The following is a 209,045-nucleotide window of genomic DNA, read 5'->3' as shown; positions in this document are numbered from 1 at the left end:
TAAAAAAGCCTCCCAAGGGAGGCTTTCAAAGAAAGTTCGAAGTATTAAATGCTAATACCACGGTTTTTCGCTTTTTCCTTAATGTAAGGTTCCCATGCTGACGCATTGCGACGCATAGAGCGATCTTTCTTAGCTTCAACTACGTGTTTGTAGGCTGCTTTGAAGTTACCTGCATAGAAGTTAGCTTCCATTAATGAGAAGTGGACCTTAGCAGGGTTATCAATACCGCGCTCTAACGCACTCTCAAGAGCCTTTATAGCGCCTCTGTAATCTTCAGCAACCATTAACAGCGTACCTTGCTTGCGATAATGCTCAGGGTCTGAACTCTTCGCTGCTGCTTGCGCATAGAGGCCTGCCGCAGTTTTAAAGTTCTTAGCCTGATGATAGGCGTTCGCAATATTCGCTAGCATATCCGCATCGTTTTTAAGCAAACCACTCTTCATGTGCTTTTCTAGCAGACGAGCTGCACGATAAGGCATACCGTTTGTTTGGTATAGCTGAGCAAGCGTTTTAATTTCGTTCTCTTTTTCCAAATAGCCTTGGTTATACGCTAATTCGAAAGTTGAAAGGCCTTTCTTGTAGTCTTCAACTAAAAGATAAAAGAAACCTAAACGAGACCACCACGTTTTTTCTTGAGGGAAAACACGTACTAGTTCTTCAGCTACTGCAACCGTTTCTGGGTACATCTTACGCTCGTAGTAAGAAGTCAGCTTTAATACATACGGGTTTTTGTTCGGCTCTTCGTACAGTGCAATTGCTCTGTCTGCTGGCTCTACCATCTTGTCTAATTGCTTAGACTCAAATAGCGCCTGTGCCAAACGCGTATAGGTGTCAGCGTCTTCTTTACACGTAAAGTCCATCCACGCGTTGTACCACTTGATGGCGCCCGTGTATTTCTCTTCTTGCATGCTCAAGTCACCAAGAAGTTTCAACGTTTGAGCGTGCTCAAGGTCATTCAGTACTTTTGGCTCTACTGCATCAACAAGATAGCCCAGCGCTTTACCGCCTTGACCTTCTTGTGCTGCTAGCAAGTTACCAATAAAACGTTGCACGTAAGCCTTATCAAAGTCGTCAGAAGGGTCAAGTTCGTATAAAACATTTAACGCTTCGTTAACCTGGTCAAGATTGTAGAATTCGAAAGCTTTTTGCACTTTCTTACCCGTACGCTCACCTACTAGCGTTGTTTTTCCCTTTGTATATCCAGGACAAACAACAGGTGCCGACTGCGCTAGAGCAGCCGGTGCTGAAAGCACCGCACCTGCACCAAGCACTAAAGCAAATGCTGACATTTTGAATGTTTGTTTCATCATGATCATTGCTCCAGTTTAAAGTCTAGCTGTACGAACATGCCTGTTTGTCTAACCGGCTTGCCGTCTACAATCTTAGGCTTGTATTTCCACTTGCGTAGCGCACGACGCGCTTCACGGTCGAACACACGCTTAGGTTCAGCTTCGATAACTTCGATATCTTCTACACCACCAACTTCGTTGATTGTGAAAGATAGTCTTACCCAACCTTCACGGCCGTCACGGGCTGCATCAGGTGGATATTTTGGGTCGATACGAACGATAGGTGTAGCATCACCATCGCGCTGCATAGCACCAACACCACCAATGTTTACACCAACACCGCCAGTATCTACAGCAGGAATAGCTAAGCTAAAACCGTCTGCATCTGGTTCCGCTGTTTCCGGCTCAACTTGCTCCATTTTTGGAGGCTGAGGCGGCGGAGGCGGAGGTGGTGGTGGAACACGAGTACGCGTTTGCGTCTGGTCGTCTGGTTCCTGCATTACAATATCAATTACCGGTGCAGGCGGTACTTCGTCTGCTGGTCTAGATGAGTTTTCAATCAACTTAGCCATTAGAACGAACAGGGCAAATGCAACACCAGCACCTAATAGTATAGATACAATTATACGTAACATCTTATCCCCTTGCCGCTACCGAGACTCGGTTAACGCCAGCGGCTTTAACCTGATCCATAATCTCAACTACCAAACCATGCTTCGCCTTAACATCGGCTTGAATGATAACGTAGTCAGTAGGCTGCTCGGTAAGCAGTCTTTCAATATTCGCTCTTACGCTGTCCGGCGCAACTTCACGTTTATCTAACCAAACATTTCCATCTTCCGTTACGGCGATAAAGATGTTCGCATTTTTGTGAAGAATTGCCTGGCTCGCATCTGGCTTGTTAACTTCAATCCCTGCTTCTTTAACGAAAACAGTGGTAACGATAAAGAAGATAAGCATGATAAACACGATGTCCAACATGGGCGTCATGTCGATCTGTGCATCTTCTTCCTCGGTTCTGACTTTTCGAGCCATAATCTCTCTCTCTAATGATGTGGCAGGCTATCAACTAGCCCTTCTCTTGCCAGCTTCACTTTCGCTTCAAGACGTGAACTGATGAACAGTCCAGATAGCGCTGCAACCATTCCCGCCATAGTAGGGATTGTTGCCATAGAGATACCAGCGGCCATAAGACGAGCGTTGCTGGTGCCCTGCGTTGCCATTGTCTCGAAAACGCCGATCATTCCGGTCACTGTTCCAAGTAGACCGATTAGTGGACACATTGCAATAATGGTTCTAATAATCAGCATTCTAGCGTTTAGGTCATCTGACGCTTGAGAAATCCACGCGTCACGGATTCTATGCGCATACCATGATGTGGTATCAGCTCGGGCATCCCAATTGGCGATGATTGTTTTCTTCACCTTTGGAAAGACCGAGGTTAAATACCAGTAACGCTCAATCATTAATACCCACATGAGAAAGAGCGCGGCAGCAACGAAATATAGTACGTCACCGCCGGTAGCGATAAAGTCCCTGACCGATTCGAATAATCCAATCAGGTAATTCATATTACGCCTTCTCCGACTCTGTGTGAGCAGCTACGATACCCGCAGTTTGCTCATCAAGAATGTGGATGATTGACTTGCTACGAGAAGCTACGATGCTGTGAGTAAGGATTAGAGGCAGAGCCGCGATAATACCTTGAGCAGTAGTTACAAGAGCCATTGAGATACTTCCAGCCATCATACGTGGGTCACCAGTACCGAATAGTGTGATAGTTTGGAATGTCTCGATCATACCAAGTACAGTACCTAGTAGACCTAGTAGAGGTGCGATAGCTGCGAAAATCTTAATTACGTTGATGCCGCTTTCGATACGTGGAAGTTCACGTAAGATTGCTTCATCAAGTTTAAGTTCAAGGTTTTCAGCGTCAGCTGTCTTGTTCTCTTGGTATACCTTAAGAATGCGACCTAGAGGGTTGCTATCTGAAGGGTTGCCAACGTTCTTAAGCTGTGAGCGCATTTTGCCGCCAACCAGCGTAAGCGTGATCATTTTGTAAAGACCGATTAGTAGACCAACACCAAGCATAAGCGTGATTGTATAACCTACTGGACCACCAGCGTGGTAACGCTCAGACATTGTCGCTTTTTGCTTCAATAGACCAAGGATAGCGCCTTGTGATGGGTCAGCGTAGAAAGGCGTGAAACCTGAAGTTGCGTCGATTAGGTCAGCTGTAGAAGCTACAAAGTGACCATCTGGCTGACGACCTAGAGGCTGTACGATTTCGCCTTCAGCGTCGTAAGCTAGGTAACCAGCTTCACCAACAAGGTTAAATGTACCAACACGTAGTACTTCTTGTTGAGATGAACCGCCATCTAGATTTACAACTTCTGTAGTGAACTTAACTACTTCACCACCTTCAGTCATTTCTTTTTGTAGTGCGAACCAAAGATCTTCAAGTTCTTTGATGTTTGGTAGGCCTTTAGAGTCTTCTGACATTGCAGCAAGGAACTCACCACGACCTGGGAATTGTGCACTTACGATTGACGTTGAGATACGACCAAACGCTTCAGAAGACGCTTGACGTACAACACCGAACATTTCACCAAGAGTACCAGTTGCTTGGTCTAGCTCAGCTGCTTTTTCGTTTAGTGTTACTTCGTTGTCAGCAAATTGCTTCTGAAGACGGTCACCACGGCTTTGCTCAGCTTTAAGGTCAGCTTGAGCTTTACGTAGAAGCGCCTGCTTGTCAGCACGTGCAGACTGGAACTCAGCTTCACGTTGCTTGTCTAGGCGTGCTTCAGATACACGGTTTTGCTGTACTTGATCAAGTAGATCTTTAAGGCTCTTTGCTTCCTGAGCTTGTGCTCCGGTTGCCGTAACCGCTACTGCAACAGCGGCTAAAAGAGTTTTGAATACTGGTTTCATTAACTATTACTCCGCTGCGCTAACTGGAATTTTAATTAGGTCCGCTGGGATTGAACCGTTAGCCATTTTCACTGCTTCAATTACAGAAGACAGGTACTCGTCGCCTAGTTTTTCCCAAGTGCGAGTTTCATTATTCCAAACCCAAGCATGAGTTTGGTCTAGTGAAAGTGCAGTAAGAGCAGCACGACCAAGGTTGAAGAAGTCTACAGTTACTTCTGTGCCCGCGTCGTTGATAGTACCTTGGTAAGAGTTGATCTTAGTACCGTACTCAACTTCTACTAGGTATGCTTCCAACACCTGACGGAACTGTTCAGAAACAGTCACGTTAGAGTTAGCCATAAGGTCACGAAGACGCTCTACACGACCAAGACGCTCTTCCAAGTGAATTGGACGGTCTAGTTTGATGAACTGCTCAAGGCTGTCGATCATGCGGAACATAAGAGGAACGATGCCCTGCTTAGTTTCTTCGATGCTATCGATTTGACGCTGTAGTGAGTCGATACCGCGTTGCTGATCAGCAACAAGACTAGCGATGTAATCGTTGTAAACTTTAAGGTTTTCTGTCTCATCTACTGTTTGACGATACTCAACAAGTAGTTCTTGAGATTGTTCAAACAACGTATTGATTTTTTCTTGAGATTTCGCTGCAGCCGCGTGGATTTTCGCTTCTTCTTTATGAAGATCTTCAAGCGTATCTGCAGAGACTGCGCTACCTGTTAGTGCGAATGCACCCATAACAGTAGAAGCAATAAGAGTTCTCTTGCTCATTTTGGACATAGTTCCCAACCAAATTTCTTATTTGAATCCTCGCCGATAGGAAAATATTCGGGCAAGGGGCGTATAAAACTTTTACAATTTTGTTTCAGGAATGCAGTACAAACGTCAACCGCCAGTACTACGAACGTAGTATACTCACATGGATTGTTACGTTTAGTCAAGTAACACCCCATTTACACCTTACAGTTTTAACGCTATCTGCTGGTTTTACCGCCACTTTTCGATAAAGTCACAATTGTGAGCGTTAACGTACGTTCGTTCATTCCTTAATCGATTAACTTGAATTTAGCGCTATTTTCCCTTCTTTCAGCGCAAATACAGGCCAATTAGGTCGCTTTAAACCAACCCGTTAACGCATAACGTGGCTGCTGAGCAAAAGGGGTGACATAACTCACGCTGTGAATGTGTTTTACATCAAAAAGGCTCAAAGTGTTAAATTCTGGTGCCCAACTTTCAGTGGTCGTACCATCTTCTTCGTAAAATTGTAACAAACCACCCCAATCTGGATGCCATTGCGGAGCTAAATTAATAACGTAAGCTAATCGACGCTGCTCACGCTCTACCACATCTTGATGACGGGTTAAAAACTGCCCAGGGGTATAGCGCGTAGCTTGAACGCTTGCAGTGCAAATATCATCAAAACCACTAAGGTCCCTCGCCCACTGAAGTACAGCTTCACTGTTTATCCAATCGTAAAACTTGCTCATTTGCGCAATACGCTCGGTAGATGTAACCAAATGGCGTCCGTAGACAAACCCTATTCCTTTGGCTGCGTTTGACATCACCTCTGTATTAACGGCCTGTTTAGCTTGATTATCCATCGCCTTCCAAGCGCTTTGAGAAATAGATTCGTAACGTCCACCGCGCACTAGCGCCATTTCAAAAGGAACTTCATTAGTTAGACTCAATAAAAGCTGCTCGGCGTGATCTTGTGTTAAGAAACTCTTAACCCTTACTTTTCTTTCTTTGTCGAAAGAGGCTTTTACATCAGCTTGAGACAGCTGACTATTCATACCATCAATCATCGATTTTCCTGTTTTATTTCGTTCGGATACGCATTTCTTTCGAAGCGTTTTTCTTACAATAGCGTTGGATTGTACAACACAATTTGCTATTAATGACCGTCATAGTCTCATAGAAATAAAATTAAGAACAATACAATGACACAACCAACTTACAGTCATACTGTTGGCAACAAACCAATCTGGGTTTTCGATAATCTGTGCTCACAAGATGAAGCTACTTCAATATACCAAGGGCTTGAAATAAGTGCATTTAAACATAACGAAGTAGCACGCCCTGATACGGCACAATACAAGCATTGGGCTGTTGAACTCAGCGATGCGCAGATTGCATCATTACCTGTATACCAGCGAGCTATGGCACAGATTTCTGAAACCACAGGTAAAAAATATCGCGCTTACAGAGGCTATGTTAATTATGCATCGTACGGCGATATGCTGTTTACACATACCGACTGCTTACCAGAAGCAGATGAGTTAACAGTGCTAGTTTATCTTTGTCCTGAGTGGGACATTGAATGGGGAGGCGAAACGCTATTTTACAACGAGCATGATGACTGTGTATTCGCCAGCACACCTAAGCCTGGCAGAACGGTAATATTTCATGGGGCCATTAAACATGTAGGTCGTCCCCCTAATCGAATTTGCTATACACCACGCTACACTTTGGCTTTTAAATTGGAGCCAATTACCTAATACACACCTGTACACTTGAATGTATGTGCTGCATCAAGTGTTAAGGTATTGCCGCGTCACAGAAAAATGCATCACGCTATCTATGATGCGGCAGAGTTTGAGTGAATAGAGGGTTAATTCGCGTAATAAACAACGCCCTTGTTAACCCTTTTTATCTTTTGGAACAATATCAAAGGCAACGGTCATTCTTTGGCTATTCGTTTCGATAGGGTTTGTACCGTGCCACATATATGAAGGAAAGAAGACTACCGTGCCCGCTTCTGGCTTTATCGCAAAATCTTCATCCATTTCTACGCCGTTTATATCTGGCCTTCCAAAGCAAAGCCATCCATTACCACCTACGTTAACCTCTTCCGGCACGTCTATATAAAGCACACCGCTTAGCCACCCCTCAGAGTGATAGTGAGATTTGTGAAAGCCCGACTTGCGAAGGCGAACCGACCAGCTTCCTATAAAGGTGAGGTCCTGACTTAATCTGGACAGAAACGGATGTTTCTTTTCTGTTTGAAGACTAGCAATGAACTCCGCGGCCCTTTCCTCTAAAAAATGTTTTAATTTCTGTAGTAAAGAATTATCACTGTCTAACAAGTTCTCAAAGGTTTGCGAGCCATTTCTTAAAGACTGTCCAATTGGGTGTCTTTCATCGCTATGTAGTGTTGAAAGATAGTCCTTCAAAACGTTTATAAAACTGTCATTTTCATCGCTACTGGGGATGAGCATTCGAGCGTGCACAAATCGCTGATAATCACAAAGGTTGCTGTACTTAGTTGTATTGCCATTAGCCTTATAGGCCGTTGAAAGCAACGTCCAATAACCTTGATTAAGCGGTGCCATACGGCACACTCTTTCGAATACTGAAATAGCGTCTTTGAATCTATTTAGGCTAAGTAACGCATACCCTTTCTCAACAAGAAGTGAAATGGTATCACCGGATGTTCCTTTAAGCTTACTTTCACTTACTTGTAGTGCAGCTTCAAACTCGCCCATATCCCTCAGGGCGCTACTTAAATGAGCGGACGCGGCAAGGTGAACGCTATCGTCTGCATGGTCTGTCAAACGCTCTAACCACTTGCGCGCTTTTTCGGCCTCGCCAATTCGTAGCATCAACTCACAATAAACCACTACTAAGGCCGCATTTTCTACCGACAACTGTTTCTCAAAAAAAGCAAACGGAGACGATACGTTTTTTATCCATGCGAAATGCGCATACTCTTTATTTAATGCGCTGTCTGTGGGAAAACGCGTCAAACCTTTTTCATATATTGCTAAAGCGGCTTCAGTATCACCATTCAGTCCCATCACCGCAGCTAAGTTTTGATAGATTAATGGTGTATCTACTTTCTCTTGAATAGCGTTAGAAAGTGCTAACTCGTAATGTTTGATTGCCTCTACTAATTTACCCTGCCCTCGTAAAAGGTTTCCTAAGTTATTCAATGCCGTAACATTCCGATTGTCGATATTGATGACAGCGACTAGGTAGGCTTCGGCATTTTCTGTGTTGCCAAGCTCAGTTTCAATGGCGGCAAGTTGAATAATGAGTGAAGAATGGCTTGGGCTGTTTTTTAAGAGCATCTCTCCTAATTGCTTAGCCTCACGGTACTTGTTTTCAGCAGCAAGCGATCTTACAAGGTTGTATTTATAGTCGAATGAAGACGTATTTATACTGCTCGCTTTTCTGAAAAGCTGTGATGCTTTTGCTGGATTACCATTATCTAAAAGAAAATTGCCATAGCTGTTCATTAAGTCGGTTGATGACGGAAACTTTTTTAGCCCTTTTTCGAACACTTTTGCCGCTTTTTTATGCTGCGCTAGTTTGCGTAATGCGCCGCCATATAACTGCACCACAACGGGGTCAACATTAACAAGAGACGGCGTCGCTTCAACCGCTTTTACAATGCTTAAAAAGTCTTTTTGTCTAAATGCATTGATGAGCTGAGGAATAACAATATTAGGTTGACCTTGCATGGTGTTAATAAAACCTCTTATCCAATACTGAAAGCGCACCAAAACGTGCAGACCAATTTGCATATTCGCGCATCAACTTCTGTATGTCTTGCTTTTCGGCTGAGGAAAGGTAAGGATTCCAAATATCAATGATCAACACCGCCCTTGCTTCGTCTGCAGGATTTTCTGCACTGTGGATAAAACTATCGTCAAACAATAGCGCTTTTGTGTCCTCACTCCACGTTCTTTTTTCACCCGCCACTTCCAAATAAGCCTTATTGTTAATGACAAGCGGAATATGCAATGTCCACTTAATATTCGAAATGCCAAAATGCGGAGGAATATAAGCTTTTGGCTTTAACACTGAAATAACCACCTCAGGCGCGTGCGTAGGGCAATGTGCTAGTATTGAGGAATTAAACAAGGCTATTACGTCTTTGGGTAGACGCTTGGCATGTTCTGTCAAATCGCCGCCTTTCATTAAATGCATGGAAGACCAATTCTCGCTTAGTCGCTTCCAATCATCTGACGTGGGCATTTCACCTATTTCATGAACATAGTTATCGTTTGCATGTTTGACGCAAGAGAGAAAAGCGTCTTGATGTGAAGATAAAGCGTCGACTAAGTCCTTGAGACCATCCACTTCGTTAATGTTGGAAAATGGAGCAGACGGTAAATCTGGTATAAAAAGAAAGCTTGGCTGTTGTTTTTCTTGTTGAAAAGTCTTTTTTTCAACGCCACATAACATGTTTACCGCTTGTTTCATCCTTATTGTGGTGCCTATTGTATGGCAAGCATTGTACAGCGCCCTTCGCGCCAAGTTTGCAGCATTATGGATGTGCGTAGCCCGAGACTTTGTCATAGGCTCGTCCATTTCGGGCGCTAAAAACTCGGGGTATAGTTCAAACAATGAAGCGTAAACAGACAATGCTGAATCATAGTCAGCTTGTTCAACCAGAGTTGCAATACGACTTGTTAATTCAGAGATGTGGTTATTATTGTTATTCATATAAAAATGGGAAGCGTTTTGCTTCCCATAGTAAACTAATGAGGCTGTGAATTACAGGTCGCCACCACCAGTTTCATTACGACCTTGCATACGAGTCCAAGCTTCACGACCTGCTTCTCGCATTTGCTCACGTTCTTCTACTGAATAACAAACGCGATGCATGCGGTTAGAGCCAATTTTCTTTTCTAACTTACATACCATTCCATCGTCGCCTTCGTCAGTTTTTGCGTACGCAGAAGATGAATCGTTGCTAGTAGAGCTACAGGCAGCCATCGATAAAGCAACAGAAGCTGCTAGTAATACGCGTGATAGATTTTTCATCCGTGTTATCCTTTAGTTTAATTACCGTATATGAACTTACCATAGTTTGTTGTACATTTCCTAATCCATTTTGTAACTAACCATTTATTTTCGTCGATTATTTTTTCACCAGCATGATAGCTGTTTAAAATAGTCTTCTCTTGTTCGTCAGTATTAGGAAAAACGAGCATACTTCCTTGAACTGGTGCCACTTTCAAATTTAGCTTTGGAAATACAGTACAACCGCCTTTTTCGACGGTATTCAAATAGACTAACGCTGTTTTAATGCGCTGACCACCATCTTGAAAAATAGCTGCGTCCTGACCAACACTCAATGCATCGTAATGTGGCTTATATTCTTGTCCTGCTTCATAACGCAATAAACTTAATGCTTCACCTTGATTCACATGGGTGTTGGTAAGAGTAGCTATGGTGGTATCAATTTTACGCGTGATCCAATCGGCTACTTGCGGCACTATCGTAGCAATGTAGCTTGTTCTCACGCTGTCTACGCGCCCTTTGCCTGTTATGGGATCGACAACCATAGATGGTTCAAGCATCGGTGAAAACTTAGTGATTAAATAGTGACATTCAAAAGCACTTAGCACGTCTTCGTACACCACAATTGGCATTGCATCTTCAATAACATTTCGTGCTTTTTCATCTGAACGAGTTGCTGATTCAAAATCTACTTTCAATAAATCACTTGCTTCGTTGTCTGAAAGCATTGTGTGTCCGTCAGATAAAAAGCGATTAAGTTGAAGTTGTTGGTAAATGTTTGGGCTTTTTTGTTGAAGCCCCTTTGCCACATATTCAAATTCAGGGCTTTTCACTGGTGCATAAGCTAGCAACGTGATGCTTGCTTCAATTACGCCTTGTTTTGCAAGCTGTAATAGTTTTTCTACTACTTCTCTGTCTGAACTGTGAACCTGCCCAAAATAACCAATAAGCAATTGATGATAATGCACAATTGGCCTAACAGAATCAGGAATGGAATCTAGATATTGCACGGCCTGTTTTGGCTTTGAACTAGACAATTGATAAGCATAATCAAGGGCTGCATTCATACTACCTTGAAGTCCAGCTTCTTTTAAGAATCCCATCGCACCATCAAAATCGGACTTAGCGTAGGCCTCGTTGGCTTTGTTAATCAGTTGTTCAATCGTCATTTATTACTCTTCTCAAACGAAAAAAGCCTCCGAAGAGGCTTTTTATTAATTCATTCTACACTTCTATTAGAAGTTCACGTTTACGCGAGAGTAGAAGAATTGTCCAGGTACTTCATACATTGACGGGTCGAAGCTGTTAGCAAACGTCGAGTATGATACTTCTGGGTCAGTGTTGAACAGGTTGTTAACACCAACAGTGATACGTAGGTTATCGTTAACTGCATAGCCTAGTGATACATCGTGGTAAGCCATTGCTTCTAGCTCGTTGAAGCTATCGCCGCCCACTTCTGCACTTGGGTCGCTACATAGTTGCTGGTCAAGATCACCACCGTCAATCTGACAACGCTCTGTAGTGTTACCGATGTAACGCATTAGCCAGTTAGCTGTCCAATCGTCGTAGTTCCAAGTAACTGACAAGTTAGTACGTAGACGTGGAACAACATCACGGTCGCCTGCTTGACCTGCATCGTTGAAGGTCTCTGAAGTACCGCTTACAGGGTCAACAACGATTAGTGAACGCTCATCAATGTATGTACCGTCCCAGTTCACACGGAAATCACCGTATTCAGTTTCGAAGTTGTACGCAACGTTGTAATCGAAACCAGAAGTAGTTTGACCACCAAGGTTGATTTGACCGTTGAATAGGTCAACAACGTTACCGCCTGAACCACGAGTGATTAGGGAACAAAGTGTCTCACCTGTCTCAGCACACGCATTAAGGATGGTTTGCGCACCTACTGAAGATACAGCGTTGTCAACTTCAATATCAAACACGTCAAACGTGATTGATAGGCCTTCAATTGCTTCTGGAGAGTATACAAAACCGTATGTAAAGCTTTCTGCTTCCTCAGCTTCTAGATTTGCGTTACCACCAGTTGTGATACGAATCTGAGAGTTTGGCTGTGTATATGTTGCTGGAATACCCGCACATCCTGGTAGGGTTGGGTTAGCAGCAGCACCGCCGTTACATGGATCCGTTAGTGGTGGGAATGCGTCGCTGTTACCGCTAAACAATTCAGTTAGTGACGGAGCACGGAATGCCTCAGACCAAGTACCACGTACTAATAGGTCGTCGTTGATGCGCCACTTAAGACCAACTTTAGAGTTAGTCGTGTCACCGAAGTTGCTGTAATCAGAGTAACGAGTAGCAAGTTCTAGGTCTAGTTGCTCTACGCCAGGCATATCTGAAAGTAGAGGAACTGCAAGCTCTAGGTACGCTTCTTCAACACTGAACGCACCAGAGGTAGGAAGACGTGCGTTACCAGAAGTGATACCTGCTGCGATGATTGCATCTGGCTGATCGTAACCTGACTGCCAGCGCTTCTCATAACCCGCAGCGAATGCTAGGTAACCAGCTGGAAGTTCAAATACTTCACCAGAGATGTTAGCTGTGTAGCTTTCTAATGAAGAGTTTAGCTCGTCCTGCGCAGTGAACGTGATGTAATCAAGCATTTCTTGCGTAATTGTACCTTCACCTATTACTTCAGGAGCACCGCCAAATAGGTTTAGTGGAACACAGTCGCCAGTACAGTTTGCTGGATCGCCGATTGCTTGCGCAACGCGGTCCATGTTAAGTAGACCATCTGTAGACGTGTTCTGCGTGATGTCTGCGTATGTGTAGTTCACATCCCAGAAGAATTCACGGTCAGCAAATTCGATAACACCGTCAAAACCACCGTTGAACTGGAATTGGTCAACGTTTTGCTTAAAGCTACGGAAGCCTGCTTCCATCATACGACGACCGAATAAGAACATTTCTTGTGCGTCTGGGTTTGCATCAAGAACGTCTTGGTCAGTAGTTACGTCAACACCAAATGGGTTGAATGGGTTGTTTGCAGAAAGTGTGAAACCAGTGTCACCAAACGCAGTACCGATGAATAGTGGAGTAGGTGCAAGCGCCTGCTCTGACTTACGGTTGCCGTAGAAACCAGTTACGTTTACAGATACGTTATCAGTTAGCTCGTAACGTGCCTGAGTATAGATGTTCGTTCTTTCTTGTGGTGTAGAAAGGTAGTTAAACGGCGCAAAGTTGAAGCGGCTTGTAGGCTCAACCCATGGCTCTAGACCACCGTTGCTGTCACCTTGAAGGTTGTTAGCAGAACCATCTTGACCGAATGTGAAGAAACGACCTTGAGGTGGAGCTGATGAACCACCGAAGCCCACTGGCGTACCAAATACTGGAACAGCAGAGATTTCACGGTCGCCCGCTAGTGTTGGCTCTTCTTCAACGTAAGAGATGTTGAAGTATACGTTACCTTTGTCGTTAGCAGTACCGAAACCAATGTCCCACTGCTCTTTGTTACCGTCGCCTTCGTCCCACTCACCGATGTAAGCAGACGCTTGAACGCCTTCAAAGTCTTGACGAGTAATGATGTTTACAACACCAGCGATTGCGTCAGAACCGTATACCGCAGAAGCACCGTCTTTAAGTACTTCGATACGCTCGATGATTGCAGCAGGGATGTTGTTAAGGTCAACAGAACCGCCAAGGCCTGGTGCCCAACGCTTACCGTTAACAAGAACTAGTGTACGGTTTGAACCAATACCACGGATGTTAATAGTAGTTGTACCATTACCACCGTTGTTATTGTTGGTGTTGATAGCAGAACCTGCTGAAGGAATTGCTTGAAGAACGTCACCGATTGACGTAACACCGAATCTTTCAATGTCAACGCGTGACATTACTGTAACTGGGTTCGCACCTTCGATGTCAGTACGACGGATACGTGAACCTGTTACCTCGATTTTCTCAACAGCGTCAGCTGCTTCTTCGGTTTCCTGTGCGTTAACTGCACCAGTGAAGCCGATTGTTGATGCAGCACCGAATGCGCACGCTAACTTCACTGACTTAGCCAGCTTAGAGTTTGTAAACATGTATTGTCTCCCTGGACCACTAACTCTTTAGTGTGTGTTTCTTAAATCGTTTAAAACGAATTATTATTAGTAAGGTCGAAGCCTCACTTTGATAATAACCACAACAAGAGTGAAGGGTCAACTGGGATCAGACGGCTGGGTTTCAAAAGTTCATTTTTTTTTCTATTTTTTTCAACAATCCGTAAATATTAACTTACAATTCACGGATTATTTACAAAAGACGCATTTTATCGGCTGTTTTTTGTACTTCACCGGTTGGTAAACACCTCTCTATACTTTCGTAGTAACAAAATATGATTTTTCTCATACTCAGTGTCCGAGAGGTGCGAAGAAGAATAATTCGTAATTTCACTGATTACTTTCAAGCTCGCTTTTTACTGTAGGAAAAATCCAAGTTTTCGTTTTATTGATTCTGGTAAGTCAGGCAATGCAGTTTTAGGCAATAAGAATGTTGCCATGTTAAAGAAGTCAAGAAAGATGCGATTCGACTCTGTGGTTTTCTTCAAATAATGATGTCCAGATGAGCCACCAGTGCCAATTTTTGTTCCTAGCATACGCTGCACCATCATAGCGTGACGGTATCGCCATATGGTAAGTTGCTCGTCAATTTCTGTAAGCGCAGTAATTAGCTGAAATGGTAGATTGAAAATAGGCTCTTCTGAATACTGTTTAATAAACAATGCCGACAACAAGGCTTCATGGCTTAACCTAAACTTTCCTTCTTTCAATAATTGTTGATATTGCTCATCATCAAACAGCGCATCGAAATTCTCTTTAGTTGATTGCCAATCGTTTAGCTCCTGACGTTTTTCAACATCAGATAGCATGGTGTTGGTGGTAATAGTGTGATGGTCATCTTGCAGCATACTGTCTGCTGCAGTTTTGTAGTACTGCCAAAAGTCAAAGTCATCGGTTTTCAGCAAAGGCATTCTTGATAGCCATTTATCTACTAGGTCGAATAAGCTTGGTTTTTCTTCGAGGCCCTCTAGTAAGGCACGGTCATTTTCGTTTAGGCGGTTATAAAAACTTTGCTTATCGAAGTCGATTCTAAACTCACGTTTCAAGCCCAGTGAGATTTCAAGCCGTTTAAACTGAATACTCTGAAAACCAGACGCTGGTACTAAATAGTCTCTGAAAGAAAGAAACTGTTGTGGTGTCATGGTTTCCATAATAGCGATTTGGTCATTCATTAAACGCTGAATTTGTATAACCCGATGTAGACGATGGACAACTTGAGTAAGCTGCTGGTCTTTGACCGTATCTTGATTAAACGTATCGATAACCGCATTTAATTCGTGAAGTACTTGTTTAAACCACAACTCATACACTTGATGCACTATGATGAACAGCATTTCTTCGTGAGCAGGTTCACCGTACTTCACACTCTGTAATTCTTGCGCTCCTAACACTTTGTCTAGGTGTAGGTAATCACCGTAATAGCATGGCTCGATATTTTTCTTCATGTTCTCGCCTTCAGTTTTAAAATATTCTTCAACTACTTTTTAATTTCATGATTCTATCACCACCTGCTCGACAACCACAGAATTCGCGCTATACCTTTTAAACAGAAGCAGATTTCAAGTGTTAACAAGTTTGTACTTTTATGTATAAAAAACTATCCAATAGCGCTATGGTTAGAGAGTATGGATTTTTGCGGTACATTTTTGCTGCAAAGGTCAACACGCTCAAGAAGGCATAAGAAAAAAGGAAAAGGGTAAGTGCATGAAACTCGATGACGATATCCATAATTATTATGAGCATCTGGTCTTAGAAAGAATAAGCAGCCTAGGGTTAGATAAGACAAACGACGCTGACTATCTAGCAGATTTGTGTTGCTTGGCGCTAAACCAAGTACCCCCACGTTACATTCGTTACGAAGTTGATATGGCATTTTATTTGCCGCAAAGCGAACGAAGACAAATGGAAATGAACGTTGAGCACGCTATCCAGAAAGCGCTTAAGTTTTTGGATGATACCAAGAATTCGAAGTAGCTTTGGGCTGGAATAGAAATACCAAAAGGGGGTTTGGGTGGCGGGCCCCCAGCCACATCCCGGCACATGAGTCGTCTGCTGCGGCTGCTCCCTTCCAGGCCTGACCGGGTTCACAGAGTATCATTGCGGGAGGACCAAAAGCCCACCATAGAAAAATGCGACTAAAACAAAGTCATAGGCCCTGCTTAAGTGCGGGGCGCATTATGACTATTTGATTAATGGTTTTCAACCCTTAATCGAAAATCTCTCTTCAGCAATTACGTTCGCCACGCGATTGGTAGCGGCTCCTTCGCTTTCAGCACGCGTATAAATTTCTTTCAGCGTATCGCCGATTTGTTCAATATGTGCGCGCATTGCTTCGTTTGAGCTTGATTCCATGCGTTGGTGGAAGATATCGATAACACCACCTGCATTGATAACGTAATCAGGCGCATACAAAATACCGCGCTGCTGCAGTAGTTCGCCAATGTCTTCTCGCGCAAGCTGGTTATTTGCAGCCCCCGCAATAACTTTTGCTTTGATATCCGGCAGCGTTTGGTCGTTGATTGCCGCACCCAATGCACATGGCGCTAGTACATCAACATCCAAACTAAGAATCTCCTCCGGTGCTACAGCTGTTGCGCCAAGTTCAGCTACCGCTTTTTCAACGCCTTCAGGGTAAATGTCGGCAACATACAGTTTTGCACCGTGATCATGCAGGTGTTTGGCCAGTCGATAGCCAACATGCCCCATTCCTTGAATAGCAACTGATACACCATCTAAGCTGCGTTTTAGGCCGTACTCAACTGTTGCCTTCAAGCCAACAAACACGCCATAGGCAGTTGATGGAGCTGGATTTCCATCTGGTACTTCACCGGCATAGTGATATTTTGCGTTAACGCCAGCAATGTAGTCAGATTCAGTAGCCATTGTTTGAAGGTCGGTAACCGCAATACCAGAGTCTTCTGCTGTGAAATACTTGCCGCCTAATGACTCAACAAATTTGCCCATTGCTTTCATCATTTCCGGGGTTTTGGCTTTGCGTGGGTCACCGATAATCACAGATTTTCCGCCACCCAATTTTAAGTTTGCCATCGCCGCTTTGTAGGTCATGCCTTTCGACAAACGAAGAACATCTGTAAGGGCTTCGCTACTATTGACGTATGGCCACATGCGGCAGCCGCCAAGCGCGGGGCCTAAATTCGTATTGTGTACAGCAATAATGGCACTAAGGCCCGCTTCTTTATCGTGATAAAACGCGACATGCTCGTGATTATCGAACTCTGAATGATCGAAAACTGACATACATTCCCTATTATAACTGTAGTGATTTGGGTGAAGTCCTTCCCTACCATTCGATGTATTTGGAAAGACCCTAAGTTGACTGCAATGTTAGCTGAATATTTTGAGGACAGGCGTTGCAAAGTTTGTTAATGAAATTTACAAACTGAAACGCAAAGGAATTGAATACTATTTTACTAGGACATCTGTCCTAGGATTTATTTTTATATATAATAAACATCATAAAAACGACGGAATCAGTGTTCATGAAATTGGATAAATTCGACCGTGAGATCTTGCGTGTCCTACAGCAAGACGCCACAGTATCAATGGCCGACTTAAGTCAACGAGTAGGATTATCACATACTCCTTGTTGGCGTCGCGTAAAGCGGATGGAGGCCGACGGCATCATTTTAGGTAAAGTGACGCTGCTTAATAATAAAAAACTAAATCTAGGCGTGTCTGTTTTTATTTACGTTACGCTTAAAAACCACGATGGCGATTCGTTAACTGACTTTGAAAATGCCGTTCAAAATATTGATGAAATAGTTGAGTGTCACACAACAAGTGGTGAAAAAGACTATCTGCTGAAAGTTATTGTAGAAAGCATCGAAGAGTACGAATTTCTATTAAAAACGAAGCTTACTCACCTGCCATTGGTTGACCACCTAAGTTCAACGTTTGCCCTGAAACAGGTGAAAAACACCACTGAATTGCCCATAAAACGCCAGTAGCGCTTTTCACAGTATAAAGACAGCACAAAAAAGGCCGCATTCAACTGCGGCCTTTCAAATTATCTCGCTTCTTACAACATACTTAGGCAATTAACCTTTGCTTTTCTACATCAACTAGCTCGCATCAATCTGATTTTCAGGCTTGGCTTTTTCAAACGCTTCAAGCGCATTACAGTTATCCGCTATCTTACTAATCAGTGGGTACTTGTTCATATCTAAGTTGAAACGCTTCGCATTGTATACCTGAGGTATTAAACAAACGTCAGCAAGTGTAACGTCAAAGTCAAAACAGTACTTACCAGCTTGTGTTTGAAGACGCTGCTCGATGCCGTCAAAGCCCAACGAGATCCAATGTGCAGCCCAGCGCTGCACGTCCTCTTGCTGCGCATCAAATGAGCCTTTAAGCGCATTAAGTACCCGCAGGTTTCCAAGAGGTTGGATGTCGCACGCAATATCCTGAGCAAGCGCTCTTACTCTGGCGCGCTCGGTTTTGTGTTCAGGTACAAGTCTAGGCGCGCTGTCGAAACGTTCGTCAATGTATTCAATGATCGATAAAGATTGGTTAAGTATAATATCCTCATCTTCATCGACCAAAGTAGGTACAAGGTGTGCAGGATTAAGTCGAGAGTATGGCTCAGCGTGCTGTTCACCGCCCTCTTTAACAAGATGAACCGGTACATACTCGTACTGCACGCCTTTCAGGTTTAACGCTATTCTTACGCGATAAGATGCTGTTGATCGCCAGTAGCCATACAATTTCAAACTCATACTGTTATACCTATCTGTGTATTAGTTAAGCGGCTTTACTTGCTGCTCTATTGCACCAAAAACACTGTTGCCGTCTTTATCCATCATCTCAATACGAATTCTATCACCGAACTGCATAAATGGCGTAGCTGGCTTGCCATCGCGAATAGTTTCAATCATACGCACTTCGGCGATGCATGAATAACCTAAACCGCCCTCTGATATAGCTGACCCGTGGTCAGTGCCTTGCTTATTAGATACGGTACCAGAACCAATAATAGCACCTGCGCCAAGATTTCTGCTCTTAGCAGCGTGCGCAACCAATTCGCCAAAGTCGAACGTCATATCTTGCCCTGCCTCTGGCTTCCCAAACAGCTCACCGTTATACGTTGAACGCAACGGCAAATGCACTTTGCTGTCTTGCCAAGCATCACCAAGTTCGTCTGGTGTTACCGCAACAGGGGAAAAGCTTGATGCAGGTTTCGATTGGAAAAAGCCAAAACCTTTTGCTAACTCACCCGGAATAAGGCCACGTAATGAAACATCATTTACTAGCATAATAAGACGAATACGTTCTGCTGCCTGTTGAGACGTACACGCCATTGGTACATCGTCTGTTACGACGGCAACTTCCCCTTCAAAGTCGATACCCCAATCATCGCTTGGTAAAATAATATCGTCGTTAGGACCAATGAAGTCGTCCGAGCCACCTTGATACATTAGCGGGTCTGTCCAGAAGCTTTCTGGCATTTCGGCACCACGTGCTTTTCTCACTAACTCAACGTGATTTACATACGCACTGCCGTCGGCCCACTGGTAAGCGCGAGGAAGTGGTGATTCACAACGTGTGGTATCAAATGCAACACTTTCACACTCATTGTTGTTGAGCTGCTGATAACGCATTTGCAACTGAGGAGAAATTTCTTGCCAGTTATCCAAGGCCTCTTGCATGGTTCTAGCAATGTCTTGTGCACTGCATGCTCGAGAAAGGTCACGTGACACCACCATTAGGCAGCCGTCGCGAGTATCATTTTTATATGTTGCTAACTTCATGTCTCTTTCCTCGAAATATTTTTGTGCTCTTGTTTGCGTCGATACGCTTTGACAGCCTTAGCCTTGGCACGCAATGCGCTGGCCAGCATGTTAGTAAATCTATGGTCGGTAGGCAGCCAGTTAGAGCGATTTGAAAAATAGCTATGTATAGTTATGCCATTAGACTGTAGGCAATGAGAAGTGTGTAGCGAACGAAGTTTTTAGTGGCTGTAAGAAAGCGTGTACAAATAGGTCACTGTAAGTGTGCGACAGCCCCTAATACTGGTGTCTTCTGGCGCATTGTAAATAAAACGCAACACGCTAAAAGACACCTTTATGGGGCTCGAAAACAGCTTACTCGCTAGAGTTTGACCGTGGCTTTGTTAATACCGTACTCGCGCAGTTTATTGGCAATCGCAGTATGGCTGAGGCCCAATTTTTTAGCGAGCTGGCGCGTACTTGGATAGGAGGGATAAAGACGTTTAAGCAAATCTTTTTCAAACTTCTTCACTTCTTCATCTAGGGTGCCATCAAAATTCTCGTCAATATAGGTAACGCTTGGCGCACAGCTTGGAAGCTGAATGTCTTCTTTGGTAATTTCTTTACCATCTAACAGCGATAACGCTCGATAAAGTGCATTTTGTAGCTGCCTTACATTTCCAGGCCATGGGTATTGCTGTAGGAAATCGACACACGATTTGCTTAATTTAGCCGGACGTCGTCCCAATTTTGTACTGTGCTGAATAATAAACGACTCCGCTAACGGCACGATGTCTTGGCGGCGATCTTTCAAACTTGGCATAACAAGGCTTAATACATTTAGTCTGTAGTAAAGCTCTTTCCTAAAGCGCCCCTCTTCAACAAGCTGTCCTAAATCACGACAGGTGGTGCAAATAAAGCGTACGTCAACTTTAACAGGTGAAGCATCACCCACGCGCCTAAACTCCCCATCTTCCAAAACGCGCAATAGCTTGGCCTGAAGCTGAGACGACATATCAGCAATTTCGTCTAATAGAAGCGTGCCCCCTTTAGCTTGTTCAAGAAGCCCTAACTTAGCGTTCGGTTGGTTAAATGCGCCAGCGGCGTAACCAAATAACTCTGTTTCGGCTACGCTATCTGGTAACGATGCACAGTTTAGCGCTAGAAACGCCCCTTCACTGCGGCGACTAGACTGATGACAGGCTCTCGCTATCATCTCTTTGCCTGTGCCAGTTTCACCGAAGATAAGAATAGGAGCGTCTAAGTCAGCCACGCGCTTCGCCTCATGAACGACTCTCTTCATAAAAGGAGACTGGGTGACAAAACGGTCGAAACTATCTGTAGGCGATTGGTGAAACGCGGTGAACTGCTGACCTAAACGCATTTCAGATTTTAAAATAACGACAGCACCGGCCATTATTTTATTTTGCTCACCATTTTTTTCACCATCAGGAACCGTAATAGGTAACATGTCGGCTAAATAGTCTTGCTGAATGAATTTTACTTTTGACGTTTGTGGACCCGGAGATTTCCCATCCATCCATTTAGTGAAGTTAAACCCTTTTACTACTTCACTGATTTCGGTGCCTTCGATATCACTAAACGGCACTTCCAAGCCTGCGCAAACCGCTTCATTGCACAACAGAATGTTCCCCTTTGCATCAATTGAAAACACGGGGTCTGGAAGCGTGCGAAGAATTGCTGACAACTGATTTTTCTCGCGCTCTCCGGGCATAAAAAGTGTTGTTTTTACGTCATCAATACCATCAATGCGGCGTATTTGCGGCATTAAGTGCTGAAAATCGGCAAACTCAATATTAGGAAAATTAAGGAAAATTTTTCCCACTGGATCGATTTCAATACCACGAAGGTCAATTTCTTTTGTAACCAGAATATCTAAAACATCTTGGGTTATGCCCAAGCGATCCTGGCAAATGATTTCTAAGCGCATAGGGTATTATAGGATACTTGTAAAGAATTTTGTACAAGATATCACACTTTTACAAAAAGATAACATGATATTTGTAACAGACCGTTAAATAAGCACGCAAAACGGTGGATAGAGGTAGTAGGTAGAGGCTAATACAAAGATGCCGCTTCAACGAGCGGCATCCTATAAAAAACACATTTAATTAACAAGTCTTTAGCTTGCCTTTTTTTCCTTAGGAGGGAAAAGTGGGGAAAACAACCCTAATGACTTCGCTTTTTCAACCAGCGCCATAATGTCCATTTCCGCAAGTTCGAATAAATGGTCAAACTCAGGGAGTATGTAATATAACGGCTGCATGATATCAATTCGATATGGCGTTCTAAGTGCATCTAATGCAGTTAAGGGGTTGCGAAGCGGTGTATCGCTATCCAATGCGTATATTGTTTCCCCTGGAGATGACAGAATGCCGCCGCCGTAGATTTTCAACTCGTCGTTTGCTCTTACTAAGCCAAACTCTACAGTAAACCAATAAAGTCGAGCTAAGTAGACGCGATCTTCTTTACTCGCCGCAAGCCCTAGCTTTCCGTAAGTATGTGTAAAGTGAGCGAACGCTGGATTAGTTAACAACGGACAATGCCCGAACACCTCGTGGAAGATATCAGGCTCTTGAAGATAATCGAACTCTTCACGCGTTCTGATAAAGGTAGCAACCGGAAACTGCTTATTCGCAAGTAAACGGAAAAACTCGCCAAAATTGATTAGGGCTGGCACTTCTGCCGTTTTCCAACCGGTTTTCTCCATCAACACTTTGTCGATATCTGGTAGCTGCGGAATTTTATCTTCGCTGAGCTTCAGCAAATCAAGGCCGTCCAGATATTGTTGGCAAGCACGCTCTTTCACTAGTGGGATTTGACGAGCATAGAGCTCAGACCAAATTTGGTTCTCTTCATCCGACCATGCAATATGACCGTTCTCGTCTGATTCTCTCGACTGATACTGTGTTGATTTTGGCATAACTTCAAAGACCAATAGTGTTAAAAACAACTTGCCTTTTAGTCTAATGAAATTCGTTGCGCCGGAAAGTAGTAGGACATTTGAAGTCCCACTTTTGAGTGTAACCAATATTTTACAACAACAAGCTAATGTATTGTAAAAAAACAAAAAACCGCTTATAAAAAGCGGCTTTTCATACTTCGTACATTGCTTAGAGACGACTAATTTCTTTATTTAATTGATACTCTCTAGACGTAACGTACGTTTCCATTTTACGTAAGCGTGTTTCAGCTTTGGCGAAACGGTTTTTTATATCGTGGAAAGCTTGCTTTGGCGGTTCGCCTGCTTGCCAAACCTTCGTTTTCACTTCTACCTTAGGGCTTTTAACTTGGCCTGCGTTAGGGTTTCTCCACCCTTTGCCTTTCGAGAAAACAGGCTCTGGCGCTTGTGTTTCTAAACCTTCAGGTTTTTTATCTAAAATAAACCAAGCCGCAACGTAAGCCACCAACACGAAAGGCCCAGCTAGTAAGAAGAAGCCAGTTACAACAAGAATTCGTACCAACCACGTCTCGAGCCCGAAATAGTCTGCAACACCTGCGCATACACCCGCTATACGCTTATTACTTGGGTCGCGGTAGAGCTGCTTTCCATTTCTCATGCTCTGTTCCTCCACTCAGGCGCCTCACTATCTAAAATGGCTTCTAGCGTTTCAATTCGCTCGCTCATCTTTTCAGCTTGCTCGGCTAGGACTTGAAGTTGAGCGTACTCTTCAGCACTAAGCCCTTGGTTGACTTGCTTTTTGCTGCGGTAATGCAAAATTAACCAGATTGGCGCCACAAAAATAGTGAACACAACCAGCGGCATTACCAACATTGCAATGATACCTTCATCCATCTCAAATTCTCCAACAAACCCTATCTGCGTCCGCTCTATTCGCTCTCACGTAATAAAGCGGCACCGTACTTATTATTATTCTGATTTTTCGGTGCTACTTTTTGCACCTTTAATTTTGGCTTTAAGCGCCGCTAATTCGTCATCGACTTTATCGCTAGCTTCTAATTCAGCAAACTCATCTTGCAACGTTTTCTTACCTAAGTCGTATGCTTCAACTTGGGATTCTAAATCGTCAATTTTGCGCTCGTACTGCTCGAAACGTCCCATAGCATTATCTACTTTAGTGCTATCAAGCGTCTTTTTCACCTCTAAACGAGAGCTCGCTGTTTTTTGGCGCATGATGATCGTTTTTTGACGGCTCTTAGCATCTGCAAGCTTTTCTTGAAGCTGTGCTATTTCATCTTGAAGTTTGCTAATTTGCTCATCAACAATAGCCAGCTCTTTGCTTAAGGCTTCTGCAGCCTCTGCCGATTTTTTCTTTTCCTGCAACGCTGCACGAGCAAGGTCTTCACGATCTTTGCTTAACGCAAGCTCCGCTTTCGCTTCCCAGTCTGACGCATCACTTTCGTATTTCGCAATCTGGTTAGCAATGTCTTTTTTGTTCGCAATAGTTTTTGCTGAAGCTGAACGCACTTCAACCAGCGTGTCTTCCATTTCCTGAATAATTAGTCGAACCATTTTTTCAGGATCTTCCGCTTTATCTAAAAGCGCATTTATATTTGAGTTCACAATATCAGTGAAACGCGAGAAGATACCCATAATAATTACCTCTTGTTCTTTAGCTAAGCTGTAATAACAACTTGTTTGATAAACACGGTTACTCTTGGCATAGACTATACAATATGCTTGCCACTTTTAATCATTGCGCAAGCAACTGCTTTTAAAGCATTTTTTTATAAAACAAATAATGCTCGTTTATCAAATTATTTTGCTCTACACTATTAATTGGTCGAAATGACTAACTTTTGAGGGATTTAATGAGTAGGTATCGACAGCAAGACAATTTGCTAGGACAAGCCAATAGTTTTTTGGAAGTGCTAGAGCAAATTTCACAGATAGCACCGCTAGATAAACCGGTTCTTGTTATTGGAGAACGAGGCACAGGTAAAGAGCTAATTGCAGCTCGCTTGCACTTTCTGTCTAAGCGATGGGATCAAAACTACGTAAAGTTAAACTGCGCGGCGCTGAGTGAAAGCTTGCTAGAGAGTGAACTGTTTGGTTATGAGGCTGGCGCCTTTACTGGCGCATCTAAACGCCGTGAAGGCCGTTTTGAAGTGGCGCACAACGGTACATTGTTCCTTGATGAGCTAGCCAACACATCAGGCCTTATTCAAGAAAAACTGCTTCGTGTCGTCGAATACGGTGAATTTGAGCGTGTTGGTGGCAGCAAATCAGTAAAAACTGATGTACGCCTTATAGCAGCAACAAATGAAGACTTACCTGCACTTGCTGACGCAGGTGAATTTCGCGCAGACTTACTCGACCGTTTAGCATTCGACGTTATTACTATTCCACCGCTTCGCGAACGACGTGAAGATATTATGATGCTTGCGGAAAACTTCGCGATTAATATGGCGCGGGAAATGGAAATGGAGCTGTTCAGCGGTTTCACTGAAAAAGCCAAAAGAACACTGTTAGATTATCACTGGCCCGGCAACATACGTGAACTTAAAAACGTGGTTGAAAGAGCGGTTTATCGCACGAACAACCCTCACCTTCCCGTGCATGAAATTGTGCTAGACCCATTTGAATCTGCTTATCGCCCTGTGGGTCGTGTAAAAACAAACGATAGAGTAAATACTGATAATGCTACCCCAACAGCATCAACGATACCATCTGCTTCCACGGCAATAAATGAAGCACAAGCACAAAACGACGCCCCTATTCCAGCATCAGTAACCTCGCCAGAGGTTGTAGAGTATCCCATAGACCTTAAAGATCGCTCTCAACAATACGAGATTGATATGATAAAGCAGGCACTTGCAGATAGTCAGTTTAATCAAAAAAAGACGGCAGAAAAATTAAGCCTGACCTACCATCAGCTAAGGGGTTACTTAAAAAAGTACAACTTGTTAGATTCATCTGCGGAAAACGCAGAGAAATTCGAGGCGTAAGGTATGTACATCGGTGTAGTAAAGCGTTTAACAGTAGCGTTATGCACGGCATTACTTATTGTGTCCTGTGCGAAACAAAATAAAAAAGCGTTTTACAATACAGGTATTATTTATTGCTCTGAGAGCAACCCTGTTACCTTTAACCCGCAGTTAGATACTTCCAGTACTACGTCGGATGCAACATCGCATCAGTTATACGATAGATTACTGGACTTTGACCCTGACTCGGGACGCATTGTACCCAGCCTAGCTAGTAGCTGGCTGGTAACCAACGATGGCTTAACATACGCATTTCAGTTACGCAGAGACGTTAAGTTTCACCAGACACACTATTTTACGCCCACCCGCAACTTTAACGCCGACGATGTTATTTTTAGTATTAACCGATGGCGCTTGCCCTCACACCCCTATCATTCGGTGTCTGGAGGCCGCTACCCTTATTTCGAAAGCTTAGGGCTTGCACAAAATATTGCATCGGTGGAGAGGGTTAATGGTTATCGCGTAGAGATCACACTGCATCGTCGAGATTCGTCGTTCCTTGCAAACCTTGCGACAGACTTTGCCGTTATTCTCTCACAAGAATATGCAACCACATTATTTGAGGCCGGCAGTCCAAGTAAGATAGACATTCTGCCTGTAGGCACTGGCCCGTTTAAATTTGAAAGCTACAGAAAAGATAGATTTATAAAGTACCTTCGCCATGAAGACTATTGGCGCAAGAGTGAATTAAGGGGTGACGACAACGTCGCATCATCCGCTGATGACTTTGACAACAGGTCGAATGTTGACGCAAATTGGCAAGATAACGTACAGTTAAATGGCAACATTAGTAATGATGATGTAGCGAACGTGCAGCAGTTGATATTCGACATAACCCCTAGAAGCTCATTACGCTTAGCCAAACTTATGACCGGGGAATGTGATGCAACGGCGTTTCCAGCGCAAACAGAACTTGAGGTAATTCGAGCACGAAACGACCTTACGCTTGCAGAGAAGCCTGGGTTGAACATTGGCTTTTGGGCCTTTAATACGCAGCGTCCCCCCTTCGACAACCCAGACGTAAGACGAGCTCTTGCCGCTGCAATTGACAAAAACACCTTATTGGAAGCCGTTTATTTTGATAGCGCAACGCGTGCCAAAACGTTGTTGCCTGCGGCTAGCTGGGCATTTCAAAATGATGCAGACGACACCGCATACAACCCTGTACTAGCAAGGCAACTTTTGGCCAATGCAGGAGTGAACGAAGGGTTCTCGATGACTATTTGGGCAATGCCTGTCGAGCGAGCTTATAACCCAAACGCAACTAAAATGGCAGAGCTGATTCAACGCTACCTGCAAGATGTGGGTATTGAAGCCACTATCGTAAGTTATGACTGGGCAACATTCAGAAGACATTTACAAGACGGGTTACACGACTCGGTGCTTATAGGCTGGTCGGCAGACAACGGGGACCCCGATAACTTCTACCGACCACTACTAAGCTGCGGTGCTATTCCCTCTGGTACAAACCGCGCTATGTGGTGTGATGAGGATTACGATAGCTTGCTAAATGCAGCGCTTCAAACAGAAGATATCGACGAACGAACTGCAATCTACCATCAAGTAAACCGGTTACTTTACGAGCGACTACCTTTGGTACCTATTGCACACGCTTACCGCTATCAAGCATATCGAGAAGAATTAAATGGCGTTGTTATCAATCCATTTGGTGGCGTTCGCTTCGGTGGAGTAGAGAAAACACTGTGATTCAAATTTTAACCCGATACTGCACCCTTCTTGTTTTAACGCTATTAGTACTAGCCATAATGTCATTTTCATTGGCCTATTTATTTCCAGGCGATACGCTTGAAAACCTAACCGGTCTGGTGCCTGAAAACGAAGCACAGCGAGAAGCACTTGAAAGACAGTTTAAGCTCGATAGTTCAGTGGTTCTTCAGTTTTTCTATTACTTGGGCAACTTGTTAGTTGGCGATTGGGGATACAGTTTCACATCGGGTCTTCCGCTTCTAGAAGAGGTTGGCATTGCATTGCCGGCCACGATAGAACTAGCCACCTACGCAATGCTAATGGCACTTTTTGTTGGTATTCCACTTGGTTATTACGCTGGTATTCGTTGCTACTCTACCACCGACCATATTCTTAACAGTGCTAGCATGACCACCTACTCGTTTCCTGTGTTTTGGTTTGCGTTGTTACTCATACTGGTTTTCAGTTTACAGCTTGATGCAGCGCCACTCTCTGGACGCATAAGCCTGCTTTACGATGTGCCTAGAGTAACTGGCTTTATACTGGTAGACGTGCTGTTGAGCGATTTAGACAATAAATCATTGGCGTTTAAAGATGCATTGTCGCACATTGCGTTACCTACGTTCGCCATTGGTGCCATTACTACAGCGTCTTTGATAAGAATAACGCGTCGTTCTGTTATTGATGTTAAACACCGGCCCTATATTGCAGCGGCGGTATCAAGAGGTCTGTCGAGCTGGCAAATTTTTACGCGGCACATTTTGCGAAATGCACTGCTACCTATCTTGCCTTTAATGGCAATTCAAATTACAACGCTTATTACTAATGCAATGATTGTTGAAACACTGTTTTCTTGGCCGGGAATTGGTAATTGGCTAATACAAGCCATCTATCAACGGGATTATCCCGCGCTACGTATTGGTATGATGGCAGTATCTACGTTAGTTATTACTTTAACCATTCTGGTAGATTTGTTTAACCGCATTATCGACCCTAGCAGAGAGAAGTACGAACATGCCGCAGTTTAGTTTGTACGAAGAAGAATTTCACCCATCGCCGTGGCAGCGCACTTGGGCTGCATTCCGATCCAGCCATATTGCGGTGGTGGGTCTTGTTATGTTGGGGTGCTTTGTATTTTTCGCATTATTTGCTCCTATTATCACCCCTTATGATGCAACAGAACAAAATATTGATGGCTTGCTCATTCCTCCTAGTTGGACGGCAAACGGCGTTATTTCCCATTTATTTGGTACGGATGCACTAGGAAGAGACCTGTTTACGCGCATTATCTATGGCTGCCGTATTACCCTAGGTACTGCTTTTATCACGGTTGTGCTTGCAATGCTTGTGGGCGTAAGCCTAGGTACATTTGCAGGTATGCTTCGAGGGGTACGCTCTAGTATCGCCAACCATTTGCTAGATGCATTGATGGCCATTCCTACTCTGCTGATCGCCATTATTATTGTTGCTATCTTAGGAGCAGGCCTTCTAAACAGCATGTGGGCTATTACGCTTGCGCTAATTCCACAATTTGTACATCACACTCGAAGCTTCGTTCGCGCTGAAATGAAAAAAGACTATATTGTTGCGTCCAAATTAGACGGTGCAAACCGATGGCAGCTATTCGTACATTCTATATTACCTAATATGATTGAGACTTTGGTTGTTCAAGGCACGTTAGCGCTTTCAATTGCTGTAATTGATATATCAGCGCTAGGCTTTTTGAACTTAGGGGCACAGTCACCGTTGCCAGAACTAGGTGTTATATTGGCTGATGGCCTTGATGCTGCCTATTTGGCACCGTGGAATGTTGCTGTGCCAGGTACTGCTATTTTCCTAATGGTGCTGTCGATAAATATCGTCGGTGACGGGCTACGTTCTGCACTACGAAAAAGAGTGAGCCATTAACATGCCGATGTTGGATATTAAAAACCTTACGTTAGAAATGAGTAGTGGCGACAACACCATTAAAGCGCTGGACAAAGTTAACTTATCGGTAAGCAGTGGCGAAATTCGCGCACTAGTTGGAGAGTCGGGTTCAGGAAAAAGCCTTATCGTGTCAGCAATTTGTGGCGCACTTCCTGGCCAATGGCACTTAACCGCCGACCGCATGAGCTGGAATGGCGAAAACTTGCTTGGCATGTCAGTCTATCAGCGTCGAGAAGTAATGCGAAGGGAAATAGCGGTGGTGTTTCAAAACCCACAGGCATCCCTAGACCCCTCAGCGACATTGGGTGAGCAGTTAGCAGAGAGTATTCCAGAAGAATTTGTTGAAGGTAGCTGGTTTTGGCAGCGTGCGCAGCACCGAAAGAAAATTGCAATCAGCACCGTTCACAAGGTGGGTATAAAGCACCACAAACACTATTTGAGCGCCTACCCGCATCAAATACCTGCTGATATTGGTCAGAAGTTTATGATTGCAATGGCATTAGTGTCACAGCCCAAATTGCTTATTGCAGACGACCCTACTCGTGGAATGGAGCCGACAACAAAAGCGCAAATATTGAAGTTGTTCACGCGTTTGAATCAAACTAAGTCATTGTCTATTTTGTTTGTTAGCCACGACTTACTTGCAATTGCCAGTATGGCCCATTCCATGACCGTACTGTACGCTGGACAAACGGTAGAGTCGGGCAAAATGAAACATATTAAAAAGCGCCCGCTGCACCCTTATACTCAAGCGTTGTTGGACAGTGCTCCAAGTTTTAGAAAAGACTTACCGCCTAAGTCCCATTTGCCAACGCTTGGTGGCTCAATACCCACGCTACAACATTTACCCATCGGCTGTCGATTGGGGCCTAGATGCCCAAGAGCTCAGCGGGCATGCGTTCAAACGCCAGCAGTTAGGCGTATCCATGACCATAGCTACAGTTGCCACTATCCTTTGCATGTGGAGAAGCAGTAATGGACATAATGCAAGTTAAACAACTGTCGTTTGTACACAACGAAAAAAAGCGTTGGTTAAAGCGGCCTGAGATTTTTCAACTTGGGCCAGTAGATTTAAGCGTAAAACGTGGCGAAACTATTGCTATTATTGGTGAAAACCGCTCAGGTAAATCACTGTTAGCCAAGCTGCTCGTTGGTGCAGTGCCCGCCGATGCCGGTGAGATAGAAATAAATGCCCATAAATATGTAGCAAAATACCAATCGAAAGATAGCCAGCAAAAGCGTACTCACGACATACGTATGATATTGCAGCACAGCAGTGAATCGATGAATCCAGCGGTACCTGTTGGCAAAATTCTAGATGAGCCATTAAGGCTAAACACAGACTTATCTGAAGCTGAACGAAAACCTATTATAGAGGATATGTTGGTAAAGGTTGGGCTTTTGCGCGAGCACTATTACTTCTACAGGCATATGCTGTCTGATGGACAACAACAGCGCGTTGCATTAGCTCGAGCCATTGTATTGAAGCCTAAAGTGCTCGTGGCCGACGAACCCTTTGCTGCGCTCGATCCGTCTATTCGCTCTCAAACGGTTAACCTAATATTAGAGCTGCAAAAGGAGCTGGGGTTAGCCTTCATTTTCATTAGTCACAACTTGGGGATTGTGCGCCACATTGCCGATAGGATTATTGTGATGGAGAACGGTGAAATTGTAGAAGAAGGTAAAACAGAAACCCTGTTTAGATGGCCGCAGCACAGCCGCACGAAAAAGCTTGTATCAGCCTATCAGTCGTTGGTTCCCCAACACACTATTCGCTAGACATGTTCGCCCAAACTACCTCACTTCACCTATCACATTAACCTACAAGAGCCAAAAGGATCCCCGCAGCTACAGCGCTACCTAAAACACCCGCAACGTTGGGGCCCATAGCATGCATTAAAAGAAAGTTGTGAGGGTTTGACTCAAGGCCAACCTTATTAACAACCCGAGCAGCCATAGGCACCGCAGAAACGCCTGCTGCACCAATTAATGGGTTAATGCTCCCGCCGGTCAGTCTACTCATAAGTTTAGCCATCAACACGCCTGCAGCCGTGCCAATAGCAAAGGCAATTGCACCTAGGCCTAAAATACCTAAGGTTTCAACGGTAAGAAATTGCTCGGCAGAAAGCTTAGAGCCTACAGCCAACCCTAAGAAGATGGTTACGGTATTGATTAGCTCGTTTTGTGCCGTTTTGCTTAGGCGGTCTACAACACCACACTCTTTCATTAAATTACCAAAACAAAACATACCAACAAGTGGTGTTGCAGCAGGAAGGAACAGAATTGTCATAAACAGTACGGCTAACGGGAATATAATTTTCTCACGCTGTGACACCGGACGCAGTTGCCCCATCTTTATTTCACGCTCTTCTTTCGAGGTTAGCGCCTTCATGATCGGGGGCTGTATGATGGGAACCAGCGCCATATAAGAATACGCCGCCACTGCGATAGCGCCTAACAAATCAGGTGCAAGTCTAGATGCCAAGAAAATAGCGGTTGGGCCATCTGCACCACCAATAATGGCAATTGCGCTGGCGTCTTTTAACGTAAATTCAAAGCCCGGAACCAAGTTAAGCGCAATGGCACCAAACAAAGTGGCGAATATACCAAACTGAGCAGCCGCTCCTAACAGCAACATTTTAGGGTTGGCAATAAGCGCACTGAAATCGGTCATGGCACCAACACCCATAAAAATGAGCAATGGAAAAACACCGGTATCGATGCCGATTTTATAGATGTAGTACAGCAAACCACCTGCTTCAGAAAACCCTGCAAGCGGAATGTTTGTCAATAAAGCACCAAAACCAATAGGTAACAGTAACAGTGGCTCAAACTTTTTCACTATGGCTAAGTACAAAAGGCCAAAGCCAACGGCCATCATAATTAACTGGCCAGATTCCAAATGGGCCAGCGCTGTGCTGTCCCATAACACCATTAACTTTTCCATGCACTACCCCAATGTAATAAGCGGCTGACCACTAGAAATCGCGTCACCCTCACTTACCATCACGGCGGATACCGTTCCATTAAATGCAGAACGAATTTCTGTTTCCATTTTCATGGCTTCTAAAATCATTACTACATCACCCTCTTGCACGTTATCACCTTGACGCACCATGACTTTAAATACATTACCTGCCAGCGGCGCATCAATGCTCTGCACTGATGAATTTGCCTGAGGGGCTTCTTCGTTTTGTGCAACACTTACTGCTGTATTATCAGCAGAAGCACCCGAGTTAGATACCGGTTTAACGCTCGTCAGCGTTCCTGAAGGTGCGACTTCAACGTGATAAAGCTTTCCATCTACATTCACGTCGTACGTTGCTGTGCCTGTTGCACTTTGCGTCTGAGCAGCGTGTTTGTTTGTCAAGGCTTGTGCATTAGTTTGTGCTTTCGCATCATCGTCGTTTCTGGGCGCAGGCTCAAATGCATCCGGATTGCCTCGATTCTCTAGAAACTTTAAGCCAATTTGAGGAAATAGCGCATAAGTCAGTACGTCATCAATTTTTTCATCGCACAGCACAATGCCTTTTTTGGCAGCCAACGCATCCAGATCTGCGCTAAGTGATTCAATTTCAGGTTTAATGTTGTCTGCCGGTCTGCATGTAATCGGCTCGCCACCGTCTAGTACGCGGTCTTGAAGTGCTTTGTTAACCGGAGCTGCAGTAGCGCCGTATTCGCCTTTTAAAACACCAGCGGTTTCTTTTGTAATGCTTTTATAGCGTTCGCCAGTAAGCACGTTAAGCACAGATTGCGTGCCTACAATTTGCGAAGTTGGTGTTACTAACGGAATAAAGCCTAAATCTTCCCTCACTCTCGGAATTTCTTTTAATACATCTTCAAATTTATCTTGTGCACCTTGCTCTTTAAGCTGGCTTTCCATGTTGGTAAGCATGCCTCCTGGCACTTGAGCAACGAGAATACGCGCATCTACCCCTTTCAAGCTACCTTCAAACTTACTGTATTTTTTTCGAACTCCACGGAAATAGCTCGCTATCTCTTCTAACTCAGTTAATGCTATACCCGTATCCCGCTGGGTACCTTCAACAATAGACACTATTGTTTCTGTTGCGGTATGGCCGTATGTCATGCTCATTGGAGAAATAGCCGTGTCTAGCATATCAATACCCGCATCAATGGCCTTTTGATAAGTGGCAGTACTTAACCCTGTTGTTGCGTGGCATTGCATTGCTATTGGCACGTTAACTGTTTCTTTTAAACCCGTGATAAGCGCCTCACAATCATAAGGCTTAAGTAAACCCGCCATATCTTTTATACAAATAGAATGAACACCCAGATCTTCTAATTGCTTTGCCATTTCAAGCCATAATTTCAAGTTATGGACAGGGCTTACCGTATAAGAGATGGTACCTTGGGCATGTGCACCTGTATCGATGGTTGCTTTAATGGCTGTTTTTAAATTTCGTACATCATTCATTGCATCGAAAATACGAAAAACATCTACGCCGTTATCGTGTGCACGTTCGACAAAGCGAGTTACGACATCGTCTGCATAGTGACGATACCCCAACAAGTTTTGTCCTCGCAGCAGCATTTGCTGCTTGGTATTGGGCATCGCAGCCTTTAGCTTTCTTATACGTTCCCACGGGTCTTCGCCAAGATAGCGAATACAGGCATCAAATGTTGCCCCGCCCCACGATTCAACTGACCAAAAGCCAGCTTTATCAAGTTGCTGCGCAATAGGCAGCATATCCTCAATTCGCAAACGGGTTGCTAATAACGATTGATGAGCGTCGCGCAGGACTAACTCGGTTAACGCTAGGGGCTTAGACATGTTTGCTCCAAGAGAAATTAAGACTTAGTTGAATTATGATGAGTATGGATGGCTGCAGATATTGCTGCAATAACTTTACCGTCAACACTTGACCGAGTGACTTGTGGCGTAGTTGTTGAGCTTGTTTTCACGTTTTCTACGTTACCGGGAAATATTTCGCAAAACCGTGCAATAAGGTGAATTCCAATAATAAGCAAACCAAGGAATGAAAATACAAACACCATTCCGATAAGCATAAGTGAACCGGCCTCTAAAAGTAAGCTAGTAACGGATTCTGGATGCATTTTAAGCCATGTTGTAAATTTAACCTTTAACTAGTATCACTACGTTTTTAATAAAAATCAAAAGCGAATTAATTTAGGCCGTAAGCAGCAAGCAAAGTAGTAACATGATGAGCGTAAGTAGCTTGCTTAATGCACCCCAATGTTATTAGTAAAATCGTTGTCGAGCTCTTTGGCAAAGTCTTTAGCATGCATCGCCACTAACTCGAGTTGCATATGTATTTCATCCTCGGGAACGTAAGAGGGCACGTTCTTCGGGTTTCCATCTTTATCGACTGCCATGAAAGTAATAAAACAACGATTAGACACGCTCATATTGTCATCTGTGGCGTCTCCTGCTTTTACGACAACATATATATGCATACTGGAGGCACCCGTGTGTACTAAACAAGCGTTGATTTCTACAAGTTGACCTACTTTTATTGGTTTTATAAAACGGATCCCATTTGCAGACACAGTGACACAATAACATTTTGACCACTGTGCGGCACAGGCATACGCGGCTTGATCTATCCATTTCATAACAATGCCGCCATGTACATTACCACCAAAATTGACGTCTGTAGGTTCAGCCAGAAATCGGAACGTGGTTATTGGATGCGTCATAACAAACCTCTCTTTGAATACAGCAGAGTTACATGATTCACATTAAGTTTAGTTTATTTTTTAAACGACGCGCTTAGACAATAGTGGAATCGTCAATATCCTCTTCGACACGCTTTAAAATCATATGACGTTTTTTGAATAGAGAATATGCTGTAAGTATTCTAAAGCGTGTGACTAGTCGAAAGCACAGGGCGAAGCCCGGAGCACTTACAGCGAGCTCATACAACCCTGTGAAATATTGATATTTTTGCAGAGGTATAAAAAAACCCACCTCAATGAGGTGGGTTTTTCTAATATGGCGCGTGTGGAAGGATTCGAACCTCCGACCGCCTGGTTCGTAGCCAGGTACTCTATCCAGCTGAGCTACACACGCGTTAACTTGTATACTTCCGATTTTCACATCGAAAGGTGACGCTTTAAAGTAAGTGGCGCGTGTGGAAGGATTCGAACCTCCGACCGCCTGGTTCGTAGCCAGGTACTCTATCCAGCTGAGCTACACACGCGCAAAAACTTTTTGTTGACCGCCACTACCAACGAATAATGGCGGAGAGGGAGGGATTCGAACCCTCGATACGCGTATATGCGTATGGTTCCTTAGCAGGGAACTGGTTTCAGCCACTCACCCACCTCTCCGTAAGTGCGGGGTGCATTTTACGGATTCATGGCCTTGAGTCAAACCTTTTTTATAAAGAAAATGTTCGCTCGCTGGCTTTTTATGCGATTCGTTCAAAAAAGAGGTGTTTTGTATAGCTAACATACAATTTATCTTTGATTAGTTAGGGTTTTCTTAATTAAACACTGCACTTTTCTGTTGTAAGTTTAAGCAGCAATTTGTGTTTGTGCGTCGAAATTCCTTAAAAAAATAAATTCATTTGAAAATTGTTTTAGTTTTTTTCAAAGACGACACGTTCTCACATAAAAAATTGAAACTAAAAGCGCCATATTTATGAGATTTAGACAATGCCACATCCGCATTTTTTACTCCGCTTGTAATAGGTAGTGAATATAGCGTCTATTCAACACCACTTTTCAGAAGTGCTTACTAGAAACAAAAAAGGCCAGCTTTCGCTGACCTTTCCAATGAAGAGTATTATGCAATTACTCAGCAGTACCAGGCTGACCGCCTTTCTCTGCTTGAATGCGCATGTATATTTCTTCACGGTGCACAGAAACTTCTTTTGGTGCATTAACACCGATTCGTACCTGATTCCCTTTTACACCTAGTACAGTGACAGTTACGTCGTCACCAACCATAAGCGTTTCACCAACTCGACGAGTCAAAATAAGCATTCGCTTGCTCCTGTTCCTTATATATGAACATATCCTTTTACTTTTGCTTTTACAGGCACGACCCCGTAAAAGCGGCAGTGATTCCCTGTTTCTGTGTCACTTCAAAAACTCACTGTTATTCACAAAAATAATTATAGCTTATCTTGCAACCATGCGTTAACCGAATCTAGCGCAGCAGGGAGACTTTCTGGCTTATCGCCACCCGCTTGAGCCATATCTGGACGGCCGCCGCCCTTACCACCAACCTGTGAAGCCACAAAATTAACTAATTCGCCCGCTTTCACTTTTGATGTTAGATTCTTCGTAACACCAGCAATAAGGTTTACTTTTGTATCGCCTGCAACACCTAGTACTACGATACCCTCGCCAATTCGGTTTTTAATGTCATCCATCATTGAGCGTAAAGACTTCGCTTCAACACCCTCTAAATTAGCAACGAGAACCTTAACGCCATTTATTTCCACTGCATTATTAAGCATATCAGCACCCTGCTGACTCGCCAGCTTTTGTTTCGCAGAATTAAGCGCTTTTTCTAGTTCTTTAGTTTGATTTTGTAATGCTGTAACGCGTTCTACTACGTTTTGACTATCTGTTTTTAGTAAAGCAGATAACGAAGACAGCGTCGCTTGCTGGGCTTGAACTACGTTCATTGCCTGTACGCCGGTTACTGCTTCAATACGTCTTACGCCAGATGCAATGCCTGCTTCACTGGTAATTTTAAACAAGCCAATATCACCTGTGCGCGTTACGTGAGTACCGCCGCAAAGCTCTACTGAGAATGGCCCCATAGTAACAACGCGCACTTTCTCGTCGTACTTTTCACCAAATAGTGCCATTGCACCAGACGCTTTCGCCTCTTCCAGTTCCATCAATTCAGTAGCAAGAGAGTGGTTTGCACGAATCTCTTCGTTAACGCGACGCTCTATTTCAGCAAGCTGCTGTGCAGTTACTGCTTCAAAATGGGAGAAGTCAAAGCGAAGGCGAGGTGCCTCAACCAGTGAGCCTTTCTGTGTAACATGCTCGCCTAATATTTCACGAAGCGCAGCGTGCAATAAGTGCGTTGCACTGTGGTTTTTCTTGATGGCTTCGCGGTTTTCCGCATCAATAGCCGCAGTAGCAATGTCGCCTTTCGAAACTAAGCCTTTAACAACGCCTTTATGTGCAAAAGCATTACCCATTTTCTGCGTGTCTGTAACAATAAATTCACCGTTAGCTACACGTAAAACACCTTTGTCGCCCGCTTGGCCACCGCTCTCAGCATAAAATGGCGTACTGTCTAGCACCACTACACCTTCTTGACCATCGCTTAGGCTGTCTACAAATGCGTTATCAGCAATAAGCTCTACCACGTTTGCTTGGCCCTCTACGTCGGTATAACCCGTAAACGCAGTGGAGTGTTCAATCGCCAGCTTATTGTTGTAATCGGCACCAAAGTTACTTGCTTGCTGAGCACGTGCGCGCTGCGCTTGCATCGCAGCCTCAAAGCCTTCTTCATCAATTTTAAGCTCGTGCTCACGCGCAACATCGTTAGTCAGATCAGTAGGAAAGCCGTAGGTATCATAAAGTTTAAATACTACGTCACCGGGTATAGTGTCGCCTTCCAAGCCTTCAAGCGTGTCGTTTAGCATGGCCATACCGCGAGCCAGTGTTTTGCTAAATTGCTCTTCTTCAACGCGTAATACTTTTTCTACTACCGGCAACTGGTCTACGAGTTCTGGATACGCTTCGCCCATTTCTTTTGCTAATGAGGCAACCAACTTGTAGAAGAAAATGTCGTTTGCACCCATTTTGTAACCGTGGCGAACTGCACGACGAATAATACGGCGTAATACATAGCCGCGCCCCTCATTCGATGGCATAACACCGTCGCAAATAAGGAAGCTACAAGAACGAATATGGTCGGCGATAACACGAAGAGATTTATTTTCCAAATCATCGGTGCCAACAATAGATGCTGCAGATTTAATCAGGTTTTGGAACAGGTCAATTTCATAGTTACTGTGAACGTTTTGCAAGATAGCAGAAATACGCTCTAGCCCCATTCCCGTGTCGATAGAAGGTTTAGGAAGAGGTTCCATGGTACCGTCAGCTTGCTTGTTAAACTGCATAAATACCAGGTTCCAGATCTCGATAAAACGATCGCCATCTTCTTCAGGCGTTCCTGGAGGACCACCCCAAATGTGTTCGCCGTGATCGTAGAAGATTTCAGAACACGGACCACAAGGACCGGTATCACCCATTGACCAAAAGTTATCCGATGTACTGATGCGGATAATTTTTTCTTTTGGTACACCAATATGGTTTTCCCATATATCGAACGCTTCATCGTCTTCCGAGTATACGGTTACTAACAGCTTCTCTTTTGGTAAACCTACTTCTTTGGTCAAGAATGTCCATGCAAATTCGATGGCCTCTTTTTTGAAATAATCACCAAAGCTAAAATTGCCCAGCATTTCAAAAAAGGTATGGTGACGGGCAGTATAACCAACGTTTTCAAGGTCGTTGTGCTTACCACCTGCGCGAACACATCGCTGCGATGACACTGCACGCGTATAGCTGCGCTTTTCGGCGCCAAGAAACGTGTCTTTAAACTGATTCATGCCCGCGTTAGTAAAAAGAAGCGTGGGATCATCTGCTGGTACCAGTGACGAACTTGCCACTGCTTGGTGGCCATGACTTTTGAAATATTCTATAAACTTGTTACGCAAGTCAGCAGTTGATAATGTCATTGAAAACCTAACTTCCTTTATTCTATTAAATGGGTGTGCATCGCTTTAGCGAGTAGCGTTTTACATGTATTAAAACCATGCTGGGCGTGCACCAAAATATCCAAGTAGGGATATGGGTGCTTTTATATGCACAGATTTGCGCAACGATACCATGGAAAGCGCGTTTCTGTTAAGACCAAGCAAGCGCTCGTTAGCATAATTTTGACGTATATATTATGTGTGATGGCAGATATTCACTGAATTAGTCGCTGCTTACCGCATAGTCAATGTGCTCTTGATAAAAACCGCGGTACTGCAGAAACTGCTTTTGCTTTTGACGAGCGGCATAGTCGGTCTCATAAAATTCGCCAAACTTTTTAATTTTTACCGTCTTCGCACTTTCAAACCAATCAGCATCGATTTCTTCTAATGCTTGATGAGCGCAATACTCATCAACACCGTATTGTTGCAGGTCGAGTTTTATGGTTCTAGGCCCTTTCCCTTTAAGGTAAAGCGCTCTTGCTCGACTTTCGGCAAACCTTGCATCGCTTTGTATATCAGCTGTTCTGAACTCTTCTAGAATGCCGATAAAGTCTTCCGTTGGCATACCCTTTTGCTTTAACTTTCTCACGATTTCGTTAAAGCTATGTTCTCGTCGTGCCAACATGCGAGTAATCGCGTCGGTAATGATTTTTCTATCAAACTCTGACATTTTGTGTGAACTTACTCTAAATATTATGACGTATTACTGTATTTTACAGATGTTATTAGCAAGATCAGTTTGATTTTGGAATTTCGCGTTCATACCGCAACGCTTTACCGCTTTCATCTTGCTACAAAAGAGCGTCCTTGCGAACTTCATGAATTATAGAATAGCCACCTTTAGCCAGATATCGCAGGTATCTAAATCTGATTGGAATCACCTTGCGAAAGATGCAGGGCCTTTCCTTCAATATGATTTTTTACATGCACTTGAGCAAACAGGTTGCTGTGATAGTGAAACAGGCTGGGAACCTTGCCATGTCGCTATTTTTTCCGATGATAAAATGGTTGGAGCTATTCCTGGATACCTGAAAACACACAGCTACGGTGAGTATGTTTTCGACCATGCATGGGCAAACGCCTATCACCAACATGGTTTATCGTATTACCCAAAATGGATTGCTGCTATACCGTTTACCCCTGTGACTGGCGCTAGATTACTTACGCACGATAAGGGCCTTGTAACGCCTGCGCTGTTAAACGACATAAGCAACACGCTGCAAACCCACACAAACTCCACATATGACGAAGCGCTCTCTTCGATGCACTGGCTATTTACATCGCAAGAACAACAGGCGCTTTTAACGCAAGATTCTACAAATTTAGTGCGACACGCGGTGCAGTTTCAGTGGCACAACTATAACTATTCGCAGTTTGACGATTTTCTTGGCGCACTTACATCAAGAAAACGTAAAGACATCAAAAAGCTGCGACGTAAGCATCAAGAAGCTGGTATTCATTTTAGCTATCACACCGGTGACGATATACAAACTGACACGCTCGCATTTTTCTTGGAATGTTACCAAGCCACCTATTTAAAGCGAAGCGGACATACTGGGTACCTAAACGATGCTTTCTTTAGCAGTTTGCACAACACTATGCGTAATAACATGCTTATTGTTGTTGCTCATCAAGACCAGCAGCCTGTCGCTAGCGCGCTATTCTTTTACGACACAACAGGTTTGTACGGTCGTTATTGGGGCGCATTGAAAGAGATTGACGGCTTACACTTTGCCTGTTGCTACTTTGAAGGTATTGAATTTGCCATTGCCAACAAGCTGCCTCTTTTTAATCCTGGCACGCAGGGAGAGCACAAAATACTGCGTGGTTTTGAACCTATCTATTGTTATTCAAACCACCAGCTTTTTGAGCCAGCATTTGCCAATGCTGTGGCGCAGTTTTTACAGCAAGAAACACAACATCTTGCAAACTATTTTAATCAGGCTCGGAATGCATTACCGTTTAATCAGGAATTCGTGCCTTTATTAAAAACAACACGTGTTAAACACCCTAACGACGACACGCATAACCACAACGAGAAAAACTATGAAATATAACTTACTTGCCGTTGCTATAGCGGCATCACTGGGCCTTGCTGGCTGCGGTCAACCTGAACAGGCGAAAGATCAAACGGTACAGGTTGAAGCACCTGAGGTGAAAGGCGAAGCTGAGCTTGGATCATTCGGTGTAGACTTATCAGCACGCAACGAAGCTGTTAAACCTGGCGATGACTTCTTTATGTATGCCAGCGGCACCTGGTATGACAACTATGAGCTACCCGCCGATAAGACTCGCTTTGGCGCATTTACCGCGCTTGCTGAGCGCAGTGAAGAGCAAGTTAAAAACATTATCGATGGTTTACTGGAAAAAACATCATTAAACGCCGAAGAGCAACTTGTACATGACTTTTTTGTAGCCTACATGGACACAGACACCATCAATGAGAAAGGCATTACGCCAATTAATGATGTACTGCAGTCTATAGATGGCATTGAAAATACTACAGACCTTACTGCAGCGTTTGGCAAAAGTTGGCTAGTTGGCTCAAAAACGCCTATTGCCGGCGGCATGTGGTACAACCGCCTAGATCCGAACGAATACCAGCTTAGTGTTGGCGTAAGTGGCTTAGGCCTTCCAGACCGTGATTACTACTTAAGCGACGCTGAACGTTTCGTAGATATTCGCAACGCCTATGTTGCCCATATCGAACAAATGCTTAATTTTGCGGGTGTGGAAAATGTGGCAGAGAAAGCGGCAAACATCCTAGCACTTGAAACGCAAATTGCTGAAGTACAATGGCCACGTGAGAAGCGTCGTAACCGTGATTTAACGTTGAACCAAATTGACCGTAGTGAGCTTTCAGACGAATACCCGGGTTTTGATTGGGACACCTATTTCGCACAAACAGGATATAAGGTTCCAGCGCTTAACATTACACAGCCTGAGCCAGTGAAAGAAGTTATTAAGCTTATCAATGAAGCCGACCTAGCTGACTGGAAGGCCTATTTGAAGTATCACACAATTTCAAATAACGCAGGTTTGCTATCAGAAGAGATTTACCTTGCTAACTTCGACTTCTTTGGCCGCACGCTAAGCGGACAGCAAGAGCCTCGCCCGCGCTGGAAGCGTGCAGTTAGCCAAATGTCTGGCACTGAATCGCTGGGTTTCGCAATTGGTAAAATTTACGTAAACGAATACTTCCCAGAAAGCTCTAAAGCACAAATGGCAGAGTTGGTTGAAAACCTTCGTACCGCATTAGGTGAGCGCATCGACAATCTTGATTGGATGGGTGAAGAAACCAAGGTAAATGCAAAAGAAAAGCTAATGGCGTTTAACCCGAAAATTGGGTATCCAGATGAATGGCAGTCGTTTGAAGGACTATCAATCTCAGACAAAGACCTTATTGGCAACGTAAGAGGTTTGCGTGAATTCTTCCAAGCACAATCCGTTGAACGTGAACTTGAGAAAACTGACCGCAATCGTTGGGGTATGACACCACAGCGCGTAAATGCCTACTACAATAGCTCGTTTAACGAAATTGTATTCCCAGCAGCCATTTTACAACCTCCGTTCTTCGATCCTAATGCTGATGCAGCTGTAAACTATGGTGCCATTGGTGCGGTTATCGGCCACGAAATGGGGCATGGATTCGATGACCAAGGTTCAAAGTCTGATGCAAATGGTATTCAGCGTAACTGGTGGACAGACTCTGACCGTGCAGCATTTGAAGAAAAAGCGGACATGCTTGCAGAGCAATACAGCCAGTACGAGCCTATTGAAGGTAACTTCGTAAACGGTCGAAACAGCTTAGGTGAAAATATTGGTGATGTGGGTGGTCTAGCAATGGCATACCACGCTTATAAGCTTAGCTTGAACGGCGAAGAAGCACCGGTAATTGATGGTTTAACAGGCGATCAGCGTTTCTTCTTGGCATGGGCACAAGTGTGGAAAGAAAAGCGCACCGAGCAAAGCATGCTTAACCAACTACGTGCTGGTACTCACGCACCGGGACGCTACCGTGCACAAGCACCGCGTAATCACGACGCGTGGTACGAAGCATTTAATGTACAACCAGGTGATGCACTGTACTTACCTCCTGAAGAGCGTGTACGCATTTGGTAATAGTTTTATAAACCAATAAAAAAGCCCTCCAATTGGAGGGCTTTTTAGTATCTGGCGTATTTAAGTGCTCAGTGTCTGAGACTTAACAAATTCTAAGACTGCGCTGCGGTTTGAAAGCGAGCTTGTGTGCTCTCAGTCCCCGCTACATGCTTTTTTGCATGTAACAATGCCTCGTGTAGCGTTGCGTAATTAGGAATACCTGGATGCGCTTCATTAACGCCTTCAAGCACCTTATTTACTTCTTCGTTTGCACCACAGATTAATAACTGTCTACCTGCAGCCAAGGCATCAGAGGTTACGGTATCAACCGCCATTGCTGCAGACACGTCCATTAACGGTACACGAGAGAAATCTAGAATTGTGAATTTAGAGCCTGGCTTCACGCGCTCACGCACGTGGTGACCTAAATCGGCTGCCGCACCGAAACTTAACGGACCGCCAAAGCTGAAGATAGACACTTTACCTTTCAACGACTCAAGAAGCTCATTTTCAGCAGGATCATTCAATGACTCTGGAATTTTATTAAGCTCTTCAATTTGAAGCTTTGCGATTTGCTTCACGTAAGCAAGTGCAGCGAATACAACGCCCACACCAACTGCAGTAATCAGGTCAACGAACACAGTAAGACCAAGCACCATTAGCATAAGTGCGAAGTCCCAGCGAGGACCTTTGTGTGCGCGTTTCAGGTAGCTCCAATCAATAATATCTAAGCCTACTTTAACCAGGATACCAGCAAGTACTGCGTGAGGGATTTGAGCGGCAAGAGGGCTTAAGCCTAACACAATGGCTAGCAGTACCAATGCGTGAGTCATTCCAGAAATATTGTACTTACCGCCGCTTCGGATATTAACCACGGTACGCATGGTTGCACCTGCACCTGCGATACCACCAATTAAACCCGCAAAAGTATTACCAATACCCTGACCGATAAGCTCTTTATTACTGTCGTGACGTGTGCGCGTCATGTTGTCTGCAACCAACGATGTCAGCAAGCTATCAATTGCGCCCAGAACAGCAAGTATAAAGGCAGCTTCTAAGATAAGTAATGCTTTGCTTTGGTCAAACACAGGTAGATGTAAACTTGGAAGACCTGTTGGAATATCACCTAGTACAGGTACTGATAATGTTAAGCTAACCAATGTACCAATGATTAATGCAGCAAGTGCACCAGGAACAAACTTACCTAATACAGGTGGCCACTTATAAGCAATAACCAAGGTTCCTAGGCCCAGTGCAAGGGTAATAAAGTCGATATCAGCTAACGCAGTTGGAAGGTATGTAAGTGCACCAATTGTGCCGCCCGGAGGCTCGTGCCCCAACAAACGACCAATTTGAAGAATAATAATGATGGCACCGATACCTGACATGAAGCCTGAGATAACCGGGTAAGGGACTAGGCGAATGTATTGACCCACGCCTAAGAAACCAAACACTATCTGGAAAATACCGGCCAATATTACCGCCGTAAAAATAAGGCTTGCATCGCCCGACAAACTAGCAAACAAACCAGCAAGAACAACTACCATTGGGCCAGTAGGGCCAGATATCTGAGCAGGTGTACCGCCAAACAATGCGGCAAAGAAACCTACTGCAATAGCGCCATACAGACCGGCCATTGGGCCAAGACCAGAAGCAACACCAAGTGCAAGCGCGAGTGGCAGAGCAACGATACCGGCGGTTAAACCACCCGTAAGATCGCCTCGAATATTAGATAGATTAATTTTGACCATATTTCTTCGCCCCTTTGAGGTTGGCTACAGCGGAAATAACGTGATCCATTAATAGCTCCCAATTAAATAGTTTTTATCATTATGTTAATACTTTAGTGTCACTTGATAGATTAATAGTTTAATATACTAGTTCGCGATAGCCATTTACTATCAAGTGGCTAACAAACTTGCTATCAGCCTAACTACATCTCGGAAATTCTTGTATGCAACTTAGCGGTAAAACCCCGTCCATCAACCAAATTAGGTACTTTGTTGCAGTGGCAAAATATTTAAGCTTTCGACAAGCCGCTGGGATACTGGGAATAAGTCAGCCTACTTTGACCAGTCAAATAAGTGCCCTTGAAACCACGTTGGGCATTAACTTGTTTGAGCGCTCGCGCACCGGAACACTGTTGTCACCTCAAGGGAAAGCGTTATTGTCGGTAGCAGAAGAAGTCCTGCAGTCGACACAGCGCTTTAGTGAAATTGCCCGAGATTTGTCTGAAGGCGACATTGTGACTTATCGTTTAGGCATTCCACCTACACTAGGCCCTTATTTGTTGCCTTTTGTTTTACCCGATTTGCACAAGCGCAAACCAGGCCTACGTTTTTATGTGCGTGAAGCTGCACCAAGTGCCTTACAGCATGGATTGTTGCGTGGTGAATACGACCTTATTCTTGCACCTTTATCGGGTGAAAACTCACAACTTATTACGCAGCCCCTTTTCAAAGAGCCGCTTAAGTTTGTTATTCCATCTGACCACAAATTAGCAGGAAAAGCGTACGTTAGACCAGAAGAGCTAAAAGGTGAAAAAGTGCTCACATTGGAAGACCGACACCATTTCCACCATCAGGTACAGCGCATTTGCGATGATATTGGTGCAGATCTTCAACGGGATTATGAGGGCACCAGTTTAGATACACTCCGCCAAATGGTGGTAATGGGAATGGGCGTTGCCTTTTTACCAGGGCTTTATATTCACTCTGAATTGCACAAACCCGAAGCATTGCATGTGTGCGAAATTGCCGATTTACCAATAGAGCGCCAACACGCTCTAGCTTGGAGAAACACGGCTCCTGGAAGAAAGACGTTTAGAGAAATATCAATTATTGTGAAAGAAATAATAGAGGCACGTCTTTCTACCGCCGTCTCTATATCGTAAACGTTTTAGTTATGACCAACAGCAATAAATAACGCACAACAAAGCATGAATAAAAGTGTTAAGTTATCTTAAAACCATTTACTTTGTTCATGCTAATGATTGACCGACAACATCTACGCATTGTTAAAGCTATTCAGACACAAGGCACCGTTACCGATGCCGCAAAATCCTTATTTCTAACGCAGTCGGCGCTAAGCCATGCAATTAAAAAGCTTGCGGCAACATACAATGTGCCACTGTGGGAAAAAGAAGGCAGGCGCTTACGTTTAACTCAAGCAGGGCATAGTGTGATGGCGCTGGCCGACCGTGTACTCCCTCAGTTTGAACATACCGAGGAACAGCTAAAGCGCTTCTCTGAAGGTAAGCAAGGTATATTGCGAATTGGTATGGAATGCCACCCTTGCTTTGAATGGTTACTGAAGGTTGTAGCGCCCTTCCTTAAAGCTTACCCTGATGTCGATGTAGATGTTATGCGCGCATTCTCATTTGGTGGCCTTCAAGCTTTGCACGGTTACGATATCGACCTGCTACTTACCCCTGATCCATTAAAACTTAATACTATTACTTACACACCCGTTTTTGAGTATGAACAAGTATTAGTCATGCACAAAATGAACACATTGGCTGACAAGCCATTTATCACACCCACTGACTTAGCCAATGAAACACTAATTACTTACCCAGTAGAGCAAAGCCGGTTAGATGTGTTTTCTCAATTTCTAACGCCTGCGCAATGCTCGGTAAAACGTCACAAAACCATTGAGACAACTGAAATTATTCTGCAAATGGTAGCTGCAGATCGCGGTGTTACGGCACTACCTAATTGGCTAATTGACGAACTGGATGATAATACCAATCTTGTCTATCGACGTCTAGGTAAGCATGGACTGCCTAAAACTCTGTATATTGGGCATAGAAAAACGAACGATGCTCTTGGCTTTGTAGAAGAATTTATAAAGCTAGCGTGCGAAGTGCGCGCCTAATGACATAAAAGGCGGAAGGCACATGTGCTCCCCCGCCCATTTAATACTACTTTTCTAGGACTAAATTCTAAATTGTCCTACTAGCTCTTTTAAGTCTGTAGATACGGCGCTGAGTTGGGTTGCCTCTACAGCAAGCTCTTCTGCATGCTGACTGGTGCGATCGCTCAAGCTCGTAATAGCCACAAGCGACTCATTAATATCTTGCGCCACTTCAGTCTGTTGCTCTGTAGCTAACGCAATATGCGTACTTTGCTCGTGAACCTGCCCAATGGACTCAGTGATGTCTTGTAATGTAACTACCACTTTTTCAGTTTTTTCAACACCTGATTCAGAGCGCAGCTTTCCAGCCTGCATCACTTGGTCGGTTTGTTCAGCCATACTTTGCAGCCTTTCCACCATTCTACCAATATCAGTCGTCGACTCTTGAGTACGGCTAGCAAGTGAGCGTACTTCATCAGCAACAACAGCAAAACCTCGTCCTTGTTCTCCGGCTCGCGCCGCTTCAATTGCAGCGTTTAGTGCCAACAGGTTAGTTTGCTCAGCAATACTATTAATAACATCAACCACTGCACCAATGTTGTCCGACTCTTTACTTAGCCCGCTTACAACATCAACCCCTTCTTGAATAGAGTCAGCAAGCGCGCGTATTTCCGTCATTGCTTCTTGAATTTGTGCACTTCCACTTTGTACAAGCTCATCTGCTTTTGTTGCTGCGGTGCTAGATTGCGCTGCATTTTGAGATATCTCGTCAACGGTCGCGGCCATTTGTGTAACTGCAGTAGACACATTATCAACCTGACTACGCTCTTGATTTATCTCTTGGCTGGTTGCATGACTTACATCGCGAAGGTGGTCGGCTGCATCGGATACCGCTTTTGTGCTTAGCGCTGTATCTTTAAGAAGGTCGCGCAATTTATCGGTAAAGGTATTAAATTCAACGGCGAGTGCGCCGATTTCATCGTTACTTTTTACTTCTAGACGCTTAGTAAGGTCTCCATCGCCTCGCGCAATTTCTGCCATGGCACTGCGCATTTCTGCCAACGGCTTAGTCACTTTGGCACTAGCAATATAGGTAATTAGCGCAATTAAACCAATGATAACAAAAGCTACAACTGTAGCCGTTGTAATGGCTGTATTAATAGGCGTGTTAATAATGCTTGCAGGTATGAGTATACCTAGCGACCAATTCATCTGGGGCGTATCTAAAGCAGCGTGCTCAAACACGGCTACGTATTCTTCCCCCTTCCAAATCACGGGTACTATACCTGACGAGTTGGCTGAAATTGCAGATGCTAATTTAGTAAAGCCTTGTGTGTCGTTAAATGCATTATCAAAGTTACTGATAGCGGAGCTAAGCGGCAGTTCAACTGACTGTTTAGGGAAATAAACTATGTTTTGATTTTCATCCAACAAAAAGGCAGTACCTTGGTTTTCGTAGCGAATGGTATCTACCACTTTACCCACGGTGCTGATTAAGATATCAACGCCGCCTACACCCAGTAACTTTCCATTTTGATAAACCGGCGTTTGCACTACTGCAGACACACTACCATCCTGTGAGTCTACCGCAGGTGGCGTAACATACAGTTTGCCTTGAGAAACGGCTGTGGTGAACCACGGTCGTTTAGTAGCAAAATAGCCCTCATTCGGGTTACCGGCATTCGGCCCGTCCGTGTCTACTCCTACTCGTCCTTCTTCATAAAAGTATTCGCCAGTTAGCGCAGAACCAAAGAAAGCAGACTTAATTACCGGGTCTTCACTACTTACATTTTCAAACAGTGTATAAATGCGAGTAGCGTCGTTCATTTGCGCTTCTGAGGCGCCGCGGGCGGTGTGTTCAGCAAAGAAGTCTTTTAAAAAAGGACTACTTAAAAATGCTTTTGCAACGCCACCGTAAGTGGCAAAGAAGCCTTTCACATCATTCGCTTCACGTGCCACAAGGGCTTTAACTTCCTTTTCAACTCTAAGTCGGGTGTTGTCAGCAACGGTGTTCACTAAAAACAAAGCTGTTATTAGCAACATAAATGCAATACTGCCACCCACTATAAGCATGAACTTTTTTTGCAGTGATATCGACTTCATTGATACTTCTCATTCTTATTATTACTAAATACCAACAACACCAGTGGAGGACTAGAGCGTGTTGTAAGACATAGCTTTATTTATATGCGGTAAAGGTTTACGGAAGGTGCTAAAAGAAAACTGCTTATTTAGAAAAATCCTTCAGTAACACAGTCTTACTTTGAAAGATAATGGCCAACATTACAACCCTCAATGCAAATAAAAGTGCAAGTCTACGAAGGTATAGTTTTTAAAACGAAGTCACTGATAAGTACTAATTGTCTTTCTTACGCCACACCAACATAAGGTTATTGGCGGGCATGGTTACAATCTCTTGCAACGCTAACATTGGTGCCCACGCTATAAGCTCGTCGATATCACGATAGCCACCAAACCCTCTTTCTAGCAGTGAGTGATGAAAGTCATAATTGCTTTGACTGTTAAATTTACCCTGCTGTGTGAAAGGGCCGTATTGGCAGAAAAATGCACCAGAAGGTAAGTGAGAGGACACCAATTGCATTAGTATCTTAACTTCCTCTTTCTGCATGATGTGTGCGGTGTTTGCTGTGAAAATACCGTCGATAGGTAATTCGGGAAATTTATGCTCGCCCACTTTAAATTCAATTGGAGCGTGCAAGTTATTTTTAGGCTCATCAAGAAGCCACGCGTTGATGCCAGCATGGTAGTGTTGTTGGTCGCTGGTATACCAGTTAGCATGAGGTAAATTGTCAGCAAAAAATACAGCGTGTTGACCTGTGCCGCTGCCAATCTCAAGGATATGTCGCGTATTCTCAAACACGCTTGATAATACTGCCAGAATGGGACGCTTGTTATTTTCACACGCCTGACTAAAAGGCTTTTCAACTGGAGTCATTGTGCTATTTACCTCTGTTAAACGGGTACTGCGTAGTCAAATTCAGTACCTGCTCAATCCTTACTAAGGCAACTAATTCATTTAAGCACTTTTTTAAAGTACTTTAGTTAAGTGCTTTGTTTAAGTACGTTACTTACAAGCATGCTTAAACATTTTGCTTAACTCGTGTTTCATTTAATCACTTAAATTAGGCCCTAGCCATTTTTCCGCTTCTTCCAGCGTCCAGCCTTTGCGCTTGGCATAATCTTCTACTTGATCAGCTTGAATCTTCGCTACCGCAAAATACTTGCTTTGTGGGTGTGCAAAATACCAACCTGATACTGCGGCACCCGGCCACATAGCAAAGCTCTCGGTTAGCTTCATGCCTGTGTTTTCTTCTGCCGATAGCAAATCCCATATTAACTGCTTTTCAGTGTGCTCAGGGCAAGCGGCATAACCAGGTGCTGGTCGAATACCTTGGTATTTCTCTCTTATAAGCGCATCGTTATCTAACGATTCATCCGCAGCATAACCCCAATGATGTTTTCGTACTTGCTCATGTAAATATTCAGCAAAGGCCTCTGCAAGCCTATCGGCAACCGCTTTCACCATTATTCCGTTATAGTCATCACCGTTACTGATGTAAGCATCAGCGAGTTCGTCTTCGCCAATACCACCTGTTACCGCAAACGCACCAACATAATCGGCAATTCCACTTTCCTTTTCTGCCACAAAATCAGCCAAACAGTAGTTAGCGAACTTATCTTTTAAGGTTTGCTGACGAAGGTGGTGTGAAACACCAATAACCTGCTCTCTGCTTTCATCGGCATAAATTTCAATATCGTCGTCAACACGATTGGCCGGAAATAAGCCAAAAACACCTTTCGCTACTAACGTTTTTTCTTCGATAATTTTATCTAGCATGGCGTTTGCGTCTGCAAACAATGACGTTGCTTGCTCACCCACTACTTCATCGTTAAGAATACGTGGGTACTTTCCTGCCAATGACCACGTTAAGAAAAATGGTGTCCAGTCAATATAGTTTCGCAGCGTCGCTAAGTCCGCCGTTACTGTTTGTACGCCCAATGCCTGTGGTTTTACTGGTGCAGTTGAGAAATCAGGCTTAAAGGCGTTAGCGCGTGCTTGCTCAAGCGTAACAGGTTTGCTTCGTGGCTTTTTACGAGCGTGCTGTTCGCGTACGGTGTCATACTCTTTAGCAAGTTCCAACGCGAACACATCACGAGATGTCTTGTTGAGCAATCGTTGGCATACGCCAACCGCACGACTTGCATTGGGTACATAAACTACCGGTGAATGATAATTCTGCTCTATCTTCACGGCAGTATGTGCTTTAGACGTGGTTGCTCCGCCAATCAACAGCGGAATATAAAAACCCTGTCGTTCCATTTCCTTAGCAACATGCACCATCTCATCAAGCGACGGTGTAATAAGCCCAGACAGACCAATCATATCTACCTGTTCTTCTTTTGCCACCTGTAGAATAGTGGCTGCAGGTACCATAACCCCTAGGTCTATCACTTCGAAGTTATTACATTGAAGTACAACGCCAACAATGTTTTTACCAATATCGTGAACATCACCCTTTACGGTGGCTAGCAATATCTTGCCATTGCTCTTGGCATCGTCTGACTTTTCAGCCTCAATAAACGGTTGTAAGTGCGCAACGGCCTTTTTCATCACACGGGCAGACTTAACCACCTGTGGTAAGAACATCTTACCCTCACCAAACAAATCTCCTACTACATTCATGCCGTCCATAAGCGGACCTTCAATAACATGTAGCGGCCTTTCTGCTTGCTGCCTAGCTTCTTCGGTATCTTCAACAATATAGTCGGTTATACCTTTTACTAACGCATGTTCTAAACGTTTATTAACGTCTTGTTCGCGCCAACTTAGGTCTTCTTTGACGGCTGCTTTACCATCGCCTTGATAATTCGGCGCAATATCAAGCAAGCGCTCAGTAGCATCGCTGCGCCTATTCAGGATCACGTCTTCAACAGCATCGCGCAGTTCAGCCGGTATCTCATCATATACCTCTAACTGCCCCGCGTTCACGATAGCCATATCCATGCCAGCGCGAATGGCATGATATAAGAACACTGAGTGCATGGCTTCGCGTACCGGGTTGTTTCCGCGAAACGAGAATGAAATGTTAGACAACCCACCTGAAATGTGTGAGTGCGGGCAGGTTTCGCGAATAACCCGTGTTGCCTCTATAAAATCGACGGCGTAATTATCGTGCTCTTCAATACCGGTTGCTACCGCAAAGATATTAGGGTCGAAGATAATATCCTCCGGCGGAAACCCTATTTCCTCGGTAAGCAGTTTGTAGCTGCGTTGACAAATTTCAACCTTGCGAGCCTGCGTATCTGCTTGCCCTGTCTCGTCGAACGCCATTACAACAGTAGCGGCACCAAAACGTTTTATCTGCTTTGCCTGAGCGAGAAACTGCGCCTCTCCCTCTTTTAAGCTAATGGAGTTAACAATGGCCTTACCCTGCACACATTTAAGCCCAGCTTCAATGACTTCCCACTTTGACGAGTCAATCATAATAGGCACGCGACTTATGTCAGGCTCAGACGCGATTAAATTCAAAAAAGTGATCATCGCCTGTTTGGAATCAAGCATGGCTTCGTCCATGTTGATATCGATGATTTGCGCACCGCTTTCTACCTGCTGTCTTGCAACATCAAGGGCAGTTTCATAATCGCCTTCCAGAATAAGGCGCTTAAAGCGAGCTGAACCGGTTACGTTGGTTCGCTCACCTATATTAATAAATGTGGAAAATTCTGCGCTCACAAGGCCTCCTAATGTACAAACGGCTCAAGGCCTGACAGACGCATTTTGGGTTCAAACTGGGGAAGTGGACGAGGCGCAATGCCTTCTACGGCGTTAGCAATATCCCGAATATGTTCAGGCGTGCTGCCACAACAGCCGCCCACAATGTTGACTAATCCAGACTCAGCCCACTCTTTAATATGTTCGGCCATCTCTGGTCCTTCCATATCATACTCACCAAACTCGTTAGGTAAGCCTGCATTGGGGTGTGCAGAAATAAAGCATTCACTTACGTTTGCCACTTCATCAACATATTGACGCAGTAAGTCTGGCCCCAACGCACAATTCAACCCAAATGAAAACGGACTTATATGGCGCATAGAATAATAAAAAGCTTCCGCGGTTTGGCCTGACAATGTTCTGCCCGATGCATCGGTTATTGTGCCTGAGATCATGACTGGCAGCGACGTTCCTAATTTTTCAAATACGGTTTCAACCGCATAAGCTGCCGCCTTTGCGTTTAATGTATCGAATATAGTTTCAAGCATGATAAGGTCAACACCACCTTCTATAAGTGCCTCAGTTGACTCACTGTATGCCTCAACAAGCTCGTCAAATGTTACGTTGCGCTTTCCCGGATCGTTTACATCAGGAGAAATAGAGGCCGTGCGATTTGTAGGGCCTAAAACACCAGCTACAAAGCGTGGCTTTTCAGGGGTTTTCGCGGTGTACTCATTAGCCGCTTTTCGCGCAAGCTTTGCTGCTGCAAGATTAATATCTCTGGACTGTGCTTGCATATCATAGTCTGCCATTGCAATAGTGGTTGCATTGAAAGTGTTGGTTTCGATGATATCTGCGCCTGCTTCAAAATAATCGCAGTGTATTTGATAAATAATGTCAGGTTGAGTTATAACCAACAAATCATTATTTCCTTTCACATCGCAGTGCCAATTGGCAAACTGGGTGCCTCGATAATCTTCTTCTTCTAACTTATGACGCTGAATCATGGTGCCCATTGCGCCATCAAGAATAAGAATGCGTTTTTTGGCGGCGTCTGAAAGCGTGGCATGGGCCTTTGAAACGATATTGTGACTCACGTGCTACCTCTTTGGCTGTGATTTTTCAGCAAGCTGATTTAAGTCGTAAGGGGTGGTCTGGTAAACGTAGTAATTTAGCCAGTTCGTAAATAATAAACTGCCGTGTGAGCGCCATTGAACAATGGGCGACTTCGACGGGTCGTCCCCTTCAAAATAGTTTTTTGGTACAGCGGGCGATTGTCCACTATCTAGGTCTCTGAAATACTCTTCTTTGAGTGTATCTGGATCATATTCTGGGTGACCCGTAACAAACACCATACGCTTATCTTCTGACGCGACGATGTAGGCGCCAACGTCTTGCGATTCCGCAACCACGTTCAATCCTTCTACATTGTTATACTGCGCTTTGTCGATATGTCCATACCGAGAATGCGGCGCGTAGAAAACGGGGTCGAAACCTCGTAATAATTCATTGTGTGGGTCGTTCACTGTGTGCTTGTAGACGCCTGAAAACTTCTCTTCTCGAAGCGTGCGAGTGACACCGTAAAAATGGTACATTGCCGCATGAGCTGCCCAGCACAAGTAAAGTGTTGAGTTCACGTGTCGCTGTGCCCACTCTAAAATCGTGGTCATCGTATCCCAATATTTTACTTTCTCGTAATCAAGCATCGCTAGCGGCGCGCCAGTAACAATAAGCCCATCGTACTTCTTATTCGCGACACTTGAAAAGTCGTGGTAAAACGCATCCATGTGCGACTGCGGAGTGTTCTTAGGAGCTTGGTTGTCTATTCGTATGAGATCAACATTAATTTGAAGCGGCGTATTTGAAAGAAGACGTAAAATTTGAACTTCAGTTTCAATCTTATTGGGCATTAAATTAAGAATGCCTACTTCAAGAGGACGAATGTCCTGGTTGGACGCCCTATCCATATCCATAGTAAAGATATTTTCACCTAGAAGTACATTCTGTGCAGGCAATTGCTCAGGGATACGAATTGGCATAAAGGGCTCCAGTCATAAAAACAACAATGACTGTATTGTGTCTATTACACAGAATATGTCAACATCTTTACGTCTAGACGTCTAAACGTTTTTTATAGATGATTCATTCAACCGTTTTGACGATGCACCATCATAAGCATCTCTGCTTCGGCGCGAGGAATATCACAAGCCTCAATAATTTCATCAATGCTTGCCCCCTGTTTTACCAGTTCGGCAGCGCGTTGATAAAGACGAAGAGATGGGTCTTGCAGCTTAAGTTCTCTTACTTGATTTTCAATATCAGTTTGTTTTTCTTCCAAAGTTTGAAGATGACGAGTTATAACCAAACTGCGAGCTTGAGCCTCAGACTGCTGGTTGTTTGCATCATTCGCTTGTGCAGCCACATCTGAAAGCTTGGCAGACATGTCGTTTTCTAAGTTGCTAAATGAGGCCTGCAGCGCATTAATTTTAGAGGCAAGAACACCTACTACTATAAACAGCAGTACAACAACTAGGGCTAGAAGGGCTTCGATGAGGCTAGGAGCAGCAAACTGCAAGTCCATGTGCGCATTACCTTTACGTACAAAAAAAGACAGTGAAGGTTACATCACTGTCTTCTTCGCAAATTAGATGTTGGTGAGTTCGTCCCACTCTTCATCGCTTAGCAGCTTATTCAAATCAACCAAAATAAGCAGCTCACCATCGCGGTTACTCACACCTTGGATGAATTTCGCACTTTCTTCTGTGCCCACGTTCGGTGCGCTATCAATCTCAGAAGACTTAAGATAAACCACTTCAGCTACGCTATCTACCAAGATGCCAACGACTTGCTCGTCAGATTCAATGATAACGATACGCGTATTGTCGGTAATTTCCGTAGGCGGAAGTCCGAAACGCGCACGCGTGTCGATAACGGTAACAACATTACCACGCAAGTTGATAATCCCTAGCACGTAATCAGGCGCACCTGGCACTGGGGCAATTTCGGTATAACGTAATACTTCTTGTACCTGCATTACATTAATACCGTATGTTTCTTCACCTAAGCGGTACGTAACCCATTGAAGGACCTCGTCATTGCTGTCAGTGGCATTATTATTTGTTCTTTCGTCGCTCATGTACTTGGCTCCCAACTATGGCGTCTGGTCGTTACTGCCTAAGCCTTTGTTAAGCATAGATATTAATTCTTCAACGTCAACTAGCGCGCACATTTTTTCTTTCACCATCCCGGCTAACCAAGGACGTTTACCTGTGGACTCGCGCCATTTAACATCATCGATAGTTAAACTTACTGTGTTTACAAGCTTTTCACTCGCTAAACCCCACTCGCTTTCCCCTAACATTATAAGATATCGGTAGTTAAGCGATTCCGCGAGGTTTTCATCATATTTTTCTGGCATTACCCACTTGGCAGAGTCAACAACGTTAAGTTTTGAATCTCTGTGCAACATTACACCCATAAACCAGTCCGGTTTGCCAAACAAAGGGCCAACCTTTTCAATTTGATGGATACCACCTAATGTTATGAGTGGGACCGCTAGTGTCAGACCAGCCACTTCAAAAAACAATGCTTGAAAACGATTCCCAAGCGAGTCCTTTAATGGAATTTTAGTTTGTACTGACTCTTCTTCAAGTGTTGTTTTACTCTCTTCAATAACAACAGGATTTTCAGCAAGCGTTTCTTTAAGAATAACCGCTTTTTTGGGTGACTCTAAATAAGATGACACCTCTTCTACAATTTGCTCTTGTTCAGCGTAACTGTCTGCCTGCTGTCGCGTCGACGCCAGCGCGTCTTCTGCCATTTTTTGAGAAGCCTGTTCAAGCAGTTTTGCCGTGCGAACCGCTGCATCTTCCTCAGATGCAGGCTCTTTTAGAAGCGCGTCTAAATACGCTTCCATCACTTCTTCACGGGCAAATGGCGATTGCTTGCTCATTGTTTATTTACTTCTCCAGAACATCTAATAGTTTCGAGTAAGCAGCTACTCCCCGTGTTTTTGGATAGGCAGCAGATATGGGGAGCTGCACTAAACTCGCATCTCGAAAATGCGTATCGACAGGGATTACGCCTGTCCAAACACGATCACCATAATCACTCATCAAACGTTTACGTGATGCCAATGCGGCATTTGTACGCTTGTCGAACATCGTGGGGATAATAACTGTATCAAACGATTTATCTAACGAGCGCCCCATGATTTCCATGGTGCGAATCATTCTATCTAACCCCTTCAGTGCAAGGTATTCGGTTTGCGTTGGTACGATTACTTTATCGCAAGCCGCTAAAGCATTAACCATTAAAACACCTAGTACAGGTGGGCAATCGATAATAGCAACATCAAATTCATCTTGAATTGTTGCCAATGCTTTTTTAAGCACAAGCCCCATGCCTTGCTCGCTGCCCATTGTTCTGTCTAAAGTGGCTAACGCCATAGTCGCAGGCAACACATAAAGATTATCTAATTTAGTTGAACCCAAACAATCTAATACGTTATCGGCGGTTATGCCGCTAGATTTAATAAAAATATCGTAAACAGAATGACTTCCAGCCTCCGCATCAATGCCGAAGTAGTAACTCAAAGAAGCATGAGGGTCGGTATCTATCATTAATACGCGCTTGCCTTTTTCAGCAAGCAGGCCGCCGAGACTAACCGTTGTGGTTGTCTTACCTACACCGCCTTTCTGATTTGCAACCGTCCATACTTTCATGATTTTTATTCCGTGAGCCTACACGCTGCTATCGCATCTCTGTCTTAATACAGTCACTTATATCATCAATATTTATATTTTTTGAAGATATGTTGGCTACCGCCACTGCTTGCGGCATACCGTATACTACACATGAATCCTGATCTTGTGCCCAAATGGTAGCGCCGCGCTCTTTTAATGTTCGGCAACCTTCACGACCATCTGCGCCCATACCTGTCAATATGATCCCCAATACATCACCACCGTAAGCACGCGCTACAGAATTAAACGTTAAATCTACGCTAGGCTTATAGCTTGCCTTGTCAGAAGGGTCCGCATCAACAACGGCAATACGCTTAACTGAACCAGAACTCTCAATAATCATTTGTTTACCGCCTGGTGCAAGATAAGCATGACCGGGCTTGAGAATATCGCCACTCTCAGCCTCTTTGACTTTAACTTTACAGTTAGTGTCTAAGCGCTGCGCAAATGCCGTGGTAAATGTGCCAGGCATATGTTGGACAAGCAAAATGGGATAAGCAAAGTTTTCTGGTAATGGTGCTAGTACTTTTTGAAGCGCTACAGGGCCGCCCGTAGAGGCTCCAATGGCGAGACACTGGTAACGCTTGCCCGACGCCCTTACCGACGAAACTGTTGGCTGCTTTGCTGCATCCTTGTGACCTGACAGTAAACCAGAGCTCTTAAAAAAGGCCTGTTTTGGTGCGTTGTCTGGAAGTTTTCTTGCTTCAACTGAGCGAAATGAAGGACGCTTTAAGCCTATGCCTCGTCTAGCAATCAGCCGTACTTTCGTACAAAGTAAACGAGAGGCGTCCTTTCTATCTTGTGCGATATCTTCGAATTTTTTAGGTAAGAAATCGAGAGCTCCAGCTTCTAGTGCGTCAAGGGTTGCCTGTGCGCCGTGATGCGTAAGCGAGGAAAACATGAGAATGGGTACCGGACGCTTTTCCATAATGGCTTTCACAGCGGAAATGCCGTCCAAAATCGGCATTTCCACATCCATTGTTATCACGTCAGGCTTAAGCGCTTCTGCTTTTTCTAATGCGTCGCGCCCATTTTTCGCTTCCCCAACAACTTCAAGTTCCCTATCATCATCAAGTATCTCTTTTACTCGACGACGATAAAATGTCGAGTCATCCACGACAAGGACTTTAAAGACCATGGATTATTATTCCTGTTAATTCATCGCCTTACTTTATTGGTTTACGCGCGTACCGTTTTAGCAGGCTCGGAATATCTAAAATTAGCGCAATCCCACCATCTGAAGTTATGGTTGCACCCGCCATTCCAGGCGTTCCTTGCAACAATGCATCTAAAGGCTTGATAACCACTTCTTCTTGGCCTATTAGCGCGTCAACGACGAATCCGACCTGTTGAGTACCAATTTGTACTACAACAACATGCCCTTTTTCTCTATCAATGTTTTTAGGGCCACGAATTAGCCATTCACCAAGGAAGAACAGCGGAATTGCTTTTGAACGAACTATCATTGTTAGTTGGCCATCAACCGTATTGGTTTTCTTGATGTCCATATTTATTATTTCGTTCACCGCACCTAATGGTAACGCAAAGGTCTGTTTGCCTACAACAATCATTAGTGTAGGTAGGATAGCCAATGTCAGCGGCACTTTAATGTCTAACCGAGTCCCCTTGCCAAGCTGTGAATCGATGTTAACCGTACCATTAAGTTGGTTAATCTTCGTTTTCACCACGTCCATGCCAACACCACGACCAGAAATATCGCTGATTTCGGTCTTGGTTGAGAAGCCCGGTGCAAATATCAAGTTGAACGCTTCAACATCAGACATACGTGCTGCAGCGTCTGAATCAAGAACGCCACGGCTAATTGCAATATCTTTCAACTTTTCAGGGTCCATACCTTTACCATCATCTTCGATAGTAAGAAGGATATGATCGCCTTCTTGAGATGCAGATAATTGAACTGTACCCATACGCGGTTTACCCGCTGCAGCACGATCATCCGGCATCTCAATTCCGTGGTCTACCGAGTTTCGAACCAAATGCACTAGTGGATCGGCCAGGGCTTCAACCAGGTTTTTATCTAGATCTGTTTCTTCGCCCACCAACTCAAGTGTAATTTCTTTTTTCAGACTTCTGGCAAGGTCACGAACAACGCGGGGAAAACGACCGAATACTTTCTTGATTGGCTGCATGCGGGTTTTCATTACCGCACCTTGAAGGTCACCTGTTACGACATCCAAGTTAGCAATAGCCTTAGACATACTCTCATCGTTGCTATTAATACCCAAGCTGATAAGTCGGTTTCGAACCAACACCAACTCTCCCACCATATTCATGATTTGGTCAAGACGTTTTGTATCTACACGTACTGTAGTTTCAGCAGGCGGAGCAGCAGGAGCGGCTTTTTTGTCGTCTTTCTTCGGTGCTTCTTTCTTAGGTGCAGGTGCAGCTTTGGGGGCTGCTGGCGCGCTTGCTTTTGGTGCTGCTGGTGTTTGTTGTTTGGCTTTCTGGACGGCTTCAGTCGCAGCTTTATCTACAGGCGGCTCTGGTGATTTTGCAGAGCTGCTTGCTTGTGCAGTAGGGCCTTGGCCAGAACCATGCAGTTGGTCTAAGAGCGCCTCGAATTCATCATCGGTAATTTCATCGTCGCCACCTGCTGGTGACGCAGGCGCCGGTGCCGGGGCTGCTTTTGGCGCTTGATCTTCAGCACTGCTGAATTTGCCTTTACCGTGTAAATCGTCAAGTAAAGCCTCAAACTCTTCATCAGTAATATCATCGCTATCACTAGAAGCGCTAGCTGATGGGGTAGGTGCTGCATCTGAAGAAGAAGACTTTCCTGGCGCGCTTGAACCATGCAGCTCGTCTAGCAGCGCTTCAAATTCATCTTCTGTAATTTCGTCAATACCGCCTTCGGTATTGGACGCTGCAGACTGCGAAGGCGTTTCTTCTACAACAAGCTCGGGCTCTGATGCTGCCTCAGCTGGTGCTGCGCCATCGTCTCCACCGAATATATTCTCGTCAGGAGACTCAGGTCGGCTGAGTTTGTGCAGTATGTCGACAAGGTTTGAGTCTGCAGGCTCAAGTGGTTCTCTTGCTTTTACGCGTTCAAACATTTCAACAACCACGTCGGTTGCTTGCAGAATGATATCCATCAGTTCAGGTGTGAGCGTTCGTTGTCCGTTTCTCATAACGTCAAACACGTTCTCTGCACCATGACAGATTTCAACAAGTTCAGTCAGCGAAAGGAAACCTGCGCCACCTTTAACTGTGTGATATCCGCGGAATATTGCGTTTAGCAAATCCGCATCTTCAGGATTGTTCTCAAGATCAACGAGCTGTTCTTGTAATTGTTCAAGTATCTCTCCAGCTTCTACTAGAAAGTCCTGTAATATATCCTCGTCAACATCAAACGACATGCGCCCGCTCCCCTAAAAACCTAAGCTAGACAGAAGATCATCAACATCATCTTGGCCAGAAACAACGTCATCACGTTGGTCGGCATCGATGATTGGGCCCTCTGCCTCTACACCATCAACTTTATCGGCCTTAACGCTAGAAGATTTAATTTGTTCTGCACCATCACGCTCTCCGAACATGGTTAACATGTTCACTAAGCTATCTTCCACTTCTTTAACCAAGTCGATTACACGACGAATTACCTGCCCCGTAAGATCTTGGTATCCTTGCGCCATCAGCACTTCGGTAAGTAGCTGTGTAAGTTTAGTTGCCTGATCCGCACTGTCTTCAAGTAATTTATCCAAATCTGCGCAAAGCACCTTAAACTCGCCCAGTTCTATTTGGCGGTTCATAAGCTTTTTCCACTCAGGCATAACTTTCTCAATGCCTTCGGCAATACCTTCGGCTATTGGCATACTTGCTTCAACAGCATCCATAGTAGTATTAGCAGCTTTTTCAGTTTCTTCAATTACGTACGTAAGGCGGGACTGCGCATCGGGAATATCGTCAGTGGCAAGATTCTTGATGCGGTCGTCAATTTGAAAATTATTTAGTGCGTCATGAAGTTGACGCGTTAGCTTTCCTACTTCAGCAAACAGTTCAACATTTTCTTTCATTGACGCTGCTTCAAGAAGCGCATTAGCAGACTCGTTGTCACCTTCTTCAAGATATACAACAAGCTGTTTAGCTTCTTCTAGCGATATAGGAACGTTTACATTCGTTGTCATCCAGTAAACCTCGTTTCTCTGGTGAGCGTCTGGATCAACCTAAACGTTCGAAGATTTTGTCTAATTTTTCTTTAAGTGTAGCCGCCGTAAACGGTTTAACAACGTAGCCATTTACGCCAGCTTGTGCTGCAGCAACGATTTGCTCTTTCTTCGCTTCCGCAGTCACCATCAATACAGGAAGGTGCTTAAGCTTGTCGTCGGCACGAATAGCACGCAAAAGGTCAATACCTTGCATACCGGGCATATTCCAATCGGTAACGACAAAATCAAAGTCACCCTGCTGTAGCATAGGTAACGCAGTACTGCCGTCATCCGCTTCCTGGATGTTGGAGAAACCCAAATCTTTAAGTAGGTTTTTGATGATACGTCTCATGGTAGAAAAATCATCAACCACAAGAATCTTCATGCTTTTATCCAAAATAGCCTCCAGTGAGGGGTTAATTGTTATTAATATCTATTCTTCGTCAGCTTGCCACGATTTCATTCGTGATTTGAGTTTTAACATGGCCTGGCTGTGAATTTGACTCACTCTCGATTCACTAACATCGAGCACTTCACCTATTTCTCGAAGATTCAATTCTTCATCATAGTACAACGAGAGCACAATCGCTTCTCGTTCAGGTAGTGTTGTTATTGCATGCGCTAAAGCCTTCTGGAAGGCGCCCTGCATTAAATCTTCTAACGGCGCATCGCTACCTTTGTTTTGTTCGGTAGTAATGACGTCTTCAGAAACGCCCAAATCTTCAATACCCACTAACTTGCCAGCATTTACTTCATTGAGCATTTGGTGATAATCCTGCAAGCTTACATTTAGCTTAGCAGCAATATCAGAATCTCGTGCATCGCGACCGGTTTCGCTTTCTACTTGCGATATTGCCTCGGTAATAGCTCGGCCGTTTCTATGCACCGAGCGAGGCGTCCAGTCACCTTTACGAATTTCATCTAACATTGCGCCGCGAATACGAATACCCGCAAAAGTTTCAAAACTAGCACCTTTGGAGCCGTCGAAATTTCTCGCGGCTTCTAGCAGCCCAATCATGCCAGACTGAATTAAGTCATCAACAAGAACACTAGCAGGCAGACGCGCCATCAAGTGATGGGCAATACGCTTAACCAAAGGCGCATGTCTTTCAACTAACTGCGACTTATCGGTTTGTTGTTGATAAGCGGCTGCCTTGCTATTCAACGCTGACTTCCTACTGCTTTATCTGCAATTAATTGTTCAATAAAGAACTCTAAATGACCACCCGGTTGCGCCGGAATTGGCCACGACAATGCTTTATTGGCAAGCTGCGTAACAGCCACTGCTGCCGGTGAACTTGGGTACGCATCAACAATAGCAGTTTGCTTTCTTACCGCCTTGCGAATATTTTCGTCAAACGGCACCGTTGCTACTAATTCTAGTGCAACATCCAAAAAGCGCCCTGTAACCTTACTTAACTTGCTAAATAGCTCTTGACCTTCGCGAATATCACGCACCATGTTGGCAACAACTTTAAAGCGGAACACGCCGTGCTCACGATTTAGTATTTTAATCAGTGCGTAGGCATCGGTTAGCGATGTAGGTTCATCACACACCACTACCATGATATCTTGCGACGCTTTTGAAAAGCTTAAAACCATGTCTGAGATACCCGCGGCGGTATCAACGATAAGCACATCTATTTGCGAGCGCAGTTCGCTGAAGGCGCGAATAAGCCCTGCATGCTGTGTTGGCGAAAGCTCTGCCATAGACTGCGTACCCGACGTTGCAGGGGCAATTTTTATCCCATGAGGGCCTGTGACAAGTACTTCATCTAGCGTGCATTCACCAGAAAGTACATGAGAAAGGTTTTTCTCAACTCTTAAGCCCAACATGACATCTACGTTTGCAAGACCTAAGTCTGCATCGAGAACCATCACTCGCTTACCCTGCTTTGCCATGGCAATGGCAGTGTTAAGCGTGATATTTGTTTTACCGACGCCACCTTTACCTCCGGTGACGGCAATAACTTTGATTAACCGTGATTGCTTCATTTTTCTTAAGCTACTCGCTTGGTCGTCAATCATACTGCTTATGCTGTTTTAATGGCGTTGTTAGCACTAGTATGATTCAAACCGTACTTTTTATAAAGCTTTGCAGCAGCGGAAACTAAAGATTTCGCTTCTGCAATCTTAATGTCTTCAGGTACTTTCTGACCATCGGTGACATAACTAACCGGTAATTGGTACTCTACCGCCGCACTCAGCACCTCTCCTAAAGAGTAGCACTCATCTAACTTTGTGAAAATACAGCCACTTAGTTCAATGTCATCATAAGCAGCAATTATTCTCTGAAGTGCAGGATATTGCGTATTGGCCTGTGCTACCAAATATTTTTTTACCTGGGGCATTTGGCCGTTGTCAAATTGTTTAATTTGCTTAATTAATCGACTATCGCGCTGACTAAATCCTGCCGTATCAATCAATACTAGACGTTTATGGCGAAGTTGGAATAATAAATCTGCAAGTTCTTCACTAGACTGTGCTTTTCTAACTGTACACCCAATGATTTTCCCATAGGTAGCAAGCTGTTCGAACGCAGCAATTCTGTAGGTGTCGATGGTTATCATAGCAACCGAATCAGCACCGTATTTTTGAGCATAACGCGCAGCCAGCTTTGCCACTGTGGTTGTCTTTCCAGTACCTGTTGGGCCAACAAGAGCCACCGCACCTTGTGCTGTAAGTATATCGTTGCCGGTCACATTTATGCGATTAGCCAATAGGTTAAGAAGATATACCCATGCATCGCGTTCGTTGTAATGCGCCGGTGTGTAGCTGATTAATTGTGCTGCAAGTGATGCGCTTAAGCCCATATCAGTAAGACGGGTAATAAGATATTGGTGAACTGGTTTTTGACGCTTATTCTTTGCTTCCATCAAATCGGCGACCTGATATTGCAATACATCGCGAAGTGACGCCAACTCTTCTTTGATTTGCGCTAGCTCAGCTGACTGGCTTGCTGGCATTTCGCCCATGCCAGATGCTTGATGGGTTGGAAAAGCTTCAAAGTGCTGTTGCACTTGCTGCTGTGCTTGCTGAGAGTGTTGCGACTCTACTTCGTCAATAAACTCATCTGAGAAGTTAAGGTGAGACGCGATGTCGTTAGCATGCTGTGCGTTAGCGGCATTCTTTTGTGATAAAGAGCTTTGCGTTGAAGAGTTTGGCTGGCCACCATGCTGCTTTTCAAGAAGTGCTTTCAAACTATCTGGGCCATCGTCACCGATAATCTCACTTAAACTTGGCACTGGCTTTTTACCAGGTACTGACGTCTGCTTCTTGGGCACCGAAAGCTTTGCTTCAGGCTCTTTATCGTAAGCCGCAACTAACTCAATACCGTCCGCCACTTTGCGATTAGACATAATCACAGCGTCGCTGCCTAGCTCAGCTTTTACTTGGCTTAACGCCTCACGCATATCTTTGCCGAAGAAACGTCTAATTTTCATTGCAACCTCTCCAATCACCCAGTGTCAGATTATTGACCGACCGAACTGACTATTTTTATTTGTTTGTCATCAGGCACTTCTTGGTACGAAAGTACATTGAGCCCAACAACCGAATACTTTAAGAAGCGAGACAGTACCGGTCGTAGCATGCCTGACGTTAGAAGTACTGCAGGTTCGCCTTCTAACTCTTGCTGCTGACTGGCTTGCTGCAATGATTTTTGCAGCTTGTCTGCCAAGCCTGGCTCGATGCCAGCGCCGTCTTCGCCACCTGCTTGTAAAGACTGGTGCAACATCTGTTCCAACTCTGGCGCCAAGGTTATGACAGGTATTTCTTTTGCCCCTTGCGTGATTTCTTGAACAATGAGTCGTTTAAGCGCAATACGCACTGCAGACACTAGTACATCAGGGTCTTGGCTACGTGTACCGTATTCACTAAGCGTTTGAACAATGGTACGCATATCTCGAATTGGCACACCTTCAAACAGTAGCGTTTGAAGTACTTTAACCACCGTGCTTAATGGAAGAATGTCAGGAACCAACCCTTCTACTAGCTTCGGATGCTGTTTAGCTAACATGTCTAGAAGCTGCTGTGCTTCTTCATGGCCTAATAGTTGATAAGCATTATTCGTTAATAGCTGACTTAGATGCGTTGCCACTACAGTAGCTGCGTCTACCACGGTATAACCAAGGGTTTGTGCATGCTCTCGCTTGTTAGGCTTTATCCAAACAGCATCTAAACCAAAGGCAGGGTCTTTAGTCACTCTACCTTCAAGCTTGCCAAATACTTGACCTGGATTAATCGCCAATTCTTCGTCATGGCTGATAACAGAATCACCAATGGTTACGCCCAGCATAGCAATGGTGTAGGTATTAGGTTCTAGGTCGAGGTTATCTCGAATGTGTACAGGTGGAATAAGAAATCCAAGCTCTTGAGACAACTTCTTTCGCACTCCTTTGATACGCGTTAATAGCTCACCACCTTGCGACTTATCAACTAACGGAATTAAGCGATAGCCCACTTCAAGTCCAATGGTATCTACCTGTTGTACATCGTCCCATCCAAGTTCTTTTACCTCAGGCACAACAGTTTCATCTTTCACTACATTGTCGGGCACTGCTGGCGCTTCTGCGCGTTTTTTCTCTTGTACCGTTTGCCAGTAAGCAAACCCGGCGATTAAAAAAGAGAAGCCTAAAAATGCAATATGCGGCATACCAGGAATAATACCCATGACAAACAACACGCCAGATGAAATATATAGCGCTTGATTATTGCCTAGCTGACCACGTATTTCTTTACCCATTTCTTGTGTTTCGTTTTCACGCGTCACAATAATGGCTGTTGCAACAGAAAGTAGAAGTGAAGGAATTTGCGCTACAAGACCGTCACCGATGGTTAAGATGGTATAAATTTCTATGGCGTTACCGAACGACAGGTCGTGCTGAATCATGCCAATAAACAGCCCACCAACGATATTGATAAGCATAATGAACAAGCCCGCTACAGCATCACCTTTTACAAATTTAGAAGCACCGTCCATCGACCCGTAAAAGTCTGCTTCTGCAGTAATTTCTTCACGGCGCTGACGGGCTTGATCTTGGTCTATGTAACCAGCATTAAGGTCGGCATCAATTGCCATTTGCTTACCAGGCATAGCGTCTAACGTAAAGCGGGCGCTTACTTCAGATATACGTCCAGCACCCGCGGTTACTACTTTAAAGTTGATAATAAGTAAGATAGCGAACACCACGATACCCACGGCATAGTTGCCGCCAATAACAACAGCACCAAACGCTTCAATTACCTTACCTGCAGCGTCCCCCCCTTCATGACCATAAAGCAATACCACACGCGTTGATGCAACGTTTAACGCCAATCGCAAAACGGTTGCGATAAGTAGCACAAGAGGAAAGATACCAAAATCGACAGGACGCTGGGTAAGTACAGCAACTAAGATGATGACAAGCGAAAGTGCAATGTTAAAACTGAACAGGACGTCCAGTAAAAATGGGGGCATGGGCAAAATAACCATGCCCATAATCGCTAAAAGTACAATTGGCGCACCAAGCCCGCTGGTAAAATTTTGCAGCTGATTTTTATCGAAACGCTGAAGATAACCGGATAACTGCATCGTTTACTGTCTCACTATCAGAAAATTGACGCTTTACGTAATACTGATAGGTGTTTAACAACTAACGTGCCAGCTTTTAGCTAAGTAAAGTACTGTCTACTTAGCAATTGATATATAAACCATTTTTAGGGTTTTACACACTACTTCATTTTGAACTATCGACGGTACTCAGGCGGTATCGGTAAGTCGCGTTTTAATGGTTTAGGGCGTTTTCCTTTACCTGCACGATAGGCTTTCAACTGATAAACGTGCGCTAATACTTGAGCAACCGCCATAAACAGCGCATTAGGGATTTCTTCTTCCACTTCTGTAGAGTAGAAAATTGCACGTGCTAGCATGGGGGATGGGATCAAAGGAACGTCGTTAGCGGTAGCAATTTTTCTAATGTGCATAGCGAGTTCATCTGCACCTTTGGCTACTACCACAGGTGCACGTGTACCGTTTTCGTCATATTTTATCGCCACTGAGAAGTGAGTTGGGTTAGTTACCACCACGTCAGCTTTAGGCACGTCTTGCATCATACGTTTGGTGGCAGCTTGATATTGCAAACGACGAATGCGGCCTTTCACCATGGGGTCGCCCTCAGCATTTTTGCGCTCGTCTTTCACCTCTTGCTTGGTCATTTTCATTTCTTTGTTGTGCTTATACACTTGATAAGGCACATCAATTAACGCAATGGGTATCATGCCGCAGGCCAGAATGAGAAACGCCCACTTCAACATATCAAGGGCATGAAAAATATTGCCCGGATATAACTCCATATCAAGGTGTAATGCTTCATCTTGGAAGTACAGTAACGCCCCTAATGCCATAGAGATAATAAGCACAACTTTAGCAATAGACTTCAATAGCTCAACCAAACCATTCATGCCAAACATGCGCTTGAAGCCTTGAATAGGACTCATTTTAGAGCCTTTCGGTTTCGCACCTTCCCACGTAAAGTTATAACCTCCAAGCGCTATTGAGCCGTAAATACCGGCAATCATTGCCACTACCATGTAAAGCAATACCGACGGTCCGACAGCTGAAAAGGCTTCTCCCCAAGCACCAAACATATGGGTAAGGTCGTAAGTTTCATCGCGAGATAGCGTGAACATGCGTTTGGTAAGTGAAAACACAGATTCGGCAATCCATCCACCAACAAATAAAAACATAAAGGCGCTTATCACCAATACCAGCGTGGTAGACAATTCACGGGATCGCGCAATCTGCCCTTTTTTCCGGGCATCTTCGAGTTTTTTCCCCGTGGGGTCTTCTGTTTTTTCGCTTGAATCTGCCATTTTTTTGCTCTTTTTGCCTTCTAGCCGAGAAAAGCGACGCGTTTACTGAACGCGCTGTAAACCCATCCATGGGCGCTCTGCCACCGCATCCGTGCGGTGGAAGGTTCATTAAACGCGTCGCTTCTCTCGCTTGACTCTAATTGACTTACAATTTAAACGCTGTTGTTTGAACAAGGTTGTGACAAGCAACCGTACACAAACAGAAATTCAATTCTACATTTCACTAAAAATGCTAAGGACAAATATTCAATAGCTCACACATAAACTGTTCGGCGCGAAGCCACTGGGTTTCATAGTGAGCGGTAAAGTTGTCTAACGTAATCCAAATAATCAGCAGGCCCATTACCTGTGCAATGGAAAAACCAATACTGAAAATGTTCAACTGCGGCGCTGCTTTTGTCATAACGCCAAACGCTAGGTTAACAATTAGAAGCGACACAATAGGGGCCAAAGATAATGTTACGGCCGAAATAAACATCCAGCCCGCCCAATGTGCGATATCGCGAAATTGCTCGCCAGTCCACCAGGCCTCGCCGATGGGAAATGCCTCGAAACTCATTACAATCATGTGGATCATCGACAAATGGCCATCTAGGGTCCAAAAAAGCAGCGTCGCTAAAATAAGATAAAACTGGCCCACCGCAGGTACGTTAATACCGTTAACGGGGTCAACGATTGAGGCAAACCCCAAGCCGGTTTGCATGGCAATAATTTGGCCTGCCAGAACAAAGGTGTTTAGTACCATCATTGAAATAAAACCAATCACAATACCAATAAGCAACTGCTGAATAACAATGACGAAGGTTCCAACATCAACCAAATTTTCCACAGGCGATGGCGGTACCACAGGCATAATAATTAGCGTAAGCATAATACCTAGTAACGCCCTTACTTGAGGCGGAATCGATTTCGCACTTAACCCTATCATTGCCACAAACAAACCGCTGATACGCATAAAAGGCAGCAGCATATCGGCTAAAAAGCGGTTAATTGTAGCCAGTTCAACTTCCACGTAGTTGCCCTTTTAACCTACTACCTGAGGGATTAAATCGACCATGCGAAACGTAAAATCCATCAGCTGTTGTACTAACCAGTTCCCGCCCCAACTTAATGCCAACAAGGTAACCAGCAAACGTGGCAGGAAGCTCATGGTTTGTTCATTGATACTGGTTGCCGCTTGGAACACCGCTACCACTAAACCTACAACAAGGCTGGGAACAATAACGGCCGACACCAGCACGATAACCATAAACATGGCTTCGCGTAGTATCTCTACAAAGACTTCTGGTGACATAAGCCCTCCTAGACGCCCATACCAAAGCTGGTAGCTAGCGTACCAAAAATAAGGTTCCAACCATCTACAAGTACAAATAACATTAGCTTAAATGGCAGCGATACAATCATTGGGGAGAGCATCATCATACCCATTGCCATCAGGATTGAGGCAACAACCAGGTCGATAATCAAAAACGGAATAAACAGCATAAACCCAATTTGGAACGCGGTTTTAAGCTCGCTAGTTACAAAAGCAGGAATAAGAATATTGAGCGGTACCTCTTCGGTATCGGCATATTTCCCTTCATCACCCGCAATGCGTACAAAGGTTTCTAAATCTTTCACCCGAGTTTGCGACAGCATAAAGGCACGCATAGGGCCTTTCGCTTGTTCAAGCGCATCTAAGCTGGTTAGCTCTTCATTCAAATAAGGTTGTAGAGCTCGCTCGTTTACTTCTTCAAATACGGGCGCCATGATAAACATAGACAAAAACAGGCTTACACCAATGAGTATTTGGTTAGACGGTGACTGCTGAAGACCAATAGCCTGGCGTAGAATTGATAGCACGACAATAATTCGCGTAAACGAAGTCATCATCATAATGAACGCAGGAATTAAGCTTAGCGCTGTCATGATAAACAGCGCCTGCAACGTCATTGAATAGTCTTGGGTTCCGTCGCTATTAGTTACCACAGTTACTGCAGAAATGCCCTGCTGGGCATACGCCGGCATGGTAACGCCAAATGCAACTAGTGTAAGTGTTAAGACAGCAAGTAGCTTACGCATCACTCGATGCTCCCTTTTCGTTTTTCTTTTTTAATTCAGGGTTCATTTTTTCCGCCATCGCCGCGACTAGCTTTTGCTTAAAGTCGACACCATTTTGAGTAGCGCCTACAGCATTTCCCTTTGATGGCACGTCTAATGGTGTTTCCAGCTTGCTTAAGTGGGAAATATTATGGCTGGTCACGCCAATGAGATGTTGTTCATCGCCTACCTGAATGACCATAATTTTTTCTTTCGCGCCTGCCACCATACTTGCAACAACCTTCATTTGGTTGCCGCCCATCGTAGTGACATTAAATCGACGCATAACGTATGCAAGCGCAAAAATAATGCCTACCACAAGCAGAAGCGATAGAAAAATTGACAGTACCGATGTGGGATTGGTAATTGACTGGGTAGACTGTGCGCCAACGAACTGGCTGAATAAAAGGGGCAGCGTTGCGCAACCCCTTAGTAAATAAGAAGTTTTATCTGAGCTTCTTGATTCTCTCAATTTGACTAATAACATCCGTTAATCGAATACCAAATTTATCGTTGACCACTACTACTTCACCATGAGCAATCAACGTGCCATTTACTAATACATCTAATGGCTCACCGGCAACACGATCCAGCTCCACCACAGAACCCTGGTTCAACTGTAGCAGATTTCGAATACTTATTTGACTACGGCCTACTTCCATTGAAATGGTAACCGGAATATCAAGAATAGTATCTAGCTTTTTCTTTTCTTCTTGCGTAATAGGTGCATCGTCTTGAAGTTCATCTAACTCAGCAACTTGAACATCTTCGTTCTCGCCGCCCTCTTGTTCGCCTTCAGACTCTGCTTGCTCGGCCATCGCCGCAGCCCAATCGTCCATACCGTCTTCACTCATGGGAACTCCCCTATACCTTACAGGTCTTCTTCGAGTACTTGCAGCTCTGCATCATTATCAATAATGCGCCCGCCGCGGGTTAATAACTGTAACTCAGACTTCACAGAAGTCGGTCTTGCAATCTTCTCTACAATTTTCAGTGCTAAATTGTCTCTTGAACGACCTAATTTAGCTCTGAAGGTGGGTAAATCTTCAATAAGTACCGTAATGGTTTCTGGCATTTCCACCGGAATAATGTCGCCAGGCTGGAATTCCATTACTTCTCTAAGCGGCACATCAACATCAAGCATATGCGTGGTGAGTGCTACTTTAACATCCATAATTTCGTCGCGAAGCGCCTTGCTCCAACGCAGGTCGGTGTCTTCCTTGTCGCTTTGTACACCGGCATCAAGCAGTTCACGAATTGGTTCAAGCATGGAGTAAGGCAATGATACGTGGAAATCACCGCCACCGCCGTCTAACTCAATGTGAAACGAGCTTATTACGACTACTTCCGTAGGGCTCACAATGTTTGCCATGGCTGGGTTTACTTCTGAATCAAGGTACTCAAAAGACACATCCATAACGGGCGCCCATGCTTCTTTATAATCTTCAAATATGATCTTAAGCAGCATTTGGATAATACGACGTTCCGTAGGCGTAAACTCACGGCCTTCAATTTTGGCGTGATAGCGACCGTCACCACCAAAGAAGTTATCAACCAGAATAAATACCAGTCGGGCTTCCATGGTAATTAGCCCCGTACCTTTTAAAGGACGGAAGCGAACCATATTTAGGCTGGTAGGTACAAACAAGGTGTGAATGTATTCGCCGAACTTGATCATTTGAATGCCGTTTATCGACACTTCGGCTGACCTACGCATCATGTTAAACAAGCTAACACGCATATGACGTGCAAAACGCTCATTTACAATTTCAAGCGTAGGCATTCGCCCACGAACAATCCTATCTTGTGAGGAGAAGTCATATTCAAGCGTAGAGGCATCAGACTCGCCACCACCACCTGGCTCGTCTTCGTCTACGTCGTCTACGCCGTGTAGTAGCGCATCGATTTCGTCTTGAGATAATAAATCACTCACAATATTTACCTATGTAAATGGAACTAACGTTTGCGTGTAGAGGCTTTGTTTGCCTTATTGCATTACAAAACCAGTAAACAACACACGCTCAACTACGTCTTTACCTTCAATTTCTTTCAGTGCTTTTTGCACCTGAACCACCGCTTGCTCACGTAGTTCAATTTTACCCGCTTCAGTGATAAGGTCGTCAGCGTTAGATGCACTAAATGCTTGTAACAATGTACCTTCAATTAGCGGAATATGCGTTTTCGCAATTTCTTCATTTTCAGAGCCTCTTACTAGAAGCTGCACTTTGATTTGTACTAAACGATCACGCCCTGTGCCCGGCACGTTAAACACAAACGGTCTAGGCATGGCCACATATAATGCAGTACCAATTTCCGCATTTCCCGTAGGTGCGGGGGCGGCTTGCTCGGCTGCAGCGGCATCGGTTTGTGCAAGTTGCTCTTCAGTCGGTTCATCGCCACCAGCAAAAAGTAAGAAATAAGCTGCGGCGCCACCACCAATCAATACCACGGCAATAATGATGATAAGCATCATTTTACTTTTGCCTTTGCCACCGTCTTCTACTTGTAATTCTTCTTCAGCCATGTGTCACTCGCACTCAAAATTTTAAAAAAGGTATTATCGGCCTTCCACTTAAAATGGCAATGGCTCAACAAACAAATGTACCGTAAAATTTAGCAGGTGAATCCCTTTCTCACCATGCTAAAACGCTTCGCATTGAACGCTTGGTCATTAATTAGGCACAATAGGGTTTGAGCACCTTTGCTTCTAGGCGTAATAATCGATACCACCTTTCATTTCACGAGTAATTAATTGTTCTATTGCGGCACTTTCATCCATACCGTCAGAATTTGCGCTATTTTGAGCTCCTGTGCTCGTACTAGAGTTGTTTGCAAATTGCTGGCCACTTTCGTTACCCGATGAATTATCTTTTCGCACCTGCGCGTCACCAAGCTCTATACCTTGCTCTGATAACATGTCTCTTAGTCTAGGCATGGCTTCAGCCAGTGCATCTTTAGCTTGTTGCGACTGCACAACAAAGCTCACGCTGGCGGCATCTCCCGACACATTAACGCGTACCTGCATGCTGCCTAACTCAGGCGGATCTAAGCGAATTTCGGCCATGGTATTTCGCGCGTTAACCATCCAGCGAATTTTTTCATTTAACTGTTGCTGGCCTTCAGGCTTATGAATATTGACCGCCTTATCGAAGCCTTCAAACTGCTGCTGTGTTTTTGACGCTTCCGAACGAAGCTGATTATTTTCGTTCATTACCGTATCAGTTTGAGTGAATTGCGCTTGTAAAACTTGTGCTGCAGTAGACTGTGCATTATTCACCAACTGCAGGAACTGGCTGGCTTGCGTGTCTACTTTGGCGGTAAGACTGGCAGCAACATCACTGCTCAACTGCGCTTCTTTTGCCGCATCAGCCACTATGGCAGACAAGTCGATACCAGGCTCTCTACCCTGCTGCACCTGCTGCTGGAACTCATTAATACCTGCAATAATATTGGCTTTAACTGCCTGCTGCTGTTGAGCGTTAGGTACAGCGCCAGCTATTTGCTCTGCAAACGCCTCGGCTGCCTTCTGCCCGGTTTGTAACGGCATTTCAGCTATTTTGTTTAAAAGGCTTGCGGCATCATTTTCAACCGCTTGCGCATTCGCTTGTGCTAATTGCGCACCTGCATTTTCGCCTTGATTGCCTGTTGTTTGTTCAGCGTTGTTCGCACTAATCCCAGTAGTAACAGTTGAATTTTCAGTTGCGGTTTGTGCTAATTCCTGTTCACTGAGTTCACCTTCTAGCAAAGTCTGAAGCGCAGCCAACGTATTGTCGTTTTGCTGTAGTTCACGCTCTGCGTTTACCGCTTTACTCACTTGGTCTTGCACGATACTCAATACCAGAGTTTCTTCTGCGTTAAATTCATCAATAACGTCTGTGATGTGGTTGTCAGCTAACGCACTTTCAGACTGTGCACTGTTTATTTCGTCTTCATCACTATTATTAACAAGCTTGGCGATGAGCTGTTGAAGCGAATCAGTGCTGTCTGAATTATTGTTCCTAAAATCGCCATCACCAAATTGACTAGACTGAGAGCCACTTAACATCGAGCTTAGTTCGCTCTGTGCATCCTCACCTGTGATTCCTTGAAACTCTCGGTACACATCAATTTCGTCATCCCCTTTGCCGCTCGCTATACCATCAGATGCCCCCTTCTTTAAAAGTGCACTTAGCGATTTTACGGCGACAATGATATCGGTATTTGACGCTGTATCTGTGTTTTCAAGGCCTTCGTTTTCTTTTAGCTGCGTAAACAAGTGGTTGAGTACAGACTCTGCGGAGTTACTGTCTACGTTATCAGGGAGTTTCCACAACTTGCCGGTTTCTTTTTGTGTTATTTCAGTCCCGCGAGTATTGCTAGCAAGGTCTGCTTCGTTATTGATAGCTTTATTAACAATGCTATCTACGAAGGCAATCCAGTCGTTGCCGTCATTATCAGTATCACTTTTTTTACCGCCATGAAGTTCATCGTCTGGTATGCCTGGCGTCGTAATCTCACCTTTCAATGGATTCGAAATGACGTCGTTACCGGCGCGGCCGTTTTTATCAGAAAGCGTTGGCTTTTGAACACTTTCGTTTTGTTCATCTGCATTTAGTGCATATTCGGCTTCTTCTTGCATACGAGCTTCTTCAGGAAGTTCTTGGTCGTATGACTTTTCATCTGCCGGTAATTCAATGCTTTCGCCCTTCTTCACCGGAACATCGCGATGAGAAGCTTGGTTTTCATTCAGCAGTTTGTCGCTTGCTTGGTTTTTATGTGAACCTTCACTTTTCGCTGCAGTTGCCTGTTTGGGAATAAAGTCAGGGTTTGGTGCTTTTGCTTCTTCGTAGAACCGTTCGAACGAACGACCACCGTCTGTACCTTGACCGGCCCCCACGCCATCGCTTACCGCTTTGGCTGTTGATGAAGCCGCAAACGGCAAAGCGGCAAGGTCTGTTTTTTGTGCGGCAACTTGTTGCATAATTTTTTACCGTCCTACTCTTTATACACTTTCAGCAAAATTGACTTGAAGTTTGCGCTTGCAGCGTAAAACTTTTTTAGTCAAAGCAAATACAGCTTATTGATTAACAACACTTTTATGCATGAAAATTCTCTATTTTCGACTACTACAAAGTGTTGCTTGGTACGTTTTAATCTGTGTGAAAAACAAAATTAAGTACCGTATATCGCCCTTTTGGTTTTAATATTGTGTCACAGCCAATAATTGTTGAATGCAAGGGTTGCGCCAAGTTTTTATGGTTATTAATAATGGGGCAAGATTGACGCTACGTTGGCTCTACATTGATGCTACATAAATACTAAAAAGGCACTACTCACTGTTATTTAAGGAGTTTTTCTAAAAACGGGGCGTTTCCAATAAAGTCAGCAAAAGCTCAGCAAAATAAAGGCCATTAGAAATACACAAGCAAATATCGCGCACGGCATGAATTGGTCTGGAAGTGTTAACTCATTGCTAATTGAATGGTGAACGCGCGGCGCGCAAAAAGCGTTGCGTCGCAAACTCATCCATCATGGCTTGCTCTGCTTTGGCTGCTTTTTTCTCAGCAGCCTGTTGCTTTTTATCAAGCAATAACGTTACAGCCTTAACTTTTTGCTGTTGCTTTAGCCAAAGCTGTTTACGCTGGTCGGCAGCCATCTTTGCCCGCGCAATCACCTGCATCTGTTGCTCGCAGGCTTTATCTAGTTTGCCCACAAACGAAAGGTGTTGTTGATAGTAGGTTGCCGTGACACCATCCTGCCCGGTTTGCTGAATGCCTTTGATGTAATCAATGCGATATTGCTCTAGACTGGAGAGTTTTTGTTTTTGCTGCTCAACGTTCTGCTGTGCAACTTTATAGCTACGCGCCTCTCGCTGCTCTTTTTCCTTTTCAAACTCAGCAAGTCTTTGCAATTGTTTAGACATCAACCGCTACTCATTTGTTGTTTATTAGCCCGACGTTTATCAGCTCAGCCGTAAACATTAGCCCTGCCCCAAACCTTTCGCCAACGCCGCCATTCCCTCTAAGCTCTCGCTGTATGGCAATACCTGCTTCATGCCCTGCTGAAGGAATGCATTAATTGCTGGCTCGGCGCGTATAGCAAGATCGATTCTAGGGTCTGAGCCTTTGGCATAGGCACCAATAGAAATGAGATCTTGGTTTTGCTTGTAATTTGAATATACCTGGCGAATTCGGCGCGCCATGAGCTGGTGCTCCTCACTTACCACCATTGGCATAACGCGGCTAATTGAGGCTTCGATGTCTATTGCAGGGTAATGCCCGCTGTCTGCAAGTGTTCTAGAAAGTACTACGTGGCCATCTAGAATGGCTCTTGCCGCATCGGCTATAGGGTCTTGTAAGTCATCGCCCTCGGTGAGCACTGTATAAAAAGCAGTAATAGAGCCTTGCCTTTCACTGCCATTTCCAGCCCGTTCTACTAACGCAGGTAAACGCGCAAACACAGATGGCGGATATCCTTTTGTTGCTGGCGGCTCGCCAACGGCTAGAGCAATTTCACGCTGTGCCATCGCATAGCGTGTTAGCGAGTCGATAAGCAGCAGTACCTTCATGCCTTTGTCGCGAAAATACTCGGCTATGGTAACGGCTGTTTCACACCCCTTTAGACGCATCAATGGCGACGTATCTGCAGGTGCTGCCACTACCACAGCGCGCTTACGCTCTTCTTCGGTAAGTATCTCATGAATAAATTCTTTTACTTCTCGACCACGCTCTCCAACAAGGCCAACTACAACAACATCAGCTTCACAGCCGCGGGTCATCATGCCCAGTAATACACTTTTACCCACGCCACTTCCGGCAAATAGCCCCATACGTTGTCCAATGCCCACGGTATTTAGCGCGTTAATAGCTCTTACACCCACATCCATAGGCGCGTTGATGGGTTTTCTAATGAGTGGATTCATAGGAGGGCGCGTGGTTGGTGCGCGTGCTTCGGCGTCTATTTCACCCAACCCATCAAGAGGTTGACCGTTGCCGTCAACAACACGACCTAACAACCCCATTCCTACAGGCAAACCACTTTGTCGATTTAATGGCATTACGCGACTGCCAGGTACAATACCGCGCACCGCTTCTGTAGGCATGAGATAAGTAATATCATCACCAAAGCCAACCACTTCAGCTTCAATTTCACCTTCGATAGTTTGCACTAAGCATTGGCTGCCAACGGGAAGCTGACAACCCACTGCTTCAAGTGTTAATCCAATACCACGAACTAGCTTGCCTGCCGCGACAACAGGCGGAGACATAACCTGCTTCGTAATAGTTTCGAAGTGATTGTGCCAGGGACTACTCATCGCTTAGCCCTTGGTTTAGTAAGAATTTTTCAATGACATCGCGACAACGACGTTCAACAGACACATCCACGGCGTTCTGCGCAGTAGTAATGTCACATCCGCCACGTTCCATAGCGGGAGCTTCAATCAGGTTCCACCCTTTTTTAGCAACCTCTTCTTCACCGAAATGCGACTTAATGATGTCGATATCTTCTGGGTGCATATGGATTTGAAATTCTACCTGATTTATTGGAAGCGCCTTCAGACCTTCACTTAATGCTTGCAGAACCACTTGTGAGTTGGTGGTTACTTCAGTTTTGATAACCGCTTTGGCAAGTGTTACCGCTAGCTTAACCAGTTGGTCACGGGTTTCATCGTTTGCTTGAGAGAGTGGGTCGTGAAGTTTATCTGCTAATATTTGCCACACTTCGGCCTGCGTTTGAACTTGCTGTCGTCCCTCTTCTAGGCCTTGCTCAACGCCTTCTTTATAGCCTTTTTCTTTACCTTCCGCATGGCCTGTTTCAAGACCTTCAGCTTTGCCTTCTTCAAAACCGGTAGTTTTACCTTCTTGATAACCTTCATCGTAAGCCGCTTGCCGTATCGCCTCAATTTCTTCAGCCGTAGGAGGAAGAATTTCCTCTTCCTCTTCAGGAGGCTCATATTTCCAGTCTGAGCGACGGTTTAGCGCATTGGTGGGTTCATCTTCTTTGACTGCAGAAGGGTCATCTACAAACGGTAGGTCCCACTTTTTAGCTTCATTTGCTTCGCTATCACTGAAACTCTTTTTTGCCGTCATGCTGCTACCGTCTGTGCTAATCAAAAATAATATTGGTGTTATTTACCGCGTAAAGGCTCTTATAAGAACTCTTCACCGCCACCACCGCCAAGCATAATTTCACCTGAGTCAGATAGACGACGGGCAACAGACAGGATCTCTTTCTGCGCTGTTTCCACTTCACTAATACGCACAGGCCCAAGTGCTTCAAGGTCGTCGTTAAGCATTTCTGCTGCACGCTTCGACATATTGCGCATAATTTTGTCTTTAAGCTCTTCGTCAGCACCTTTAATGGCTTTAAGCAAGGCATCTTGTTGAACTTCACGAAGTATGGCTTGAATACCTTTGTCATCAACATCCACAAGGTTGTCGAATACAAACATAAGGTCTTGAATTTGCTGACTCATTTCTTCGTCTTGCTCACGGATTGCATCCATTAGCTGACCTTCAATGGCAGTATCTAAGTAATTCATGATATTCGCAGCTGACTTCAAGCCGCCCATCTTCGCAGCCTGCGTACCGGCTTGTCCCGCAAACTGTTTCTCCATAATTTCGTTAAGTTCTTGTAGTGCTGCTGGCTGAACTTCTTCAAGGTTAGCAATACGCATTAACAAGTCTAAACGCACTTTCTCAGGGAACTGTGCCAAGATTTCGGCGCTTTGTTCTGGCTCAAGATACGACAATACAATGGTTTGTATCTGCGGGTGCTCGTTTCGAATAATGCTTGCGACTTGCTTCGAGTCCATCCACTTCAGTGAATCGAGACCTTTTGCTCCGCTGCCCATTAGAATTTGATCAATGAGGTTTGCCGCTTTATCTTCACCCAGCGCTGCTGTTAATGCACGTTTGACGAAGTCCTGGCTTTGGAAACCAATGGTGCTGTAGTTTTGTATTTCTTCGATAAAATGCTTGTGCACCGCAGTAATTTTAGTCTGCGTCATATCATCCACTTTCGCCATTTCAGTACCCAGCTTCTGTACTTGTTTTGGCTCTAAGTGTTTTAAAATTTGCGCCGCATCTTCTTCAGATAAACTCAACAGAAGAATAGCTGCCTTTTCAACGCCTTCTAATTTACTGACGTCGTATGACGGCTCTTCAACATTTGCTAATTCTTCAGCCATGATTTCCTCTCACTACTCGTCTTGCATCAACCAGCCCTTCACTACTTGGGCTGATAGTTCTGGCTCATTTGCAACTAGTGCGCGCACTGCTTTTAATACATCTTCATCTTTGTGCAGATCTGGAAGCATGAGCGACCCATCTGGCGCGAAGCCCACCTGCCCTTCATCAAAGTCTGATGTCAGCATGCTTATGGTGTCGTCACCTAAGTCTAGGCCTTCATCAGCATCAAAGTCTTCGGCGTCGTTTGACTCGTCAGGATTGATAAGACGACGAAGCATTGGACGTATAACAAAGATAATAAGTACGATTATAACCAATCCACCAATAACTAGCTTAAGAATTGGTAGAAAACCTGGCTGTTCCCAAAGTGGTACGTCTTCAATTTCGCCCGCATCCATGCGTGTAAATGGCACACTTACTACTTCTAGCGAGTCGCCACGTGTTACGTCGAAGCCTATACCGCCTTGAAGTAGTCTACGGATGTTCAGAAGTTCTTCCTGCTTACGAGGCGTAGGCGTCATGGCGCCGTCTTCACCCGCCACTTGCGCGTAATCAACGGCTACCGAAACGCTTAGTCTACGGATAGTGCCAGTTTGCTTTTTAGTGTGGCTTATTGTGGTGTCTAGTTCATAGTTACGCGTCGACTCTTTCGCCGTTCTACCCGGCAGCGTTTGTTGGTTAGCTGCACCAGCTTCTTCGGGAATGTTGGAATCTAGCGGTGGTTGATTTGAAAGTGCACCAGGAATACCGCCTACACCGCCACCAACGCTATTTTCTTCCATTATCATTTCGCTACGCACTGCTGGAAGGTCTGGGTTATAGCTGCGCTGTGTTTGTTCCATGGCAGTAAAATCCATAGAAACATCGGCTTGTGCGGTATAGTTGCCAATACCCAATACAGGAATAAGAATGGCATCAATTTTTTCTAGGTACTCTTGTTCGCGCTGGCGCTCAATTTCGTATTCTTTTCTAGCGCGTGCGCTCATAGAATCTTGCGAGCCAGAGTTAAGTAAACGGCCGTTACTGTCGGTGACGGTTACCTTTGAAGGCTCCATGTTTTGCACCGCTGAAGCCACGATATCAACCACTGCGTCAACTTCTTCACCCGCAATAACGGCGCCGCGTTTCGCAGTAAGTACAACAGTGGCTGACGCTTTCTTTTCTCTTCTTGCAAACACGTTCTCTTTTGGCATTGCCAATAGCACGCGCGCTTTTTGAATACTCGCAATATCTTCTATTGTTGCGGCAATCTGTTGTTCGCGAGCGTGCTTAAGGCGTTCCATTTCAACGCGCTGACTTACGCCGAAACCCATATCTTGCATGATAATGTCGGTACCCGCGCTTGTAGTTTGAGTGAGACCTTGGCGCGTCATACCTAAACGAATTTTTTGAAATTCGTCGCTTCTTACATAAACCGTGTTGCCTTCAAGCTTATATTCAATCTGGTTGGCATCCATGTAGTCCAACGTTTCGATAAGCTCTTGCGTTTCCATTTTCGCCAGCGGACGATAATCTGGCTCTTGCGACCAAATAAGTATAAAAATGGCGATAGCCACACAAATAACCAGCACCACAACCAGTGCCATCTGGCGCATCATATCTGCACTGCCCAGTGCATCCATAAAGCCTGATTTGTTTTCGGCTTCGTTATCTGTCGCCGTATTCTGATCAGGGACGGTAAGATTTGTACCAGTTGCTTCAGCCATAACCTATTCCACCTACACCGGCATATTCATAATTGTTTTGTATGCTTCAAGCACTTTATTACGCACTTGAACTGTCGCTTCAAAAGCTATTCCCGACTTTTCTTTCGCTAGCATCACTTCAGCCAGACTTAGATTTGGGTCGCCCATTTCAAAACGTTTTTGCATATCTCTTGATTCAAGTTGAAGTCCGTTCACACCGTCTACTGCATTTTTAAGCATGGATGCAAAGTCGTCTGCAGACGAATTAATCTCTGCGACCTGCTGAGGCTCGTTAACTTGAAGACGAGTTTGTCCAATCATGTTTTGCATTTCTTGGTACAAACTGCTGGCTTTAACGTCCATAACCACTCCTAGCGTACTAGTATAAAGTACTTTGCGTGCGCCCGAATTCAGGGCAAGAATCTTAGTAATGGATATAGATTAGCAAGGGGCTTGCCAACTTTAATTAATCAATAATTTCAGCAACTTAAGAAGGGAAAAGTAAGCAAAGCCAAAATTATGACAGGGGTTAAACGCGAGACACCAAAAAACCGCCACCCTGAATACAGCAAGGGCGACGGTCGGCTATGAAATCGATTATGCGGGAACTTCTATGCCATCTTCTCGCATTCTCGCTAGTTTGTAGCGAAGGGTTCGTGGGCTTATGCCCAACTTCTCAGCTACATCTTTACGCTTACCTTTACACGACGCTAAGGTATCAAGAATGATTTGGTGTTCTTGGTATCTAAGCTCTGAGCCGAGCTTGTTGTCGTCAACAGGCTCTGACATTACCTCGACTTGTGAGGTAATGCCTTCATCAATCATTAGATCGCCAGCGCCAATTTCGCCGTTTTCACAAAGAATAAGAGCGCGTTGAACGACATTTTCTAGCTCTCGCACGTTACCAGGCCAACTATACTGACTAAGCTTATTTCGAGCGGCTGCACTTAATCGAATGGCTCCCAGACCTTGCGTAGAGGCATGACGCTCTATCAAATGCTCAGCAAGGGGAACGATATCACCAGGTCTTTGACCTAAAGGCTTCCACTCAATTGGAAATACATTTAAGCGATAGTATAAATCTTCTCTGAAATCACCGGCTTCAACGGCTTTTTTGAGGTCGCGGTTACTTGTTGCTATAACGCGAACATTCAGTTTCACGGTTTTTCTTCCACCTAGCCTTTCAACCTCGCGTTCTTGAAGAACACGCAGCAACTTGGCCTGAAGCGCTAAATCCATTTCCGTTATTTCATCAAGCAGTAACGTACCGTCTTGCGCTTGTTCAAATTTCCCAGGGCATGCTTGAATAGCGCCGGTAAATGCACCTTTCTCGTAACCAAACAATGTGGCTTCCAGCATATTCTCCGGAATAGCCGCACAGTTGATGGCAACAAATGGCGCATCACTTCGCTGAGACTGATCGTGAATGTAACGCGACAACACTTCTTTACCCGAGCCACTCGGACCTAATACCATTACGGTGGCTTCTGATTTCGCCACTTTTCTAGAAAGCTCAAGAAGCTTAATACTAGAGGGGTCGGCAACAATTGGCGTGCGTGACTCTATCTTCTGAGCCGGTGCATAGCGGCCTACTAAATTCAACAACACTTCTGGTGCAAATGGCTTAGACAAATAGTCGGTAGCACCATCTCGCATTGCCTGCACGGCATCGTCGATGGTGGCGTACGCTGTCATTAACAAGACAGGCATGTTTGGGTATTTTGCTTTAATATTTTTAAGCAATGTTAACCCATTCATTTCGCCCATTTGGATGTCGCTTACTACAAGGTCAACCTTTTGTGCGCCAAGCTTCATTAGTGCAGTCTCTGCGCAATCAGCTTCAATAACGTTGTAGTCGCCTAATAATAAAGTATCAAAAAGCGCTTCACGAAGACCTGCATCATCTTCAACTATCAAGATTGTTGTCTTTGCCATTTTGAACTCCTAATTATGCCACTTGCGTGAATGAACTTGATTGTGGCTTACACGGTAACGCTACGCTAAAACATGCACCACCATTAGCGGCGTCTGTTACACTCAAATTGCCATTGTGTGCACCTACAACCGACTTCACTACTGCTAGCCCCAAACCTGTACCGTGGGTTTTAGTAGTGAAAAAAGGTTCGAATATTTTGGCCTTCAAAGCGTCTGGAACACCTGTGCCATTATCGATAACTGAGATGACAAGCTTTTCGTTGTGATGCTTTGCTTCTACACAAATATTACTGTCTTTGGGTGATACCTGAATGGCATTGTGTATAAGATTTAACAGGCCCCCCTGCAGTGCAGTTAGGTTACCCGTAATACACACATTACTGTTAAAACCTTTGAATGAAACGTGCTGGTTTTGCTGCGATGCCATGGCGTTGGCATTACCTTCGATGGCAGCGAAAATGTCGTTGAGACTTAATTCACTTACGACTTGCTCTTCACCAGACTTGGCGAACAGCAACATATCGTTGACCTGGCTCTCAAGCTCTTTTAATCGGTCAGAAAGCTTATAAGCGAACTGCGTTTGCGAGTCTTGCCCTAGCCCCTTACGTTTTAAATTTGCAGCATATAACATAGCTGCCGACAACGGCGTGCGTATCTGATGAGCAAGCGATGCCACCATTTTTCCCAACGACGATAAACGCTGCATATGACTAACTCGCGCTTGTAATCTTCGGGTTTCAGTCAGGTCGGTAATAACAATGAGTTGCCCTGGCTCTTTTTCCAAAGGCGTAATAGAGAGCTTTACTCGACGACCGTCAACAAGTGATACTTCGTGTCCATCATCAGCACGAGGCTTAAACGAACGCGTAATAATACTGCGCCATACTTCTTCTTCTAACGGCTCGCCAAGAAGCGCTTTGGCTTGTTCGTTGGCTTGACGCACCACACCTTTGCCATCAATCACAATCACGCCAGCGGGCATAACTTGCAACAAATGTTCTAGCCGACTTGCCTGAAGACGAAGCGAGTCAATATCATCGCTTGCAGCTTCAGAATAGCCATTGCCCGCTATTGCATTGTCGATGTCACTTAATACGTAACGCGACGCTGTGTTGTCAGATGAACTGTAAGTGCTGTCAAAAGCCATAATACCCTCGTCAAATTGCAGACGCTGTTTAATTATGACTAGTTAAAGCAGAAGGTGTGCCAATATTAATATACTTTATATATCAGCAATATAGAGGAGTAAAAAGGCTTAAATGTAACGTCAATTACCTGACGTTACACATCTTCCGTACGCTGGATATCGTACTTACGCATTTTCTCGACAAGGGTTGTTCTTCGCATACCAAGCTTGTCAGCTGCACGTGCAACTACCCAATCTTGGTTATCGAGCGCTTGCTTGATTAGGTTAACTTCAAGCTCAGATAAATACTCTTTTAAGTTAACGCCCTCTTCTGGAAGCGATGAAGATACCATTGTAGTTATAGTGTCTTGCTCGCCCACATCTAGGTCGTCGTCGATTTCGTCGGCCGCCGCTTGTGCAAATAGCTCATTGAAAGCGTCGCGTTCTAGGATTTCTTCAGGATAGTCGGGCTCGTAGGCATGTACTTCGCCATACTGATATTTCTCGGGGAGGTCTGCTATATCGACAATTTGCCCAGGATACAAAATAGTAAGCCGCTCAACGAGGTTAGAAAGCTCACGTACGTTACCTGCCCACTCGTGTTCCATCAGTGACGCAATGGCACGTTCTGTAAACCTAACGCCCTCTACGCCGTCGCCTTGAATCCTGCTATTTAGCTCTTGCAGCAATAGTGGAATATCGTCTTTGCGCTGACGTAGCGCCGGACTATCAATTGGAAAAACGTTTAAGCGATAATATAAGTCTTCTCGAAACTTATCTTCGTTTATCATGGTTTCCAAATTACGGTGAGTAGCAGCAATGATACGTACATTACACTGCAGAGGTTTGTTCCCACCAACCCGTTCATAGGTTCTCTCTTGAAGAACACGCAGCAGTTTTACCTGCATTTGAAGTGGCATATCACCAATTTCATCTAGAAACAGCGTACCGCCTTCGGCCAGTTCGAAACGCCCTTTGCGCGAGCTTATTGCGCCGGTAAACGCCCCTTTTTCATGGCCAAACAATTCACTTTCTAGTAATTCGCCGGGAATAGCGCCACAGTTAACCGGAATAAATGGGCCTTCTTTGCGTTCAGACAAAAAGTGTACGTTGCGCGCAACTACTTCTTTACCCGTGCCAGATTCACCTAAAATAAGCACAGTGGCATCGGTTGGGGCTACTTGCTCAACTAAGCGACGAACAATTTGAATTTGGTCGCTTTTTCCAACGAGACTTCTGAACAAACGCATTTTGTTGCCACCAGCACGTGATAACCCGGGCTTGCGCTTGGTATATTCTTGGCAGCGATGAATAGCCTGAGTAAGCACAGGATAAGTGAGTGGTGTTGCGATGACGCTAACAAGATTTCGGTGGGCTGATGCTTCGCCGTTGTTTTCAACAAGCGCAACAAAAGGAACATGAGGAAACTGTTCAACGAACCCTTTCACAGCTTGCGCAGATACATGTTCGATTAGCACGGCATCTGCACCGCTTTCTTTAAGATACTGCTGTGCTTCATCAAAACCGCGTGCCTGACAAGACTCGCCCATGAAAACAACAATAGTTTCTAAGCTTTGAATAAGTTCCTGGTTGTCACTAACCAGCAAAATGTTCTTCATTAATTCCCCGAAAACGCTTTGTTATTATTTACAGTTTAGCGTATTTCTAAATTGTAACGGCAAAAGAGAGTTGCGCAACTGCTGTTTTAGGAAATTTATCAATAAAAAAAGCAGGTTGCCCTGCTTCTTTTGGATAATTTTGCTTGTTTAGCATTAACTTAGCAATGAGAGTACTTGTCCTTCACGCTGATTAGCCTGCGCTTGCACACTAATTGAAGCTTGGCTTAATACATCGTTTGACGCTCGCTCCGACGCGGCCTGCGCAAAGTCGAGGTCTTGAATGCGGCTTCGTGCTTCAGCCGTATTAACGTTTGCTTGAGTAAGCGTACGCGCAGCGCTTTCAAATCTGTTTTGTGTAGCGCCAAGGTCGCCTCGCGCACCACCCACGGTCTCAATTGCAGCATCGGCTGCTTCTAGCGCGTCATTTACGCTGGTACCTGACGTAATATCAATAGCCAAAACGTCACCTAACTGAGATGCAATGTCTTGGGTGTTAATGCTAATAGACTGCCCTGCACTCGAGCCAGACTGAAAGTCTAACGTACCGTTTTCTGATAACAAAGGCGTACCAGCAAAGTTCGTTTGCTCGATTGTTTGCGTAATGTTCTCTTGCAGCTGGGTGATTTCAGATTGAATCGCTCGGCGGTCGCCTGCACTTAGCACGCCATTGCCGGATTGTAGCGTTAGCTCACGAATTCTATTAACGTCGTCGTTGATGCTACCAAGGCCGCCCTCTGCAACTTGAGCAACAGAAATGCCGTCATACACATTATTGATAGCTTGGCGATTTCCCTCAACCTCAGAGGTTAAACGATCGATAATTTGCTGCGCAGATGCATCATCAAGCGCATTGTTCACTCTTTTCCCTGACGCCAATTTTTCGAAAAGGCTATTTTGCTTTTCTTGGACTTGGCCTAAAAGTGACGAAACACCGTCGTTATTAATTTGCATAAAAAAACCCTTAACTCTCACTCCTGTGAAGTATAGCACACCACTGGTCAAGTTATAACCAACCTTATGTATGAAACGCTATACTGCATACGCTTTATGTATACGTTTATAAAAGCCTGTTAGTGCTGTTTCACTTTTTGCAGTAAAGTTAACAACATAACGGCCGATTACCGTTGAAAGTGTAAATGTAAAGTGTAGCGAAGGGCATCAATGAACGTAGCAATCATCCCTGCCAGAGGCGGAAGTAAACGCATTCCACGTAAAAATATAAAGCCGTTTTGTGGTAAACCAATGGTAGCGCACGCCATCGAAACTGCGCTGGCGAGTGAGTTTATCGATAATGTGGTTGTGTCGACCGACGACCAAGAGATAGCGGAAGTTGCTCAACAATATGGGGCCGATGTGCCTTTTCTTAGGCCACCTGAGCTTGCAGACGACTATACCGGAACTAGCCCAGTTGTTCGCCACGCATTAACTACCTTACTAGAAAGTGGTTGGGATATCGCATACTGCGCCTGTGTATATGCTACTTCACCGCTATTATCCACCGCACTTATTAACAGCTGCTATGAAAAGCTCGTAGCCAGTGAGAATACAGATTACGTATTCACCGCTGCGCGCTTTTCTTTTCCTATTCAACGGGCAATATTACAAACCGAATCGGGCGGTGTTAAGCCATTTGACTCATTTGGAATTACCCAGCGTTCACAAGACTTAGAGCCTGCTTATCACGACGCAGGGCAACTGTATTGGGGGCATCATAAAACATGGCTAGATACTACAAAAAAAATCTTTGGGGCTGACTCTCAAATGGTGGTAATGCCCGATCACTTAGTGCAAGACATAGATACGCTTGATGATTGGGAACGCGCCGAATTGCTTTATCAACTAATTCACAAAGAGCAACGTTAGTGCATATTGCCTTTAGAGTGGACGGCTCTTCTCATATTGGCTTAGGCCATATTATGCGTTGCTTAACCTTGGCGAAGCAGTGCATGGATGAGCACCATGTTACGTTTATCTGCAATGAATTACCCGCCCATGTTGAATCGCTTTTAAAGGGTTCTGTGAATGCATTGATATTACTTGATGAGTCTCAGTGGCTACTGGGCAATGACAAACTGTCAGATATTGAAAATGCTGAAAGTGTTAATGAAGCGACTGTACATTCAAGCATGGTGTTATCTAAACAGGCGCAGCACAAGCAAGCTCGATACTGTATTGCAAAGCTTCAGATACAATCAAACATACCACCCGACATCCTTATCGTTGACCACTACCAATTATCGTCACCGTTTTGCACGGCAATGCGAGATTACTGCAAACATATTGTAGTTATCGACGACCTTGCAAACCGTTCTCATGATTGCGATGTATTGCTTGATCAAAACCTGTTTGAAAATACCAATACCCGGTACAAAGGGCTGGTTCCCAGTAGTGCCGTTCTTTTGTTAGGGCCTGAGTTTGCTGTTTTGAAAGAAGCGTTTTATCAAGCTTCAACTGAAATAACAGTGAAACCAACTTTGCAGTCTGAGCAGGACATACCGCTTCAAAAGTCAAATCATATACTGGTTTGTTTTGGAGGAAGCGATCCAAGCGACATTACTCGCAAGGTAGTGGCTGAGTTAAGTAATTTAAAGTCATACAGCTTCACGGCCGATATTGTAGTTGGCGGAGCTTATGCTCACGTTGATGCATTAACAACGTTAGTTGCTAAACATAACCACATGACGCTTCATCACAATACGCCTTCGATGCCACAGTTGATGCAAAAAGCGAGCTTTATGATTGGTGCTGGCGGTTCTATGCATTGGGAACGTGCCCAAATGAATTTGGCGGGTCTGATTATAACTATTGCTGATAATCAGATTGAAACAACGCGTTATCTGCACCAAAGAAACTGCTGTATGTGGCTAGGGGAAAGTGAAAAGGTAACGAGTGACGAAATTCGCAAAGCCATTGAATTTGCGTTAAATTCGCCAGAAAAAATAAGCGATATTGCGAATAACGCACGCAGTTTATTAAACCATGAACAATGTTCTTCCTATGTGATGGACACTATAATTAACGCTATTACGAGGTAGCCATGAAGCCAATAACAATTGGTGATATGCAAATTGGGCCAGGTTTGGCACCCTTTATCATTGCAGAGATGTCTGGAAATCACGGCCAATCACTCGAAAAGGCATATCGTTTAATCGATGCAGCCGCCGACGCGGGCGCGCACGCCATTAAACTGCAAACTTACACGCCTGATACTATTACCCTTGATTGCCACGAAAACGAATTCTTTATAGAAGATCCGAACAGTTTGTGGAAAGGCAACTCTCTATACAATCTTTATAAAGAGGCCATGACACCATGGGAATGGCACGAAGAGCTATTTAATTACGCCAAAGAAAAAGGGTTGATGGCGTTTAGCACACCTTTCGATTTAACTGCCGTAGATTTTCTGGAAACGCTAAACCCGCCTTGCTATAAAGTAGCGTCGTTCGAAAACACTGACCATGCCATTTTAGCGGCAGTCGCAAAAACGGGTAAGCCGGTGATTGTATCAACCGGTATGGCAAGTCAGGCCGAAATTGCAGAGTCGGTGGAAGTGCTTCGAGACAACGGGTGCAGCGACATTATTTTGCTCAAGTGTACCAGTAACTACCCCGCCAACCCAGTTGACGCAAATTTAAAAACCATTCCTCATTTAAGCGAGTTGTTCGATTGCCATGTTGGACTGTCTGACCATACTCCAGGTGTAGGGGTTGCCGTTGCAGCGGTTGCGTTAGGTGCAACTGTGGTGGAAAAACACTTTGTCTTAGATCGCAGCGGAGGTGAGGTAGATGCAGAGTTTTCATTAGAGCCTGCTGAGTTAAAACTGCTTGTTGAAGAAACGGCACGTGCAGCAGTGGCTATAGGCAAGGTGAGCTATGGCGCAACTGAAAGAGAAAAAGCGTCTTTGGTACATAGACGCTCGCTGTACATTGCAGAAGATTTAAAAGCGGGCGATACATTAAACGAGACAAACTTGCGCTCGGTACGACCCGGACTTGGACTGGCACCAAAATACTTACCCCTATTATTGGGTAAAAAATTACGTCAAGATGCGCCGAAAGGCACGCCAATGAGCTGGGAACTTTTATAAGATGAAAGTTATTCTGTTTGGTGCAAGCAAAGGTGGCGAAAACTACATCGCCAATCACCCTAATATTGCCGTAGTCGCTTTTATTGATAACGACGAGTCAAAACATGGCACTACATTTCTAGACCGCCCTGTTATTGCGCCTTCAGATATAACGACATATTCTTTCGACAGCATTATTATTACTAGTCAGTGGGTTGACCAAATTTTTCATCAGCTCACCAAGCAACTGCATGTGCCTGAATCAAAAATTGTTATACCAAACAAACAGGCAGTGAAAGCAGCCCTTCCTTTCGAGGATGCAGCCACTCTCACCTTTGCTCAGGAATTACTTCGTTGCATAAATAGATTTTGCCAGTCGCGCGATATCTCAGTTTGCTTAGATTCTGGCACGTTGTTAGGAGCAATAAGGAACAAAGGCTTAATTCCTTGGGACGATGATATTGACCTAGCGATTAATGCCGAAGACTTTGCTAGGTTAAATTCGGCTTTACCAGAACTGAAGACTCAGTTGCAGCAACAATTCAACGTTGACTGGCATATTGTAGTGATCACCGTCAACGGCATAGACGCTTGTATCAATATTGAATTTAGCAACTCGGAATTGAGTGAATTTGTGCTTTTCGATGTCAGTATTCAACGTCGAGAATCTATCAACGGGTATTCTGAACTATTGTCATCGGGAGGTCTTTTCTTCGCTCCTGCCGAACACTTCGATAGTTACGAGCCTATACAATTTCTCGGTGATACCTTTTTCGCACCCCATAATGCACATGCATTTTTAACCTTTATGTATGGCCATTGGGAAACCCCCAGAAAAACCACCCAAATTACAGAGTATGAAAACCGTCGTGCAACGCTTAAAACGCCCGAAGGTGGTATAAACGTGCGAAAACGCACTATTGAAGTCTAATGCGGTCTTATTAATATGAACGTTCTTCTCTCAAGTGCTAGCAACAAAATACCGCTTCTTCGCGCATTACAACATGCCGTTAAAAGGGTTACCTCAAATGGAATTGTAACGGCTGGCGATTTGAATTCGAATGTACTTAGTCGGCATTTTTGTGATGAGTTTTGGCAGATGCCAGCCACCATAGAGCAACATAAAGATGAAATCGTTAGTGCTTTGAAACAACGTGGTATTACCCATGTACTTCCCAGTCGTGATGGTGAACTTCTGTTTTGGGCACAGCTAAAAAGCTCACTTAAAGCCCACAATATTCACGTTATCGTTTCTTCGCCAGAGGCAGTTGAACAGTGCTTAGACAAATTACGCTTTGGAAATCACTCTATACCTGGTGCTGAATCAAATTGCATTATCCCTACTTCTAGCGCGCTTGAAGCACTTAAAGAGAATACAGACTCTGAGCGCTACGTGGTGAAGGAAAGGTTTGGTGCAGGTAGCAAGTCGATAGGTGTAAATCTGAATTCAAGCGAGGCAGCTGAGCACGCCAAAAAACTCTCAACACCAATTTATCAGCCCTTTATAGATGGACAAGAGATTAGTGTAGATGCGTGGTTATCAGAAAAACATGAAGTAAAAGCAGCCATGTGCCGTGTGCGCGCACTCGTCATTAATGGTGAATCACAAATTACTTATACGCAGCCACAATCTGTATTTCTATCTGAAATTGGAAAAGCGCTGACATCATTAAAGCTCTCAGGTCCAGTAGTACTTCAAGCAATAGTAAGTAATAACAAGCTTCACATTATTGAATGCAACACCCGCTTTGGCGGCGCCTCTACGCTTGGCATAAAAGCGGGTGTAGATAGCCTTTACTGGAGCCTTCTTGAATCATCTGGGGAAAACGTAGCAGCACTTCCGGTTAACCTTTCACATGAGAAAATCACTCAAATGCGTGCAGCAACAGACTACTATTTATGATTTATATTTTTGACCTAGATGACACCTTATACGATGAGCGTCAATACGTTGAATCGGGACTGAAAGCCGTCGCTACTTTTGTTGAGTCTCGTTGGGGCATAGACAGAGAAATAGGATTCGGCCAGTTAGTATCGCTGTTGGATCAACATGGTAGAGGCCAAGTTTTCAACGATTACCTTGCCATGCATAACGTTGCGGTCACCAAACAAAACGTAAAAGCTTGCGTGACAACGTATCGTCTTCACTCACCATCTATTAATATGCCATTTTCCCACCTAGATTTGCTTGAGTCATTACCGGCACCGCTATATTTGGTTACTGACGGGAACAAAGTAGTACAAGGCAATAAAGTTGATGCCCTAAATATTGCTCATTACTTCAAACGCGTGTTTGTTACTCATAGATTTGGCGTGAAGCACGCAAAACCATCTACTTATTGTTTTGAAAAAATAAAACAAGCCGAGAGCGCCAACTGGCAAGATATGGTTTACATAGGTGATAACCCAGCCAAAGATTTTGTAAATTTGAACAAAGTGGGTATGCCCACCGTGCGAGTGCGAACAGGCGTGCATGCTAACGTAGAAGCTCAACCGGGCTTTGATGCCAAATACACCATTTCGAAACTAACAGAATTACACTCGCTTAATCTTTAACATTAAGACCTCAACGATTACGCATGTGAGTAGAGTATTTTTGTTCAAGTGCGCCTTAAACATACACCTAAGCGCATAGAATCTAATGCTTTATGGCAAAAATGCCGACACATGATATATTGTGTTTATAACCATAAAAACAGCGAGCAAACCATGTTCGACGGAAAATCTATTCTCATCACAGGCGGCACCGGTTCATTTGGTCACAAATATGTCGAAACCCTGCTGGCGAGACACAAACCAAAGCGCTTAATCATATACTCGCGTGACGAACTTAAGCAGTTCGAAATGCAGCAAAAATTTAACGCACCATGCATGCGCTATTTTATCGGCGATGTACGCGACAAAGAGCGTATGAACCGCGCTATGCAAGGAGTAGATTTCGTTATTCATGCCGCCGCTATGAAACAGGTTCCAGCCGCTGAATACAACCCCACTGAATGTATTAGAACCAATATAGATGGTGCTGAGAACGTCATTAATGCTGCCATTGATAACAATGTAGAGAAAGTCATTGCGCTTTCTACAGATAAAGCCGCTAACCCTGTTAATTTGTACGGGGCCACAAAGTTAGCGTCTGATAAGTTATTCGTTGCCGCTAATAATATCGTTGGTGCCGGTGCTTCACGCTTTTCCGTTGTTCGCTATGGTAATGTAGTAGGCTCAAGAGGATCAGTTGTTCCTTACTTCAACAAGCTTATTGCAGAAGGCAGCGACCATATGCCCGTTACGCACAAAGACATGACGCGCTTTTGGATAACACTCCAGCAGGGTGTCGACTTTGTACTCAAAAACTTCGAGCGCATGCTTGGTGGCGAAATTTTTGTTCCTAAAATTCCATCGCTTCGCATTGTAGATTTAGCCAAAGCAATGGCACCAGACACCCCCATTAAGTACGTTGGTATTCGTCCAGGCGAAAAGCTTCACGAGATGATGTGTCCTGGTGATATGTCGCTTCATACTTTCGAGTTTGACGACCACTTTGTTATTGCCCCGGCCATTAAGTTTTTCCACAGAAGTAACAACTTTACCTCGAACGCGCTAAATGAACAGGGTAAGCCCGTTGAGTCTGGTTTCGAGTATGTATCAGACACTAACGAGCACTTTCTTAGCATCGAAGAAATACAGCAGTTTAACGAGGAAGCCCAGAAGTGATCCCCTACGGGCGCCAGCACCTTGATGAAAACGACGTTAAAGCTGTCGTCGAAACGTTAACATCGAATTGGCTCACCCAAGGGCCTGCCGTACCCAAATTCGAAGATGCACTTGCCTCTTATTGTAATGCCGAGTTTGGCGTGGCGGTAAACAGCGCAACTTCAGCACTGCATATTGCCTGTTTAGCGTTAGGCGTCGGTAAAGAAGATATTGTTTGGACGTCACCTAATTCATTTGTAGCCTCGTCTAATTGTGCACTGTATTGCGGTGCTTCAGTAGACTTTGTAGATATAGACCTTCAAACAGGCAATATGTGCGTAAAAGCGCTAAAGCAGAAGCTAGAATATGCACAAAGCATTAACAAACTTCCCAAGGTGGTTATTCCCGTTCACTTTGCTGGTCAACCTTGCGATATGGAAAGCCTTAATGCATTAGCTAAACAGTATGGCTTTTATGTGATCGAAGATGCATCGCACGCCGTTGGCGCAAAATATAACGATGTGTTTGTAGGTTGCGGAAAGTACGCTGACATTTGTGTTTTTAGTTTCCATCCAGTGAAGATAATTACCACGATGGAAGGTGGAATGGCACTTACCAACAACAAAGAGTGGGCCGATAAAATGCGCATGCTGCGCAGCCATGGCATTACCAGTGACCCAACAATGATGACCGAGGAGAGTCATGGGCCTTGGTACTACCAACAAACCTCGTTAGGCTTTAACTACCGTATGACAGATGTAGAAGCTGCATTGGGGCTAAGCCAGCTAGAAAAACTAGAAACGTTTTTGGAAAAAAGAAATACGCTGGCAGCGCACTACGATGAATTATTTAGCAAATGTGAAGGCATAACGCCTTTGAAGCAAAGTGCTGATAGCTATTCCAGCTATCACCTTTATGTGGTGCGCATAGATTCACTTAACCGTAAACAGCACGCCGACCTAGTCACGAATTTACGTGAACAAGGCATTTTTGCGCATGTGCATTACATTCCTATCCATATGCAGCCCTATTACAAAAACTTGGGCTTTAAGGTAGGCGACTTCCCAAATGCTGAGAAATACTACCAGCAGGCAATTACGTTGCCGCTGTTTCCCGAGCTTAAATTTGAAGAAGCTGAGTTTGTTGTGAATTCAGTGAAGGCAGCTGCTCGCTTATAGCAGAAACTGCACATCACTTGCCCGTTAGCTCGTTACTACAGCTCTGCATTACGCTTAAGTATTTTCATTTTAAGTCGATATTAATAGCGATAAAGCATTAATAGCCTAACCTTCGAATTACCGATATATGTTAAAGAAAAAAGATATTCGCCACATCTACGATAGCTACTCACAATTAAGAAGAATGAAACGGGTGAATGAGCTTCGATCAGACAGCAAACCGAAGGCCCTAAATCTCAATATTGTTGATAGTTGCAATTCCAGATGCACAATGTGCAACATATGGAAGAATGAAGAAAGCGTTGATATTACCCCTGAAGAACTCGGCCTAATTTTGTCTGACCCGCTGTACAGTGAACTACAGCATGTCGGTGTAACGGGTGGCGAGCCAACGTTGCGTGAAGACTTACCGGATATTTATAGGACAATTATCGATACGTTACCCTCTCTCAAAGGCGTGAGCATGATAACTAATGCGATTGTAGAGAGAGACGTAAAGAATCGAATTACCGCTATTAATGATATTTGCAAAAGCAGAAACATGAGCTTTTCCGTCATGGTATCTATTGATGGTGTAGGGAGCGCTCATGATAGGGTTCGTGGAATAAAAGATAACTTCGCGTCTGCCATCGCTATTTTCGAATTTTGCCGAACCACGTTAGGGATTCCTACTACGTTCGGGTGCACTATTTCTAAACAGAATGTCTGGGAAGTGGATGACTTCCTCTATTATGCTAAAAAACACGACATGTATGGTAGATTTCGTGTTGCCGAGTTTATCAACCGTCTATACAACGGTGATAGAGATAAGGTAATACGCAATTTCGATGAAGATGAAACCTATAACCTCTTATTATTTTTTGAGAAATTAAAAAGACAATACGAGCCTGGTTCCACGATCAAACGAACATATCGCAGTATTCAAAACATGCTACAAGGCGGCGAACGCTTGATAGGTTGTCCCTATCATAACGATGGTGTTGTTTTAGGTTCTAAAGGACAGGTCAATTACTGCGCGCCTAAAGGTAACGATATTGGCAACGCATTAGAAACCTCTTCGCAAGTTTTGTACAAAAACAACTTTGCGCAAAAAGAGGCTATCGCAGAACGCGACTGTAAAAACTGCATTCATGACTATCACGCAGGCATTACCTATGCAGAAAAACAAACGCAGCTCACAGAATTAACTCATCACAGGCTTCTGAATATTGACAATATTCACCTGATTAAATACTTAGCGAAAACATTAAAAACCCCACACAAAAGCAAACCCTACCAAGTGTTTATATTTGGCTGGTATGGCACCGAGACCGTGGGAGACAAAGCAATATTGGGCGGAATCGCAGATGAATATACGAAATTGCACGGCGACAATATTGAGTTTGTTTTGGGAAGCTTATATCCATTTGTAACCAAAAGAACATGCAAAGAACTCAGAATAAACGCTAAGGTTGTTTCTACAAAATCCCTTGATCTATTGCGATATTCGAAAAGTGCCGACGAAGTTGTTATGGGTGGCGGCCCTCTCATGGATCTACACGAACTTTACATTCCATTGCTAGGATTTAAGGTAGCCAAAGACAATGGAAAGAAAACCGTAGTTTATGGCTGTGGCCTTGGCCCACTACATGAAGATAAGTATGAAAAAGCAGTAAAACAAATACTGGCGTTATCATCTGATATTAAGCTCAGAGATAGAAAAAGCGTAGCCACTGCAAACGCATGGGGATTTGAAAAGGCCTCTCTTTCAGGCGATTTCGCGAAACCTTACATAGAACGCCATTTTCTTAAGCAGTCAATAAAATCCAACACGCCATTTATTGCCTGCTTCTTACGCGAGTGGACATACGAATACTCTCGCGAATTGACATTAGAGGAATTTGAAGTCCATAAAAAAGCATTTGAGGCCGGTATAGCCCGATTAATAAAAGAAAAAGTAAAGGAGCTGGGCATAAATACGGTATTACTCGATCATATGCATAATTTTGATGTAGGTTATGATGATAGGGACTTCAGTCGTTACTTTATCGATACTTATTTCGCAGACGAGCCTGACATAGACATCTCCTTTAATAAACGTTTATCTTCTGTAGCTAGCGTTGTCCATACGATGCAGAGTGCGTCATTTAACATTTGCATGCGGTTCCACTCAGTCTTGTTTGCGCATACATTAGAAACCGATTTTTGCGCCATTGATTACACTAAAGGCGGTAAAATTACCAATTACCTTACTGACAACAATGAACTCAAGCGCATGTATTCGCCCGAAGAGCTTGCTCGCTAATGAAAGTTTTACTCGTTAATACATACGATAGAGGCGGAGCAGCGAACGCGTGTATCAGACTACATCTAGCATTAATCGATGCCGGACATACTAGCCATCTTCTGACGCTAAATAAGACTAGGGACGATATCCCTTTCCATTTCGATTACAAATCATTCACTGGTTTAGAAGGTGGAAATATCCTAAATCGTGTTACCCATATAACTGTCAATGGCGAACACGAATACAAGACTCAAGATATCAAAGATATTTGCACTGCTGCGTCTAAATATACCGATGTATTCTCTTCAATTTACAGTGATTTTAGAATTGAAAATGCGCCGCAGATTAGTGAGTATGACGTGGTAAATCTTCATTGGACCTCTCGGTTCTTGAACTGGCCTACTTTTTTCGCTTCTAAAAAGATTCGGCGGGTTATCTGGTCGTTACATGACATGGCACCATTTACGGGTGGGTATCACTATAGTGACGGGTTTGAAGGATATAAAACCGATGACAGTAATCCACATTTTTTAAGGCAGACCAGTGATCCTGACTTTGCTAAAAAGTTATTGCTCTCGAAACAAAACATTTTACGGAACAGCGATATCCCTATTGCCGTAATTTCATTGTCGAATTGGTTACACGAATGCGCGACATCTAGCACGCTGTTTAAACACTATCCGATAAAGCGGATTGCCAATAGTGTCAATACAGAAACATATCGTTATACAGACAAGCGAGAAGCCAGAAAACATTTAGGACTACCTGAGGATAAAGACATCGTCCTTTTTGTAAGTGACAGTGTTAATAATAAAAGAAAGGGTTTTCACTTGCTTGAAAAAGCAATCATTAAAGCGAATAACAGTCGAATCATGTTATGCAGTGTGGGAAAAAATCTTGATAGTAATCTCCCCGAAGTTCATGATTTTTCAGAGGTGCATGATGAACATAAGCTTGCGTTAATCTACAGCGCAGCTGATGTATTTGTGTTACCAGCTTTAGAAGATAACTTACCCAATGTTGTCATTGAATCATTATGTTGTGGCACTCCTGTGGTAGGTTTTAATATTGGAGGCATGCCAGATATGATTGAGGATGGAGTAAATGGTAGGCTTGCAAACGATATCAGTGCAGAAGGGTTACTAGCTTCGCTGTACGACGTGTTGAATAACAGTGTGTCAAAAACATCAGGGCAAATATCGCAAAACGCGCGAGACACTTACTCTCAATCTCGTCAGGCAGAGATGTTTAACCTATACCTCAATGATTTAAGAAGCAACACATCTTACCGCAAACCTTAGTTTCTAGGTAAAGGCACGGCAGTGTAAAAATCTTCTGACTCAGTATGTATCATAATCATCGAGCCTCGCGGCAACGCATCGTCATCAAGTGCTTTATATACAAACCGTAATGCTCTGCGCGGTAAATCAGAGCTATTTTGAGCAGAACTATGTATTAAATAATTACTAAATAAAACGATGTCTCCAGGCTCAGTCTCAACAAAAACTTTGTTAGTTTCCTCGTTCTTAGCTAACACAATACGGTCGTGGTGCGTTGCCCCTTCGACATGAAACCATTCTCTAAATCCATGCTTATGGGAACCAGGTATTACCTGTAAACACCCATTTTCTTGTGTAGCTGAATCAAGAGAAACCCACGCTAATACCTTCTCGCTCTCATTAGGTCGATTAAGAAAATCTTGGTGCCAAGGCACTTCATTGTCTTTGTCTGCTGGCTTATAAAGGTAGGAGTTCACATAAAGGTAAACACTCTTATTAAAGTAGTTTTGCAAGAATGCTGTGACCCCAGGCATTTCAGCTGCTTTTCTAGTGTCTGGAAAACGCTGATAAACGTCGTAAAGCACGCCACTATCAGTGCGGTGAGTAAGGTACCATCGATTAGTAATATCTCTTGAAGACTGCGCAGAAATAATCTCTACGGCATGAGACAGCGTGTTACCTATCTCTTGACAGACAGCTGGAGCAATTTGTCGCTTTAAGACAACAAAACCGTCACGTTTGAATTGATTTATCAGTTGGGGAATATCAATTGCGGTCATAACGTGCCTTCAATATTGCTGAACTACGGTCCCAAATATGTGTAGCTTGTTCTGGTGACATTTTGTCCTTCCATTGCGCTACGGACGCATTGCGAACGAAGGTGAAATCTTCGTCAAAATTTACTGAGTGATTTGGTCTGGAATTTTCTCTTTCAACTGCTTTCAATTTATCAGGTTGTGAGAATAGAAGAGCTTTCTGAACTAGCTCCTTTTGTATATTTATTCCTAAATCATCAAGTACTCTGAGAAAACTAGATAAGGGATCAAGCATAAGCGTTTCATAATCGAATACCCAAGTGGCTTTGCTATACCAGCTCTCAATGTGTTTGTTGTAAGCATCGATACCAAATGTACTATGTTCTAAAAACTCGTCGAACGTACCTTCAAACCTGCTTTTCTTTCGCTTACTCGCATAGTAGTAGAACGAAATCATTGTATCTCTAGGATCTCTTAAAATATAAAGTACTTTGGGATGAGCGTATAGCGGATTGTCTTCAGCAAGTTGATGAGTTTTCACTAGTCGCGGTAAGGGGGCACCTTTCCAGCAAAATTCGACAAGGTTATCTTTTAGACACTCAGGCATTATTCGCCCAAGATTGTAAAAATCTACAGGTTCCGAGCTTTTGTTGAGTAAATGAACAACATTCGCAAAAACAAAGCGTGTAAATGTAGAACCTGTTTTAGGAAACGAGACTATCAAAACATCTTCGCTAGATAAGCCCGTCAACCTATTTTCAGGGGTAGTAGTCATCGTATGTCCCATTTCTCTACACCCTACAATTGTTACTATTTTCTTGAAACCATCTCCAGGTGCTGGATAGGCCATCGCGAAGTGAAATACTAGGTTTCCAATTGATTAAGGATTGTGCCAATGAAACATCTAGCCGTTTTACTGGTGTTCCTTCGGGCTTACTCGTGTCGAAATCAAGCTTCCCTTTAAATTGGGTTACTTCGCAAAGCAATTCAGCCAACTCTCGAATAGTGCAGTCTGTACCTGTACCCATATTAATGTGTGAACTCATTGGTGGGATTACGGCACAAAATTCGGCATTTGGAAGGTTTGCTATTTCGATAGAGCCTCGCGCCAAATCGGAAACATGTAAAAACTCTCTTCTAGCCCTACCACTCCCCCAAATGCTTACCGATGAAGCATTATTTTGCTTAGCCTGTGCGAACTTATTGATGAGCGCAGGAATAACGTGACTGCCGTTAAGCTCGAAATTATCATAAGGGCCATATAAATTAGTAGGCATCACGCTTCTATAATCTCTACCATATTGCCTGTTGAAGCTTTCGCAAAGCTTAATACCTGCTATTTTGGCAATGGCATAAGGCTCATTCGTTGGTTCAAGAGCACCTGAAAGAAGTGATGACTCTTCAATGGGTTGCTCCGCAAATTTCGGATAAATACAGCTTGACCCCAAAAATAACAGCTTATTAATATCACTTTCATGTGCCGCTTTAATCACATTTGCACTTATCATCAAGTTCTCGTAGATGAAACTCGCTGGCAATGTATTGTTAGCGTGTATTCCCCCAACTTTTGCAGCCGCCAAGTACACCTCATCAACGTGATGGCTTTTGAAAAACTGCTTTACCGAAAGTTGATCTGTGAGGTCAAGTTGTTCACGAGTGGCTGTTACTATTTCAATATTGCTATTTTTAGATAGCTCGCTGACTAGGGCGCGCCCCACCATTCCCCTGTGGCCCGCTACATAAATTCGTTTAGCCGACATTATCAACCTTCCCCACTGATAGGGAGTTCAAACCCGTTCGCTTTTAAAAATGCTAACCTACGCGCCTCTTCGGCATCTGATGCTACCATTTCTTCACACATTTCTTTCGCTGAGATTGTAGGCTCCCAGTTTAAGGTTTCTTTTGCCTTGGAAGGATCACCTAGCAAGGAATCAACTTCGGCGGGCCTAAAGTACTTTTTATCTACCCTGACTATCACATCTCCTACATTCAGTGCTGGAGACAGTGCTTTGTCGACAGAAACTACCGTAGCAATTTCGTGAACACCTGAACCAGAAAACCTAAGATCAACGCCCAATGCCTTTGCCGACCATTCAACAAATTGTCGAACTGAGTATTGCTCCCCAGTTGCTACAACAAAATCTTCAGGTTTTTCTTGTTGCAACATCAGCCACTGCATGTAAACGTAATCTTTGGCGTGCCCCCAATCTCTGAGCGCATCTAAATTTCCTAAATGTAAACAACTCTCTAGGCCCTGAGAAATGTTGGCTAGTCCACGCGTAATTTTTCTCGTTACAAAGGTTTCACCGCGGCGAGGCGATTCATGGTTAAATAAAATTCCATTACACGCATATAGACCATATGCTTCTCTATAGTTGACCGTTATCCAATACGCATACAGTTTGGCGACGGCGTAAGGAGAGCGCGGGTGGAACGGTGTAGTTTCTCTTTGCGGTGTTTCAACAACTTTGCCATAAAGCTCTGAAGTAGAGGCCTGATAAAATTTTGTTTTATCTTTCAAGCCTAATAACTTAATAGCCTCGAGTAGCCTCAAGGTGCCTATTGCATCGACATCGGCAGTATATTCAGGTGAATCAAAACTCACAGCAACATGGCTTTGCGCTCCTAAATTATAAATTTCATCTGGTTGGATCATTTGCACCAACTTAATGATATTTGAGCTATCGGTTAAGTCGCCATAATGCAGAATAAAGTTTCTATTCGATTCGAAAGGATCTTGATAGATATGGTCAACACGTTGGGTATTAAATGATGAAGCTCTTCGCTTAATTCCATGAACTTCATATCCCTTTTCTAATAGGAGCTCGGCCAAATAGGAACCATCTTGGCCGGTGATACCTGTTATTAACGCTTTCTTTTTTTCAGGCATTACATATCTCTCCAACTTATCACTTTCATTCCTTCAAGTTTTTCTCTCAGCACTTTGCTTATAGTACTCTCGTGCTCGCCTTCAATGCCATTTATCACGAGCGAAAGCCCTAATTCATGAGCTTCCTCTATAGACTTTACTGGAACGCCAGTTATTTCATTTACACTTACTTGTGTGGTTTGCAGGAAACAGGCAATAATGGCACCTTGTTGACTGAGCGCATTAGCAATTGTTATGGAAAGCTGCCTAGTACCAAATACACCAATCTTCATACCACTATAAATGGCTAGGGGCTCTTTTTTACTCAAAACCTTATCGAGAAGTAACTTTAAATCGATAACATTTTTATCTAACTGCACTTGATTACTCGGTGTCGTTTCTCCAAGTAATTGAGCAACAGCATTAGCTTCTCTTTTTAGTAATAACCGACTGGCACTGCTGGAACTTGCGCCTCCTTGACGAAAATTAGCGGAAGTCGTGTTGATATGAATACCACTAAACCGTGCAATTACACTTTTCATAAAGAAACTGTCAGCACATAACTGAAAGCATTCGCTAAAAGGGCCTATCTTTTCAAATAACGAGGATCGGCAGAAAAATCCTTGATGGCAAATATTTGCCTCATCTGACATCTGTGTGTTGACATGCCATACCTCTCCTGACACCTCATCAAAACACCTTACTTTTGTTATCAGATAATCAATCTCTTCACATTCGAAAGCATCTACAACAGTTTCAATACAGCTCTTTTCATACAGTGAGTCATCTGCGCCGAGAAAATAAATTATGTCACCTGATGCTAATTCAACGCCACGATTAAATGCGTGGTAAATACCTCTGTCTGGTGCCGAATAAACTTTGGCGACATGGGGGTATTGAGAAATCGTGGACAATGTTTTGTCAGTAGAACCACCATCAACAATTATATGTTCAATTTTATCTATTGCTGTTTGCTCAGCAACGCTGCGAAGACATTCTTCTATTAAATGAGCACAATTGTAAGTTGCCGTTATTATGGATATTTTCATTTTATTCCACGTTTTTACAGATACTATGCAAGAACAAAAAAGTCATGGCTATTGCTTAAATTTCTCTCCCTGAGCAGCGTCGAGATCTCCTCTCTAACCGGCTGCGCGGCGATCACTAGAAAAGCATTGGTCTTGGCCAGAAACAATTTTAAGGTCAATATTGGGAAAGCATCATTTCCCACATTTACTGTCTCAGCAATTGGAGAGCTTTCTACAAACCCTGACACATTAACCCCTCTACCTATCATTATGCGTGCAAATGCTTTTGCCATTTGCCCCGTCCCAAATACGAATAGAGATTTACCTTGAAGACCAAGTGAAAGCCTGTTCCATTTTTCATCAACCACACAGGATAAGCCTTCTCCTAAAGCATTCTCACTTAAGGAGGCAGTTATCGAAGAATTGCTCACTCTCATATTAACAAGCACTTTTTCAACACAACCAAACTTATACCCACCTTTGAGCAGTCTAAGAAAAAGCACATAGTCTTCGAACATTCTCAGGCTCGGGTAACCAACTTTTTTAATTAAATCGGCTTTTCCAAAATAAGTGGTATGTGGAAAGCAAGGCCAATCAAGAAGCGTTGCTTCAATATCGTGAGGATGTCTAATATCGTTCAACAATACTTCTTTCTTGTTTTTGAATTGATTGAAGCGTTCCGAGACCTGAACCTTCGCATCGTCTGCAAAATACGAAAGGTAGCTCTTTACAATATCAAATTCGTTTTCGACTAAGAAACGTAATTGTTCTTCGAATCGTGTAGGAACGCTTATGTCATCAGCGTCAACTTTGGCAACGTAAGGTGTTTTTACAAACGAAAGGGCTTGGTTTAAGCAATGCCCTACCCCTCTATTACGGCTATTTGCAATTAGCTTTATCCGGCTATCAGAAAAACGCCGAATAGTCTCAACGGTGTCGTCAGTAGAGGCATCATCAATTATGAGAAATTCAAAGTCGTCAAAGGTTTGCTCCAGAATAGACGTAATCGTATCTTCCACCCATCTAGAGGCATTGTAAGTTGTCATGAGCGCCGTAACTAAGGGCATTTTTTCACTCTCCCTTAGAGACGCCAACTTGCTTGAGTTTCGCAGACATACGTTGCGCATACTCGGCCTCATCAATATACTCTCTGCGCAAGTCTATCGCTTTTATGCGGGGCATTAAGATTAGGCGATCGCCGCTGGGCAATATGAGGTCTTTTTCACTAATTGGCACATCACTTACAACAATAAAGTCTGGGCCCCCATAGGAGAATCTGCCTTTTCCTATTTTTTCGAACTGTTTTAAAAACTCAATATCAAGGCTGGGGTGCTGAGTGTACTTTTGTAAGAAAATGACGTTGTTTAAACCAGACACCATTGCTATCAATGCTAGGTCTAAACGTGAAGTATCATTTGCTTGAAGCGGTTCACTACTGTTTTCAAAATTACCTGGCGATAGTACTGTAATACCTTGAATAGGTTTATCGTCAAATTCATTAACATTGAGAGATACATTACAAAATGCTTGTTCGCTTTTAAAAGAAGCACCTTTACTAAGCCAATTAATTGATATATCTCTTGTCGTTTCACCCTGCGAATTTGCTAAAAGATTCATTAGTGGACTTGCAGTCACTTGTTTACAAGGTACGAAGCTAAGATTAAATGTTGTTTCATTAAAGAACTTCGAAAGGACTTTTTGACGACGTACTCCTGAAAGCGATGAAATGGCGTCTAACCCATATTGATCATTGGAAATGATGGCGAGGATATCTCTGACATAGGCACTCCAAGTTTGAACAAGACTATTTGCGGCATCTATTGCTAACACATCATCGGCAATATTAAGCAACTTACTAAAAATACTGTTTATGTAATTAAACGTGCCATTAAGATAATAAAACGCTAAGGACTTTTTTCTATGGAAAGAAGAAACGATAAAGTCTCTCTGCTTTACAATGAAGTCGTCTATATCCGATATGCTATCAAAAGTTACATTCACTACGTCGCATAAAGCAGTAAGCTCTTCAATTAACCTTTCACTGCTGTAGTAGGACGCAAACTCTTCTACGAACCATTGGTTTTTTTCGTATGTAAATGCAGTTTCAGAGAGCAAAGACTTTGCACGCTTTTTGGTTTCCTGTGTTGAAACAACCAAAATATTTTCCGCACGAAGAGGTTTTGCTCCAAATATCCTTGCTCCATCATTTAAATTGTAAACTTCACTATCTCTTGAGGTAAATACTTGCTCTAAAACACTCTTAGAGACTTTAAATTCATACTTAGTTTTTACCCATGGTTTAAAGTTTCCTTGAATAGTGAGCGACATTGCATGATTAGCAGAATAATCATATAACTCATTACCTTTCCCATCATAGTACCCTGATGATTTCGAATGATGATAAGAGTCGCTAACAAACCCCATATCTGTGCCAAACAAGTAGACCTGAGTGAAACCGATTGTAGTCACTAAATCAGATGCAAAATTAGTTACAGTTGGGTAGGAAAAATCTAAAGTTGCAAACCCATGCTCTTTATCAAGTTCAGTGAATGCTACAGTAGAGGCCTCGCCTTGCTTAAACGCTAGTAATGTCTCACCAAACAATGTAGCAGCATCAGGGTGAACCCCATTGCAACTCAAAAGAGTGATCCGCTTTAGAAACGCTTCATCATCTATCCTTTTGAGCCAATCGAAAGTTGAACGGTTAGTTTCAATTTCCGCGTGGAAATCTGGGCATATTCCGTTTCTGTGAAGAGCTTGAAGCGCCGTACCACAGGAAATCACAATGGCCTTATCACTTTCTTCTTTCAGGATATTCATCAGGTTATCTAATGAAGGTCCATTACCCACTATAAATACAGGTACATCAAGAACATCTATAGGCAGTAAGTCTTTGGTATTTTTTTTCAAGAAAGGGATATTATTCTCTAACGCCCATTTTGTATGTGCTAACCCGTATTTTGCATTGTCGAAATAATCACCCATTGCGACAATTACCAATAATTGTTCTCGCAATTGAGCAACTGCGTCGGTCAACTTTTCATTTACATAACTTTGGTAAAAGAAGGTATTAGCGAGTATGTAAGGACCTACTGACTGGAATTGTACTAATAAGTCTCTGGTAAGATTAGTTCCGTCATCACCAATGTTGAGGTATAAGCGCTTTTGGCCTCTATCGAATGAAGAAATTATCTGGCTCCAATCGATTGCATATAACGACGCGTAAAAGAAATCACGGTTTGGCTCACAAACGAAAAGCATACCAATGTCATGATTTTCCACTAAGGACTCTAAGCTGTAACCACTGCCAATACCAAATTGAATCAATGACTTAACTTTTTCGGGCAATTCACTCTGAGCTTCTTTTAACCCATCAAATAGGCGCTCACACTCTTCAACTAATTGATAATGAAGATAGCCTTTAAGCTTCTTTCCCTTATAACTTAGCAATAAGCCGTCTTTGTGGGGTTTTGAAGCGAAACGCTCATAGCTGGTTCTTGCGTCTCGAACGGACTCTCCGGAAAATAAAGCATTGGTGGATTTATGAAAAAGAAATACCTCTCCTGAAGCATTGGCGATAGGAGCCCACCGCTCAGGCGTGTAATCTTTGAATTCTTTGTAAACGTCGGGAAAGTACTTCTCCAGTGTTGATAAATTTGCTGCTTTGCGCTCTTCATTAAGAAATGCAACAGAATGTTGTTCATCATTTTTCAAGGGAGCCCACAATGGCAAAAAGCTCTCACTCAAAGACAGCTTATTCGATGATACGAACCAATTGTATAGTTCAGCCCAAGTTGCAGTATGTACTTTTTGCTCAATTTCACTAAACACAGGCGTATGCAGGTGCTTATAGAAAAGTAAGGTATCTATTTTTATGTGAGACACCAACTCCTGCATATCCTTTGAGAAGCTGGTACCGTCGGCACCAATCTGCATATACAGAACAATGCCTTTGTCCTTCGCTTTTTGTAAAAGGCTTTTCCAGCTTAGTGATGATAAAGCACAAATGAAGTAATCCACATTAGGCTCATATACTACAACATGTTTATACAGTCCCTCATTTACAATATGTTCTAAGTGGTATCCAAGACCCAAGCCGAAACACACCAAAGCCTCAGAGGAATTTACATCGCTGGATTGAATTTCGATTTTCGGCGCCTTTGACATGTACTCGCAAAAATGAGTTAGCACTTCAGCTTTTGGATGCATACCATAAAGCACCTGTCCACTGTTGTAGTTAACAATATTAAGTTCGGAGTACTTGTTGCACAGCAAAGTAGATACAGCAGAGTCTGTTTTTTTTGCAAGTTCGGCAAGTGGAGGGATATAGCGTTCTATCGCACCAATACTATGGCGATAGTTTTCTCTAATCTGTAACGCCATAGTCTTTTCAATTTGCTGTTGGATCTGTTCATCTTCATGAACATGAAACTGTATCTGCTGTAGCATAGTTATTTATATTTCTTCACGGCTGCGCGGCCTCTTGAAAATTTAACCGCTTCTTTTTTTGCATTTTCAAGCAAACCTTGCGCCAGCTCTTCAAGCTTCTGATTTATTTCAAGTTCTTTAGATGCAAAAGCAGACTTATTAGAACCTTCCATTCTCTGTAAAGCACGCGTGACGACTTTATGACGAACCTGAATAAGGTGCCTAAAACGTTCGGTGGAGAATTCTTCAGCGTCAGATGATAGGCAAGCAGCTAGCTCAGCATTAACTGCTTGCAGAAAAAGAGGTGTAGATTGGTGATCTAATATTGTATTTTTCAAACAGCTTGTCGTTTTTGACGCTGAGCCTCATAAGCTTCCTGCTTTGCCTCTTCAGGAATTTGAACCCAAGCATCACGAATTGGTGTTAACAGGCTAGACACTTCTTCCAACATATTCAAGTCGTTATTGATGTGCGCTTCGTTTAGTCGATCAACCATATAGTTATAGAGTGCAAACATATTGTCAGCGACTTCGCCACCAGCTTCTAAATCAAGTGTGTCACGTAAATGCATAATAATGGCGCTTGCTTTTGAAATAAAATCAGCCTTCGACACTAGATCTTTTCTTTCCATTGCCCCTTTCGCATAGGCTACCCTATCAAGCGCTCCCTGAAGCAGCATCAAAGTCAGTTTATGCGGGTCTGCATTTGCAACATCTTGTTTTAGGTTGCCTTTGCGATACGCGTTAATACCTTTAAGTGACATAAAAACTCCAACAATTCTTTACAGCTTACAACGACGCCAGTAGCGCGGAACCAGTTTGATTTAACTGGGCGACGGTTTGGTCGAGGTTTAAATATTTATCTCGAAGAATTTCTTCGTAATTCAACATACGTAGCTCGAGAGTTTCACGTTCGTCAAACAACTCATCGCGATTATCTTTTGCCGCACGCTCTCGCAAACTAATAAGCCCGCTAAATGAAGTGTATTCTTTAGAAAACTCGTACAGACGTGTTGCAATACCTTCATTGTCATCAGTGAACAGCTTGGCAATTTCATCAAAATTATCTTCCAATGCATCTTCAAGACGGTCTTCACCAGAGCCTAGGCCAAAGTCTGTCGTGCCTATTTCAAGTTTGCCTTCATCGTTAAACTCAATACCAACTTGAAACAAACCACCTAGTGCCGAAGAACTCACATTGTCGCCAATAATTGAGGCCAACCCACTTTGAATACCACGTAGCAGAGAATCTCCCGCTAGCGCCCCATCCTCTTCAAGCTCCGACTCACCGTATCGAGTGAGCGTTTGAATTTCGTCTATCAGTGAGTTGTAGTTATCCACAAAGTCGCGAATTTTCTTATCAAGACCATCTTTGTCAAAGCCAATGTTTAATTTGGTAGCAAGAAAATCACCTGCAGCATCTTTTGGAGAAACCTCATTAACTTCAAAAGAAACGTTTTGAATGGTGTTTTCGAATTCATTAGTACTGCTCTGCACTTCAATGCCGTCGATATATGCAATCGCATTTCTTGCACTTTCTATGTTCGCTGCGCTAATGCTTCCAGCCCCACCAGTAGTAGACAAACGGTCGAGTTCAGCAGTGCCAGTGTCGTTGGTAATGACTAAATCGTTGCCATCGCCCGTTTCACTTGAAGAAAACACAAGCCTAGGTCCAGCACTGGTGCCTGTATCGATGATATTAGCGGTAACGCCGAAATTATCATCGGCATTATTTATCGCTTCGCGAAGCTGTGTAAGCGTCATACCTGCAGATACATTGATGGTAAAACTATCACTTCCGCCTACGTCGAAAGTAAGTGACCCGGTACCAGATGACAACACTGAATCTGAGCTTGAAGTGAATGCGCCGTCATCAGTTGTTATGCGACTTCCTGACGCCAGTTGCTCCACTTCAATTTCATATGTGCCTCTAAGCGCAGAGTTTGACGCCTCGGCTGACAACACGTCGTTGTCTTCAGAAGGGTTTGTAATGGTTGGTTCACGACCGTTGATGCCGTTATCGCTTCGAAGCTCGTCCACGGCATCTTTAAAATCAGACAATTTAGATTTAATTTGACCAAGGCCTGAAATTTCAGCCTCTATTCGCTCTTCTTTAGCGTTAAGACGCGCCTCTTTAGGCTGCCTTTCCGCAGTTAAAAGCTGTTGTACCAGATCGTCAAGCGCTAAGCCTGAACCTACACCTAGAGACTGAATTGTCATACATCACCTCAATTAAACCTGATTGTTGATAAATACTCCTACACTGTTCCCAACATCCTGTTGCAATTCTTGGATCCTGTCAGCCAGCTTTAAAACTTCTTCTGAAGGTATTTGCCTTATGACGTCACCAGATTGTGAATCTTTTACCGTTACCACCGAACGATTGGTGTCTTCGTCGATAGTGAACGCTAAATCTCGATTCTGAACTTTAAGGAATGATTCAACGTTTGCGACAGCTTCCTCAAGCTGTACGCGATCTCTCTCACTGCTAGTGTTATCGGCTTGCCGACTAGAAGCTTGAGATAAATTTTGCCCCACAACAGATGATGAAATATCAGCCGGTTGTGCGGATGTATTGCGGCTTTCACCTTGCTCATTTTGCTGATTGCTGCGCGGATCTGTGTCAGCAACAGGCAACGTGTCCTGCTTAAACGGTGCCACCTGCGCAGCACTCGAAGGAACTGATGCAATTGTTTGGCCAATTTGGGTATTTTGAATTTCCACTTAATACCTCCTTACCGAAACGACAAAACGGGTCCCTGCTAAAAACAGCAAGCACCCGTCACATCTCAACTAAGGTTACCAATTTAGTATAGCTTATCCAAGCAATGATAGCGCTGTTTGAGGACGCTGATTAGCCTGGCTTAGTACAGAAACAGATGCCTGCTGGATAATCTGGTTTCTTGTAAGCTCTGCAGTTTCTGTCGCAAAATCGGTGTCACGAATCTGAGAGCGAGCAGCAGATAGGTTTTCACTGATGTTGCTTAAGTTACGAATAGTCGATTGGAAACGGTTTTGAAGTGCACCAAGGTCTGCACGAACACCACCAATCCCAGAAATTGCAGCATCAACATCTGCTAGCAATGCTGATGCGCCCGTCGCTGTAGACACGTTATTCGACGTGATGTTCAAGCCTGTTGCGCTGAAGCCGCTGATAGAACCCAAGTTACCCGAAGACAGATTTACTGAGATAGTTTGACCAGCGTTAGCACCAACTAGGAAACTCGCTGAGAAGCTACCGTCTAGAATATTCACGTTACCAAACTGCGTTGTAGTAGCGATACGTGAAATCTCTGTGCGTAGTGCTGATACTTCTTTTTGCAGCGCATTTCTATCTGCAGACGAGTTAATACCGTTTTGTGACTGAACAGCAAGCTGACGAATACGCTGTAAGCTTGTAGTTACCTCTGCAAGTGCACCTTCTGCTGTTTGTGACAGAGATATTGCGTCGTTTGCATTTCGTACGGCTTGGTTCAACCCCTGAACCTGTGATGTAAGACGATCTGAGATTTGAAGACCAGCGGCATCATCTGCTGCGCTGTTAATACGGAATCCCGATGATAGTCTTTCAAATGATGTGTTCAAACGATCGTTCACGTCAAAAAGCTGACGCTGAGCGTTTAATGAAGACACATTGGTGTTTACAAATAAAGACATTAGATTACCTCCTAGGGATTCGATGGCCTTTGTGGTATCATCAAACCCTTCCAGTTCAAATTAGCTGGGTCACTACTCCCGGCTAACTCCTCTCGTAAAAGTAAATTAAATTACCCCTCAACAATAGGTATCGGCAAAGCCTTTAGGTTCTTTAGCTTTTTTTTGAATTATTTTTTTAAAAACTTAAACAAACAAAATAAAACACTGTTTTATAAACAATTTTTATTTTCAATAAATAGTAAAAATACCGTTCTCGAATAATCAAAACTGAAAAAATAGAAGAAAACGTAAGCCAAAAGCCTGGGCTGGAGGAATAGTCGTTGAATGGTGCTTTGGCTACCAAGTAGCTCCAACACCTTAGTATCCTACTCTAATGGCTAGTCGCGAAAAAAAGGCAACTACTCGAACAAGGGTACGCAGATAAAAGTGAAAGTACCTACCTAGGTAAAGGAAGACAAATCACCAATTCAGAAAAGTTGGCATTCTATATGCTTTAGTATCAGAGAATACAAAAGTTGCTCAGTTTGTATTTGAAATTGGCGGGGCGTTTCGGTAAGAATAAAAAAAGGCCGAGACATTTTATCCTCGGCCAATTTGCTCACGTTAGGAGATTGAGCAAATTCAGTTTCTGTCGGCTGGCAGGGTTTAAGTAGGAAAAACTGGCCTCTCAACCAACACTTCTACACTCTCAGTCCTGTTAGTCGGCGATTTCTTAAAGGGGCGGCCTAATGGCCGCTTTCCTTTTCTCAGGGGATGGCCTCTCAACTCCTTCCCTAATAATCACCAATTAACTTTTCTAAATTAACCTAGTAGAGATAATGCTGCCTGTGGGCGCTGATTAGCCTGAGCAAGAATGGTTGTACTCGCCTGCTGCAGAATCTGGTTACGGCTTAATTCTGCCGTTTCAGTGGCAAAGTCTGCATCTTTAATACGCGATCTTGCCGCTGACACATTTTCAGAGATGTTGCTCAAGTTACGAATTGTAGACTGGAAGCGGTTCTGAAGCGCACCAAGGTCTGCTCGTAGACTACCTATTGCAGAAATCGCTGAATCAACTGCAGTAAGTAAGCTCGATGCATTTTGTTCTGTTAACACATCACTTGATGTAATACCTAGGCCGGTAGCACTGAACCCGTTTACACCTGCACGAGCTAGTGCAGAAGATGACAAGTTAACCGAAATGGTTTGGCCCGCATTAGCACCAACAAGGAATTTCGCCGAGAAATCACCCGTAAGTACATCAACACCAGCAAACTGTGTCGTAGTTGAAATTCTTGAAATCTCTGTGCGTAGCGCAGACACTTCTTTTTGAAGTGCTACTCGGTCAGCCGAGCTGTTGATACCGTTTTGCGACTGGATAGCTAATGTACGGATACGCTGAAGCGCTGTGGTAGTCTCTTGCATTGCACCTTCTGCAGTTTGCGCAAGAGAAATACCATCGTTTGCGTTACGAACAGCTTGGTTCAACCCTTGAACCTGAGATGTCATACGGTCGGTAATTTGAAGACCGGCAGCATCGTCTGCAGCGCTGTTAATTCTGAAGCCTGAAGACAGACGTTCGAAAGCAGTGCTTAGGTTGTTACCAGTAGTGAATAATTGACGCTGTGCATTCAATGATGACACATTAGTATTAACAAATAGACTCATGGGTCTCTCCTAACAGTTTTAAGTGTAGCGCTATTATTTTTGTTGTCTGCGCAGATGTTTTAGAATATTGGCATAGCCTATGCTTTACCTGAGTGTCAGTGTTATACTGACGTTTTATCGGCACACTACCGATAAAACTTGCTAAATAGAGAAGTTACTTCTCTTTGCTGGCCGGTGAGATTGTTGTTCCAGAACCTCAACCTCTCACTACCTCCTGGCTTCATTCTCGCCTGTCAGCAGCTCCATCCAACTTCAGCAAACCTATCTTTATATCGACATTAAAACGTTTTTACTTTAGAAATTTATTAAAAAACATTTTAATTATTTAAAGCTCTGTTTTTCCTAACTAAATACCAAACTCAAACAACAATCAAATTCAGCAAACAGGCTTTAAAAGCATTTTTATTATTATTATTTTTAGCGCTAGAGAGTAAATACACGCTTTACCTCTCCTGTATTATATTTATCGTCAACTTCTACTTTTTACTTTAGGTTTTTTTTGTTTTTTTTCTTAAACCATCACAATTACAATAAAAACAATGCTTTAGGTTTGAAAAAGCATAAAAAAAGCCGACATACATAGGTATATCGGCTTTTTTATTTTTGAATCAAGCTAGAGCACTACCTCCTGGCTCCATTCTCGCTGCTATTATTAACCCAATAGCTGCAATGCTGCCTGTGGACGCTGATTCGCCTGCGACAACACTGTTGTACTCGCCTGCTGGATAATCTGGTTACGCGTCAAGTTTGCTGTTTCTGTGGCAAAATCCGTATCTTTGATTTGTGAACGTGCAGCAGATACATTTTCTGATATGTTGCTCAAGTTACGAATTGTTGACTGGAAACGGTTTTGAAGCGCACCAAGGTCTGCACGCAAGCCACCAACCGCTGAGATAGCACTGTCTACAGCAGCAAGCATGCTTGATGCATTAGTGCCAGTAAGCACGTCAGCGGTAGTAATACCTAGGCCTGTTGCACTAAAACCGTTAACCCCAGCGCGCGTTAATGCTTGCGATGATAAGTTAACAGAAATAGTTTGACCTGCGTTAGCACCAACAAGGAATTTAGCTGAGAAATCGCCTGAAAGTACATTTACACCAGCGAACTGGGTCGTGGTTGAAATTCTTGAAATTTCAGTACGTAACGCAGATACTTCTTTTTGAAGTGCTACACGGTCAGCAGAGCTATTGATACCGTTTTGTGATTGCACAGCTAGCGTACGTATACGCTGTAGTGCAGTTGTGGTTTCCTGCAGTGCACCTTCAGCCGTTTGCGATAGTGAGATCGCATCGTTGGCATTACGTACAGCCTGATTCAAACCTTGAACTTGTGAAGTCATACGGTCGGTTATTTGCAGACCCGCAGCATCGTCTGATGCACTATTAATACGGAAACCTGAAGATAAACGCTCGAAAGACGTACTCAAAGATGTGCTCACATCAAAAAGCTGACGCTGGGCATTCAATGAGGATACATTGGTATTGACGAACATAGACATAAAGTCTCTCCTACACTCTCAGTCCAGCTGGTGCTGGCAGTCGGGTAATCCGACAGTTTTGTTTTCGTAGTCATCAACACCTGAGGGGTAATTGATGAACTGGCTCTCTCAGAAACTTTATCGACGAGAACTAGAATCCCTTTAGAAAAAAATACGATTTTTGCCCATGACCGGAAAGAAATTGCTGGTTCATAAAGGTAATAGTTAAGAAAATTAAGGACTAACGCGGAGTCATTATGAGCAACATTTTTTCAGACATTGATATTTATCGCGTATCCGCTCCTGCAATGCATTCTGCTTTTACCGACCTACATGAAAACCCTTTTGATAAAACGGGTCGTACACTATTTTGTTGCTACAGAGAGGCCACAAACCACGTAAGCTGGGATGGAAAAATAGTTATTCTCACGATAGATAAGCAGACATTTCGAGTTACACGAACCGAGCGTATTTCACTACCTAACACTGATTTACGCGACCCAAAACTGACTTTCTTTAACAGCAATTTGATTATGTCGTGCTATGCCAAAACGAAGCACAACGATGATAAAAAATCTTACAACGCACTGAGCTTTTTATCCTCAGATGGTTTTTCATGGTCTTCACAGATCAAACTAGGTGTAGTTGGACACTGGCTTTGGAACTATGCTTGCTTAGAAGGCAAAGCGTATGGTTTTGGGTATCATCGCCCGTCTGAAAGTATTTCACTGTTTAGTGGAAACCCAATGCGCCGCATGTTATTGCATAAACGAAACGTGTTTGGGCTTGAAAAAACAGGTAAGGGTTATCCTAATGAAAGTGCATTTGTATTTGACCATCAAGGCAATGCATACGTTTTCTTGCGACGTGACGCTGACACATTTAGTGCGCAATTTGGCACGTCAAAACCGCCTTATACACAGTGGAAGTGGTATGACTTAGGGATATATATCGGCGGTCCAGCGGCAGTGCTACTCAATGATGGGCATTTTTTAGTTTCAGGACGACATATAGATTGGGACAAAAGGCAATTTACCACGAGGCTGTGGCACTTTAATCGTGAAACGAAAAAGCTGAGCGAGCTTGCAATTTTACCAAGTAGTTTAGATACCAGCTACCCCGGTATGGTATTAGACAAAAGCAACAGCACGCTCTACATGTCGTATTACTCATCGCATATCGATCAGCAAGCACGTGTTTACGTTACTAAATTCGACGATATTTATGGCCTTATTCAACGCAAAAAAATAAGACTTTAAATAAAGTTGAACAACGATAAATTAGACACCTTTGGAAAGGTAGCCAGCGCAGCATTGAGCGCCGTTTCCTGTTTGGCAAATTCCGTAGAAGCTTCTGCGTAGTCCACATCTTGAATAGATGAACGCGAAGCCTTAGCCGCAATCTCCATATCAAGGTTACTTTCATAGGTACTTTCAGCAATGTTTATTCTGCTACCGATAGACGCACGTTCCAGTGAAAGTTTTTCTAAGCCATTATCAAGCCCCACTAATGCATCGGCGATAGATTCTTGAAGCTGGCGGTCGGTAGTAAGAGGGTTAGACAATAACTCTTGCACTTCATGTAGTGTCTGCGCCATGCTCTTTTTTTCTGGCGCGTTTAACGACAGGCTTATGCTATCGCCTGCTACTGCCACGGCTTCAAACTCCATTCCCTTAATGGTAAAGGGCTCTCCAGATGCGAACGCTACCGTATCAATAATTGCACCTGTTCCCTGGTTGACTAACTGAGCCTGATTACCCGCGAGAAAATCAATGCGATAATCGTTGTTGGCTGCCGTTACAGGGTCATAATTCTGGTTAAAAAAAGTGTCAAATGCGCCCTGCTGTTTAACGGAAGAACTTTCTAGCGTAGCGCCAGTGGCACCGTTTACAGAAAACTTAAATCGAGAAAGCACATTTTCGAACACTTCATAACCATTACTGGTTGCCTGAACCTTAGAACTGTTAGATAGCTGTACAAAACTCACACCTGGATCACCTACAAAAGTAATAGCATTGCCAGGTGATGCGGGATTAAATTCAAAGGCCTGATTACCAGATTGGAAACCTGAATATAAAAAGTTGCCATCAGCATCTTGCGTATTCATCAAATCCAACACTTCAAGTTTTATCTGCTCTAGTTCAGCGCCAATTGCGCGTCTATCAGGACCAGCAACAATGCCATTACCCGCTTGTACAACAAGCGTTCTGGCACGGTTAATTGAGTCTGTCACATTGGTTAAAACAGCTTCTTGCTGCCCCAGTGAACCTTGAACTAAATCATTGTTTCTTTGAAACTGCGTTAACTCATCAATTTCTTCGGTAAGCCTTAGTACCTTTGCCGCACCAACTGGATCGTCGCTTGGAGTGAGAATGCGTTTGCCAGTAGCCAGCTGCTGCTGCGTTTTGGACAATTCGCCCTGATTTTCCATAATTGAGCGGATATTTTGATCATAAATCTGATTTGTGGATATACGCATTTTTCACCTACCTCGCAGACTGCAAAATGGTATTAAACAATTCTTGCGCTGTTGTAAGAATTCTTGCCGCAGCGGCATAACTCTGCTGATACTTTATCAAATTAGCTGCTTCTTCATCTAAGCTTACGCCAGAAACAGAATCAAACCAGTTTTCAGATTGCACTTTCATCGCTTCTGCAGAAGCAAGAGAAACACTGGCCATCGATGCATTCTCGCCCACGCGACCAACCATAGATGCATAAGCATCCTGAAAAGTTCTAGGCGGGTTGGTAGACTCGCTGCTCACCTGAACTAAATTATCGTTCTGTAAACCTGCAATATTTAGCGCATTACTGTTGTCATTAAAACCATCTGTATTATAGCTAATGTTAAAGCTATCGCCTGCACGTGGTACACCGTCTAAACTAAAATCGTAACCAGGATAATCCGTCAAACCTGCGAAAGCAGCGGGCCATGTGCCGCTGTTTTTTGCTTGTTCAATTAAGTTATTCAGATTAGTTGTGCCCGTCACTGTGGCAATTGTTGCACCTGTACCATCAATAACATCGAATGAATTTGCTGCTGTAAATACTATTTCAGCCGGTGCAGCAGGATCGATGCCACCGGCTCCATCAAATGCCGAGCGGTCATTGCCTGTGCCAACGGTAGTATTAGTTACTGTAGTATTTATAACGTTAGCACTGCCTAGGTTGTCACCATCGGCACCAGCGCGAATGGGACTCGCAAAAGCTAAATCCTCAGGCCTATTGGTAGCAAGGGTTATACTCGATGCAATGGTTTTAGTAGGCTGGATCAGAAATTCATTACCAACGGTATAAGCCGAAGTACCAGCAAAATCAACTTCAATGCCACCTTCAAGCTCCGCAAAGCCCCCCGTTACGGGTACGTTTGAGAAAACAAGATCATTGCCCGAGCCATCTTTTTTCGGAATACCGTCGGCATTTAACAAAGTTACCTCAATTTCAGTAGGTACACCCGCAACAACGTTAGTCACTTCAATTTTATAATCGGCATCAGTAAGTTCAGCGCCCTTGCCTTCAGTAAGTTGTGCACTGACCACGTAATCGCCCGTAGTGCCATCGAAAGCTAAGCCTCTAAACGATGGGATCTCAAATATATTGCCACCTAACTGGCCATCTAAGTCCATTCCCAGCTTGTTTTGCTCATTAACTGCATCAGCGAAAGCTACCGCCAATTGACCAACATCTCGCATTACCGGGCCCAAGACTTCGTTTCGGTATCGGAATAATCCACCAAGGGCACCACCTAAATCATCTTCAACCAGACGCAATGCAGTATCTGCTTTTGTCTGTGAACCAAAATCAGTGGCAAGCTCGAGCTCTTTAAATGTCAGATCGGCATCTGAACTTAGTTCGAAAACATTAAACGAACCATTTTCCAGAACTAAAGACTCACCAGACGTCAGATTAATATTGATAGCGCCATTTTGAGACTGACTTTCTTTAACCGTTATACCCATAATCGACGAAAGTTCGTCTACGGCTAAGTCCCGCTCGTTTAGCAACGCACTTGGTTCATCACTTGTACTGTTTCCCTTGGCAACAACTATACTTCTATTTAAATTGCCAATGTTTTCGATAAGTGTGTTGGCGCGATTAACCAAAGAAGTGAACTCTAAATTTAATTCTTCCTCTTTCTCAACCATATAGTCTGACAGTGTTGCCATGCGCTGATAAAGCGAGTTTGCTTTACCTAAAACTTGGTCCCGCGATGCGAGATTGGTTGGGTCGTCTGCTGCGGTTTGTACGGCGGCAAAGTATTCACTGAAACCTTTTGATATTGAATTCGCTTCGCTGGCCAAAAGAGTATCAATAGCAGATGTCTTTTGTGAGAATGACTCTAACTCGCCAACCGACGTTATGTCGCGACGCAATTGATTTTGAGCAAAAACATTAATGATTCGCTCGGTGTTACCTATTCCTACGCCAAATACTTGGCTGTTGCTTAGCTCTGTGCGCTGGCGAACATAACCTTCAGTATTTACATTGGCAATGTTATTACTGGTGGTGTTTAAAAGTTTGCTACTTGCGTTTACACCGCTTGTGGCAAGAGAAAAAAGATCAACAGAACTCACGGGGATTCTCCATCACTAAGGTAGTAGCGTATTCAAGCGTTCGCTGTTGTACACAGCCATTATCTTATCTGCGTATTCAGGATCAGTTGCATAGCCCGCTTCCTGAAGCGCTTTTGTGTAATGCTTTGCATTTGAGGCTTGTTCAACAGCATTAGAGTAACGAGGCGACGAGTTAATGAAACGACCATAGTCTTGTACCGCTTCTTCTAACGAGGAATAAGCTCGAAACGCCGATTTTTGCTTTTGTGCAACGCCGTTATTGAATTCAAGAGTGTCTACTACCGCTTGCTCTCCATTCCACTCTTTGTTGGCTTTAATACCAAAGAGGTTATGTGAGCTCTTACCATCGCCAGTGTGAATAACAAACTTGCCCCACCCTGTTTCCACTGCAGCCTGAGATACAATCGCTTTTGGATCCATGCCGTATTGTGCTGCAACTTTTTCAGCAATCGGCATGAGCGTTTCTACAAACTGTTCGGGTGAATCGAACATGGCATCTTTAGTCGCACTTTTCGTGCGGATCGATTCGGAGTTGAGCGCAAACGCTTGCGCTTGGTTAACATCATTGACTCGGTTGCTATTTAACGACGATAAATTACCGTCGCTTCTGATTACGCTAGAAGGTGTATAGCTATCTTCCGTTTGTCCAAGTTGTTTCACAATAATGTCAGCTAACCCCATACCACCGTTTGCTGTTAAATCAGTAGCAAGTTGCTGGTCATGCATATCACGATAAAATTTCACTTGCTGTGAATTGAAAGGGCTGTTTTCGTCGGCAAGTGCATCTTGTGCTTTTCGCATTGACTTCAACATCATCTGCACAAAAATAGCTTCGAACTGTTCCGCGGCTTCTTGCAGCACTTCTTCGTCGCCAGAAGCAATTGCTTCACGCATTTTATTAATACTGCCCAAGTCGTGAACGTTACGGGCCATATCAAGCTGATTTTTTGTGCTTAATGCTTCCATTAGATGATCACCAACTCACCGCGAAGCGCACCTGCTTGACGCAACGCTTCTAAAATTGCCATAAGATCACCTGGAGCTGCGCCCACTTCATTCACTGCGCGAACAAGCTGATCTAACGTAACGCCTGGTTCAAACTTGAACATGCGGCTATCAGCTAAATCGACGTCTACAATAGACTGCGTAGTAACAGCCGTTTGGCCATCGCCAAAGGCGTTAGGTTGTGAAACCTGCTGATTTTCAGAAATGGTAACGGTTAATCCACCATGAGTTATGGCTGCAGGAAGCAGTCGTACATCACTACCAATTACAATGGTGCCCGTTCTACTGTTTATAATAACGCGAGCAGGCGCATCTGCTGGCGTAAACTCAAAGTTCTCAAGCGCTGCTAAGAAACCAACCCTTTGCCCTGCGTCTCTTGGAGCAGTAACACGTACAGAAGCAGCATCAATTGGCTTGGCAATAAGATATCCATTTTCAGGTTGCGCACCTAAGCGCTGGTTAATGGTATCTGCCAGCGATTTTGCCGTTGAAAAATCGGGGTAGTGAAGGTTAAGCGTTAATGAGTCTCCGTTTGCAAAGCCGCTTGGTATCGACTGTTCTACCATTGCACCATTGGGGATGCGTCCCACTGTTGGTGTGTTAACCACAATACGCGAACCGTCTCCACCTTCAGCGCCAAAACCACTTACTACTAAACTGCCTTGGGCGATGGCATACACTTGACCGTCAACGCCGCGGAGAAACGTTTGTAGTAACGAGCCGCCTTGTAAGCTTTTCGCTTCGCCTACTGATGATACAGTGACATCAATAGTTTGGCCGGGCTTGCTAAACGCTGGCAAATTAGCATGAACCGCTACCGCCGCCACGTTTCGCGTATTCGGACGAGTATTGGGGTCCATTCGAATACCAAAGTTCGCAAGCATGGTACGAAAGCTTTGCTCGGTAAACGGGTTTTGTTCACCTGTGCCAGGTAAACCCACTACCAAACCATAACCAATAAGTTGGTTCGAGCGTACGCCTTGAATTGAAGCCACGTCTTTAATTCGTTGAGCCGCTGCGTCAGAAATACTTAAAACCAACGCGGTAAGGCAAAAAATTGTGAAAGTTACAAAACGCATAGTTACTCACTCCCTCTCTAAAGAGGCCACCACGAAGATGAGAAAAATTTAGTTAACCAGCCTTTCTCTTGTGCTTGGGCAAATGTGCCTGTTCCACTGTATTGAATGCGTGCATTAGCAATGCGTGTCGACTCAATCTGATTGTCTGGGTTAATGTCTAACGGTCTAACAATACCTGTCAGGCGAATGTACTCATCGCCGTGATTTAGCGTCATCCACTTCTCGCCACGAACCACTAGATTTTTATTCGGTAATACATCTACAACTGTTACCGAAATCGAGCCCTGTAAACTGTTGGTCTGGTTCGCCGCTGCATCGCCAGTAAAGTCATTTGAAGCACTTAAACCTAGCTGAATTGACTGACTACCAATGTTTATCGCATCGCCACCAAGCCCTGTGATAGGTTGCAAATCGGCGTTAGTATCTCGTGACGTTGCAGTGTTAGCCGACTTTGTCGCAGCAGTATTTTCGCTTAAAACTACCGTTATAATGTCGCCTACTTGCCTTGCTGTTACGTCTGAATAAAGACTATTAGCAAGATGTGGCTTAAAAAGAGAACCATTTTCTACTACCGACTCTCTTGGGTAATCAGGCACCACAGGTGCGTAAAACGGGTCGTTCGCTTGAACTCTGGAATCTGGTGTGCTTTGACAGGCTGACAACAGCGCACAAATAATAAGGCTAATTGCAATACGCATATTAAAGCACTCCTACAGCTGCTGAATAACCTGACCAAGCATCTGATCCACCGATGAAATAACTTTCGAGTTCATCTCATACAGTCGCTGGCTTTCGATTAGATTTACCAACTCTTCGGTTACGTTTACGTTAGACGTCTCAAGCGTTCCTTGTGAAATCATACCCAAGCCTTGCAGGCCAGGAATGCCTTGGATAGGTGCGCCACTTGATGCCGTTTCAACGTACAGGTTTTGACCTACCGGCTGAAGGCCCGTTGGGTTAACGAAGTCGGTAACGTTAAGCTGTCCAAGAAGCTGAGGCTCAGCTTGCCCACGAATGCTTACGCTTATTTGACCATCTTGAGAGATAGTGATTTGCTGCGCGTCAGGTGGAATTGTAACCTGAGGCTGTAATAGATAACCCGCACCCGATGTTACAATTTGGCCTTGGTCGTTCATGCTAAATTGACCGTTTCGGCTGTAAGCCAAGGTGCCATCTGGCTGTAGAATTTCAAAATAGCCGCGACCTTGAATTGACAAATCTAGCGCGTTTTCAGTAGTTAAAAGGTTGCCTTGCGTGTGTGCTTTCTGAGTTGAAACCACTTTTGAGCCTGAACCTAACATAAGGCCAGAGGGTAGCTCAGTATCAGCAGATGAACGCCCACCAGGCTGGTTGATGTTCTGATAAAGCAAATCTTCAAACACAGCGCGGTCTTTTTTAAAGCCCACCGTTGAAGCGTTGGCAAGATTGTTCGATACCACAGAGACATCAGTTTGTGCAGCATCTAAACCAGTTTTACTAATCCACAGAGCTGGATGCATGTTAACCTCCAACGTTGCAATAACAGCAACGAATAAAAAATACGTTTATAAGATCCTAAGCAGCATGTTGCCGCGTGTGTCGAGTTCTTCGGCCTGCTTCATGACCTTGACTTGTAGCTCGTAATGGCGCTGTAAACTAATCATGTCTACCATTTCTTCAACCGCATTAACGTTTGAGCCTTCTAACATGCCCGACATCACTTTTACGTTGGCGTTCGCTGGCGCCACTGATCCGTCTTCCATACGAAACAGGCCGTCATAGCCTCTTTCCATGTCTGCATAATTTGGACTTACAAGTTTTAAGCGGCCAACGTCTTCAATAACGTTGGCAGGCGCGCCAAGCTGACGCATAGATAAAGTGCCATCAGATGCGATGGTTAAATTGTCCAGCGGCACAGGTAAAAAGATGGGTCCATTGTCGCCTAGCACCATGCGTCCGTGGACATCTGTCAAAATACCGTCATCACCAAGTTTGAAATTACCGTCTCGCGAGTAAGCCTCTTGGCCGTTTTCATCTTGAACGGCAAACCAACCGTCACCTTGAATAGCAACATCCAGATCTCGGTCGGTCTTAATCATTGGGCCAGATTCATAGTTGTTTGACGGGCTTTCAGTCATAGAGAAAACACGCGTTGGTAAGCCTTCACCATAGGCGGGCATTGACCTGGCCTGCTCAAGCTGAGCACGAAAGCCGGTTGTTTGTGCGTTCGCAAGGTTATTAGCACGTACACCCGTACCCAATAAATCTTGAGAAGCACCGCTTGCTGCAATGTAGAGAAGTTTGTCCATGACTGACTTTTGACTCTGATTAAACCTTACACTTGATTTTGCAAGGGCAGTGCCAACGTGTACTTTTTTAAAGCAACAAGAGTGAATTTTTTACTTATGAAAATGATTTTTATAGAAAAATATAAAAGATAGAAGTGATTAAAATGTCTATTTTTCTATCGTGAAACAACAAAAAACGACAGTAAGCGGAATGGCTATGCCGCTTACTATCGTGGGATAAAACTATTTTGAAATATCAGTATTATCGGATATTCAGAATTGTCTGATTCAGCGAGTTATTGACTTCAAGCGCTCTTGAATTGGCCTGGAAATTACGCTGAGCAATAATCATGTCGATAAGCTCGGTGGTTAAGTTAACGTTCGCCTGCTCTAGCGCAGATGAGTTAATTTCACCAAATGTACCTGTAGTCGCCTCACCAGCTAGCGCTTCACCAGAAAGAATACTTTCTTTCCACTGCGTGCTGCTTTCTTGTGTTAAGCCTTGTTCGTTTGAGAATCGCACAAGCGCTACACGCACAATTGGTTCCGATGTACCGTTTGAGAATGTAGCTCGAACTAACCCGTCAGGACCGATGTCGATTCCTGTCAAACGGCCAACTGGCAAGCCATCTTGTTCCAACGACGTTACTTCAAATGCAGAAGCAAACTGTGTTGGCTCATTTGGTGTTGCACCATTAACATCAAGGTTAAAGTCGATACCAATTTGCTGTGTTGGATCTGATCCATTGGACAGGATAGTGGCACCTAGCGCCTCTGTCTGCATTTTGAAATCAAGAGTTGGCAAGCCGTCAGGCGTTTCCATGTTAATGAAATCACCACCTTGAGAGAAAATAAGTTTAGAGGCAGTTACCGCATTCCCAGTGTTTGCGCCTACTGCGTTAACAGCAGTTGCGGGGTCAGTGTCTAGGCCATTTGAGTCGGTCATATCTACCAGTGTGTCATCCACTGCAGTAGCAACAAACCATTCATTACTTACGCCTGGTGTCCCGTCTTTTATGAAGTAGTATGTCATGACGTGGCTATCGCCTAATGAATCATACACTGTGACTGAGGTTGCAGCATTATAAGTAAGCGGATCGTCAGGATTAAAATCAGCAGGATTTAATGCTGCATCACCGGCAGGTAAGTTCATTCTAATGTCAACTTCTGAAGTCTGCTGCGGAGAACCTGATGAGTCGGGAATTCGCACAGGTACTGTTGTGCTCAGTGCTACCGAAGAACTTGTACCATCACTGTTTACAGGAAATCCCATTAAGTTGTCGCCATTACTATTAACAACAAAATTATCACTATCTAATTTAAATTGGCCTGCACGCGTAAAAGAAAAATCTCTAGACGTAATTTCGGGTATTGTAGTGAAGAAACCGTTGCCGGTAATTGCTAAGTCCAATGCAGTGTTGGTGAACTGTAAGCTGCCTTGAGAAAATTGCTGTGCAACTTCCTGTGTTAGAACACCATCACCTACTTTGGTTTTACCACCAGATAACAGTGATGCAGCATATACATCACCGAACTCTGCGCGTGATTCTTTAAAGCCAACCGTATTTACGTTTGCGATGTTGTTGGCGGTTACATCCAAATCTTTTTGTGCGGCTGATACGCCACTCAGTGCAATATTAAAAGACATTATTGATTCTCCTACTAACTGCCGATTTGAATGACGTCATCAAGATTGATACTGACATCACCATCCAAATTCAAAATTACGCCTTGGCTGCTTCCAGCCAAACTTACACTTCCAACGTGGCGATTAATGGCGGTGTTTAACTGCACCCCTTCACCATTAAGCTCCGCGTTAGCATTTACTACATATTCACCTGGCGGCATGGCATTGCCGAATTTGTCTTTGCCATCCCATTCAAACTCAATATTACCAGCCGCCTGCGTGCCTGCATCAATGGTCTTAATCACCTCACCAAACTGGTTCTCGATGGTGATTGTCATGTTCTGTACTGTCTTGTCGTTAACAATAACACCCGAAATACCGTCGCCTTCAGCAGCTTGATAGCCCACATTGCCCTGAACCAAAACGTTTTGCCCAATAAGACTAGACGCCTGCAGTGCTTGGTTAGACGTCATCGACGTCGCAAATGCCTCAAACTTTTCGTTCAAGTTAGAGATACCGTCTGCCATGGTAAATGAGGTCATCTGGGCAACCATCTGGTCGTTATCTACCGGCTTAGTTGGATCCTGGTTGGCAAGTTGCTCGGTCAGCATCGCAAAGAAATCTTCCTGCGTAAGCTGCTGCTCGGTGCCATCTGCAACTTTTACGGTTTCTTCTTGCCAGTAAAGGTCGTTGTTTAAACCGGTGTTATTTATCGTGTTCACTGATATTTCCTCACATTAACCAAGCGGCAGATTATTGCCCTTGACCAAGTTGCAACACTCGACGGAATATACGTTTGGTAGTGTCGGCTACCTGCACGTTAGTTTCGTATGCTTTTGATGCCGACATCATGTTTGCCATTTCTTCGACAATATTCACATTTGGCTTGTAAATATAACCATCTGCGTCAGCCATAGGGTTATTAGGCGAATACTCAACTTGAAGAGGCGCATCACTCTCAACAATGCCTCTAACTTGGACCCCTGTGCCTTTGGACTGGTTATGCATCGCATCTTGAAGCGCTGTCGCAAATACAGGATGACGAGCTCGATAAGTTTCATCGTAACTACTGCTCACAGAGTTTGCGTTAGCAATGTTACTTGCCGTGGTATTAAGGCGAACGTTTTCCGCTTCCATACCTGTGCTTGAGATTGACATAACATTAAATAGGCCCATGATTACTGTCCTCCTGAGCTGAGCGCTTTTTTCATACCCTTGACCTTACCGTTAATAAATTCAAGGCTGGCTTGGTAACGCAAACCATTGTCTAGAAAACGATTTCTTTCTGCTTGTACTTCTACCGTATTACCATCGCCAGTATCTGGCTGTGTGGGTACACGGTACTGCATGTCAAAATTTGCCGCTGCCGACGCAGAATTGCCGCTCATATGGCGATCGTTGGTTGTAACTAAACCGCCAGCACTCCGAGAAGGAGCTCCGCCTGCGCTATCACGCATTGCCCACTGCATTGCCTTATTGAAATCGATGTCTTTTGCTTTGTATCCGGGGGTATTGGCGTTAGCTAAATTGCCTGCAATCACTTCCATGCGCTCGGTTCTTATCTTCAGCGCAGACTCGTGGAAGCCGACCAATTTATCAAGATTTATAGCCATAATGATGACCCCTGCATAACGTAATTAATGTTCAGTTACTGCTGCCATACATAGTTTTTTATGCTGACTGGAAGTTTTCCATACAGTAAGTACAAGGATTCATAGCAAGGCAGATGCCAAAATGTTTTTTGACGGAAATTCAAAAGGGATGCAGGTGAGTCTGAAATACAAAAAAGCTTTATATTTCAGACCATTTAGGTAGATTACTTTTTTTGATAGTACAAGCCAGGGCTGCACTTAACCATGCTGTAGGAGTTACTCGCGGCACTGATAGATTCTGATGCGCCAAGGAAAAGTACACCGTCACTTTGCAGCTGTCCGGCAATTTGTTGCAGTATGCGCTGCTTTACTTCTGGCGAGAAGTAAATAAGCACATTGCGGCAAAATACAATATCGAAACGTCCGAGTGCGGCATAGCTTGACAGTAGGTTTAAGCTTCGAAAGCTCACCATTTTTCTTACTTCAGGTTTCACTTGCATAGCGCCCGCGTCATTTTTTTGAAAAAACATTTCCCGTCGTCCCGCTGACAAGCCTCGCGCTAATGAAAGCTCATCGTAGATACCTAACTCACATTTTTTAAGCATTTCAGAAGAAAGGTCTGTCGCAACTATTTCAACGCCAGAGCGAAGTGTACCTGGACGCTGACGCTGAAATTCAAGCACCGACATAGCAATAGAGTACGGTTCTTGACCAGACGAGCATGCTGCACTCCAAATTCGAATCTTTCTGTTCTGCGACGCTAGGCTGGGTAACAGCTCTTTTACCAGTAGGTCGAACGGATAGTTGTCACGAAACCAAAGGGTTTCGTTAGTGGTCATTGCGTCAATTACATCTTGCAGAAGGTTGCGGTCGAAGCCTCTTACCACAACACTTATTAATTCATCTGCAGATTCGTATTTGTGTTTATACAGGAGTGAGGCAAGGCGACTTCGTACTAGATATTGCTTGCTGTCGCCAAGCACGATGCCGCATTGCTTTTCGAGAAATTCTCGAAATTTTAGGTAGCTTTCTGGCGATACTTCTTTATTGGCCAATCGCATTATGCTCCGTTATTCACATTCAGTCATCAACCACTTTTGAACCGCAGTTGCCAGCTCATCTGGGTGGAATTTAGCGATAAAGTCGTCAGCCCCCACTTTTTGAACCATTGCTTGGTTGAATACACCGCTTAATGACGTATGCAATACAACATGCAGTTTCTGAAGCTCAGGGGTATTTTTAATTTCTGCAGTTAAGGTATAGCCGTCCATTTCAGGCATTTCAATGTCAGAAACCAAAACACCCACACGATTCGTGACGTCACCGTACTCCTCAGCGATCTCTTTTAAACGATTCAAGGCTTCTAAACCGTTTTTAGCCAATTCCATTTCGAGGCCAAGCGCAGTAAGTGCCTTTTTAACTTGGTTGCGCGCAACAGCGCTGTCGTCGGCAATAAATATAATTTTATTCTCTTGGCCTTCTGTGGTCAGGCTATCAGCTACATCATTGCTCACTTCCGCATTAAGAGGAGATATTTCGTTAAGGATCTTCTCAACGTCCAAAATTTCAATTAGCTCGTTTTCAACTTCGGTGACTGCAGTAAGGTAACTCGCTCTACCTGTGCCTTGAGGTGGAGGCATAATAGCATCCCAGTTGGTATTGATAATGCGCTCTACGGCACCAACTAAAAACCCTTGTACCGAACGATTGTATTCGGCAATCACAATAAAAGCGTTTTTAAGGTCTTCAATTTTTTTGCCTCGGGTTGCCATGCTAAGGTCGATAACCGATATAGTTTGACCACGAATGTGCGCTACGCCACGCACCAAAGGATTTAATTTAGGCATTGCGGTTAGAGGTGGGCATTGCAGTACTTCTCGTACCTTAAACACGTTTATTCCAAAACGCTGACGCCCATTGAGTCTAAACAGCAATAGCTCCAAGCGATTCTGACCAACGAGCTGTGTACGCTGGTTTACTGAATCTAAAATCCCCGACATAAGTCACCTCTAAATAATACTGGGCACGATCATTGCCTCTTATGTTAAAGATAGACAATATCACTAAATTTTTGCAGGTTAAACGACAGAAAAATGACGCTTTGTTGGTTATCGGCCAAACAGAGTGTTACTTAAGCGCGTTTGCTGCGTTGAGATTATTAAGCATAGTCAATAACTCACTAACTGAACACGAAAAATTACGATGAAACAAACAAATATTCGCCTACATTTCAATATTGCTCAATTTTGGGCTGTGTCAGCGCTGTTGTTTATTTCAGCAACCGCGACGGCATCGACTTCACAACACGCCGAAGTGGAGGAAGGAGCCAAACAATATTTACTATCGCAGCTTAATGAAGCGTCTGGCGACACCGACCTTGATATATCAATAGTGGAAATTGATGAACGAATAAATATACCCAACTGCCCTACCGGGTTTCAGTACAATGCGTCAGAGGAAGCACTGGCTCAATCGTATATCTCTGTAAGAGTAAGCTGCCGAAACAACGACTGGTACTTGTTTACTAGTGGCCAGGTGACTAGGACAAAAGAAATAGTGGTGCTACAAGGTGCCGTCAGCCCTGGTACCGTGCTCACATCTTCAAATTTAACGCTTGCTAAAATTGATGTTAAGCGACTACGCCACACCGCATTTAGTGACATCGATAGTGTGGTAGGTGCCCGCATGAAGCGCAGAGCAACCAACGGACAAGCAGTACAAGCTAATATGCTATGTTTTATCTGTAAGGGCGATCGCATTACAATTACCGCTGAAGTTGCAGGAATGAGAGTAAAAACAGCTGGAATTGCCCAACAGGACGGTGTTGTAGGCGACAGTATCAAGGTTATTAACGCCAGTAGCCAGAAAGCGGTAGTAGCAAGAGTCGCCAGTTCGGAAGAAGTCGTGATACACTTGTGATTGAGGCTCTCAATACGTTCCTTTTTGTTGAGAAAAAGGCTAAAGAAAAAGGCTCTGCGGCCGATACCTCTTACAGAGGCAAAAAGGTAGTGAGGAATTAAAATGGCAATTAACAATATAAACAATGGATTACCCAAAACCCCTGTTGATAATGGTAAGGTTGCTCAGCAAAATCAAACGCAGCAATCTCAGCAGCAAACGTCTGCACAAAATGCAGCGGCTGCGCCCGCAGCACCACGTCAAGATTCAGTTTCATTGACGCAATCTGCACAACAGTTAAATCAGGTTCAGAAAAAAGGCTCTGAAGCGCCAGTAAACCAAGAAAAGGTTGATCGCCTTAAAAAAGCGATTCAAAGCGGCGAGTATCGAGTAAATCCAGAGGTTTTAGCGAATAAAATAGCAAAGCTGGAATCTGAGATTTTTAGTTCAAAGTAATTCACTGTTAAGGACACTGTGTGACGTCACAAACATCATCTGTTTCAGAGCTTTTAAAAAGACAGGTTGAACACCTTTCTACTCTTGCTGCAGTGCTTGAGAAAGAGCTGCAGCTTATTAGCTCACGCGAAGCAGAGCCATTGATGAAACTGCTTGATGACAAAACACAGCTGTTAGAAGTTATACAGAAAACTGACGTTGAAATTGAAAATGCTATTAGCGCTCAAGGCAGTATGCAAGCTGAAGACGACGCGCTGATGGAGCAAGCCAAATCACTGTTAGAAGACTGCAAGTATCGCACTCAAGTTAATCAAAAAGCCGTTGAGCAAGGACAGCTACGCCTCACACATTTGCGGAATTTGATGATGGAAGTGCGAGCAAAAGAGTCGCTGACTTATGACAAAAAAGGCAAACCTAAAGGTGGAACTTTAGGTTCGGGGGTAAGCGCCTAAACGTGGTCGTGATTTAAGGCGTTCAACGTTAAACGCCCACCTGATGGGCGTTTTTTGATTCTACTTGCTACAACCTATTAACTAAACATTACTTGTTAGTAATACTTAACTTCCCTGACCCTTCTTGGCTTTGCAGTGGTTAAATACAAATCATATACCTGCTTCATATCTAACGATAGTTCGGTAACATACGTGTCATCACCTACAGGGTAAGCTTTCACAACTTTCGCACCACGAATAACACCTTCTACTGATGCTCTTAGGGTTTCGCTTTCAACAACCAGGCTGGATAACACCTGATCGCCCTGTAGCTTCTGACCATAAACCTGTTCAGCAAGCTCTCTGTAAGCATCAAGTTTGGACGCTTTCATCGCCATAATGCGTTTTACACTGTCGCTTTCTCCTCGCTGAGACATTATAGGCGCATAGCCTATTGCCGTGAGCGTTGGGTAAGTGTCGGGCTCGATGGTTTCATACTCGACATGTTTGTCGATTATCCCGCAGCCGGTTATTCCCAAAACGACGGCAATCGCTGCAAACCTGCACACAGAGCGCATGCGCAAAAACATTGGTAACGACATAAGGTTACTCCTTACAAAGCACTGAGGCCTTTAACTGTTTCCTTTACAAAGAAACGGCGTTTAATTTGACTTCATAAAAGTAAGCAAAAAGTAAGCCCGTTTGTTTTAAGCCAGCTTTAGTCCAGCTCTCGTTTACTTTTTTATGGCGCTTTTCTGGCACTGTTCTGGCATAGCTTGTTAACGAAATTCAATATGACACTTGCTTTGTATATAAAAAGCCAGTGGCAAAGCACAAACTAGTTATGCAGAGGTGCCATGTGCTACATGCTAAATCTATGCTTAATATCGCTTTCATGATGAAAATAATGGCGCTAACTTGCCTACTTTTCTTAAACGGAGGGCAAAGCCATGCCGCTTGGTTCGAGGCAAAGGGGCAGGCGAAGGTTATTGATGGCAATAGAGCCCAAGCAAAACGCGTAGCGACTGAAGAAGCGCTAAAACAAGCCATGCTATTTGCTGGCGCCTCTATTCAGAGCGTGCATACGCTTACTAACGGCCTATTAGAAAACGAGGAAATGACCATTCGCTCAACAGGTGAAGTTGAACACCTCGAGCTCATCGACGAAGTGTATAGCGATGGTATGGTAACGGTAAGTGTAAGAGCCGACATCTTTCCAAAAATGAAAACCTGTAGCGCGCAAAATGATGAAAAACACTTTTCTAGCACCCATTTTCTTGTGCGTAACCGCCAACAGTTAGCGCAAGGCAGCATTACCCATTTTGACGAGGCGGTAACTCAACGTTTTGCAGAAACAATGCGCCTGAACACGCAGGCAATGAAAATGACTCACATTGCACCGCATACCGCTAAATTCAAAAATGAGTTTACTGATGAAAATGTAAGAACACTGTCGACACTTAGCAATACACAGTTCGTGGTGGTCGGCACCATTGATGATTTAAGTATTACCACAGAAGCGCCTTCCGTGTTTTTGCCTTGGGCAAACGGTGAATCCATGCGTAATTTTCGTATTACGCTGAGGGTTTATGATGGCGTGAGCGGTGGACAGTTGTTTAGCAACACCTATCAAAATGAAGCACCTTGGGAATTCGATCGTTTTGAAATAGTAGATGAATTTTCTGCAATGTTCTGGCGCACGCAATATGGTAAAGCCATCGATAAAACACTTCAAACAGCAATACTCGACATCCAAGAAACGGTGGCCTGTCAGCCAGTAACAGGGCGCGTTCTAGGCGTTACTTATGACAAAGTGTCAGTATCACTTGGGCGAGATAACGGCATTGATGTAAACGACGAGTTGTTCTTGTATCAAGCGAAAGAGCTGACTGACAGCCGCGGACGTAAGTACCTACAGTACAAGCTCTATCCCGGAACATTCGTAGTAAAAACCGCTTATGCAAAATCTTCTACGCTTGTCAGTAAGGAAGAGGGAATCATTGCAAATATTCAAGAGCAGGACTTTGTTGTTAAAAAATAGTCGGGCTAGAGCGTGTTGACCTTCTCGGTACGTTTTTGCAGCAAAGTGTTTAGCATTTAGACAAGGAAGTGTACATATAATGTAGCTATCTTCATCAGTGTGCACAGACGCAGGATAAATACTAAACAATTGCTGCCTGAAAGGTTCATCCAAGCGAGCCTCATGCTGCTTTTCTCGTTGCTAATTTGGAATAACCAAACCACGCAACTCGTTCATTGCCTGAAACTCGCTTGGAATGAACAAAAAGAGTACCGAGAAGGTCAACACGCTCTAAATACCCTCCAAAATGACAATTGGTTTTCCCTGTTTGGCGTGCTATACGTATAGAAAAGTGTTAAATGAGTATCGATTGTAATTCAACAAATCTGCTCATTTGTTTAATACGTTGAGAACTCTCTGCACCTATGACTTGGTCTAAAATTGCGTCAACTTGTTTAGCATTACTGGCACTGCTTCTTATGGCAATTGCTCAGCAAATGAGGGCTCAACTAACTATTGAGTTTCCAAAACTCGAACAGGTAGTGATTAATAATTTTGGACCACGTAACGCGCCAGACGTAAAAGCACTCCAGACCACACTTGGAACCCTTCAAAACAAATCTGTTAAAGACCAACTTATTGGCGTAAATACGTTTTTCGACGAACACATTCAGTACGCAACCGACGACATTGTCTTTAAACAAACCGATTATTGGGCAACGCCTTCTGAGTTCTTCGGTCATTCCAGAGGAGATTGTGAAGATTACGCCATTGCAAAATATGTGGCTCTGCTACACTTAGGGGTAGATAGTGCTAAACTACGCCTGATATATGTAAAAGCAAGAATTGGTCGAAGTCGCGTAACGCAAGCACATATGGTGTTGGGGTATTATGAAACCCCATCGTCAGACCCCTTAGTGTTAGACAGCTTAGTGTCTAATGTTTTACCGGGTTCAGAACGAACCGACTTAGTGCCTGTGTTTAGTTTTAATGACTCTGGCATTTGGCAGCCTGGACAAGCAAGCCAGGTTTCTTCTTCTACAAGCCGTTTATCGCGCTGGCGTGATGTTATCGAACGCATGAAGTTAGAAGGAATAAGCAGAGGGTCATAAGCGTTTATGTCGATAATTAAAGAATTGTGGTTAGCTATAGTTGTGATCATTCTGCTAGCTATCGCTGGTAGTGTCACGATCCACGGCTTTACTACGAAAAAATACGTTGAAGAACAGCTTTACGCCAAAAATCTTGATAATGCCAGTATGCTGGCGCTTACCTTAAGCGGCCTAGAAAAAGACCCGGTTTCTCTCGACCTTTTCATTATGTCTCAGTTTGATATTGGCCATTATGCCTCTATATCACTGCGGACTTCTGAGGGTGAAGTAGTTTCTGAACACAATGTTGAAGTGAAACTCGACGAAGATACACCAAAATGGTTTGCAAAATACTTTGGCCCCGAAGTGGCACCAGGGGTTGCACAAGTCAGCGAGGGTTGGGGTCAGTATGGTACGGTATATGTAGAATCTGACACAAGCTTTTCAATTGCGTCAATGTGGCAGGCAACATACCGCTTAATACTTGGTCTTTCCGTGGTAGGCCTTTTCGCAGGCATTGTTGGCGGTTGGTTAATGAAACTCATACTAAAACCGCTAGACGGCGTTGTACACCAAGCCCAGTCCTTTCAAAAAATGAAATTTATCAAACTTGCTGAGCCGCGTACCCTTGAACTTAAACGCGTTGTTAAAGCAATGAACTTCTTGGCTAATCAATCACGCAAAATAATGGAAGAAGAAAACGCGCGTCTTGACATTATGCGATATAAAACGCAGTTCGATGACGAGACCAATTTGGCCAATCGTGAATATTTTATTTCGATACTCAAGGGGCAGATCGCCTTTCGCGACACCCAAGGTATTAACTGCTTATTTATCATTCGTTTTACTGAAGATGAAGGCTTCCTTCGTACACCTTATCCCGAAAGGCGTGCACGCTTAACCCAGTTTGTAGAAGCAATTAACGACACATTAGATTTGTACCATCACCACTTCAGTGATAGCAGAGTGTCGCGTATGCAGAAAAACGAATTTGCCATTTTACTTACTGAAACCCACGATGTGTGTACCGTCACAGTGGCTCTGCACGAGGCATGCAAAAACGTTTTTTGTAATGAAAACGACCCTCGAGTTTATCATGCCGTCGTAAAACTGCGCCCAGATGACAGCTTCTCCAGCGCACTTATGCGTACTGATGAAATGTTGGATGAAGCTCAAGAACTAGACACACAAATCCCGAACATTGAAGAAGTGTTACTCAATACAACAGAGGAAGACGAAGCTCAAAAATGGCAGATGATGCTGAGTGATGCTATTGAGAATTGCAATGTAGAAACCTTTAACTACCCTGTTTTAAACGTAAATCGCGACTTGGTGCATTACCAAAGCTGGGCCGGCGTTACGCTTGATGGCGAACTTCGTCAAAGCGGTTACTACACACATTGGGCCCGTTATTTGGGCTTATTGCCCAAGCTTGAGCTCACCACAATTAATTATTTAATCGACTACATAAACAATAAGAACACGAACGCCAAATATGCGTTCCTATGTTCTGAACAGTTTATGCTAGACTCAGAGTCCATTGCACAACTTTATTACCTTATAGGCTACAACGAAAAAGCAGCTAATCATTTGTGTATTGAAGTGCGAGAGTCTACCGCAACGCGTTTCCCAGAAGAATTTGAACAGTTCTGTACAACACTGAAAGCCAAACACGTTGAGGTAGGCCTAAAACGCGTTGGAGAATCGTTCTCGCAATTATTAAACGTGCAAGAGTTGGGGCTTGATTATGTGAAGATAGATTCGGCCTTTATGTCAGACATTGACTTTAACCCCGCGAACCACGCATTTATAAGGGGTTTTTGCACACTCGCGCATACTTTTGGTATTAGAGTGTATGCTGACGGTGTGAAAAAGGCTGACAATAAGGAACTGTTTACAGAATTGGGGATTGATGGCGTGGTATCACATATGGAAGTTATAGAGCACCTTTTAGATGACTAAACTCACCCACTCTTAGCAGTAAATTAATGCGGTCTTTGGCATCAAATTTTTGTAATAGGGTGCCAACATGCTCTTTCACGGTTCGTTCACTAATACCATAGTCTCGCGCAATTTCTTTATTGCTGCGTCCCTCCAAAATACCGCTTAACACATCACGCTCTCGCTTGGTTAAATGGCTGAGTTGAGACAGCGCTGCACTTGTATTAAGTTGATTCGCAATGTTGCGCGTTGTAGGAGCCAAAAGCTCATTGGGTATCCACATGCCACCTGCATCCAACACCCTTGAGACCGAGTCAAACATTGATGTGGCGCTCAACGCATGACAATATGCACGCGCCCCAAGAACCAATGCAGTTTGCATTTCTTGGCGCTCTAGTTCGTAGGTTAGCAGCACTATATTGTTAGTATGACGCTTGGCGTCTAAGACATTACGCTTCCATTCTTGATTGTTAGATAACAACCACAGTGTTTCACCTTTGGGGATGTGCGCAACGGACTCTAACGCATTAGGAAAATAATCCAGTAAAACGCCTTGTTGGTCGGTGTTCAAAATATAGTTAGCCATTTAACGCTCCCGTAATGCTGAAGATGTCACGTTAAACAATGGGGACAGTATGTAGTTAAGTACCGTCTTTTTACCGGTTAAGATATCTACCTGAACAATCATTCCTGGAATAATATCTAGCTCTGCATTTCCAATTTGTTCTTTAGTTTCAAGACGAACCAAATAATAGGTTTCGTCTTTTTCGTTTGTTATGGCGTCTGCGCTAATATGTTTCACTTCAGCTGACATGCCCCCATAAATAGTATAGTCGTACGCACTAAACTTAAGTATTGCAGACTGCCCTTCTCTGATAAAAGCAATGTCTTTGGGTGACACCTTAGCCTCAACGATAAGCTGGTCGTCTTGCGGTACCAGTTCAACAACCGCGCTACCAGGAGTGATAACGCCTCCAACAGTATTAAACAGCATCCGCTGGACGGTGCCGTTGATAGGCGACTTTAATTCGGCCTGCGACACCACATCTTCCAAACTGGTTTGCGACTGTTGAAGTGTTGCCATTTCACCGATTGCTTCGGTTAACTCTTGGCTCCATCGATTAATCAGGCGAAGTCGGCTTTCCTCTTTTTTAATGACTTCTTCTTCAATAGCATTTAAACCACGGGCTATAGCTACCTTCGACTTTTTGATATTAGCTTTTAGCTCTACAATTTGGCGTTCTAAACGCAATACTTCTATTTCTGATACCGCCCCCGAGGCCAGTAATGGTTTAGTAACCGCTAACTCTTTTTCAGACAATGTCAGTACATCTTCATACTGAGACAAACTAGCTCTTTCCTCTTCAACATCTTGCCTGCGCTGCATAATACGGGTGTCTGAACCAGCAGCGACCTCGTCTAGCTCGGCTAAATTTGAGTTATACAGCTTGCGCTCGTTTTCCACAATTACAGGCGCTTGAGACAACAGCTTTTTACCAAAACGAAGCTGTGTTCCTTGCGTTAATGCAGACAGACGCTGAACTTTTGCTGCAAGTGCAGCAAACTGAGTGGTGTTCTCTTCTAAAGATGATATATAGCGCGTAGGGTCGACACGTAATAATACCTGACCTTTCGAGACTCTTTCGCCCTCTCTTACTAGTATGTCTTGCACAATACCACCATCGTAAGACTGCAGTACCTGCAGCTGCTGAGACGGAATAACTTTACCATCGCCTTTTGCAACTTCGTCGATTTGCGCAAAGTACGCCCATACCACCAATATAAAAATAACCAGCACAACACTGTATAAAAGCCCTTTCGCCTTAACAGGTGTTTGCATTATTCGCTGCCACTCGGCTTCAAGTACCCAGTCTTGCCCAGAGGTAGGCGCAAGCCAGCCCCGAGTTAAGCGAGACAATATTCCTGAATCTGTGCTTTCAGACATGACTACACGCCCCTCTTTTTCACATTTTCAGTACTTTTAAACTGCGTTAAAACCGCTTCTTTTGGTCCATCAGCAATAATCTTACCGTTTTCAATAACAATCACCCTGGACACTAAATCAAGCAACGTGGTTCTATGGGTGTTTATAATTAACGTTTTACCCTCTATGGCTTTCGCTATTGTCTTTTTAATTAGCGCTTCAGAATTGGTATCCATTGACGAGGTTGGTTCGTCCATAATGAAGATAGACGGTGAATTAACAATTGCACGTGCAATAGCAACTGCTTGACGTTGACCTCCTGAAAACATGCAGCCGCGCTCGCCCACATTTTGCTGCAGACCATAGGCACTTTTATTCACAATATTGGCAAGCCCACAGCTTTGAATAACCTGCCATAGTTTTTCATCATCTACATTTGTGCCTTCGCACAATATATTTTCTTTAAGCGTACCGTAGAACAAGCTTACATCTTGAGGTACGTAGCCAATGCTTTTCCTAACTACAGACGGGTCGTATTGCTGCAAATCAACGCCATCAAGCAATATCTGTCCAGATTCAGGCTTATAAAATGACATAATGAGTTTGTTTAATGTGGACTTACCGCAGCCGTTTTTACCGAGAATTGCAACGTGCTCACCCGCATTTATTTTTACGTTAAGATCTTTGAGCGCCATTACATTTTCATCTGGATATTTGAAGCACACATTATTAGCTTCAATGTTGCCGTTAACGTTTACTTTGCTCTGACGCTTCTTGCCATTACACATTTCGCTGGGAAGCTGCATTATTTCATCAAGGGTGTTTTTGGCTGTTTCAGCATGATGGTATTGCGCAAGTAAACCTGCCGCTTGTGAGATAGGGCCCATTGCTCGACTAGACAGCAAATAAGCTGCAATAAGACCGCCTTGCGTAATATGACCGTCAATAATCAGATAAACACCTGTGAGTATGATGACAACACCCACTGTTTGCTGAATGTAAAGTGCGGCATTATTAACAGACATTGAAACCAAGCGAAGCTTAGCGTTCACCTTGGCTAAAAACACTGTGTGCTTTTCCCAGTCGCTTTGCCTTTTACTTTGAAACCCGAATGCTTTTATATCTTCAAGCGACACTACACTTTCTGTAATAAGTGAACTTCTCCTAGAGCCAATCTCCATTGATTCGTCAGACAGAGTACGCATAACTCTTTGTGCTTTAAGCGCGTACAGCAAAAGCACACCAGCGCCTATCAACATCGGAATAATTAAATAAAAATCAATCATGGCGATGATGACAATAAAAATTATCCCGAACGGTAAATCGACTAGAGCCACTAACGTCAATGAACCAAAAAACTGTCTGATACTTTCAAAGGAGTGAAGGCTGTTGATAAAAGCCCCGCTTTTCGCGGGCTTACTGGCTAAGTTTATAGCAAGCACCTTTTCCATAATTTTAGACGATAAGGTGACATCAAGCCGGCTTGCAGCAAGTTCAACAAAGTATTGACGCAGCATGCGCAACGACATGTCTGCCGCTAAAATAACGAGTACACCGATGGCCAATGCCCATAGCGTTTCAAGCGCGGCATTAGGCACAACGCGGTCGTACACGTTCATCACAAAAAGCGGTAATGCTATCGACAATAAACTAATAAACACCGAGGCAAGAATAACGTCCTTATATAAGCCTTTAGCGAGCTTCACCGATGACCATAGCCAGTGACCCACAGAAGACTTATCAACGTGTAACGATGTGCCACTAGGCGTCATTTCAGGGCGCGCAAAAATAACATACCCAGTATATTGCTCAGCAATTTGTTCATAAGGTACGTCAACCACTGCCTTGCCTAGCTCTGGATAACTCACACTTGCGCACTCATCGTTAAAACAATGAAGTACACAAGCGTTATTGTCTTTTAACAGCAAAATTGCGGGCAACAACGCGGTGTTAATTTTGTCTAAGTCACGTTTTACCGTTCGGCTGGTAAGGCCTGCGCGCTTTGCGGCACGTTCAAACCCACTCGGCGACAACATACCTTTGTCAAGTGGAAGCCCACTAAGCAAACTCACTCGAGATACATTATGCTGGTAATGCTGACAGAGTGTCATAAGACAATCCATTAGCATTCCCCCTTGCATGTCTAAGTACGATATTTCATCGACCTTGTCATCCGTCATAAAGGTCCTTACTGCTTACTGCGATGGTGGTAATTGAATAATAGACGCTTCTATTCGTCTGTTACGCTTGTTTGCAGACTCTGACTCTTCGTCTATCAATGGGCGTGTTTCACCGTATCCCACAGCGGTAATTCGGCGAGGCTCGATATCTGTGATAGACATGAGCATTGATGCTACCGCATTTGCGCGACGTTCAGATAGTCGCTGGTTATAAGATGCATCTCCGTCTAAAGACGCATGGCCATGAATGATTACGCCAGTATTTTCGTCTTGCTCTAGTGCAGCAATAACATCATTCAACGACGCAGCATACTCGTCGCGTATTTTGCTAGAGTTAGAAGCGAATTCAATGTTCACTTTAATGGTATTAATAATGTTGGCATTATCGATTGTGAACTCGGAAGCTTTGGGATCAACTTTCGCGGCTTCGCAGCCAAAATCATCTACCGCCGCACCAGGTGTAGAGTCGTTACAGTCGTCCCATAAATCAACAATGCCATCGCGGTCAGAATCGCGCTTGAGTATGTTGGCGTCATCCTCGAAATGCGTACGTTGTGCAGGACAAACATAGTTAGGATCGAATGTGACTTTTTCTTCTGCAAGCTCTAAGACCTCAGGTACATCACTACGCTTAACACCTAACGTTTGCGCTAAGTTACCTGACGCTGCGAGTAAACGTACGCGAGCTTTTTCTAGTGTGAATTGTGCCTCGCGATAAGCACGGCTTGATTCGTAATATTCATTTTCAGAATCAAGTAAATCCAGTAATGAACGTTCCCCAATGGTGAACTGATCCATATAAGCTGTTCTTACGCGATCTGAAGATAGTCGGTGCGCATTAAGTGAGGGCAGCTGATCAGAAATATTGATAATATCATTGTACGCAATCTGCACGGTTTGACGCATGTCGATACACGCTTTGTCGCGCAGGTCTTTGGCAAGGTCTACTTGAGATAACGCTTGACGAATGGCCGCAGCATCTGAGCCACCATTGTACAAATTATAAGAAAAGTTAATGCCGACCGAGGCTTCAATAATTGTGTTGTTTAGCGCTGCCTGATCTCGTGTATTTGCACCATAGCTTGCTGTTAAATCAACGCGCGGATGATACAAGCTCTTCGCGCTCTGTACCCCGTATCGCTGCGCATCTATGTTGTAAATAGCAGCGTTGAACTGCGGGTTAGTAACATAAGCATTATTAAGCAGCGTTTTAATATCAGTAACATTTACATCAAGATAGGCAGAAGACACATTAACAGGCTCAAGCTCTGGTGCTGGCTTTTCACCTACAATGCGTAAAAATCGCGCTGTAACATCATGTAGATTCGATAACTCAGTCAGGACGTTTGATTCAGCAAGTGACAAACGACCGCTTATTTGTTCTAGGTCCGCACGGCGTCCTACCCCCGCTTGCACGCTTTCTTCAATTTGTTTGAACACATCAACATGCGTTATCAAATTCTCTTCAGCAAGGCGCAGTTGCTCTCGGAAAAGTTGTACGTCTAGATACGCTTGCGAGGTTTCTAATGCTTTTTGTTCAATTTCGTTGAACAATTCAAATAAACGCACGACCTGTGCTTGCTTAAAGCGTTTTACTTCGCTACTTGTTAGGAAGCCGTCATACAACATTTGCGTAAGCGCGATTTCAGCTGTGTGACCAGCGAATTCTTGTTCAAGCCCGAAATTACGATCGGTATATGAACTACTTGCTAAGGCATCTATTTGTGGCCTAAAGCCTCCGCGTGCAATATCAACGTCTGACATCGCCACTTGTAGTTGTCTGTAACTAGCCTGTACCTCGGGGTTTGTTGTAACTACTTTACGCACGTAATCTTCCAACGTAGGCGCATTCGTACTGTCTGAAATTGTTTGGGCTAGACTGTTGCAGCTAACACAGACTGTAAAAAGTGCAGCGGCAGTTTTTAACGTATTCATTGACCATATCCTCGCAAACAAATTCCCAAGGCTTGTCCTGTTACGCATATGTAAAGACAAATTTTCTTTTGTACTTAAACAGTAGTCGGTAAAAAAAAAACCGCAAACGAACTCAGTACTTAACGACTAAAGTTTAAGTGAAATTAGGGGTAACTCCTTAGGTGACTAACGATGTAAGCACTAGACTTTCGGCTACCCGTACTACGGTCCGGTAACGAATAAAAAAAATCTCTTCTACTTTTATAAGAGATTGGCAAAAAAAGTACGAGAGACACACATGGCCTCAGTAATTGTTAATGAAATAAACGGTACAGCGACGTTAATAAGAAACGAAACCGGTGAAACTGTCTCGCTTCAACAAGGTGACATTATTTTAGAAGGCGACAGACTTGAAATTCTTTCATCATCAACCGTTGTTGTATCGATAGACGGCGAACTTCGCGTTTTACCTGCAGGGCAAAATGTTGTTTTTCCACTTCAAGCTGATTTTACTGAAGACAATTCAGACGATGAGTTCAGTGTATTCGATCAAAGTTTAGATGACGTTGCTGCACTGCTTGGTGTTGATAATAATGATGGTAATCAGCAGGCGACCAGTGATGGCGATGATATTTTAGATTTATTGTCAGGCGACGGTGACATTCTTGAGTCGTTAGAAGCAACCGCTGCAGGTCTTAATGGTGGTGGCGGTGCCGATGGCGGTATTACGTTTGTGCGTGTCGATAGAATTAATGAACAAACCACACCATCCTCTTTTGGAGAGGAAGGCAATGCGAGTAACACTAACGACACGTCAAACTACGGCCTATCAGGCGATGGCGACCAGTCGGCTGATATACTGTTAACGCTTGATGATATTCCAGCGTCTAACGATACAACCCCTCTACTTACTGGTGAAACATCGGCAATTCCTGGCAGTACCGTTACGCTTACCATTACTGATGCAGAGGGTAATGTGCAAACCGTTACCGCTACAGTATTAGATGACGGTTCATTTAGTGCTGAAGTTACACAGCCACTTTCAGATGGGCCGTTTACCGTTGATGCCACTGTGGTTGGTCCATTTGGAAACACGGCGTCAGATAGCGGCGCAGGTGTTATTGATATTACACCGCCAGTGATAGACCTAGATGATATTGACGAAACAAACGACACTACTCCGCTATTGTCGGGTACCACAGACGCCACGCCAGGCAGTGTTGTAACACTCACTATTACTGATAGTGCTGGTAACGTACAAACGGTAACTGCTGTGGTACAAGCTGATGGTTCGTTTAGTGCAGAAGTTCCCGCCGCGCTTGCTGAGGGATCATTTACCGTTGATGCAAGTGTTGTTGACGAGGTTGGTAACACAGGAACCGATTCAACAACAGGTCAGATTGATACAACAGCACCAACCATTGCATTAGACGCCATTGCGACGACCAACGACACAACGCCACTGCTTTCGGGTACTACAGATGCAGCTCCAGGCAGTGTTGTAACGCTAACGGTAACGGACAGCGCAGGAAACACGCAAACTATTACTGCCGTTGTTCAGGCAGACGGTACGTTTAGTGCTGAAGTGCTAGCAGACTTAGCTGAAGGCGAATTCACTGTTGATGCAAACGTGACTGACACCGTCGGCAACACGGCTACCGATACGACAACGGGTGAGATAGACCTTACTGCCCCCACTATTTCACTTGATACCGTTGCTACAACTAACGACAACACGCCGATTCTTTCTGGTACAACCGATGCCACACCAGGCAGCGTGGTGACACTTACTATCACTGACAGTGACGGCAACACGCAAACTATTACTGCCGTTGTTCAAGCTGACGGCACGTTTAGCGCTGAAGTACCAACAGAATTAGCAAAAGGCGAATTTACTGTAGACGCCAGCGTTACCGATGAAGCGGGCAACACGGCAATAGATAGCACAACAGGTGAAATAGACCTAACTGCACCTTCAATTGCGCTAGATGCCGTTGCTACAACTAACGACACCACGCCGCTTCTCTCGGGTACAACCGATGCCACGCCCGGTAGCGTGGTAACGCTAACTATTACTGACAGTGCCGGCAACACGCAAACTATTACTGCCGTTGTTCAAGCTGACGGTACGTTCAGTGCTGAAGTACCAACAGAATTAGCAGAAGGCGAATTTACTGTAGACGCTAGCGTTACCGATGAAGCGGGCAACACGGCGATAGATAGCACAACAGGTGATATAGACCTAACTGCACCTTCAATTGCGCTAGATGCCGTTGCTACAACTAACGACACCACGCCGCTTCTCTCGGGTACAACCAATGCCACGCCCGGTAGCGTGGTAACGCTAACTATTACTGACAGTGCCGGCAACACGCAAGCTATTACTGCCGTTGTTCAAGCTGACGGCACGTTTAGCGCTGAAGTACCAACAGAATTAGCAGAAGGCGAATTTACTGTAGACGCCAGCGTTACCGATGAAGCGGGCAACACGGCAATAGATAGCACAACAGGTGAAATAGACCTAACTGCACCTTCAATTGCGCTAGATGCCATTGCTACAACTAACGACACAACCCCACTTCTTTCCGGTACAACCGATGCCACACCAGGCAGCGTGGTAACGCTGACTATCACTGACAGTGCCGGCAACACGCAAACTATTACTGCCGTTGTTCAAGCTGACGGCACGTTTAGCGCAGAGGTGCCCGCAGACCTAGCTGAAGGAGAATTTACGGTAGATGCTAGCGTTACCGATGAAGCAGGTAATACTGCTACAGATAGTATAGCGTCTGTCGTTGATACCACGGCACCAACCATTACGCTGAGCGACCCAGGCTCAAACGGCGACGCAACACCTACAATTTCGGGCTTCACCGATGTAGCACCTGGAAGTGTGGTTAGTTTTACGGTTACCGACAGTGCAGGAAACACACAAACATTTACGGCACTGGTCAATGATGACGGAACGTTTAGCGTTGAAGTACCTGCGGACGTAGCGCCAGGTGCATACGATGTAACAGCTACTGTGTCAGACGCCGCAGGTAATACAGTAACAGCTACGGCGAACGGTAATTATGATACGACGGCACCTTCTACCACAGTAAATCAGCCTGCTCCTACCAACGACACTACGCCAAATATTTCTGGTGAAACAACCGCGCCTGCTGGAAGTACCGTTGTGATTGTAGTAACTGATAGTGAAGGGAACGAACAAACGTTTACTACGACGGTGAACGCCGATGGTTCCTTTGATGCTGATATACCAGCAGAGCTTGCTGAGGGCGAATATACCGTAAACGTAACGGTCACTGACCCAAGCGGTAATTCATCGTCAAACACGGTTACAGGCATTGTTGATACAACGCCTCCTACCTTATCACTTGACGCCATAGGCACTACCAACGACAACACACCGCTAATTCAAGGTGAGACCGATGCTGGCGCGGGTGCCACAGTTACCATTCAATTGGTCCACAGTGATGGAACAATAATTAATCTTACAGCCACTGTGCAAGAAGACGGAAGCTTCAGCGTTGAAGTACCGCAGGAGCTTGCAGATGGTGACTTCAGTGTCACTGCAACGGTTTCTGATCAAGCAGGCAATACAACGTCAACGTCGATTAATGCCGCAATAAATGTTGATGGCCCAAGTGTTGTTGTGCAGCCACAGCCTGTTACCGATGGCGGTGATGTGTTTAACGGTTCGTCAGATACGCCTAATTCAGAGGTTGTCGTTACCATAACTGATAGCGAAGGTAATAGCCAAACGATAACAGTGCCTACTGACGAAAATGGTGATTTTAGTTTTGAAATACCAGATGGTCTTGTGGACGGTGAAATTACGGTTGAAGTTACAGCAACAGATGACGATGGCGATACATCCACGACTACTACCACCACAACCTTGGATACGACACCTCCGGTTGTAGAGTTGGACCCTTTAACAAGCGGGAATGACACAACGCCAACCATTAGCGGTAGTACCGACCTAGAAGAAGGCAGTACTGTAACATTAGTGGTAACCGACAATGACGGTGTTACACAAACGCTTACCGCTACCGTAGATGCTGATGGCAACTTTAGTGTAGAAGTACCCAATGCACTTGCAGATGGTGACTATACCGTTGAAGCAACTGCAACTGACGACGCTGGAAACACAGCGACCGACAGCGCAACAGGTAATATTAATAGCGCAGCGCCAACAATTACGCTTGATGCGCAAGGACTCGATAACGATGCTACACCGCTTATTTCTGGCACTTCTGATGTTACACCAGGTACGACAGTAACCCTTACCGTTGTTGATGCTGACGGTAACACCCAAATTTTCCAAGCCATTGTTCAAGGCGATGGAACGTTTAGCGCAGAGGTGCCAAATGCGCTGGCTGAAGGCGACTACACCGTAACAGCAACGGTAACCGATGGAAGCGGTAATTCTGCGACAGCAGTTGATAATGGTGGCTCTGTTGATACTCAGCCACCTTCAATATCGCTTAATTCGTTAGGCGATAGCAACGATGCCACACCACTGATCTCGGGAACCACTGACCTATCCGCAGGGGCAACGGTAACCATTGTTGTTACCGATAGTGCTGGCAATGTGCAAACCTTAACCGCTATTGTTGATGACAATGGAAACTTCAGCGTAGAGGCTACAACGCCGCTAGCGGAAGGCGCCTTTGCAGTAGAAGCAACCGCTACCGATGCCGCGGGTAATAGCACTACAGCGAATGAAAATGGCGGCAACATAGATACAACATCGCCTACTATCTCGCTAACGCCTTTAGGTACTAGTAATGACGCTACACCGACCATTTCTGGTACTACCGATATGCCAGAAGGTAGTGTCGTTACTTTGTCGGTAACTGACAGTGACGGCAATACACAAACATTTACCGCAACCGTGGATGCTAGCGGGAACTTTAGTGCAGACGTGCCAAACGACCTATCAGAGGGCGATTATACAGTTAGCGCGAGCGTTACAGACAACGCAGGTAATACCGCCACCGATTCAGAGACTGGCTCGTTTGATGCCAACGCTCCTACACTCACGCTTGATGCGCAAGAGGTGGGTAATGACGATACGCCAACCATCTCAGGCAACACTGATTTACCGGTTGGCACCGACATAACAATAACCATTACCGATAGCGCTGGTAACACGCAAACGATTATTACTACAGTGAATGCTGATGGCTCATTTAGTGTGGATGCACTAACACCATTAAGTGAAGGCGCTTACTCGGTTACGGCTACAGGTACTGATGCCAGCGGAAACACAGCATCGGCGTCATCAAACAGTGGTGTTATCGATACCATCCCACCCTCTATTAATCTTGATGCACTTGGTGCTAGCAACGACAATACGCCTACAATATCAGGTAGCACCGACCTTGCAGCGGGTAACGAAGTAACGTTAACCATTACTGATAGTGCGGGCAATATTCAGGTGATAACGGCAACCGTAGATGCGGATGGCAACTTTTCAGTTGACGTTCCAACCCCACTTGCCGACGGAAACTACACGGTTTCTGCAGAAGCTACCGATGCCGCGGGTAACACCGCATCTGCAACACAAAGCGGCAGTATAGATACCACTGCGCCATCGTTAACACTCGCGCCACAAGGTGAAGGAAACGATTCAACACCGACGATTTCAGGCACCACCGATTTACCTGCGGGTAGCACCATATCTATTACCGTAACAGACGATGCGGGTAACGTTCAGGTATTTAACGCAACCGTAGATGCAAGCGGAAACTTCTCTGCAGACGTACCGACAGCGCTGGTTGATGGCCCGTATACAGTTGAAGTGGTTGCTACAGATAGCGATGGCAACACCACAACCGTAGCTGATGGAAACGGCGTCATTGATACTACGCCGCCAATATTAACGCTTACGCCGCTTAACACCGACAACGATCCAACGCCTACAATTTCGGGCACCACCGATCTGCCAAAAGGTGCTACCGTAACGTTAACCGTGACGGACAGCGCGGGTAATGTTCAAACCTTAACAGCAACGGTTGATGCAGCTGGTAATTTCAGTGTTGAAGTACCTACTGCACTTGCTGAAGGTGATTTTGATGTTGTTGCCACGGCCACTGATTCGGTGGGCAATTCAACCACGGTAACAGAAACTGGCGGTAGCGTAGATACAACATCACCCGTGATTACTTTGGATCCTCAAGGCACTGGAAATGACAGTACACCTGTTATAAGTGGAAACACTGATTTAGCTCCAGGAAGCACAGTATCAATAACGGTTACCGACAGTGCCGGTGCAACACAAACTTTCAGTGCTACTGTTGCCAGCGATGGAAGTTTCTCTGTGGAAGTACCGGCATCATTGGCTGACGGAAACTACACCGTAACTGCAAATGCAACTGATGAAGCTGGCAACACTGCAAGTGATAGCGTAAGCGGTACCGTCAATTCGGCCGCCCCATCACTTACCATAGATGCATTAGGTGCAGACAACGACACCACACCAACTATATCGGGTACTACCGATTTACCTGCGGGTAGCACTGTGTCTATCGCCGTAACTGATAGTGCAGGCAATACCCAAAACCTGACTGCCACAGTGCAAGCAGATGGTTCGTACAGTGTTGAGGTTGGCACGCCGCTAGCCGAGGGGGCTTACACCGTTACGGCAACTGCAACCGACGGTGCAGGTAATACGGCAACTGCAACAGAAAATGGCGGTATTGTAGATACCATGCCACCTGCAATTACTACTGATGCGCAAGCGCTTACTAACGACGCAACCCCAACGATTTCTGGCACTACTGACCTACCTCAAGGAAGTACCGTGTCGATTACAGTCGTAGACAGTGAGGGCAACGCTCAAACCTTTACTGCAGTAGTGGGTGCCGATGGTTCTTACAGTGCTGACGTACCTGCTGACCTAGCTGAGGGCGCCTACACGGTTACCGTAACTGCTACAGACGAAGCTGGAAACACTGCTACTGCTAATGACAACGACGGCGTAGTAGACACGCTAGCTCCTGCAATTACGGTTGATGCACAAGGGCTAACCAACGACGATACACCACTTATCTCAGGTACTACTGATTTACCACAAGGCAGCACTGTTACCATAGTGGTAACTGACAGTAACAACATTAGCCATACGTTTACAGCAACGGTTGCCAATGATGGCAGCTATCAAGCTGAAGTACCGACTGCACTTGCTGAAGGTAGTTACACCGTAACAGTAACTGCCACAGACGATGCTGGTAACACGGTTCAGGTATCGAACAATGATGGCGTAGTAGATACTATCGCGCCTGTTATATCGCTAACTCCTGTAAGTAGCGGCAACGATGATACGCCTACATTAAGCGGTACTACCGATTTACCACAAGGCAGCATTGTTACGCTGGTAGTCACCGATGCAAACGGCAATACTCAAACACTTAATGCTACGGTAAATAATGATGGCACCTTCTCTGTAGAGGTACCCACTGCACTAGCAGACGGCAACTACACCGTAACGGCAAGCGCAACTGATGCTGCAGGCAATAGCGCAACGGTGAGTGACAGTGGCACCATTAACACAAGTGCACCAAACATCGATATCGACCCGTTAGGTCAAACCAACGACCCTACGCCGCTAATCAGCGGTACTACTAATGCGCCAGTGGGCAGTACGGTAACGCTTACGGTGACTGACAGCGCGGGCAACGCACAAACATTTACTGCCACTGTGCAGGCAAATGGCACGTTCAGCGCAAGCGTACCTGCCGATTTAGCTGAGGGTGCTTACACTGTAGAAGCTGAAGTTGCTGATGGTAGTGGCAATGTTGGAACAGATACGGAAACAGGTGGTGTAGTTGATACTACCTCACCCGCAGTTGACGTTGCAGATCCTGGTTTAGGAAACGATGCTACGCCATTAATTACCGGCACCACTGACCAACCAGCGGGAAGCACGGTATCTATCACCGTCACGGACAGTGCAGGTAACGTGCAGAACCTAACGGCAACGGTGCAGTTAGACGGTAGCTTCAGCGTTGAAGTACCTGTCGATTTGGCTGAGGGAAGCTATACAGTAGAAGCTCAAGTTACCGACCTTGCCGGTAATACTGCGTCAGATACGGAAAACGGCACTATTGACGTTACGGCTCCTGTGATAAGTGTGAACGATCCTGGTACAGGTAACGATACAACGCCTACCATCACTGGCTCTACAGACCTGCCAGCTGGAAGCAGTGTTCAAATTACTGTGGTAGATAATGCTGGCGTTACGCAAGTATTCACGGCGATTGTGGCCGCTAATGGCACCTTTAGCGCGGATGTGCCTGCTGCTATGGCTGAGGGAAGTTTTACTGTTTCAGTAAGCGCCACTGACGACGCAGGAAATACCGCAACCGACGCTGATACAGGTGTTATAGACGTCACGGCCCCATCCATTACCGTGGATGTTGATGATGTTACCAACGATACCACTCCGGTTATTAACGGCACCACCGATGCTGCAGCTGGAACCACGGTAACTATTACGGTTACAGACAGCAATGGAGCGGTTCAAACTTTATCAGCAATAGTACAAGCGAACGGTACTTATTCTGTGGAAGTGCCTACTGCGCTTGCTGAGGGCAATTTCACCGTAAGTGCAACAGTAAGCGATAGTGCCGGAAACAGTGCAACAGCCACTGATACAGGTGAAGTGGATACAACGCCTCCGGCCATTGTTATCGACCCTATTGACCTTACCAGCGATCCAACGCCAACTATCACCGGCTCTACGGATGTGAGCGTAGGTACTATTGTACTTGTAACAGTAACAAGCAGTACGGGCATTGAGCAAACCATTGCAGCCGTAGTCCAAGTTGATGGCAGCTGGAGTGTGGATGTGCCGCTACCTCTTGCAGATGGAAACTTTACCGTAAGTGCTCAGGTACTCGACGAGGCTGGTAATATTGTTAATGCGTCGATTAACGCTGAAGTAGACACGACAGCACCTATTATTAGCATTGACCAAAACGGCGTAATAAACGTTGCCACCCCAGAAATTTCAGGCTCTGTAGACCTTGAGGAAGGCACAGAGATTCTTGTTACCATTACAGATTCAAATGGTGATACGCAAATCTTAACCGCTATTGTTGATGAGTTCGGCGACTTCTCTGTTGTGATACCCGATGCACTTGCAGAAGGTCTGCTAACGATACAAGTCGATGCGACCGACCCTGCGGGTAATTCTTCAGTTGAAACCACAATCTTAGAATTAGATCTTACAGCATCAAGCATAACGCTAGATCTCACCGCTGATGTTGTAAGCGACTTGCCGGTAGTGTCAGGTGTCACCGATGCCATTGCTGGTACGCCAGTTACTATCGTTATCTCTCAAAATGGCAGTGAAGTGGTCACCATAAATACTGTGGTGCTACCTGATGGAACCTTCTCAGGCACGGTGCCTATTACCCTTAATGAAGGTACCGCTACCATTGAAGTTACTGTTGACGATGGCGTAGTCAGTACCGTTACCACAGACGTTGAAATTGATGTAACCGCGCCAATTCTTACCATAGACGCATTGGGCGCAGTAAACGATTTAACCCCGGTTATTAGTGGAACCAGTGACGAAATTGGCGCCACAGTAACCATCACGGTAGTGGGCAGCGATAGCAGCACGCAAACGCTAAGTGCAACCGTACAAAGCGACGGTACCTATTCAATAGCGGTTCCAAGTGATTTACCCGAAGGTGTAGTCACCATTACCGCTGAAATTTCTGATGAAGCAGGTAATACAACAAGTGTTAGTGTGCTGGGCGATATAGATATCACCCCACCATCGATTACTGTCGATATCACCGACCTAGATTCACTTCGTCCAACTATAAGCGGGCTAAGTGAGGCTGGAACCACTGTCACCATAGTACTTACCGATAGCGCAGGTAATGAAACCACGCTGACTACCACAGTGCAGGGCGATGGCACATACTCCATTACAGTACCAAGCGATTTACCACAAGGGCTGCTTTCTGTGGATGTATCGGTGCTTGACGATGCTGGCAACCTAGCAACAGTGACAACATCGGGTATTGTTGATGTGTCGCTGCCGGTCATCAACTTAGACGCGCTAGTTCTAGATACATTACGCCCTACTATAACTGGTATCAGCGAACGTGTAGGTAGTGAAGTTACCATTACGCTAACAGACGGTAATGGCGGCAATTACACACTTACAGCTATTGTTCAAAACGACGGTACGTTCTCGGTAGACGTACCTACCGATTTGGCGCAAGGTTTGCTGAACGTGCAAGCAGAAGTGCTTGATGCTGACGGCAACTTAGCAACCGTTAGCACCTCGGGTATTCTTGATTTAACTATTCCGGTGCTGAACATTAACAGCTTAACCCTAGATAGCTTAACCCCAACTATTACAGGTATGAGTGAACGTATAGGTGAAACTGTCACCATTATCGTTACCGATGGTAACGGCGTTGTTCAAAACCTTACGGCGGTTGTACAAAACAATGGGTTCTTTACCGTTACCGTGCCAAGCGATTTAAGTGAAGGCCTTATAGACGTTGATGTATCAGTTCTAGGTAGCGACGGCAATGTAGTCACTGTGTCCACATCGGGCGTACTTGACCTAACACTCCCTGTGCTGCAACTAGATACATTAACCTTAGATTCACTTACACCAACGATTACTGGCGTAAGTGAGCGAATCGGTGAAACCGTAACACTCGTGCTTACAGATAGCAGTGGCGCGGTACAAACCCTTACAGCGGTAGTGCAAAATAACGGTGTATTCTCAATTACTGTACCAAGCGATTTAGCCCAAGGCTTGCTTGATATAGATGCATCGGTATTAGACAGCGACGGTAATTTGGTGACACTTAACACTAGTGGAATTGTTGACTTCAATTTACCAGTGCTTCAATTAAACGCCATTGATGGGTCTACCCTAACACCGATAATCTCTGGTATAAGCGAACGCATTGGCAGCACCGTTGAACTCACGCTTACCGAGCCTGATGGCAGCACAACAACAGTATCGGTAACAGTGCAAGATGATGGTACGTTCAGCTATCAGGTCCCCGTTGACCTTCAACAAGGTTTGCTGTCTGTCCAAGCAAGCGTACTTGATGCAGACAACAATTTAGTAACCGCTGATGTAACAGGCATCATTAACGTAAGCCTTAGCGAACTAAGCATTGATGCGCTTAACTTCAACTCGGCAACGCCTACTATTACTGGTGTCAGCGAATACATAGGTGAAACCATTAGCTTACTTATCACCGATGGCACCGGCGCTACACAAACCGTAACGGGTATTGTGGCCAACGACGGTACCTTCTCGATTCCGGTAACAGCTAACCTAGCGGATGGCTTATTAACCGTAGATGCCACCATTCTGGATTCAGGGAACAATGCCCTTGCCAATATCACAACTACAGGGTTGATAGATGTCGATCTAGATGTGCTAAGTCTGAACTCTTTAGACTTTAATTCTGCTACACCAACTATCACCGGTGAAAGTGAATTTATTGGTGAAACTATTAGCTTATTGATTACCGATGGCACCGGCGCAACACAGACCGTAACAGGAATTGTGGCAAACGACGGCACCTTCTCTATTCCAGTGACGGCAAACTTAGCGGATGGCTTATTAACGGTAGATGCCACTATTTTGGACTCAGGGAATAATGCCCTTGCCAATATCACAACTACGGGGTTGATTGATGTAGATCTGGATGTGTTAAGTCTGAACTCTTTAGACTTTAATTCTGCTACACCAACTATCACCGGTGAAAGTGAGTTTATTGGTGAAACTATTAGCTTGTTGATTACCGATGGCACCGGCGCAACGCAAACCGTAACGGGTATTGTGGCAAACGACGGTACCTTCTCTATTCCGGTAACAGCTAACCTAGCGGATGGCTTATTAACGGTAGATGCCACCATTCTAGATTCAGGGAATAATGCCCTTGCCAATATCACAACTACGGGATTAATTGATGTAGATCTGGATGTACTTAGCATCGATTCACTGAGTTTCGAAAATGCTATACCAACGATCACTGGTGAAAGTGAGAACGTAGGCGATCTTATTCGCATTACGGTTACCGATAGGTTGGGCAATACAGAAACGATCACCTCTACAGTAGCTAACGACGGTACGTTCAGCATAGATTTTGCGCAGGCATTTGTAGACGGTCTGCTTACTGTCGATGCGGAAATTATCGATGTGAATGATGGAACAACGTCTATTGCTACATTAAACACAAATGGTGTGATGAGCGTTAATTTAACGACGCTAGAGCTAGATCCAATTGACGGCTCTTCGCTGACTCCAACGATTTCTGGCACTAGCGATCGTATTGGCGAAGTGATTTCTTTCACACTTACTGACCCATTAGGCAACGTATATAACGAAACGGCAACCGTTCAAAATGACGGTACTTTCAGCGTGGTACCTGCTGCTCCTGTAAAAGTAGGAGATTTGGTGGTTTCAGCCAGCGTGTCTGATGGCAGCGGTGGTACTGAAACTACATCATTAACACAGCTAATTAACGTAGCGCCTAACATTCAAATTACAGAGCTCGATACCAGTTTATTAGGTTCCGAAATATTGCGCGGTACCGTTGGGCCAGAGTTCGAAGGGTTTGAACTCACTATTACGTTAACCGTTAAAACGGCACTCGGCGCGCTAGAAGCACCGATAATTAAAACCGCTTTGGTGCAATCTGATGGTAGTTTTGAAATAGCATCCCTTGGATTGAACTTACTTGGTTTAGCTACCGTTAGTGTAGAGATTTCAATGACCGATGCTGCTGGAAACTTAGTTACATTAACTCAGGATTATAATTCCAGCGGTAATGAGATAAACGATACCGGCAGCAGTGGTTCAATCTCGCTATTTGAAGACTCGCTGTTTGGCGATTTTACCAATGACAACACTGGAATATCGGATGCACCAGTTCAGCCTGAAGACTCAATTACCATACCGAACGATGATTTTGCTTTCAGTATAGTAGGGACTTCTGGGCTTATTGGAGGTGGCAGTGCAGTTACTTCAAGCAGCCAAGTTGGCAATGAGGATATTGCTGGGCAATCTGGTTCATCTGCATTCACCGTTATGGCGTTAGGCGCGTCTTTAATTTCACCGTTACCGGTTGACGATACCATTACGCTTCCAGAAGATGACACTGTGCGTTCGAATGAGAATACAGTTTCATCGTCAACAAATAGTGGTGAAACGGCCGGTTTTGGTACAGAACGTACGAACATCGACGATACTGAAAGAGCAAACAATCTTACACCTATCGCGGTAGATGCAACGGTTACACTTCCACCTATGGACACCATTACTTTGCCTGCGAATGATGAAACAGTAGCCAGTGTTTCTCAAACGACATCAGTGGATGAAAGCATCGACAATGCGCTTATTGCAGAGTCTGGTAGAAGTTTTGAATTAACGCCTCTGAATGAAGGAACTGTTTCGCCTTCAATTCCAGAGTCTAGAATTACCTTACCTGGTGAGGATGCGATTGGCGGTGCTGTCGGCACAGGTGGTGTTGAAGAAAGTAATACTGCAGGCGACGAGCCAATTAGCGAGATCGCATTGCAGACAGGTAGCGATGAAATACCGCTGCCGCTATCTGACGGAGACGTTACACCGATTCTACCTGATGAAACTATTCCGGTTATTGGCATGCCTGACGATACCATTACTCTTCCAGAAGATGACACTTCACGTTCGAATGAGAATACAGTTTCATCGTCAACAAGTACTGGTGAAACAGCAGGTTTTGTTACAGAACGTACGAACATTGAGGATACTGGCAGAGCAAGCAACGTTGCACCTATCGCAGTAGATGCAACAGTTGCGCTTCCACCTATGGACACCATCACTTTACCGGAAAATGATGAAACGGTGGTCACTGTTTCCGAAACGGGATTAGTAGATGAAAGCAACGACAATGCGCTTATTACAGAGACTGGTAGAAGTGTTGAGATAACTCCTCTTAATGAAGGAACTGTTTCGCCTACAACTCCAGAGTCTAGAATTACCTTACCTGGTGAGGATGCGATTGGCGGTGCTGTCGGCACAGGTGGTGTTGAAGAAAGTAACACTGCAGGCGACGAGCCAATTAGCGAGATCGTTCTGCAACCAGGTAGTAAGGAAACACCGCAGCCGCAATCTGATGGAAAGGTTACACCGATTCTACCTGATGAAACTATTCCGGTTATTGGCATGCCTGACGATACCATCACGCTTCCAGGTTCTGATGATATCGCAACTGAAGACAGTTCAACGGTAGTCACCTTTGAGCAAGTTGATCTTGAGCTTCCACCGGAGGAATTGATAATTCCAGCGTTAGAAGACGACTTGGGATCGCAAGAAGAAATGACGGTAGACAACAATGGATCCGAAACGGGTGTAGACGAGAGCGGCGATAGTACAATATCAAACTCTCCGACTGACTCTGAGATCTTGCAAACCGTAATAGATAAGCTGCCACCTACGGATATTTAATGGTTAGCAGGTTAAATGAAAATACTAGGCCTCTTCACTCGAAGGGGCCTTTTTATATCACCTTGATCAACTAATTTGGGCTGCTAGCTACAGGAAGTCACACCAGCGTTGGCCACTGTAAATTAAGCGCCCATAAACTTAATAACATCAACACTTTAGAATTTTGAAGACTTAAGTATAATAAATGCCGTGTCCCCATAGTTTAACTGGATAAAACAAGAGCCTCCTAAGCTTTAGATCTGCGTTCGAGTCGCGGTGGGGACGCCAAAATACTTATATTTATACATACCTTTAGTATTTTTACTCTATCCGCTGATCGCAAATATTCCAGTATTCACAGAAAAAATCACCCTTTCTTCGATCGGTAAACCGCTTTTTGGCAAAAAAACCATGTAAATCAGTGTTTTTTGAAAAATTATACGAAAGTATGAAATTATTTCGGAAATCGTTTACACACATTGTTCACCATAAAAAAAACTTTTATATCAAACATTTAAATTTATTATCGCTTTTTAATATGCTGAAAAGTAAGAAAAGAATGCTTTAAGTATACGTTAACATACTTTTAAATTTGTCAAGTCAGTGGTTGAATAGATTCCGAAGTATGCTTGCAGTCTCCAAGGCGTACATTCATTAAAAATAAAAATTCATAAAATTAGTGAGCAGTTTGGTAACCAAACGCTCTTTTGGGATAATTTGGGATATAACAATGAAAAAACGTTTAATCGCGCTCGCGCTATTATCTGCAGCTTCTGGTTCATCAATTGCTGCTTCTGCTAACTATAACGCAACCGTTAATGCAATTTCTGATGCAAACATCGAAAATACCACACCTCTTCATTTTGGTGCTATGCAACCTCAAGTAGGCGCAGCGTGTGTTATGGCAACCGGCGGCGCAGTGACTGGTGATTGCGATGCTACTGACGCAAACATTTCTATCGGTCTAGTTACGGTTTCATCACTTTCTGCAAACACACCGATGAACATAACTGTAACAGGAACTGATGGTACGAACGTGGGTTTCGATGCCGATTACAACATCAATAACGCACAAGGTACACATACAGGTATTGCTGATGGAACACAGACAGCCATCATAACAAATGGTACTGCCGATGACATTACCATCGATGTATTCGGCACTATGACCGTTCTTCAAGCGCTTACGCCTGGTTCAACTTATGTTGCAGAATACACAGTAGATGTATCTTTCCAGTAATTCGATTACTATGGGCGCTTAATAAAGCGCCCTTTTTTGTTTTCGTAGTCGAGTAGTTTATGTTTCAACGCACACCTATCTATAACATCGTTTTCATTTTCGCTCTTTTATTTTCTGGCTTTGCCTCGGCAAACGTAGCAATGTCAAAATTCAGAATATTTTTTGATTCGAACTCTCGCTCAGAGTCTTTGCAATTACGAAATACAGGCGGAAGCCCAATGAAATACACGGCTGAGCTTGATATTAACGCGATGACCGAAGAAGGTTCTATTTACACTGTAAGTGAAGAGCCCTACTCCGCACTCGAATTCATCCGTTTCTCACCAAAACGCGGTGAAATTCAACCCGGTGAACGCCAGGCAATAAGATTTGCACTTCGAAAACCGTCAGGTTTAGAGCACGGAGAATATAGAGCAATAGTAAGAATTAGCTCTGAGCTGGCTCCAACTGAAGGTGGTAATGTTAATCTAGCGAGTAAACTTGCTTATAGCTTGCCGATTATTGTGCGCCACGGTGAGGTATTTGTTGAATCAGCGTTAGTAGAGCCATCGACAGTGATGCACAATGGCGCTTTGAATATTCAAGTATGGGTTACTAGAAAAGGAAACCGCTCTTTGTTCGGTAACTTTTCGGTTGAGACACCTGACGGGAAAGTCCTAGGTGTAATGAATAACGTCGCTGTTTATCGCCCTCTTGAACGTAGACGCGTGCTTATTCCTTTGCAAGAAATTGAAAAAGGCCCAGTCATTATAAAATACACCGAAAATAAGAAATTCGGTGGAGACCTTGTTCTCGCTGTAGAGCATACACTCGAATAGTTCATATTTGGGGACAAAATTCTCTATGAGGTTGTGGTGTGCTACATGCTGTATTCTTCTCTCTTTTTGTAGTTATGCGGAAGTTTGTAACACACCTTCATCGTTTAAAAAAGTAACGCTAAGCGACGATGACTTTCTTATAAGTGTGCTTCGTCTTAACGGTCAACCTATTTTAGATGGTTTTGACGTATATGCTGTTAACGACAGACTGTTAATCCCTGCATCACTTTTTATCGATGCTATGAGCTTGGACTGGGAACTAAATATTCAGTCTGGTTATCTTGCTTACAACGCAGAAGATGATGACGAGCTATGCAGTTTTGAATTGAGCTTCGACGATATGCAAGACCCGTCTGCGCTTGTTTATTGGGCAAAAGACGACTTTGATCTATACATAGATGTAGAACTAATCTCCAGCCTTCTTTCTGTAGAATACGAATACAACCTATCACTGCTCCACCTTAATTTATTTGGTAACTCACTGAAAGAAAATAAAAAAGGAGAAGCTATTCATATTCCCAGCTTTTTCAAGCCGGATAACGCTTTTGCTGATCGCACCATAGATGATGAATATCAATGGTATACATCGCCGCTTGTTAGCTATCGCATTACTGCGAGTAAAAGGCGCTCTGAATCAGAACGTACAAACATTAACCTTAACTCAGCGTTTGACCTTGCTCACCACGCTACAAACTTTAGAGTTAGCCTAGTCAACGATAAGAGTAATCATTTTTTACGTTTTTCACGTCATATCAGGGATAGGAGTTTCGGGAACCCCAACACGGGCCTCACTTATGAATTTGGTGATATTCAACTATTAGGTGATAACCTTGTTACCAACCCTTCACAATCGCTAGGTTTTATACTTCACAACGCTAATCAGCGCGGCCAGCGCAACTTTTCGAAAACAACAATAGAAGAATTCGTACTCCCCGGATGGCGCGTTCAGCTTTTTAGGAACAGTCAATTTATTGATGAAAAGTTCAGCGACGAACAGAACAGAGTGGTTTTCGAAGATGTGGATACCTTTTATGGAAATAACCTTTTTGAACTGAAACTCTACGGGCCTGAAGGACAACAAGAAACAAGAACACAAAACATAAGTGTAGGAGAGGACCAAACCCAACAAGGAAGCGTAAACTTCTTTTTAGGCGCGAGCGACAATCAATATCGATTAGTCGATGGGCAAATATCTGATGTGGGTTTAGGCAAGTCGACGATCGCTAAGCTAGGGTATGGTTTAACCGACTCAACCACTATTTCGGCTTCAACACAAAAAATTTGGATTAACAACGAACCGCTATCATATATTGCAGCCACCATTGATACTCAATTTATTGGCTCTGCCTTAAACGCATCAATAACCAAACAGAAAGACCGAGGAATCGGTGCATTTTTGGGTTGGAGTGGACGCATAGATAGCAACCTCGCATTTAACTTTACACACAGTCAGTTAAACGACTTCTCAAGTCAAAGGTTCGATGAGACTCGAGGCTTAGAAAGTGAGACTGCATTGCGCTTTAATGGCAGAACTACCTTGGGTAATCGACTAGGTTGGAATGCCAACTTATCAAGACGTACTTTCTCAAACCGTGATGACCAGAATATTATCTCGTTAGCCCTCAATGATACATTTTTAGGTGGTACTGCCTCAGGAGGATTAACCTACACCGATAATCAGCAATCATCCTTGTTGGGACGCCTTTATTATTCAAAGTCAATTGAAGGCTGGCAGGTAGCGAGCTCCTGGGATTTTAAACCTTCAGACCAGTTTGACACTGAATCTTTTTACGTAGCACTTCGATGGCCCTATTTATTAAAACAAAATAGAGAAACTCGACTTCAGTACAGAGCTAACGGGTCAAGTAAACTTGAGCTTCTCCACACGCATAACTGGAGCTTTGATTCATTTAACCTCGGTATGGGTGCTAGTGTTGCAGAAGGTGGAGACTGGTCTTTTAACCTAACTCTCACAGGCAATATAAATTACGACCCCTATGCGAGTTCATTTAGCTATGATCGTGCAGCAACAACCTCTGCAGGTCGTGTTGATGCATTTGCATTTTTTGATAAAAATAGAAATAACGCGTTTGATGGAGATGACTACGCTATTGAAGGCGTTCAATTTGATGGGCATGCACGCTGGAAAAATAACTACACTAACGAAAATGGCCAAGCTAGGCTGCTCACTGGGCATATGACGCAGTCCTTATCAATTAAGCCCTCATCACTTCCCGACCCCTTTATGGTACCGACAGATAACCTCGTTGACGTTCAAACGCACGGTGGTGGCATTAGTCAAGTTGAACTGGCAGTACAAGCTGTAAATGACGTTGAAGGTACAGTATATCTTGTTGGTTCAACAAGTAGCCGCGGTGCCCCTAACCTATTACTTAATGTTGTGGATGAAGATTATACCGTTGTTACTCAAACAAGAACTGAAAGTGATGGCTATTTCTATATGGATAGACTTCCACCAGGGAAATATAAACTATTGGTGGATGATAAATATTTAGAAAGGAATAACCTTGTTGTACAAAATGGTGAAATTGAATTTATTGCACCAGAAGAAGGTGATGTTATCTTTCTAGATGACATTCAAGTCATGGTGCCCACAGACGACGCCAATGATAACGCTGAAGTTGTTATGACTGAACCTAGTGTTCAAACCAATGTTTCATATGAAATCCAAGTAGGTATATTTAGACACGCCCGCTCTATTCACGAAGTGTTGAAACAGCTACCCGTGCCGACTAGTGCTATTCAGTATTACCGAAACCACGACGTTGCTATGACTTATGTCACAGTGGGACAGTTTGATTCCTTTAACGCAGCAAACGCGTTTTTAGATGCTATCAAAACACACCCCGCTTTCAGCAATGCATTTGTAAGCCCTGTATCTCGTTATGTTGGCAATGAATGGCGAAAAGAGGCTGTATACACATCGTTAGAAGAGCGAATAGAGCAGTCTTTAGCGGCCACAGAAAACACACCAAACACCGTGTTATGCCAGCTGTCAGCTTACTATTCGAAATCGTCTATTAACCCTGAAATACTTTTCAGACACCAAGCGCTGATGCTGCTACCAAATAAAAAGAATAATGCCGAATTTTATCGACTTATTGCACCGATGAATGCGGACAATGACTGTATAGATGATTACTTTGATAGTGAGTATCGAAAGCAGCCATTCAAAGTTAACAAAGAGGCTGTGTTACCCAGATAATATTGCTGTTTGTGATTCTGGTAACTATATAGCTGTGGAATGTATGACTAATAATTACTGGAAACTTACGTTAACTGTATAGTTAGCATTGTAAGTTGCCCCCGCCGTAAGCTGGCTTAAAACCTCAAGGCTTCCAAATACAACTATATCAGTATCGCTTGTTGAGGGCGTCGTTGTAGTGCTCACGACCTGATTGCTGTCATCGTCGAACGTTTCTATGCTATTTACAGAAATTGCCGGGCTAAAACGAATAACCCCATTGTCGCTGCCCACAACCTCTATCTGGTAGGATTGGTTTGCTACCAGTCCAGATAAATTTATTACGCCAACCGCAATATTTGCATCTACACTTGCGCAAGATCCAGAAGTACTACCTGAGCTATCTAGTGAGCACGATGCGCCTGCATTGGTTAGGATAGTGCCAAAATGAAGTGGATTTGATTCATTAATTATAGCCTCATCAAACGCGACTACTGATGCTTGAAATGGCTTCGAAGCAGCAAAAGTAACGCTAGAAAATGTAACCAGACTGATAATTAAAAAACGCAAGTATTAAGCACCAATATTCGTTCGCACTTTTTAAGTATAACGTAAAATTTATACTTTGCCGAAACGTAACTGTATCATTGTAAAATATAAATACGCCCCTACTTTAGAATAGTTTGCAGTCCCAAAGAACACGCCATGTAAGGAGAAGCAACATGACCTTCGATAATGACGACGATGTAGGTTCGTTCTTTGATGAAATGAAAGACGTAAGGCCCATAAAAAACGACGATGTAGCAAACTTGCACAACGCTGAAAGTGCGGTAGAAGAAAAGAAAAAGCGCGCGTCTGCAAAAGCAAGTACAAGAGATAAGCTGTTAAACCCATTAAGCATGGAAGGTGTAAAGCCGGTCCCTGCAGATGATTTTATTACCTTTCAACAGCCAGGGATCCAAGACGGTGTATTTAAGAAACTTAGGCTAGGGAAATATCCTCTTGAAGTGAAGGTCTCACTAAAAGGTCTAACGGTTAAAGAGAGTTGCGATCGCATATACCAAACCATAAAGCAAAGCCATGAGCGCGGCGTGCGAGCACTTCTCATTCAACACGGACAAGGGGTTAACAGCAAGCCATTTCCTGGGTTAAAAAAGAGCTACGTAAATCACTGGCTAAAAGAGCTTGAAGAAGTGATTGCTTTCCATACCGCTCAACCTATGCACGGTGGATTTGGTGCTACCTATGTATTGCTTAAGAAGCATCCTGATCAGAAGTTGATCAACAGAGAAAACAATAGAAAACGCTAAAAGTTCACGCTACAAATCTGAAGTGTATAAATGATAAAGGCCCGTATCAATATCTTGATACGGGCCCTCGAATTTTTTTCAGACTACTTAACTGAAGACTGCACACTCAGCGGCGATGGAGCTTCGGCAGATTTTGCAGAAGTGCTAAACACAGCAGTTACAAACATCAGCACTACAGCAACAGCGACTCCGGTTAAGCCAAACCCTTTTGAAGAACGATTCATTGGTCGTCTCTTATTATTTAAAACCAGCACAGTGATAGTGACTGGTACACCCCAACTGAACTCCTGTAACCTTTTCGCATTCCTTGCTTGCATTACAATAAATCAGTGACAACTTGATGACAAGCGCCAAAATCACTTTTTTGACGCTTTCCCAAACATTTGACATAAGAAATACACTGACTAACAAATAAACGACTAATTTTGCGTATTTTCAATTACATTTAGTGATGAAAATTTCAAAAAAAGCCGTATATCTTTGAGTTATTAACCCACAAACTTTCGTGCATTTCTAAAGATACGCATCCACGCACCATCCTCTTGCCAGTCGTCTGGTCGCCAAGAGTTAGCAACAGCACGGAATACACGTTCAGGGTGAGGCATCATAATAGTGCTACGACCGTCCTGTGAGGTAAGTCCTGTTATGCCCTGTGGCGAACCATTAGGGTTAGCCGGATATTGCATAGTCGGGTTGCCATAGTTATCAACATAGCGCATTGCTACTTGCTGACCTACGTCACTTAAGGCTTGCTCATTTGCAAACTCGGCCTGCCCTTCACCGTGTGAAACCGCAATAGGCATACGTGAGCCAGCCATACCATCTAGCAGTACCGATTTCGACTCCATCACTTCAACCATGGCTACACGCGCTTCAAAGCGTGCAGACTGGTTCGTCACAAAATGAGGCCAGTGCTCTGTGCCAGGAATAAGTGACTTCAAGTTTGAAAGCATCTGACATCCGTTACAAACGCCTAAGCTGAAGGTATCTTCGCGGTTAAAGAAACCTTCAAATTGATCACGAGCCATGCTGTTGAACAGAATTGATTTAGCCCAGCCTTCACCTGCACCCAGTACGTCACCGTAAGAGAAACCGCCACATGCAGCTAGCCCCGCAAATTGCTCAAGAGTAACACGGCCTGACAAAACATCGCTCATGTGTACGTCTATTGCGTTGAAGCCAGCACGGGTGAACGCCGCTGCCATTTCTAGATGCGAGTTAACACCTTGCTCTCGTAAAATAGCGACTTTAGGTTTTACACCTTTGGCAATGTATGGCGCCGCAATATCGTCGTTTACGTCGTAACTTAACGCTACATGTAAACCTGGGTCTTGTGAATCTTGCTTGGCAGCATGTTCTTGTTCAGCGCAAGCAGGATTGTCGCGTAGTTTTTGCATTTCAAACGTAGTTTGCGCCCACGTTGTACGCATAGAAACGCGACTATCAGTAAGGATACAAGTACCGCCACGAGAGAACTCAATAGTATCTGAAGCATTCAGCGTACCGATATCGTGCGTTAATGCACCTAAATCGAATTGTGCAAAGATTTGGTTAACCGCATCAATGTCGTTTTCAAGTACCTGAATAACGCCGCCCAGCTCTTCGTTAAAGAGGACCGCAATATCGCTTCCAGACAATGCATCAAGGTTAACACTTACCCCAGTCTTACCTGCAAACGCCATCTCAGCAACTGTAGTGAATAAGCCACCATCAGAACGGTCATGATAGGCTTGTACCAGACCTTTTTCGATAAGCGCCTGCATGGCATCGAAGAAGGCTTTTAAACGTGTAGCTGAAACTACATCTGCTGGGCTATCGCCTAACTGCGTGTAAACTTGCGCCAAACAGCTCGCACCTAAACGGTTCTTACCTTCACCTAAATCAATAAGCAACAAGCAGCTATCGCCCTTATCTGTGCGCAGTTGTGGCGTTACCGTTTTACGAATATCCTTAACCGCACCGAATGCTGAGATAACAAGCGAAAGCGGAGACGTTACCGCTTTGTCTTCACCGTTGTCTGTCCATGCGGTTTTCATCGACATTGAGTCTTTACCCACCGGAATGGTTAAACCTAGCTCAGGGCACAGCTCTTCACCAACCGCTTTTACTGCTTCGTAAAGACCAGCATCTTCTCCAGGGTGACCTGCCGCGGCCATCCAATTTGCCGATAACTTAATGCGTCTAATGTCGCCAATGTTTGCTGCTGCGATGTTAGTTAGTGCTTCACCTACCGCCAAGCGAGCAGATGCTCCATGTGATAGGAGTGCTACTGGTGTACGTTCACCCATCGACATCGCTTCGCCGTGATAGGTATCAAACGCAGAAGCAGTTACCGCAACGTCAGCAACCGGCACCTGCCAAGGACCTACCATTTGATCGCGACTTACCAAACCTGTCACCGAACGATCGCCAATCGTAATTAGGAAGGTTTTTTCCGCCACCGTTGGCAACGACAAAATACGTTGAGCCGCCTCGCTAAGCGTGATACCGCTATCGTCTAATGCCGCAGAATTAGCCGTTAAAGACGTTACATCGCGATGCATTTTAGGTGGTTTACCTAGCAATACATCCAGGGGCATATCGATAGGTTTGTTATCGAACTGGCTGTCATTTAGATTAAGATGCGGCTCTGCTGTAGCTTCACCTACTACCGCAAAAGGTGCGCGTTCACGTGCACAAATTGCTTCAAAAACAGGTAGGTTTTCAGGGGCTACCGACAATACATAGCGTTCTTGCGACTCGTTACACCAAAGCTCAAGCGGCGTCATGCCTGGTTCGTCAGACAATACTTTGCGTAGCTCAAAATTACCGCCACGACCGCCGTCATTCACAAGTTCCGGAAGTGCGTTAGACAAACCACCCGCGCCCACGTCGTGAATAAATTGGATAGGGTTGTTATCACCCAGCTGCCAGCATGCATCGATGACTTCTTGGCAACGGCGCTCCATTTCAGGGTTATCACGCTGTACTGAAGCAAAGTCTAGATCTTCGTTTGATTGACCAGATGCCATAGATGATGCTGCACCACCGCCTAGGCCAATGTTCATTGCAGGGCCACCTAACACAATAAGTTTAGCACCTACCGTTATTTCGCCTTTTTCGATATGTTCACGACGAATGTTACCTAAACCACCTGCAAGCATAATTGGCTTGTGATAACCGCGCACTTCAACACCGTTGAAGCTATTTACTTCTTGCTCGTAAGTGCGGAAATAGCCCAACAGGTTTGGACGGCCAAACTCGTTGTTAAATGCAGCCCCACCTAGCGGCCCTTCAATCATAATATCAAGAGCACTAACAATACGCTGTGGCTTGCCATATTCTGCTTCCCACGGCTGAACTGCACCAGGAATACGCAAGTTTGATACGGTAAAACCAACTAGGCCCGCTTTTGGCTTTGAGCCACGACCTGTTGCACCTTCGTCGCGAATTTCACCGCCAGAGCCAGTAGCTGCACCTGGAAATGGTGAAATGGCGGTTGGGTGGTTGTGCGTTTCCACCTTCATTAGAATATCGATGTTTTCATTGTGATATTCATATTGATGAGACTGAGGGTTAGGGAAGAAACGGCCCGCTTGCCAGCCTTCCATTACTGCTGCGTTGTCTTTGTATGCAGAGTAAACGTGATCAGGCAGTAGCTCGAACGTGTTTTTAATCATCTTAAACAGTGACTTTTCTTGTTCGTCACCATCGATGGTCCAGCTTGCATTAAAGATTTTGTGTCGACAATGCTCAGAGTTTGCCTGAGCAAACATATACAGTTCTACGTCAGTTGGGTTCCTACCCAGTTTCGTAAAACTGTCAAAAAGGTAATCAATCTCATCATCAGCAAGTGCAAGGCCCAATGTTAAGTTTGCACTAACAAGTGCTTCTTTGCCTTCACCCAATACATCAACCGTAGCAAAGGTGTTTGCTTCGGCCTGCGTAAACAGTACTGCTGCGTCTGCTGTTTGCGTAAATACCGACTCTGTCATTCGGTCGTGTAGAAAGCTTGCAACATGCGCATAATCGCTTTCGCTTAATGCGGTTTCCGTTTCAATATAAAAGGCACAGCCGCGTTCAATGCGATTGATTTCTTTTAAGTTACAGTTGTGAGCGATGTCGGTGGCTTTAGAAGACCAGGGAGAGATAGTGCCAGGGCGAGGAGTAATAAGGAAGAGGGTTCCAGAAGGTGATTGTGCTTGCCTCGCGGGGCCGTAAGTGAGCAGCTTTTCTAGTATCTCTATGTGCTGCTTAGACAAATCACCTTGGGTATCGACTAGGTGAACATATTCACTGTAAAGGTTTTTCACCTTAACGCCGGATTGACCCAGCTTTGCAATCAGTTTAGTTTGGTTAAACTCTGATAGTGCGGGAGCGCCTCTTAGGACCAACATATTGTTTTACCTGGTTTGTTAGAAACAACGACCACCAATGCGACCCGTTGCCTCTTGGATTGATGAGTATTTCGGCGCGGATTATAGAGTAAATATCATTCCTTGGTAACCTCATAACGCGCTAACATGACGTTTTTTTTAAACTTAGTTGGTTTAATAACAATAAGTAAAGGTTTATGCAGCAAGACGGCTATAAAAAGCGATTAAAAACATTCTTGGTAATCACATTTACTGCATTTTTGTTCAGCTGTGGTACGCCACACGTGCCAACGGCATTATCATCACTACTTGAACGCGAATCTATTCGAGTAGGTACGGTTTATGGCGCAGCAACATATTATAACGGTGCGGAAGGTCCTCAGGGTTTTGAATACGAATTGCTAGCTGGTTTTGCCGACTACTTAGGCGTAACGCTCGACGTTTATCCTTTTTACAATTACGACGAAATGCTGCAGCAGTTGGAAGACGGCAATCTGGATATCGTAGCAACGGGTGATGCTGTTACCAGCCAGTTGATGGCTCGATTTGACTATGGCCCTCGCTATCAACAAGTTAAACAACAGCTGGTATTTCAAGCGGGCACAGCGCGTCCACGCAGTATACAAGACCTTGAAGCACCAGTGGTATCGGTGACAGGCAGCAGTCAGTCATTTTTGCTTTACCAAGCGCTAGAAAACACCAATAGCGAGGAAGATAAAAATAAGCTTGTTACCACTGAAGATTCTGATTTAGAAGAACTGCTTCAACAAGTCGCGCTTGGTGATATTTCATATACTGTGGCCGACAGTAACCGTTTAGCTTTACAGCGTCGCCGCTATCCAAACCTTGCTGTTGCTTTTACTGTTAACGACGCCATGCCCATGGCATGGGCCCTGCCCCGCAACCAAGATGATTCAGTAAAAGCAGCGCTTATTGAATACTTTGGTACCGTGCATCAGTCGGGGTGGTTTACGGTTTTAGAGGACAAGTATTTTGGGCACATTCGCCAGTTTGATTATGTCGATAGCCGCGCATTTAACGCTGCCGCTGAAAACACCCTTGTTCAATATGAAGCACTGTTTAAACAGTACTCAGGAGATTTAGACTGGCGTTTGCTTGCTGCCATGAGCTATCAAGAAAGTCATTGGGAACCCGATGCAGTTTCACGCACAGGCGTTAGAGGGTTAATGATGCTCACACTCGATACTGCGAGCGACTGGAATGTTGACGATAGAACCGATCCAGAACAGAGCATTCGCGGTGGTTCGCGCTACTTTGCAAGCCTCCTTCAGCGTATTCCAGCACGTATTGGTGAACCAGATAGAACCTGGATGGCAATGGCCGCGTATAACATTGGTATGGGACACCTTGAAGACGCAAGGATCCTTACAGAACGTCAAGGAGGAAATCCTGACTTGTGGGTAGATGTTAAACGCCGACTACCGCAGCTGCGCCAGAAAAAGTATTACCGTACTACGAAATACGGATATGCTCGTGGAGATGAAGCATTAACCTATGTTGAAAACATACGTCGTTATTACGATAGCTTAGTGTGGCTCGACGAACAGGGTAAAATTTAAGCTCAATTCAAACCATCAATGGCTTGATAACTGTCATTTCGGTGTCATCTTACTTATGTACAGTAAAAATATCGCTTCACGTGAGGCGTGCTGTCCCGTATTGCTATCAAGAAGATGCTGCAAGGAGGATAAATGAAGAAAAACCGTTTTATGAGAAAAGGAACACCATTGAAAAATAACAATCGACGTAGAATGATGTTGAAACGTTGTCACCAAAAAGTATTGCAACGCCGCAAGCTATTTGTAACCACCGACTTATTTACCCAATTGGTACGCCCTGCTAACTAGCCGTGATACCTATTAACCGCAATACTTATTAATCAAGATATTATTATACAAGATACCATTAGCCGAGATTCTATTAGCTAAGATACTAGGACTTTTGGCTTTCTTTTTTGGCTTTTTTAGCCGCTTTTATTTCCTTCCTGCGCTTTTGAAAAAACTGCGACAACTTTGTAGCGCATTCATCAGCAAGTACACCAGATTGAATATCGACTTGATGGTTAAGCGCAGGATGTTGAAGTAAATTCATTACTGAACCCGCCGCGCCTGTTTTCGCGTCCCACGCACCAAACACCACTCGTTTAACCCTAGCATGCACAAGCATTCCCGCACACATAGAGCAAGGTTCAAGGGTGACATATAACGTAGCGTCAACCAAGCGATAGTTCTGGATGTGTTGTGCTGCGTCTTTTACCGCACGCAACTCTGCATGAGCTGACGGGTCATTATCACTTATTGGTGTATTCCACCCTTCTCCTATCACCTCATCATTTAATACAACGCATGCGCCTACAGGCACCTCACCAATGGCTTCTGCTCTGTCTGCTAAAGCAAGGGCATGTCGCATCCATTTCACGTCATGCTCGGTAGTTGGGCTTAAAAGCGTTTCACTTTCAGCACTGTTCTGTTTTTTGTGACTATTTTCGTTACTCATTCGTCAATTTTACTACTTCGGGTGGTGAAATACGTTAACTGGCTGTGCTTCACGCAATATAAAAAACACTTAAACAGCTAATAATTAATGACTTTTGTCACTTGGCAACAGATTTGCAAATAATGCATAGTAGCTTACATAGTAGCTAAACTAACCGAACTAAATACGCTGCGATATGCAAACCGCTACATCTTTTACTTAAAGAATATGACCGATAGTGGTTATAGTAACAAAAGGGCTATCGCAGTAAGTAGAAAAATAGAAGGGCAGGCGAAATACCCTGTTCTCAACTACACTTTTTAAACATCACTAGAGAGGGATACCGCCGTGAACATGACTGCCGTTGCTATTGTTGCCATTTGTGCTTGGGCACTTGTTACTATTATCGAAAGTGCTAAAGATAAAAAAGGTAAAAAGCTAAATACCAAAGAAGCTGATGCTTACAAAACTGAGATTGCTGAATTAAAAGAGCGTGTTTCTGTACTGGAAAAAATTGTAACAGACGAACGTTACGACCTTAAAAAACAGTTTGCAGATTTAGAAAAAGACCGTGTTGCGTAGTCTTACTGACAACGTTGACTTTAAGCCGTCTTTTTCATCAATATCTGCACTTAACTGCTTATAGCAAGCGACGCCTTAATATTGGTTAGTCTCTATCTGATAAGGCTTTAAACACCGTTTGCCCAATTTTTTGGGCAGCGGTTTTCATACAGCTTCAAACAAAGATGAACTAACTTCCTTCCAACAGTCGCCTTTCAGCACGTTCAACGCGTCTTGGTTTACCCGCTATCACCAAAACATCATGGGCTTTTAGAACTGCGTCACTATCGGGGTCTTTAATTTCATTTCCATCTCTTCTTAGCCCTTTTACATTCACGCGCATACGTTCAAAGTCTATTTGTTTTAGCGATTTACCAATACACGACGCGTGCTCAGACAAAACAATGGCATGGATAAACTCCAACTTATCCTCCGTTCCATAGGTGATTTCCGTTGTTTCGCCTGGGTAAAAACCGTGCATATGATCGTAGCGACCTTTTCGTTCTGCACGGACTCGTTTTAAAATTCGCGACATAGGCACACCCGCATAATGCAGAACCTGTGATACCAGCATTAAGCTACCTTCTTGTAGTTCAGGCACTACCTGATTGGCGCCTGCGGTATACAAGCTTTCTAACTGATAGTCGCGCTTTGTTCGCACCATTACGTCTATGGTGTCTACTAAGGAACGCGCTTGTGTAATAACCTGCTTCGCTTTATCTACTTGGTCAAATGTCACCAAAACCAATTTGGCTGTTTTAAGGTTAGCACTTTGCAGAATGTCTTTTTGGCTAGCATCACCAAAAATCACAGGCTCGCCCGCATTACGACTCTCGTGAACACGCACTGGATCCATGTCAATTGCCACAAAGTTAATACCTTCCATTTTTAACATTCTCGCTACTGACTGCCCCACGCGCCCGAAGCCACAAATAATAACGTGGTTTCGCAATAGCTCGGTGTGTAAGGGATGATTTTCTTCATCGACAAGAATATCTTTGTTCACAATGCGTTTTGCTATTAATACACTGTTATTCATAAGCCATGGCGTAAGCGCCATACTGATTACGCCCATGCAAACAATTAATGAGGACTGCTCGCTGGTAAGTACACCATGAGTGGTTGCCAATGCCGCTATAACAAAACTGAACTCACCAATTTGACACAGTTTCACACCCGCAGACCAACCATCGACAGCATCAGTTTTCACTAACACTGACGCAGCCCGAACCAACATCACTTTTACGATCATTAGTGCAAACACACCAAAAACAATCTCAAACAAACTGTTCATTAACACCGTAAGTTCTAGCTGCATGCCAACCGTTACAAAAAACAGCCCCATCAAGATATCTCGAAATGGCCTGATATCAGCTTCTAGTTGATATTTATACTGGCTTTCACCTAGCATCATTCCCGCAAGAAAAGCCCCTAGCGCCATCGAAAGGCCAAAGTAATAGGTCAGCCCGCCGGCTAATAAAGCAATAAGAATGGTAGTAAGAACAAACAGTTCATCGGTTCGCGTTCTCGCGATTTCTCGAAACACCCAAGGTAGTAACCACTTACCAACAGACATCAAAAAGGCAATAACAAACAAGCCTTTAAGCAATGCCTCACCCAAAGCCATTGCAATACTGACCTCTCCTTGTTGTGCTAACAGCGGAATAGCAATTAAAAAGGGCACCACTGCAAGATCTTGAAACAGCAAAATACTTACAGCAAGCTGTGTTCGGCGATTATTCAGTATGCCCATCTCCGTGGCTTGCTTGATTACTATTGCCGTTGAGCTTAGCGCTAAAGTTCCGCCAATAATGATTGATGCACTTAGCCCAATGCCAAGAAAATAAGGTACGCAAGTAAAAACGGCGGTGGTCAAGACCATTTGACCAAGGCCCACACCAAAAACTAATGAGCGCATGGCAAGTAGTTTGGGTAAAGAGAACTCCAACCCTAAAGAGAAAAGAAGAAAAACGATGCCCACCTCTGCCAGTAAATGCATTTCTTCCGGGTGAGCAAAAACGGAAAGAATTTGAGGGCCGGCCAATACGCCGGCAAAAAGATACGCCAAAATTGGCGGTAAATGTACTCTTTTGAACAATGCCACTGCGCAAACTGAGATAAACATTAACAGTACAATATTTAAAAAACTAGTTCCCACACAACCTCCATAGCCCGCAGCTTTTAGCTAGCTCACCCTCAAAATTCGCTTTTTCTTATTGCTTATTGTCTATCACTTTTTTTAACGGCGAGCGCCTAGTTTACCTCGAATCTCAAAACAACAAACATACCTTGTATATCCCATTCACTGAAGGCTAATGAAGTTCTTATTGAGCTCTTATATAGCTCATATATAGCAGCGTCAATTTTACTGTTGGCATTCAGTTTGCAACTACCCTGCTAACAGGTGCAAATCCGGCAAGTTTTGCCGCTGCCAGCGATAAATGGGCTTCTAGAGGCTTCTACTCGCCGCAGATTCGTCAGGGCTTTGACGCTTATTTTTTGCATATCGAAGCACATTTGCATAGAGGTATTACCGTGGATTTATCAACGCCTATCTACGATAGCACACAACATAACAACTTTTATCCAGCTGAGAGTACCGGAAACGCGCTATCGGTTAGCGAACTTAGCGGTTTTATAACGCAACTTCTCTCTACGCTTGAGTTACAAGAGCTAGGTGCTCTGTATTATCAACAGCTAAATACACTTTTACCTGTTGTAGGCCTAAGCCTTTCAGACTTTGATGCGCGCTGGGTGTTCGGTCACGCAAAGATATCTTCAACGTTAATTGATTTACCGCTTAAAAACGTGTCTTCAATATCTGGCGAACAAGCTCAAGCCTACTATTACATTAGTTCACCCTTGTCATTGTCGCAACGAGAAACATTATTCCAACTTCATGATTTATTTGGAAAACAGGTAAAACATGCCATAGAGCACCTGCGCTTAAAGCAGATGGCAACAAAGGATGCACTGACTGGATTAAGCAACCGCGGTGGCTTCGAACAATCAATGATTAGACAGCAGGCGTGGGCGCAAAGACATGGCGAAACGTTCGCATTGCTCGTAATCGATTTAGATAACTTTAAGTACGTGAATGATAACTTTGGTCATCGCGAGGGCGATAAAGTACTTGCTCATGTCGCTTCCCTCCTTATAAATGTGCTTCGTGATGAGGACGAGCCATTTAGATTCGGTGGCGACGAGTTTTGCTGTTTGCTTGACTGCCAAAACCAGCAACAACTTGCTTGTGCCGCTGAACGTATTCAGGCAAAGATAAACGGCTCAAGCTATTTAGCGAGGATGGGCGTATCTTGTAGCTTAGGAGGCGCAATTTATCGAGATAGCGATACTACAAGCACACTTTTCGACCGCGCTGACAGCGCGCTTTATAGCGCGAAGAATGCAGGTAAAAATACTTATCAAGCTGCGTAATGAGCAATAGAACGGGGTCACAGAAAGTGGCAACAATAAAAGCACAAAAAAGCGGCAGTGAATTGCCGCTTTTTGCTATTAACTGAAAAACGCTTGTGATGTTTTCAACACGTTTTTAAGTATTTATAAGCAAGTCACCTGTTAACTTAATACTTATCCCCGCTTGTCGGGGCTCTAACCATTCGACTGTTTTATTAAGTATTAGTGCCACAGGCTTATCATTAATATAAATTACTGGCACGCCATCGCGCTCCCACAAAGGTACTCGCCACACCTTAAACCAGTCTTTCAAACTTTTCGTCACGCTGGCAGCTTCGGGTTTTACTTTCAAAGCGCGTTTGTTTGTTTCCAGACGAATACTCGGTGTAGTTGTAGAAGTAGGCATATTTGCAGGTGTGGGCGTGACACTGTCCTTCGTTGGCGCATTCATCACAGTATCGCTAGATTTTTCCACATCAACAACCAGTGTTATACCCAACCAAGGCAGCTGCACGGGCTTTCCGTTTTCAATGATCAGATATTTTTCCGGCAAGACCTGCTGTTTTTCAACCCAATATAAATCGTGTTGGAAACGTGCCACCTTTCCCCATTTGAAAAGCACTTCTGGCGTAGCGTCTTGTTTCGCTGAAAGCATTTTAATTACTTCGTCAACTTGCGCTTTACTAGGCGGTAATTCAGCATGATTGGTAAACCACGCTCTTAATACATTGGCTTGCCATGGTACAGACAACGATGCCAATGCGTCACCGTTTAATTGGTTTTCAGATACCATACAACGCTGCAAGTGCTGCTGTGCAGTATCATTTAATAACACGGACTGCTGAGCGCATAATTCGGCGCTTCGACTTACCGTTTTTGCAAGCTTTGGCCAGCGTGCCACAAGCTGAGGGATAATGTCGTTACGCAAAAAATTTCTGTCAAAGCTATTTTGTGCGTTGGACTCATCTTCCACCCAAGCGATACTTTCTTGCTTGGCATATTGCACAATAGCTTGCTTTTCTAACGACAGCATAGGGCGCAGAACAAGTACACCATCGCGATAAGTCGCTTCGCCCATTGCAGCAAGGCCTTGAGGTCCAGCACCGCGTTTTAATTGAAGCAATACGGTTTCAAGCTGATCTTCGGCATGGTGCCCAAGCAGCAATACACCGTTAACTTCTTTACAAACGCGAAGCAGCGCTTCATATCGGGCTTTGCGCGCCTGAGCTTCAAGACTTGTTCGATTTTCCTGCGCCACTTCAACAGTAGCAAGATGAAAATTAACGTCGCTCAAACGACACTGCAATTCACAGTGGCGTGCCCATGCGTCTGCGTTATCGCTTAACCCGTGGTGAACATGAACGGCATGTAGCTCTCCACCTTCTTGGTCTCGTAAGCTAACAGCGGCATGAAAGAGTACTGAAGAGTCTACACCGCCGCTGAATGCGACAACGAGCGGTGTATCGATAGCAAGGTTAAATTCGGTAAGTGTATGGGTTATACGCTTCGCTACATGTTTAGCTATGTGTGTAGCAACATGCTGTGCATTTACGGTATGCTCATGCGCGTTTTCTAATTCACTTTTCACAGATCAAAGTTCACTTACCGGCAATACCTTTATTACTTATTGAGCTTGAGATGTTTAGCAATAACCAAACGACATTAAGCGTGAATAACGCTCATCCATCAATTTGGTTTTATCTAACTCTTTTAGCTGGTTAAGCTGCTGCTTAATCACGGCTTTTAAGTTAGCCGCCATTGAGTTGTGGTCTCTATGGGCGCCACCTAACGGCTCTTCAACGATATTGTTAATTAGACCCAGTTCTTTAATTTGCGGTGCACTGACACCCATTGCCTCGGCAGCAAGTGGCGCTTTTTCAGCGCTTTTCCACAAAATAGAGGCACAGCCTTCAGGTGAAATTACAGAGTATGTAGAATACTGAAGCATATTCACACGGTCGCCTACACCGATAGCTAGTGCGCCGCCCGAACCACCTTCACCAATTACCGTACAAATGATAGGTACATTAAGCTCAGCCATTTCAAATAGGTTTTTTGCAATCGCTTCACTTTGACCACGCTCTTCAGCACCAACACCTGGGTATGCTCCCGGCGTGTCGATAAACGTAATAATAGGCATATTAAAGCGTTCAGCCATTTTCATAAGGCGCAGTGCCTTACGATAGCCCTCAGGCTTCGGCATACCAAAGTTACGCTTAATCTTTTCATGGGTATCACGGCCTTTCTGATGACCAATAACCATTACCGGTTGGTCATCTAGCATTGCTGGGCCACCCACAATAGCCTTGTCATCTGCAAAAGCGCGATCGCCGGCTAGCTCATCGAACTCGGTAAAAATACGCGGAATGTAATCAAGCGTATAAGGCCTCATTGGATGGCGGGCCAGCTGTGATACTTGCCATGCGCCAAGGTCAGAAAAGATCTTCTTGGTAAGTTCGGCACTTTTACCACGAAGCTTATTGATCTCTTCTTCAATACCTACATCAAATTCGCCACCTTGATTCACCAACCTTAGCTCTTCAATTTTTGCTTCTAATTCGGCTATTGGCTGCTCAAAGTCCAAAAACTGTATACTCATTTCATGTCCTATTCGTACTACGCTCGTCTATGCAAACGCGAGATGTCCAATCTATCGAACTCTGACCGCTAATGGTAGAGTATAGAAACGGCTTTTTCTCCCAAACACTGTTTGAGGTCGTGTAAGAGCTGATCTTCCGGTGTAACATACCATTTTGCTCCGCATGCGAGTGTAACTTCTGCATCGGGATGTGTCACAGCCAGCTGAACAGGGCAACTTCCACCATTAAATGCCTGCAGGATAGATTGCATCTGACTCATTTTCTTTGGTTCAAGCAACTGGGTATCTATGTTTAGCGCCAGCGCTCTCGCGTTTTTCTCTCGTGCCTGAACAATGTCCATTACATCACGGGCGGTGATTGTATTGCCCCCAGAGAAATCATCAAAGCTGACCTGTCCCTTTATAAGCAAAATTCTGTCGTTTTCTAGCACACTTTCGAACTGTTCGTACATATCGGGGAAGAAACGTACGTCTATTCTTGCACTCTTATCATCCAGTGTCACTATGGCCCAGCGACGGCCACGCTTGTTTGTCATTACGCGGACGCCAAGTACTAAACCCACCGCGCTTGCCATTTGATCTTTATTAGTAGGCTTCAAATCTACTAAGCGACCATCTGTATAGTAGCGAAGCTCATCGGCATACTGGTTTATTGGGTGGCCGGTTAAATATAAGCCCAGCGTGTCTTTTTCACCCTCTAACCATACTTTTTCTGGCCACTCAGGTACATCCGCAAACGCTTGTTTCACATCTTCGGGCTCGGTGGTTAATAGTCCAAACATATCAGACTGACCAAACGATTCAGCCTTCGCGTGTTGACCTGCTGCAGCAAGCGCTTCAGGAAGGCTCGCCATTAGCGTGGCACGGTGCGGGCCTAAGTTGTCCATCGCGCCGGCGAGCACTAGCTTTTCCAATACCCGTTTATTAACGCGCTTAATGTCTATTTTTGCACAAAAATCGAAAAGGTCTTTAAACGCACCTTGCGTTTCTCGCGCTTCAATTATGGCTTCAATTGGACCTTCACCCACACCTTTAATGGCACCGATACCGTAAACAATGCGCCCTTCGCTATCTACCGTGAACTTGTACTTACCCGCATTTAAGTCTGGCGGTAAAATTTCAATACCCATGCGTTCGCATTCATCTACAAGGGTTACAATTTTATCGGTGTTGTCCATATCAGCCGACATTACCGCCGCCATGAACTCAGCCGGATAATGTACTTTTAGCCATAGTGTTTGATAAGACACCAATGCATAAGCAGCCGAGTGAGATTTGTTAAAGCCGTAACCTGCAAACTTTTCTACCAAGTCGAAAATTTTCATCGCCAAATCTGGGTCGATGTTATTTCCCTTAGCACCATCGGCGAACGTACCACGTTGCTTAGCCATCTCTTCTGGCTTTTTCTTACCCATTGCACGACGAAGTAAGTCAGCGCCACCAAGCGAGTAGCCCGCCATTTCTTGGGCTATCTGCATTACCTGTTCCTGATACAAGATAATGCCGTAGGTAGGCTCTAGAATTTCTTGCAAACACTCGTGCTGGTATTCAGCATCTGGGTACGATATTTCTTCACGTCCGTGCTTACGGTCGATAAAGTTATCTACCATGCCTGATTGCAGTGGCCCAGGCCGGAATAGCGCTACCAGTGCGATAATATCTTCAAAACAGTCTGGCTTAAGGCGCTTGATAAGCTCTTTCATGCCGCGAGATTCAAGCTGGAATACTGCGGTGGTTTCTGCGTTTTGTAAGGTTCTGAAACTTTTCGGATCTTCTAAAGGAATAGCACTGATATCTACATCAACGCTCTTCCCTTCTTTGATCATATCAATAGCCCACTGAATAATGGTGAGCGTTCTGAGGCCTAGGAAGTCGAATTTTACCAAGCCCGCAGTTTCAACGTCGTTCTTATCAAATTGCGTTACCGGGTTTTTACCTTCGTCATCGCAATAAAGTGGCGAGAAATCAGTAATGGTAGTTGGCGCTATTACAACACCACCGGCGTGTTTACCTGCGTTTCGCGTTACCCCTTCTAGAATGCGCGCCATATCAATAAGGTCTTTTACTTCCTCATCGCTATCGTAAACTTCGGGTAGCTGTGGCTCTGCGGCGAACGCTTTTTCAAGCGTCATGCCTGGGTCAGGTGGAATAAGTTTAGAAATTCTGTCTACAAAACCGTAAGGGTGGCCTAATACTCGACCTACATCGCGCACAACCGCTTTTGCTGCCATCGTACCAAAGGTTATGATTTGCGATACCGCCTGACGACCGTAAAGTTCAGCAACGTGGTCGATAACCTCGTCTCGTCTATCCATACAGAAGTCGACGTCGAAGTCGGGCATTGATACACGTTCGGGGTTTAAGAATCGCTCGAATAGCAGGTCAAACTCTAGTGGGTCAAGGTCGGTAATTTTTAGCGCATAAGCCACCAACGAGCCCGCACCAGAACCACGGCCAGGGCCTACTGGAATACCGTTATCCTTACTCCATTGAATGAATTCCATTACGATAAGGAAGTAACCTGGGAAACCCATTTGGTTAATTACTTCTAGCTCTACACGTAAGCGGTCATCGTATTCCGGTCGCTTCTTTTTTCTTGTATTTTCATCGGGAAATAAGAACTCAAGGCGTTCTTCTAAGCCTTCTTCCGACACTTTAACTAAGAAGTCTTCCGTGGTCATACCACCGGTTGGAAACTGGGGCAGGAAGTATTCATTTAATCGAACCGTAACGTTACAGCGCTTTGCTATTTCAACGGTATTTTCTATTGCTTCTGGAATATCGCTGAACAGCTCAATCATTTCATCAGCAGTGCGCAAGTATTGCTGGTCGCTGTAGCGTTTAGGGCGACGGCTATCATCTAGGGTGTAACCATCGTGAATACATACGCGAATTTCGTGCGCATCAAACCCTTCTTGGTTAATAAAACAGACTTCGTTGGTTGCTACTACAGGTAATCCTTGAGCTTCAGCAAGCTCTACAGCCAAGTGAAGGTAATCTTCCTCACCTGCTCTTCCGGTACGAATAAGCTCTAAATAAAAACGGTCTGGAAAATGGGTTTGATAGAATGCTAAGGCACCCTCAAGAATTTTGGCGTTATTCTTCATTAGACCCACGCCAATATCACCGTGCTGTGCACCCGAAAGCACAATAACCCCTTCACTGTGTTCAGCAAGCCACTCTTGATCTATGACAGCTCGATGTGACAAATGCCCACGAAGGTATGCTTTAGATATAAGAATGGTTATGTTCTTATAGCCTTCGTTGTTCATCGCTAGAAGTGTTAGCCTAAAGGGTTCGTCGCCAAAAATATCGTTGGTTACCCAGAAATCAGTACCGATAATGGGTTTAATGCCTAAGTTATGCGCCTCGGAATAAAACTTCACCAAACCACACATATTCATTTGATCAGTAATTGCCACAGCGGGCATTTCCAGGGCCGACACTTTGCTCAATATAGGCTTAACTTTATTAAGCCCATCCATCATTGAGAAGTCGCTATGAACGCGTAAATGAATAAATGGCGATGACATGATGTTATTTCTCTTCAAGTAACGCTTTAACGGGTTTGAAACTCTTACGATAGCAATCTAACACACCAAATTCAGCAATGGCTTCAAAATGTGCTTTTGTGGGGTAACCTTTGTGACCGGCAAAGTTATACTGCGGATAGGCTTCGTGCAAAGTGAGCATATCACTGTCTCGCTCAACTTTAGCAATAATAGATGCTGCAGAAATTTCCGCATGTAAGCTATCGCCTTTTACCACGGCTTCAGCATTGTAACGCCATTGTGGAACACGGTTGCCATCTACACGCACAAAGTCAGGAGTAACAGCTAAACCATCCACTGCGCGGGTCATGGCAAGCATGGTTGCGTGAAGAATATTAAGCTCGTCAATTTCTTGGGGACTTGCACGTCCAATATTCCAATACAAGGCTTTTTCTTTTATTTCAGAGGCAAGGGCTGTACGCTTTTTCTCACTCAACTTTTTTGAGTCGGTAAGCCCTTCAATAGGATTGGCTGGGTCAAGTATTACGGCAGCGGTAACAACATCACCCACTAATGGACCGCGCCCAACTTCGTCTACTCCGGCAATTAAATTATGCAAACAATTCCTCCACGACGGCTTTTGCAGCTGTTTTATCAGCATTGCATTTTAGCGTATGGTGGAGGTCGGTGAAACGGGAAATAAGGGCTGAATTGTCACTTTCGAAGAAGTTAAGAAGTTGACTGCTCATATTATCGGCATTCACTTCTTCTTGTAGTAGTTCGGGAATAATCGCCTCGTTTGCCAACAAATTTGGCAAGGTAAAGAAGGGCGCTTTGTATAAGCGCTGCATTATTTTATAGGTTAATGGCGCTAGCTTGTAAGCAGCCACCATTGGCCTTTTACACAGCATTGCTTCAAGTGTAGCGGTGCCCGACGCCAATAGGATAACGTCGCTCGCTATCATGGCATCTCGCGCTGTTCCCTGAGTTACGGTGATCGGCAAGCGCTGCTCTGCATTGTTGGCATCTTTAAGTAAACTCTGAATTTGCTCAAGACGATGTACGTTCGCCGCAGGAATAACAAAATGAATGTCAGGCCGCTGCTTATGAATAAGCTCAATAGTGTCGAGAAAAACGGGAAGTAAGGTATCAACTTCGCCTCGTCTAGAGCCAGGCAACACAGCTAATACTCTACTGTCTTGGTTAAGTCCAAGGGCTAAACGTGAAGCGCTTTGGTCGGGTTCAAGGGCGATAGAATCAGCCATTGTGTGACCCACAAAGGTGTAAGGCACATTGTATTTGTCGTACACCTGCTGTTCAAAAGGAAACAGGCCTAATACGCGATTAGCGGCTTTTGCGATTTTGTGGATACGCTTTTCACGCCACGCCCAAACGGTGGGACTAACGTAATGCATCGTTTTAATACCCTTAGCCTTGAGTGCCTTTTCAACACGCAGATTAAAGTCGGGGGCATCAATACCTACAAAAATATCTGGGGGGTTTTTCTCAAACTGTGCAAGAAGCTGCTTTTTTACTTTTAAGATGGCGGGAAGATGAGACAGTACTTCAACCAATCCCATCACCGATAAAGTTTCCATATCAAATAAACTATGAAAACCTTGCTCAATCATATGCTGGCCACCAATACCCTCGATAATTGCATCAGGGTATTGACGTCTTAATTCAGCCACCATGCCGGCTGCAAGAACATCGCCAGAGGGCTCTCCGGCAACCATGCCGATTCTTAATGGCTTTGTCATGACTAGCGGATAATGCCTCGCTCTGCATTTTTCAAGAAGGTTACCATGCGTTCAACGCCTGGATATTGAGCTGCAGGCTCAGCAAGCTTTGCTAGCGCTTCATCAATGGTATTGCCTTCACGATAAATCGCTTTGTACGCGCGTTTTATCGCCATCACTTCATCTTTAGCAAAGCCGCGACGCTTTAACCCTTCCGAATTAATACCCTGCGGAATATTTTTCTGGCCACTTACCATTACGAATGGTGGTACATCGCGAAGAATAATGCCGCCTGCGCCCAAGAAGGCGTGCGCGCCAATTTTACAAAACTGATGAATGCCAACAGCACCGCCCACAATAACGAAATCGTCCATGTGAACATGCCCTGCTACCGCAACATTGTTGGCAATAATAATATCGTCGCCCAACACACAGTCGTGTGCAATATGTGCATTTGCCATGAATAAGCCTCTAGAGCCTATAATGGTAATGCTATTGTCTTGAACAGTACCTCGATGCACAGTGACACCTTCACGAAACTCATTATCATCACCGATAACCAGCTCGGTAGGTTCGCCCGCGTATTTCTTGTCTTGGCAATCTTCACCAATAGAAGAAAATTGATAAAACTTGTTATTTTTACCAATACGCGTGGGGCCGCGCACCACCACATGTGATTTCAGTATACAACCGTCGCCAATGGTGACGTTGTCGTCTACCACACAAAATGGGCCTATGGTGACGTTGTCACCAATGATTGCAGTTTCAGAAACTACAGCAGAAGGATGGATCACGTTATGCTATCTCTCTCATCGCACACATAAATTCTGCACTGCATGCTATGTCGCCATCGACGCTTGCAGTACCTTTAAATTTCCAAATCCCTCTGCGTTCTTTCACCAAAGCCACGTCAAACTCTAAGCGATCACCCGGTACAACCGGACGCTTGAAGCGCGCATTATCAATCCCTGCATATAAATATAGCTTATCGTTTTTGCCCATGGTTTTAAAACCTAGCACACCCGCAGCCTGCGCCATCGCTTCTAGGATAAGCACACCTGGAAAGATTGGCTGTTCAGGAAAGTGGCCCATAAAGCAAGGTTCATTAATAGTAATGTTTTTATATGCCTTGATAGACTCACCCAGCACATAATCCGTTACACGATCAACCAACAGAAATGGATACCTATGAGGTAACAACGCCAAAATTTCTTGAATTTCGATGGTATTGAGTGAATTGGTCAAAAACTTTCTCCTATACACAAGCATGACCTACAACTGATTTATGGTCAAACTCGCCGTGAAAACTGAAAACGGCGGCAACCATACGCTGTTAAGCGTGAAAAACAAATCAGACCAACACCTTTTGGGTGTTGGTCTGACAAAATAGTTTTTGTACTACCAACCTTGGTAGAAAATTAGTTTGCTTTGCTAACCTGATTTAGTACTTGCTCAGACAGGTCATGCTCTTCTTTAGCAAAAGCAACAGCGCCTGCATTAAGTACTACGTCGTAGCCTTGTTTCGCTGCTACGGTATCAATAGCTTGCTTGATAAGACCAAGAAGCTTGTTACGCTCTTCGTTGCTACGACGTTGAATGTTCTGCTGTAAAGGCTGGCCTTTCTTAGAAAGCTCTTCACGAACTGTAAGAATTTTTTGCTCTAGCTCTTTTTTCTCAGCATCGCTCATTGTTGCAGCATCACGCTGAAGGCGCTCTGCATAGAACTGACCGTCGCGCTGAAGTTGATTTACTTCTTCAAGCTGGTCTTTAAATTCAGCCTGAATGGCATTTTGGATTTCAGCAGCCTGAGGCATTGCCTGAAAAATGCCTTGCACATCGACTACGGCAATTTTCTGCTCCGCCATTACAGACGTACTTACTAAAGCGCTACCCAACATTGCACCTGCAACGATATGTTTAACCAACTGTTTCAAAAGGAACTCCTTTTTGCGTCTTTTTTATGAGGCGCGTTTTTCTTGCGCCCATTTTAATATTTAGAAAGTTTGACCGATATTGAAGGTAAAGAATCGTGCGTCGTCACCTTCTCGCTCTGTAATTATTTTAGAGAAACTGAATACCATAGGTCCCATTGGTGAAACCCACTGAACAGAAACACCTGCGGAACTACGATACAGACTCCAATCAGAATAGTCCAACAGCTCATCGCCGAAGCGCTGATTTGGATTAACCTCAAGTTGACTGTAACGGTCGAAATCGAACTCAGTATCCCATACGTTACCGATGTCCACAAACAAACTTGTGCGAACAGAGTTGTCCATTTCTTCTTCAACGAATGGCGTCGGTACAATTAATTCTACCCCACCAAGCGCCATAGCATTACCACCAAGGCTTCGCTGAGACCATGATACGAGTGCGTTGTTAGGGTCGCCAGGGAACACTTCGCCATCAGGGCCGGTTACACCGCCCGTTGTAGCTAGTGAAACGCCTCGCGGACCTACCGTGTTGTTTTCAAAGCCACGTAGTGAATCTGCACCACCAGCAGTAAAGTTTTCAGTGAACGGAAGGATTTGCTCGTTACCGTTAATATCACCGTAACCGTTACCGTAACCTAAACGAATTCGAGTAAGTAATGACCAACGTTGATTACGTGTTAACGGGAAGTACCACTTACCGTCGAATACGCTTTTGAAGTAATTAACGTCAGAGTTTGGTGTAGTGATGCTAAATGAAGCACGCTGCGTTGAACCCGCAGTTGGGAACAAACCGCGGTTTAGCGTTGAACGACTCCAGCTAACGCTTGCTAGAAAACTGCTATAGCTGATAGCTGCATCAGGATCTGCACCATTGGTGAATTGGTTATAAAAACGCTCTGTTTGCTCGAAGAACCCCCTATTGAAAAGTTCTACGTCGCTGTACGTTAGACCAAAGTTGATACGGTTGAATTCGTTAATTGGATAACCAATGTTGGCGCCCAAAGAATAACGCTTCGAGTTGTACTGAATAACGTTAAAGTCGGAACCATCGAATTCACTGTATCCAATTGAACCACCCAAGCTGATGCCATCAATGGTAAAGAATGGATCGTTGTACGTTGCCTGGATCGATTGTTGGAACGCGGTTGTATTCAAGTTAATACCAACTCGTTTACCGGTTCCAAGGAAGTTGTCTTGCTGAATACCCGCTTGCAGGCTTAATCGCGTTCTATCACCATAGCCGATACCAGCATTGAACGACCCAGATGGCTGCTCTTTTACGCTGAAATTAACATCAACTTTGTCTTCAGAGCCAGGAATTCGAATCGTTTCAAACTCCACTTCTTCCATATAAGTTAAACGAGACAACTGGTTTTTTGAAGACTCAAGAAGACCGTTAGATAACCATGTGCCTTCCATTTGACTTACGTTCTGACGAAGCACTTCATCTGCCGTTACTACGTTTCCGTTAAACTTAATACGGTTAACATAGATACGCTTACCTGGGTCTACCGATAGCGTAAGCTTTACCGTTTTGTCTTCATCGTTAATATCCGGCACAGTCGTTACCGTTGGGTATGCATATCCAAATCGACCAAGATATTTACTGATAAACTCTTCTGTGTACGTCACTTCCGCTTGGTTATAAAGCTCGCCAGACGTAAGCGGCAACACGCGTTCTATATATTCTTCGTGACCCAGAACATCACCCACCAACTCAACTTCAGAGATAGTGTACTGTTCACCTTCTGACACGTTCATCGCAATATAAATGCCTGACTTCTCAGGTGTCATTGACACTTGAGTAGAGTCAACATTAAAGCGCAGATAACCTCTGTCTAAATAGAAATTACGTAACGTTTCCATGTCACCTTGCAATGTTTGCTGCTGGTAACGGGTTTCTGAAAGGAAATCCCACCATGGCGTGTCGTACTGAAGCTCAAAGGCCTCCATAAGCTCAGCGTCAGAGAAAAGGTTATTACCAACAATGTTGATCTGCTCAATCGCTGCCGCGTCACCTTCTTCAAACAGAAGTTTAAGGTCTACACGGTTACGTGGTAATGGCGTAATAATTGCCGTTACATCGGCGTTGTATTTACCAATGCTGTAGAAGAAATCTTTTAAGCCGTTTTCGATTGACGTTAATACGGTTTTATCAAGCGGCTCACCCAGTCTTACACCATTGCCATCTAAGCTCTCTTGAAGCTGTTCATCTTTGATGTCGTCATTGCCTTCAAAGATGATATTACTGATGGTCGGACGCTCAGCTACGCGAACAACTAGCGTATTGCCATCACGCAGAATTTCTACGTTCTCAAAGTGAGTAGATGAGTAAAGCGAACGAATAAGTTGCGTTACCCTAAATGTATTTAGCTCGTCGCCAACTTGTACGGGCAAGTATGTTAACGCTGCACCAAGTGCAACACGTTGCAAGCCTTCTACACGAATATCTTCAACAACGAACTCACTGTCTTGCGCCGCAGCATTGGCAAAGCTAGCACTGGAAAGAATGGCTCCGGCTGCTACTAACTGTTTTAACTTCATCTATTTTTCTTTTCCTGGCCGCGTTTTTATATTTACTGTTTTGTACTTCCTGATTTCAATCAGGTTATGCGAGCAATATCGTTAATAATAGCGATACCCATAATCGTAAACAGAAGCACGCCACCTATTCTGTATCCCCACTCCTGAACCGCCTCGGGCACAGGTTTGCCAGTGATCAACTCTGCGGTATAAAACATCAGATGACCACCATCAAGCATGGGCAAGGGTAATAAATTTATAATGCCTAAATTCACGCTAATTAAGGCTAGAAAACTCAAGAAATAGGCAAGCCCGTAACCAGCACTTGTTCCCGCTCCTTGAGCTATTGAGATAGGCCCGCTTAAGTTCTTCACCGATACATCGCCGGTTACTAGCTTTCCTATCATCTCGACACTAAGTGTCATAAGACGCCATGTTTTATCAAGCGCCTTTGTTATTGCCTCTATAATGCCATATTGATGTGTAAACACATACCCCTGTGGCCAAGGCTCAAACGTTGGGCTTACGCCAAGATAACCACTTTGCCCTTGTGGCGTATCACGGCGCGCTATCGTGGCACGTAGCGTTTGTAGTTGTCCATCCCTTTCAACATCTAATGCAATTGTTTGCCCAGGGTTGTCTACAATGTAATCAACCAGTGCATTCCACGATGCTAATGCGTTACCGTCTAACGCGACTAACTTGTCTCCAGGTTGAAGACCTGCTTGCGCTGCAGCACTCCCCTCTCCAACAAATCCTACTGTTAGTGTTGGGTCAGGTCTAAACGGTGTAAGCCCCAAGCTGCTTAATGGAGACTCGATATCTGGGTCAAAGTTCCAACCATTCAATGTAAATGTCAGCTCTTTTTCGACATTTGATGCATTTTTAACCATTACTACTGCAGTTTCACTGCCTATGTTAGAAACCACCTCTAGATTAACGGCTTCCCAATCAGGTGTGCTGCGACTGCCTACTTTAATAATTTCATCGCCAGGCTGAATACCCGCAAGTGCTGCAATACTTTGAGGTTCAACCTCTTTTACTACAGGCTTTACGGTTTCAAGACCTACCAAATACATTAGCCACAATGCAAAAAAGGCAAAGATAAAATTAACACCTGGCCCAGCAGCAATAATTGCCATACGCTGCAACACGGGCTTATTGTTAAATGCCTTGTCCGCTTTGTCAGCCGGCACGTCGTCAATACGTTCATCCAACATGCGAACATAGCCACCTAGTGGGATAATAGCGATCACGTATTCCGTACCCGACTTACTTAACTTGCGCCATATGGGCTTTCCAAAACCAATTGAAAATCGCTCAACCTGAACACCGCAGCGACGCGCTACATAAAAGTGTCCCCACTCATGAACAGCAACTAAAATACCAAGGGCAATAATGAAAGCGCCCAAACTCCAAAAGAATGCTAGCACTGGAATTTACCTCGAATGATTTCGTTAGCTTTCGTTCTTGCTAGTGTGTCTTGCTCGACAATTTGTTGTATTGAATTTACAGATACCGATGCCAAAGCATTTAATGTGGCGTCGTTCACATCTGCAATATCACAAAACTTAATATTGCCTAACAGAAAGTGCTCTACTGCCACTTCATTAGCCGCGTTTAAACGCGTTGTAGCACATTGACCTTCGCGACAAGCATCAATAGCCAACTTAAGGTTTGGGTAGCGCTCAAAACATGGGGTTTGAAATGTGAAGTCAGAAACCGCTGCAAAGTCGAGCGGCGAAACGCCAGCATCGATACGCTCTGGATAAGCCAAGCCATGCGCAATGGGCGTGCGCATATCTGGGTTCCCCATCTGCGCAATCACAGAACCATCAACGTATTGAACCATCGAGTGAATAATACTTTGAGGGTGAATAACCACATCGATATCATCTGCACCTGCGCCAAACAGCCAGCATGCTTCAATAAACTCAAGCCCTTTGTTCATCATAGTGGCAGAGTCGATAGTAATTTTTCTTCCCATGGACCAATTTGGATGAGTGCTCGCCTCATCAATAGTTATGGCCTTGAAGGTGTCGAGAGCACGAGAGCGAAAAGGTCCACCAGATCCTGTCAGCAGAATTTTATGTATACCCGACGAGGCAAAGTCGCCATATTGATAGTCATGCGGTAAGCACTGGAAAATAGCGTTATGTTCGCTGTCTATAGGAAGTAGCGTGGCACCACTTTGATTGGCGGCCTCAATAAAGAGCGCGCCAGACATGACAAGGGCTTCTTTGTTGGCTAACAGTACCCGTTTGCCTGCTTTCACGGCTGCAAGGGTTGGTAATAACCCAGCCGCTCCAACAATGGCCGCCATAACAGAATCGACTTCAGGCGCACTAGCTACATCTTCAAGTGCCTGTTGGCCACACAATACTTCTGCGGCAACCCCCATTTGCTTAGCGATGTCACAAGCGTCTTGATAAAGCGATTCATCGGCAACCACAACATAGCGCGGTGCAAATTTAAGCGCCTGTTCCATCAAAAGTGTAAGCTGTGAGTTCCCTGTTATCGCGAAAATGCGATATTTTTCAGGGTGTCGACTTATAACGTCTAGTGTATTACAACCAATGGAGCCTGTGGCTCCTAACACTGTTACTGTTTGCATTACGCCATCCACGTTACATAACAAAACGCGAAAACAGGGAATGCCGCAGTTAAGCTGTCAATACGGTCTAAAACGCCGCCGTGACCTGGAAGGATCTTACCGCTGTCTTTAATTCCTGCACAACGCTTAAGCATGCTTTCATTCAAATCGCCAAGCGCTGACACAGCAACTGTGACGCCACCAATGGCAAGGTGCAACCAAATGCGTGAAGGTTCAACCTGATAGTGCAAAGCAGCAAACGCAATAATAGCAAAAGAAGCGGCAATACCGCCAAGAAGCCCTTCTAGGCTTTTTCCTGGTGATACATTAGGACGTAGTTTGTGGCGACCAAATTTAACGCCTACAAAAAACGCACCTATATCAGCAGCCCAAACTATACCCAGCACGTAAAACATCAGTGACGCGCCATAGAAAGGGTCAACATCATGCAAACTAGTACGTAGCGCAACAACCGCCACCCATGTTGGAATAAGCGTTAACGCACCAAAAATAGTTCTTACACTTTTACTATCTCGCCAAAATTTTGAGTACTTTGGATAAGCAAGCACCATAAATAAAGACGCTATCCACCAGAAAACAGAGAGCGTTAAAATGGCGCGATAAAGGCCGTGCAACTGGCCTTGATACCATATGGTTTCAGCATCGACAATGAACGAGAGTAAAATACAGAAGAGAAAGGCGCCGGCCATGTAGAGAAGCTTTTTAGGACGTTCGCAAACACCTGACATATTTGCCCATTCATAGGCACCAATGCCTACAACGCCAGCAATGGCAATTTCGAACCAAAAAATGGGGAGAAATAAAATAGCGTAAAGCGCCAACGGCGCAAGAATTAATGCAGTTATTATTCGTTGTTTTAGCATAGTTTGCCCTTGGCTAGTGTTACCAGGGCAAGCCTGATAATTGCCTGCATGGTCTTAACCATCGGCTGTGACAACCTGTTCACCGGTAAGGCCGAATCGGCGTTGGCGAACTTTGAAATCGTCTACGGCTTGTTGAAACACATCTTCGTTGAAGTCGGGCCATAGTACGTCGGTAAAATAGAGTTCGGCGTACGCACATTGCCACAACAAGAAGTTGCTGATGCGATGTTCACCACCGGTTCGGATGAGAAGATCGAGTTCTGGCAACTCGGCTGTAGACGTCAACGAGTTAAACAACTCTTCGTTTATGTCAGCCTCTTTGACTTCGCCCGTTTTCACTTGTGCTGCAAGCTGCTTAGCTGCATTTACGATATCCCAACGGCCGCCGTAATTTGCTGCAATGTTCAGCACAAGTTCGCTGTTGTCCTTCGTCATTTCTTCTACTTTGTGAATTTTTTCGACAAGTTTTGCATCGAAACCATTCACATCGCCAATGACTTTTAATCGCACGCCGTTCTTATTTAGCTTTTTGGCTTCACTGTTTAACACTAGGTTGAACAGCTCCATCAATACACTAACCTCCTCTTCTGGGCGCTTCCAGTTTTCACTAGAGAAAGCAAACAGCGTTAGCGATTCAATATTGTTTTGACGCGCGAAGCGAACTACTGCGCGCACAGAATCAACACCGGCCTTATGGCCAAATGTACGAATTTTCCCTTTCTTTTGCGCCCAACGACCGTTGCCATCCATGATAATAGCAACGTGCTTAGGGCCAGCAGCTTCCGCTGGCGCCTTCGCTTCAGTTGGTTTGGTCGCGTTAAACAACTTTCCAATCATACTAATTACTTATACTTCCATTAACTCTTTTTCTTTGTCAGCAAGCATGCTGTCAACTTTCTTAATGAACTCGTTAGTAATTGATTGGATGTTTTCTTCAGCGGCGCGACTCTCGTCTTCACTGATTTCTTTTTCTTTCAGCAAGTCTTTTACATCACCATTGGCATCACGGCGAATGTTACGGATTGCAACGCGACCGCTTTCTGCTTCATTACGTACAACGCGAATTAGGTCTTTACGACGCTCTTCGGTAAGTGGAGGAAGTGGGATGCGAATTGAACCACCTGCACTCATAGGGTTAAGACCCAAGTCAGATTGCATTATGGCTTTTTCAACTGCTTGAATAGCGCTTTTATCAAATACAGTTAGCGCTAGTGTACGGCTGTCTTCAGCAACTACGTTAGCAACCTGCTTTAGCGGAGTATCAACACCGTAGTAAGGCACCATAATGCCGTCTAGAAGGCTTGGGTGCGCACGACCAGTGCGAATTTTGCTGAATTGGCCCTTAAGTGAAACTAGGCTCTTTTCCATACGCTCTTGCGCATCTAATTCAATTTCATCAATCACGATTTGTATCCTATTGTTCTTAATTAATCGTTGTCAGTGTGGCGGATAACAGTGCCTTCTTTTTCACCCATCACTACACGCTTAAGACAACCTGGCTTGTTCATGTTGAATACACGAATAGGTAAGCTGTGGTCGCGCGCAAGAGTAAACGCTGACAAGTCCATTACTTTTAATTCTTTTTCCAACACTTCTTGGTATGAAAGTTCATCATACAATGTTGCTTCTGGGTTTTTAACAGGGTCATCGCTGTAAACGCCGTCTACTTTTGTTGCTTTAAGCACCGCGTCAGCTTCAATTTCGATACCGCGCAAACATGCGGCAGAGTCTGTTGTAAAGAAAGGATTACCTGTGCCTGCAGAAAAAATAACAACACGGCCTGATTTAAGAAGGCTAATAGCTTCTGCCCAATTGTAAGCATCACAAACGCCGTTAAGTGGAATAGCAGACATCATTCGTGCGTTAACGAACGCTCTATGAAGCGCATCGCGCATCGCTAAGCCGTTCATTACGGTTGCAAGCATACCCATATGATCGCCCACTACACGGTTCATACCAGCTTTTGCTAGACCTTCACCGCGGAATAAGTTACCACCACCAATAACAAGACCAACTTGAACGCCAAGTTCAACCAACTCTTTGATCTCTTGCGCCATTCTATCAAGCACTTTAGGGTCTATGCCAAAGCCTTCTTCACCCATAAGGGCTTCACCGCTAAGTTTTAACAGAATGCGACGGTATGCTGATTTTGGTGTGATACTCATAATTTGGAATGTCCTCGTAAACCCAGTTTGTCCTATATTCTCTCAAAATATTGCGTTAGAAAACATAGGACAAGCCGTTTTAAAAGCCCTGTTACTACTGTTGCACAAGATTAGCTTCACATTGATATAAAGCAATGGCAACAATAATGATAGACAGCTATAAAAAAGCACCTCCGAAGAGGTGCTTTGTAGTTTATCTAACTATTGCGTTATGCAAAAGATAAACGCTCAATTATTTCTTAGCAGCTTCCATTTGAGCAGCTACTTCAGCAGCGAAGTCTTCAGTCTTCTTCTCGATGCCTTCACCAACTTCGAAACGTACGAAGTTGATTACGTCTGCGCTATTATTCTTAAGAAGCTCAGCAACAGAGATTGAAGGATCTTTAACGAAAGGCTGACCAGTCAAGCTCACTTCGCCAGTGAACTTCTTCATGCGGCCTGCAACCATTTTCTCAGCGATATCAGCTGGCTTACCAGACTGGATAGCGATTTCGATTTGGATTTCTTTCTCTTTCTCAACAACTTCTGCTGGAACGTTTTCAGGCTTAACAAACTGTGGGCTTGCTGCTGCAACGTGCATTGCAACGTCTTTAGCTAGCTCGTCGTCACCGCCAGTTAGGATAGAGATAACGCCGATACGGCCGCCGTGGATGTATGCACCTAGTGTGTCACCTTCAACGTTAATAACGCGACGTGGAGAGATGTTTTCACCGATTTTAGCAACTAGCGCATCACGTACTTCGCTAACTTTAGCGCCGTTCATTTCAGCGTCGTTAAGTGCTTCAATGTCGTTGATGTTGTTTGCTGCCGCAACTTCTAGAAGCTCGTTACCGAACTTAAGGAAGCCTTCGTCACGCGCAACGAAATCAGTTTCACAGTTAAGTTCAAGCATAGTCGCACGACCCGCTTCAACTTTAGTAAGGATTACACCTTCAGCTGCGATACGACCAGCTTTTTTAGCTGCTTTCGCTTGACCTGATTTACGCATGTTTTCAATGGCTAGCTCAATGTCACCATCCGTTTCAACCAGGGCTTTTTTACAATCCAGCATACCTGCGCCAGTACGCTCGCGCAGTTCTTTAACTAGTGCTGCAGTCACTGCCATTTTTCAATTCCTCAGCATTAAATATAAAATTCGTTAGGTAAAAGGGGCGATATCGCCCCTCTCAATACGGTTCGTATTGTAGTACCGTCATATTATCTACATATGACAGTCAGCAATCAGAATTACTCTGCTGCTTCTACGAAGTCGTCTTGCTCAGCTTGTACTTCAAGGTTGCTTTCGCGACCTGAGTTGATAGCGTTTGCAGCTGCATCCAAGTAAAGTTGGATAGCACGGATAGCATCGTCGTTACCAGGGATGATGTAATCAACACCGTCTGGGTTAGAGTTAGTATCTACTACACCAACAACAGGAATACCTAGGTTACGCGCTTCAGTGATAGCAATGTGCTCGTGATCTGCGTCGATAACAAAGATTGCGTCTGGTAGACCGCCCATATCTTTGATACCACCAAGGCTGTTTTCAAGCTTGTCCATTTCACGCTGTAGCATTAGCGCTTCTTTTTTAGTTAGCTTTTCAAACGTACCGTCTTGGCTTTGTTGCTCAAGGTCTTTAAGACGCTTGATTGACTGACGTACTGTTTTCCAGTTAGTCAACATACCACCTAACCAACGCTTGTTTACGTAGTACTGGTCGCACTTAAGAGCAGCTTCTTTAACTGCTTCACCAGCTGCGCGCTTAGTACCAACGAAAAGGATTTTACCTTTCTTAGACGCAACACCTGAAAGGTAGTTAAGTGCGTTGTTGAAAAGTGGAACCGTTTTTTCAAGGTTGATGATATGAACTTTATTACGTGCGCCGAAGATGAAAGGCTTCATCTTTGGGTTCCAGTAACGAGTTTGGTGACCGAAATGCACACCGGCTTTCAGCATGTCACGCATAGAAACATTAGCCATTTTATTTTCCTCTTGGGGTTAGGCCTCCATATACCCCTTGTATCGATCCAGACCAACCTAGATTGAGCTGAACACCCCGATACGAAGTGACGGTATATGTGTGTTTTAATAAAATAAATTTACCCTCAAAAACGGCGCCTTTCACTTGGTGTAAACACTAAGAAAAATTGAGCTTTCCGTCAGGGCGCGCGCTTTATACCACAACAAGCACTTGAGCTCAAGTTTTCGCGCTTAAACCATATCTTTTTTCTGAGTAAAGGTTGCGTTAGGTAGCGTGTTTTTCTTTTAAAGTATTCAGCCAAACCAAAGCAGGCTGATTAACTTACCGACACATAAAATTAACCATAATTTACAGCAGCTTACTCAGAATGACCTGATTAATGTTATACTGCGTAAAATAGTTATTAATTACAGATTTTAACTTTAACGAGTTGAGAGGCGCTGTGTCAGCAATTATCAAAACCCCTGAAGAAATCGAAAAAATGCGCGTCGCTGGTAAGCTAGCGGCAGAAGTTCTAGAAATGATCACGCCGCATGTTAAAAAAGGTGTGACAACAGATGAATTAAACACCATCTGTCACGACTATATTGTTAACGAGCAACAAGCAATTCCCGCTCCGCTCAATTATGGTCATCCGCCGTTCCCTAAATCTATTTGCACGTCGGTGAACCACTGTATATGCCACGGCATTCCGTCTGACAAAAAATTAAAAGATGGCGATATTATAAATATCGATGTGACCGTTATTAAAGATGGCTATCACGGCGATACCTCCAAAATGTTTGTGGTAGGCAAACCTTCTATTCTGGCGGAGCGTCTTATCCGCATCACTCAAGAATGTTTATACCAAGCCATTGAACAAGTGAAGCCGGGTATGCGCCTTGGCGATATTGGCCACATTTGCCAAACCCATGCAGAAAAGCATAACTATTCAATTGTGCGTGAATATTGCGGTCACGGCATTGGCGCAAGTTTTCATGAAGAGCCACAAATTGTGCATTACGGCAAACCGGGAACCGGTGACGTTTTAGAGCCAGGCATGTGCTTTACTATCGAGCCAATGGTAAATGCGGGCAAGCGCTATTCAAAAGTACTTCCCGACCAGTGGACGGTAGTGACCAAAGACCGTAGTTTAAGTGCCCAATGGGAACACACACTATTAGTTACGGAAACCGGAGTTGAAGTACTAACCTTGCGAGGAGATGAAACACTACCACGTGTAATTTCTCACAATTAAGGCATTGCCTTTTATATTAATTCAAAAGCAGTAAGAGCTTTCTTGCTGCTTTTTTTATTTCTGATTTAAATAACTTATCGCTAAAAAGCAGCTTTCTTCGTTTTTATTTTACAGATGTCACATTTGTGTAAGCCACGTCATATTTGGCCTGCTGTTGCTCTCTTCTATAATCAAGACTTTCAATTGAAACATTTTCGCAACATAACACCATAAATATTCACATTTAACCTTGAATTATGCATCTACAGGCTACTGCGAAAACTCAACAATTCGTGATATTGTTCATGGTGTTTAAAAACAAAGCTATGTAAAAGGTGTATTTTGAACCTGCCATCACTGATTAAAAACATCGATGCTATTACGTCAGTAGACGATATCCCAGCGATTAAACGCTGTGTTGAAGACAGCTACTCTTGGATCACGACATCATTTGATAGCACACCTGTAAATCAGCTGGTCACAGGCAGAGCACAATTCGTTGATGCACTTTTATGCCATTTATGGCAGCTATATGGTTTGGATACAGTGAGCGAGCTAGCGCTTTGTGCCGTAGGCGGTTATGGACGAGGCCACCTTCAGCCACATTCCGATATAGACCTTCTTATAGTAAGTAAGAAAAAGCTCAAACCTGAAGCACAAGAAAAGATTGGCCAGTTCATCACCCTATTGTGGGATATTAAGCTAGATGTGGGGCAATCTGTCCGCACCATAAAAGAAACCGTAAAGCTCGCCAAAGACGATATCACTATTGCCACAAACCTTGTTGAAAGTCGTTTACTTTGCGGATGCGAAAACACGTTTGAAAAATTATGGGAAGACGCCAACGGACGAAATTCTTGGAGTAGCAAAGCTTTCTTTTCGGCAAAATATGAAGAGCAAAAGAAGCGCCATGCAAAGTTCAACGGTACTGCTTATAACCTAGAACCAAACATCAAAGAAAACCCAGGCTGTTTGAGAGATATACAGTCAATTGGTTGGGTTGCCAAAAAGCACTTTAAAGAATACGACGGCTGGAATTTAGTAGGGCACGGCTATTTTACCGAGCAAGAACACAGTGAGCTCATTGCTTGCAGAATGCACTTATGGAAAATGCGCTGTGCTTTGCATTTGGTTGCTGGCAGAAGTGAAAACCGGTTACTGTTCGATTATCAGCCCGATGTTGCTCAAATGATGGGTTACGGCGAGGAAGGTAAAGCGTCTGTAGAAAAAATGATGCGTGACTTTTTTAGAACCGTTGCGCGCGTTTCAGAACTCAATCAGATGCTATTACAGCGTTTCAAGTACGATATGCTTAACCAAAGCATACAGCGCACATCAATTATTAACGATGACTTTGAATTGCTAGACAATATGATTTCGCCTCGGCATGAAAAGGTTTTCTCATCACCTGAGGCCATTCTGGATTTTTTAAATCTGATCACCAACACACCAGAAGTTCAGGGCCTAAGCACAATTTGCATACGACAACTGCGTAATGCACACCGCGCGTTTGAGACAGAATACTTCGTTGAACGCCCCGCCTGTCGCGAAAAGTTCATGGTATTGATGAAACAGCCCGACTTTTTTAATTTCGCATGGGACGTAATGCACCAATACGGTATTTTACAGGCGTACCTTCCGGAGTGGGATACCATTGTTGGGATGATGCAGTTTGACTTATTTCACGCCTACACCGTAGATGAACACACCCATAGGTTGGTAAAACACGTCAACTTTTTCTTTTCAAAAGAGAACAAAGCCTTTCCTCGCTGCGGAAGAATTTGTCGAAACTTAGATAAGCCAGAAGTACTTTACATTGCGGCTATATTCCACGATATCGCCAAAGGAAGAAACGGCGACCATTCTACGCTTGGTGCAAAAGACGTCGCCGTTTTTTGCGAGCGTCACAATGTACCCAAAGATGACGCCGAAATGATAGCGTGGCTTGTTGAAAATCATTTACTAATGAGTGTTGTTGCTCAGCGTAGAGACATTTACGACCCTGACGTTATTAGTGAATTTGCCAGTGCCGTAAGAAGCCACAATCACCTTAACTTACTGTATACGTTAACGCTTGCTGATATTCGCGCTACTAACGATAATTTATGGAACGATTGGAAAGCGTCATTGCTGCGCGAGCTTTATTTGATGACGCAAAAAGCCCTTGATAACGGGCTGCAGTGTCAGATAACCCTTAATGAAAGGGTAGCTACCCACAAACATCAAGCGCGACAAATATTACAAGAGCGTGCCATCGACCCTATCGCTATCGACGCACTATGGGCAAGACTAGACGATGATTATTTTGTGCGTTTCAAACCCACTCAAATAGCGTGGCACACTGATGAGATATTGAAAGCGCAAGATGACTGGCTAACGCCAGACAACGAAGGGCTACTGGTAAAAGCAAATGACAACAGCGCTAAAGGCGGTACCGAATTATTAATATACGGCAAAGACAGAAAAGCTCTGTTTGCGCAGGTTGCATCGGTACTTGATAGTCGCAACTGCTCAATTCACGATGCGCATGTTACCGTAACCAGAGATGGTTACGTATTTGATAGCATGTTAATTCTGGAAAATGACGGAAATAGACTGTCGTCTGATTCACGTATTGCATCTATCGAAAATGCTATTTGTGCTCAGCTAGAAAAACCTGGACGTTCCCACGAAAATAAACGTAAGCTACCTCGCCAGATGAAGCAACTGGACGTTCCAACGAAAGTTCGCTTTTTTACTATTAACGATGAAGCGACGTTGGTAGAGTTAGAAGCCCTAGACGCCCCCGGCATTTTAGCTAAAATTGGGCACGCTTTCGTTGATACGAACATTACGCTAAAACTTGCGAAAATTGCCACCATTGGTGAACGCGCGGAAGACATTTTTATCGTCAGCAACGAGGCTGGCAAAGCATTAACCCAAGAACAACAGGTAAGCCTGAAAAAGCACATCCTGTTTAAACTCGACCAACTTGAAGATATCACAATACCATGAATGAATTGAAAGCCATTATTGAAGACGCCTTCGAAAATCGCGACAGTATTAGCCCAACTTCTGCGCCAGAGGAAGTCAAGAAAGCCGTTGCCGAAGCCATTGACCTACTTAACACCGGCAAGGCACGCGTAGCAGAAAAAATTGCTGGCGAATGGGTTGTTCACCAGTGGCTAAAGAAAGCGGTATTGCTTTTTTTCCGTCTGCATAACAATGATGTTATTGAAGGTGCTGAGAGCAAGTTCTACGATAAAGTTCCGCTAAAATATACCAACTATACCGCTGAGCAATTTGCAGCCGATGGCGCGCGTATTGTGCCACCAGCTGCAGTACGTACAGGTACTTTTGTTGGAAAGAACGCGGTTGTTATGCCTTCTTATGTGAACATCGGTGCGTTTGTTGACGAAGGTACCATGGTAGATACATGGGCTACCGTTGGTTCATGTGCCCAAATTGGTAAAAATGTGCATTTATCTGGCGGTGTAGGCATTGGCGGTGTGCTAGAACCGTTACAAGCTAACCCAACCATTATTGAAGACAACTGCTTCATTGGTGCGCGCTCCGAAATTGTAGAAGGCGTTATCGTTGAAGAAGGCTCTGTTATTTCAATGGGCGTTTATATTGGTCAAAGCACGCGTATTTATGACCGCGAAACTGGTGAAGTACACTATGGCCGTGTTCCAGCTGGCTCTGTAGTGGTAGCAGGTAACCTGCCAAGTGCAGATGGCAAATACAGCCTATACGCCGCCATCATTGTTAAGAAAGTAGATGCAAAAACACGTGCAAAAGTAGGCATAAACGCCCTATTACGCGACGCTGAATAGTAACGATATTTACGAAGGCAGTGATCCACAAAGCGTTGTTGAGATAACTGCATCAAAAAAGGCGCCCTATCGGCGCCTTTTTCATTTATTGCCGTGCGCTTACGCTAGCAGTTTATCTTTAATTGAATTCACCCACTCTACTACATCCTTTTCGGGTTCAAGTGTTTCCATTGCATCAATTTCAAGCATGTCTGCTACTGCGTTGCCTTTAAGCTCGGTTAAAAGCGTTTGAAATTGCTTGCCCGCCCCGCAAAAACTTTCACCGTAGCTACTGTCGCCTAATGCAGCTACAGCAAAAGGTTTGCCGGCCAGTTCTGGAGACTCATCTTGAAGATCAGAGAATACAAATTCCAAATTTGGTGGCACATCACCTTGGCCTGTGGTTGATGTAATAATTAGTATCGCATCTGCATCTGTGAAGTCAGATACTGATGGGTCGCTTTCTAGTGAACAATCAACGCCCTGACCCGCTAAACTCTCTTCAACTTGTTCAGCAACATGTTGAGCATTGCCATACACGGTGCCCGCAATTATTTTCAATGTACTCATTTAACCCTCTATTTCTTTGTTTAATGTCGCCGCAGTATTAACCGTGCTGCTCGAATACTTACTCTACCCTACGCTATACGCCCGTACTTTTTGCCCGCATGGTGAAGCGGCTAACTACCCAACAGCGAAAGGCGCCAACTCGTCCAATAATCTTCGCATTTCGTAGTGCATCTCACCATTAACAGTTATCCATTTTTGGTGCACTGGGTGCGTGAAGCCCATTTGTGTACAACTTAAGGCCAAGTTTGAAAAATTAAAGTGCGCTTTAGCGAATTTGTTTTGTTTGCCGTCTCCATGTGTCGTATCGCCAATAATAGGATGGCGAATATGCACCATGTGTCTTCTTAATTGGTGTTTACGACCGGTGCTTGGCAATAAACGTACAAGCGTATACCTTGCACTTTGGTATTTACCAACGGGTTCAGGTACTTCAAAACGCTGTACGCTCTCATAAACAGTCGTAGCTTGCTGAGGTGGCTGCTGAGGACGTTTGTGCTTATCCGCAATTTTGTCGTAGCGATATTTCAGCGCGTAATCAATCATTCCACTGTTATGCACAAAGCCTCTTACCAATGCGTGGTAAGTTTTACCTATCTGCTTTTCCATCATTTGCTTGCCAAGCGCTGCTGCGATATCGGAACTGAAGCTGAATAACAGTACCCCAGACGTTGGCCTATCTAAACGATGCGCTGGGTAAACGTGCTTTCCCAATTGATCGCGCAGTGTTTGAACCGCGAACACTGTCTCGTGTTTATCTATGGGGCTTCGATGAACCAACATGCCGGGAGGCTTATCTATCGCAACGATATGTTCATCTTGGTAAAGCACGTTAAGTACATTCCCGCCGTGGTTTTCGCGAAGATCATTGCTAATAGGGAGTTGAGTTTCGGCCACTAATTTACATCCTTACTAGCTAGCGCAGCAATGTCATCAATGCGCTTTAAGCATGCCAGAACACCAGAGACTCGCTGTTCAACATTTTCATCGGCATTATCTTTGGAAACCCCCTCTACACGGCCTTTAACACCAGAGTCCAAATACAATTCAGCCGCGGGGTATATTTGCATTTCAGGCACTTTATTACCGCTGTCCAAAAGCCATTGCATTTTAGGTATGAAGATAAAAGCCAGCCAGCTCTCAAATGGCATTGAATCAACAGCAAAAGGCGTCGTACTCTGCATGGCTTGCTGCGATGGAGGTGTGCTGGGCCACATTTCTGCAGACTTCATGGCTTGAACTAGGCATACCAATTCATCGGCCATCTCAGCATTGAATTCACTCACTTTCACCTCATTAAACAAAACGACAAACACGACAGCGTTCGTTTAAGGCTTTTTGTATATCGCGCTGTCAGTAAAAAAACGAGCGGAGTATAGCATTGCTACCGCTCAATTTGTTAGACGTACCCGTAAAAAGCACACCTGTGATAAACTTTCACAAACAGAAGTATTTCGGATTGAGCAATGAGCGCTAAAAACATTAATTCCATAAGCGAATTTTTATTACATGCGGGAACTGAGTACCATGTGTACGACATGGGACGACGACTTGTACCCACCGATGCACAAGCCTTTCTAGATATAGAAAATGGCGCAGCATACGCTCCGTACCCACGTCAACAGCACGCCTGGTTTGGCATTGTATTTTGGAATAAACACGCGTCGACACAACATTATATTTGGTTTGTAAAACTGCCCCTTGATGAACAAGGCTTGGTAGTTGCCGCTGCAAGAAATCATTTTTTAGATATTATTGTGGATGCGTTAGGGCAAAGTGTTGCAGATGATTCTGAGAAAGCGCAAACCCTTCCTGACAACCCGTACTCATTTGTACCAGGCCAAACGCTGCTTGCTCAGTTCAACGCTATGGTAAAAACCGCATTAAGCCAACCATTGAGCGAAGATGCGCAAAAAGTAGAAGCGTACATACAAGCACCTCAATTAGTAGACTGGCAGCAGCTATCAATGCAGAGTGTGGCTGACTTTGTATGTTCGCTTCCTTCTCATGACAAGCGCGAAAGTTTAGTAGACGCATTTGTGAAGAATCATGGTTTATATTCGGATGTATTCTTAAATACCATGATGGAAATGTGTGAAAACATTGCTCTTCACGAAGCAATGGAAACACTATTTATTAATAGGCTTACCAGCAATACTGATATTTCTCTTGCTGCGCTTCGAGGACTGTCTACGCAGGAGTATAGCCCCACCATTAATAAAACCCTTACAGAGCTTCTTAAAAATGAAAACGCGCAACGTATAGATGTTTTAAGTGTTGTGGCTGCCCGCCATTTTGAGCAGTTCGATGATGAATTACTCGCGTCTTTCTTAGAGCAAGCCGCTTTTGTCGATGCACAAGAAGCTCACAACGGCGCATTGTTTTCTGGGTTCTTTTCTGACTTGGTCCAAATTCCCAAGTTAAGAAGACAAGTGCTTACACTGTTGCACTCGCCTCAGAAAAGTAAAACGCTATCCAGTGCCTTTGAAAAGCTGTTTGCTCAAGCGAGACAATAACATGACGTTACTTGAACTGGTTGTGTGGTTAGTTATTGGTTTTACAGGGTATCAGTTTTGGCGCGTACGAGGCATTTCAGAACGAAGTAATAGCTTTCTAAAACAGTACTGCGACACGCATGGACTGCAGCTGCTTAGCGTTGCCCGCAGTAAAACTCGCTTTTCATTTAAGTATGGTAAACCAGACTGGCAAAGCACATTTGTTTTTGAATTTTCCAGCAATGGAGAAGACAGATACAGTGGCGAAGTTGAAATGATTGGGTTACGCGTTATCAGAACTGAAGTTCCACCGTATAAAATGTAAGCGCGAAAACGCGACACGGTCCTTTATTGTGTGGAAAGTATGCAAATAAGAGCACTTTCGTATAAACATAAAAAAAGGGGAACCTTAAAGTTCCCCTTTTTCTTGGAATTTTGAGTTTCCCTCTCTGCGATCCTTTGCGACTAAAATCATCCCGATTAAAATCCGTATTCGCCCCTTTCCATTTTCTCTCGCGCCTTCCTGTGCGAGCTACCCATCCATGAGCAGGTCCCTTTCCATTTATCCTTAATAACTGCACATCCTGCGTGCAGTGTTCCTCTTCCTGAGGCTGTCCTTATCAGACTCCGCTGACTATCCCTTCCGTTACTCCCTTATAACTACACATCCTGCTGTAGTCTTACCTAAATCCGTGGCGTGTCCTATGTCATCCGTGGTTTGCTCGTCCGTGCAAATTCTTCCATGAGGTGGGCTTCCTGCTACATCCTGTTGTGACTCCTGTCACGCAGTCAATCCCTTGAACCAGTCCCTTACACTTATCCTTGAACTAGTCCCTTCAATCCATCCCAGCATTCCGTACTTTTCATTTACAGCGTCCACGCTGTGTTCCATTCCATTCACTCACTGTCCTGTGAGAATCTTGTCCTTAAGTTGTCCCAGTTAGTCCTTTCAAATCTTCCTGACTCGTCGTGTATCCCTGTGACATGTACATAGTATCCCTTCCAAATATTACCGCCATATGGAATTACAAACTTTTAAGGGTGTTTTTTTGGACTTTTTTGTCTTTTCTAGAAAAATTTAATTAAATCAGTGACTTTAGACTTTAGTCTAATTTTAATATACACAAAATAGGGAAGATCGCTCACAGCATTTGTAGGAAATGTCTTACAAACGCTGAAGAAAATATGACTTTAGGGAAAGAATTTGCGAATTACTGTTACTTTTTTCTGTACATTACTTCGCCAGTAACATGCGAAAGACTGACTTGTCCTACAATCTCATAGTTATCATCGTTGAAAAACGAACGATGTTTGGCAACCGTAACAAAAACAGAGACACCTTCACTCTTTTTGTCTTCATCTACTACGCTGTCTATGGCGCCAAGTAAAACATGCCCCAAACCATGCTCTTGATAGTCGGGGTGCACCGCAATAAAGCTCAACATGTGAAAATTTTCAGCAGGTACCAGTGAACGCACCTTCTCCTCTTTCTCAAGCATTTGTTTAGTGCCAAATAATCCTGCGGTAAGCAACATACGAAGACGCCAATGCCAATAACGCCCTGCACCAAACGCTGCATCAGGCGCAGTTAGGCACGCAACAGCAATAAGACGTTCTTTATCAAACAATCCAATTATAGGTTGCTCCGCTACCCAAAATGCATTTAGCTCTTCCCGAATGGCTGAACGAAGACGGCTTTCATAACCTTCTTTTTCGGCCTGGAAAATATCGATAAATAAAGGATCGTCTACATAAGCGTTGTAGAGAATAGAGGCGGCTACTTTTAAATCGTCGACGGTAAGATAGATTGCTTTAACCGTTTCGTGCAGCGGCACCGTTGAATCATTTAAGGCGTGAGTATTCATGAGGGTCTCCTCGAAGGCTGAAATGCAACGGCACTATCAACTACTTGCATCTATTTGAAAGTACTGGTTACTTAAATCAGTAAAATATCGATTACATAAACGTAATCCGTTAACTTTTACTGTTCATTTGTTAGCCTACTTGAAAAACCCTCACATGTTAACTTTTTATTAACATTTAAAGTCTACATATAGCGCAACGCTTTAGTTCATTAAGCTGTACGCGCTATCGCCCCAACCTACCAAGCTTCCATTCTTGAAAACAAGTGGCGTGCATTCATCTTTTGTTGTAACGCCATCACCCATGGTTTTTTGTGTACGATAGAATAAAACACGATAGGTACCGTCCTGCTTTTCAAAGAGCTCGTTGAAGTCGGCAACGCCCATTTTCCGCAGCACGTTTTCATATGTTGCGCCTGTTTCCAGCTTTGCTATGTGCTTGCGATTATTAAACTCTCTATCTTCCCAGTCTGCGCCGTAATGACTATCAGATCCACCGCCTACCGAAACAACGCAGCCGGAAAGAAGAACAGAAGAAGCCAGAGTGACTGATAATAGAAGCGTTTTCATGTGTATTCCTTGTTTAAACATTATGTGCTTAGTTTTTATAGTAGAGCGTACTAAATGAACCGTTACTGAACATTTAGTACCCTCGTTGTTTTTGAGATATATCAACTAAACACAATTAAACAAAATTGAGGCCAACTTTTAAGCCATTGATTAATATCAAAATTATTTACAAAGCATTTTCTATTAACCAATTAAAATGGCGAATACACAAACTTATTAGTGAAATTCACACTTTTCACACGGTAAACTGAAGCAAGAATTTATTTATCGGAAGCCTGAAGATCAATGAATAACGACAATATACAAAAGCTTGTTTTATTGTGTCATAAGATGCAGCAAGAGGGAGTGACTCCCTCGGTTGGCATGCTACGCTCGAAAGCGCCGTTCAAAGTATCGGTAACCGAAGCAATTGAGACTATAAAACGCTTTAACGTAAGCAGTGCGCATACACCTAAAAAGGTAGTTGCCACGAACAATGCGGAACAAGCACTAAGCGAAAGAGTCGCCCAACTAGAAAACGAGGTTGAGCTTTTAAAGCGCTCTTTAAGTGATGTAATTAAACAGTTATCAAAGTGACCTAATCAATTTCTGCATTGCAGCTTTTGGCTTTGGCTGTAGCGCTCAAGTAGGTGTTGGCGTTAGAGATGCTAAAAACGCCGCCAAATTTGGCGCTACAATTTGCTGCGGCTCTTTTCCTACTTGCTCAAGCGCAACTTCACCGGTGTCATTTATAATAGAAAGAATAAAATCTTCTTCATCGGTCAAGCCAAAGAAAAGCGTTGGAGCTTGCTTAAGTCGTTGTTTCATAAGCAGGTGTCCAATCAAGTTTTGTTGAAGACCTTCGAAATCTTCGTCATTCCAAACTTGAAGAAGCTCACACTGACCTTGTTCAGCGGTCGCTGTAAAATTCGCACTGTAATAACGGGTGAAAAATTCACAGAAATCAGGATGCAATGAAAGCGACATCGCATTCTCTACATTTTCGAAGCTATTCTGGCGTTCTTGCATTCTTCCTTGCGTTCCCTCGTGCATTTCGTCTTGCGTTCTGTTTTGCATTTTAGGTGCCCAACTTACCATTTCACCTTCACTAGGCGCTAACGCACCTATGGTAGCTGTTTGTTCTAGACACGGAGATGGCCAGTTCGCCTCATAAGCCACTTTGAGACCACTCTCGTTTGCAGCGTCGACATAAGATGATACAAATTTATCTATTTGTTCTGAAATTGTTAGACCCATTGTGGAGTTACCTACGTATTTTTGGGGTACACTATACTTATAAATGGCGATGTCAACTTTGCCATTGTTGTTACTAGATAATGTTAAAAGGTTCTTATGTCGACAGACAAATCACCCTCAAAAGTATCAATAAAAGCACCCGATGATCTTTCCTTAGGAAAGCAGGTTGAATATGAATTTGAATATAACCCTGGCCTTCTCCAAGGCGTACCTCGTAGTTTAAGTAGAGACACCTTGGCCTTGGGTAAAGGAGCACTGCCATTCTCAGGTATAGATACATGGACGGGATACGAGTTATCGTGGCTAAATACTAAAGGTAAGCCACAAATCGCTATCTTGGAATGTGATGTACCAATTACGTCTGAGTTCCTTATTGAATCGAAGTCTTTCAAACTTTATTTGAACAGCTTTAACCAAAGTAAGTTTGCGTCGCCTGAAGACGTTCGCAAGACACTAGAGGCAGACCTTTCGAACTGTGCAGGAGAAGGCGTAAGCGTTAACTTAATTCTTCCCAGTGCTTTTGAGACCTTAAAGTTTAAAGAATTTAGCGGTACTTTGCTTGATGATCTTGATATAGACGTAACCGATTATTCCCCTGAGACTCGATTCTTAGCCGTAGATAGCGAGCAAGACGAAGTGAGTGAAACCTTAGTATCTCATTTACTTAAATCGAATTGTTTGATCACAAGTCAACCAGATTGGGCTAGTATTCAAATACGCTATCAAGGAAAAGCTATTGAGCACGAGGGGTTACTGCGTTATTTGATAAGCTTCAGGCAACATAATGAATTTCATGAACAATGTGTTGAACGTATTTACAACGACATTATGCAGCTTTGCAAGCCAAATAAGCTTACCGTGTGTGCAAGGTACACGCGCCGCGGTGGGTTAGACATCAATCCGTTCCGTTCTAACTTTGAAGCGCCTTATGCAAATCATCGTCAAGCCAGACAATAATGTGTAGCGCGAGTACCTTACAAAAAAACAATTATTAAGCTAATCAATGAAGACAAATAAAAATGGAAGCTAAACAATTACAAGCTTATAAACAGAACAATACGCTTCTTTGCCAATTTATAATCAGGCTTTCAGCTTTTTATGAAGGCTTCTCAGATAAGATTGATAACGAATTAGGAAAACTACGTGGGCACCTTTCTGGCACACCTAACTTTAGCCTAGCTGCAGTTAGCATTGAAAAGCTTAATAATTTAATTCAGCACCAAGATGTAACCTTAAAGAAATACACGTCTGATACCGCGGCTTCTATTGAAGACTCGATGAAACAACTTCAAAAAATTGTTTTTGAAGATGACGAACTGAAAACGTTGACGACGAAAGAGCTCATCAAGTTAAATCAGCCCATTAATGATGTGTATAGCATATACAAACTCTATGCAAAGGCACTTACGTTACATCGTGTAGCATTAAACAAGAAAATGGTATCGCTGGCACCCACTGAAGAAAAGTTAAATGCCTCACCGGCTGAGCACATTTCTTCAATCAGCGATGGTGAAGAAAATCACACAGCTCCACAAGACGAGAACCCTCACTACCGTTCTATCCTTGTTGAGTTAAATCAGCTGATTGCTTCATATGCTCAGAAAAAGCCTAACGATAAGCAGCTTAATGATATCAAAGACCGTTTAGAAAGCGGTATGGATGAAAATCAGCTACTGAAAAGCTGTGTAGTAATATTGCGGATGATTGTTCAAGATGCAATGTCTGAGGCAAGTCTTACCGGAAAGGTAATACAAAGCCTACACAACTCGTTAGGGCAAATTAATAGCAGCGTATCGGAAAGTATTGAAGACAGTAAGTCGCAGTTTGAGCAGCGTAAAGCAGGTAACGAACAGCTTAAGTCCCACATCGATAGTATTGAAGAAGTCGTGTCTGAAAGCGATTCTCTAGAAGTGCTAAAAGAACAGGCTCAGTCTTGTGTGAAAAACCTAATGTCAACGCTATCTGAACAACAGAACAATGACGAAAAAGGGCAAGAAGCGCTGGTCTCGTTGCTGTCATCAATGCAAGAGCGTATTGAAACACTTCAACAAAAAACGGCTGTTTACAAAAAGAAACTTGCAGAGCAAGTGATGCAAAGTAGAACCGACACACTAACTCGGCTACCAAACCGACAAGCGTACAACGAAAAACTTGAGCATGCTTTCTCACATTTCAAAGATTCCGGCGAGCCCCTTGCTGTGGCGGTAGTTGATATCGATCATTTTAAATCGATTAACGACCGTTTTGGTCACGCCGCAGGAGATAAAACACTTCAAGTGGTAAGCCGTCACTTAAAACAAAGCATGGAAAAACATGAGTTCATCGCACGTTGGGGCGGTGAGGAGTTTGTTATGTTATTTCCAAACACAGACATTGACAGGGTCGACAAGAAGCTAAATGAAATGCGTACCCACCTGGCTTCATTGCCGTTTAAGTTCAAACAAGAAAAGGTAAAAATTACCGCTTCATTTGGCGCCACATGCTTTCACAAAGATGATAATACAGACTCGGTATTTGAGCGTGCAGACGAATATTTATACAGAGCAAAGAGGGATGGACGTAACCGCGTTATCACAGATTTAAATAATTAGCACAAGGATGCTGATATATGAAAAAAGTGCAGCTTAATCCGGTTGGCTCTATGAGCCAACTGTCTCAGGTGGAAGTAGCCCGCCTTCAGGATGCCACAGACAGTGAGTTTTTCTCTATGTTCAAAAACTGTTGTTTGGCAGTACTCAACAGCGGCGTTGATGAGGATAACTATGAGACACTTTTTGCCCCCTATGAAAGCTTCGACATCAAACTTGTACGACGCGAGCGTGGCGTAAAAATTGAGCTGCTCAACCCTCCTGAAGTTGCATTTGTAGATAACAACTTAGTAAGAGGGGTTCATGAACACCTTTTCGCCGTGCTTCGTGACATGCTGTACATGGGTAATAAGTACGCATTCCTTCACCAAGATGAACCCGCTGAAAGCAGTGATATTACTGATATGGTTTTCGATATGTTACGCCATGCCAATGCATTAGAAGGTAATGATGGCGTAAATACTATTGTATGCTGGGGCGGCCACTCGATAAACCAAACAGAATATAAATATACAAAAGAAGTTGGCTATCAGCTGGGCCTTCGAGATATGAATATTTGCACAGGCTGTGGCCCAGGTGCAATGAAAGGGCCTATGAAAGGCGCCACTATTGGCCATGCCAAGCAACGTCAAAAAAATGGCCGATATATAGGTATTTCTGAGCCTAGTATTATTGCTGCAGAGCCGCCTAACGCGATTGTTAATGAACTCATTATCATGCCAGATATTGAAAAGCGTTTGGAAGCATTCGTAAGGCTAGGTCATGGTATTATTGTTTTTCCGGGTGGCGTAGGTACAGCAGAAGAATTGCTTTATCTATTAGGCATACTGATGAATGAACGCAACGCGCAACAGCCCTTTCCTGTGGTACTTACTGGACCTGCTGGAAGTGAAGCCTATTTCGAAGCTATCGATGCTTTTGTAGCTGATACGCTTGGAAGTGAAGCACAAGCTAAATATCAAATTATCGTCAATGATCCTGAAGAAGTAGCAAGAACCCTGTGCAGCGGATTGGATAAAGTGAAGAAGTTTAGAGGGGCGATGGGCGATGCTTATAGCTTTAATTGGTCATTGAAAGTTGATGCCGATTTTCAAAAGCCTTTCATTCCTACCCATGAATCGATGTCGCAGCTTCAACTTCATTTATCGCAAAGTAAAAGTAGTTTAGCGTCTAACCTGCGAAAAGCCTTCTCTGGTATTGTCGCTGGAAATGTGAAGGCAGAAGGCATAAAACAAATTAAAGAGCGAGGCCCGTTTGAACTAACTGGCGATAGCAATTTAATGAGCAAAATAGATACGTTGTTAGAATCATTTGTGGCGCAGCACCGCATGAAACTGCCGGGTAGTGCCTATGAACCCTGCTATGTTGTTAAGCAAAAATGAAACGCGATGACGCACACAGATTATTTGATGCATTTGCTTACGTTTACTACTTATGTTTAAGGCACTTTTTGAGATACACTAGTAGA

At 44.1% G+C, this 209,045-nt stretch carries 173 protein-coding genes, 4 tRNA genes and 1 other RNA gene; 49 read left to right on the top strand and 129 right to left on the bottom strand.

Annotated features, from left to right (window positions below):
* Nucleotides 1–44: 44 nt before the first annotated feature.
* From ACGHAV_RS09060 to ACGHAV_RS09030, 7 genes are all read right to left on the bottom strand, one after another.
* Nucleotides 45–1,310 (bottom strand): tetratricopeptide repeat protein, encoded by a 1,266-nt coding sequence (locus ACGHAV_RS09060; protein ID WP_390379330.1) that lies wholly within the window; start codon nucleotides 1,308–1,310, stop codon nucleotides 45–47.
* A 2-nt stretch (nucleotides 1,311–1,312) separates the two neighbouring features.
* Nucleotides 1,313–1,924, bottom strand: coding sequence for an energy transducer TonB (locus ACGHAV_RS09055; RefSeq protein WP_334012881.1), 612 nt, complete (start codon nucleotides 1,922–1,924; stop codon nucleotides 1,313–1,315).
* A gap of 1 nt (nucleotide 1,925) precedes the next feature.
* A complete protein-coding gene (locus ACGHAV_RS09050) occupies nucleotides 1,926–2,324 on the bottom strand; it encodes a biopolymer transporter ExbD (protein WP_012517737.1) in 399 nt (132 codons plus the stop codon).
* An 11-nt stretch (nucleotides 2,325–2,335) separates the two neighbouring features.
* Complete coding sequence (locus ACGHAV_RS09045; RefSeq protein WP_334012880.1) at nucleotides 2,336–2,860, bottom strand: MotA/TolQ/ExbB proton channel family protein; 525 nt, start codon at nucleotides 2,858–2,860, stop codon at nucleotides 2,336–2,338.
* A 1-nt stretch (nucleotide 2,861) separates the two neighbouring features.
* The gene (locus tag ACGHAV_RS09040) at nucleotides 2,862–4,220 is read right to left on the bottom strand and encodes a MotA/TolQ/ExbB proton channel family protein (protein ID WP_333706628.1); all 1,359 of its coding nucleotides are present in this window, start codon (nucleotides 4,218–4,220) and stop codon (nucleotides 2,862–2,864) included.
* A gap of 6 nt (nucleotides 4,221–4,226) precedes the next feature.
* The gene (locus tag ACGHAV_RS09035) at nucleotides 4,227–4,988 is read right to left on the bottom strand and encodes a DUF3450 domain-containing protein (protein WP_390379323.1); all 762 of its coding nucleotides are present in this window, start codon (nucleotides 4,986–4,988) and stop codon (nucleotides 4,227–4,229) included.
* Nucleotides 4,989–5,323: 335 nt separating this feature from the next.
* Entirely contained in the window at nucleotides 5,324–6,022 is a 699-nt protein-coding gene (locus tag ACGHAV_RS09030; RefSeq protein ID WP_334012877.1) for a 2OG-Fe(II) oxygenase family protein, read from the bottom strand.
* Between the two features lie 135 nt (nucleotides 6,023–6,157).
* Here ACGHAV_RS09030 and ACGHAV_RS09025 point away from each other — a divergent pair, with 135 nt between their 5' ends.
* Entirely contained in the window at nucleotides 6,158–6,715 is a 558-nt protein-coding gene (locus ACGHAV_RS09025; protein ID WP_390379319.1) for a 2OG-Fe(II) oxygenase, read from the top strand.
* Nucleotides 6,716–6,856: 141 nt separating this feature from the next.
* Here the strand turns inward: ACGHAV_RS09025 and ACGHAV_RS09020 are convergent, their stop codons facing one another.
* The 6 genes from ACGHAV_RS09020 to ACGHAV_RS08995 form a co-directional block, all read right to left on the bottom strand.
* Entirely contained in the window at nucleotides 6,857–8,743 is a 1,887-nt protein-coding gene (locus ACGHAV_RS09020) for a 2OG-Fe(II) oxygenase family protein (RefSeq protein ID WP_390379317.1), read from the bottom strand.
* Nucleotides 8,685–9,668, bottom strand: a complete 984-nt coding sequence (locus ACGHAV_RS09015) for an aspartyl/asparaginyl beta-hydroxylase domain-containing protein (RefSeq protein WP_390379314.1) — start codon at nucleotides 9,666–9,668, stop codon at nucleotides 8,685–8,687. Before ACGHAV_RS09015 ends, ACGHAV_RS09020 begins: the two co-directional genes overlap by 59 nt.
* A gap of 51 nt (nucleotides 9,669–9,719) precedes the next feature.
* Nucleotides 9,720–9,989, bottom strand: a complete 270-nt coding sequence (locus tag ACGHAV_RS09010) for a hypothetical protein (RefSeq protein ID WP_390379311.1) — start codon at nucleotides 9,987–9,989, stop codon at nucleotides 9,720–9,722.
* A 17-nt stretch (nucleotides 9,990–10,006) separates the two neighbouring features.
* The gene (locus tag ACGHAV_RS09005) at nucleotides 10,007–11,137 is read right to left on the bottom strand and encodes a prolyl hydroxylase family protein (RefSeq protein ID WP_390379308.1); all 1,131 of its coding nucleotides are present in this window, start codon (nucleotides 11,135–11,137) and stop codon (nucleotides 10,007–10,009) included.
* A gap of 66 nt (nucleotides 11,138–11,203) precedes the next feature.
* On the bottom strand, nucleotides 11,204–14,011 hold the full coding sequence (locus ACGHAV_RS09000; RefSeq protein ID WP_390379305.1) for a TonB-dependent receptor: 2,808 nt from the start codon (nucleotides 14,009–14,011) through the stop codon (nucleotides 11,204–11,206).
* Nucleotides 14,012–14,385: 374 nt separating this feature from the next.
* Nucleotides 14,386–15,474 carry a tryptophan 2,3-dioxygenase family protein gene (locus tag ACGHAV_RS08995; RefSeq protein WP_390379302.1) on the bottom strand — a complete coding sequence of 363 codons (1,089 nt, stop codon included), beginning with the start codon at nucleotides 15,472–15,474 and terminating at the stop codon, nucleotides 14,386–14,388.
* Between the two features lie 259 nt (nucleotides 15,475–15,733).
* On the opposite strand from ACGHAV_RS08995, the gene ACGHAV_RS08990 reads away from it, so the two are divergent.
* On the top strand, nucleotides 15,734–16,003 hold the full coding sequence (locus ACGHAV_RS08990; RefSeq protein ID WP_334012862.1) for a late competence development ComFB family protein: 270 nt from the start codon (nucleotides 15,734–15,736) through the stop codon (nucleotides 16,001–16,003).
* A gap of 43 nt (nucleotides 16,004–16,046) precedes the next feature.
* Here the strand turns inward: ACGHAV_RS08990 and ffs are convergent.
* Together ffs and ACGHAV_RS08980 are read right to left on the bottom strand one after the other, a co-directional pair.
* An RNA gene (gene ffs, locus ACGHAV_RS08985) (signal recognition particle sRNA small type) lies at nucleotides 16,047–16,143 on the bottom strand.
* An 85-nt stretch (nucleotides 16,144–16,228) separates the two neighbouring features.
* On the bottom strand, nucleotides 16,229–17,287 hold the full coding sequence (locus ACGHAV_RS08980; protein WP_390379298.1) for a Glu/Leu/Phe/Val dehydrogenase dimerization domain-containing protein: 1,059 nt from the start codon (nucleotides 17,285–17,287) through the stop codon (nucleotides 16,229–16,231).
* Nucleotides 17,288–17,529: 242 nt separating this feature from the next.
* Between ACGHAV_RS08980 and ACGHAV_RS08975 the strand changes: the two genes are divergently transcribed.
* The gene (locus ACGHAV_RS08975; protein WP_131092592.1) at nucleotides 17,530–17,997 is read left to right on the top strand and encodes an Lrp/AsnC family transcriptional regulator; all 468 of its coding nucleotides are present in this window, start codon (nucleotides 17,530–17,532) and stop codon (nucleotides 17,995–17,997) included.
* Nucleotides 17,998–18,111: 114 nt separating this feature from the next.
* Here ACGHAV_RS08975 and maiA read toward each other — a convergent pair whose 3' ends face one another.
* From maiA to pspA, 7 genes are all read right to left on the bottom strand, one after another.
* Nucleotides 18,112–18,765 (bottom strand): maleylacetoacetate isomerase, encoded by a 654-nt coding sequence (maiA, locus tag ACGHAV_RS08970; RefSeq protein ID WP_334012858.1) that lies wholly within the window; start codon nucleotides 18,763–18,765, stop codon nucleotides 18,112–18,114.
* A 21-nt stretch (nucleotides 18,766–18,786) separates the two neighbouring features.
* Nucleotides 18,787–19,797, bottom strand: coding sequence for a fumarylacetoacetate hydrolase family protein (locus ACGHAV_RS08965; protein WP_390379294.1), 1,011 nt, complete (start codon nucleotides 19,795–19,797; stop codon nucleotides 18,787–18,789).
* Nucleotides 19,798–20,137: 340 nt separating this feature from the next.
* A complete protein-coding gene (tyrR, locus tag ACGHAV_RS08960; protein WP_390379291.1) occupies nucleotides 20,138–21,706 on the bottom strand; it encodes a transcriptional regulator TyrR in 1,569 nt (522 codons plus the stop codon).
* Between the two features lie 192 nt (nucleotides 21,707–21,898).
* On the bottom strand, nucleotides 21,899–22,699 hold the full coding sequence (phhA, locus tag ACGHAV_RS08955; RefSeq protein WP_390379288.1) for a phenylalanine 4-monooxygenase: 801 nt from the start codon (nucleotides 22,697–22,699) through the stop codon (nucleotides 21,899–21,901).
* 190 nt (nucleotides 22,700–22,889) lie between these two features.
* On the bottom strand, nucleotides 22,890–23,336 hold the full coding sequence (gene pspC, locus ACGHAV_RS08950; protein WP_390379285.1) for an envelope stress response membrane protein PspC: 447 nt from the start codon (nucleotides 23,334–23,336) through the stop codon (nucleotides 22,890–22,892).
* Nucleotides 23,333–23,572, bottom strand: coding sequence for an envelope stress response membrane protein PspB (gene pspB / locus ACGHAV_RS08945; RefSeq protein ID WP_334012851.1), 240 nt, complete (start codon nucleotides 23,570–23,572; stop codon nucleotides 23,333–23,335). The genes pspC and pspB overlap by 4 nt, the downstream gene beginning before the upstream one ends.
* 75 nt (nucleotides 23,573–23,647) lie before the next feature.
* Nucleotides 23,648–24,331: a phage shock protein PspA gene (gene pspA, locus ACGHAV_RS08940; RefSeq protein WP_334012850.1), complete on the bottom strand. Its 684-nt coding sequence runs from the start codon at nucleotides 24,329–24,331 to the stop codon at nucleotides 23,648–23,650.
* 218 nt (nucleotides 24,332–24,549) lie between these two features.
* Here pspA and pspF point away from each other — a divergent pair, with 218 nt between their 5' ends.
* The 6 genes from pspF to ACGHAV_RS08910 are packed head-to-tail and all read left to right on the top strand — an operon-like array spanning nucleotide 24,550 to nucleotide 31,140.
* Nucleotides 24,550–25,686 carry a phage shock protein operon transcriptional activator gene (gene pspF / locus ACGHAV_RS08935; protein WP_390379281.1) on the top strand — a complete coding sequence of 379 codons (1,137 nt, stop codon included), beginning with the start codon at nucleotides 24,550–24,552 and terminating at the stop codon, nucleotides 25,684–25,686.
* A 3-nt stretch (nucleotides 25,687–25,689) separates the two neighbouring features.
* Nucleotides 25,690–27,432, top strand: coding sequence for an ABC transporter substrate-binding protein (locus ACGHAV_RS08930; RefSeq protein ID WP_390379277.1), 1,743 nt, complete (start codon nucleotides 25,690–25,692; stop codon nucleotides 27,430–27,432).
* Entirely contained in the window at nucleotides 27,429–28,460 is a 1,032-nt protein-coding gene (locus ACGHAV_RS08925; protein WP_390379274.1) for an ABC transporter permease subunit, read from the top strand. Before ACGHAV_RS08930 ends, ACGHAV_RS08925 begins: the two co-directional genes overlap by 4 nt.
* A complete protein-coding gene (locus tag ACGHAV_RS08920; protein ID WP_390379272.1) occupies nucleotides 28,447–29,340 on the top strand; it encodes an ABC transporter permease subunit in 894 nt (297 codons plus the stop codon). Before ACGHAV_RS08925 ends, ACGHAV_RS08920 begins: the two co-directional genes overlap by 14 nt.
* 1 nt (nucleotide 29,341) lies before the next feature.
* Nucleotides 29,342–30,337, top strand: a complete 996-nt coding sequence (locus ACGHAV_RS08915) for an oligopeptide/dipeptide ABC transporter ATP-binding protein (protein WP_390379269.1) — start codon at nucleotides 29,342–29,344, stop codon at nucleotides 30,335–30,337.
* Nucleotides 30,337–31,140: an ATP-binding cassette domain-containing protein gene (locus ACGHAV_RS08910; protein ID WP_334012843.1), complete on the top strand. Its 804-nt coding sequence runs from the start codon at nucleotides 30,337–30,339 to the stop codon at nucleotides 31,138–31,140. The genes ACGHAV_RS08915 and ACGHAV_RS08910 overlap by 1 nt, the downstream gene beginning before the upstream one ends.
* A 37-nt stretch (nucleotides 31,141–31,177) precedes the next feature.
* On the opposite strand, the gene ACGHAV_RS08905 is transcribed toward ACGHAV_RS08910, so the two are convergent.
* The 10 genes from ACGHAV_RS08905 to ACGHAV_RS08860 form a co-directional block, all read right to left on the bottom strand.
* A complete protein-coding gene (locus tag ACGHAV_RS08905) occupies nucleotides 31,178–32,308 on the bottom strand; it encodes a sodium ion-translocating decarboxylase subunit beta (RefSeq protein WP_390379265.1) in 1,131 nt (376 codons plus the stop codon).
* Between the two features lie 3 nt (nucleotides 32,309–32,311).
* Complete coding sequence (oadA, locus tag ACGHAV_RS08900; protein WP_390379262.1) at nucleotides 32,312–34,156, bottom strand: sodium-extruding oxaloacetate decarboxylase subunit alpha; 1,845 nt, start codon at nucleotides 34,154–34,156, stop codon at nucleotides 32,312–32,314.
* Nucleotides 34,157–34,173: 17 nt separating this feature from the next.
* Nucleotides 34,174–34,440, bottom strand: a complete 267-nt coding sequence (locus tag ACGHAV_RS08895; protein ID WP_390379259.1) for an OadG family protein — start codon at nucleotides 34,438–34,440, stop codon at nucleotides 34,174–34,176.
* Nucleotides 34,441–34,566: 126 nt separating this feature from the next.
* Nucleotides 34,567–35,043, bottom strand: coding sequence for an acyl-CoA thioesterase (locus tag ACGHAV_RS08890; RefSeq protein WP_390379256.1), 477 nt, complete (start codon nucleotides 35,041–35,043; stop codon nucleotides 34,567–34,569).
* Between the two features lie 296 nt (nucleotides 35,044–35,339).
* Nucleotides 35,340–35,416 (bottom strand) — tRNA-Arg (locus ACGHAV_RS08885).
* 53 nt (nucleotides 35,417–35,469) lie between these two features.
* Nucleotides 35,470–35,546, bottom strand: a tRNA-Arg gene (locus ACGHAV_RS08880).
* Nucleotides 35,547–35,584: 38 nt separating this feature from the next.
* Nucleotides 35,585–35,676: transfer RNA gene (locus tag ACGHAV_RS08875), tRNA-Ser, on the bottom strand.
* 465 nt (nucleotides 35,677–36,141) lie between these two features.
* The gene (csrA, locus tag ACGHAV_RS08870) at nucleotides 36,142–36,333 is read right to left on the bottom strand and encodes a carbon storage regulator CsrA (protein WP_013785064.1); all 192 of its coding nucleotides are present in this window, start codon (nucleotides 36,331–36,333) and stop codon (nucleotides 36,142–36,144) included.
* A 131-nt stretch (nucleotides 36,334–36,464) separates the two neighbouring features.
* Nucleotides 36,465–39,062: an alanine--tRNA ligase gene (gene alaS, locus ACGHAV_RS08865; protein ID WP_390379252.1), complete on the bottom strand. Its 2,598-nt coding sequence runs from the start codon at nucleotides 39,060–39,062 to the stop codon at nucleotides 36,465–36,467.
* A gap of 241 nt (nucleotides 39,063–39,303) precedes the next feature.
* Nucleotides 39,304–39,753 carry a regulatory protein RecX gene (locus ACGHAV_RS08860; protein ID WP_390379249.1) on the bottom strand — a complete coding sequence of 150 codons (450 nt, stop codon included), beginning with the start codon at nucleotides 39,751–39,753 and terminating at the stop codon, nucleotides 39,304–39,306.
* A 148-nt stretch (nucleotides 39,754–39,901) separates the two neighbouring features.
* Here ACGHAV_RS08860 and ACGHAV_RS08855 point away from each other — a divergent pair, with 148 nt between their 5' ends.
* Both ACGHAV_RS08855 and ACGHAV_RS08850 read left to right on the top strand, forming a co-directional pair.
* Nucleotides 39,902–41,140: a GNAT family N-acetyltransferase gene (locus ACGHAV_RS08855; protein ID WP_390379246.1), complete on the top strand. Its 1,239-nt coding sequence runs from the start codon at nucleotides 39,902–39,904 to the stop codon at nucleotides 41,138–41,140.
* Nucleotides 41,130–43,205 (top strand): M13 family metallopeptidase, encoded by a 2,076-nt coding sequence (locus tag ACGHAV_RS08850; RefSeq protein ID WP_390379243.1) that lies wholly within the window; start codon nucleotides 41,130–41,132, stop codon nucleotides 43,203–43,205. Before ACGHAV_RS08855 ends, ACGHAV_RS08850 begins: the two co-directional genes overlap by 11 nt.
* Nucleotides 43,206–43,297: 92 nt before the next feature.
* Here ACGHAV_RS08850 and ACGHAV_RS08845 read toward each other — a convergent pair whose 3' ends face one another.
* Entirely contained in the window at nucleotides 43,298–44,935 is a 1,638-nt protein-coding gene (locus ACGHAV_RS08845) for a SulP family inorganic anion transporter (RefSeq protein WP_390379240.1), read from the bottom strand.
* Nucleotides 44,936–45,138: 203 nt separating this feature from the next.
* Here ACGHAV_RS08845 and ACGHAV_RS08840 point away from each other — a divergent pair, with 203 nt between their 5' ends.
* The gene (locus ACGHAV_RS08840) at nucleotides 45,139–46,077 is read left to right on the top strand and encodes a hydrogen peroxide-inducible genes activator (RefSeq protein WP_390379237.1); all 939 of its coding nucleotides are present in this window, start codon (nucleotides 45,139–45,141) and stop codon (nucleotides 46,075–46,077) included.
* Between the two features lie 95 nt (nucleotides 46,078–46,172).
* Nucleotides 46,173–47,060, top strand: a complete 888-nt coding sequence (locus ACGHAV_RS08835) for a LysR family transcriptional regulator (protein WP_390379234.1) — start codon at nucleotides 46,173–46,175, stop codon at nucleotides 47,058–47,060.
* Between the two features lie 60 nt (nucleotides 47,061–47,120).
* Here ACGHAV_RS08835 and ACGHAV_RS08830 read toward each other — a convergent pair whose 3' ends face one another.
* The 36 genes from ACGHAV_RS08830 to ACGHAV_RS08655 all read right to left on the bottom strand — a co-directional run bounded on the left by ACGHAV_RS08830 (nucleotide 47,121) and on the right by ACGHAV_RS08655 (nucleotide 87,098).
* Nucleotides 47,121–49,142 carry a methyl-accepting chemotaxis protein gene (locus ACGHAV_RS08830; protein WP_390379231.1) on the bottom strand — a complete coding sequence of 674 codons (2,022 nt, stop codon included), beginning with the start codon at nucleotides 49,140–49,142 and terminating at the stop codon, nucleotides 47,121–47,123.
* Between the two features lie 253 nt (nucleotides 49,143–49,395).
* Complete coding sequence (locus ACGHAV_RS08825; protein ID WP_390379228.1) at nucleotides 49,396–49,995, bottom strand: DUF938 domain-containing protein; 600 nt, start codon at nucleotides 49,993–49,995, stop codon at nucleotides 49,396–49,398.
* Nucleotides 49,996–50,169: 174 nt separating this feature from the next.
* Nucleotides 50,170–52,794: a methionine synthase gene (gene metH, locus ACGHAV_RS08820; RefSeq protein WP_390379225.1), complete on the bottom strand. Its 2,625-nt coding sequence runs from the start codon at nucleotides 52,792–52,794 to the stop codon at nucleotides 50,170–50,172.
* Nucleotides 52,795–52,802: 8 nt separating this feature from the next.
* Nucleotides 52,803–53,870: a homocysteine S-methyltransferase family protein gene (locus ACGHAV_RS08815; RefSeq protein ID WP_390379222.1), complete on the bottom strand. Its 1,068-nt coding sequence runs from the start codon at nucleotides 53,868–53,870 to the stop codon at nucleotides 52,803–52,805.
* Nucleotides 53,871–53,873: 3 nt separating this feature from the next.
* Nucleotides 53,874–54,812, bottom strand: a complete 939-nt coding sequence (gene metA, locus ACGHAV_RS08810; protein WP_390379219.1) for a homoserine O-succinyltransferase — start codon at nucleotides 54,810–54,812, stop codon at nucleotides 53,874–53,876.
* A gap of 107 nt (nucleotides 54,813–54,919) precedes the next feature.
* Complete coding sequence (locus tag ACGHAV_RS08805; protein WP_390379216.1) at nucleotides 54,920–55,354, bottom strand: DUF2802 domain-containing protein; 435 nt, start codon at nucleotides 55,352–55,354, stop codon at nucleotides 54,920–54,922.
* Nucleotides 55,355–55,417: 63 nt separating this feature from the next.
* The gene (locus ACGHAV_RS08800; RefSeq protein ID WP_334012819.1) at nucleotides 55,418–55,909 is read right to left on the bottom strand and encodes a chemotaxis protein CheW; all 492 of its coding nucleotides are present in this window, start codon (nucleotides 55,907–55,909) and stop codon (nucleotides 55,418–55,420) included.
* A gap of 15 nt (nucleotides 55,910–55,924) precedes the next feature.
* A complete protein-coding gene (locus ACGHAV_RS08795) occupies nucleotides 55,925–56,725 on the bottom strand; it encodes a chemotaxis protein CheW (protein ID WP_390379213.1) in 801 nt (266 codons plus the stop codon).
* Between the two features lie 7 nt (nucleotides 56,726–56,732).
* Nucleotides 56,733–57,497 (bottom strand): ParA family protein, encoded by a 765-nt coding sequence (locus ACGHAV_RS08790; RefSeq protein WP_334012817.1) that lies wholly within the window; start codon nucleotides 57,495–57,497, stop codon nucleotides 56,733–56,735.
* Nucleotides 57,498–57,525: 28 nt separating this feature from the next.
* Nucleotides 57,526–58,656, bottom strand: coding sequence for a chemotaxis response regulator protein-glutamate methylesterase (locus ACGHAV_RS08785; protein WP_390379210.1), 1,131 nt, complete (start codon nucleotides 58,654–58,656; stop codon nucleotides 57,526–57,528).
* Between the two features lie 28 nt (nucleotides 58,657–58,684).
* On the bottom strand, nucleotides 58,685–60,892 hold the full coding sequence (locus ACGHAV_RS08780) for a chemotaxis protein CheA (RefSeq protein ID WP_390379208.1): 2,208 nt from the start codon (nucleotides 60,890–60,892) through the stop codon (nucleotides 58,685–58,687).
* Between the two features lie 12 nt (nucleotides 60,893–60,904).
* Nucleotides 60,905–61,660: a protein phosphatase CheZ gene (locus tag ACGHAV_RS08775; protein ID WP_390379205.1), complete on the bottom strand. Its 756-nt coding sequence runs from the start codon at nucleotides 61,658–61,660 to the stop codon at nucleotides 60,905–60,907.
* A gap of 34 nt (nucleotides 61,661–61,694) precedes the next feature.
* The gene (gene cheY / locus ACGHAV_RS08770; RefSeq protein ID WP_012517682.1) at nucleotides 61,695–62,078 is read right to left on the bottom strand and encodes a chemotaxis response regulator CheY; all 384 of its coding nucleotides are present in this window, start codon (nucleotides 62,076–62,078) and stop codon (nucleotides 61,695–61,697) included.
* Between the two features lie 36 nt (nucleotides 62,079–62,114).
* On the bottom strand, nucleotides 62,115–62,846 hold the full coding sequence (locus tag ACGHAV_RS08765; RefSeq protein WP_334012812.1) for an RNA polymerase sigma factor FliA: 732 nt from the start codon (nucleotides 62,844–62,846) through the stop codon (nucleotides 62,115–62,117).
* Nucleotides 62,843–63,709, bottom strand: coding sequence for a MinD/ParA family protein (locus ACGHAV_RS08760; protein ID WP_334012811.1), 867 nt, complete (start codon nucleotides 63,707–63,709; stop codon nucleotides 62,843–62,845). Before ACGHAV_RS08760 ends, ACGHAV_RS08765 begins: the two co-directional genes overlap by 4 nt.
* A gap of 5 nt (nucleotides 63,710–63,714) precedes the next feature.
* A complete protein-coding gene (gene flhF / locus ACGHAV_RS08755) occupies nucleotides 63,715–65,124 on the bottom strand; it encodes a flagellar biosynthesis protein FlhF (protein WP_390379198.1) in 1,410 nt (469 codons plus the stop codon).
* A gap of 29 nt (nucleotides 65,125–65,153) precedes the next feature.
* Entirely contained in the window at nucleotides 65,154–67,253 is a 2,100-nt protein-coding gene (gene flhA, locus ACGHAV_RS08750) for a flagellar biosynthesis protein FlhA (RefSeq protein WP_390379195.1), read from the bottom strand.
* A 155-nt stretch (nucleotides 67,254–67,408) separates the two neighbouring features.
* Nucleotides 67,409–68,533 carry a flagellar biosynthesis protein FlhB gene (gene flhB, locus ACGHAV_RS08745; RefSeq protein ID WP_390379192.1) on the bottom strand — a complete coding sequence of 375 codons (1,125 nt, stop codon included), beginning with the start codon at nucleotides 68,531–68,533 and terminating at the stop codon, nucleotides 67,409–67,411.
* A 232-nt stretch (nucleotides 68,534–68,765) separates the two neighbouring features.
* A complete protein-coding gene (gene fliR, locus ACGHAV_RS08740; RefSeq protein ID WP_390379190.1) occupies nucleotides 68,766–69,545 on the bottom strand; it encodes a flagellar biosynthetic protein FliR in 780 nt (259 codons plus the stop codon).
* A gap of 12 nt (nucleotides 69,546–69,557) precedes the next feature.
* Nucleotides 69,558–69,827, bottom strand: a complete 270-nt coding sequence (fliQ, locus tag ACGHAV_RS08735; protein ID WP_334012806.1) for a flagellar biosynthesis protein FliQ — start codon at nucleotides 69,825–69,827, stop codon at nucleotides 69,558–69,560.
* A gap of 8 nt (nucleotides 69,828–69,835) precedes the next feature.
* Nucleotides 69,836–70,594: a flagellar type III secretion system pore protein FliP gene (gene fliP / locus ACGHAV_RS08730; protein ID WP_390379348.1), complete on the bottom strand. Its 759-nt coding sequence runs from the start codon at nucleotides 70,592–70,594 to the stop codon at nucleotides 69,836–69,838.
* A complete protein-coding gene (gene fliO, locus ACGHAV_RS08725) occupies nucleotides 70,587–71,084 on the bottom strand; it encodes a flagellar biosynthetic protein FliO (RefSeq protein ID WP_390379187.1) in 498 nt (165 codons plus the stop codon). Before fliO ends, fliP begins: the two co-directional genes overlap by 8 nt.
* Nucleotides 71,059–71,466 carry a flagellar motor switch protein FliN gene (gene fliN / locus ACGHAV_RS08720; protein ID WP_334012804.1) on the bottom strand — a complete coding sequence of 136 codons (408 nt, stop codon included), beginning with the start codon at nucleotides 71,464–71,466 and terminating at the stop codon, nucleotides 71,059–71,061. Before fliN ends, fliO begins: the two co-directional genes overlap by 26 nt.
* 17 nt (nucleotides 71,467–71,483) lie before the next feature.
* Nucleotides 71,484–72,545 (bottom strand): flagellar motor switch protein FliM, encoded by a 1,062-nt coding sequence (gene fliM, locus ACGHAV_RS08715; protein ID WP_334012802.1) that lies wholly within the window; start codon nucleotides 72,543–72,545, stop codon nucleotides 71,484–71,486.
* Between the two features lie 54 nt (nucleotides 72,546–72,599).
* Nucleotides 72,600–73,136: a flagellar basal body-associated protein FliL gene (fliL, locus tag ACGHAV_RS08710; RefSeq protein ID WP_390379183.1), complete on the bottom strand. Its 537-nt coding sequence runs from the start codon at nucleotides 73,134–73,136 to the stop codon at nucleotides 72,600–72,602.
* Nucleotides 73,137–73,319: 183 nt separating this feature from the next.
* A complete protein-coding gene (locus tag ACGHAV_RS08705; RefSeq protein WP_390379180.1) occupies nucleotides 73,320–75,572 on the bottom strand; it encodes a flagellar hook-length control protein FliK in 2,253 nt (750 codons plus the stop codon).
* 492 nt (nucleotides 75,573–76,064) lie between these two features.
* Nucleotides 76,065–76,514, bottom strand: coding sequence for a flagellar export protein FliJ (fliJ, locus tag ACGHAV_RS08700; RefSeq protein ID WP_334012798.1), 450 nt, complete (start codon nucleotides 76,512–76,514; stop codon nucleotides 76,065–76,067).
* A 57-nt stretch (nucleotides 76,515–76,571) separates the two neighbouring features.
* A complete protein-coding gene (gene fliI / locus ACGHAV_RS08695; protein ID WP_390379177.1) occupies nucleotides 76,572–77,906 on the bottom strand; it encodes a flagellar protein export ATPase FliI in 1,335 nt (444 codons plus the stop codon).
* Nucleotides 77,899–78,681: a flagellar assembly protein FliH gene (gene fliH, locus ACGHAV_RS08690; protein WP_390379174.1), complete on the bottom strand. Its 783-nt coding sequence runs from the start codon at nucleotides 78,679–78,681 to the stop codon at nucleotides 77,899–77,901. Before fliH ends, fliI begins: the two co-directional genes overlap by 8 nt.
* 59 nt (nucleotides 78,682–78,740) lie before the next feature.
* The gene (fliG, locus tag ACGHAV_RS08685; RefSeq protein ID WP_334012793.1) at nucleotides 78,741–79,781 is read right to left on the bottom strand and encodes a flagellar motor switch protein FliG; all 1,041 of its coding nucleotides are present in this window, start codon (nucleotides 79,779–79,781) and stop codon (nucleotides 78,741–78,743) included.
* Between the two features lie 12 nt (nucleotides 79,782–79,793).
* Nucleotides 79,794–81,488, bottom strand: coding sequence for a flagellar basal-body MS-ring/collar protein FliF (gene fliF / locus ACGHAV_RS08680; protein WP_390379169.1), 1,695 nt, complete (start codon nucleotides 81,486–81,488; stop codon nucleotides 79,794–79,796).
* 12 nt (nucleotides 81,489–81,500) lie between these two features.
* Nucleotides 81,501–81,830, bottom strand: coding sequence for a flagellar hook-basal body complex protein FliE (fliE, locus tag ACGHAV_RS08675; RefSeq protein WP_334012790.1), 330 nt, complete (start codon nucleotides 81,828–81,830; stop codon nucleotides 81,501–81,503).
* A 234-nt stretch (nucleotides 81,831–82,064) separates the two neighbouring features.
* Nucleotides 82,065–83,402 carry a sigma-54-dependent transcriptional regulator gene (locus ACGHAV_RS08670; protein ID WP_390379165.1) on the bottom strand — a complete coding sequence of 446 codons (1,338 nt, stop codon included), beginning with the start codon at nucleotides 83,400–83,402 and terminating at the stop codon, nucleotides 82,065–82,067.
* 13 nt (nucleotides 83,403–83,415) lie between these two features.
* Nucleotides 83,416–84,549: a sensor histidine kinase gene (locus ACGHAV_RS08665; protein WP_390379162.1), complete on the bottom strand. Its 1,134-nt coding sequence runs from the start codon at nucleotides 84,547–84,549 to the stop codon at nucleotides 83,416–83,418.
* 134 nt (nucleotides 84,550–84,683) lie between these two features.
* Nucleotides 84,684–86,147, bottom strand: coding sequence for a sigma-54 dependent transcriptional regulator (locus ACGHAV_RS08660; protein ID WP_390379159.1), 1,464 nt, complete (start codon nucleotides 86,145–86,147; stop codon nucleotides 84,684–84,686).
* Between the two features lie 153 nt (nucleotides 86,148–86,300).
* Nucleotides 86,301–87,098: a flagellin gene (locus ACGHAV_RS08655; RefSeq protein WP_390379156.1), complete on the bottom strand. Its 798-nt coding sequence runs from the start codon at nucleotides 87,096–87,098 to the stop codon at nucleotides 86,301–86,303.
* Nucleotides 87,099–87,308: 210 nt separating this feature from the next.
* Here ACGHAV_RS08655 and pseF point away from each other — a divergent pair, with 210 nt between their 5' ends.
* From pseF to ACGHAV_RS08605, 10 genes are all read left to right on the top strand, one after another.
* Nucleotides 87,309–88,010 (top strand): pseudaminic acid cytidylyltransferase, encoded by a 702-nt coding sequence (gene pseF, locus ACGHAV_RS08650; protein WP_390379153.1) that lies wholly within the window; start codon nucleotides 87,309–87,311, stop codon nucleotides 88,008–88,010.
* Nucleotides 88,010–89,182, top strand: coding sequence for a UDP-2,4-diacetamido-2,4,6-trideoxy-beta-L-altropyranose hydrolase (pseG, locus tag ACGHAV_RS08645; protein ID WP_390379150.1), 1,173 nt, complete (start codon nucleotides 88,010–88,012; stop codon nucleotides 89,180–89,182). The genes pseF and pseG overlap by 1 nt, the downstream gene beginning before the upstream one ends.
* 2 nt (nucleotides 89,183–89,184) lie before the next feature.
* On the top strand, nucleotides 89,185–90,234 hold the full coding sequence (gene pseI / locus ACGHAV_RS08640) for a pseudaminic acid synthase (RefSeq protein WP_390379147.1): 1,050 nt from the start codon (nucleotides 89,185–89,187) through the stop codon (nucleotides 90,232–90,234).
* A gap of 1 nt (nucleotide 90,235) precedes the next feature.
* On the top strand, nucleotides 90,236–91,144 hold the full coding sequence (locus ACGHAV_RS08635; RefSeq protein WP_390379144.1) for a LicD family protein: 909 nt from the start codon (nucleotides 90,236–90,238) through the stop codon (nucleotides 91,142–91,144).
* Nucleotides 91,145–91,159: 15 nt separating this feature from the next.
* Complete coding sequence (locus ACGHAV_RS08630; RefSeq protein ID WP_390379141.1) at nucleotides 91,160–92,116, top strand: ATP-grasp domain-containing protein; 957 nt, start codon at nucleotides 91,160–91,162, stop codon at nucleotides 92,114–92,116.
* Nucleotides 92,113–92,769 (top strand): HAD family hydrolase, encoded by a 657-nt coding sequence (locus tag ACGHAV_RS08625; RefSeq protein WP_390379138.1) that lies wholly within the window; start codon nucleotides 92,113–92,115, stop codon nucleotides 92,767–92,769. Before ACGHAV_RS08630 ends, ACGHAV_RS08625 begins: the two co-directional genes overlap by 4 nt.
* A gap of 153 nt (nucleotides 92,770–92,922) precedes the next feature.
* On the top strand, nucleotides 92,923–93,924 hold the full coding sequence (pseB, locus tag ACGHAV_RS08620) for a UDP-N-acetylglucosamine 4,6-dehydratase (inverting) (RefSeq protein ID WP_390379135.1): 1,002 nt from the start codon (nucleotides 92,923–92,925) through the stop codon (nucleotides 93,922–93,924).
* Entirely contained in the window at nucleotides 93,921–95,081 is a 1,161-nt protein-coding gene (pseC, locus tag ACGHAV_RS08615) for a UDP-4-amino-4,6-dideoxy-N-acetyl-beta-L-altrosamine transaminase (protein WP_390379132.1), read from the top strand. The genes pseB and pseC overlap by 4 nt, the downstream gene beginning before the upstream one ends.
* Before the next feature lie 127 nt (nucleotides 95,082–95,208).
* Nucleotides 95,209–97,365: a polysaccharide pyruvyl transferase family protein gene (locus tag ACGHAV_RS08610; RefSeq protein ID WP_390379129.1), complete on the top strand. Its 2,157-nt coding sequence runs from the start codon at nucleotides 95,209–95,211 to the stop codon at nucleotides 97,363–97,365.
* Nucleotides 97,365–98,648: a glycosyltransferase gene (locus tag ACGHAV_RS08605; protein ID WP_390379126.1), complete on the top strand. Its 1,284-nt coding sequence runs from the start codon at nucleotides 97,365–97,367 to the stop codon at nucleotides 98,646–98,648. Before ACGHAV_RS08610 ends, ACGHAV_RS08605 begins: the two co-directional genes overlap by 1 nt.
* On the opposite strand, the gene ACGHAV_RS08600 is transcribed toward ACGHAV_RS08605, so the two are convergent.
* The 14 genes from ACGHAV_RS08600 to ACGHAV_RS08535 form a co-directional block, all read right to left on the bottom strand.
* Entirely contained in the window at nucleotides 98,645–99,406 is a 762-nt protein-coding gene (locus ACGHAV_RS08600) for a phytanoyl-CoA dioxygenase family protein (RefSeq protein ID WP_390379123.1), read from the bottom strand. The genes ACGHAV_RS08605 and ACGHAV_RS08600 overlap by 4 nt on opposite strands.
* A complete protein-coding gene (locus ACGHAV_RS08595) occupies nucleotides 99,393–100,157 on the bottom strand; it encodes a sulfotransferase domain-containing protein (RefSeq protein ID WP_390379120.1) in 765 nt (254 codons plus the stop codon). Before ACGHAV_RS08595 ends, ACGHAV_RS08600 begins: the two co-directional genes overlap by 14 nt.
* A 16-nt stretch (nucleotides 100,158–100,173) precedes the next feature.
* The gene (locus tag ACGHAV_RS08590) at nucleotides 100,174–101,142 is read right to left on the bottom strand and encodes a GDP-L-fucose synthase family protein (protein ID WP_390379117.1); all 969 of its coding nucleotides are present in this window, start codon (nucleotides 101,140–101,142) and stop codon (nucleotides 100,174–100,176) included.
* A gap of 2 nt (nucleotides 101,143–101,144) precedes the next feature.
* Nucleotides 101,145–102,272, bottom strand: a complete 1,128-nt coding sequence (gmd, locus tag ACGHAV_RS08585; protein WP_390379114.1) for a GDP-mannose 4,6-dehydratase — start codon at nucleotides 102,270–102,272, stop codon at nucleotides 101,145–101,147.
* The gene (locus tag ACGHAV_RS08580; protein WP_390379111.1) at nucleotides 102,272–103,300 is read right to left on the bottom strand and encodes a glycosyltransferase family 2 protein; all 1,029 of its coding nucleotides are present in this window, start codon (nucleotides 103,298–103,300) and stop codon (nucleotides 102,272–102,274) included. Before ACGHAV_RS08580 ends, gmd begins: the two co-directional genes overlap by 1 nt.
* A gap of 23 nt (nucleotides 103,301–103,323) precedes the next feature.
* Nucleotides 103,324–104,346, bottom strand: a complete 1,023-nt coding sequence (locus ACGHAV_RS08575; RefSeq protein WP_390379107.1) for a glycosyltransferase family 2 protein — start codon at nucleotides 104,344–104,346, stop codon at nucleotides 103,324–103,326.
* A gap of 4 nt (nucleotides 104,347–104,350) precedes the next feature.
* Nucleotides 104,351–107,728, bottom strand: coding sequence for a 6-hydroxymethylpterin diphosphokinase MptE-like protein (locus tag ACGHAV_RS08570; protein ID WP_390379104.1), 3,378 nt, complete (start codon nucleotides 107,726–107,728; stop codon nucleotides 104,351–104,353).
* A 2-nt stretch (nucleotides 107,729–107,730) separates the two neighbouring features.
* Entirely contained in the window at nucleotides 107,731–108,045 is a 315-nt protein-coding gene (locus ACGHAV_RS08565) for a hypothetical protein (protein ID WP_390379101.1), read from the bottom strand.
* A complete protein-coding gene (gene fliS / locus ACGHAV_RS08560; protein ID WP_334012756.1) occupies nucleotides 108,042–108,470 on the bottom strand; it encodes a flagellar export chaperone FliS in 429 nt (142 codons plus the stop codon). Before fliS ends, ACGHAV_RS08565 begins: the two co-directional genes overlap by 4 nt.
* Nucleotides 108,471–108,495: 25 nt before the next feature.
* Nucleotides 108,496–109,926 (bottom strand): flagellar filament capping protein FliD, encoded by a 1,431-nt coding sequence (gene fliD, locus ACGHAV_RS08555; protein ID WP_390379096.1) that lies wholly within the window; start codon nucleotides 109,924–109,926, stop codon nucleotides 108,496–108,498.
* Between the two features lie 12 nt (nucleotides 109,927–109,938).
* The gene (locus ACGHAV_RS08550) at nucleotides 109,939–110,430 is read right to left on the bottom strand and encodes a flagellar protein FlaG (RefSeq protein ID WP_390379093.1); all 492 of its coding nucleotides are present in this window, start codon (nucleotides 110,428–110,430) and stop codon (nucleotides 109,939–109,941) included.
* A 93-nt stretch (nucleotides 110,431–110,523) separates the two neighbouring features.
* Nucleotides 110,524–111,363, bottom strand: coding sequence for a flagellin (locus ACGHAV_RS08545; RefSeq protein ID WP_390379090.1), 840 nt, complete (start codon nucleotides 111,361–111,363; stop codon nucleotides 110,524–110,526).
* An 801-nt stretch (nucleotides 111,364–112,164) separates the two neighbouring features.
* Entirely contained in the window at nucleotides 112,165–113,010 is an 846-nt protein-coding gene (locus ACGHAV_RS08540; RefSeq protein ID WP_390379087.1) for a flagellin, read from the bottom strand.
* Nucleotides 113,011–113,662: 652 nt separating this feature from the next.
* On the bottom strand, nucleotides 113,663–114,508 hold the full coding sequence (locus ACGHAV_RS08535; protein WP_390379084.1) for a flagellin: 846 nt from the start codon (nucleotides 114,506–114,508) through the stop codon (nucleotides 113,663–113,665).
* A 236-nt stretch (nucleotides 114,509–114,744) separates the two neighbouring features.
* On the opposite strand from ACGHAV_RS08535, the gene ACGHAV_RS08530 reads away from it, so the two are divergent.
* Nucleotides 114,745–115,746 carry a hypothetical protein gene (locus ACGHAV_RS08530; RefSeq protein WP_390379082.1) on the top strand — a complete coding sequence of 334 codons (1,002 nt, stop codon included), beginning with the start codon at nucleotides 114,745–114,747 and terminating at the stop codon, nucleotides 115,744–115,746.
* Here ACGHAV_RS08530 and flgL read toward each other — a convergent pair.
* The 13 genes from flgL to ACGHAV_RS08465 all read right to left on the bottom strand — a co-directional run bounded on the left by flgL (nucleotide 115,743) and on the right by ACGHAV_RS08465 (nucleotide 128,631).
* On the bottom strand, nucleotides 115,743–116,966 hold the full coding sequence (gene flgL / locus ACGHAV_RS08525; RefSeq protein WP_334012746.1) for a flagellar hook-associated protein FlgL: 1,224 nt from the start codon (nucleotides 116,964–116,966) through the stop codon (nucleotides 115,743–115,745). The genes ACGHAV_RS08530 and flgL overlap by 4 nt on opposite strands.
* A gap of 7 nt (nucleotides 116,967–116,973) precedes the next feature.
* The gene (flgK, locus tag ACGHAV_RS08520; protein ID WP_390379079.1) at nucleotides 116,974–119,061 is read right to left on the bottom strand and encodes a flagellar hook-associated protein FlgK; all 2,088 of its coding nucleotides are present in this window, start codon (nucleotides 119,059–119,061) and stop codon (nucleotides 116,974–116,976) included.
* A 15-nt stretch (nucleotides 119,062–119,076) separates the two neighbouring features.
* Complete coding sequence (gene flgJ, locus ACGHAV_RS08515) at nucleotides 119,077–120,027, bottom strand: flagellar assembly peptidoglycan hydrolase FlgJ (protein ID WP_390379076.1); 951 nt, start codon at nucleotides 120,025–120,027, stop codon at nucleotides 119,077–119,079.
* Nucleotides 120,027–121,145: a flagellar basal body P-ring protein FlgI gene (locus ACGHAV_RS08510; RefSeq protein ID WP_390379073.1), complete on the bottom strand. Its 1,119-nt coding sequence runs from the start codon at nucleotides 121,143–121,145 to the stop codon at nucleotides 120,027–120,029. Before ACGHAV_RS08510 ends, flgJ begins: the two co-directional genes overlap by 1 nt.
* 17 nt (nucleotides 121,146–121,162) lie before the next feature.
* Entirely contained in the window at nucleotides 121,163–121,843 is a 681-nt protein-coding gene (flgH, locus tag ACGHAV_RS08505; protein WP_390379070.1) for a flagellar basal body L-ring protein FlgH, read from the bottom strand.
* Between the two features lie 12 nt (nucleotides 121,844–121,855).
* On the bottom strand, nucleotides 121,856–122,644 hold the full coding sequence (flgG, locus tag ACGHAV_RS08500; RefSeq protein WP_334012737.1) for a flagellar basal-body rod protein FlgG: 789 nt from the start codon (nucleotides 122,642–122,644) through the stop codon (nucleotides 121,856–121,858).
* A 45-nt stretch (nucleotides 122,645–122,689) separates the two neighbouring features.
* Nucleotides 122,690–123,433: a flagellar basal-body rod protein FlgF gene (gene flgF, locus ACGHAV_RS08495; protein ID WP_334012735.1), complete on the bottom strand. Its 744-nt coding sequence runs from the start codon at nucleotides 123,431–123,433 to the stop codon at nucleotides 122,690–122,692.
* Nucleotides 123,434–123,674: 241 nt separating this feature from the next.
* A complete protein-coding gene (gene flgE, locus ACGHAV_RS08490; RefSeq protein WP_390379066.1) occupies nucleotides 123,675–125,060 on the bottom strand; it encodes a flagellar hook protein FlgE in 1,386 nt (461 codons plus the stop codon).
* Nucleotides 125,061–125,074: 14 nt separating this feature from the next.
* A complete protein-coding gene (locus ACGHAV_RS08485; RefSeq protein ID WP_334012732.1) occupies nucleotides 125,075–125,761 on the bottom strand; it encodes a flagellar hook assembly protein FlgD in 687 nt (228 codons plus the stop codon).
* A 31-nt stretch (nucleotides 125,762–125,792) separates the two neighbouring features.
* Entirely contained in the window at nucleotides 125,793–126,215 is a 423-nt protein-coding gene (flgC, locus tag ACGHAV_RS08480; protein ID WP_334012731.1) for a flagellar basal body rod protein FlgC, read from the bottom strand.
* A gap of 2 nt (nucleotides 126,216–126,217) precedes the next feature.
* Nucleotides 126,218–126,652: a flagellar basal body rod protein FlgB gene (gene flgB, locus ACGHAV_RS08475; protein ID WP_390379062.1), complete on the bottom strand. Its 435-nt coding sequence runs from the start codon at nucleotides 126,650–126,652 to the stop codon at nucleotides 126,218–126,220.
* Nucleotides 126,653–126,855: 203 nt separating this feature from the next.
* On the bottom strand, nucleotides 126,856–127,686 hold the full coding sequence (locus ACGHAV_RS08470) for a CheR family methyltransferase (protein ID WP_390379345.1): 831 nt from the start codon (nucleotides 127,684–127,686) through the stop codon (nucleotides 126,856–126,858).
* 15 nt (nucleotides 127,687–127,701) lie between these two features.
* Nucleotides 127,702–128,631 (bottom strand): chemotaxis protein CheV, encoded by a 930-nt coding sequence (locus ACGHAV_RS08465; RefSeq protein WP_334012728.1) that lies wholly within the window; start codon nucleotides 128,629–128,631, stop codon nucleotides 127,702–127,704.
* 202 nt (nucleotides 128,632–128,833) lie between these two features.
* Here ACGHAV_RS08465 and flgA point away from each other — a divergent pair, with 202 nt between their 5' ends.
* The 3 genes from flgA (at nucleotide 128,834) to flgN (ending at nucleotide 130,437) form a co-directional block, all read left to right on the top strand.
* Entirely contained in the window at nucleotides 128,834–129,550 is a 717-nt protein-coding gene (gene flgA / locus ACGHAV_RS08460) for a flagellar basal body P-ring formation chaperone FlgA (RefSeq protein ID WP_390379059.1), read from the top strand.
* A gap of 102 nt (nucleotides 129,551–129,652) precedes the next feature.
* Complete coding sequence (flgM, locus tag ACGHAV_RS08455; RefSeq protein ID WP_334012726.1) at nucleotides 129,653–129,985, top strand: flagellar biosynthesis anti-sigma factor FlgM; 333 nt, start codon at nucleotides 129,653–129,655, stop codon at nucleotides 129,983–129,985.
* Between the two features lie 20 nt (nucleotides 129,986–130,005).
* Nucleotides 130,006–130,437, top strand: coding sequence for a flagellar export chaperone FlgN (flgN, locus tag ACGHAV_RS08450; RefSeq protein WP_390379056.1), 432 nt, complete (start codon nucleotides 130,006–130,008; stop codon nucleotides 130,435–130,437).
* Between the two features lie 95 nt (nucleotides 130,438–130,532).
* Here flgN and ACGHAV_RS08445 read toward each other — a convergent pair whose 3' ends face one another.
* Entirely contained in the window at nucleotides 130,533–131,006 is a 474-nt protein-coding gene (locus ACGHAV_RS08445; RefSeq protein ID WP_390379342.1) for an LPP20 family lipoprotein, read from the bottom strand.
* A 269-nt stretch (nucleotides 131,007–131,275) separates the two neighbouring features.
* Between ACGHAV_RS08445 and ACGHAV_RS08440 the strand changes: the two genes are divergently transcribed.
* The 3 genes from ACGHAV_RS08440 (at nucleotide 131,276) to ACGHAV_RS08430 (ending at nucleotide 135,489) form a co-directional block, all read left to right on the top strand.
* Nucleotides 131,276–132,457, top strand: a complete 1,182-nt coding sequence (locus ACGHAV_RS08440; protein WP_390379053.1) for a flagellar assembly protein T N-terminal domain-containing protein — start codon at nucleotides 131,276–131,278, stop codon at nucleotides 132,455–132,457.
* A gap of 404 nt (nucleotides 132,458–132,861) precedes the next feature.
* Nucleotides 132,862–133,548: a transglutaminase-like cysteine peptidase gene (locus tag ACGHAV_RS08435; RefSeq protein ID WP_390379050.1), complete on the top strand. Its 687-nt coding sequence runs from the start codon at nucleotides 132,862–132,864 to the stop codon at nucleotides 133,546–133,548.
* A 6-nt stretch (nucleotides 133,549–133,554) separates the two neighbouring features.
* The gene (locus tag ACGHAV_RS08430; RefSeq protein WP_390379047.1) at nucleotides 133,555–135,489 is read left to right on the top strand and encodes a LapD/MoxY N-terminal periplasmic domain-containing protein; all 1,935 of its coding nucleotides are present in this window, start codon (nucleotides 133,555–133,557) and stop codon (nucleotides 135,487–135,489) included.
* On the opposite strand, the gene ACGHAV_RS08425 is transcribed toward ACGHAV_RS08430, so the two are convergent.
* Genes ACGHAV_RS08425 through ACGHAV_RS08410 form a run of 4 tightly spaced genes read right to left on the bottom strand, consistent with a single transcriptional unit; the run spans nucleotide 135,464 to nucleotide 141,507 of the window.
* Nucleotides 135,464–136,054 (bottom strand): LuxR C-terminal-related transcriptional regulator, encoded by a 591-nt coding sequence (locus ACGHAV_RS08425; RefSeq protein WP_390379044.1) that lies wholly within the window; start codon nucleotides 136,052–136,054, stop codon nucleotides 135,464–135,466. The two genes, ACGHAV_RS08430 and ACGHAV_RS08425, sit on opposite strands and share 26 nt — an antisense overlap.
* The gene (locus ACGHAV_RS08420; RefSeq protein ID WP_390379041.1) at nucleotides 136,055–137,413 is read right to left on the bottom strand and encodes an HlyD family type I secretion periplasmic adaptor subunit; all 1,359 of its coding nucleotides are present in this window, start codon (nucleotides 137,411–137,413) and stop codon (nucleotides 136,055–136,057) included. It abuts the gene before it with no gap.
* A gap of 2 nt (nucleotides 137,414–137,415) precedes the next feature.
* Nucleotides 137,416–139,572 carry a type I secretion system permease/ATPase gene (locus ACGHAV_RS08415; protein WP_390379038.1) on the bottom strand — a complete coding sequence of 719 codons (2,157 nt, stop codon included), beginning with the start codon at nucleotides 139,570–139,572 and terminating at the stop codon, nucleotides 137,416–137,418.
* Nucleotides 139,573–139,587: 15 nt separating this feature from the next.
* Nucleotides 139,588–141,507, bottom strand: a complete 1,920-nt coding sequence (locus ACGHAV_RS08410; RefSeq protein ID WP_390379035.1) for a TolC family outer membrane protein — start codon at nucleotides 141,505–141,507, stop codon at nucleotides 139,588–139,590.
* Between the two features lie 277 nt (nucleotides 141,508–141,784).
* Between ACGHAV_RS08410 and ACGHAV_RS08405 the strand changes: the two genes are divergently transcribed.
* The 5 genes from ACGHAV_RS08405 (at nucleotide 141,785) to ACGHAV_RS08385 (ending at nucleotide 161,246) form a co-directional block, all read left to right on the top strand.
* Nucleotides 141,785–155,983, top strand: coding sequence for an Ig-like domain-containing protein (locus ACGHAV_RS08405; RefSeq protein ID WP_390379032.1), 14,199 nt, complete (start codon nucleotides 141,785–141,787; stop codon nucleotides 155,981–155,983).
* A 191-nt stretch (nucleotides 155,984–156,174) separates the two neighbouring features.
* Nucleotides 156,175–156,250 (top strand) — tRNA-Arg (locus ACGHAV_RS08400).
* Between the two features lie 442 nt (nucleotides 156,251–156,692).
* Nucleotides 156,693–157,202 carry a hypothetical protein gene (locus tag ACGHAV_RS08395; RefSeq protein WP_390379030.1) on the top strand — a complete coding sequence of 170 codons (510 nt, stop codon included), beginning with the start codon at nucleotides 156,693–156,695 and terminating at the stop codon, nucleotides 157,200–157,202.
* A gap of 218 nt (nucleotides 157,203–157,420) precedes the next feature.
* Nucleotides 157,421–158,020, top strand: a complete 600-nt coding sequence (locus tag ACGHAV_RS08390; protein ID WP_390379027.1) for a hypothetical protein — start codon at nucleotides 157,421–157,423, stop codon at nucleotides 158,018–158,020.
* Nucleotides 158,021–158,045: 25 nt separating this feature from the next.
* Nucleotides 158,046–161,246 (top strand): hypothetical protein, encoded by a 3,201-nt coding sequence (locus ACGHAV_RS08385; protein WP_390379024.1) that lies wholly within the window; start codon nucleotides 158,046–158,048, stop codon nucleotides 161,244–161,246.
* Nucleotides 161,247–161,300: 54 nt separating this feature from the next.
* Here the strand turns inward: ACGHAV_RS08385 and ACGHAV_RS08380 are convergent, their stop codons facing one another.
* Entirely contained in the window at nucleotides 161,301–161,795 is a 495-nt protein-coding gene (locus tag ACGHAV_RS08380) for a hypothetical protein (RefSeq protein WP_390379021.1), read from the bottom strand.
* Nucleotides 161,796–161,947: 152 nt separating this feature from the next.
* On the opposite strand from ACGHAV_RS08380, the gene smrA reads away from it, so the two are divergent.
* Nucleotides 161,948–162,535 (top strand): DNA endonuclease SmrA, encoded by a 588-nt coding sequence (smrA, locus tag ACGHAV_RS08375; RefSeq protein WP_390379018.1) that lies wholly within the window; start codon nucleotides 161,948–161,950, stop codon nucleotides 162,533–162,535.
* Nucleotides 162,536–162,618: 83 nt separating this feature from the next.
* Here smrA and ACGHAV_RS08370 read toward each other — a convergent pair whose 3' ends face one another.
* Nucleotides 162,619–162,759 (bottom strand): hypothetical protein, encoded by a 141-nt coding sequence (locus ACGHAV_RS08370; protein WP_334012709.1) that lies wholly within the window; start codon nucleotides 162,757–162,759, stop codon nucleotides 162,619–162,621.
* Between the two features lie 264 nt (nucleotides 162,760–163,023).
* Nucleotides 163,024–166,911 carry a phosphoribosylformylglycinamidine synthase gene (purL, locus tag ACGHAV_RS08365; protein ID WP_390379015.1) on the bottom strand — a complete coding sequence of 1,296 codons (3,888 nt, stop codon included), beginning with the start codon at nucleotides 166,909–166,911 and terminating at the stop codon, nucleotides 163,024–163,026.
* 176 nt (nucleotides 166,912–167,087) lie between these two features.
* Here purL and mltF point away from each other — a divergent pair, with 176 nt between their 5' ends.
* Nucleotides 167,088–168,470 carry a membrane-bound lytic murein transglycosylase MltF gene (mltF, locus tag ACGHAV_RS08360; RefSeq protein ID WP_390379012.1) on the top strand — a complete coding sequence of 461 codons (1,383 nt, stop codon included), beginning with the start codon at nucleotides 167,088–167,090 and terminating at the stop codon, nucleotides 168,468–168,470.
* 132 nt (nucleotides 168,471–168,602) lie between these two features.
* Nucleotides 168,603–168,758, top strand: a complete 156-nt coding sequence (locus tag ACGHAV_RS08355; RefSeq protein ID WP_390379009.1) for a hypothetical protein — start codon at nucleotides 168,603–168,605, stop codon at nucleotides 168,756–168,758.
* Between the two features lie 85 nt (nucleotides 168,759–168,843).
* Here the strand turns inward: ACGHAV_RS08355 and tadA are convergent, their stop codons facing one another.
* Nucleotides 168,844–169,407 carry a tRNA adenosine(34) deaminase TadA gene (gene tadA, locus ACGHAV_RS08350; protein ID WP_334012703.1) on the bottom strand — a complete coding sequence of 188 codons (564 nt, stop codon included), beginning with the start codon at nucleotides 169,405–169,407 and terminating at the stop codon, nucleotides 168,844–168,846.
* A gap of 333 nt (nucleotides 169,408–169,740) precedes the next feature.
* On the opposite strand from tadA, the gene ACGHAV_RS08345 reads away from it, so the two are divergent.
* Nucleotides 169,741–169,968: a hypothetical protein gene (locus tag ACGHAV_RS08345; protein ID WP_390379339.1), complete on the top strand. Its 228-nt coding sequence runs from the start codon at nucleotides 169,741–169,743 to the stop codon at nucleotides 169,966–169,968.
* A 169-nt stretch (nucleotides 169,969–170,137) separates the two neighbouring features.
* On the opposite strand, the gene ACGHAV_RS08340 is transcribed toward ACGHAV_RS08345, so the two are convergent.
* Nucleotides 170,138–172,105, bottom strand: coding sequence for a cation:proton antiporter (locus ACGHAV_RS08340; RefSeq protein WP_390379006.1), 1,968 nt, complete (start codon nucleotides 172,103–172,105; stop codon nucleotides 170,138–170,140).
* Nucleotides 172,106–172,482: 377 nt separating this feature from the next.
* On the opposite strand from ACGHAV_RS08340, the gene ACGHAV_RS08335 reads away from it, so the two are divergent.
* Entirely contained in the window at nucleotides 172,483–173,382 is a 900-nt protein-coding gene (locus ACGHAV_RS08335) for a GGDEF domain-containing protein (RefSeq protein WP_390379003.1), read from the top strand.
* Nucleotides 173,383–173,497: 115 nt separating this feature from the next.
* On the opposite strand, the gene tilS is transcribed toward ACGHAV_RS08335, so the two are convergent.
* From tilS to rpsB, 17 genes are all read right to left on the bottom strand, one after another.
* Nucleotides 173,498–174,949, bottom strand: a complete 1,452-nt coding sequence (gene tilS / locus ACGHAV_RS08330) for a tRNA lysidine(34) synthetase TilS (protein WP_390379000.1) — start codon at nucleotides 174,947–174,949, stop codon at nucleotides 173,498–173,500.
* Between the two features lie 54 nt (nucleotides 174,950–175,003).
* Entirely contained in the window at nucleotides 175,004–175,960 is a 957-nt protein-coding gene (gene accA / locus ACGHAV_RS08325; protein WP_334012697.1) for an acetyl-CoA carboxylase carboxyl transferase subunit alpha, read from the bottom strand.
* A 68-nt stretch (nucleotides 175,961–176,028) separates the two neighbouring features.
* Nucleotides 176,029–179,493: a DNA polymerase III subunit alpha gene (gene dnaE / locus ACGHAV_RS08320; RefSeq protein ID WP_390378997.1), complete on the bottom strand. Its 3,465-nt coding sequence runs from the start codon at nucleotides 179,491–179,493 to the stop codon at nucleotides 176,029–176,031.
* A gap of 4 nt (nucleotides 179,494–179,497) precedes the next feature.
* The gene (gene rnhB, locus ACGHAV_RS08315; RefSeq protein ID WP_390378994.1) at nucleotides 179,498–180,070 is read right to left on the bottom strand and encodes a ribonuclease HII; all 573 of its coding nucleotides are present in this window, start codon (nucleotides 180,068–180,070) and stop codon (nucleotides 179,498–179,500) included.
* A complete protein-coding gene (gene lpxB, locus ACGHAV_RS08310; protein WP_390378991.1) occupies nucleotides 180,063–181,211 on the bottom strand; it encodes a lipid-A-disaccharide synthase in 1,149 nt (382 codons plus the stop codon). The genes rnhB and lpxB overlap by 8 nt, the downstream gene beginning before the upstream one ends.
* 2 nt (nucleotides 181,212–181,213) lie before the next feature.
* Complete coding sequence (gene lpxA, locus ACGHAV_RS08305) at nucleotides 181,214–181,984, bottom strand: acyl-ACP--UDP-N-acetylglucosamine O-acyltransferase (RefSeq protein ID WP_334012691.1); 771 nt, start codon at nucleotides 181,982–181,984, stop codon at nucleotides 181,214–181,216.
* Nucleotide 181,985: 1 nt separating this feature from the next.
* Complete coding sequence (gene fabZ, locus ACGHAV_RS08300) at nucleotides 181,986–182,435, bottom strand: 3-hydroxyacyl-ACP dehydratase FabZ (protein WP_334012690.1); 450 nt, start codon at nucleotides 182,433–182,435, stop codon at nucleotides 181,986–181,988.
* 173 nt (nucleotides 182,436–182,608) lie between these two features.
* Nucleotides 182,609–183,124, bottom strand: a complete 516-nt coding sequence (locus ACGHAV_RS08295) for an OmpH family outer membrane protein (RefSeq protein ID WP_334012689.1) — start codon at nucleotides 183,122–183,124, stop codon at nucleotides 182,609–182,611.
* Nucleotides 183,125–183,184: 60 nt separating this feature from the next.
* A complete protein-coding gene (bamA, locus tag ACGHAV_RS08290; protein ID WP_334012688.1) occupies nucleotides 183,185–185,668 on the bottom strand; it encodes an outer membrane protein assembly factor BamA in 2,484 nt (827 codons plus the stop codon).
* A gap of 59 nt (nucleotides 185,669–185,727) precedes the next feature.
* Complete coding sequence (gene rseP / locus ACGHAV_RS08285; RefSeq protein ID WP_390378986.1) at nucleotides 185,728–187,080, bottom strand: sigma E protease regulator RseP; 1,353 nt, start codon at nucleotides 187,078–187,080, stop codon at nucleotides 185,728–185,730.
* Nucleotides 187,074–188,261, bottom strand: coding sequence for a 1-deoxy-D-xylulose-5-phosphate reductoisomerase (ispC, locus tag ACGHAV_RS08280; protein ID WP_390378983.1), 1,188 nt, complete (start codon nucleotides 188,259–188,261; stop codon nucleotides 187,074–187,076). The genes rseP and ispC overlap by 7 nt, the downstream gene beginning before the upstream one ends.
* Nucleotides 188,261–189,124, bottom strand: coding sequence for a phosphatidate cytidylyltransferase (locus ACGHAV_RS08275; RefSeq protein WP_334012683.1), 864 nt, complete (start codon nucleotides 189,122–189,124; stop codon nucleotides 188,261–188,263). The genes ispC and ACGHAV_RS08275 overlap by 1 nt, the downstream gene beginning before the upstream one ends.
* A gap of 54 nt (nucleotides 189,125–189,178) precedes the next feature.
* The gene (gene uppS, locus ACGHAV_RS08270; protein ID WP_390378980.1) at nucleotides 189,179–189,961 is read right to left on the bottom strand and encodes a polyprenyl diphosphate synthase; all 783 of its coding nucleotides are present in this window, start codon (nucleotides 189,959–189,961) and stop codon (nucleotides 189,179–189,181) included.
* A gap of 9 nt (nucleotides 189,962–189,970) precedes the next feature.
* Nucleotides 189,971–190,528, bottom strand: a complete 558-nt coding sequence (gene frr, locus ACGHAV_RS08265; protein WP_390378977.1) for a ribosome recycling factor — start codon at nucleotides 190,526–190,528, stop codon at nucleotides 189,971–189,973.
* A gap of 23 nt (nucleotides 190,529–190,551) precedes the next feature.
* Complete coding sequence (pyrH, locus tag ACGHAV_RS08260; RefSeq protein ID WP_390378974.1) at nucleotides 190,552–191,289, bottom strand: UMP kinase; 738 nt, start codon at nucleotides 191,287–191,289, stop codon at nucleotides 190,552–190,554.
* Nucleotides 191,290–191,521: 232 nt separating this feature from the next.
* Nucleotides 191,522–192,394 carry a translation elongation factor Ts gene (gene tsf, locus ACGHAV_RS08255; protein ID WP_334012677.1) on the bottom strand — a complete coding sequence of 291 codons (873 nt, stop codon included), beginning with the start codon at nucleotides 192,392–192,394 and terminating at the stop codon, nucleotides 191,522–191,524.
* A gap of 122 nt (nucleotides 192,395–192,516) precedes the next feature.
* The gene (gene rpsB, locus ACGHAV_RS08250; protein ID WP_159623661.1) at nucleotides 192,517–193,248 is read right to left on the bottom strand and encodes a 30S ribosomal protein S2; all 732 of its coding nucleotides are present in this window, start codon (nucleotides 193,246–193,248) and stop codon (nucleotides 192,517–192,519) included.
* A 443-nt stretch (nucleotides 193,249–193,691) separates the two neighbouring features.
* Between rpsB and map the strand changes: the two genes are divergently transcribed.
* The 3 genes from map to dapD all read left to right on the top strand — a co-directional run bounded on the left by map (nucleotide 193,692) and on the right by dapD (nucleotide 198,280).
* On the top strand, nucleotides 193,692–194,486 hold the full coding sequence (map, locus tag ACGHAV_RS08245; protein ID WP_390378970.1) for a type I methionyl aminopeptidase: 795 nt from the start codon (nucleotides 193,692–193,694) through the stop codon (nucleotides 194,484–194,486).
* A 321-nt stretch (nucleotides 194,487–194,807) separates the two neighbouring features.
* Nucleotides 194,808–197,459, top strand: coding sequence for a [protein-PII] uridylyltransferase (glnD, locus tag ACGHAV_RS08240; protein WP_390378967.1), 2,652 nt, complete (start codon nucleotides 194,808–194,810; stop codon nucleotides 197,457–197,459).
* Nucleotides 197,456–198,280: a 2,3,4,5-tetrahydropyridine-2,6-dicarboxylate N-succinyltransferase gene (gene dapD / locus ACGHAV_RS08235; RefSeq protein WP_390378964.1), complete on the top strand. Its 825-nt coding sequence runs from the start codon at nucleotides 197,456–197,458 to the stop codon at nucleotides 198,278–198,280. Before glnD ends, dapD begins: the two co-directional genes overlap by 4 nt.
* Before the next feature lie 99 nt (nucleotides 198,281–198,379).
* Here the strand turns inward: dapD and ACGHAV_RS08230 are convergent, their stop codons facing one another.
* The 3 genes from ACGHAV_RS08230 to ACGHAV_RS08220 form a co-directional block, all read right to left on the bottom strand.
* Nucleotides 198,380–198,829 carry a flavodoxin domain-containing protein gene (locus ACGHAV_RS08230; RefSeq protein ID WP_390378961.1) on the bottom strand — a complete coding sequence of 150 codons (450 nt, stop codon included), beginning with the start codon at nucleotides 198,827–198,829 and terminating at the stop codon, nucleotides 198,380–198,382.
* 114 nt (nucleotides 198,830–198,943) lie between these two features.
* Nucleotides 198,944–199,723 (bottom strand): pseudouridine synthase, encoded by a 780-nt coding sequence (locus ACGHAV_RS08225; RefSeq protein ID WP_390378958.1) that lies wholly within the window; start codon nucleotides 199,721–199,723, stop codon nucleotides 198,944–198,946.
* The gene (locus ACGHAV_RS08220) at nucleotides 199,723–200,112 is read right to left on the bottom strand and encodes a YqcC family protein (protein ID WP_390378955.1); all 390 of its coding nucleotides are present in this window, start codon (nucleotides 200,110–200,112) and stop codon (nucleotides 199,723–199,725) included. Before ACGHAV_RS08220 ends, ACGHAV_RS08225 begins: the two co-directional genes overlap by 1 nt.
* Before the next feature lie 180 nt (nucleotides 200,113–200,292).
* Here ACGHAV_RS08220 and ACGHAV_RS08215 point away from each other — a divergent pair, with 180 nt between their 5' ends.
* Complete coding sequence (locus tag ACGHAV_RS08215; protein WP_390378952.1) at nucleotides 200,293–201,342, top strand: DUF3549 family protein; 1,050 nt, start codon at nucleotides 200,293–200,295, stop codon at nucleotides 201,340–201,342.
* Nucleotide 201,343: 1 nt separating this feature from the next.
* On the top strand, nucleotides 201,344–201,646 hold the full coding sequence (locus ACGHAV_RS08210) for a DUF3301 domain-containing protein (RefSeq protein WP_390378949.1): 303 nt from the start codon (nucleotides 201,344–201,346) through the stop codon (nucleotides 201,644–201,646).
* Between the two features lie 892 nt (nucleotides 201,647–202,538).
* Here ACGHAV_RS08210 and ACGHAV_RS08205 read toward each other — a convergent pair.
* Together ACGHAV_RS08205 and ACGHAV_RS08200 are read right to left on the bottom strand one after the other, a co-directional pair.
* On the bottom strand, nucleotides 202,539–203,186 hold the full coding sequence (locus ACGHAV_RS08205) for a GNAT family N-acetyltransferase (protein WP_390378946.1): 648 nt from the start codon (nucleotides 203,184–203,186) through the stop codon (nucleotides 202,539–202,541).
* A 201-nt stretch (nucleotides 203,187–203,387) separates the two neighbouring features.
* Complete coding sequence (locus ACGHAV_RS08200) at nucleotides 203,388–203,753, bottom strand: DUF3192 domain-containing protein (RefSeq protein ID WP_334012666.1); 366 nt, start codon at nucleotides 203,751–203,753, stop codon at nucleotides 203,388–203,390.
* A gap of 285 nt (nucleotides 203,754–204,038) precedes the next feature.
* Here ACGHAV_RS08200 and ACGHAV_RS08195 point away from each other — a divergent pair, with 285 nt between their 5' ends.
* Nucleotides 204,039–204,329: a hypothetical protein gene (locus tag ACGHAV_RS08195; protein WP_334012665.1), complete on the top strand. Its 291-nt coding sequence runs from the start codon at nucleotides 204,039–204,041 to the stop codon at nucleotides 204,327–204,329.
* A gap of 45 nt (nucleotides 204,330–204,374) precedes the next feature.
* On the opposite strand, the gene syd is transcribed toward ACGHAV_RS08195, so the two are convergent.
* On the bottom strand, nucleotides 204,375–204,989 hold the full coding sequence (syd, locus tag ACGHAV_RS08190) for a SecY-interacting protein (RefSeq protein ID WP_390378943.1): 615 nt from the start codon (nucleotides 204,987–204,989) through the stop codon (nucleotides 204,375–204,377).
* Nucleotides 204,990–205,085: 96 nt separating this feature from the next.
* Here syd and queF point away from each other — a divergent pair, with 96 nt between their 5' ends.
* From queF to ppnN, 3 genes are all read left to right on the top strand, one after another.
* Nucleotides 205,086–205,946, top strand: a complete 861-nt coding sequence (gene queF / locus ACGHAV_RS08185) for an NADPH-dependent 7-cyano-7-deazaguanine reductase QueF (protein ID WP_390378940.1) — start codon at nucleotides 205,086–205,088, stop codon at nucleotides 205,944–205,946.
* 62 nt (nucleotides 205,947–206,008) lie between these two features.
* Nucleotides 206,009–207,580, top strand: a complete 1,572-nt coding sequence (locus ACGHAV_RS08180; RefSeq protein ID WP_390378937.1) for a GGDEF domain-containing protein — start codon at nucleotides 206,009–206,011, stop codon at nucleotides 207,578–207,580.
* Nucleotides 207,581–207,597: 17 nt separating this feature from the next.
* Entirely contained in the window at nucleotides 207,598–208,959 is a 1,362-nt protein-coding gene (gene ppnN / locus ACGHAV_RS08175) for a nucleotide 5'-monophosphate nucleosidase PpnN (RefSeq protein ID WP_334012658.1), read from the top strand.
* Nucleotides 208,960–209,045 lie beyond the last annotated feature (86 nt).

Source organism: Alteromonas sp. MTD1 (genome assembly GCF_042848195.1).
In the GTDB taxonomy this organism is placed as follows: Bacteria; Pseudomonadota; Gammaproteobacteria; order Enterobacterales; family Alteromonadaceae; genus Alteromonas.
This window is presented reverse-complemented; position numbering and strand designations above follow the sequence as displayed.

Coding starts and splice junctions, on each gene's coding strand:
- pspC (WP_390379285.1), bottom strand. CDS start 23,336: ATGAGAAATGGAAAGCAGCTCTACCGCGACCCAAGTAATAAGCGTATA.
- flgB (WP_390379062.1), bottom strand. CDS start 126,652: ATGGCTATAAATCTTGATAAATTGGTCGGCTTCCACGAGTCTGCGCTG.
- ACGHAV_RS08205 (WP_390378946.1), bottom strand. CDS start 203,186: ATGAATACTCACGCCTTAAATGATTCAACGGTGCCGCTGCACGAAACG.
- ACGHAV_RS08785 (WP_390379210.1), bottom strand. CDS start 58,656: ATGGTCTTTAAAGTCCTTGTCGTGGATGACTCGACATTTTATCGTCGT.
- fliH (WP_390379174.1), bottom strand. CDS start 78,681: ATGACGGCAAAAAAGAGTTTCAGTGATAGCGAAGCAAATGAAGCTAAA.
- tyrR (WP_390379291.1), bottom strand. CDS start 21,706: ATGCGCTTAGAAATCATTTGCCAGGATCGCTTGGGCATAACCCAAGAT.
- flgA (WP_390379059.1), top strand. CDS start 128,834: ATGAAACAAACAAATATTCGCCTACATTTCAATATTGCTCAATTTTGG.
- ACGHAV_RS08420 (WP_390379041.1), bottom strand. CDS start 137,413: ATGTCTGAAAGCACAGATTCAGGAATATTGTCTCGCTTAACTCGGGGC.
- pseF (WP_390379153.1), top strand. CDS start 87,309: ATGAACGTAGCAATCATCCCTGCCAGAGGCGGAAGTAAACGCATTCCA.
- ACGHAV_RS08845 (WP_390379240.1), bottom strand. CDS start 44,935: ATGGTCAAAATTAATCTATCTAATATTCGAGGCGATCTTACGGGTGGT.
- tadA (WP_334012703.1), bottom strand. CDS start 169,407: ATGAGTAACGAAAATAGTCACAAAAAACAGAACAGTGCTGAAAGTGAA.
- ACGHAV_RS08275 (WP_334012683.1), bottom strand. CDS start 189,124: ATGCTAAAACAACGAATAATAACTGCATTAATTCTTGCGCCGTTGGCG.
- flgL (WP_334012746.1), bottom strand. CDS start 116,966: ATGCGTATATCCACAAATCAGATTTATGATCAAAATATCCGCTCAATT.
- ACGHAV_RS08540 (WP_390379087.1), bottom strand. CDS start 113,010: ATGAGTCTATTTGTTAATACTAATGTGTCATCATTGAATGCACAGCGT.
- fliF (WP_390379169.1), bottom strand. CDS start 81,488: ATGGCTGAAGCAACTGGTACAAATCTTACCGTCCCTGATCAGAATACG.
- ACGHAV_RS08510 (WP_390379073.1), bottom strand. CDS start 121,145: ATGCGTTTTGTAACTTTCACAATTTTTTGCCTTACCGCGTTGGTTTTA.
- ACGHAV_RS08660 (WP_390379159.1), bottom strand. CDS start 86,147: ATGAAGAACATTTTGCTGGTTAGTGACAACCAGGAACTTATTCAAAGC.
- ACGHAV_RS08980 (WP_390379298.1), bottom strand. CDS start 17,287: ATGTCAGTTTTCGATCATTCAGAGTTCGATAATCACGAGCATGTCGCG.
- ACGHAV_RS08995 (WP_390379302.1), bottom strand. CDS start 15,474: ATGAAGAAAAATATCGAGCCATGCTATTACGGTGATTACCTACACCTA.
- dnaE (WP_390378997.1), bottom strand. CDS start 179,493: ATGTCATCGCCATTTATTCATTTACGCGTTCATAGCGACTTCTCAATG.
- ACGHAV_RS08345 (WP_390379339.1), top strand. CDS start 169,741: ATGACTGCCGTTGCTATTGTTGCCATTTGTGCTTGGGCACTTGTTACT.
- ACGHAV_RS08465 (WP_334012728.1), bottom strand. CDS start 128,631: ATGTCGGGGATTTTAGATTCAGTAAACCAGCGTACACAGCTCGTTGGT.
- ACGHAV_RS08415 (WP_390379038.1), bottom strand. CDS start 139,572: ATGACGGATGACAAGGTCGATGAAATATCGTACTTAGACATGCAAGGG.
- flgJ (WP_390379076.1), bottom strand. CDS start 120,027: ATGGAAGCATTAAGCACAAAAAATCAGCTTGATATGGCCCGTAACGTT.
- ACGHAV_RS08385 (WP_390379024.1), top strand. CDS start 158,046: ATGAGGTTGTGGTGTGCTACATGCTGTATTCTTCTCTCTTTTTGTAGT.
- ACGHAV_RS08855 (WP_390379246.1), top strand. CDS start 39,902: ATGAATTATAGAATAGCCACCTTTAGCCAGATATCGCAGGTATCTAAA.
- pspB (WP_334012851.1), bottom strand. CDS start 23,572: ATGGATGAAGGTATCATTGCAATGTTGGTAATGCCGCTGGTTGTGTTC.
- flhF (WP_390379198.1), bottom strand. CDS start 65,124: ATGAAAATTAGACGTTTCTTCGGCAAAGATATGCGTGAGGCGTTAAGC.
- ppnN (WP_334012658.1), top strand. CDS start 207,598: ATGAAAAAAGTGCAGCTTAATCCGGTTGGCTCTATGAGCCAACTGTCT.
- ACGHAV_RS08910 (WP_334012843.1), top strand. CDS start 30,337: ATGGACATAATGCAAGTTAAACAACTGTCGTTTGTACACAACGAAAAA.
- ACGHAV_RS08355 (WP_390379009.1), top strand. CDS start 168,603: ATGAAGAAAAACCGTTTTATGAGAAAAGGAACACCATTGAAAAATAAC.
- fliL (WP_390379183.1), bottom strand. CDS start 73,136: ATGGCTGAAGAAGAATTACAAGTAGAAGACGGTGGCAAAGGCAAAAGT.
- ACGHAV_RS08665 (WP_390379162.1), bottom strand. CDS start 84,549: ATGGCTTTTGACAGCACTTACAGTTCATCTGACAACACAGCGTCGCGT.
- fliS (WP_334012756.1), bottom strand. CDS start 108,470: ATGTCACTTAAAGGTATTAACGCGTATCGCAAAGGCAACCTAAAACAA.
- csrA (WP_013785064.1), bottom strand. CDS start 36,333: ATGCTTATTTTGACTCGTCGAGTTGGTGAAACGCTTATGGTTGGTGAC.
- ACGHAV_RS09055 (WP_334012881.1), bottom strand. CDS start 1,924: ATGTTACGTATAATTGTATCTATACTATTAGGTGCTGGTGTTGCATTT.
- rpsB (WP_159623661.1), bottom strand. CDS start 193,248: ATGGCTAATGTTTCTATGCGTGACATGCTGAAAGCCGGTGTGCATTTC.
- tsf (WP_334012677.1), bottom strand. CDS start 192,394: ATGGCAGTGACTGCAGCACTAGTTAAAGAACTGCGCGAGCGTACTGGC.
- ACGHAV_RS08395 (WP_390379030.1), top strand. CDS start 156,693: ATGAAAAAACGTTTAATCGCGCTCGCGCTATTATCTGCAGCTTCTGGT.
- ACGHAV_RS08965 (WP_390379294.1), bottom strand. CDS start 19,797: ATGAAGTTAGCAACATATAAAAATGATACTCGCGACGGCTGCCTAATG.
- ACGHAV_RS08630 (WP_390379141.1), top strand. CDS start 91,160: ATGAACGTTCTTCTCTCAAGTGCTAGCAACAAAATACCGCTTCTTCGC.
- flgM (WP_334012726.1), top strand. CDS start 129,653: ATGGCAATTAACAATATAAACAATGGATTACCCAAAACCCCTGTTGAT.
- pspA (WP_334012850.1), bottom strand. CDS start 24,331: ATGGGTATCTTCTCGCGTTTCACTGATATTGTGAACTCAAATATAAAT.
- fliD (WP_390379096.1), bottom strand. CDS start 109,926: ATGACAATTCAGTCTCTAGGTGTAGGTTCAGGCTTAGCGCTTGACGAT.
- ACGHAV_RS08890 (WP_390379256.1), bottom strand. CDS start 35,043: ATGACGCATCCAATAACCACGTTCCGATTTCTGGCTGAACCTACAGAC.
- ACGHAV_RS09010 (WP_390379311.1), bottom strand. CDS start 9,989: ATGAAAAATCTATCACGCGTATTACTAGCAGCTTCTGTTGCTTTATCG.
- pspF (WP_390379281.1), top strand. CDS start 24,550: ATGAGTAGGTATCGACAGCAAGACAATTTGCTAGGACAAGCCAATAGT.
- ACGHAV_RS09035 (WP_390379323.1), bottom strand. CDS start 4,988: ATGAGCAAGAGAACTCTTATTGCTTCTACTGTTATGGGTGCATTCGCA.
- pseB (WP_390379135.1), top strand. CDS start 92,923: ATGTTCGACGGAAAATCTATTCTCATCACAGGCGGCACCGGTTCATTT.
- ACGHAV_RS08590 (WP_390379117.1), bottom strand. CDS start 101,142: ATGTCGGCTAAACGAATTTATGTAGCGGGCCACAGGGGAATGGTGGGG.
- ACGHAV_RS09015 (WP_390379314.1), bottom strand. CDS start 9,668: ATGAATAACAATAATAACCACATCTCTGAATTAACAAGTCGTATTGCA.
- ACGHAV_RS08195 (WP_334012665.1), top strand. CDS start 204,039: ATGAATAACGACAATATACAAAAGCTTGTTTTATTGTGTCATAAGATG.
- accA (WP_334012697.1), bottom strand. CDS start 175,960: ATGAGTATACAGTTTTTGGACTTTGAGCAGCCAATAGCCGAATTAGAA.
- ACGHAV_RS09020 (WP_390379317.1), bottom strand. CDS start 8,743: ATGCAAATTGGTCTGCACGTTTTGGTGCGCTTTCAGTATTGGATAAGA.
- ACGHAV_RS08610 (WP_390379129.1), top strand. CDS start 95,209: ATGTTAAAGAAAAAAGATATTCGCCACATCTACGATAGCTACTCACAA.
- alaS (WP_390379252.1), bottom strand. CDS start 39,062: ATGACATTATCAACTGCTGACTTGCGTAACAAGTTTATAGAATATTTC.
- ACGHAV_RS08600 (WP_390379123.1), bottom strand. CDS start 99,406: ATGACCGCAATTGATATTCCCCAACTGATAAATCAATTCAAACGTGAC.
- metA (WP_390379219.1), bottom strand. CDS start 54,812: ATGCCAATTCGTATCCCTGAGCAATTGCCTGCACAGAATGTACTTCTA.
- mltF (WP_390379012.1), top strand. CDS start 167,088: ATGCAGCAAGACGGCTATAAAAAGCGATTAAAAACATTCTTGGTAATC.
- ACGHAV_RS08530 (WP_390379082.1), top strand. CDS start 114,745: ATGAGCAACATTTTTTCAGACATTGATATTTATCGCGTATCCGCTCCT.
- ACGHAV_RS08780 (WP_390379208.1), bottom strand. CDS start 60,892: ATGTCGTTTGATGTTGACGAGGATATATTACAGGACTTTCTAGTAGAA.
- ACGHAV_RS09000 (WP_390379305.1), bottom strand. CDS start 14,011: ATGTTTACAAACTCTAAGCTGGCTAAGTCAGTGAAGTTAGCGTGCGCA.
- lpxB (WP_390378991.1), bottom strand. CDS start 181,211: ATGACAAAGCCATTAAGAATCGGCATGGTTGCCGGAGAGCCCTCTGGC.
- ACGHAV_RS08215 (WP_390378952.1), top strand. CDS start 200,293: ATGAGCGCTAAAAACATTAATTCCATAAGCGAATTTTTATTACATGCG.
- ACGHAV_RS08390 (WP_390379027.1), top strand. CDS start 157,421: ATGAAATACACGGCTGAGCTTGATATTAACGCGATGACCGAAGAAGGT.
- ACGHAV_RS08210 (WP_390378949.1), top strand. CDS start 201,344: ATGACGTTACTTGAACTGGTTGTGTGGTTAGTTATTGGTTTTACAGGG.
- ACGHAV_RS08850 (WP_390379243.1), top strand. CDS start 41,130: ATGAAATATAACTTACTTGCCGTTGCTATAGCGGCATCACTGGGCCTT.
- ACGHAV_RS08545 (WP_390379090.1), bottom strand. CDS start 111,363: ATGTCTTTATTTGTAAACACCAATGTGTCTTCATTAAACGCTCAGCGT.
- ACGHAV_RS08370 (WP_334012709.1), bottom strand. CDS start 162,759: ATGAATCGTTCTTCAAAAGGGTTTGGCTTAACCGGAGTCGCTGTTGCT.
- ACGHAV_RS08920 (WP_390379272.1), top strand. CDS start 28,447: ATGCCGCAGTTTAGTTTGTACGAAGAAGAATTTCACCCATCGCCGTGG.
- fliJ (WP_334012798.1), bottom strand. CDS start 76,514: ATGTCTAAACAATTGCAAAGACTTGCTGAGTTTGAAAAGGAAAAAGAG.
- ACGHAV_RS08705 (WP_390379180.1), bottom strand. CDS start 75,572: ATGCAACAAGTTGCCGCACAAAAAACAGACCTTGCCGCTTTGCCGTTT.
- bamA (WP_334012688.1), bottom strand. CDS start 185,668: ATGAAGTTAAAACAGTTAGTAGCAGCCGGAGCCATTCTTTCCAGTGCT.
- ACGHAV_RS09030 (WP_334012877.1), bottom strand. CDS start 6,022: ATGATTGATGGTATGAATAGTCAGCTGTCTCAAGCTGATGTAAAAGCC.
- fliQ (WP_334012806.1), bottom strand. CDS start 69,827: ATGTCACCAGAAGTCTTTGTAGAGATACTACGCGAAGCCATGTTTATG.
- fliP (WP_390379348.1), bottom strand. CDS start 70,594: ATGCGTAAGCTACTTGCTGTCTTAACACTTACACTAGTTGCATTTGGC.
- smrA (WP_390379018.1), top strand. CDS start 161,948: ATGACCTTCGATAATGACGACGATGTAGGTTCGTTCTTTGATGAAATG.
- syd (WP_390378943.1), bottom strand. CDS start 204,989: ATGGGTCTAACAATTTCAGAACAAATAGATAAATTTGTATCATCTTAT.
- ACGHAV_RS08575 (WP_390379107.1), bottom strand. CDS start 104,346: ATGCCCTTAGTTACGGCGCTCATGACAACTTACAATGCCTCTAGATGG.
- phhA (WP_390379288.1), bottom strand. CDS start 22,699: ATGCCAAAATCAACACAGTATCAGTCGAGAGAATCAGACGAGAACGGT.
- ACGHAV_RS08760 (WP_334012811.1), bottom strand. CDS start 63,709: ATGATTGACGACCAAGCGAGTAGCTTAAGAAAAATGAAGCAATCACGG.
- flgE (WP_390379066.1), bottom strand. CDS start 125,060: ATGTCTTTTAATATTGCACTGAGTGGCGTATCAGCCGCACAAAAAGAT.
- flhB (WP_390379192.1), bottom strand. CDS start 68,533: ATGGCAGATTCAAGCGAAAAAACAGAAGACCCCACGGGGAAAAAACTC.
- ACGHAV_RS08230 (WP_390378961.1), bottom strand. CDS start 198,829: ATGAGTACATTGAAAATAATTGCGGGCACCGTGTATGGCAATGCTCAA.
- ACGHAV_RS08670 (WP_390379165.1), bottom strand. CDS start 83,402: ATGGCAAAGACAACAATCTTGATAGTTGAAGATGATGCAGGTCTTCGT.
- ACGHAV_RS08425 (WP_390379044.1), bottom strand. CDS start 136,054: ATGGCTAACTATATTTTGAACACCGACCAACAAGGCGTTTTACTGGAT.
- ACGHAV_RS08830 (WP_390379231.1), bottom strand. CDS start 49,142: ATGAAGTCGATATCACTGCAAAAAAAGTTCATGCTTATAGTGGGTGGC.
- ACGHAV_RS08860 (WP_390379249.1), bottom strand. CDS start 39,753: ATGTCAGAGTTTGATAGAAAAATCATTACCGACGCGATTACTCGCATG.
- ACGHAV_RS08795 (WP_390379213.1), bottom strand. CDS start 56,725: ATGAGCAAGCAATCGCCATTTGCCCGTGAAGAAGTGATGGAAGCGTAT.
- ACGHAV_RS09025 (WP_390379319.1), top strand. CDS start 6,158: ATGACACAACCAACTTACAGTCATACTGTTGGCAACAAACCAATCTGG.
- ACGHAV_RS08800 (WP_334012819.1), bottom strand. CDS start 55,909: ATGAGCGACGAAAGAACAAATAATAATGCCACTGACAGCAATGACGAG.
- ACGHAV_RS08805 (WP_390379216.1), bottom strand. CDS start 55,354: ATGGACTTGCAGTTTGCTGCTCCTAGCCTCATCGAAGCCCTTCTAGCC.
- ACGHAV_RS08915 (WP_390379269.1), top strand. CDS start 29,342: ATGCCGATGTTGGATATTAAAAACCTTACGTTAGAAATGAGTAGTGGC.
- ispC (WP_390378983.1), bottom strand. CDS start 188,261: ATGCAAACAGTAACAGTGTTAGGAGCCACAGGCTCCATTGGTTGTAAT.
- uppS (WP_390378980.1), bottom strand. CDS start 189,961: ATGATTGGAAAGTTGTTTAACGCGACCAAACCAACTGAAGCGAAGGCG.
- fliG (WP_334012793.1), bottom strand. CDS start 79,781: ATGGCTGAAGAATTAGCAAATGTTGAAGAGCCGTCATACGACGTCAGT.
- ACGHAV_RS08180 (WP_390378937.1), top strand. CDS start 206,009: ATGGAAGCTAAACAATTACAAGCTTATAAACAGAACAATACGCTTCTT.
- oadA (WP_390379262.1), bottom strand. CDS start 34,156: ATGTCTAAGCCCCTAGCGTTAACCGAGTTAGTCCTGCGCGACGCTCAT.
- ACGHAV_RS08930 (WP_390379277.1), top strand. CDS start 25,690: ATGTACATCGGTGTAGTAAAGCGTTTAACAGTAGCGTTATGCACGGCA.
- ACGHAV_RS08595 (WP_390379120.1), bottom strand. CDS start 100,157: ATGACTACTACCCCTGAAAATAGGTTGACGGGCTTATCTAGCGAAGAT.
- flgH (WP_390379070.1), bottom strand. CDS start 121,843: ATGCGTATTGCAATTAGCCTTATTATTTGTGCGCTGTTGTCAGCCTGT.
- pyrH (WP_390378974.1), bottom strand. CDS start 191,289: ATGAGTATCACACCAAAATCAGCATACCGTCGCATTCTGTTAAAACTT.
- ACGHAV_RS08775 (WP_390379205.1), bottom strand. CDS start 61,660: ATGACAACGAATGTAAACGTTCCTATATCGCTAGAAGAAGCTAAACAG.
- ACGHAV_RS08410 (WP_390379035.1), bottom strand. CDS start 141,507: ATGAATACGTTAAAAACTGCCGCTGCACTTTTTACAGTCTGTGTTAGC.
- ACGHAV_RS08435 (WP_390379050.1), top strand. CDS start 132,862: ATGACTTGGTCTAAAATTGCGTCAACTTGTTTAGCATTACTGGCACTG.
- ACGHAV_RS09005 (WP_390379308.1), bottom strand. CDS start 11,137: ATGACGATTGAACAACTGATTAACAAAGCCAACGAGGCCTACGCTAAG.
- ACGHAV_RS08405 (WP_390379032.1), top strand. CDS start 141,785: ATGGCCTCAGTAATTGTTAATGAAATAAACGGTACAGCGACGTTAATA.
- ACGHAV_RS09045 (WP_334012880.1), bottom strand. CDS start 2,860: ATGAATTACCTGATTGGATTATTCGAATCGGTCAGGGACTTTATCGCT.
- ACGHAV_RS08605 (WP_390379126.1), top strand. CDS start 97,365: ATGAAAGTTTTACTCGTTAATACATACGATAGAGGCGGAGCAGCGAAC.
- pseI (WP_390379147.1), top strand. CDS start 89,185: ATGAAGCCAATAACAATTGGTGATATGCAAATTGGGCCAGGTTTGGCA.
- flhA (WP_390379195.1), bottom strand. CDS start 67,253: ATGCAGTTATCCGGTTATCTTCAGCGTTTCGATAAAAATCAGCTGCAA.
- fliI (WP_390379177.1), bottom strand. CDS start 77,906: ATGAGTAGTCCCTGGCACAATCACTTCGAAACTATTACGAAGCAGGTT.
- dapD (WP_390378964.1), top strand. CDS start 197,456: ATGAATGAATTGAAAGCCATTATTGAAGACGCCTTCGAAAATCGCGAC.
- ACGHAV_RS08635 (WP_390379144.1), top strand. CDS start 90,236: ATGAAAGTTATTCTGTTTGGTGCAAGCAAAGGTGGCGAAAACTACATC.
- ACGHAV_RS09040 (WP_333706628.1), bottom strand. CDS start 4,220: ATGAAACCAGTATTCAAAACTCTTTTAGCCGCTGTTGCAGTAGCGGTT.
- ACGHAV_RS08990 (WP_334012862.1), top strand. CDS start 15,734: ATGAAACTCGATGACGATATCCATAATTATTATGAGCATCTGGTCTTA.
- purL (WP_390379015.1), bottom strand. CDS start 166,911: ATGTTGGTCCTAAGAGGCGCTCCCGCACTATCAGAGTTTAACCAAACT.
- ACGHAV_RS08905 (WP_390379265.1), bottom strand. CDS start 32,308: ATGGAAAAGTTAATGGTGTTATGGGACAGCACAGCGCTGGCCCATTTG.
- queF (WP_390378940.1), top strand. CDS start 205,086: ATGTCGACAGACAAATCACCCTCAAAAGTATCAATAAAAGCACCCGAT.
- ACGHAV_RS09050 (WP_012517737.1), bottom strand. CDS start 2,324: ATGGCTCGAAAAGTCAGAACCGAGGAAGAAGATGCACAGATCGACATG.
- ACGHAV_RS08895 (WP_390379259.1), bottom strand. CDS start 34,440: ATGCATCCAGAATCCGTTACTAGCTTACTTTTAGAGGCCGGTTCACTT.
- flgC (WP_334012731.1), bottom strand. CDS start 126,215: ATGGGCCTATTTAATGTTATGTCAATCTCAAGCACAGGTATGGAAGCG.
- ACGHAV_RS08790 (WP_334012817.1), bottom strand. CDS start 57,497: ATGAAAGTATGGACGGTTGCAAATCAGAAAGGCGGTGTAGGTAAGACA.
- flgF (WP_334012735.1), bottom strand. CDS start 123,433: ATGGACAAACTTCTCTACATTGCAGCAAGCGGTGCTTCTCAAGATTTA.
- flgG (WP_334012737.1), bottom strand. CDS start 122,644: ATGCATCCAGCTCTGTGGATTAGTAAAACTGGTTTAGATGCTGCACAA.
- gmd (WP_390379114.1), bottom strand. CDS start 102,272: ATGCCTGAAAAAAAGAAAGCGTTAATAACAGGTATCACCGGCCAAGAT.
- ACGHAV_RS08840 (WP_390379237.1), top strand. CDS start 45,139: ATGCAACTTAGCGGTAAAACCCCGTCCATCAACCAAATTAGGTACTTT.
- ACGHAV_RS08200 (WP_334012666.1), bottom strand. CDS start 203,753: ATGAAAACGCTTCTATTATCAGTCACTCTGGCTTCTTCTGTTCTTCTT.
- ACGHAV_RS08430 (WP_390379047.1), top strand. CDS start 133,555: ATGTCGATAATTAAAGAATTGTGGTTAGCTATAGTTGTGATCATTCTG.
- fliE (WP_334012790.1), bottom strand. CDS start 81,830: ATGGACGTTAAAGCCAGCAGTTTGTACCAAGAAATGCAAAACATGATT.
- ACGHAV_RS08445 (WP_390379342.1), bottom strand. CDS start 131,006: ATGTTTTTGCGCATGCGCTCTGTGTGCAGGTTTGCAGCGATTGCCGTC.
- maiA (WP_334012858.1), bottom strand. CDS start 18,765: ATGAGTTTGAAATTGTATGGCTACTGGCGATCAACAGCATCTTATCGC.
- ACGHAV_RS08835 (WP_390379234.1), top strand. CDS start 46,173: ATGATTGACCGACAACATCTACGCATTGTTAAAGCTATTCAGACACAA.
- fliN (WP_334012804.1), bottom strand. CDS start 71,466: ATGAGTGAAGACGGTATGGACGATTGGGCTGCGGCGATGGCCGAGCAA.
- ACGHAV_RS08580 (WP_390379111.1), bottom strand. CDS start 103,300: ATGAAAATATCCATAATAACGGCAACTTACAATTGTGCTCATTTAATA.
- ACGHAV_RS08625 (WP_390379138.1), top strand. CDS start 92,113: ATGATTTATATTTTTGACCTAGATGACACCTTATACGATGAGCGTCAA.
- ACGHAV_RS09060 (WP_390379330.1), bottom strand. CDS start 1,310: ATGATGAAACAAACATTCAAAATGTCAGCATTTGCTTTAGTGCTTGGT.
- ACGHAV_RS08655 (WP_390379156.1), bottom strand. CDS start 87,098: ATGCAAATTAATAACGACGGTGTTTCGTCACTTTTAGGCCAAGTCCAA.
- ACGHAV_RS08825 (WP_390379228.1), bottom strand. CDS start 49,995: ATGACTCCAGTTGAAAAGCCTTTTAGTCAGGCGTGTGAAAATAACAAG.
- ACGHAV_RS08535 (WP_390379084.1), bottom strand. CDS start 114,508: ATGTCTATGTTCGTCAATACCAATGTATCCTCATTGAATGCCCAGCGT.
- ACGHAV_RS08975 (WP_131092592.1), top strand. CDS start 17,530: ATGAAATTGGATAAATTCGACCGTGAGATCTTGCGTGTCCTACAGCAA.
- ACGHAV_RS08570 (WP_390379104.1), bottom strand. CDS start 107,728: ATGCTACAGCAGATACAGTTTCATGTTCATGAAGATGAACAGATCCAA.